Source organism: Citrobacter sp. Cs237, from assembly GCF_030332325.1.
Classification (GTDB): Bacteria; Pseudomonadota; Gammaproteobacteria; order Enterobacterales; family Enterobacteriaceae; genus Citrobacter_A; species Citrobacter_A sedlakii.
This window is the reverse complement of the sequence record NZ_JAOWIB010000108.1, coordinates 1-230,686: the sequence shown is the minus strand read 5'-3', so window position 1 is coordinate 230,686 and position 230,686 is coordinate 1. Positions and strand designations below refer to the sequence as shown.

At 55.8% G+C, this 230,686-nt stretch carries 207 protein-coding genes, 5 tRNA genes, 1 pseudogene and 1 riboswitch (1 of these 214 cut by a window edge); of the genes and pseudogenes, 113 read left to right on the top strand and 100 right to left on the bottom strand.

Translation table 11 applies throughout. The annotated features are described in order from the left end of the window. From sdhB to sucD, 5 genes are all read left to right on the top strand, one after another. Positions 1 to 232 carry the 3' portion of a succinate dehydrogenase iron-sulfur subunit SdhB gene (gene sdhB / locus OGY07_RS18160; RefSeq protein ID WP_042285348.1) on the top strand. It extends 485 nt beyond the left edge of the window, so the window shows 232 of its 717 coding nt (coding positions 486-717); the start codon falls outside the window, past its left edge; its stop codon occupies positions 230 to 232. Positions 233 to 493: 261 nt separating this feature from the next. Further along, positions 494 to 3,295, top strand: coding sequence for a 2-oxoglutarate dehydrogenase E1 component (gene sucA / locus OGY07_RS18155; RefSeq protein ID WP_042285345.1), 2,802 nt, complete (start codon positions 494 to 496; stop codon positions 3,293 to 3,295). 14 nt (positions 3,296 to 3,309) lie between these two features. Then, positions 3,310 to 4,530 (top strand): 2-oxoglutarate dehydrogenase complex dihydrolipoyllysine-residue succinyltransferase, encoded by a 1,221-nt coding sequence (gene odhB, locus OGY07_RS18150; protein ID WP_286602201.1) that lies wholly within the window; start codon positions 3,310 to 3,312, stop codon positions 4,528 to 4,530. Between the two features lie 117 nt (positions 4,531 to 4,647). Further along, positions 4,648 to 5,814 carry an ADP-forming succinate--CoA ligase subunit beta gene (gene sucC / locus OGY07_RS18145; RefSeq protein WP_042285338.1) on the top strand — a complete coding sequence of 389 codons (1,167 nt, stop codon included), beginning with the start codon at positions 4,648 to 4,650 and terminating at the stop codon, positions 5,812 to 5,814. After that, the gene (sucD, locus tag OGY07_RS18140) at positions 5,814 to 6,683 is read left to right on the top strand and encodes a succinate--CoA ligase subunit alpha (protein WP_042285336.1); all 870 of its coding nucleotides are present in this window, start codon (positions 5,814 to 5,816) and stop codon (positions 6,681 to 6,683) included. Before sucC ends, sucD begins: the two co-directional genes overlap by 1 nt. A 163-nt stretch (positions 6,684 to 6,846) precedes the next feature. On the opposite strand, the gene OGY07_RS18135 is transcribed toward sucD, so the two are convergent. Genes OGY07_RS18135 through otnK form a run of 8 tightly spaced genes read right to left on the bottom strand, consistent with a single transcriptional unit; the run spans position 6,847 to position 13,622 of the window. Further along, positions 6,847 to 7,503, bottom strand: coding sequence for an aspartate/glutamate racemase family protein (locus OGY07_RS18135; RefSeq protein ID WP_042285333.1), 657 nt, complete (start codon positions 7,501 to 7,503; stop codon positions 6,847 to 6,849). Continuing rightward, positions 7,500 to 7,919 carry a GlcG/HbpS family heme-binding protein gene (locus OGY07_RS18130; protein WP_042285329.1) on the bottom strand — a complete coding sequence of 140 codons (420 nt, stop codon included), beginning with the start codon at positions 7,917 to 7,919 and terminating at the stop codon, positions 7,500 to 7,502. Before OGY07_RS18130 ends, OGY07_RS18135 begins: the two co-directional genes overlap by 4 nt. Before the next feature lie 6 nt (positions 7,920 to 7,925). Next, a complete protein-coding gene (locus OGY07_RS18125) occupies positions 7,926 to 9,272 on the bottom strand; it encodes a bile acid:sodium symporter family protein (RefSeq protein ID WP_286602197.1) in 1,347 nt (448 codons plus the stop codon). Positions 9,273 to 9,296: 24 nt separating this feature from the next. After that, positions 9,297 to 10,106 (bottom strand): beta-keto acid cleavage family enzyme, encoded by an 810-nt coding sequence (locus OGY07_RS18120; protein WP_060568878.1) that lies wholly within the window; start codon positions 10,104 to 10,106, stop codon positions 9,297 to 9,299. A gap of 36 nt (positions 10,107 to 10,142) precedes the next feature. Further along, entirely contained in the window at positions 10,143 to 10,919 is a 777-nt protein-coding gene (locus OGY07_RS18115; protein WP_042285321.1) for a hydroxypyruvate isomerase family protein, read from the bottom strand. Continuing rightward, on the bottom strand, positions 10,900 to 11,706 hold the full coding sequence (locus OGY07_RS18110) for a DeoR/GlpR family DNA-binding transcription regulator (RefSeq protein WP_042285318.1): 807 nt from the start codon (positions 11,704 to 11,706) through the stop codon (positions 10,900 to 10,902). The genes OGY07_RS18115 and OGY07_RS18110 overlap by 20 nt, the downstream gene beginning before the upstream one ends. 9 nt (positions 11,707 to 11,715) lie before the next feature. Beyond that, positions 11,716 to 12,360 (bottom strand): 3-oxo-tetronate 4-phosphate decarboxylase, encoded by a 645-nt coding sequence (otnC, locus tag OGY07_RS18105; RefSeq protein ID WP_042285314.1) that lies wholly within the window; start codon positions 12,358 to 12,360, stop codon positions 11,716 to 11,718. Further along, complete coding sequence (gene otnK / locus OGY07_RS18100) at positions 12,357 to 13,622, bottom strand: 3-oxo-tetronate kinase (protein WP_286602191.1); 1,266 nt, start codon at positions 13,620 to 13,622, stop codon at positions 12,357 to 12,359. The genes otnC and otnK overlap by 4 nt, the downstream gene beginning before the upstream one ends. A 370-nt stretch (positions 13,623 to 13,992) precedes the next feature. Between otnK and OGY07_RS23495 the strand changes: the two are divergent. Beyond that, a pseudogene (locus tag OGY07_RS23495) lies at positions 13,993 to 14,827 on the top strand (PocR ligand-binding domain-containing protein). Here the strand turns inward: OGY07_RS23495 and cobA are convergent. Next, a complete protein-coding gene (gene cobA, locus OGY07_RS18090) occupies positions 14,806 to 15,585 on the bottom strand; it encodes a uroporphyrinogen-III C-methyltransferase (protein ID WP_286602188.1) in 780 nt (259 codons plus the stop codon). The pseudogene OGY07_RS23495 and the gene cobA sit on opposite strands and share 22 nt — an antisense overlap. 405 nt (positions 15,586 to 15,990) lie before the next feature. Between cobA and OGY07_RS18085 the strand changes: the two genes are divergently transcribed. Then, entirely contained in the window at positions 15,991 to 16,899 is a 909-nt protein-coding gene (locus OGY07_RS18085; protein ID WP_042285301.1) for a LysR family transcriptional regulator, read from the top strand. Positions 16,900 to 16,960: 61 nt separating this feature from the next. On the opposite strand, the gene cobO is transcribed toward OGY07_RS18085, so the two are convergent. The 11 genes from cobO to OGY07_RS18030 all read right to left on the bottom strand — a co-directional run bounded on the left by cobO (position 16,961) and on the right by OGY07_RS18030 (position 29,363). Then, positions 16,961 to 17,563: a cob(I)yrinic acid a,c-diamide adenosyltransferase gene (gene cobO / locus OGY07_RS18080; RefSeq protein ID WP_042285298.1), complete on the bottom strand. Its 603-nt coding sequence runs from the start codon at positions 17,561 to 17,563 to the stop codon at positions 16,961 to 16,963. A gap of 9 nt (positions 17,564 to 17,572) precedes the next feature. After that, the gene (locus OGY07_RS18075; RefSeq protein ID WP_286602184.1) at positions 17,573 to 19,225 is read right to left on the bottom strand and encodes a class I fumarate hydratase; all 1,653 of its coding nucleotides are present in this window, start codon (positions 19,223 to 19,225) and stop codon (positions 17,573 to 17,575) included. A 103-nt stretch (positions 19,226 to 19,328) separates the two neighbouring features. Further along, on the bottom strand, positions 19,329 to 20,330 hold the full coding sequence (gene glsA / locus OGY07_RS18070) for a glutaminase A (RefSeq protein WP_286602182.1): 1,002 nt from the start codon (positions 20,328 to 20,330) through the stop codon (positions 19,329 to 19,331). A 117-nt stretch (positions 20,331 to 20,447) separates the two neighbouring features. After that, positions 20,448 to 21,761: a dicarboxylate/amino acid:cation symporter gene (locus OGY07_RS18065; RefSeq protein ID WP_042285290.1), complete on the bottom strand. Its 1,314-nt coding sequence runs from the start codon at positions 21,759 to 21,761 to the stop codon at positions 20,448 to 20,450. A 163-nt stretch (positions 21,762 to 21,924) separates the two neighbouring features. Next, positions 21,925 to 22,245, bottom strand: coding sequence for a DUF4387 domain-containing protein (locus tag OGY07_RS18060; RefSeq protein ID WP_060568870.1), 321 nt, complete (start codon positions 22,243 to 22,245; stop codon positions 21,925 to 21,927). After that, a complete protein-coding gene (locus tag OGY07_RS18055) occupies positions 22,242 to 23,612 on the bottom strand; it encodes an acyclic terpene utilization AtuA family protein (protein ID WP_060568869.1) in 1,371 nt (456 codons plus the stop codon). Before OGY07_RS18055 ends, OGY07_RS18060 begins: the two co-directional genes overlap by 4 nt. A 3-nt stretch (positions 23,613 to 23,615) precedes the next feature. Continuing rightward, positions 23,616 to 24,857: a methylaspartate ammonia-lyase gene (locus OGY07_RS18050; RefSeq protein WP_042285281.1), complete on the bottom strand. Its 1,242-nt coding sequence runs from the start codon at positions 24,855 to 24,857 to the stop codon at positions 23,616 to 23,618. Continuing rightward, positions 24,857 to 26,302: a methylaspartate mutase subunit E gene (locus OGY07_RS18045; RefSeq protein WP_042285278.1), complete on the bottom strand. Its 1,446-nt coding sequence runs from the start codon at positions 26,300 to 26,302 to the stop codon at positions 24,857 to 24,859. The genes OGY07_RS18050 and OGY07_RS18045 overlap by 1 nt, the downstream gene beginning before the upstream one ends. An 18-nt stretch (positions 26,303 to 26,320) precedes the next feature. Beyond that, on the bottom strand, positions 26,321 to 27,709 hold the full coding sequence (gene glmL / locus OGY07_RS18040; RefSeq protein ID WP_060568868.1) for a methylaspartate mutase accessory protein GlmL: 1,389 nt from the start codon (positions 27,707 to 27,709) through the stop codon (positions 26,321 to 26,323). After that, complete coding sequence (gene glmS, locus OGY07_RS18035) at positions 27,709 to 28,158, bottom strand: methylaspartate mutase subunit S (protein ID WP_042285273.1); 450 nt, start codon at positions 28,156 to 28,158, stop codon at positions 27,709 to 27,711. The genes glmL and glmS overlap by 1 nt, the downstream gene beginning before the upstream one ends. Positions 28,159 to 28,643: 485 nt before the next feature. After that, on the bottom strand, positions 28,644 to 29,363 hold the full coding sequence (locus tag OGY07_RS18030) for a GntR family transcriptional regulator (RefSeq protein WP_060568867.1): 720 nt from the start codon (positions 29,361 to 29,363) through the stop codon (positions 28,644 to 28,646). Positions 29,364 to 29,535: 172 nt separating this feature from the next. Between OGY07_RS18030 and mngA the strand changes: the two genes are divergently transcribed. The 20 genes from mngA to pnuC all read left to right on the top strand — a co-directional run bounded on the left by mngA (position 29,536) and on the right by pnuC (position 46,780). Further along, complete coding sequence (gene mngA / locus OGY07_RS18025) at positions 29,536 to 31,458, top strand: PTS 2-O-a-mannosyl-D-glycerate transporter subunit IIABC (RefSeq protein WP_286602724.1); 1,923 nt, start codon at positions 29,536 to 29,538, stop codon at positions 31,456 to 31,458. A gap of 12 nt (positions 31,459 to 31,470) precedes the next feature. After that, complete coding sequence (gene mngB / locus OGY07_RS18020) at positions 31,471 to 34,104, top strand: mannosylglycerate hydrolase (RefSeq protein WP_286602175.1); 2,634 nt, start codon at positions 31,471 to 31,473, stop codon at positions 34,102 to 34,104. 683 nt (positions 34,105 to 34,787) lie between these two features. Then, positions 34,788 to 36,356, top strand: coding sequence for a cytochrome ubiquinol oxidase subunit I (cydA, locus tag OGY07_RS18015; protein ID WP_286602722.1), 1,569 nt, complete (start codon positions 34,788 to 34,790; stop codon positions 36,354 to 36,356). Between the two features lie 15 nt (positions 36,357 to 36,371). Continuing rightward, positions 36,372 to 37,511 (top strand): cytochrome d ubiquinol oxidase subunit II, encoded by a 1,140-nt coding sequence (gene cydB, locus OGY07_RS18010; RefSeq protein ID WP_042285264.1) that lies wholly within the window; start codon positions 36,372 to 36,374, stop codon positions 37,509 to 37,511. A gap of 15 nt (positions 37,512 to 37,526) precedes the next feature. Next, the gene (gene cydX / locus OGY07_RS18005) at positions 37,527 to 37,640 is read left to right on the top strand and encodes a cytochrome bd-I oxidase subunit CydX (RefSeq protein ID WP_042285261.1); all 114 of its coding nucleotides are present in this window, start codon (positions 37,527 to 37,529) and stop codon (positions 37,638 to 37,640) included. Beyond that, complete coding sequence (ybgE, locus tag OGY07_RS18000; protein WP_120714852.1) at positions 37,637 to 37,930, top strand: cyd operon protein YbgE; 294 nt, start codon at positions 37,637 to 37,639, stop codon at positions 37,928 to 37,930. The genes cydX and ybgE overlap by 4 nt, the downstream gene beginning before the upstream one ends. A gap of 274 nt (positions 37,931 to 38,204) precedes the next feature. After that, positions 38,205 to 38,609, top strand: a complete 405-nt coding sequence (gene ybgC / locus OGY07_RS17995; protein ID WP_042285256.1) for a tol-pal system-associated acyl-CoA thioesterase — start codon at positions 38,205 to 38,207, stop codon at positions 38,607 to 38,609. Beyond that, the gene (tolQ, locus tag OGY07_RS17990) at positions 38,606 to 39,298 is read left to right on the top strand and encodes a Tol-Pal system protein TolQ (protein WP_082636750.1); all 693 of its coding nucleotides are present in this window, start codon (positions 38,606 to 38,608) and stop codon (positions 39,296 to 39,298) included. The genes ybgC and tolQ overlap by 4 nt, the downstream gene beginning before the upstream one ends. A gap of 3 nt (positions 39,299 to 39,301) precedes the next feature. After that, positions 39,302 to 39,730: a colicin uptake protein TolR gene (gene tolR, locus OGY07_RS17985; protein ID WP_042285249.1), complete on the top strand. Its 429-nt coding sequence runs from the start codon at positions 39,302 to 39,304 to the stop codon at positions 39,728 to 39,730. A gap of 61 nt (positions 39,731 to 39,791) precedes the next feature. Next, on the top strand, positions 39,792 to 40,979 hold the full coding sequence (tolA, locus tag OGY07_RS17980) for a cell envelope integrity protein TolA (RefSeq protein WP_042285245.1): 1,188 nt from the start codon (positions 39,792 to 39,794) through the stop codon (positions 40,977 to 40,979). A gap of 131 nt (positions 40,980 to 41,110) precedes the next feature. Then, positions 41,111 to 42,403, top strand: coding sequence for a Tol-Pal system beta propeller repeat protein TolB (tolB, locus tag OGY07_RS17975; protein ID WP_042285242.1), 1,293 nt, complete (start codon positions 41,111 to 41,113; stop codon positions 42,401 to 42,403). Positions 42,404 to 42,437: 34 nt separating this feature from the next. Beyond that, positions 42,438 to 42,959 (top strand): peptidoglycan-associated lipoprotein Pal, encoded by a 522-nt coding sequence (gene pal, locus OGY07_RS17970; RefSeq protein ID WP_012905064.1) that lies wholly within the window; start codon positions 42,438 to 42,440, stop codon positions 42,957 to 42,959. A gap of 9 nt (positions 42,960 to 42,968) precedes the next feature. Next, positions 42,969 to 43,763: a cell division protein CpoB gene (gene cpoB, locus OGY07_RS17965; RefSeq protein WP_042285238.1), complete on the top strand. Its 795-nt coding sequence runs from the start codon at positions 42,969 to 42,971 to the stop codon at positions 43,761 to 43,763. Between the two features lie 164 nt (positions 43,764 to 43,927). Continuing rightward, positions 43,928 to 44,003: transfer RNA gene (locus tag OGY07_RS17960), tRNA-Lys, on the top strand. Between the two features lie 130 nt (positions 44,004 to 44,133). Further along, positions 44,134 to 44,209: transfer RNA gene (locus tag OGY07_RS17955), tRNA-Val, on the top strand. Between the two features lie 3 nt (positions 44,210 to 44,212). Beyond that, positions 44,213 to 44,288: transfer RNA gene (locus OGY07_RS17950), tRNA-Lys, on the top strand. 144 nt (positions 44,289 to 44,432) lie between these two features. Beyond that, positions 44,433 to 44,508 (top strand) — tRNA-Lys (locus OGY07_RS17945). Between the two features lie 130 nt (positions 44,509 to 44,638). Beyond that, a tRNA-Lys gene (locus OGY07_RS17940) sits at positions 44,639 to 44,714 on the top strand. Positions 44,715 to 44,991: 277 nt separating this feature from the next. Next, on the top strand, positions 44,992 to 46,035 hold the full coding sequence (gene nadA / locus OGY07_RS17935) for a quinolinate synthase NadA (RefSeq protein WP_042285236.1): 1,044 nt from the start codon (positions 44,992 to 44,994) through the stop codon (positions 46,033 to 46,035). 25 nt (positions 46,036 to 46,060) lie between these two features. Beyond that, positions 46,061 to 46,780, top strand: a complete 720-nt coding sequence (pnuC, locus tag OGY07_RS17930; RefSeq protein WP_286602166.1) for a nicotinamide riboside transporter PnuC — start codon at positions 46,061 to 46,063, stop codon at positions 46,778 to 46,780. Here pnuC and zitB read toward each other — a convergent pair. Further along, a complete protein-coding gene (zitB, locus tag OGY07_RS17925) occupies positions 46,777 to 47,718 on the bottom strand; it encodes a CDF family zinc transporter ZitB (RefSeq protein WP_042285230.1) in 942 nt (313 codons plus the stop codon). The genes pnuC and zitB overlap by 4 nt on opposite strands. 112 nt (positions 47,719 to 47,830) lie before the next feature. After that, the gene (locus OGY07_RS17920; protein WP_286602163.1) at positions 47,831 to 48,223 is read right to left on the bottom strand and encodes a YbgS-like family protein; all 393 of its coding nucleotides are present in this window, start codon (positions 48,221 to 48,223) and stop codon (positions 47,831 to 47,833) included. A 316-nt stretch (positions 48,224 to 48,539) separates the two neighbouring features. On the opposite strand from OGY07_RS17920, the gene aroG reads away from it, so the two are divergent. After that, positions 48,540 to 49,592: a 3-deoxy-7-phosphoheptulonate synthase AroG gene (aroG, locus tag OGY07_RS17915; protein WP_042285227.1), complete on the top strand. Its 1,053-nt coding sequence runs from the start codon at positions 48,540 to 48,542 to the stop codon at positions 49,590 to 49,592. 129 nt (positions 49,593 to 49,721) lie between these two features. Here the strand turns inward: aroG and gpmA are convergent, their stop codons facing one another. From gpmA to modE, 7 genes are all read right to left on the bottom strand, one after another. Continuing rightward, entirely contained in the window at positions 49,722 to 50,474 is a 753-nt protein-coding gene (gene gpmA, locus OGY07_RS17910) for a 2,3-diphosphoglycerate-dependent phosphoglycerate mutase (protein ID WP_042285226.1), read from the bottom strand. Between the two features lie 221 nt (positions 50,475 to 50,695). Further along, a complete protein-coding gene (gene galM, locus OGY07_RS17905) occupies positions 50,696 to 51,736 on the bottom strand; it encodes a galactose-1-epimerase (RefSeq protein ID WP_211934520.1) in 1,041 nt (346 codons plus the stop codon). Next, positions 51,730 to 52,878, bottom strand: a complete 1,149-nt coding sequence (gene galK, locus OGY07_RS17900; RefSeq protein ID WP_060569941.1) for a galactokinase — start codon at positions 52,876 to 52,878, stop codon at positions 51,730 to 51,732. The genes galM and galK overlap by 7 nt, the downstream gene beginning before the upstream one ends. Positions 52,879 to 52,880: 2 nt before the next feature. Continuing rightward, a complete protein-coding gene (gene galT / locus OGY07_RS17895; protein ID WP_042285218.1) occupies positions 52,881 to 53,927 on the bottom strand; it encodes a galactose-1-phosphate uridylyltransferase in 1,047 nt (348 codons plus the stop codon). A gap of 9 nt (positions 53,928 to 53,936) precedes the next feature. Continuing rightward, positions 53,937 to 54,953, bottom strand: coding sequence for a UDP-glucose 4-epimerase GalE (gene galE / locus OGY07_RS17890; protein ID WP_042285216.1), 1,017 nt, complete (start codon positions 54,951 to 54,953; stop codon positions 53,937 to 53,939). Between the two features lie 205 nt (positions 54,954 to 55,158). Next, positions 55,159 to 56,631 (bottom strand): molybdate ABC transporter ATP-binding protein ModF, encoded by a 1,473-nt coding sequence (modF, locus tag OGY07_RS17885; protein WP_286602154.1) that lies wholly within the window; start codon positions 56,629 to 56,631, stop codon positions 55,159 to 55,161. 122 nt (positions 56,632 to 56,753) lie between these two features. Continuing rightward, positions 56,754 to 57,542: a molybdenum-dependent transcriptional regulator gene (gene modE / locus OGY07_RS17880; protein WP_060569940.1), complete on the bottom strand. Its 789-nt coding sequence runs from the start codon at positions 57,540 to 57,542 to the stop codon at positions 56,754 to 56,756. 128 nt (positions 57,543 to 57,670) lie between these two features. Here modE and OGY07_RS17875 point away from each other — a divergent pair, with 128 nt between their 5' ends. The 4 genes from OGY07_RS17875 to modC all read left to right on the top strand — a co-directional run bounded on the left by OGY07_RS17875 (position 57,671) and on the right by modC (position 60,508). Next, positions 57,671 to 57,820: an AcrZ family multidrug efflux pump-associated protein gene (locus tag OGY07_RS17875; protein WP_000891513.1), complete on the top strand. Its 150-nt coding sequence runs from the start codon at positions 57,671 to 57,673 to the stop codon at positions 57,818 to 57,820. 164 nt (positions 57,821 to 57,984) lie between these two features. After that, positions 57,985 to 58,758, top strand: a complete 774-nt coding sequence (modA, locus tag OGY07_RS17870) for a molybdate ABC transporter substrate-binding protein (RefSeq protein ID WP_181821749.1) — start codon at positions 57,985 to 57,987, stop codon at positions 58,756 to 58,758. Next, a complete protein-coding gene (gene modB, locus OGY07_RS17865) occupies positions 58,758 to 59,447 on the top strand; it encodes a molybdate ABC transporter permease subunit (protein ID WP_042285202.1) in 690 nt (229 codons plus the stop codon). Before modA ends, modB begins: the two co-directional genes overlap by 1 nt. Before the next feature lie 2 nt (positions 59,448 to 59,449). Beyond that, positions 59,450 to 60,508 carry a molybdenum ABC transporter ATP-binding protein ModC gene (gene modC / locus OGY07_RS17860; RefSeq protein ID WP_199956416.1) on the top strand — a complete coding sequence of 353 codons (1,059 nt, stop codon included), beginning with the start codon at positions 59,450 to 59,452 and terminating at the stop codon, positions 60,506 to 60,508. On the opposite strand, the gene OGY07_RS17855 is transcribed toward modC, so the two are convergent. Then, on the bottom strand, positions 60,509 to 61,327 hold the full coding sequence (locus OGY07_RS17855; RefSeq protein WP_060569938.1) for a pyridoxal phosphatase: 819 nt from the start codon (positions 61,325 to 61,327) through the stop codon (positions 60,509 to 60,511). A 142-nt stretch (positions 61,328 to 61,469) separates the two neighbouring features. Here OGY07_RS17855 and pgl point away from each other — a divergent pair, with 142 nt between their 5' ends. Then, positions 61,470 to 62,465: a 6-phosphogluconolactonase gene (pgl, locus tag OGY07_RS17850; RefSeq protein ID WP_200033774.1), complete on the top strand. Its 996-nt coding sequence runs from the start codon at positions 61,470 to 61,472 to the stop codon at positions 62,463 to 62,465. 88 nt (positions 62,466 to 62,553) lie between these two features. Here pgl and OGY07_RS17845 read toward each other — a convergent pair whose 3' ends face one another. Beyond that, entirely contained in the window at positions 62,554 to 63,477 is a 924-nt protein-coding gene (locus OGY07_RS17845; RefSeq protein WP_042285191.1) for a LysR family transcriptional regulator, read from the bottom strand. 177 nt (positions 63,478 to 63,654) lie between these two features. On the opposite strand from OGY07_RS17845, the gene OGY07_RS17840 reads away from it, so the two are divergent. The 3 genes from OGY07_RS17840 to OGY07_RS17830 all read left to right on the top strand — a co-directional run bounded on the left by OGY07_RS17840 (position 63,655) and on the right by OGY07_RS17830 (position 68,515). Next, positions 63,655 to 64,707, top strand: a complete 1,053-nt coding sequence (locus OGY07_RS17840; protein ID WP_286602145.1) for a 4-oxalomesaconate tautomerase — start codon at positions 63,655 to 63,657, stop codon at positions 64,705 to 64,707. A gap of 83 nt (positions 64,708 to 64,790) precedes the next feature. After that, entirely contained in the window at positions 64,791 to 66,224 is a 1,434-nt protein-coding gene (locus OGY07_RS17835) for an anion permease (RefSeq protein WP_042285185.1), read from the top strand. A gap of 26 nt (positions 66,225 to 66,250) precedes the next feature. Beyond that, positions 66,251 to 68,515 (top strand): hydratase, encoded by a 2,265-nt coding sequence (locus OGY07_RS17830; RefSeq protein ID WP_286602142.1) that lies wholly within the window; start codon positions 66,251 to 66,253, stop codon positions 68,513 to 68,515. A gap of 87 nt (positions 68,516 to 68,602) precedes the next feature. Here the strand turns inward: OGY07_RS17830 and OGY07_RS17825 are convergent, their stop codons facing one another. Further along, the gene (locus OGY07_RS17825) at positions 68,603 to 69,886 is read right to left on the bottom strand and encodes a putative acyl-CoA thioester hydrolase (RefSeq protein WP_286602139.1); all 1,284 of its coding nucleotides are present in this window, start codon (positions 69,884 to 69,886) and stop codon (positions 68,603 to 68,605) included. Between the two features lie 222 nt (positions 69,887 to 70,108). On the opposite strand from OGY07_RS17825, the gene hutI reads away from it, so the two are divergent. The 5 genes from hutI to hutH all read left to right on the top strand — a co-directional run bounded on the left by hutI (position 70,109) and on the right by hutH (position 76,426). After that, complete coding sequence (gene hutI, locus OGY07_RS17820; RefSeq protein ID WP_286602137.1) at positions 70,109 to 71,332, top strand: imidazolonepropionase; 1,224 nt, start codon at positions 70,109 to 70,111, stop codon at positions 71,330 to 71,332. Then, entirely contained in the window at positions 71,329 to 72,270 is a 942-nt protein-coding gene (gene hutG / locus OGY07_RS17815; RefSeq protein WP_286602134.1) for a formimidoylglutamase, read from the top strand. The genes hutI and hutG overlap by 4 nt, the downstream gene beginning before the upstream one ends. A gap of 54 nt (positions 72,271 to 72,324) precedes the next feature. Then, complete coding sequence (locus OGY07_RS17810) at positions 72,325 to 73,050, top strand: histidine utilization repressor (RefSeq protein ID WP_181821739.1); 726 nt, start codon at positions 72,325 to 72,327, stop codon at positions 73,048 to 73,050. A gap of 168 nt (positions 73,051 to 73,218) precedes the next feature. After that, entirely contained in the window at positions 73,219 to 74,904 is a 1,686-nt protein-coding gene (hutU, locus tag OGY07_RS17805; RefSeq protein ID WP_286602130.1) for a urocanate hydratase, read from the top strand. 1 nt (position 74,905) lies between these two features. Then, positions 74,906 to 76,426, top strand: coding sequence for a histidine ammonia-lyase (gene hutH / locus OGY07_RS17800; RefSeq protein WP_286602128.1), 1,521 nt, complete (start codon positions 74,906 to 74,908; stop codon positions 76,424 to 76,426). Between the two features lie 45 nt (positions 76,427 to 76,471). Here the strand turns inward: hutH and OGY07_RS17795 are convergent, their stop codons facing one another. Continuing rightward, positions 76,472 to 76,948 (bottom strand): kinase inhibitor, encoded by a 477-nt coding sequence (locus tag OGY07_RS17795; RefSeq protein WP_060569929.1) that lies wholly within the window; start codon positions 76,946 to 76,948, stop codon positions 76,472 to 76,474. A 56-nt stretch (positions 76,949 to 77,004) separates the two neighbouring features. Further along, positions 77,005 to 78,294 carry an adenosylmethionine--8-amino-7-oxononanoate transaminase gene (bioA, locus tag OGY07_RS17790; protein ID WP_286602124.1) on the bottom strand — a complete coding sequence of 430 codons (1,290 nt, stop codon included), beginning with the start codon at positions 78,292 to 78,294 and terminating at the stop codon, positions 77,005 to 77,007. Between the two features lie 76 nt (positions 78,295 to 78,370). Between bioA and bioB the strand changes: the two genes are divergently transcribed. From bioB to uvrB, 5 genes are all read left to right on the top strand, one after another. Then, positions 78,371 to 79,411, top strand: coding sequence for a biotin synthase BioB (gene bioB / locus OGY07_RS17785; RefSeq protein WP_042285153.1), 1,041 nt, complete (start codon positions 78,371 to 78,373; stop codon positions 79,409 to 79,411). Further along, complete coding sequence (bioF, locus tag OGY07_RS17780) at positions 79,408 to 80,565, top strand: 8-amino-7-oxononanoate synthase (protein WP_286602118.1); 1,158 nt, start codon at positions 79,408 to 79,410, stop codon at positions 80,563 to 80,565. The genes bioB and bioF overlap by 4 nt, the downstream gene beginning before the upstream one ends. Next, positions 80,549 to 81,304 carry a malonyl-ACP O-methyltransferase BioC gene (gene bioC / locus OGY07_RS17775; RefSeq protein ID WP_181821734.1) on the top strand — a complete coding sequence of 252 codons (756 nt, stop codon included), beginning with the start codon at positions 80,549 to 80,551 and terminating at the stop codon, positions 81,302 to 81,304. The genes bioF and bioC overlap by 17 nt, the downstream gene beginning before the upstream one ends. Further along, positions 81,297 to 81,983 (top strand): dethiobiotin synthase, encoded by a 687-nt coding sequence (gene bioD, locus OGY07_RS17770; protein WP_286602115.1) that lies wholly within the window; start codon positions 81,297 to 81,299, stop codon positions 81,981 to 81,983. Before bioC ends, bioD begins: the two co-directional genes overlap by 8 nt. A 563-nt stretch (positions 81,984 to 82,546) precedes the next feature. Beyond that, complete coding sequence (gene uvrB, locus OGY07_RS17765; protein ID WP_286602113.1) at positions 82,547 to 84,568, top strand: excinuclease ABC subunit UvrB; 2,022 nt, start codon at positions 82,547 to 82,549, stop codon at positions 84,566 to 84,568. Between the two features lie 74 nt (positions 84,569 to 84,642). On the opposite strand, the gene yvcK is transcribed toward uvrB, so the two are convergent. Further along, positions 84,643 to 85,551: a uridine diphosphate-N-acetylglucosamine-binding protein YvcK gene (gene yvcK, locus OGY07_RS17760; RefSeq protein ID WP_181821728.1), complete on the bottom strand. Its 909-nt coding sequence runs from the start codon at positions 85,549 to 85,551 to the stop codon at positions 84,643 to 84,645. 267 nt (positions 85,552 to 85,818) lie between these two features. Next, positions 85,819 to 85,968: riboswitch (molybdenum cofactor riboswitch) on the top strand. Between yvcK and moaA the strand changes: the two genes are divergently transcribed. The 6 genes from moaA to OGY07_RS17730 all read left to right on the top strand — a co-directional run bounded on the left by moaA (position 85,956) and on the right by OGY07_RS17730 (position 89,412). Next, a complete protein-coding gene (gene moaA, locus OGY07_RS17755) occupies positions 85,956 to 86,945 on the top strand; it encodes a GTP 3',8-cyclase MoaA (protein WP_199956400.1) in 990 nt (329 codons plus the stop codon). Its footprint overlaps the riboswitch before it by 13 nt. A 19-nt stretch (positions 86,946 to 86,964) precedes the next feature. Beyond that, positions 86,965 to 87,477 carry a molybdenum cofactor biosynthesis protein B gene (gene moaB / locus OGY07_RS17750; protein ID WP_042285136.1) on the top strand — a complete coding sequence of 171 codons (513 nt, stop codon included), beginning with the start codon at positions 86,965 to 86,967 and terminating at the stop codon, positions 87,475 to 87,477. A gap of 2 nt (positions 87,478 to 87,479) precedes the next feature. After that, on the top strand, positions 87,480 to 87,965 hold the full coding sequence (moaC, locus tag OGY07_RS17745; RefSeq protein WP_042285132.1) for a cyclic pyranopterin monophosphate synthase MoaC: 486 nt from the start codon (positions 87,480 to 87,482) through the stop codon (positions 87,963 to 87,965). Then, a complete protein-coding gene (gene moaD / locus OGY07_RS17740; protein WP_042285128.1) occupies positions 87,958 to 88,203 on the top strand; it encodes a molybdopterin synthase sulfur carrier subunit in 246 nt (81 codons plus the stop codon). Before moaC ends, moaD begins: the two co-directional genes overlap by 8 nt. Position 88,204: 1 nt before the next feature. Beyond that, positions 88,205 to 88,657 (top strand): molybdopterin synthase catalytic subunit MoaE, encoded by a 453-nt coding sequence (gene moaE / locus OGY07_RS17735; RefSeq protein WP_286602108.1) that lies wholly within the window; start codon positions 88,205 to 88,207, stop codon positions 88,655 to 88,657. A gap of 50 nt (positions 88,658 to 88,707) precedes the next feature. Beyond that, positions 88,708 to 89,412: a Bax inhibitor-1/YccA family protein gene (locus tag OGY07_RS17730; protein ID WP_042285122.1), complete on the top strand. Its 705-nt coding sequence runs from the start codon at positions 88,708 to 88,710 to the stop codon at positions 89,410 to 89,412. Between the two features lie 51 nt (positions 89,413 to 89,463). On the opposite strand, the gene OGY07_RS17725 is transcribed toward OGY07_RS17730, so the two are convergent. From OGY07_RS17725 to OGY07_RS17715, 3 genes are read right to left on the bottom strand one after another with little or no spacing between them, the layout of a single operon-like run. Beyond that, complete coding sequence (locus tag OGY07_RS17725) at positions 89,464 to 90,426, bottom strand: lysylphosphatidylglycerol synthase domain-containing protein (RefSeq protein WP_181821724.1); 963 nt, start codon at positions 90,424 to 90,426, stop codon at positions 89,464 to 89,466. After that, on the bottom strand, positions 90,426 to 91,667 hold the full coding sequence (clsB, locus tag OGY07_RS17720; RefSeq protein WP_042285117.1) for a cardiolipin synthase ClsB: 1,242 nt from the start codon (positions 91,665 to 91,667) through the stop codon (positions 90,426 to 90,428). Before clsB ends, OGY07_RS17725 begins: the two co-directional genes overlap by 1 nt. Beyond that, the gene (locus OGY07_RS17715) at positions 91,664 to 92,425 is read right to left on the bottom strand and encodes an endonuclease/exonuclease/phosphatase family protein (protein WP_181821720.1); all 762 of its coding nucleotides are present in this window, start codon (positions 92,423 to 92,425) and stop codon (positions 91,664 to 91,666) included. Before OGY07_RS17715 ends, clsB begins: the two co-directional genes overlap by 4 nt. A gap of 131 nt (positions 92,426 to 92,556) precedes the next feature. On the opposite strand from OGY07_RS17715, the gene OGY07_RS17710 reads away from it, so the two are divergent. Next, the gene (locus tag OGY07_RS17710; RefSeq protein ID WP_042285112.1) at positions 92,557 to 92,967 is read left to right on the top strand and encodes a YbhQ family protein; all 411 of its coding nucleotides are present in this window, start codon (positions 92,557 to 92,559) and stop codon (positions 92,965 to 92,967) included. Here the strand turns inward: OGY07_RS17710 and OGY07_RS17705 are convergent. From OGY07_RS17705 to OGY07_RS17680, 6 genes are all read right to left on the bottom strand, one after another. Further along, positions 92,929 to 94,035 carry an ABC transporter permease gene (locus OGY07_RS17705; RefSeq protein WP_042285108.1) on the bottom strand — a complete coding sequence of 369 codons (1,107 nt, stop codon included), beginning with the start codon at positions 94,033 to 94,035 and terminating at the stop codon, positions 92,929 to 92,931. The two genes, OGY07_RS17710 and OGY07_RS17705, sit on opposite strands and share 39 nt — an antisense overlap. Before the next feature lie 90 nt (positions 94,036 to 94,125). Further along, positions 94,126 to 95,259 carry an ABC transporter permease gene (locus OGY07_RS17700; RefSeq protein WP_286602102.1) on the bottom strand — a complete coding sequence of 378 codons (1,134 nt, stop codon included), beginning with the start codon at positions 95,257 to 95,259 and terminating at the stop codon, positions 94,126 to 94,128. Further along, positions 95,252 to 96,988: an ATP-binding cassette domain-containing protein gene (locus OGY07_RS17695; protein WP_042285102.1), complete on the bottom strand. Its 1,737-nt coding sequence runs from the start codon at positions 96,986 to 96,988 to the stop codon at positions 95,252 to 95,254. Before OGY07_RS17695 ends, OGY07_RS17700 begins: the two co-directional genes overlap by 8 nt. After that, on the bottom strand, positions 96,981 to 97,976 hold the full coding sequence (gene hlyD, locus OGY07_RS17690; RefSeq protein ID WP_042285099.1) for a secretion protein HlyD: 996 nt from the start codon (positions 97,974 to 97,976) through the stop codon (positions 96,981 to 96,983). Before hlyD ends, OGY07_RS17695 begins: the two co-directional genes overlap by 8 nt. After that, positions 97,976 to 98,650, bottom strand: a complete 675-nt coding sequence (gene cecR / locus OGY07_RS17685; RefSeq protein ID WP_060569917.1) for a transcriptional regulator CecR — start codon at positions 98,648 to 98,650, stop codon at positions 97,976 to 97,978. The genes hlyD and cecR overlap by 1 nt, the downstream gene beginning before the upstream one ends. Before the next feature lie 71 nt (positions 98,651 to 98,721). Beyond that, positions 98,722 to 99,645, bottom strand: coding sequence for a LysR substrate-binding domain-containing protein (locus OGY07_RS17680; RefSeq protein WP_042285092.1), 924 nt, complete (start codon positions 99,643 to 99,645; stop codon positions 98,722 to 98,724). Positions 99,646 to 99,967: 322 nt separating this feature from the next. Here OGY07_RS17680 and OGY07_RS17675 point away from each other — a divergent pair, with 322 nt between their 5' ends. From OGY07_RS17675 to dinG, 6 genes are all read left to right on the top strand, one after another. Next, positions 99,968 to 101,296 carry an MFS transporter gene (locus OGY07_RS17675; RefSeq protein WP_286602097.1) on the top strand — a complete coding sequence of 443 codons (1,329 nt, stop codon included), beginning with the start codon at positions 99,968 to 99,970 and terminating at the stop codon, positions 101,294 to 101,296. A gap of 50 nt (positions 101,297 to 101,346) precedes the next feature. Next, complete coding sequence (locus OGY07_RS17670; protein ID WP_286602093.1) at positions 101,347 to 102,096, top strand: SDR family NAD(P)-dependent oxidoreductase; 750 nt, start codon at positions 101,347 to 101,349, stop codon at positions 102,094 to 102,096. A 14-nt stretch (positions 102,097 to 102,110) separates the two neighbouring features. Continuing rightward, positions 102,111 to 102,956: a transketolase gene (locus OGY07_RS17665; RefSeq protein ID WP_286602090.1), complete on the top strand. Its 846-nt coding sequence runs from the start codon at positions 102,111 to 102,113 to the stop codon at positions 102,954 to 102,956. After that, entirely contained in the window at positions 102,956 to 103,954 is a 999-nt protein-coding gene (locus OGY07_RS17660) for a transketolase family protein (protein WP_286602084.1), read from the top strand. The genes OGY07_RS17665 and OGY07_RS17660 overlap by 1 nt, the downstream gene beginning before the upstream one ends. Before the next feature lie 266 nt (positions 103,955 to 104,220). Then, on the top strand, positions 104,221 to 105,579 hold the full coding sequence (gene rhlE, locus OGY07_RS17655) for an ATP-dependent RNA helicase RhlE (RefSeq protein ID WP_042285081.1): 1,359 nt from the start codon (positions 104,221 to 104,223) through the stop codon (positions 105,577 to 105,579). Positions 105,580 to 105,743: 164 nt separating this feature from the next. Beyond that, positions 105,744 to 107,921, top strand: coding sequence for an ATP-dependent DNA helicase DinG (gene dinG / locus OGY07_RS17650; protein WP_286602074.1), 2,178 nt, complete (start codon positions 105,744 to 105,746; stop codon positions 107,919 to 107,921). Here dinG and OGY07_RS17645 read toward each other — a convergent pair. The 5 genes from OGY07_RS17645 to OGY07_RS17625 form a co-directional block, all read right to left on the bottom strand. Next, positions 107,908 to 108,411, bottom strand: a complete 504-nt coding sequence (locus tag OGY07_RS17645; protein WP_042285076.1) for a fimbrial protein — start codon at positions 108,409 to 108,411, stop codon at positions 107,908 to 107,910. The two genes, dinG and OGY07_RS17645, sit on opposite strands and share 14 nt — an antisense overlap. 5 nt (positions 108,412 to 108,416) lie before the next feature. Continuing rightward, the gene (locus tag OGY07_RS17640) at positions 108,417 to 109,406 is read right to left on the bottom strand and encodes a fimbrial protein (RefSeq protein ID WP_286602070.1); all 990 of its coding nucleotides are present in this window, start codon (positions 109,404 to 109,406) and stop codon (positions 108,417 to 108,419) included. A gap of 17 nt (positions 109,407 to 109,423) precedes the next feature. Next, on the bottom strand, positions 109,424 to 111,964 hold the full coding sequence (locus OGY07_RS17635) for a fimbria/pilus outer membrane usher protein (protein ID WP_286602068.1): 2,541 nt from the start codon (positions 111,962 to 111,964) through the stop codon (positions 109,424 to 109,426). 29 nt (positions 111,965 to 111,993) lie between these two features. Beyond that, positions 111,994 to 112,668, bottom strand: coding sequence for a fimbrial biogenesis chaperone (locus OGY07_RS17630; protein ID WP_286602066.1), 675 nt, complete (start codon positions 112,666 to 112,668; stop codon positions 111,994 to 111,996). A 66-nt stretch (positions 112,669 to 112,734) separates the two neighbouring features. Further along, positions 112,735 to 113,271, bottom strand: a complete 537-nt coding sequence (locus OGY07_RS17625; RefSeq protein ID WP_042285070.1) for a fimbrial protein — start codon at positions 113,269 to 113,271, stop codon at positions 112,735 to 112,737. 252 nt (positions 113,272 to 113,523) lie between these two features. On the opposite strand from OGY07_RS17625, the gene ybiB reads away from it, so the two are divergent. Further along, a complete protein-coding gene (gene ybiB, locus OGY07_RS17620; RefSeq protein WP_042285067.1) occupies positions 113,524 to 114,492 on the top strand; it encodes a DNA-binding protein YbiB in 969 nt (322 codons plus the stop codon). 116 nt (positions 114,493 to 114,608) lie between these two features. On the opposite strand, the gene ybiJ is transcribed toward ybiB, so the two are convergent. The 3 genes from ybiJ to mcbA all read right to left on the bottom strand — a co-directional run bounded on the left by ybiJ (position 114,609) and on the right by mcbA (position 115,794). Further along, entirely contained in the window at positions 114,609 to 114,869 is a 261-nt protein-coding gene (ybiJ, locus tag OGY07_RS17615) for a DUF1471 family protein YbiJ (RefSeq protein ID WP_042285065.1), read from the bottom strand. A 285-nt stretch (positions 114,870 to 115,154) separates the two neighbouring features. Beyond that, positions 115,155 to 115,421 carry a DksA/TraR family C4-type zinc finger protein gene (locus OGY07_RS17610; protein WP_042285063.1) on the bottom strand — a complete coding sequence of 89 codons (267 nt, stop codon included), beginning with the start codon at positions 115,419 to 115,421 and terminating at the stop codon, positions 115,155 to 115,157. A gap of 112 nt (positions 115,422 to 115,533) precedes the next feature. Continuing rightward, on the bottom strand, positions 115,534 to 115,794 hold the full coding sequence (gene mcbA / locus OGY07_RS17605) for a DUF1471 family periplasmic protein McbA (RefSeq protein ID WP_181821700.1): 261 nt from the start codon (positions 115,792 to 115,794) through the stop codon (positions 115,534 to 115,536). 284 nt (positions 115,795 to 116,078) lie between these two features. On the opposite strand from mcbA, the gene rlmF reads away from it, so the two are divergent. Beyond that, positions 116,079 to 117,005 carry a 23S rRNA (adenine(1618)-N(6))-methyltransferase RlmF gene (rlmF, locus tag OGY07_RS17600; protein WP_200033836.1) on the top strand — a complete coding sequence of 309 codons (927 nt, stop codon included), beginning with the start codon at positions 116,079 to 116,081 and terminating at the stop codon, positions 117,003 to 117,005. Here rlmF and ybiO read toward each other — a convergent pair. From ybiO to rhtA, 6 genes are all read right to left on the bottom strand, one after another. Next, entirely contained in the window at positions 117,002 to 119,242 is a 2,241-nt protein-coding gene (gene ybiO, locus OGY07_RS17595) for a mechanosensitive channel protein (RefSeq protein WP_286602059.1), read from the bottom strand. The two genes, rlmF and ybiO, sit on opposite strands and share 4 nt — an antisense overlap. Positions 119,243 to 119,359: 117 nt before the next feature. Further along, complete coding sequence (gene glnQ, locus OGY07_RS17590; RefSeq protein ID WP_042285053.1) at positions 119,360 to 120,082, bottom strand: glutamine ABC transporter ATP-binding protein GlnQ; 723 nt, start codon at positions 120,080 to 120,082, stop codon at positions 119,360 to 119,362. Then, a complete protein-coding gene (gene glnP / locus OGY07_RS17585; RefSeq protein ID WP_042285051.1) occupies positions 120,079 to 120,738 on the bottom strand; it encodes a glutamine ABC transporter permease GlnP in 660 nt (219 codons plus the stop codon). The genes glnQ and glnP overlap by 4 nt, the downstream gene beginning before the upstream one ends. 105 nt (positions 120,739 to 120,843) lie before the next feature. Next, positions 120,844 to 121,590, bottom strand: a complete 747-nt coding sequence (glnH, locus tag OGY07_RS17580) for a glutamine ABC transporter substrate-binding protein GlnH (RefSeq protein ID WP_042285049.1) — start codon at positions 121,588 to 121,590, stop codon at positions 120,844 to 120,846. A gap of 364 nt (positions 121,591 to 121,954) precedes the next feature. Continuing rightward, positions 121,955 to 122,458, bottom strand: a complete 504-nt coding sequence (gene dps, locus OGY07_RS17575) for a DNA starvation/stationary phase protection protein Dps (protein ID WP_042285046.1) — start codon at positions 122,456 to 122,458, stop codon at positions 121,955 to 121,957. 309 nt (positions 122,459 to 122,767) lie between these two features. Continuing rightward, complete coding sequence (rhtA, locus tag OGY07_RS17570; protein ID WP_060569905.1) at positions 122,768 to 123,655, bottom strand: threonine/homoserine exporter RhtA; 888 nt, start codon at positions 123,653 to 123,655, stop codon at positions 122,768 to 122,770. Between the two features lie 412 nt (positions 123,656 to 124,067). Here rhtA and ompX point away from each other — a divergent pair, with 412 nt between their 5' ends. Then, on the top strand, positions 124,068 to 124,583 hold the full coding sequence (ompX, locus tag OGY07_RS17565) for an outer membrane protein OmpX (RefSeq protein ID WP_042285041.1): 516 nt from the start codon (positions 124,068 to 124,070) through the stop codon (positions 124,581 to 124,583). 59 nt (positions 124,584 to 124,642) lie between these two features. On the opposite strand, the gene OGY07_RS17560 is transcribed toward ompX, so the two are convergent. Together OGY07_RS17560 and mntS are read right to left on the bottom strand one after the other, a co-directional pair. Next, on the bottom strand, positions 124,643 to 126,223 hold the full coding sequence (locus OGY07_RS17560) for a phosphoethanolamine transferase (protein ID WP_042286193.1): 1,581 nt from the start codon (positions 126,221 to 126,223) through the stop codon (positions 124,643 to 124,645). Positions 126,224 to 126,500: 277 nt separating this feature from the next. Beyond that, positions 126,501 to 126,629, bottom strand: a complete 129-nt coding sequence (gene mntS / locus OGY07_RS17555) for a manganase accumulation protein MntS (RefSeq protein ID WP_072014953.1) — start codon at positions 126,627 to 126,629, stop codon at positions 126,501 to 126,503. Between the two features lie 186 nt (positions 126,630 to 126,815). Here mntS and mntR point away from each other — a divergent pair, with 186 nt between their 5' ends. Together mntR and OGY07_RS17545 are read left to right on the top strand one after the other, a co-directional pair. Then, complete coding sequence (mntR, locus tag OGY07_RS17550; RefSeq protein ID WP_286602052.1) at positions 126,816 to 127,289, top strand: manganese-binding transcriptional regulator MntR; 474 nt, start codon at positions 126,816 to 126,818, stop codon at positions 127,287 to 127,289. Then, the gene (locus OGY07_RS17545; protein WP_060569902.1) at positions 127,286 to 128,395 is read left to right on the top strand and encodes an anion transporter; all 1,110 of its coding nucleotides are present in this window, start codon (positions 127,286 to 127,288) and stop codon (positions 128,393 to 128,395) included. Before mntR ends, OGY07_RS17545 begins: the two co-directional genes overlap by 4 nt. A gap of 88 nt (positions 128,396 to 128,483) precedes the next feature. Here the strand turns inward: OGY07_RS17545 and ldtB are convergent, their stop codons facing one another. Beyond that, positions 128,484 to 129,404: a L,D-transpeptidase gene (gene ldtB / locus OGY07_RS17540; protein WP_042285033.1), complete on the bottom strand. Its 921-nt coding sequence runs from the start codon at positions 129,402 to 129,404 to the stop codon at positions 128,484 to 128,486. 218 nt (positions 129,405 to 129,622) lie between these two features. On the opposite strand from ldtB, the gene OGY07_RS17535 reads away from it, so the two are divergent. Together OGY07_RS17535 and OGY07_RS17530 are read left to right on the top strand one after the other, a co-directional pair. After that, the gene (locus tag OGY07_RS17535) at positions 129,623 to 131,215 is read left to right on the top strand and encodes an ABC-F family ATPase (RefSeq protein WP_042285031.1); all 1,593 of its coding nucleotides are present in this window, start codon (positions 129,623 to 129,625) and stop codon (positions 131,213 to 131,215) included. Positions 131,216 to 131,336: 121 nt separating this feature from the next. Continuing rightward, on the top strand, positions 131,337 to 132,251 hold the full coding sequence (locus tag OGY07_RS17530; RefSeq protein WP_286602047.1) for a hypothetical protein: 915 nt from the start codon (positions 131,337 to 131,339) through the stop codon (positions 132,249 to 132,251). Between the two features lie 55 nt (positions 132,252 to 132,306). Here the strand turns inward: OGY07_RS17530 and OGY07_RS17525 are convergent, their stop codons facing one another. From OGY07_RS17525 to OGY07_RS17510, 4 genes are all read right to left on the bottom strand, one after another. Further along, positions 132,307 to 133,569, bottom strand: coding sequence for a DUF1479 domain-containing protein (locus tag OGY07_RS17525; protein WP_181821692.1), 1,263 nt, complete (start codon positions 133,567 to 133,569; stop codon positions 132,307 to 132,309). A gap of 143 nt (positions 133,570 to 133,712) precedes the next feature. Beyond that, a complete protein-coding gene (locus OGY07_RS17520; protein WP_286602044.1) occupies positions 133,713 to 134,528 on the bottom strand; it encodes a Cof-type HAD-IIB family hydrolase in 816 nt (271 codons plus the stop codon). Between the two features lie 172 nt (positions 134,529 to 134,700). Then, positions 134,701 to 137,133: a formate C-acetyltransferase/glycerol dehydratase family glycyl radical enzyme gene (locus OGY07_RS17515; RefSeq protein WP_286602042.1), complete on the bottom strand. Its 2,433-nt coding sequence runs from the start codon at positions 137,131 to 137,133 to the stop codon at positions 134,701 to 134,703. A gap of 4 nt (positions 137,134 to 137,137) precedes the next feature. Continuing rightward, on the bottom strand, positions 137,138 to 138,037 hold the full coding sequence (locus OGY07_RS17510; RefSeq protein WP_286602040.1) for a glycyl-radical enzyme activating protein: 900 nt from the start codon (positions 138,035 to 138,037) through the stop codon (positions 137,138 to 137,140). Positions 138,038 to 138,169: 132 nt separating this feature from the next. On the opposite strand from OGY07_RS17510, the gene fsa reads away from it, so the two are divergent. Beyond that, positions 138,170 to 138,832, top strand: a complete 663-nt coding sequence (gene fsa, locus OGY07_RS17505; protein ID WP_060569896.1) for a fructose-6-phosphate aldolase — start codon at positions 138,170 to 138,172, stop codon at positions 138,830 to 138,832. 146 nt (positions 138,833 to 138,978) lie between these two features. Here the strand turns inward: fsa and moeB are convergent, their stop codons facing one another. Both moeB and moeA read right to left on the bottom strand, forming a co-directional pair. Further along, positions 138,979 to 139,728, bottom strand: a complete 750-nt coding sequence (moeB, locus tag OGY07_RS17500; RefSeq protein WP_060569895.1) for a molybdopterin-synthase adenylyltransferase MoeB — start codon at positions 139,726 to 139,728, stop codon at positions 138,979 to 138,981. Then, positions 139,728 to 140,963 carry a molybdopterin molybdotransferase MoeA gene (gene moeA, locus OGY07_RS17495; RefSeq protein WP_199956358.1) on the bottom strand — a complete coding sequence of 412 codons (1,236 nt, stop codon included), beginning with the start codon at positions 140,961 to 140,963 and terminating at the stop codon, positions 139,728 to 139,730. Before moeA ends, moeB begins: the two co-directional genes overlap by 1 nt. Before the next feature lie 184 nt (positions 140,964 to 141,147). Here moeA and iaaA point away from each other — a divergent pair, with 184 nt between their 5' ends. Genes iaaA through gsiD form a run of 5 tightly spaced genes read left to right on the top strand, consistent with a single transcriptional unit; the run spans position 141,148 to position 147,390 of the window. Further along, a complete protein-coding gene (iaaA, locus tag OGY07_RS17490) occupies positions 141,148 to 142,113 on the top strand; it encodes a beta-aspartyl-peptidase (protein WP_286602035.1) in 966 nt (321 codons plus the stop codon). Continuing rightward, on the top strand, positions 142,100 to 143,971 hold the full coding sequence (gsiA, locus tag OGY07_RS17485; RefSeq protein WP_286602033.1) for a glutathione ABC transporter ATP-binding protein GsiA: 1,872 nt from the start codon (positions 142,100 to 142,102) through the stop codon (positions 143,969 to 143,971). The genes iaaA and gsiA overlap by 14 nt, the downstream gene beginning before the upstream one ends. 28 nt (positions 143,972 to 143,999) lie before the next feature. Further along, complete coding sequence (gene gsiB / locus OGY07_RS17480; protein WP_286602031.1) at positions 144,000 to 145,538, top strand: glutathione ABC transporter substrate-binding protein GsiB; 1,539 nt, start codon at positions 144,000 to 144,002, stop codon at positions 145,536 to 145,538. Between the two features lie 17 nt (positions 145,539 to 145,555). Beyond that, positions 145,556 to 146,476: a glutathione ABC transporter permease GsiC gene (gsiC, locus tag OGY07_RS17475; protein WP_060569892.1), complete on the top strand. Its 921-nt coding sequence runs from the start codon at positions 145,556 to 145,558 to the stop codon at positions 146,474 to 146,476. A 2-nt stretch (positions 146,477 to 146,478) separates the two neighbouring features. After that, positions 146,479 to 147,390 carry a glutathione ABC transporter permease GsiD gene (gene gsiD, locus OGY07_RS17470; protein ID WP_042285003.1) on the top strand — a complete coding sequence of 304 codons (912 nt, stop codon included), beginning with the start codon at positions 146,479 to 146,481 and terminating at the stop codon, positions 147,388 to 147,390. Between the two features lie 71 nt (positions 147,391 to 147,461). Here the strand turns inward: gsiD and rimO are convergent, their stop codons facing one another. Beyond that, positions 147,462 to 148,796 carry a 30S ribosomal protein S12 methylthiotransferase RimO gene (gene rimO, locus OGY07_RS17465; protein WP_042285002.1) on the bottom strand — a complete coding sequence of 445 codons (1,335 nt, stop codon included), beginning with the start codon at positions 148,794 to 148,796 and terminating at the stop codon, positions 147,462 to 147,464. A 264-nt stretch (positions 148,797 to 149,060) separates the two neighbouring features. On the opposite strand from rimO, the gene bssR reads away from it, so the two are divergent. Together bssR and OGY07_RS17455 are read left to right on the top strand one after the other, a co-directional pair. Further along, the gene (bssR, locus tag OGY07_RS17460; protein ID WP_042285000.1) at positions 149,061 to 149,444 is read left to right on the top strand and encodes a biofilm formation regulator BssR; all 384 of its coding nucleotides are present in this window, start codon (positions 149,061 to 149,063) and stop codon (positions 149,442 to 149,444) included. Positions 149,445 to 149,572: 128 nt separating this feature from the next. Continuing rightward, a complete protein-coding gene (locus tag OGY07_RS17455; RefSeq protein ID WP_042284998.1) occupies positions 149,573 to 150,688 on the top strand; it encodes a PQQ-dependent sugar dehydrogenase in 1,116 nt (371 codons plus the stop codon). Here the strand turns inward: OGY07_RS17455 and OGY07_RS17450 are convergent. Next, positions 150,685 to 151,971, bottom strand: coding sequence for an ABC transporter substrate-binding protein (locus OGY07_RS17450; RefSeq protein ID WP_199956327.1), 1,287 nt, complete (start codon positions 151,969 to 151,971; stop codon positions 150,685 to 150,687). The genes OGY07_RS17455 and OGY07_RS17450 overlap by 4 nt on opposite strands. A 22-nt stretch (positions 151,972 to 151,993) precedes the next feature. Beyond that, positions 151,994 to 153,085, bottom strand: coding sequence for a glycoside hydrolase 5 family protein (locus tag OGY07_RS17445; protein ID WP_286602026.1), 1,092 nt, complete (start codon positions 153,083 to 153,085; stop codon positions 151,994 to 151,996). A gap of 143 nt (positions 153,086 to 153,228) precedes the next feature. On the opposite strand from OGY07_RS17445, the gene OGY07_RS17440 reads away from it, so the two are divergent. After that, complete coding sequence (locus OGY07_RS17440) at positions 153,229 to 154,266, top strand: LacI family DNA-binding transcriptional regulator (protein ID WP_286602024.1); 1,038 nt, start codon at positions 153,229 to 153,231, stop codon at positions 154,264 to 154,266. An 18-nt stretch (positions 154,267 to 154,284) separates the two neighbouring features. On the opposite strand, the gene OGY07_RS17435 is transcribed toward OGY07_RS17440, so the two are convergent. Next, the gene (locus OGY07_RS17435) at positions 154,285 to 154,911 is read right to left on the bottom strand and encodes a glutathione S-transferase family protein (RefSeq protein ID WP_042284991.1); all 627 of its coding nucleotides are present in this window, start codon (positions 154,909 to 154,911) and stop codon (positions 154,285 to 154,287) included. 248 nt (positions 154,912 to 155,159) lie between these two features. Between OGY07_RS17435 and dacC the strand changes: the two genes are divergently transcribed. Further along, positions 155,160 to 156,362, top strand: a complete 1,203-nt coding sequence (gene dacC / locus OGY07_RS17430) for a serine-type D-Ala-D-Ala carboxypeptidase (RefSeq protein ID WP_286602021.1) — start codon at positions 155,160 to 155,162, stop codon at positions 156,360 to 156,362. Positions 156,363 to 156,401: 39 nt separating this feature from the next. Here the strand turns inward: dacC and deoR are convergent, their stop codons facing one another. After that, positions 156,402 to 157,160 (bottom strand): DNA-binding transcriptional repressor DeoR, encoded by a 759-nt coding sequence (gene deoR / locus OGY07_RS17425; RefSeq protein ID WP_042284989.1) that lies wholly within the window; start codon positions 157,158 to 157,160, stop codon positions 156,402 to 156,404. 71 nt (positions 157,161 to 157,231) lie between these two features. Further along, positions 157,232 to 157,840 carry an undecaprenyl-diphosphate phosphatase gene (gene ybjG / locus OGY07_RS17420; protein ID WP_286602019.1) on the bottom strand — a complete coding sequence of 203 codons (609 nt, stop codon included), beginning with the start codon at positions 157,838 to 157,840 and terminating at the stop codon, positions 157,232 to 157,234. A 298-nt stretch (positions 157,841 to 158,138) separates the two neighbouring features. Here ybjG and OGY07_RS17415 point away from each other — a divergent pair, with 298 nt between their 5' ends. Continuing rightward, positions 158,139 to 159,371 carry an MFS transporter gene (locus OGY07_RS17415; RefSeq protein ID WP_286602017.1) on the top strand — a complete coding sequence of 411 codons (1,233 nt, stop codon included), beginning with the start codon at positions 158,139 to 158,141 and terminating at the stop codon, positions 159,369 to 159,371. 93 nt (positions 159,372 to 159,464) lie between these two features. Here OGY07_RS17415 and OGY07_RS17410 read toward each other — a convergent pair whose 3' ends face one another. Together OGY07_RS17410 and OGY07_RS17405 are read right to left on the bottom strand one after the other, a co-directional pair. Beyond that, positions 159,465 to 160,277 carry a Cof-type HAD-IIB family hydrolase gene (locus OGY07_RS17410; protein WP_286602015.1) on the bottom strand — a complete coding sequence of 271 codons (813 nt, stop codon included), beginning with the start codon at positions 160,275 to 160,277 and terminating at the stop codon, positions 159,465 to 159,467. Beyond that, complete coding sequence (locus OGY07_RS17405) at positions 160,278 to 161,486, bottom strand: MFS transporter (RefSeq protein ID WP_286602013.1); 1,209 nt, start codon at positions 161,484 to 161,486, stop codon at positions 160,278 to 160,280. A gap of 85 nt (positions 161,487 to 161,571) precedes the next feature. On the opposite strand from OGY07_RS17405, the gene OGY07_RS17400 reads away from it, so the two are divergent. Continuing rightward, entirely contained in the window at positions 161,572 to 162,114 is a 543-nt protein-coding gene (locus OGY07_RS17400; RefSeq protein ID WP_286602011.1) for a TetR/AcrR family transcriptional regulator, read from the top strand. A 176-nt stretch (positions 162,115 to 162,290) separates the two neighbouring features. Here OGY07_RS17400 and OGY07_RS17395 read toward each other — a convergent pair whose 3' ends face one another. Continuing rightward, on the bottom strand, positions 162,291 to 163,082 hold the full coding sequence (locus tag OGY07_RS17395; RefSeq protein ID WP_286602008.1) for a DUF6216 family protein: 792 nt from the start codon (positions 163,080 to 163,082) through the stop codon (positions 162,291 to 162,293). Between the two features lie 125 nt (positions 163,083 to 163,207). Between OGY07_RS17395 and OGY07_RS17390 the strand changes: the two genes are divergently transcribed. Beyond that, positions 163,208 to 163,579, top strand: a complete 372-nt coding sequence (locus OGY07_RS17390; RefSeq protein WP_286602006.1) for a protein kinase family protein — start codon at positions 163,208 to 163,210, stop codon at positions 163,577 to 163,579. A 61-nt stretch (positions 163,580 to 163,640) separates the two neighbouring features. Here the strand turns inward: OGY07_RS17390 and OGY07_RS17385 are convergent, their stop codons facing one another. Further along, positions 163,641 to 165,326, bottom strand: a complete 1,686-nt coding sequence (locus OGY07_RS17385; protein WP_042284971.1) for an aspartate:alanine antiporter — start codon at positions 165,324 to 165,326, stop codon at positions 163,641 to 163,643. Between the two features lie 268 nt (positions 165,327 to 165,594). Between OGY07_RS17385 and OGY07_RS17380 the strand changes: the two genes are divergently transcribed. Further along, positions 165,595 to 165,972 carry an inner membrane protein YbjM gene (locus OGY07_RS17380; protein ID WP_042284968.1) on the top strand — a complete coding sequence of 126 codons (378 nt, stop codon included), beginning with the start codon at positions 165,595 to 165,597 and terminating at the stop codon, positions 165,970 to 165,972. A 47-nt stretch (positions 165,973 to 166,019) separates the two neighbouring features. On the opposite strand, the gene OGY07_RS17375 is transcribed toward OGY07_RS17380, so the two are convergent. Continuing rightward, positions 166,020 to 166,283 carry a GrxA family glutaredoxin gene (locus tag OGY07_RS17375; RefSeq protein ID WP_042284966.1) on the bottom strand — a complete coding sequence of 88 codons (264 nt, stop codon included), beginning with the start codon at positions 166,281 to 166,283 and terminating at the stop codon, positions 166,020 to 166,022. 189 nt (positions 166,284 to 166,472) lie between these two features. On the opposite strand from OGY07_RS17375, the gene nfsA reads away from it, so the two are divergent. From nfsA to rlmC, 9 genes are all read left to right on the top strand, one after another. Beyond that, positions 166,473 to 167,195: a nitroreductase NfsA gene (nfsA, locus tag OGY07_RS17370; RefSeq protein ID WP_286602002.1), complete on the top strand. Its 723-nt coding sequence runs from the start codon at positions 166,473 to 166,475 to the stop codon at positions 167,193 to 167,195. Positions 167,196 to 167,255: 60 nt separating this feature from the next. Then, the gene (rimK, locus tag OGY07_RS17365; RefSeq protein WP_042284962.1) at positions 167,256 to 168,158 is read left to right on the top strand and encodes a 30S ribosomal protein S6--L-glutamate ligase; all 903 of its coding nucleotides are present in this window, start codon (positions 167,256 to 167,258) and stop codon (positions 168,156 to 168,158) included. An 88-nt stretch (positions 168,159 to 168,246) separates the two neighbouring features. Continuing rightward, positions 168,247 to 168,723 (top strand): YbjN domain-containing protein, encoded by a 477-nt coding sequence (locus OGY07_RS17360; RefSeq protein WP_042284958.1) that lies wholly within the window; start codon positions 168,247 to 168,249, stop codon positions 168,721 to 168,723. A gap of 364 nt (positions 168,724 to 169,087) precedes the next feature. Next, the gene (potF, locus tag OGY07_RS17355; RefSeq protein ID WP_042284956.1) at positions 169,088 to 170,200 is read left to right on the top strand and encodes a spermidine/putrescine ABC transporter substrate-binding protein PotF; all 1,113 of its coding nucleotides are present in this window, start codon (positions 169,088 to 169,090) and stop codon (positions 170,198 to 170,200) included. 106 nt (positions 170,201 to 170,306) lie between these two features. Beyond that, positions 170,307 to 171,440, top strand: coding sequence for a putrescine ABC transporter ATP-binding subunit PotG (gene potG / locus OGY07_RS17350; RefSeq protein WP_042284953.1), 1,134 nt, complete (start codon positions 170,307 to 170,309; stop codon positions 171,438 to 171,440). Between the two features lie 9 nt (positions 171,441 to 171,449). After that, the gene (potH, locus tag OGY07_RS17345) at positions 171,450 to 172,403 is read left to right on the top strand and encodes a putrescine ABC transporter permease PotH (protein ID WP_181821651.1); all 954 of its coding nucleotides are present in this window, start codon (positions 171,450 to 171,452) and stop codon (positions 172,401 to 172,403) included. Next, positions 172,400 to 173,245, top strand: a complete 846-nt coding sequence (gene potI / locus OGY07_RS17340) for a putrescine ABC transporter permease PotI (protein ID WP_042284946.1) — start codon at positions 172,400 to 172,402, stop codon at positions 173,243 to 173,245. Before potH ends, potI begins: the two co-directional genes overlap by 4 nt. Before the next feature lie 17 nt (positions 173,246 to 173,262). Continuing rightward, positions 173,263 to 173,784, top strand: a complete 522-nt coding sequence (locus OGY07_RS17335) for a YbjO family protein (protein WP_120714883.1) — start codon at positions 173,263 to 173,265, stop codon at positions 173,782 to 173,784. 76 nt (positions 173,785 to 173,860) lie between these two features. Then, positions 173,861 to 174,991, top strand: a complete 1,131-nt coding sequence (gene rlmC / locus OGY07_RS17330) for a 23S rRNA (uracil(747)-C(5))-methyltransferase RlmC (protein WP_286601998.1) — start codon at positions 173,861 to 173,863, stop codon at positions 174,989 to 174,991. A gap of 30 nt (positions 174,992 to 175,021) precedes the next feature. Here rlmC and artJ read toward each other — a convergent pair whose 3' ends face one another. The 6 genes from artJ to OGY07_RS17300 form a co-directional block, all read right to left on the bottom strand. Continuing rightward, positions 175,022 to 175,753 carry an arginine ABC transporter substrate-binding protein ArtJ gene (gene artJ, locus OGY07_RS17325; RefSeq protein ID WP_042284939.1) on the bottom strand — a complete coding sequence of 244 codons (732 nt, stop codon included), beginning with the start codon at positions 175,751 to 175,753 and terminating at the stop codon, positions 175,022 to 175,024. 172 nt (positions 175,754 to 175,925) lie between these two features. Next, on the bottom strand, positions 175,926 to 176,594 hold the full coding sequence (gene artM, locus OGY07_RS17320; RefSeq protein WP_181821647.1) for an arginine ABC transporter permease ArtM: 669 nt from the start codon (positions 176,592 to 176,594) through the stop codon (positions 175,926 to 175,928). After that, entirely contained in the window at positions 176,594 to 177,310 is a 717-nt protein-coding gene (gene artQ, locus OGY07_RS17315) for an arginine ABC transporter permease ArtQ (RefSeq protein ID WP_199956287.1), read from the bottom strand. The genes artM and artQ overlap by 1 nt, the downstream gene beginning before the upstream one ends. 6 nt (positions 177,311 to 177,316) lie before the next feature. Further along, positions 177,317 to 178,048, bottom strand: a complete 732-nt coding sequence (artI, locus tag OGY07_RS17310; protein ID WP_060569877.1) for an arginine ABC transporter substrate-binding protein ArtI — start codon at positions 178,046 to 178,048, stop codon at positions 177,317 to 177,319. A 17-nt stretch (positions 178,049 to 178,065) separates the two neighbouring features. Then, complete coding sequence (gene artP / locus OGY07_RS17305) at positions 178,066 to 178,794, bottom strand: arginine ABC transporter ATP-binding protein ArtP (protein ID WP_042284928.1); 729 nt, start codon at positions 178,792 to 178,794, stop codon at positions 178,066 to 178,068. Positions 178,795 to 179,069: 275 nt separating this feature from the next. Further along, positions 179,070 to 179,585, bottom strand: coding sequence for a lipoprotein (locus tag OGY07_RS17300; RefSeq protein WP_042284925.1), 516 nt, complete (start codon positions 179,583 to 179,585; stop codon positions 179,070 to 179,072). Between the two features lie 155 nt (positions 179,586 to 179,740). Between OGY07_RS17300 and OGY07_RS17295 the strand changes: the two genes are divergently transcribed. The 3 genes from OGY07_RS17295 (at position 179,741) to OGY07_RS17285 (ending at position 181,796) form a co-directional block, all read left to right on the top strand. Beyond that, on the top strand, positions 179,741 to 180,064 hold the full coding sequence (locus OGY07_RS17295; RefSeq protein WP_042284921.1) for a heavy metal-binding domain-containing protein: 324 nt from the start codon (positions 179,741 to 179,743) through the stop codon (positions 180,062 to 180,064). Then, on the top strand, positions 180,061 to 180,891 hold the full coding sequence (locus OGY07_RS17290; RefSeq protein WP_286601990.1) for an N-acetylmuramoyl-L-alanine amidase: 831 nt from the start codon (positions 180,061 to 180,063) through the stop codon (positions 180,889 to 180,891). Before OGY07_RS17295 ends, OGY07_RS17290 begins: the two co-directional genes overlap by 4 nt. Before the next feature lie 281 nt (positions 180,892 to 181,172). After that, positions 181,173 to 181,796: a helix-turn-helix domain-containing protein gene (locus tag OGY07_RS17285; protein WP_042284916.1), complete on the top strand. Its 624-nt coding sequence runs from the start codon at positions 181,173 to 181,175 to the stop codon at positions 181,794 to 181,796. A gap of 86 nt (positions 181,797 to 181,882) precedes the next feature. Here OGY07_RS17285 and OGY07_RS17280 read toward each other — a convergent pair whose 3' ends face one another. Together OGY07_RS17280 and OGY07_RS17275 are read right to left on the bottom strand one after the other, a co-directional pair. Further along, positions 181,883 to 182,476 (bottom strand): type II secretion system protein GspB, cryptic system variant, encoded by a 594-nt coding sequence (locus OGY07_RS17280; protein ID WP_286601987.1) that lies wholly within the window; start codon positions 182,474 to 182,476, stop codon positions 181,883 to 181,885. After that, complete coding sequence (locus OGY07_RS17275; protein WP_060569874.1) at positions 182,476 to 184,053, bottom strand: ExeA family protein; 1,578 nt, start codon at positions 184,051 to 184,053, stop codon at positions 182,476 to 182,478. The genes OGY07_RS17280 and OGY07_RS17275 overlap by 1 nt, the downstream gene beginning before the upstream one ends. Before the next feature lie 302 nt (positions 184,054 to 184,355). Between OGY07_RS17275 and gspC the strand changes: the two genes are divergently transcribed. From gspC to OGY07_RS17200, 15 genes are all read left to right on the top strand, one after another. After that, positions 184,356 to 185,087 carry a type II secretion system protein GspC gene (gene gspC, locus OGY07_RS17270; protein ID WP_042286188.1) on the top strand — a complete coding sequence of 244 codons (732 nt, stop codon included), beginning with the start codon at positions 184,356 to 184,358 and terminating at the stop codon, positions 185,085 to 185,087. A gap of 13 nt (positions 185,088 to 185,100) precedes the next feature. Then, positions 185,101 to 187,029, top strand: a complete 1,929-nt coding sequence (gene gspD / locus OGY07_RS17265; RefSeq protein WP_042284908.1) for a type II secretion system secretin GspD — start codon at positions 185,101 to 185,103, stop codon at positions 187,027 to 187,029. Between the two features lie 12 nt (positions 187,030 to 187,041). Further along, positions 187,042 to 188,520: a type II secretion system ATPase GspE gene (gene gspE, locus OGY07_RS17260; protein ID WP_286601984.1), complete on the top strand. Its 1,479-nt coding sequence runs from the start codon at positions 187,042 to 187,044 to the stop codon at positions 188,518 to 188,520. Next, positions 188,520 to 189,728: a type II secretion system inner membrane protein GspF gene (gene gspF, locus OGY07_RS17255; RefSeq protein ID WP_286601977.1), complete on the top strand. Its 1,209-nt coding sequence runs from the start codon at positions 188,520 to 188,522 to the stop codon at positions 189,726 to 189,728. The genes gspE and gspF overlap by 1 nt, the downstream gene beginning before the upstream one ends. Positions 189,729 to 189,730: 2 nt before the next feature. After that, entirely contained in the window at positions 189,731 to 190,180 is a 450-nt protein-coding gene (gene gspG / locus OGY07_RS17250; protein ID WP_082636807.1) for a type II secretion system major pseudopilin GspG, read from the top strand. After that, on the top strand, positions 190,180 to 190,665 hold the full coding sequence (gene gspH / locus OGY07_RS17245) for a type II secretion system minor pseudopilin GspH (protein ID WP_042284895.1): 486 nt from the start codon (positions 190,180 to 190,182) through the stop codon (positions 190,663 to 190,665). Before gspG ends, gspH begins: the two co-directional genes overlap by 1 nt. Beyond that, the gene (gene gspI, locus OGY07_RS17240) at positions 190,658 to 191,038 is read left to right on the top strand and encodes a type II secretion system minor pseudopilin GspI (protein WP_286601974.1); all 381 of its coding nucleotides are present in this window, start codon (positions 190,658 to 190,660) and stop codon (positions 191,036 to 191,038) included. Before gspH ends, gspI begins: the two co-directional genes overlap by 8 nt. Continuing rightward, entirely contained in the window at positions 191,035 to 191,712 is a 678-nt protein-coding gene (locus tag OGY07_RS17235; protein ID WP_286601972.1) for a type II secretion system protein GspJ, read from the top strand. The genes gspI and OGY07_RS17235 overlap by 4 nt, the downstream gene beginning before the upstream one ends. Beyond that, positions 191,709 to 192,716: a type II secretion system minor pseudopilin GspK gene (gspK, locus tag OGY07_RS17230; RefSeq protein ID WP_286601970.1), complete on the top strand. Its 1,008-nt coding sequence runs from the start codon at positions 191,709 to 191,711 to the stop codon at positions 192,714 to 192,716. Before OGY07_RS17235 ends, gspK begins: the two co-directional genes overlap by 4 nt. Before the next feature lie 15 nt (positions 192,717 to 192,731). Beyond that, positions 192,732 to 193,868, top strand: a complete 1,137-nt coding sequence (gspL, locus tag OGY07_RS17225; protein WP_286601968.1) for a type II secretion system protein GspL — start codon at positions 192,732 to 192,734, stop codon at positions 193,866 to 193,868. Next, on the top strand, positions 193,865 to 194,350 hold the full coding sequence (locus OGY07_RS17220; RefSeq protein ID WP_042284884.1) for a type II secretion system protein M: 486 nt from the start codon (positions 193,865 to 193,867) through the stop codon (positions 194,348 to 194,350). Before gspL ends, OGY07_RS17220 begins: the two co-directional genes overlap by 4 nt. Further along, complete coding sequence (locus tag OGY07_RS17215; RefSeq protein WP_205611828.1) at positions 194,347 to 195,144, top strand: prepilin peptidase; 798 nt, start codon at positions 194,347 to 194,349, stop codon at positions 195,142 to 195,144. The genes OGY07_RS17220 and OGY07_RS17215 overlap by 4 nt, the downstream gene beginning before the upstream one ends. A gap of 256 nt (positions 195,145 to 195,400) precedes the next feature. Further along, positions 195,401 to 198,121, top strand: a complete 2,721-nt coding sequence (locus OGY07_RS17210; RefSeq protein WP_060569866.1) for a glycosyl hydrolase family 18 protein — start codon at positions 195,401 to 195,403, stop codon at positions 198,119 to 198,121. 124 nt (positions 198,122 to 198,245) lie between these two features. After that, a complete protein-coding gene (gene iagB, locus OGY07_RS17205) occupies positions 198,246 to 198,686 on the top strand; it encodes a type III secretion system invasion protein IagB (protein WP_042284876.1) in 441 nt (146 codons plus the stop codon). A gap of 133 nt (positions 198,687 to 198,819) precedes the next feature. After that, positions 198,820 to 200,661 carry a chitinase gene (locus tag OGY07_RS17200; RefSeq protein ID WP_042284873.1) on the top strand — a complete coding sequence of 614 codons (1,842 nt, stop codon included), beginning with the start codon at positions 198,820 to 198,822 and terminating at the stop codon, positions 200,659 to 200,661. Positions 200,662 to 200,744: 83 nt separating this feature from the next. Here the strand turns inward: OGY07_RS17200 and OGY07_RS17195 are convergent, their stop codons facing one another. The 8 genes from OGY07_RS17195 to aqpZ all read right to left on the bottom strand — a co-directional run bounded on the left by OGY07_RS17195 (position 200,745) and on the right by aqpZ (position 210,723). After that, positions 200,745 to 201,758 (bottom strand): 3-beta-hydroxysteroid dehydrogenase, encoded by a 1,014-nt coding sequence (locus tag OGY07_RS17195; protein ID WP_060569864.1) that lies wholly within the window; start codon positions 201,756 to 201,758, stop codon positions 200,745 to 200,747. Positions 201,759 to 201,849: 91 nt separating this feature from the next. After that, on the bottom strand, positions 201,850 to 203,286 hold the full coding sequence (locus tag OGY07_RS17190; protein WP_181821616.1) for an SDR family oxidoreductase: 1,437 nt from the start codon (positions 203,284 to 203,286) through the stop codon (positions 201,850 to 201,852). A gap of 10 nt (positions 203,287 to 203,296) precedes the next feature. After that, positions 203,297 to 204,298, bottom strand: coding sequence for a low-specificity L-threonine aldolase (gene ltaE, locus OGY07_RS17185; protein ID WP_286601958.1), 1,002 nt, complete (start codon positions 204,296 to 204,298; stop codon positions 203,297 to 203,299). Between the two features lie 38 nt (positions 204,299 to 204,336). Beyond that, positions 204,337 to 206,055: a ubiquinone-dependent pyruvate dehydrogenase gene (poxB, locus tag OGY07_RS17180; RefSeq protein ID WP_286601957.1), complete on the bottom strand. Its 1,719-nt coding sequence runs from the start codon at positions 206,053 to 206,055 to the stop codon at positions 204,337 to 204,339. Positions 206,056 to 206,186: 131 nt separating this feature from the next. Beyond that, positions 206,187 to 207,155, bottom strand: a complete 969-nt coding sequence (gene hcr / locus OGY07_RS17175; protein ID WP_286601954.1) for an NADH oxidoreductase — start codon at positions 207,153 to 207,155, stop codon at positions 206,187 to 206,189. A 10-nt stretch (positions 207,156 to 207,165) separates the two neighbouring features. Beyond that, a complete protein-coding gene (gene hcp / locus OGY07_RS17170; RefSeq protein ID WP_042286186.1) occupies positions 207,166 to 208,818 on the bottom strand; it encodes a hydroxylamine reductase in 1,653 nt (550 codons plus the stop codon). 142 nt (positions 208,819 to 208,960) lie between these two features. Continuing rightward, positions 208,961 to 209,860 carry a LysO family transporter gene (locus OGY07_RS17165; protein ID WP_181821610.1) on the bottom strand — a complete coding sequence of 300 codons (900 nt, stop codon included), beginning with the start codon at positions 209,858 to 209,860 and terminating at the stop codon, positions 208,961 to 208,963. A 167-nt stretch (positions 209,861 to 210,027) separates the two neighbouring features. After that, on the bottom strand, positions 210,028 to 210,723 hold the full coding sequence (gene aqpZ, locus OGY07_RS17160) for an aquaporin Z (protein ID WP_060569859.1): 696 nt from the start codon (positions 210,721 to 210,723) through the stop codon (positions 210,028 to 210,030). A 403-nt stretch (positions 210,724 to 211,126) separates the two neighbouring features. Between aqpZ and OGY07_RS17155 the strand changes: the two genes are divergently transcribed. Next, positions 211,127 to 212,785, top strand: coding sequence for an ATP-dependent endonuclease (locus OGY07_RS17155; protein ID WP_042284856.1), 1,659 nt, complete (start codon positions 211,127 to 211,129; stop codon positions 212,783 to 212,785). On the opposite strand, the gene OGY07_RS17150 is transcribed toward OGY07_RS17155, so the two are convergent. Beyond that, complete coding sequence (locus OGY07_RS17150; protein WP_199956250.1) at positions 212,782 to 213,732, bottom strand: VirK/YbjX family protein; 951 nt, start codon at positions 213,730 to 213,732, stop codon at positions 212,782 to 212,784. The genes OGY07_RS17155 and OGY07_RS17150 overlap by 4 nt on opposite strands. A gap of 145 nt (positions 213,733 to 213,877) precedes the next feature. On the opposite strand from OGY07_RS17150, the gene macA reads away from it, so the two are divergent. Together macA and macB are read left to right on the top strand one after the other, a co-directional pair. Next, positions 213,878 to 214,996 carry a macrolide transporter subunit MacA gene (macA, locus tag OGY07_RS17145; RefSeq protein ID WP_286601944.1) on the top strand — a complete coding sequence of 373 codons (1,119 nt, stop codon included), beginning with the start codon at positions 213,878 to 213,880 and terminating at the stop codon, positions 214,994 to 214,996. Next, positions 214,993 to 216,939, top strand: coding sequence for a macrolide ABC transporter ATP-binding protein/permease MacB (macB, locus tag OGY07_RS17140; RefSeq protein ID WP_286601942.1), 1,947 nt, complete (start codon positions 214,993 to 214,995; stop codon positions 216,937 to 216,939). The genes macA and macB overlap by 4 nt, the downstream gene beginning before the upstream one ends. A 106-nt stretch (positions 216,940 to 217,045) precedes the next feature. Here macB and cspD read toward each other — a convergent pair whose 3' ends face one another. Then, entirely contained in the window at positions 217,046 to 217,267 is a 222-nt protein-coding gene (gene cspD, locus OGY07_RS17135; protein ID WP_042284847.1) for a cold shock-like protein CspD, read from the bottom strand. A gap of 149 nt (positions 217,268 to 217,416) precedes the next feature. Between cspD and OGY07_RS17130 the strand changes: the two genes are divergently transcribed. From OGY07_RS17130 to clpA, 3 genes are all read left to right on the top strand, one after another. After that, a complete protein-coding gene (locus OGY07_RS17130) occupies positions 217,417 to 217,491 on the top strand; it encodes a hypothetical protein (protein ID WP_217968143.1) in 75 nt (24 codons plus the stop codon). Positions 217,492 to 217,589: 98 nt separating this feature from the next. Beyond that, the gene (gene clpS / locus OGY07_RS17125) at positions 217,590 to 217,910 is read left to right on the top strand and encodes an ATP-dependent Clp protease adapter ClpS (protein ID WP_042284844.1); all 321 of its coding nucleotides are present in this window, start codon (positions 217,590 to 217,592) and stop codon (positions 217,908 to 217,910) included. Positions 217,911 to 217,940: 30 nt separating this feature from the next. Continuing rightward, entirely contained in the window at positions 217,941 to 220,217 is a 2,277-nt protein-coding gene (gene clpA / locus OGY07_RS17120; protein WP_042284842.1) for an ATP-dependent Clp protease ATP-binding subunit ClpA, read from the top strand. Between the two features lie 71 nt (positions 220,218 to 220,288). Here the strand turns inward: clpA and OGY07_RS17115 are convergent, their stop codons facing one another. The 4 genes from OGY07_RS17115 to OGY07_RS17100 all read right to left on the bottom strand — a co-directional run. After that, positions 220,289 to 221,473 carry an HlyD family type I secretion periplasmic adaptor subunit gene (locus tag OGY07_RS17115; protein WP_286601937.1) on the bottom strand — a complete coding sequence of 395 codons (1,185 nt, stop codon included), beginning with the start codon at positions 221,471 to 221,473 and terminating at the stop codon, positions 220,289 to 220,291. Continuing rightward, the gene (locus OGY07_RS17110; RefSeq protein ID WP_286601935.1) at positions 221,473 to 223,647 is read right to left on the bottom strand and encodes a type I secretion system permease/ATPase; all 2,175 of its coding nucleotides are present in this window, start codon (positions 223,645 to 223,647) and stop codon (positions 221,473 to 221,475) included. The genes OGY07_RS17115 and OGY07_RS17110 overlap by 1 nt, the downstream gene beginning before the upstream one ends. A gap of 2 nt (positions 223,648 to 223,649) precedes the next feature. Next, positions 223,650 to 225,107, bottom strand: coding sequence for a TolC family protein (locus OGY07_RS17105; RefSeq protein ID WP_286601932.1), 1,458 nt, complete (start codon positions 225,105 to 225,107; stop codon positions 223,650 to 223,652). A gap of 107 nt (positions 225,108 to 225,214) precedes the next feature. Continuing rightward, positions 225,215 to 230,686, bottom strand: a 5,472-nt coding sequence (locus OGY07_RS17100) for a BapA/Bap/LapF family large adhesin (protein WP_286601930.1), incomplete at its 5' end; no start/stop codon positions are given.

The window sequence follows — 230,686 nt, the reverse complement described above, 5'->3', positions numbered from 1 at the left end:
CTGGTGGAACCCGGATAAGTTCATCGGCCCGGCCGGTCTGTTAGCGGCATACCGCTTCCTGATCGACAGCCGCGATACCGAAACCGACAGCCGCCTGGAAGGGATGAGCGATGCATTCAGCGTATTCCGCTGTCACAGCATCATGAACTGCGTCAGTGTGTGTCCTAAGGGGCTAAACCCGACGCGCGCCATCGGCCATATTAAGTCGATGCTGTTGCAGCGCAGTGCATAACGTGTAAACGCCGGGGAAGCGATTCCCCGGTGATGCAGGAAATCTTTAAAAACCGCTACATTGCAGTACCCGTCATCGAGGCGTACAGGACGAGACAAGGCAGCCAACGACGTCGCAGCCTGAACGCAGAAGATGAATGGCAGTTTTTAAAGGTTCCTTCGCGGGCCAGTAAGAGCTCGCAGGTGAACCCCGGCACGTACACTCGGTGTGCGTGGTAGTTTCTACGGCGAAAGTAAGCATAAAAATGCTTAAGGGATCACGATGCAGAACAGCGCTTTGAAAGCCTGGCTGGACTCTTCTTACCTCTCTGGCGCAAACCAGAGCTGGATAGAACAGCTCTATGAAGACTTCTTAACCGATCCTGACTCTGTGGACGCGAACTGGCGTTCCACGTTCCAGCAGTTGCCTGGTACAGGGGTCAAACCGGATCAATTCCATTCAAAAACGCGTGATTATTTCCGTCGTCTGGCGAAGGATGCCTCACGTTACTCTTCTTCGATTTCCGACCCTGACACCAATGTGAAGCAGGTTAAAGTCCTGCAGCTCATTAACGCTTATCGTTTCCGCGGTCACCAGCATGCGAATCTCGATCCGCTGGGACTGTGGAAGCAAGAAACCGTGGCGGATCTGGATCCTTCCTTCCACGATCTGACCGAGGCCGACTTCCAGGAAAGCTTTAACGTAGGTTCTTTTGCTGGCGGCAAAGAGACGATGAAGCTGGGCGAGTTGCTCTCCGCCCTCAAACAAACTTACTGCGGCCCGATCGGCGCCGAGTACATGCACATCACCAGCACCGAAGAAAAACGCTGGCTGCAACAGCGTATCGAATCCGGACGCGCGGCGTTTAGCGCCGATGAGAAAAAACGTTTCCTGAGCGAACTGACCGCGGCGGAAGGCCTGGAACGTTATCTGGGCGCGAAGTTCCCTGGCGCGAAACGCTTCTCGCTGGAAGGCGGCGACGCGTTAATCCCGATGCTGAAAGAGATGATCCGCCATGCGGGCAACAGCGGCACCCGTGAAGTGGTGCTGGGAATGGCCCACCGTGGTCGTCTGAACGTGCTGGTCAACGTGCTGGGTAAAAAACCGCAGGATCTGTTCGACGAATTTGCGGGCAAACATAAAGAACACCTCGGTACCGGTGACGTGAAGTACCACATGGGCTTCTCGTCCGATATTGAAACCGAAGGCGGCCTGGTCCACCTGGCGCTGGCGTTTAACCCGTCGCACCTGGAGATCGTCAGCCCGGTGGTTATCGGTTCCGTACGGGCGCGTCTGGACAGGCTCGACGAGCCGAGCAGCAACAAAGTGCTGCCGATCACCATTCACGGTGACGCCGCGGTGACCGGGCAGGGCGTGGTTCAGGAAACCCTGAACATGTCGAAAGCGCGGGGATACGAAGTGGGCGGGACCGTTCGCATCGTTATCAACAACCAGGTGGGCTTCACCACCTCTAATCCGCTGGATGCCCGATCCACGCCGTACTGCACCGACATCGGTAAAATGGTGCAGGCGCCGATCTTCCACGTCAATGCGGACGATCCGGAAGCAGTGGCGTTTGTCACCCGTCTGGCGCTGGACTTCCGTAACACCTTTAAACGTGATGTCTTCATCGACCTGGTATGCTACCGCCGTCACGGCCATAACGAAGCCGACGAGCCGAGCGCAACCCAGCCGCTGATGTACCAGAAAATCAAAAAACACCCGACCCCGCGTAAGATCTACGCCGACAAACTGGAAGCCGACAACGTCGCCACGCTGGAAGACGCGACCGAAATGGTCAACCTTTACCGTGACGCGCTGGACGCCGGCGAATGCGTGGTGAAAGAGTGGCGTCCGATGAACATGCACTCCTTTACCTGGTCGCCGTACCTCAACCACGAGTGGGACGAAGCATACCCGAACAAGGTGGAGATGAAGCGTCTGCAGGAGCTGGCGAAACGCATCAGTACGGTGCCGGAAGCGGTTGAGATGCAGTCCCGCGTGGCCAAAATTTACGCTGACCGCCAGGCGATGGCGGCGGGCGAGAAACTGTTCGACTGGGGCGGCGCGGAAAATCTGGCTTACGCCACGCTGGTTGATGAAGGTATCCCGGTACGCCTGTCCGGCGAAGACTCCGGTCGCGGCACCTTCTTCCACCGCCACGCGGTGATTCATAATCAGTCTAACGGTTCAACCTACACCCCGCTGCAGCATGTGCATAACGGCCAGGGCAGCTTCCGGGTATGGGACTCCGTTCTGTCTGAAGAAGCGGTACTGGCGTTTGAATACGGTTACGCCACGGCGGAACCGCGTACCCTGACGATCTGGGAAGCGCAGTTCGGTGACTTCGCCAACGGCGCGCAGGTGGTGATTGACCAGTTCATCTCCTCCGGCGAACAGAAGTGGGGCCGCATGTGTGGCCTGGTGATGCTGCTGCCGCACGGTTACGAAGGCCAGGGGCCGGAGCACTCCTCCGCGCGACTGGAGCGTTATCTGCAGCTTTGCGCCGAGCAGAACATGCAGGTTTGCGTGCCGTCCACCCCGGCTCAGGTGTACCACATGCTGCGTCGTCAGGCGCTGCGCGGTATGCGTCGTCCGTTGGTGGTCATGTCGCCGAAATCGCTGCTGCGTCATCCACTGGCGGTTTCCAGCCTGGATGAGCTGGCCAACGGCACCTTCCTGCCGGCCATTGGCGAAATTGATGATATCGATCCGAAAGGCGTGAAGCGCGTGGTGATGTGTTCTGGTAAGGTTTATTACGACCTGCTGGAACAGCGCCGTAAGAACGATCAGAAAGATGTTGCCATTGTGCGCATCGAACAGCTTTATCCGTTCCCGCATCAGGCGATGCAGGACGTGCTGAAACAGTACGCTCACGTACATGATTTTGTCTGGTGTCAGGAAGAGCCGCTCAACCAGGGCGCCTGGTACTGCAGCCAGCATCATTTCCGTGAAGTGATTCCATTTGGGTCCGCCCTGCGTTATGCAGGTCGCCCGGCCTCCGCCTCTCCGGCGGTAGGGTATATGTCCGTTCACCAGAAGCAGCAACAAGATCTGGTTAATGACGCGCTGAACGTCGATTAAATAAAGGATAAATAATGAGTAGCGTAGATATTCTTGTTCCCGACCTGCCTGAGTCCGTAGCGGACGCGACCGTCGCCACCTGGCACAAAAAACCAGGCGATGCCGTGGTTCGTGACGAAGTGCTGGTCGAAATCGAAACTGACAAAGTGGTACTGGAAGTACCGGCATCAGCGGACGGCATTCTGGATGCGGTTCTGGAAGACGAAGGCACTACCGTGACCTCTCGCCAGATCCTGGGTCGCCTGCGTGAAGGCAACAGCGCCGGTAAAGAAACCAGCGCGAAATCCGAAGAGAAAGCGTCCACCCCGGCGCAGCGCCAGCAGGCGTCTCTGGAAGAGCAAAACAACGATGCGCTCAGCCCGGCGATCCGTCGCCTGCTGGCCGAACACAACCTGAATGCCAGCGCCATTAAAGGCACCGGCGTCGGTGGCCGCATCACCCGTGAAGATGTAGAAAAACATCTGGCGAAAGCGCCGGCGAAAGAAGCGTCCAACGCACCCGCTGCGGCTGCGGCGGCACAGCCAGCGCTTGGCGCTCGCAGTGAAAAACGCGTCCCGATGACCCGACTGCGCAAGCGCGTGGCCGAGCGTCTGCTGGAAGCGAAAAACTCCACCGCGATGCTGACCACCTTCAACGAAGTCAACATGAAGCCAATCATGGATCTGCGTAAGCAGTACGGCGAAGCGTTCGAGAAACGTCACGGTATCCGTCTGGGTTTCATGTCCTTCTATGTGAAGGCGGTGGTTGAAGCGCTGAAGCGTTATCCGGAAGTGAATGCGTCTATCGACGGCGACGACGTGGTGTATCACAACTATTTCGACGTGAGCATGGCGGTGTCTACGCCGCGTGGCCTGGTGACGCCCGTCCTGCGTGACGTGGATACGTTGGGCATGGCTGACATCGAGAAGAAAATTAAAGAGCTGGCCGTCAAAGGCCGTGACGGCAAGCTGACGGTAGAAGACCTGACCGGCGGTAACTTTACCATCACCAACGGTGGTGTGTTCGGTTCCCTGATGTCCACCCCGATCATCAACCCGCCGCAGAGCGCGATCCTCGGGATGCACGCCATTAAAGATCGTCCGATGGCGGTGGAGGGCAAGGTTGAAATCCTGCCGATGATGTACCTGGCGCTGTCTTACGATCACCGCCTGATCGACGGCCGCGAATCCGTGGGCTTCCTGGTGGCGATTAAAGAGCTGCTGGAAGATCCAACGCGTCTGCTGCTGGACGTATAGTCATTTTTTAGCGTCACCTGCCCCGTAGGCCGGATTAAGCGTAGCGCCGTCCGGCAAAGATACCGCTCTGGTCTACGGGTTTAAAGATAACGATTACCTGAAGGATGGACAGAACACATGAACTTACATGAATATCAGGCAAAACAACTTTTTGCCCGCTATGGCTTACCGGCGCCGGTGGGTTATGCCTGTACTACTCCGCGCCAGGCTGAAGAAGCGGCATCGAAAATCGGTGCCGGTCCGTGGGTAGTAAAATGTCAGGTTCACGCTGGTGGCCGTGGTAAAGCGGGCGGTGTGAAGGTCGTTAACAGCAAAGAAGAGATTCGCGCGTTTGCTGAACACTGGCTGGGCAAACGCCTGGTGACCTACCAGACAGATGCGAACGGCCAGCCGGTTAACCAGATTCTGGTTGAAGCGGCGACCGATATCGACAAAGAACTGTATCTGGGCGCGGTTGTTGACCGCAGCTCCCGTCGCGTGGTCTTTATGGCCTCTACCGAAGGCGGCGTGGAAATTGAAAAAGTGGCGGAAGAAACCCCGCACCTGATCCATAAAGTGGCGCTCGATCCGCTGACCGGACCGATGCCGTATCAGGGACGCGAGCTGGCGTTCAAACTGGGTCTGGAAGGCAAACTGGTGCAGCAGTTCACCCGGATCTTCATGGGCCTGGCGACCATTTTCCTGGAGCGCGATCTGGCGTTGATCGAAATTAACCCGCTGGTTATCACCAAACAAGGCGATCTGATCTGCCTCGACGGCAAGCTGGGCGCTGACGGCAATGCGCTGTTCCGCCAGCCGGATCTGCGCGAAATGCGCGACCAGTCGCAGGAAGATCCGCGCGAAGCGCAGGCTGCGCAGTGGGAACTGAACTACGTGGCGCTGGACGGCAATATCGGCTGTATGGTGAACGGCGCGGGTCTGGCGATGGGCACCATGGACATCGTTAAGCTGCACGGCGGCGAACCGGCGAACTTCCTCGACGTGGGCGGCGGCGCGACCAAAGAGCGCGTGACCGAAGCGTTCAAAATTATTCTCTCTGACGACAACGTGAAAGCCGTGCTGGTTAACATCTTCGGCGGTATTGTCCGTTGCGACCTGATCGCAGACGGTATTATCGGCGCGGTGGAAGAAGTGGGCGTTAACGTGCCGGTGGTTGTGCGTCTGGAAGGCAACAACGCCGAACTCGGCGCGAAGAAACTGGCTGACAGCGGCCTGAATATTATTGCAGCGAAAAGTCTGACGGATGCAGCTCAGCAGGTTGTTGCCGCAGTGGAGGGGAAATAATGTCTGTTTTAATCGATAAAAACACCAAGGTTATCTGTCAGGGCTTCACCGGTAGCCAGGGGACGTTCCACTCCGAACAGGCGATCGCTTACGGTACGCAAATGGTAGGCGGCGTCACGCCAGGTAAAGGCGGCACCACCCATCTGGGCCTGCCGGTGTTTAACACCGTGCGTGAAGCGGTAGAAGCAACAGGCGCGACTGCCTCTGTGATCTACGTTCCGGCTCCGTTCTGTAAAGATTCCATTCTGGAAGCGATCGACGCGGGCATTAAGCTGATTATCACCATCACCGAAGGTATCCCGACGCTGGATATGCTGACCGTGAAGGTGAAGCTGGACGAAGCGGGCGTGCGCATGATCGGGCCGAACTGCCCGGGCGTGATCACCCCAGGCGAATGCAAGATCGGCATCATGCCGGGCCACATCCATAAGCCGGGTAAAGTGGGTATCGTTTCCCGTTCCGGTACGCTGACCTATGAAGCGGTTAAGCAGACCACCGATTACGGCTTCGGCCAGTCCACCTGCGTGGGCATCGGCGGCGACCCGATCCCGGGCTCTAACTTCATCGACATCCTGAAGCTGTTCCAGGAAGATCCGCAGACCGAAGCGATCGTGATGATCGGTGAGATCGGCGGCAGCGCGGAAGAAGAAGCGGCTGCTTACATCAAAGATCATGTCACCAAGCCGGTTGTGGGCTATATCGCCGGTGTGACCGCGCCGAAAGGTAAGCGTATGGGTCACGCAGGCGCCATTATCGCCGGGGGTAAAGGCACGGCGGATGAGAAATTCGCTGCGCTGGAAGCCGCAGGCGTGAAAACGGTTCGCAGCCTGGCCGATATCGGCGAAGCGCTGAAAGCTGTCATTAAGTAAAAGCAATAAAACAGCCTAACCCCTGCATTTACCCGTGATGCAGGGGAAAGGGCTGGTCCATTTTCGACATGGTTGGCCATCTGATGATGGCCTTTTTTTTGCCTGTCTGTTTGCCGGATGGCGCTGGCGTTTATCCGCCTACGGGGAGTGTTGACTTGCCAGGTTATGCGCTTTCCGCCAGTGTTTTCAGCCAACGGATCCCGCTTTCCGGAGAGGTCATCACCGGGACGGGCGGCGACGGAAGCTGTTGCAGAACGCGCGCCATCGACGCTTGCGCCAGCATAACCACATCAGCCTGTTTATACGCGCTGTGCAATCCTTCGCTGACGATGCGATCGTGGGTTTCCATATCGCCCGCCAGCAGGGCATGGAAGGCCTCTTCCATCAATATCGGCGTCACGGTGCATTGCTTACCACTGGCCTGTACTTTGCGCTGCACATACTCCAGCGTCGGTTTCATGGTCGTGGCGACGGTGGCCAGCACGGCAATATTCTCACCCAGGCTAATGGCTTGTTCCACCATCGCGCAGTCGATACGCGCAAGCTGCAGCGGCGTCATAAACTGACACTGTTCAACCGCCGTGCCAATGGACGAACAGGCGGTGATGAGAATCTCACAATCCGCTTTTTCGGCTATGTGGACGTAGTCGGCAATGCGTGCCGCAATGTTCGGTGTCACGCCTCCGGCCTTCATCACCTGCTTAATCATCGACTCTTCGACCAGGTGCATTACGTCCGCTTCTGGCATGATGTCGCCGATCAGTTGCTGCATCATGGCGAGCGTGGCGGAACTGGTGTGAAGCATAGCGATCTTTTTCATTCTGCGATCTCCTTGAGCAAACATTCGGCAACGGCCATGGCCGCATCGTGATCTTCCTGGGCGGACAGTCCACCAATCGCAACGGCCCCCACGCATTTACCGTTGTGAAGAATCGGTACGCCGCCGGGCAGGGCGGTAAATCGTGGGTCAGCAAAGTAGCTGATATCCAGTGACTCATCTTGCAGACGTTGCAAAAACGCCTGAGTTGTGCAACCTAAACGGCTGCTGGTGCGTGCTTTGCGCTGCGTCAGCTCAATGGTCAACAGTTTGGCGTTATCCATACGGGCAAAGCTCAGTAACTCGCCGTGAGCGTCGCATACCGCCACGCTGAGCGGACGTTGCGCATAACGGGTGTCGGTGAGATCGAGCGCGCTGTCTACCGCACGTCGTGCCTGTTGCAGGGTTAAAGTCATCATGGTGAGTTATCCTTTTGACAGAGGTTCTGATACCGGCTGAGCAGGCGAACACTCGCTCTGGGCCTGCGCCTGTCGGGCATCCTTTTTGCGCCAGTAGTTAGCCAGCAGCGAGCCGCTGACGTTGCCAAGCGGCGTCATGACCGCAGAGGCGAGACCAACGGTGGCCAGTTTTCCCATCGCGGCGGCAAGACCTGATGCCATCCCGCCGTTTTGCAGGCCGACTTCGAAGGCTACCGTCCGGGCGGACTGAACATCCATGCGGAAGATCCAGCGGCTCATCAAATAGCCAATCAGGAAGCCGCCGAGGTTGTGCATCAGCATGGCGAAGCAGAGCAAGAAACCGACCTGAACCAGGTTGTCGCGCCCGGCCGCCGCTGCCGTAGTGGTGAAGAAAATGATGCCCATCATCGAGATGGTCGGCATGATCTTCTTGACGCCGGCCACGCGTCCATACAGCCAGTTATAGAACAGCGCCCAGATGATCCCGCCTGCCACAAAGTTCAGCACCACTGCATACATTTGCGCGTCGGCGCTGGCGCTGCCAAACAGCGTGTTCCAGCCGCCGGCAAGCATATACAGCAGCCAGATGGCGCTGATCCCGGCCAGCGTTTGCACGGTACGACGCCCCTGCACGCCGGCATAGGTTTTCAGGTAGTCATGTAAAATCGCCGCGCCAATCGGGATCAACACGATTTTCACGACGTCCATCACCATCGCCGTAAGCTGGATGTCGATCATTGAACCCGCCAGCAGATTCACCCACAGCGGGGTCATGACCGTCGCCGCCAGCGTCGAGACGGCGGCGATCGAGACCGCCAGCGCCAGGTTGGCGTTGGCGATATACACCATGACGGTGGAGGAGAGCCCGCTGGGACAGGAACCAATCAGCAGAATCCCCACCGCCACTTCCGGCGGAAAGTCAAAGATCAGCGTGATGCTCAGGCCGAGCAGAGGCATGATGACGAAATGACAGAAGGTGCCGATAAACACCGCCCAGGGCATTTTAGCGACGTCGATAAAGTCCTGAATCGTGAGTTTGGTGCCCATACTGAACATGGTCGCCTGGATCACTAAAAAGACGATCCATTTATGGGTGATGTTGAATCCGCCCCAGACGATCAGATCGGTTGACCAGGTCATCGCCGCGACAAAGCCGGCAATGATCCACAGGGTAAACTGGTAGCTGCGAAGATTTGTCCAGTAGCCCGCGCCTGCCGCGAAGCCTGTCGTCAGCATCACCAGCCCCGGCTGCCAGAGGGCGGGAGACTGCATCAGCGCGCCAATTGCCGCCAGGGCGCCACCGACGATGCAGACGCCCAGTCCGGTTTTGTGAATAACGGTTGTGATAGTCATGGTGAAATGTCCTTTCTCTCGCTATTACTGCCGTGGTGGAATAGCTAACATTTGCCGCGCAATATCCGGCGTGGCGACCTTTTTATCCATACTGCGAATAAGCGTGGCGAGTTTTGCAACCTGCTGATAATTATGCTGAGCTTTCTCTTCGGCGCTTAAATAATAGCTGTCTTCAAAACCAATTCTTACTTCACTGGCGCCCATGCCGACCGCTGCCGCAATAATATCGAAATTCTTGCGGCCAAAATGGGTAATTCCCCATAAGGCGTCGCGAGGGATCATACTGCGCAAGGCAATTAACGCATCAACTGTCGCGGGTGAACTTCCACGGTGTCCGAGGACGATATTAAATAACATCGGTTTCTTGAACGGTATTTTTTCTTCCAGCGCCAGAATGTTATTAATCATGCCAATTTCGAAAACTTCAAATTCAGGAATAATGGAACGTTGGGTTATTTGTTGCGAACAATATTCGACGTCCGGTCCGGGATTAAAGTATACGGCATCGCCGAGGTTAACGGAGCCGACGTTCAGCGACGCCATTTCGACACCGGGACAGTCCAGTGGCGCGCAGCGCTCGGCAATCGACATGGCGGAGACGCCACCGGTTGAGGCCTGAATAATCAGGTCGGAATGGCGCATGACGTGGTCGATCGTCGCCTGAAAATCGGTGGTGTCCGGCGTCAGGCGACCCTGCTTATCGCGAACGTGTAAATGCACGATGGCTGCACCATGTTCGACGCTTGCCAGTATTTCCTGCGCCAGTTCTTCAGGTATAACTCTGGGGCAATCCGCGGCAACGGGTGCCAGCGAAATAATAACAGTATCCGACATGTGTTCCTCCGGTTTTCCGGTACAGAGATATTAAAATTATAAGTACGGTGTTATCCAACGTAACGATTCGGGCCCTGGTGTTGACGGTTTATATTCACAACCTATCCAGCCCTGATAGCCTGTTTGCTTAATAAATTCAAAAAGCCATGTTTCATTTAATTCTCCCGTTCCCGGTTCATGGCGACCGGGTACAGAAGCAATCTGAAAGTGTTTAATGAACGGTAAATAATGTTCAATAAGATGCGTAACATTACCGTGTATTTTTTGGCAGTGGTAAATATCAAACTGTAAGCCGATATTTTTTCTGTTCACTTCGCGAATAAGACGTTCAGCCAGTGGAAAGCTATCGACAAAATAACCAGGCATATCGTCCGGGTTCAACGGTTCAATCAACACGTCGATATCGGCCCCGACCATGACGTCGCAGGCGATACGCAGTCGGTCGGTTAATTGCTCATACTGGGCGTTGGCGGAAAGTCCAGCCACGCGCAATCCGGCCATGACGTGCACCTTGCGACAGCCCAGTGCCGTGGCGTAATCGCGGGCAATCAGCAGACTACGATGAAATTCCTCGTCACTGCCTGGCAGGGAGGCCAGTCCGCGTTCACCGGCTTGCCAGTTACCCGCCGGCGCATTCATCAACGCCACCGGCAGGCCGGTTTCCCGTTGCGCCGCCAGCAGCACCTCCAGCGGATGCTGCCACAGAAACAGCCCTTCAACGCCGTGAAAACCCGCCGCCTTTGCGGACTGAAAGCGCTCCGCAATGGGACGTTCGCAAAACAGCCAGTCGAGGTTAGCCGCTAACTTCAGCATGATGCGTTCCCTCCCGGCAATCCACCAGGTGTAGTTTCACGCCCTGGCTGGCAATAGTATCCTGCGCTACGTCGGGCAACCGGTTGTCCGAAATAATGTCGGTCAGTTGATCCAGCGAGCAGATGTGGAACATTCCGTATTTGCCAAATTTACTGCTGTCGCAGACCAGCACCCGACGGCGGGAGACGGTGAGCACCGCCTCTTTCACCGAGGCTTTGCCTTCACTGGGGGTCGACATTCCACGTTCGGTATCCCACGAGGACGAACTGAGAAACGCCACGTCGATGTTTATCGTGCGCAGAAAACTGGCGGCGCTTTTCCCAAGGCATGAGCGGTTGCGCTGATCCACCAGTCCGCCGGTGTGATACAGCGTGATGTGCGGCATATCCATCAGGTAGTGGCTGATGGAAAAATCGTTCGTCACCACCGTCAGGTTGAAGCAGTGGCTGGCGGCGACGGCTTTCGCCACTTCAAACAACGACGTTCCCGCATCGAGATACAGCGTTTGCCCTGGCTCTATCAGCATCGCGGCAAGTTGCCCCATCCGTCGCTTCACGTCATGATGCAGCTCAGCCTTTTCCCGCCACGGTAGCTCCGATTTCAGCAGATTGTTGAGTTTCACCCCGCCATTGATCGAGATGACTTTGCCTTCTTCCTCCAGCAACTGAATATCGCGGCGCACGGTCATGTGCGACACGCTCATCAGATCCGCCAGCTCATTAAACGAGGCAACGTTTTTTTCATGCACGTAGCGGTAGATAAAATCACGTCGTTGTTCGGGGATCATCCTCTCACCTCATGCTCGCCGGGATTGTTCGAGTTCAGCTACTGCTTCCGCCGTTAGCGGCACGTAGCCGAGTGGTTTTAAGGTCAGCCAGATGCGGGCGCTGTCTTCCAGCTCTTCGGCATTAAACACCGCCTCACGAAGTGAGCGACCACTGACTACCGGACCGTGATTTGCCAGGAGCGCGGCAGTATGGTCCGCCGCAATCTCGCTGAGTGCGCTGGCAATACCCTCATGACCGGGTTTGAAATAGGGCAACAGAGGCAACTGCCCGACGCGCATTACGTAGTACGGCGTTAACGGCGGCAGACAATTTTCCGGTGTGCTGCATGGCAGACAGGAAAGGGCGGTCAGCCATGGCGAATGCAGATGAACCACCGCGCCGCAGGCCGGACGATGACGGTACCAGGCCAGGTGCATGGGCACTTCTTTTGACGGTTTATCGCCACTGAGGTAAACGCCGTTGGCATCCAGTTTACTGAGCGTCGCGGCGTTCAGCTCGCCCAAACAGGAGTTGGTCGGCGTGACCAGATAGCCGCCGTCCGGCAGTCTTACGCTCAGGTTGCCCGAACCACCGCTGCTGAAGCCGCGCATAAACAGAGAACGACCGTAATGCACCAGCTGTTCGCGGAGTTGTTGTTCGTTAAGCTGACTCATAATGAAGACTCCTGCGCGGTGAAAAAGAAGTCTTCGTCACCGAAGTTGCCTGACTTCAGCGCCAGCGCGAGCGGCGGCTCGGCGGAGAACACCCATGGCACGCCGGGCGCGATGGCTTTGCCGACCGTCAGTCTCGTCACCTGTAACGCCTCCACTACGGTGCCGGACGTTTCACCACCGGCGACGATAAAACCGGTTACGCCCGCGGCCTGCAGTTTGGCCGTCAGTCTGGCAAAAGTTTGCTCAATCGCCCGGCTGGCGCGCTGCTCGCCGTACTCCTGTTGAATACGTTTCAGCGCTTCCGGCGGCTGGGTTGCGTAAATCAATGGAGCGAGCGCGTCATCGACATGAGTCATTGTCCACAGCGACAGCTCGTCACTGTAACGCTCTGCGTCTGTCAGGCAGCGCGCTACGTCGAGTAGAAGGGAAGCGGCCTGTGCTTTATAGCGATTCACCTGGCGGTTACTCATGGTGGAACAACTTCCGGAAAAAACCACCGTTTTGGCCGGCAGCGGGAAGGGATGTACCGCTTCCCGCCCACGCTGTGACGCAGCGCAAGCGGCCAGTGCGCCACCCAGGCCGGAACCGCCCGCCAGCAGCGGTGTATGACGTAAGGCCTGAGCGAGGGTCTGCAGATCGGCTTCGCTAAAGGTATCCGCGATTACGTGACGTACACCTTCAGACTGGCAGCGTTCCAGCGCGTGAGTGACCGCTTCCACACCTTTCTGAATCGTGCGGAGGTCAATGCGCCCGACAGCGCTGGCAGTTTGCGCTGTGAGCAGGCGAATCAGGTTCGCATCGGTCATCGGGTTGAGCGGATGTTTCTCCATGCCGGATTCATTCAGTAATACGCCATTCACAAACAGATAACCGTGAATCACCGTACGTCCGTTTTGCGGCAGGGCTGGGCAGTGAACGATGTACGGCGCGTGCATCGCTTCCATCAGCGCATCGCTGACCGGACCGATATTCCCGGCGGGGGTGGAATCAAAAGTGGAGCAATATTTAAAGTAAATCTGCCGCGCACCTGCTGTGTTGTGCAGCCATTGCCAGCAGCGTAATGATTGATCGATGGCCTGGTCAGCCGGTAGAGAACGGCTTTTCAGCGAGATGACAATCGCGTCGACCTCTTCATTCCAGGGCAGGGCGGCGTCTGGCATCCCGGGCAGCAGCGCGACCCTCCAGCCTTGCTCAGCCATAAAACTTGCTATATCCGTTGCGCCAGTAAAGTCGTCGGCGATAACACCTGTCGTGACGGGCATACATCCACTCCGTTCAGATTATCTTGTCATTGAACCTATTATTCAGGAGGGCGTTTCACATTCACATGATGATTCTCACAAATAAGCACATCATAAAATTGTATGTGATTTTTATAACTAATTGAAAATAATATATAAAGTGATGAGTGATATTGAAATGAAGCTCACAGGGAGATGTGAAGATTCGTTAATCTTTGGGAAAAGTTGTCACAGCAGTCGGTGGTCTGGTTTCGAGGGCGCGGGGACGCTCTTGCAATTTGATCATAATCACCTGAATAAATAAGATTATTTTTTGCGGTCAGGGTCATTTTTTCACCTGGACAAATTAAGCATAGTAGCGACGTTATCCAGACCACTGACGGAGCGTAACGTGCCTCAGCATATTCAGGACGATGTCTTACACACTTTTTACTCACTGGCAGAGGTGTTTTCTAAGGCGACCGGACTCGCCGCCGTGGTGGTAGACATAAATGGTCTGGAAATCTCTGCCTGTCATAATTTTAATTCGTTCTGTTCATTACTGCGCGCCAATCTGCAATACCAAAAACTTGTCAGAAACGTGATAAATATTGTGCTTTTGAAGGGGTAAAAGAAGAAAAAATCAGAATACTCTGCTGTCATGCCGGGTTGAGTTTTTTCTCTATGGCGTTAATTCGTCAGGGGCATCTGCTGGGATTTATTATTTGCGATCAGGCGTGCGCAAAGTATCCGGAATATAAAACTATTGTCATCGATGACGATCGGCAGTGGGCTTTCGATCCTAAAATTAAATCAGCCTGGAATCAGATCGCGATTGTAGAAAATAATCATCTGGTGGCAGCGGCAAACCTGCTCAGCTTTATTATTAACAATCTCAATCCGGTTCAGCGTAAAACGGTGGACACCGCTGATGCGCAGTAGAACGACCTGCGTCTGTCAGCAATGGAACTTTCTCGCCACGAAAAGAAACGGGTCGCCGCACATGTCTGTTTTAGCGCCAACTACTTTAGCCGTTTCTTTAAGAAACGGCAGGGAGCGAATTTTAAAACCTGGGTGAGCCAGAAAAAATGCAGTGGGCGAGTGAGTTGCTGTGCGATCCGTAGAACTCTATCGACAGCATCGCCCGGAAACTTCAGTATGCGCAGACGAGCTATTTGTGTCGGGTGTTCCGGGCGGCTCACCAGACGTCTCCGCAGTTATTCCGTCATGAACACCTTTCGCTGTAGGCGCGTTCCATCACCTCTGGAATAAAAGAGAGTCGGTCGCTCAGACGGACAACATCACCAACCACAATCAGTGCCGGTGGCACAATATTCGCTTCCTGCGCTTTCGTGAGTAATGTACCGAGCGTACAGGTTAAGCGCCGCTGATTGTCCCGGGTAACTGACATCACAATCGCCGCGGGCGTGTCCGGTGATTTGCCTCCCATTAGCAGTTCTTCACAAATAAATGGCAGGTTTGCGATCCCCATAACAATCACCAGCGTGCCGTTGAGCTTCGCCAACTGCCGCCAGTCCTGCTGCTGATTACCTTCGCGGGTATGTCCTGTCACAACATGAAAACCCGATGCCAGATCGCGGTGAGTGACTGGGATCCCGGCGCAGGCCAGCCCGCCAATGGCGGAACTGATCCCCGGCACCACTTCGAAGTCAATGCCTTCTTCGACCAGACATTCCACCTCTTCGGCACCGCGGCCAAACACGTAAGGATCGCCACCTTTCAGGCGCACAACGTTCCGATGTGCTCGCGCATGCTGGATAAGCAGGGCATTGATCTCCTCCTGAGGAACACTATGATAGCCCGGACTTTTGCCAACGTTGATGCAGGTACAGCTCGCTGAGCACCACTCAAGCATTTTAGGATTGACCAGCCGATCGTAAATGATGACATCAGCCTGTTGAATACACTGCAGGGCTTTAAGGGTCAGTAAGCTGATATCACCAGGGCCTGCACCAACCAGCCAGACTTTTCCGGAGTTTTTCATATGTCGTCCTTAATTATTGTCGGGAAAAACGGTAAAAAGAGTAAAAGCAGATAAAAAAACGTCATCGTTTGCTTATCGTTTAGTGAGCTGAATTCTCCTGAAATAATAAGTAAATAATATTGATTAAACCCGCAAAGTTTTTTCGCCAATAAACAAGTTATCTTGAAAAATTATTAAGAACTTATTGGCGCTATTTGTCGCATAATAACCTTATTTAAATTGTGTTTATGGCCAGTTTTGCGTATTATTGGTTATTATTTGTTCGACTCCTGTGTGAATAAACCATGGAGTGGATCAATGACATACAGGTAGGAAATAAAATATAACTCTTAGGCCAATCGGGAGTCGGTTGCATTTATTTTTTATAAATTAAACTATTTTTGTACGCGGCATATGGAAGACGTTATGAGAGGAAAGATACCAAAGACTGAATTACTGGTGACGTTTGAAGTGGTGGCACGTCATGAAAGTTATACGCGTGCGGCGGAGGAGTTAGCATTAACGCAAAGTGCAGTATTTCGCCAGGTGAATGCACTTGAGGATTTTCTGCATACTGCATTATTTAATCATGCCAAAAAGCGGATTTTTTTAAACGAGGCCGGGAAGCATTATTTGAGCATTGTTAAGGAAACGCTCAATAAACTTGAGCGTGATACTAATACCATTATGACCTGGCAGCCCACGGTCGAAGTCATTGAACTGGCGGTCAACCCGACCTTCAGCACCCATTGGCTGATCCCCAATCTGCGTGAATTCAACAAACTTAACCCCGATATTATCGTTAATATTCACTCGCTGGCGAACATGGGCGATTTCCTCAACCGTGAATATGATGCGGCCATTATGCGTGAAGACTTCTGTTCGCCGTGGTCAGAAGTGGAGTATCTGTTCGAAGAGGAGATCCTCCCGGTTTGTAGCGGCAGTCTGCTGTCACAGCCTAACCAGAAATTGGCGGTTGAAGAGTTGCTCAATGAGTTTCCCTTGCTGCATCAAAGTACGCGAATTAACGGCTGGCAGGAGTGGTTTGCCCTGTCAGATGTCAGTAGCCCACGGGTCAACAAAGGCCCGCGTTTTGATCTGCTGTCGATGCTGATCGCCGCGGTGCGATCGAATTTGGGGGTTGCGCTGCTCCCACGGTTTGCGATCCAGCACGATCTGGATAACGGTGACATGGTGATCCCTTGCGATGTGCCCATGCGCACGGGTAATCGTTTCATCATGACCTGGCGGGAAGAAAAAGCGGAATCCCGTCATTTACAGGTTTTCCGCGAGTGGCTGTTACAAAAATCGGTGGTATCTCACCTGGAACGCTGACGGCGGATGACGGGCAAACGGGAAGCCGGATAAGCGCATGCGCCATCCGGCAACGATGTGACTACCAGTCAATGCCCACCTGCGCCTGAATACCGCTGTCAAAAGCATGCTTCACCGGGCGCATTTCACTGACCGTATCCGCAAGATCCAGCAGCCGCGCGTGGCAGCCGCGACCGGTGACGATCACGCTCTGCTGCGCCGGACGCGCCGTTATGGCGGCGATCACCGCGTCGGTATCAAGATAGTGATACGCCAGCATATATGTGAGTTCATCCAGCACCACCAGATCGTACTGCGGGTCGGCCAGCATCCGCTGCGCTTCTGTCCAGACGACAAGCGCCGCCGCGATATCCGCCTCGCGGTTTTGCGTTTCCCAGGTAAACCCGGTACCCATAATGTGGAATTCGACGCCCAGCGGATGCAGGGTGTTGTATTCGCCATTGTCCCACTGGCCTTTGATAAACTGCGCGACGCCAACGGTTTTACCGTGGCCGACAGCGCGCGTGACGGTGCCGAACGCGGCGGTGGATTTCCCTTTACCGTTGCCGGTAAAAACAATCAGGATCCCTTTTTTCCCGGTGGCCGCGGCGACCCGGGCCTCGACCTGTTCTTTCAGCTTTTGCTGGCGCTGGCGATGCCGCGCATCGTTGGCTCGCGTTTCCATAGACGCTCCTTAGTGCCCCGCCGGGCAGGTTGCGCACCGGTGCTGCTGCTCAAACTGACTGAAGAAGTTATTTCCTTTGTCGTCAACCAGCACGAAAGCGGGCAGGTTTTCAACCTCCATCATCCAGACCGCTTCCATTCCCAGTTCCGGATATTCAAGACAGCGCAGGCTTTTCACGTATTGCTGCGCCAGCAGAGCTGCGGCACCGCCAATGCTGCCGAGATTAAAGCCGCCGTGTTTGTGGCAGGCGTCAGTAACCTGCTGGCTGCGGTTGCCTTTGGACAGCATGATCAGGCTACCGCCCGCCGCCTGGAAAGCGTCGACATAGCCGTCCATGCGCCCGCCGGTGGTTGGCCCGAGCGAGCCGCAGGCCATATTGTCCGGCGTTCTGGCCGGACCGGCGTAGTAGACAATGTGGTTACACAGGTACGCTGGCAGCGGTTCGCCGCTGTCGAGTCGTGCTTTGATTCTGGCGTGCGCAATATCGCGGGCAACCACGATCGGACCGCTTAAGGAGAGGCGGGTACCGACGGGCAGTCGGGACAGATCGTGCAGAATTTCTCGCAGGGGACGGTTCAGCTCCAGCTTCACGGTCTGTGCGCTGTTCTCCACGCGACAGGACTCAGGAATAAACTTGCCCGGATGATGTTCCAGTTTTTCCAGCCAGATACCGTGTTTGTTAATTTTTGCTTTGATATTACGGTCCGCCGAGCAGGAAAGGGCCATCGCGATCGGACAGGAGCCGCCATGGCGCGGCAGACGGATAACGCGAATATCATGAGCGAAATATTTACCGCCGAACTGCGCGCCAATACCAAATTCACGGCTGGCGTTGAGCAGGGTCGTTTCCAGCGCCGTATCGCGGAACGCCTGCCCCAGTTCGTTACCGTGAGTGGGCAGATTGTCGTAATACTTCGTCGAGGCCAGCTTCGCGACCTTCAGCGCCTGATCCGCTGACAGACCGCCGACCACAAAAGCGATGTGGTACGGCGGACAGGCGGCGGTACCGAGTGATTTCATTTTTTCTATCAGGAAGGCGGTCAGTTTTTCCGGTTGCAGAAGCGATTTGGTTTCCTGGAACAGTGCGGCTTTGTTGGCCGAACCGCCGCCTTTGTTGACGAAAAGGAAATGGTATTCGCTGCCCGGCGTGGCGTTGATATCGATCTGTGCGGGCAGGTTGGTCTCGGTATTCACTTCGCGATACATATCCAGCGGCGCGTTTTGGGAATAGCGCAGGTTATGCTCCTGAAAGGTGGTGTAAATGCCTTTGCTCAGCGCTTCGGCGTCATCGCCGCCGGTCCAGATCCGTTGCCCTTTGCTGGCGACTACCGTCGCGGTGCCGGTATCCTGACAGTTTGGCAGTACGCCTTTCGCCGAGACCTCGGCATTACGTAGCAGTTGTAGCGCGACGTATTTATCGTTACTGCTGGCCTGCGGGTCGTGCAGAATGCTGGCAATCTGTTTCAGATGGCTGGCGCGCAGGAAGAATGACGCTTCATAAAATGCCTGCTGCGCCAGCAGCGTTAACGCCTCCGGCGCCACTTTGATCACTTCCTCACCGTCAAGCTCGCTTACCGTAATATGCTGATTACTGAGTAGTTCATATTCTGTGCTTTCTTTGCTTTGTACAAAGAGTTCCTGCCAGACAAAGGGTTTAGACATAGGACTTCTCACCTTTCTGTTTTTTTGCCGGATGGCGGCGTTTGAACTGTAAAAAATGAACGAGTCGTAGGCGGATAAGCGCAAGCGCCATCCGCTACGGGGTTTAACGTGTCATAAAAAGATTGGCCTGCGTGGCGTCAGCAACATAGTGGATGGTTTGCTGTGCGCGAACGCTGTTACCCGCTTCATCCAGCGGCGGCGAATAGACGGCAATGGCGTATTGTCCCGGTACGACCGCAACCATGCCGCCGCCCACCCCGGATTTCGCCGGGATACCGACGGTATAAAGCCATTTGCCGCTGCCGTCATACAGTCCGGCAATCGCCATTTCCGCCAGCACCTGCGGTACATAGCGTGCATTCAGAAGCTGCTTGCCGTTGAAGGGGGATTTACCGTTATTGGCAAGCACCGCGCCCATTTTGGCGAGCTGTTCAACGGTGACATCCACCGAACACTGGCGGGTATAAATCTCAACGGCCTCGTCGGTATCGCCGTAGAGGCTGCCGTATGACGCCATCAACGCTGCCAGTGCCTGATTGTGCTGGTTGGTTTCCATTTCCGAGGTGAATACCGGTTCATTGACGGTGAGGGTTGCATCGGCCCAGGCATTGAGGTTGTTGAGAATTTTGTTCCAGCGGTCCGTTTTGTCTTTCGCGTCAATCAGGCTCACGGTGCTGATAGCGCCCGCGTTGACCAATGGATTCTCCGGCGCGCCTTTGGTCAGCTCAACAGCAAGGCCGGAGTTGAAGGGCAGGCCAGTCGCGTTGGCACCGAGTTTCTCCAGCACCACGTGCGGGCCATGCTGTTCCATGGCCAGTGCCAGCGTGAACACTTTGCTGAGCGATTCCATCGGAAACGCTTTTTTCACATCGCCCGTCTGGTAAATTTTACCGTCCACCGTGGCGAGGGTAATGGCGAAATTAGCGGGGCTGTAGGTTGCCAGCGCAGGAATGTAGTCGGCGACTTTTCCGTCTGCGTTACTTTTGAATTTCTGGTGCGCCTGTTCAATCAGCGCGGCATAGTCCGGCGCAGGCTGTGCCAGCACAGGGGCGTTGAAATACAGGCTGGCGATAATGATAGCTGAGCCAAAAAGTTTCACGTTCATGGTGCAATCTCGCTCGACAAATTACGCCGGAAGACGGCGTTGCGCCTTATCCGGCCTGGAAAAATGTGCGATTCGCAGGCCGGATAAGCAGTGGCGTCATCCGGCATTGTTGCGCGCTCAGGACATGGCCACTTCTGACGGCTCAGTCGCTGGACGTTCCTGCTCGGGGGCCTTAACCGGCGCGGGCGCGGTGCCGCGACAGCCTTCACCGAAGTGCTCGCCTTCCCAGCGGCCAACGATCGCCGCGCCCATTGCGTTACTCATCACGTTGGTGGCGGAGCGGCCCATATCGAGGAACGGATCGACGCCCATCAGCAGGATCAGCCCCGCTTCAGGGATGTGGAACTGGTTGAGGGTGGCGGCAATCACCACCATCGAGGCGCGTGGAACGCCCGCCATGCCTTTAGACGTGAGCATCAGGATCAATAGCATGGTGATTTGTTCGCCCATGCTCAGCTCAATGTTGCACGCCTGGGCGATAAACACAGTGGCAAACGAGCAGTAGGCCATGGAACCGACAAGGTTAAAGGAGTAACCAATCGGCAGGACGAAGCTGGCAATTTTGGACGAGACGCCGAATTTTTCCAGTTTGTTCAGCGTGCCGGGGAAGGCGGCCTCTGAGCTGGAGGTGGTAAAGGCCAGCAGCGCCGGTTCGAGGATGGATTTGGTCAGGCGGCCAATGCACGGACCGACAAGCATTGCCGACAAGCCAATCAGGATTGCCCACAGCATCCCCAGCGTCAGGTAGAACTCGCCCATAAAGATCCCGGCGCTCACCATGACGCCCAGTCCGCGTTCGGCAATCAGGCCGGAGATCGCGGCGAAAACCGTCAACGGAGCGAACAGCATGACATAGCCGGTCAGTTTAAGCATCACGTGAACCAGCGAGTCGAGCACTTTGACGATCGGTTCCGCTTTTTCGCCTATCGCCGCGAGGCTACAGCCGAGGAAAATGGAGAACACCACGATTTGCAGGATCTCGTTACGCGCCATCGCATCCACGATACTGGTGGGCACCGCATGGGAAATAAACACCTTCAGGGTAAACGGTTCTGACTGGACGGCGGCTACGGCGCCCGCGTCGTGGGCGACAAAGTTAATGCCTGCCCCCGGCTGGAACAGGTTGACGATCACCAGACCCAGCGCAATTGACAGCAGCGAAGCGCAAATAAACAGAAAAAAGGTTTTTGAAAAGATACGTCCGAGCGTCTTTGCGTCGCCCATTTTGGCGATACCCACCACCAGCGTTGAAATAACCAGTGGCGCGATAATCATTTTAACCATGCGCAGAAATATGGTGGTAAAAATAGAAATTTCCTGCGCATAGGTTTTTGCAGTATCGGCTGATGCCATATTATTAATAGCCACCCCGGCAATCATGCCGAGAATCAGGCCTAATATGATCATTTTGGTCAGACTTATTTTTTTCATTTTCACTCCATCGGATACGGATAAGGGTTGGCGGCAGCAGGAGAAGGGGCGTCCGCACCGCAGCAGCAGCCGGACGCCAACCTGTTGTGACCAACCATTTAAATAAACTGGAATACAGTGATACAGCGAAACCCTGTACGCCGGTGGATGTTATTGTTATTAATTACTCAAGGTCGAATGTAATATTTAACAGCGGGGCATGTTGCTGTGCGCCATAAACATCATTGTCGCCAACATTGCCGGAAATAATATCGCGAGGCATGACGATTTTTACTGCATTCGCCGGGTCAAACCAGACAATGCGATGAATAAAGTCAGGCGCCACGTTATACAGGCCGGCAATTAACTGTGGCGTTAATTGCTCTGAACGTTTAACCCGCTGATAGTCTTCACGTGTTTTAAATAAAATATCTAACACCAGTTCGTACGGCCCGGCATTTTTAGAGCGAATCACCTGAGCCAGGGTGCAAATAGGGTATTTCATGCCGTTACTCCTTCTGGCGTCACCTGCTCGAGGCGGAAGTCAAAACGCAGATCGTCGCTCGCTTCAATCAGATGATAGACCGAGAACTCATACACCGGCCCGCTCTGGATATCGGAAGGCGAGAACGGGAAGGCGAGGTTGCCCGCGGTGGCGATCCGGTTTTCATAGCCGTAGTGGAGCAGGGTAGAGCGCACCAGCGAACAGACGCTGTTGGCGATATCCTGGGTCGGCGCCACCACATCCAGCAGAATGCCCAGCTCATGCCCGGCGGTGTTGACCGGCTCATGGTTGCCCATCACGCCGTTTTTGCCGTACAGGTGAAACGTCATGCGAATGCTGTCGTCATTTAGCGAGAGGTTTTGCGCCACGCTGGCTTTCACGTCTTCCAGAATGGTATCAATTCCGGCAATCATGATCGGATCGCGCGTGCCGGCGATGGTCAGGCAGCGGAATCCTACCTGGCGCGCCCCTTCCAGCTTCAGCGCATACGGCGTGGTTTCGTGACGTGAACCGCTAACGTACACCTCGCCATCGTTGACCGCTTTAAAATGACAGCCTTTCAGATTCAGCACCCCGCCAGGCCCCGGCAGGCTGTAAGGATCGGACTTCTCATACAGGGTGTGCGCCGCGGCTGAGGTTTCGGTGAACTTCCGCTTCGGGTTGAACGTTTTCAGGGTGAAGCCGTTGTCGTCAATGATCCCCATCGCACAGTCGGAACCGGACCCCGGCGTGGCGGCAATCGCCGCGCATTCAAGGATTTTCCCGCAATGCAGCGCCAGGCCTTCATCGAATCCCTGCATAATGGGCAGGGCTGCGAAGCACGCCGGATCGTAAGCACGTCCCCCCAGCACGACCTGCGCACCGGCGGCGAGCGCACGCTGGAAGGGCTCTACGCCCATTTGCGCCACGATGTAGGTGCTCTCTTCAATCGCCTCATGGGTGAGTTCGGGAACGAAATCCAGCGCGGTGATCTTGCCGTTGTCCAGCGCCGCATGCACGATCGCTTTATCGACATCCGCAGGGATCAGCGCCAGCGAGAATGACAGGTTTTCTTCCTGCGCGATCTCGAGAATTATCTGGCGGCACCATTCCAGATGCGGCGCCGCGCCGGACCCCCCGGCGGTGCCAATCACCACCGGGATGTTGTTTTTCACGCCAGCGACGATCATATAGCGCAGATCGCGCTTCACGCCGGCCCTGTCGGTAAACGGTTTACCCGCCCCCAGGTAGTGGGGGCCAGGATCGGAAGAACCCGCGTCAACGGCGATCAGATCCGGTGACGCTTCCATAGCTTTGCGAAAACTGTCTTCCGGGAAGCCATAACCGAGAATGGCCGTCGGTGATAAGATCTTAAAAGTACGGGCCATCAGTTAATCCTTAGTCTGTAACAGCGCGATAGTGCGGTTCATTTCGTTAAACACAATGTTAAGACCTTCATCGAAGCCCATGCCCGGCTTGATCAGCATGCGCATTGGCCGCGCGGCGAGCGCCACGTGAACGCAGGTACGGGCGCTGATTTCGGTTTCGTTACAGGTGCCGCCCTGGTAGGCTTCCATGCCGTGTTTGTTGCAGTACAGCACCGCGTCAACGATGTTGTGAATGCCGCCGAGATCCGGGGTTTTGATCTGTACCATGTGGCAACTGCCGGCATCGGTGAAGTCCACAATGTCCTGGTAGGTGTTACACCATTCGTCCGCGACAATTTTTACCCCTGAGCCCAGACGGGTCAGCTCTTTGGTGATGGCGGTCAGCATGCGGATCTGATCCGGCTTGTTACCTGCATCCACCGGGCCTTCAATGTACAGCGGCAGCCCCTGCGCCTCTTTTTCAAGGCTGGCGATGTACGCAGCGCAGCGTACAGGATCCATATCGAAAATCAGGCCGATAGTGCCGTAAACGTCAATGTGCAGCGTCGGGTGATAGCGCGGGCTGGTGCGCAGGGTCAGGATGCGATCCGACAGCCAGCGCACGTACTCACGCAGTTTTTCACCGTGGAAGCCAAGTTTTTCTTCGACGTTGTTGATCAACGCGTGAGGCAGGACGTCAACGCCTTTCAGGATCATCTTGTCGACGGCGATATAGCGGTCATCGCCGCTTTGTCCGAATAAGGGAATGGCTTCCGGGACGCACGGCAGTTGCCATTCGTCACATACCACTTCCGTTTTCAGGCGACCGGAGGCCAGCGCCGTGGCGTCAAGCAGCGCCTGGGACAGGCCGTAACGTACGGCGGTATGCAGCAGCTTACCGTCGATACGCAGCTTGTCGAAGAAGCGGGCGTTGGGCAGAAACGCGTCCACATCACGGCCTTCCAGCAGCGGTTTAATATGATCGTTAAGGAACGGAATAAAATGCTCTGCGAGGAACAGCGGGTCGCGGCCACCCGCGCCGGAGTACTGCACGGCGGCGCAGTCGCCAACCGCCACCGCGCCATTTTCCAGAATCAACTGGACCGATACGCATTCGCCCGCCTGACGCACGGCGCTAAAGCCTGGCGTAACCGGCGCGCCGGTGTAAATAAACCCGTCATGACCCGCGCCGTTTTTGATCGCCTGCTGATCGTCGAAATAAAAAGAGGAGTAGCCAGCGGTGAAAAGGGCCTTTTTGATTTTCATTATGGTCTTCCTATTAATTGACTGTGGGATACCGCGTTGATGTCATCAACAACCATCTGGAATGAGGGTTTACGTCCTTCAAAGCGCGCGCGCTCGGCAACATAGTCATGGTGCAGCGCGAGAATGTCTTTCGGTAGCGGCACCGCGCCGGCTTCGAGTACACGGATCGCGCCGCTGTTATCGCGTACCGGCAGGATTTTGCCCGCGTTACAGGCGGCAGGCGCGAACGGCACATCCAGCACCCCGGCTTCGAAGGCCAGCACCGTTCCGCGCGCCACGTCGCCGTTGCCCAGTTCAAAGACTTTCTTCAACACCGCGCGCACTTCGCTCTTAATCAGCTCGACTTCCTGCTCGACCGCTTTACACGGCGGGAATTTCTGGTCGCTGACCATGTTGAGCATCTGGCGGGACGCCTTCAGCCCCTGCACGTTCGCCGCTGCGGTAGGAATTCCAAAGGCTTCGTGCGGGCTTTTGGTGATGACTTTGGTGGCGCCAGCCATACCCGCCACCGCCGCTCCCCAGGAGATAATGGCGAACGCTTTCGATTCATCTTCCGGGAAGCCGCCCATCCACTGATGGAACACGGTGCTCAACTCATAGTCATCGAAACCGTAGTTCTGGAAGTATTCGTGGGATAGCTCGCGCAACGACTGGATCGCCGCAACATCCTGGGTCAGACTGCCGACCTGTCCGTAACCCACGGTAATGGATTTCACTCCCTGTTCCAGCGCCAGTAAGCCTTCGATAATCGCTACGGCGTGGGACATAAACGGAGGGATCAATGTGCCGGTCAACGGGCCGAACGGCTCGCGGTTAATGCGTATGCCGTGTTCCTCGTACAGCCCCATCAGGCGGTCGCAGTACTGCCAGTCGCGGATCGATTTTTCCAGCGTGACGCGCTTGGCGTAAGGAATGTTGTAAGAGATGCCGCCACCTTCGTAGCTGGTGAAGCCGCTGGCCATTGCGATTTCCGCCAGCAGGCGGGCATCCGGCGTACCGTGGCGTACCTGAATCGGCTTTTCCAGCGCTTCGGTCATCCGGCGGCAGGCCGCTACGCCGTGGTTTACCACCGGTAAGCCATTAAGTTTTGAGGTGCCGGCTTCGATCGATTTTTGAATGCCGATCGCCGCTTCTTCATAGCGGTTCAGACGGGTGTAGGCATCAATGGTGCTGGGCAGAAGATCGCACTCCGTTTGCAACGTTTTCAGCAGCGCAATGTGTTCGTCCATTAACGCCACGCCCGCGCGCGGCTGGCTCAGGGTTTTTCCCTGCTGATCGGCTTTTAGCAGGGCATGAGAGAAGCGTTTTTTCTCCGGGATGGTCTGCTGGTACTTCACGCCATCTTCAAATTGTTCGACATCTTTACCGGTTGACCACGTCTGCAACACCTGGTGCCGTTCGGTCATAAACTCGTCATGGGTCAGTTTTTTATTTCGAAGTTCCATTCGTCGCTGCCTTTGGGATTAGAGGGTTAAACAGTGAATGCTGGTGCGTGCCGCGGCCTGGGGATCGATCCTGGCGACGTTCGCCAGCAGCGGGAGCAGACCTTTTGCATCGCGGTAATAGTCAAACTGGGTGGGAAGAAGAATGCGCCTGCCGTCGTCGTCCAGTTCGCGGTACTTAAGCCAGTGATGAATGTCGAACTGACTGGCGCGCGACAGCCAGCCGCCGGATCCCACCACTTTACGCACCGTGGTCAGATCGCGTCCCATCTGGAGATCGACGTTGCCCACGCAGGTGCAGACCTGTTTTTTCGTGCCGGCATGCCGTTCTGCGGCATAGCCGACGCACAGTCCGGCTAACAGGCTGTCGAAATAACGCTCCTCCTCCCCCTGCGGCAGGTAGTCCGGATGGGCCACCAGATGACGCAGATAGCCAAAGAAGGCCTCCTGGCGCTGCGGCTGCCGGGCAAAAACGACGTTGACCAGATCCCGGGTGCTCTCACCCACCACCACCGCGGAGACGCGCATGCCCAGATCGCCTTCCACCGTGCGTTTAACAAATGGCTCCGGGACGCCATGCAGGACGGTGTCAGGGGAGAGCGTGTTGGCGCTGGCGGAGTAGACGTCGGTGGTGGCGCCGCCCATGTCGATCAGCATGAACTCCTTCCACGCGCTGTCGACATCGCTGATCGCTTTCACCAGTTCATACACGGTCCACGGCGTCGGCATTGGCTCTTCACCTGTTTCGCCGACAATCACATCCAGCCCTTTTCCTTTGACGATGCGTGACAGGAACACGTCGCAAATCGCTTTGCGCGCGGCATACGGGTTTGGGTGATCGAGATCCGGCAGAATATTGTCCACCGTGATGAGATCTTTATGGCCCAGAATCGCCTGGATCTCGTCCTGAATGTCGCGGTTACCCGCGTAGATGATGGCGCAGTCCAGACGCGAGTTCGCCAGCGCGTGGGCATTAGCCAGACCGTAGCTCTCTTCACCGCCGTCAGTTCCACCGGTAAACAGCAGGATGTCAGGCGGCGAGGCTTCCAGCGCCTGAATGTCGTGGCGGTTGAGCTTGTAGGCGTAGTACTGCGCGATTTTCGCCCCCGCAGAGTGGGCGGTGACTTTCGCGGATTCCAGGGTGATTGAAGGCACCAGCCCCATCGCCGCGACGGCCAGCCCGCCTTTGGCGGAAGAGGAATATTTCAGCGTCACATCGCCGCTGTTGAGCAGCGGGCGCGCATCGTCCACGTTCAGAACCTGGTTAAGGCTGGCAAAGAAACCTTCTGCCAGATGGTGAGTCGTGGTCGGCGTCAGAACATGATTGACCAGTGTGAGTGCGTCGCCCTCCCTGGCAAAGAGAGCTGCTTTGGTCCACGTCGAGCCGATGTCGACAGAGACGATTTGCATCAGATGGCCTCTTCCAGACAGCGCTGCGCGACGCCGTGGCGCTGGTTAATATCGGCGGCCATTAACCGGCACACATCTTCCAGGTCATGGCTTGGCGCGAAGACACGGTTAAAGCCCATGTCTTTGAATTTCGCTTCCACATCGGCAAAGTCATGTTTACCGACAACCAGATTTCCGCCCACATAAAGCAGAATCTCGCCAATACCGCGTTCGATGCAGCGTTCGCGTAGCCCCAGACAGTCAATGTCACCGTGGCCATAAATAGAGGAAACGACAATGGCGTCGGCGCCGGTTTCGATGGCGGCGTCAATATATTCATCCTGGCTTACCATAACGCCCAGATTGATTACGCGAAAATCATGGGCAGTAAAAACACGGTCCAGAACTTTATTGCCTACTGCATGGCAGTCAGCACCAATGACGCCAATAACAAGAGTTGATTTCTTCATGGGTAATCCTCTCCAGGACTCAGGGTAAAAATAAAAATGATGATATATGGCGCCCTCTGGGGGGGCGGCCTTTAATAGTGAGGGAGTGTCCTGGGGCGGCGTTATCGATGCAATTGATCTATTTTCAAAAAATCATGCGTAAAACGGCGATACTGGATGCTGATAAAATTTAACCATAAATATCAGGTGGTTAAATTTTATTTCCGAGTGGGAATATATTTATATAACCATAATGGTGAAAAACGAAATGTCACCTTTGTGATCTGAATCTTATTTATAATCAGCAACAAAAATATTCATGAAAAATAATGAAAGCGAGAGAATTGTGAGTAAGGTAACGGAATTTAAAAAGTGCTTGAGATACGGCATTTATTGGTTGTTAATAAAAATAAACAAATGCTAATGATTTGTTTTTTATCGCCGTATAACGTGTTTTATCGCGCAGCGCATCACTTTTATTTATCGCCTGTGGCGCAAGGGAAATTTTAACGCTGCTTACGACGGGCGATCAGGGTAAATTTATAATCGTCGGTATTGAACGCATTTCGACTGTATTCAAATATCCGGCCATCTTTCAAATATCCGCGCGAGACTTTTTCCAGAATCGGCTTGCCGGGATCGATAGCCAACAGTCGGCTCATCTCCTCGGTGGGCATCACCGGGATCAGCTCCTGCTCGCTTCGGTCGATCACCATTTGCTTCACCTCTTCGATGAAATGGTACTTCGATTTTTCCATGACTTCCCAGGTCAGATCCGGGAACAGGGCCAGCGGCATCCAGGTTTCTTCCAGCGTTACCGGTTTTTGCTTGATAAAGCGCACCCGCTTGACGTGCCAGACGCGGCTGCCCTGGGCAAGCTGGAGCTGTTCCTGCAAAAAGTCATCTGCCGGGATCACTTCAAAGACCCGTACTTCACTGTGAGTGTCGACGTTACGGTCAGCGAGCTTCTCATAGAAGCTGGTTAACTGATAGATGTCGTAATTAACCCGCTCCGCTTTCACATAGGTGCCGCTACCCTGGATGCTTTCGACAATATGCTGTTCCGTAAGCTGCCTGAGCGCCTGGCGCACCGTGACGCGGCTGACGTTAAACGTTGCCTGCAGCGCGGATTCCGTCGGCAGGGCGTCGCCTGGCTTCAACTCACCTCGCTGAATTTGCTCAAGGATACGGTCTGCGATCTGGCGGTATAGCGGCTTTCGGCTCATGGTTTTCCGGGAAGGTTAATACGAATTCGCTCATTATGCCTGACATCCCGGCGCTGTAAATAATACAAATTTAATACAAATTATCGCGCAATAGTGAAAATGATCACATAAATGTATTATTTCGTCTGGCACAATTCTTCGCGCATAAAACCACCACAGGGTGAGGAACATGATGAACCTGACAACGTTAACCCACCGCGATGCGCTGTGCCTGAATGCCCGCTTCGCCAGTCGTGACGAGGCAATCACCGCATTAGCGCAACGGCTAACGGCGTTGGGTAAGATTGCCGATCCCCAGGCGTTTTTAACGGAGGTCTTTTCCCGCGAAAGTCTCGGTCCCACCGCGCTGGGCGAAGGGCTGGCAGTACCGCACGGTAAAACGTCCGCTGTGAAGGAGGCCGCGTTCGCGGTGGCGACCCTCAGCGAACCACTGGAGTGGGACGGTGTCGATGGACCCGAACCGGTGGAACTGATCTTTCTGCTCGCCATCCCGCAGAATGAAGCGGGCAGTACGCATATGCACTTGCTGACCGCGCTTACCACCCGTCTGGTGGACGACGAGACGCGGGCACGGGTGATGGCTGCCGAAAGCGCAGACGCGTTGCTGGCGGCGCTGGACGACGAGGTTCATGCTGCATTCACACCGCCGCTGGCGCAGGCGCCAACGCTGGTCTGCGTGACCGCCTGTCCGGCGGGGATTGCGCATACCTATATGGCCGCGGAGTATCTGGAAAAAGCGGGTCGTAAGTTGGGCGTGAATGTGTATGTCGAAAAGCAGGGCGCTAACGGCATTGAAGGCAGGCTGACGGCGGACCAACTGAATGCGGCTACGGCGTGTATTTTCGCCGCTGAGGTGGCCATAAAAGAGAGTGAACGCTTTGCCGGACTGCCGACGCTTACGGTACCGGTCGCGGAGCCGATTCGCCATGCGGAGCAACTGATCCAGCAGGCGCTGGCGCTACCGCAGCGTGAAACGTGCGCGCTTCAGCAGGATGCGCCGCCTGCGAAGGGGCTAAAAACCGAACTCAAACAGGCGCTGCTGAGCGGCATTTCATTCGCCGTGCCGCTGATCGTCGCGGGCGGCACCGTCCTTGCCGTCGCGGTACTGCTGGCGCAGATGCTGGGGCTGCAACACCTTTTCGATCAGGAAAACTCCTGGCTGTGGATGTACCGTAAACTGGGCGGCGGAATGCTTGGCATTCTCATGGTGCCGGTACTGGCGGCCTATACCGCCTATTCGCTGGCGGATAAACCCGCGCTGGCGCCGGGCTTCGCCGCCGGACTGGCCGCTAATATGATCGGTTCCGGCTTTCTTGGCGCGGTAGCGGGCGGGCTTATCGCCGGATACCTGATGCGCTGGGTGAAAAATCATCTCCGGCTGAGCAGTAAGTTCAACGGGTTTTTAACCTTCTATTTGTACCCGGTCATCGGCACGCTCGGCGCGGGCAGCCTGATGCTGTTCGTGGTTGGCGAGCCGGTGGCGTGGATCAACAACGCGCTGACGGCCTGGCTGAATGGCTTAAGCGGCGCCAATGCGCTGTTGCTTGGCGCTATCCTCGGCTTTATGTGCTCCTTCGACCTGGGCGGGCCGGTGAATAAAGCTGCCTACGCCTTCTGCCTGGGCGCAATGGCCAACGGCGTTTACGGGCCTTACGCCATTTTTGCCTCCGTCAAAATGGTTTCAGCCTTTACGGTAACGGCCTCCACGCTACTCTCGCCACGTTTGTTTAAAGAGTTTGAAATCGAAACCGGTAAATCTACCTGGCTACTGGGGCTGGCGGGGATCACCGAAGGGGCTATCCCGATGGCGATAGAAGATCCGCTGCGGGTCATTAGCGCTTTTGTCCTCGGGTCGGTGGTCACCGGGGCGATCGTTGGCGCCATGAATATTGGGCTGTCGACGCCCGGCGCAGGGATTTTCTCCCTCTTTTTACTCCATGATGGCGGATTAGGCGGCGTCATGGCGGCGGCAGGCTGGTTTGGCGCGGCGCTGGCGGGAACGTTGATTTCCACGCTGATTCTGCTGCTCTGGCGTCGTCAGGCGGTGAAGCAGGGCAAGTACGTCACCGACCGCGTGCCGGTAAACACTCACTAACAGGAAACGACGATGAAAGCAGTCTCTCGTGTTCACATCACCCCGCATATGCACTGGGATCGTGAGTGGTATTTCACCACCGAAGAATCACGCATTTTGCTGGTCAATAATATGGAGGAGATCCTTACCCGTCTGGAGCAGGATGCCGAATACAAATATTACGTGCTGGACGGGCAGACGGCGATACTGGAGGACTACTTCGCGGTGGTGCCGGAAAATAAAGAGCGGGTCAGACGACTGGTTCAGGCCGGGAAGCTGATTATCGGCCCGTGGTATACCCAGACGGATACCACTCTTGTTTCCGGTGAATCGATTGTGCGTAACCTGATGTATGGGATGCGTGACTGTCTGGCCTTTGGCGAGCCGATGAAAATTGGCTATCTGCCGGACTCGTTTGGCATGTCCGGCCAGCTTCCGCATATTTACAACGGCTTTGGCATCACCCGCACCCTGTTCTGGCGCGGTTGTTCAGAACGCCACGGCACCGATAAAACCGAGTTTCTGTGGCAGAGTCGCGATGGCAGCGAAGTGGTGGCGCAGGTGCTGCCGCTGGGCTACGCGATTGGTAAGTACTTACCGGAGGACGAAGCCGGATTACGTAAACGGCTCGACGGTTATTTCGAGGTGCTGGAAAAGGCATCGGTAACAAAAGAGATCCTGCTGCCTAACGGTCACGACCAGATGCCGCTTCAGCAAAATATCTTTGCGGTGATGGATAAGTTGCGGGAAATTTATCCCCAACGGACTTTTGTCATGAGTCGTTTCGAGGAGGTCTTTGAACGCACAGAGGCCCATCGCGAGCAATTAGCCACCCTGAAGGGCGAATTTATCGACGGCAAATACATGCGCGTACACCGCACCATAGGCTCGACGCGGATGGACATCAAAATCGCTCACGCGCGGATCGAAAATAAGATCGTCAATCTTCTCGAACCGCTGGCGACGCTGGCATGGACGCTGGGTTTTGATTACCACCACGGTCTGCTGGAAAAAATGTGGAAGGAGATATTAAAGAATCACGCCCACGACAGCATCGGCTGTTGCTGTAGTGACCCGGTGCACCGCGAAATTGCGGCGCGATTTATGCTGGCGGAAGACATGGCCGACAACCTGATCCGTTTTTATCTGCGTAAAGTGGTGGACAACATGCCCCACAGCGACGCCGACAAACTGGTGCTGTTTAACCTGATGCCGTGGCCGCGTGAAGAGGTCATTAATACCACCCTTCGCCTGCGCGCCAGCCAGTTCAGCCTGCGTGATGACCGAGGGAACGCTGTGCCTTATTTCATTCGTGAGGAGCGAGAGCTGGACCCGGGGCTGATCGACCGTCAAATCGTTCACTACGGCAACTACGACCCGTTTATGGAGTACGACATCCAGATTCATCAGATCGTCCCGTCGATGGGGTACCGCACCCTGTACATTGATGCCAATGTCCCTGGACATCAGCTTGCCGCGAAAACGACCCCGGAAACGTTGCTGGAGAACGCTTTCTGGCAAATTTCGCTCAATGAAGACGGCACGCTGCGCCTGTATGATAAAGACAGCGGCGTCTGTTATGACCGGGTGCTGGAGCTGGAAGAAGGTTCTGACGATGGCGATGAATATGATTATTCGCCAGCAAGAGAAGAGTGGCGGCTGACGTCGGCCGGTGTGCAACCCCACTGCGAGATCCGCCATGAGGCGTGGCAGAGCCAGGCGCTGATCCGTTATGACCTGGCGGTTCCGCGTGATCTCGCTGAACGCGCCCTGCGCCAGCGCAGCGGCAGGGTAGGGGTGGAGATTGCGGTGACGCTTTCCCATAACAGCAGACGAATTGATGTCGGAATAACACTGGACAACCAGGCCGACGATCATCGGGTGCGGGTATTAATTCCAACGCCTTTTACTACCGATCAGGTGTTGGCGGATACCCAGTTTGGCTCTGTGACGCGTCCGGTAGAGGACGACGCGATGACCAACTGGCGGGAAGAAGGGTGGAAAGAGGCGCCTGTGCCGGTATGGAATCTGCTCAATTATGCTGCGTTACAGGAAGGGCGTAACGGGTTGGCGGTCTTTACGGAAGGTTTGCGCGAATTTGAGGTGACGGGCGAGGAGAAAAAAACTTTCGCCATTACGCTCTTGCGCGGCGTGGGGCTACTGGGTAAAGAGGATTTACTGCTGCGCCCAGGGCGTCCTTCCGGCATCAAAATGCCGGTACCGGATTCACAACTGCGGGGAACCCTGCATTGTCGGCTAAGTCTGTTTAGCTTTAGCGGTACGCCGTTCTCTGCGGGTGTGGCGCAACAGGCGCGGGCGTGGCTGACGCCGGTACAGTGTTACAATAAAATTCCGTGGGACGCGATGAAGCTCAACAAGGCCCGTTTTACGGTACCTGAGCGTTACAGTTTACTGACCATGCCGCCCGTCGGCTGCCAGATAAGCGCGCTAAAGAAAGCGGAAGACGGCGAAGCGCTGATTTTGCGCCTGTTTAATCCGTCGGACAGCACGTCGAGTGATACCACCGTCACCTTTACCCGGACGGTGGCAAACTGCGCGGAAGTGATGATGAGCGAGCAGGTCGTTTCGGCTCACGAGCGGGACGATAACCTTCCCGGGACGTTTTTACCCGGGCAATCGCGGACCTTCCGCTACCAGTTTGTCTGAAATGTCAGCAATCGAAACAACGCCACGCTTAGCGTGGCGTTGTTATTTTCACAATAATAACGTTGTGGTGTTAATTCAAATTAACCTTAAAGTAAAATTAATGTGAATGATGAAAGGCGGGCTTTTCAGACGCGACGAAAATGATACCCGGACTTCGAAAAATAGCCCCTCAGCAAACCCTGGCAGAACGGCCTGCCACGTTAATTAAAACACCGTCTTTTTATATAAGAATTTTATTGGCGTAACTCTGCAATCAATCAAAGACACACATGTGCAACATGTTTTTTACTTCGGTCACCGCATCTAAACATGGTTAACATAAAAGGGCGTTTTTGATTTAAATCAATGTTTAATGATTGGAAAAAGATAAGGAAACGCGATAAATTGTCGCCGATCAAATTGATGGAAAAGTGAGAAATTCGCTATAAATTGATCACTGTCGAAAAACGCAAATCTTCCTCAATAAAAACCTGTTTATTGTAAGGATTTTGCGGCGTAATATAATTGCGGGATCAATTTGAGTTTTTTATTAACATGTTTGTAACCTTTCACCCATTCTGTTTCCTTTTACGGAAAAAGGATACCGGTGAAGGCGCGCAAACAAATTTGTATTGGGGCATGCGTGTGACCCTTTCTAACGGGGTTCACTCTCGGAGTCTTCATGCGATGAGCAAGGAGTCATGATGTTAGATATAGTCGAACTGTCGCGCTTACAGTTTGCCTTGACCGCGATGTACCACTTCCTCTTTGTGCCACTGACGCTCGGTATGGCGTTTTTGCTGGCCATTATGGAAACGGTCTACGTCCTTTCCGGCAAACAGATTTATAAAGATATGACTAAGTTCTGGGGCAAGTTGTTTGGTATCAACTTTGCTCTGGGTGTGGCAACAGGGCTGACCATGGAGTTCCAGTTCGGGACAAACTGGTCTTACTATTCCCACTACGTTGGGGATATCTTCGGTGCGCCGCTGGCGATCGAAGGTCTGATGGCCTTCTTCCTCGAATCCACCTTTGTAGGTCTGTTCTTCTTTGGCTGGGATCGTCTGGGCAAAGTCCAGCACATGGCTGTTACCTGGCTGGTGGCATTAGGCTCTAACCTTTCTGCGCTGTGGATCCTGGTCGCTAACGGCTGGATGCAGAACCCTATCGCGTCGGATTTCAACTTTGAAACCATGCGCATGGAAATGGTGAGCTTCTCTGAACTGGTGCTCAACCCGGTTGCACAGGTGAAATTCGTTCATACCGTGGCGTCGGGTTATGTCACGGGTGCGATGTTCATCCTCGGTATCAGCGCTTACTATCTGCTGAAAGGCCGCGACATTGCCTTCGCTAAACGCTCCTTTGCCATTGCCGCCAGCTTCGGGATGGCCGCTGTATTGTCTGTTATCGTTCTGGGTGATGAGTCCGGTTACGAAATGGGCGACGTGCAGAAAACCAAACTCGCCGCCATCGAAGCCGAGTGGGAGACCCAGTCTGCACCGGCTGCCTTTACCCTGTTCGGTATTCCGGATCAGGATTCGCAGGAAAACAAATTTGCGATCCAGATCCCTTACGCGCTGGGTATTATCGCTACCCGCTCCGTCGATACGCCGGTGATCGGTCTGAAAGACCTGATGGTCCAGCACGAAGAACGTATCCGCAACGGGATGAAAGCGTATGAACTGCTCGAGCAACTGCGCGCCGGTTCTACCGACCAGACCGTTCGCGATCAGTTCAACAGCATGAAGAAAGACCTGGGCTACGGTCTGCTGCTGAAACGCTATACTCCGAACGTCTCCGACGCGACGGAAGCGCAGATCCAGCAGGCGACGAAAGATTCTATTCCTCGCGTTGCGCCGCTGTATTTCGCGTTCCGTATCATGGTGGCATGCGGCTTCCTGCTGCTGGCGATCATCGCGCTGTCCTTCTGGAGCGTTATCCGTAACCGCATCGGCGAGAAAAAATGGCTGCTGCGCGCTGCGCTGTATGGTATTCCACTGCCGTGGATCGCCGTAGAAGCGGGCTGGTTTGTTGCGGAATATGGCCGTCAGCCATGGGCTATCGGCGAAGTGCTGCCCACCGCCGTGGCGAACTCGTCGCTGACGGTAGGCGATTTGCTGTTCTCCATGTTCTTGATTTGCGGCCTGTACACCCTGTTCCTGGTGGCAGAACTGTTCCTGATGTTCAAGTTTGCACGCCTTGGCCCAAGCAGCCTGAAAACCGGTCGCTATCACTTTGAGCAGTCCACCGTGGCTTCTCAGCCGGCACGCTAAGACAGGAGTCGTCAAATGATCGATTATGAAGTACTACGTTTTATCTGGTGGCTGCTGGTTGGCGTTCTGCTGATTGGTTTTGCGGTTACCGATGGCTTCGACATGGGGGTGGGCATGCTCACCCGTTTCCTCGGTCGTAACGACACCGAGCGTCGAATTATGATTAACTCCATCGCCCCGCACTGGGACGGTAACCAGGTGTGGCTGATCACCGCCGGCGGCGCGCTGTTCGCCGCCTGGCCGATGGTCTATGCCGCCGCGTTCTCCGGTTTCTATGTGGCGATGATCCTCGTGCTGGCATCGTTATTCTTCCGTCCGGTCGGTTTTGACTACCGTTCCAAGATTGAAGATCCGCGCTGGCGCAACATGTGGGACTGGGGCGTGTTCATCGGTAGCTTTGTGCCGCCGCTGGTGATTGGCGTGGCGTTTGGTAACCTGTTGCAGGGCGTACCGTTCCATGTCGACGAGTATCTGCGTCTCTACTACACCGGTAACTTCTTCCAGTTGCTGAACCCGTTCGGTCTGCTGGCAGGCGTGATCAGCGTTGGGATGATCATCACCCAGGGCGCGACCTACCTGCAAATGCGTACCGTGGGCGAACTGCATCTGCGTGCCCGCGCGACCTCACAGATCGCCGCGCTGGTCACGCTGGTCTGCTTCGCGCTGGCGGGTGTCTGGGTGATGTACGGTATCGACGGTTATGTGGTGACCTCTGCTATCGATCACCATGCCGCGTCTAACCCACTGACCAAAGAAGTGACTCGTGAAGCGGGCGCATGGCTGGTGAACTTTAACAACGCACCGATCCTGTGGTTGATTCCGGCGCTGGGCGTGGTACTGCCGCTGCTGACGATCCTGACCTCGCGGATGGAAAAAGGGGCATGGGCGTTCCTGTTCTCTTCTCTGACGCTGGCCTGCATCATCCTGACCGCGGGCATCGCGATGTTCCCGTTCGTGATGCCTTCCAGCACCATGATGAATGCGAGCCTGACGATGTGGGATGCGACGTCCAGCCAGATGACGCTGAACCTGATGACCTGGGTTGCTGTGGTATTTGTGCCGATCATCCTGATCTACACCAGTTGGTGTTACTGGAAAATGTTCGGTCGTATTACCAAAGAACACATTGAAAGCAACACCCACTCTCTGTACTAAGTAAGGAGCAATTGTATGTGGTATTTCGCCTGGATTCTGGGAACGCTTCTTGCCTGTGCATTTGGGATCATCACCGCGCTGGCCCTTGAGCACGTCGAGGCAAGCAAAAACGGTCAAGAAGAACACTGATGAAACTTATCGCGATGCTGTATGCGATAATGGACAAGCGCCCGTTACGGGCGCTTTCTTTCGTCATGGCGCTGGTGTTAGCAGGATGTATGTTTTGGGATCCCTCCCGCTTCGCGGCAAAGACCAGTACGCTGGAAATCTGGCACGGTTTACTGCTGATGTGGGCCGTCTGCGCAGGCATCATACATGGCGTTGGTTTTCGCCCTCGCGCCGTGCACTGGCAAGGGATCTTCTCCCCTCTGCTGGCCGACATAGTCCTTATCGTGGGGCTGTTTTTCTTCTTCTTTTGAATAAGAAACATCCTGAAAGAACGATGGGCTTGCATAAGCCCATATATTTTTACTCTCCCTTAACTTCCCCCCATTCCCAAGCCCTGATAGCGCGCGTATAGTAGCAACGTTTAAAAGTTCTCTCTTTTGTTGCATTACCGGGATGTAAAGTGAATACAACGCGATATACAACAGCATTCTTGATGCGTCGCGAGGGCAATGACGCGAGTCACCAGACACTTGCAAACGTAAGTGACGGAGATGAGCGGATGGCGCCGACAACGAGGCCGCAGGAATGAATAAGTATATATTTCGATGGCCGGTTCGTGTCTATTATGAAGACACTGACGCCGGTGGGGTGGTTTACCACGCCAGCTATGTCGCTTTTTATGAAAGAGCGCGTACAGAGATGCTGCGTCATCACCACTTTAGTCAGCAGGTTTTGCTGGCAGAGCGAGTGGCCTTCGTGGTGCGTAAAATGACGCTGGAATACTATGCGCCTGCGCGACTCGACGACATGCTCGAAGTTCAGTCTGAAATTACGTCAATGCGTGGTACCTCAATGGTGTTCACGCAACGCATTGTCAACGCAGAAAACACGGTGCTCAATGAAGCAGAAGTGCTGATTGTTTGCGTTGATCCACTCAAAATGAAGCCTCGTGCGCTTCCCAAGTCCATTGTCGCGGAGTTTAAGCAGTGACTGACATGAATATCCTTGATTTGTTCCTGAAGGCTAGCCTTCTGGTTAAACTTATCATGTTGATTTTGATTGGTTTTTCAATCGCATCCTGGGCCATCATCATCCAGCGGACCCGTATTCTCAACGCTGCTGCGCGTGAAGCCGAAGCGTTTGAAGACAAATTCTGGTCCGGGATCGAACTGTCTCGCCTGTATCAGGAAAGCCAGGGCCGCCGCGATAGTCTGGCGGGGTCGGAACAAATCTTCTATAGCGGGTTCAAAGAGTTTGCCCGCCTGCATCGGGCTAACAGCCATGCACCGGAAGCGATCGTTGAAGGCGCCTCCCGGGCGATGCGCATCTCAATGAACCGCGAGCTTGAGAATCTTGAGACGCACATTCCGTTCCTCGGCACCGTTGGTTCTATCAGCCCGTATATCGGTCTGTTTGGTACCGTGTGGGGGATTATGCATGCGTTTATCGCCCTGGGGGCGGTAAAACAGGCCACCCTGCAGATGGTCGCGCCGGGGATCGCGGAAGCGCTGATCGCGACGGCGATTGGTCTCTTTGCGGCGATCCCTGCGGTTATGGCCTACAACCGCCTGAACCAGCGTGTGAACAAGCTGGAATTGAATTACGACAACTTTATGGAAGAGTTTACCGCGATTCTGCACCGTCAGGCGTTTACCGTTAGCGAGAGCAACAAGGGGTAAACCATGGCGAGATCGCGTGGACGGGGTCGTCGCGACCTGAAGTCCGAAATCAACATCGTACCGTTGCTCGACGTGCTGCTGGTGCTGCTGCTGATCTTTATGGCGACAGCGCCGATCATTACCCAGAGCGTGGAAGTCGATCTGCCGGACGCCACGGAGTCGCAGGCGGTGAGCAGTAACGACAATCCGCCGGTGATTATTGAAGTGTCCGGGGTAGGGCAGTACAGCGTGGTAGTGGAAAAAGATCGTATGGATCAACTGCCGCCGGAACAGGTTGTTGCGGAAGCGAAAAGCCGCCTGGAATCCAATCCGAAAACGGTCTTCTTAATCGGTGGCGCGAAAGACGTGCCTTACGATGAAATAATTAAAGCGCTGAACTTGTTACACAGCGCGGGTGTGAAGTCGGTCGGCTTAATGACCCAGCCTATCTGATCATCCGCTTCTCTGGCGTGAAAAGAGCGTGTAACAGGCGAACAGTTTTTGGGAACCGAGAGTGTCAAAGGCAACCGAACAAAACGACAAGCTCAAGCGGGCGATAATTATTTCAGCGGTGCTGCATGTCATCTTATTTGCAGTGCTGATCTGGAGTTCGTTCGATGAGCATATAGAGGCTTCAGCCGGCGGCGGCGGTGGTTCTTCCATCGATGCCGTGATGGTTGATCCTGGCGCCGTGGTTCAGCAGTACGAACGTCAGCAGCAGCAACAGTCCAGCGCGCAGCGTGCTAAAGAGCAGCGTGAAAAACTGGCGCAACAGCAGGCGGAAGAGCTTCGCGAGAAGCAGGCTGCGGAACAGGAACGGCTTAAGCAGATTGAAAAAGAGCGCTTAGCGGCGCAGGAACAGCAAAAGCAGGCCGAGGCTGAGGCGAAGAAAGCGCAGGAGCAGCAGAAACAGGCTGAGGAAGCCGCGAAGAAAGCTGCCGCCGACGCAAAAGCGAAAGCGGACGCGCAGGCGAAAGAAGCGGCGGAGGCGGCGAAAAAGGCCGCTGCTGACGCGAAGAAGAAAGCCGAAGCCGAGGCGGCGAAAGCGGCCGCGGATGCGAAGAAAAAGGCGGAAGCGGAGGCTGCTAAGCAGGCTCAGGCCGACGCGGAGAAGAAAGCGGCCGCAGAAAAAGCCGCTGCAGCCAAAGCGGCAGCCGCTGAAAAAGCGGCGGCCGAGAAGAAAGCCGCCGCCGAAAAGGCCGCCGCAGAGAAAAAAGCCGCTGCGGAGAAAGCGGCTGCCGATAAGAAAGCGGCAGCGGCTAAAAAAGCGGCCGCAGAAAAAGCCGCTGCGGAAAAGGCCGCGGCAGCAGCAGGCGTGGACGATCTGCTGGGCGACTTAAGCTCCGGTAAGAATGCGCCGAAAACCGGCGGTGGGGCGAAAGGGAACAACGCTTCTCCGGCGGGGAGTGGTAATACTAAAAATAATGGCGCATCAGGCGCGGATATCAGTAACTATGCCGGGCAGATCAAATCTGCTATCGAGAGCAAGTTTTATGACGCATCGTCCTATACAGGCAAGACCTGTACGCTGCGGATAAAACTCGCGCCGGACGGCCTGCTGCTGGATATTCAGTCTGAAGGTGGCGATCCGGCGCTTTGTCAGGCAGCGCTTGCGGCGGCCCGACAGGCGAAGATTCCAAAACCGCCAAGCCAGGCAGTGTATGAAGTGTTTAAAAACGCGCCTCTGGACTTTAAACCGTAAGCTAAACTTTCCCCGTCACCGCGGGGAAAACAAACGTCGGCAGTCCCTGGGTTTCGGTAGTTTTGTGTATTTGAGTTTGTTAACATTCTGCTAAATTATCGTGGGCTTTCCGTCCAGATAAGGGAGATATGATGAAGCAGGCATTACGAGTAGCATTTGGTTTTCTGATGCTGTGGGCGGCGGTGCTGCACGCAGAAGTCCGTATCGAGATCACCCAGGGGGTGGACTCGGCGCGCCCGATTGGCGTTGTGCCATTCCAGTGGGCGGGGCCGGGGGCGGCGCCTGAAGATATCGGCGGCATCGTTGGCGCAGACTTGCGTAACAGCGGGAAATTTAACCCATTAGATCGCTCCCGTCTGCCGCAGCAGCCGGGTACCGCGCAGGAGGTTCAGCCTGCGGCATGGTCTGCGCTGGGTATCGACGCGGTGGTTGTCGGTCAGGTAACGCCGAATCCGGACGGTTCCTATAATGTCGCCTATCAACTGGTTGACACTGGCGGCGCGCCGGGTACTGTACTGGCCCAGAACTCTTACAAAGTGAATAAGCAGTGGTTGCGCTATGCGGGCCATACCGCCAGTGATGAAGTGTTCGAAAAGCTGACCGGCATTAAGGGCGCTTTCCGTACCCGTATCGCTTACGTTGTGCAGACAAACGGCGGTCAGTTCCCGTATGAGCTGCGCGTCTCTGACTACGATGGTTACAACCAGTTCGTGGTTCACCGTTCCCCGCAGCCGCTGATGTCTCCGGCGTGGTCTCCGGATGGCTCGAAACTGGCTTATGTCACCTTTGAAAGCGGTCGTTCTGCGCTGGTTATTCAGACATTATCTAACGGTGCGGTGCGTCAGGTTGCCTCTTTCCCGCGTCACAACGGTGCGCCTGCGTTCTCTCCGGACGGCAGCAAACTGGCGTTTGCCCTGTCAAAAACCGGTAGTCTGAACCTGTACGTGATGGATATCGGCTCCGGTCAGATCCGTCAGGTAACCGATGGTCGCAGCAACAACACGGAACCGACCTGGTTCCCGGACAGCCAGAACCTGGCCTTTACCTCTGACCAGGCCGGACGTCCACAGGTGTATAAAGTTAACGTCAACGGCGGTGCTCCGCAGCGTATTACCTGGGAAGGTTCACAAAACCAGGATGCTGATGTCAGCAGCGACGGGAAATTTATGGTAATGGTAAGCACGACTAACGGTCAGCAGCACATTGCCAAACAAGATCTGGTAGCGGGTGGCGTACAGGTTCTGTCGTCAACGTTCCTGGACGAAACGCCAAGTCTGGCACCTAACGGCACTATGGTTATCTACAGCTCTTCTCAGGGGATGGGATCCGTGCTGAATTTGGTTTCTACAGATGGGCGTTTCAAAGCGCGTCTTCCGGCAACTGATGGACAGGTTAAATTCCCTGCCTGGTCGCCGTATCTGTGATAATAAATAATTGATTAATAAAGGAATCATTGAAATGCAACTGAACAAAGTGCTGAAAGGGCTGATGATTGCTCTGCCTGTTATGGCTATTGCGGCATGTTCTTCCAACAAGAACGCCAGCAATGACGGCAGCGAAGGCATGCTGGGTGCCGGCACTGGTATGGATGCAAACGGCAGCGGCGGCAACATGTCCTCCGAAGAGCAGGCGCGTCTGCAAATGCAACAGCTCCAGCAGAACAACATCGTTTACTTCGATCTGGACAAGTACGATATCCGTTCTGACTTCGCTGCGATGCTGGATGCGCACGCAAACTTCCTGCGTAGCAACCCGTCTTACAAAGTCACCGTAGAAGGTCACGCGGACGAACGTGGTACGCCTGAGTACAACATCTCCCTGGGTGAACGTCGTGCGAACGCTGTTAAGATGTACCTGCAGGGTAAAGGCGTTTCTGCTGACCAGATCTCCATCGTTTCTTACGGTAAAGAAAAACCTGCAGTACTGGGTCATGACGAAGCGGCGTATGCCAAAAACCGTCGTGCCGTACTGGTTTACTAAGAGAATTGCATGAGCAGTAACTTCAGACATCATGTGTTGAGTCTGTCGTTACTGGTTGGCATAGCGGCCCCCTGGGCCGCTTTTGCTCAAGCGCCAATCAGTAGTGTCGGCTCAGGCTCGGTCGAAGACCGTGTCACTCAACTCGAGCGTATTTCGAATGCTCACAGCCAGCTTTTAACCCAACTCCAGCAACAACTCTCTGATAATCAGGCCGATATCGATTCCCTGCGTGGTCAAATTCAGGAAAGCCAATATCAACTGAATCAGGTCGTTGAACGCCAGAAGCAGATCCTGCTGCAGATTGACAGTCTGAACAGCGGTGGCGCAGCCGCGCAGTCCGCGGGCGGCGCTCAGGGGGGGACGGCGACGGGCGCAGCGACGGCAGCACCGGATGCAGGGGCGGCAGCCACTGGCGCGCCGGTCCAGAGCGGTGACGCCAATACCGACTATAATGCGGCAATTGCGCTGGTGCAGGATAAATCCCGCCAGGATGACGCGATTGCGGCATTCCAGAATTTCATCAAGAAATACCCGGATTCAACCTATCAGCCGAATGCCAACTACTGGCTCGGTCAGTTGAATTACAACAAGGGTAAAAAAGATGATGCCGCGTTTTATTTCGCCTCGGTGGTGAAGAACTACCCGAAGTCGCCTAAAGCCGCTGACGCGATGTATAAAGTCGGTGTGATCATGCAGGACAAAGGTGATACTGCGAAAGCGAAAGCGGTTTATCAGCAGGTTATCAGCAAATACCCAGGTACTGATGGGGCGAAACAGGCGCAAAAACGTCTCGGCGCGATGTAATGCACACCATACGACCAGAAATCGAATTATTTCTGGTCGTGTCGTGCGATTCATAAGCAGTTGAGTGATCTACATCGAAATTTTAGTTGCGCTGAAATCTGAAATCAGTAATATATGCCGCCGTTGCCACGGGATATCAAACAAACCGAAAGCAGCGCAAAAGTGGGTCGTTAGCTCAGTTGGTAGAGCAGTTGACTTTTAATCAATTGGTCGCAGGTTCGAATCCTGCACGACCCACCAATCGTTACGGTGGAAAGCGATAATTAAACGTGAAGGATAACGTTGCGTCAGCAACGGCGCCGTAGGGCGAGGCAAAGCCGAGTCATCCTGCACGACCCATCAGTAAGACAGTAGTATCCAGCGAAGTATCGGGTGATTAGCTCAGCTGGGAGAGCACCTCCCTTACAAGGAGGGGGTCGGCGGTTCGATCCCGTCATCACCCACCACTCGGGTCGTTAGCTCAGTTGGTAGAGCAGTTGACTTTTAATCAATTGGTCGCAGGTTCGAATCCTGCACGACCCACCAGTTTAACATCGAACTCAGATGTTAAACGTGTAGGATAACGTTGCGACAGCAACGGCGCCATAGGGCGAGGCGAAGCCAAAACATCCTGCACGATAACCCATGTTGAATGGGTACCGAGTCAAAATCTTCAGGCGACACCCTAAAGGGTCGTTAGCTCAGTTGGTAGAGCAGTTGACTTTTAATCAATTGGTCGCAGGTTCGAATCCTGCACGACCCACCATTTTAACGGTGGAAACGGGTAGAAAGCGTGAAGGATAACGTTGCGACAGCAACGGCCCAAAGGGCGAGGCGAAGCCGAGTCATCCTGCACGACCCACCAGTCTGAATGATTAAGCAGTAAATTCCGCAAGGGGTCGTTAGCTCAGTTGGTAGAGCAGTTGACTTTTAATCAATTGGTCGCAGGTTCGAATCCTGCACGACCCACCAATGTAAAAAGGCGCCCTAAAGGCGCCTTTTTGCTATGTGCAGAATGTAATGATTCGAACGCAGTGAGACAACGGAGCCGCTTGCAGCGACGGCCCGAAGGGCGAGGCGAAGCCGGATCGGATCGCCGTCACCCTTCGGCAAAACGGTGCGCAATAGGTGTGACTTTCGTTACGCAATCCGCTATCTTGTTTAGCATATAAAACAAATATGGCCGATTTCGGCGTCCTGTACGCTCTGTATCGGTTATTTCGTTAAGCGAGAAAAACGAGAAAGCAAGATGAGCGTAATGTTTGATCCAGAAGCAGCGATTTATCCGTTTCCGCCAAAACCTGTCCCGTTGAGCGTTGACGAAAAACAATTCTATCGCGACAAAATCAAGCGTCTGCTGAAAGCGCGTGATGCAGTGATGGTCGCGCACTATTACACCGATCCGGAAATCCAGCAACTGGCGGAAGAGACCGGCGGTTGCATATCAGACTCCCTTGAGATGGCGCGCTTTGGCGCAAAGCATCCTGCGTCCACCCTGCTGGTGGCAGGAGTACGCTTTATGGGCGAAACCGCCAAAATCCTCAGCCCGGAAAAAACCATTTTGATGCCGACGCTGCAGGCCGAATGTTCGCTCGATCTCGGCTGTCCTGTCGAGGAATTTAACGCATTTTGCGATGCCCATCCGGATCGCACCGTGGTGGTCTACGCTAACACCTCCGCTGCGGTCAAAGCGCGTGCCGATTGGGTCGTGACCTCCAGCATTGCGGTTGAACTCATTGAGCATCTGGATAGTTTGGGCGAAAAAATCATCTGGGCGCCGGATCGCCATCTTGGTCGCTATGTGCAAAAACAGACTGGCGCCGACGTATTATGCTGGCAGGGCGCGTGCATCGTCCATGATGAGTTTAAAACCCAGGCGTTGGCCCGCATGAAGGGGCTTTACCCTGAAGCGGCAATCCTCGTCCACCCGGAATCCCCACAATCGATTGTCGACATGGCCGACGCCGTCGGCTCCACCAGCCAACTTATCAACGCGGCGAAAACGCTACCGCACAAGCAACTTATCGTCGCTACCGATCGCGGTATTTTCTACAAAATGCAGCAGGCCGTTCCGGGCAAAGAGTTGCTGGAAGCGCCCACCGCTGGCGAAGGGGCAACCTGCCGCAGCTGCGCGCACTGTCCGTGGATGGCGATGAACGGCCTTAAGGCGATTGCTGAAGGGCTGGAGCAGGGCGGACAAGCCCATGAGATTCAGGTTGATACGGCGCTGCGAGAAGGGGCATTATTGCCGTTAAACCGCATGCTGGATTTTGCGGCTACACTACGTGCGTAAATAATAAAAACGCTCTGGGGGAAAGATGGACTTTTTTAGTACGCAGAACATCCTGGCACATATTCCGATCGGCGCCGGTGGTTACGATCTTTCATGGATTGAGGCGGTAGGCACCATCGCCGGACTGTTGTGCATTGGTCTTGCCAGCATGGAAAAGATCAGCAATTACGTTTTCGGGCTGATCAACGTGACGTTATTTGCCATCATTTTCTTTCAGATCCAACTCTATGCCAGCCTGCTGCTACAACTCTTTTTCTTTGCGGCGAATATCTACGGCTGGTATGCGTGGTCGCGGCAGAATACCCAGAATGAGGCGGAACTGAAAATCCGCTGGCTACCGTTACCGAAAGCGCTGGGCTGGCTGGCCGTTTGTGTGGTGGCGATTGGTCTGATGACGGTGTTTATCGATCCGGTGTTTGCTTTTTTGACCCGCGTCGCGGTGACCCTAATGCAGACGCTGGGGCTACAGGTGGTCATGCCCAATCTTCAGCCGGATGCCTTCCCGTTCTGGGATTCCTGCATGATGGTACTGTCGATTGTGGCGATGATACTGATGACGCGAAAATACGTCGAGAACTGGCTGTTATGGGTGGTGATCAACGTTATTAGCGTCGTGATCTTCGCGCTTCAGGGCGTATACGCCATGTCGCTGGAGTATCTGATCCTGACTTTTATTGCGCTCAACGGCAGTCGGATGTGGATTAACAGCGCACGCGAACGAGGCTCACGCGCGCTGTCTCATTAATGGTGATGATGTGTATGGCCGGACGCTGTCTCATTCAGATGGCAGTCCGGTCCTTCACAACGCTGGTACTCCATCTGAATGGTGGCGTGCGCAATCTGGTAGTGATGCACGAGAAAATGCTGAATGCGCGCCAGCAGGGCGTCATGATCGTGCGGTGGGATCACCTGCGCATGGAGCGTCATTACCGGTTTTTCACCCACCATCCAGACGTGGACGTGATGCACATTTCGCACCTCCGGGATTTCACGGCTGAGATGGCGTTTCAGCGCGGTGATATCCAGCGACACGGGCGCGCCCTCAAGCAACTCATTCACGCTGTCTTTCAACAGACGCCATGCGCTACGCAGGACTAACAGCGAGACCAGAATTGATAAAATGGGGTCAGCAGGCGTCCAACCCGTCCAGATAATTATCAGCGCGGCGACAATCGCCCCCACTGAACCCAGCAAATCCCCCATAACATGCAGAGCGGCGGCCCGCACGTTAAGGTTTTTCTCCTCACTGCCGCGATGCAGGATCCAGAACGCAAGGATATTCGCCAGCAAACCTGCCACGGCGATGGACATCATCATGCCGCCCGCTACCGGACGTGGCGTATAGAAGCGCTCAATCGCTTCCCAGACGATTAAAATAGTGATAACCACTAACGCAATCGCATTGACGAATGCGGCCAGCGTGGTGAGTCTCAGCCAGCCAAACGTATGACGTAACGTCGGCGGGCGGCGGGCAAACTGAACGGCCAGCAGGGCAAACAGCAATGCGGCGGCGTCAGTTAACATATGCCCGGCGTCCGCCAGCAGCGCCAGCGAGCCGGAAAGAATCCCGCCAACGACCTCCAGCAGCATAAAACCCGCGGTGACGCAAAACGCGAGCAGTAACCGACGTGCGTTATTATCTTCAGGCAGATGAGGGGTTGAATGAGAGTGAGCGTGCGCCATGAATGTCATCCCTTTATGAATTCTCTGTTAACTGTATGACATCATACCGTTTTTGGTCGAATTAAATTAAAAAGGAGAGCCTTAGCTCTCCTGTTATCAGCCAGTTTTACCGTTACTGAGTGGTGCCATCCGTTTTGGTATCCACGTTGTTACTGGTGCCGTCGCCAGTTTCCACTTTCTTATTCACATCCGGACAGCGACCATCTTTACACATGGTGTTTTTATGCACCTCGTCTTTGGTCATCCCATCCTGGGTTGCAGACATCCCGGTGGACTGCTGGGCGCCGCTGGTATTGGTGTTCGTGTTACCGGTATTGATGTTTGTGCCGTCGAGGTTATTCGGCGCGACGTTTTGTTTCGCATCCGGCGCGACCTGACCGGCTTCTGCGGCGGCGTTGGCCTGTCCGTTGTTCGTCTGGGCGCCGGTATCCGCAGCAAGCGCTGCGCCGCTGGCAAGGCTGAGTGTGGCAGTAAGAAACAGTGAAGCCAATTTTGTCATTTGCATAAGATGCTCCTGTTATGGTTCAGATGTCGGATAACGTCTTCCAACAGTGCATATGCCATGAAAGGACCAGGCAATGGTTTAAGATCCCATCCGGGCGTAATGGCCCAGTAGAGAATCTTGAAAAAATTAAAAAACTAAGCAGTTACAATTAAAAATTGTAGGTTAGATCTCGTTTTTCGCTACTTTCTGGTGTTTTTTTGCGGATTTCCAGGATTAATCCGTTCGAAGTGTAAAATCGCGTTTACACTTTCTGACTGACGATATAGATTGGAGGGATTGCATTCATTTATATAAGTATGGCAACACTGGACGAATCATGAATTATCAGAACGACGATTTACGCATCAAAGAGATCAACGAGTTATTACCCCCTGTCGCACTGCTGGAAAAGTTCCCCGCTACTGAAAATGCCGCAAATACTGTGGCCCATGCGCGTAAGGCGATTCACAAAATTTTAAAAGGCAACGACGACCGCCTGCTGGTCGTGATTGGTCCTTGCTCAATTCATGATCCGGTTGCCGCAAAAGAATACGCGGGCCGCCTGTTGGCGCTGCGTGAAGCGTTGAAAGACGAACTGGAAATCGTGATGCGCGTCTATTTCGAAAAGCCGCGCACCACCGTTGGCTGGAAAGGGCTGATCAACGATCCGCACATGGATAACAGCTTCCAGATCAATGATGGTCTGCGCATTGCGCGTAAGCTGCTGCTGGATATCAACGACAGCGGTCTGCCTGCGGCGGGTGAGTTTCTGGACATGATTACCCCACAATATCTGGCGGACCTGATGAGCTGGGGGGCGATTGGCGCGCGTACCACGGAATCTCAGGTACATCGCGAACTGGCTTCTGGCCTTTCCTGCCCGGTAGGCTTCAAAAACGGCACCGATGGCACCATCAAGGTCGCTATTGACGCCATCAATGCCGCAGGCGCGCCGCACTGCTTCCTGTCTGTCACCAAGTGGGGCCACTCGGCGATCGTCAATACCAGCGGCAACGGTGACTGCCATATCATCCTGCGCGGCGGAAAAGAGCCAAACTACAGCGCCACGCACGTCGCGGCAGTGAAGGAAGGGCTGGCGAAAGCCGGTCTGCCCGCGCAAATCATGATCGATTTCAGCCATGCGAATTCCTGCAAGCAGTTTAAAAAGCAGATGGACGTTGGCGCTGACGTGTGCCAGCAGATCGCGGGCGGCGAGAAAGCGATCATGGGGGTGATGATCGAAAGCCACCTGGTAGAGGGCAATCAGAACCCGGACAGCGGTGAACCGCTGGTGTACGGCAAGAGTATTACCGATGCCTGCATTAGCTGGGAAGACACTGACGCCATTCTGCGCCAGCTCGCGGAAGCAGTAAAAGCACGGCGCGGGTAATCTTTCTCCTGTAAAAAAGCCGACTCAGTGAGTCGGCTTTTTCGTCTGTCGAGGTGGCTTAAGCGCCTTATCCGGCCCGGAAAGATCAACGATCCACAGGCCCGACAAGCGTAGCGACAGCAGACAGGCTTACTTCGCTTTACCCTGGTTTGCGACGGCGGCGGCTTTTGCGGCGATCTCGTCAGCATTACCCAGATAGTAGTGTTTGATCGGCTTGAAGTTTTCGTCGAACTCGTAAACCAGCGGCACGCCGGTCGGGATATTCAGTTCGAGGATCTCATCTTCGCTCATGTTATCGAGGTATTTCACCAGCGCACGAAGGGAGTTACCGTGAGCGGCGATAATCACGCGCTCGCCGCTCTTCATTCGCGGCAGAATGGTTTCGTTCCAGTAAGGGATAACGCGATCGATGGTGAGCGCCAGGCTTTCGGTCAGCGGCAGCTCTTTTTCGGTCAGTTTTGCGTAACGCGGATCGTGACCCGGGTAGCGCTCGTCGTCTTTAGTCAGTTCCGGCGGGGTGACCGCGAAGCCGCGACGCCACTGTTTCACCTGCTCGTCGCCGTACTTCTCGGCGGTTTCCGCTTTGTTCAGACCCTGCAACGCGCCGTAGTGACGTTCGTTCAGTTTCCAGGATTTTTCAACCGGCAGCCAGGCCTGATCCAGTTCATCCAGCACGTTCCACAGGGTGTGGATGGCACGTTTCAGCACAGAGGTATAAGCAAAATCAAAGCTATAGCCTTCAGCTTTCAGCAGCTTACCCGCCGCTTTCGCTTCGCCCACGCCTTTCTCGGACAGATCGACATCGTACCAACCGGTAAAGCGGTTTTCGTTGTTCCACTGACTTTCGCCGTGGCGTACCAGCACCAGCTTCGTTACAGCCATATACTTACTCCTTAATACCGTTTAATGATAATAATTCTCATTATATTGCCGTTATTGATCAACAGCAACGCTTACGCATAACCATAGCGAAAATCAGACGGCAGTGTAAGGTTCTTGTGAACTCTGCGTTGCGATTTTGTCGTTGAGTGGCGGGGAATTAACCAGGCGAGGAGAAAGTAGGCCCGATGCGCTTTTGGCATCGGGCAATTTCAGCGAAACCGTCAGGACGGAATAAACCGATATTCCGTCACGCTGGCATATTCGTCGCCAGGACGCAGGAAGCAGTCCGGCTGTGGCCATTCCGGATGGTTCGGGCTGTCGGGCAGAAACTCGCTTTCCAGCGCCAGCCCCTGGTAATCCGCATACGGCACCGGACCGCGTGATGAGGTGCCAGCCAAATAGTTGCCAGAGTAAAACTGCAGCGCCGGAGCAGAGGTGTAAACCTCCATCTGCAATTTCTCATCCGCAGACCACAGACGGGCTGCGGGGGTACGGGCATCACCATTGGCCTGAAGCAGGAAGGCGTGATCGTAGCCTTTCACCTTGCGCTGATCGTCATCGGCAAGAAATTCGCTGGCAATGACTTTTGCGTGGCGAAAATCAAACGACGTACCGGCGACGGATTTTAGTCCGTCACGCGGGATCCCGCCTTCATCGACCGGCAGATACTGCTCCGCCAGGAGTTGCAGCTTATGCTGGCGCACGTCGGTCTGGTCGCCATCAAGGTTAAAGTAAACGTGGTTGGTCAGGTTGACCGGACAGGTCTTATCCACCGTGGCGCGATAGGTGATAGAGATGCGGTTATCGTCGGTCAGACGATACTGCGCCGTCGCGCCAAGATTGCCCGGATAGCCCTGGTCGCCATCATCTGAAGTTAACGCGAACAGCACCTGGCGTTCGTTTTGATTCACAATCTGCCAGCGGCGTTTATCAAACCCTTCCGGTCCGCCGTGCAGTTGGTTGACGCCCTGACTTGGCTGTAAGGTCACGGTTTCGCCGTTAAAAACATAGCGGCTGTCGGCGATACGGTTAGCGTAGCGACCGATTGACGCGCCAAGAAAGGCCGTCTGATCCTGATAGTGTTCCGGGCTGGCGCATCCCAGCAGCGCTTCACGCACGCTGCCGTCGGAAAGGGGAATGCGCGCGGAAAGTAAGGTAGCACCCCAGTCCATCAGCGTGACCACCATCCCTGCGCTATTGCGCAGGGTTAACAGGCGGTACGGCTGACCATCGGGTGCCAGTGCGGGTGTTTCATTCAGCACTGTCCTGCTCCTTGTGAGGGTTTGCAAACGTAAAATGTTTCTTTAATGCCGGTTTTCGCTTCGTACTGTTCTGCGACAGCCTGTTGAACGGCCGGTACCAGCGTCTCCGGGATCAGCGCCACGACGCAGCCGCCAAAGCCGCCGCCGGTCATTCGCACGCCGCCGTTCTCGCCGATAGTCTTTTTGACGATCTCCACCAGAGTATCGATCTGCGGTACGGTGATTTCGAAATCGTCACGCATGGAGGCATGAGATTGCGCCATCAGTTCACCCATACGCTTAAGGTCGCCTTTCTCCAGCGCGCTTGCCGCTTCAACAGTACGTGCGTTTTCAGTTAACACGTGACGCACGCGTTTGGCAACCAGCGGATCGAGTTCAGCGGCGACAGCGTTAAAGGCGTCGAGGCTGACGTCGCGCAGCGCAGGCTGCTGGAAGAATCGCGCGCCCGTTTCGCACTGCTCGCGACGGGTGTTGTACTCGCTGCCGACCAGCGTACGTTTGAAGTTACTGTTGATGATCACAATCGCCACGCCTTCAGGCATGGAAACCGCTTTAGTGCCGAGTGAGCGACAGTCGATCAGCAGCGCGTGATCTTTTTTACCCAGCGCGGAGATTAGCTGATCCATAATGCCGCAGTTGCAGCCGACAAACTGGTTTTCCGCTTCCTGGCCGTTCAGCGCGATCTGCGCGCCGTCCAGCGGCAGGTGGTAAAGCTGCTGGAACACGGTGCCGACCGCCACTTCCAGCGACGCGGATGAACTTAAACCTGCCCCCTGGGGCACATTACCGCTGATAACCAGATCTGCGCCGCCGAAGCTGGCGTCGCGTTTTTGCAGATGTTTTACTACGCCCCGCACATAGTTTGACCACTGCTGGCTGTCATGGGTGACAATCGGCGCGTCAAGCGAAAACACATCCATCTGGTTTTCGTAGTCAGCGGCAATCACCCGAACCTGACGGTCGTCGCGCGCGGCGCAGCTAATGACCGTCTGGTAGTCGATGGCGCAGGGTAGCACGAAGCCGTCGTTATAATCGGTATGCTCGCCGATAAGGTTAACGCGGCCTGGCGCCTGAATCGTGTGGGTGGCAGGGTAGCCGAATTTTTCAGCAAACAGAGAGAGTGTGTTCTCTTTCAGACTCATTTTTATACTCCGGATTCGCGAAAGTGGATGTCGCTGACCGCACGCAGGCGCTCTGCCGCTTGTTCGGCAGTGAGATCGCGCTGGGTTTCCGCCAGCATTTCGTAACCGACCATAAATTTGCGAACGGTCGCGGAACGCAGCAACGGCGGATAAAAGTGCGCATGCAACTGCCAGTGGTCGTTCTGTTCACCGTTAAACGGCGCGCCATGCCAGCCCATGGAGTAGGGGAAGGAGCAGGTAAACAGGTTGTCGTAACGACTGGTCAGTTTTTTGAGAGCCAGCGCCAAATCGGCGCGCTGGTCGTCGGTCAAGTCGGTAATGCGCAGGACATGGGTTTTGGGCAGCAGCAGGGTTTCGAACGGCCAGGCGGCCCAGTAAGGCACCACGGCCAACCAGTGTTCGGTTTCCACCACGGTACGGCTGCCGTCTGCCCGTTCACGCCGCACGTAGTCGAGGAGCATCGGCGAGCCCTGTTCGGCGAAATACGTTTTTTGCCGCTGATCTTCGCGTTCCGCTTCGTTAGGCAGAAAGCTGTTCGCCCAAATCTGTCCGTGCGGATGCGGATTAGAGCAGCCCATGGCCGCGCCTTTGTTCTCGAAAACCTGCACCCAGGGATACGTTTTGCCAAGCTCGGCGGTTTGCGTCTGCCAGGTTTTCACAATTTCCGTTAGCGCCGGCACGCTCAGTTCCGGCAGGGTTTTGCTGTGATCGGGCGAGAAACAAATGACGCGGCTGGTGCCGCGCGCGCTCTGGCAGCGCATCAGCGGATCGTGGTTTTCCGGCGCGTCGGGCGTATCGGTCATCAGCGCGGCGAAATCGTTGGTGAAAACGTAAGTGCCGGTGTAATCGGGGTTTTTATCGCCAGTGACGCGGGTGTTACCGGCGCACAGGAAGCAGTCCGGATCGTGAGAAGGCAGCGTCTCGTCTGCGGGCTTTTCCTGCGCGCCCTGCCAGGGGCGCTTGGCACGATGCGGTGAAACCAGAATCCACTGTCCGGTTAGCGGGTTAAAACGGCGATGTGGATGATCGACAGGGTTAAATGGGGTCATGATTCGTCCTTAATCCGGGTATCCCTGCGGATGGCGAGACTGCCAGTGCCAGGTGTCCTGCGCCATTTCGTCGAGGGTGCGCGTAACGCGCCAGTTCAGTTCGCGATCTGCTTTGCTGGCGTCTGCCCAGTAAGCAGGAAGATCGCCATCGCGGCGCGGCGCAAAATGGTAGTTAACGGGTTTGCCGCAGGCTTTACTGAACGCGTTGACCACGTCCAGGACGCTACTGCCGATGCCCGCGCCGAGGTTATAAATATGTACGCCCTGAATACCCGCCAGCTTTTCCATCGCCGCGACGTGACCGTCGGCCAAATCCATGACGTGAATGTAGTCGCGTACGCCGGTACCGTCTTCGGTCGGATAGTCGTTGCCAAAAATGGCGAGGGAGTCGCGACGACCGACGGCCACCTGCGCAATGTAAGGCATCAGGTTATTCGGGATGCCCTGCGGGTCTTCCCCCATATCGCCTGATGGGTGCGCGCCGACCGGGTTAAAGTAGCGCAGCAGGGCGATGCTCCATTCCGGCTGCGCTTTTTGCAGATCGGTCAGGATCTGTTCGACCATCAGTTTGCTTTTCCCGTAGGGACTTTGCGGGGTGCCGGTCGGGAAGCTTTCAACATAAGGAATTTTCGGCTGGTCGCCGTAGACGGTGGCGGAGGAGCTAAAGATAATGTTTTTGACGTTGGCGGCGCGCATGGCGCTAATCAGCCGCAGGGTGCCGTTAACGTTATTGTCATAATACTCCAGCGGTTTGGCGACGGATTCCCCCACCGCTTTCAGACCGGCGAAGTGGATGACGGTATCAATCGCGTGGTCGTGGAGGATCTCGGTCATCAGCGCTTCATTGCGGATGTCGCCTTCGACAAAGGTCGGGTGTTTTCCGCCAAGACGTTCGATCACGGGAAGGACGCTGCGCTTACTGTTACAGAGGTTGTCAAGGATGATGACGTCGTGACCGTTTTTCAATAACTGCACGCACGTATGACTGCCAATGTAACCGCTACCACCGGTAACCAAAACTCTCATAATTCGCTCCGTTAAGCTTATGGTATGGAATAACCATAGCATAACAAAGATGCGAAAAGTGTGACACGGAATAAAATAGTGGAATCGTTTACACTAACCGTTTTTCACCGTTTGTAGTCAGGTATACGATTGTAAATCAAAAACTTTGGCAGGGATTGCGGCCTTTGTCCGAAAAAAAGGGCGCTTTCGCGCCCACGGATGAAAACTAGCGCAATCGGGTCTGCTGATACACGTAGCGATCGCCCTCGGGAACAAACGCCAGCCGATGAGTGATACAGGCAGGGGCATCTTCCGCATGATGTGACACAAAGAGCAACTGGGTATCGCCTTCGCTAATCAGCACATCCACAAAACGGCGAATCAGCTGGCGGTTAAGCGGATCCAGACCCTGTAACGGTTCGTCGAGGATCAGTAACGTTGGGTGTTTTACCAGCGCGCGGGTAATCAGCGCCAGCCGCTGCTGACCCCAGGAAAGACTATGGAAAGGCGCGTCAGCAGTTTTTTTATCGATGCCGAGGATATCCAGCCACTGTTGCGCCAGCTTCTGTTGGCGGTCAGAAACGGCCTGATAGATGCCGATAGAGTCAAAGTAGCCAGAGAGGATGACATTACGCACCGTGGTGCTGACGCGATAATCAAGGTGCAGGCTGCTGCTGACATAGCCAATATGCTTCTTGATGTCCCAGATGGTTTCACCGCTGCCGCGACGGCGACCAAACAGCGTAAGGTCATTACTGTAACCCTGTGGGTGATCGCCGGTGATAAGACTCAGCAGCGTTGATTTTCCCGCGCCGTTGGGGCCGACAATCTGCCAGTGCTCACCGGGGTTAACCTGCCAGTTCAGATGATGCAGGATAGGACGATCGTTATACGAAACCACGCCGTCACGAAGGACAATACGCGCGTCATTTGCGGCCAGAAGATGCCGCGCCGCGGGTTCGTCGGGTTCCGGCAGGCTGACGCCTTCCAGACGTTCGCTATGGGCGAGCTGAGCGATGAGCGCCTGCTGTAACAGCGCGTCTTTCGCGCCGGTTTCGGTGAGTGCGCAGTCGGCCACTACCCCGGCACACTGGATAAAATCAGGCATTTCATCGAAGCGGTTCAGTACCAGCACCAGCGTGATGCCGGATTGATGCAGCGTCTCAAGTAGCCCCGACAACTGCTGGCGTGAGGCGACGTCCAGCCCGTCAAACGGTTCATCGAGGATCAATAAATCCGGCTCGGACATCAGCGCCTGGCAAAGCAGGGTTTTACGCGTTTCGCCAGTGGAAAGGTACTTGAAGCGGCGCGCAAGAAGATGAGAGATGCCGAATTGCAGCGCCAGTTCCTCGCAGCGGGACCGGTTTTTCACCTCGTCCTGAATGATCTCTGCGGTCGTGCGGCCGGTGTCGTCTTCACCGGGGCTGAGCATGTCGGTGTTATTGCGCTGCCATTCGTCGCTGACCAGCTTTTGTAGCTGTTCGAAGGAGAGGCGAGTGATACGGGTAAACTGACAATGGCGTTCGCCTCTGAGCAGCGGGAGTTCTCCCGCCAGCGCGCGTGCCAGCGCCGACTTCCCGCTTCCGTTCGCGCCAACAAACGCCCAACTTTCGCCCGCGGTTAACGAAGCGGAATCAAGCTGAAGCGTTTTTGTGTCGCTCAGGCGAAACGTGCCTTGCGAAATTTGCAACGATGACATTTTGTATCCCATTTTTTGCAGCGATGAATAACAGGGATACGTTGTCCGGACAGGAATGTCAATGCGTTTTGCGCGAGCGCTGACGGTAGCCGAAATGCAAAGAAGAATGCCTGAACGGGTTCTCAGCACAACGTGGCGATGATGACGTTATCGGCATCAAAAAAGGCCGTCACGCTGTCGCCCTGGGCAAGCGTTGCGGTGTTTTCTAGCGGCACCGTCGCGCACAACGATTGACCGTCCGCCAGCGTCATCAATACTTCGCACTGCTCTGCGCCGCGTTCAATATGACTAATCGTCCCTTTAAGCTGATTATCTGCCGTCTGCGCGACGGCGTCGTCCTGGGTGAGGCCCACCCACGGCGCTTTCAGTAACACCAGCACCTCTTTGCCTTCGTTAAGCCCCAGACGTTCGCCGCTTTGCGCGGTAATCGCGACTTTTAGCCGCGTTTCGCCATCCGCCAGCAAAACGTCTACATGCTGCTGCACCCGATCGTGGTCGCGGCCGGTAATGGTGCCAAACCACTGGTTGCGCGCGCTGGTTTGTAAGGAAAAGCGTGAAATGGCGGCCAGCAGACTGTCGAGGGGAAGCGCATCGTCGTCGCTCAGAACATCAAACGCCTTTTGCTGTATCTGCGCCAGTAAGTCGTAGAGTTGGATCAGGCGCTGTCCGTAGCGGGTTAATACCGCGCCGCCGCCGCCCTTGCCGCCGGTGGCGCGTTCGACCAGCGTCTGCTCGCTGAGCTGGTTCATCTCGTTAATGGCGTCCCAGGCGCTTTTATAGCTAATGCCCGCGTCTTTCGCACCCTGACTAATGGAGCCGGAAAGCGCAATATGCTTAAGCAGAGAAATGCGTCGAGGGTCGGCAAACAGTTTTTGCTGCAGTTTAAGGGTAAGAAGGATTTCGGCTTGCATAACACGATCCTGGCAAAAGGACTATTGTGACGGAAAACCCCGCCTGCGCATAGACGACCGCACAAAAGGGGAGTGCTTTTCTCGATGATGCGGTTAGAATACTTAAAGAACTGAATCAGGAGATGACCATGTTAGAGTTATTGAAAAGTCTGGTATTCGCCGTGATCATGGTGCCCGTGGTAATGGCCATTATCCTGGGGCTGATTTACGGTCTGGGTGAAGTGTTTAACATTTTCTCCGGCATCGGCCAGAAAGATCAGTCCAGACAAAACCGTTAATTTCCCGACGCCCGCTCTGCCGGGCGTTTTTCTTTGCTCAAGTTCCCGTATTTCCTGCCGATAGTTTTCCTGATTCCTCCCGAATGGGTAGTAATAACCGCTGGGAAATTGCCGGAATTATCGTTATATTGTCCGCTACATAACGATACGCACAGGAGCTTTCAATGGCACGTTCATGGCTACGTCTGGTTGCCGGGGCAACACTTTCTCTTACTCTTGCCGGGCAGGCGCTGGCAGGTGAGGGCAAAATCACCGTTTTTGCAGCGGCTTCGCTGACCAACGCGATGCAGGATATCGCGGCCGTTTATAAAAAAGAAAAAAACGTTGAGGTGGTTTCCTCTTTCGCATCCTCTTCTACCCTGGCGCGACAAATCGAAGCGGGCGCTCCGGCAGATGTGTTTATTTCCGCCGACCAGAAATGGATGGATTACGCGGTAGACAAAAAAGCGATAGATACCGCGTCACGCCAGACGCTGTTGGGGAACAGCCTGGTTGTCGTCGCGCCCAAAGCAAGCGAACAAAAAGATTTTACTGTCGACAACAAAACCAACTGGACCCGCCTGCTTGACGGCGGACGTCTGGCCGTAGGCGATCCGGAACATGTTCCGGCCGGCATTTACGCGAAAGAAGCGCTGCAAAAACTGGGCGCCTGGGATACGCTAGCGCCGAAACTGGCGCCTGCGGAAGACGTGCGCGGCGCGCTGGCGCTGGTGGAGCGTAACGAAGCGCCGCTGGGGATCGTTTACGGTTCCGATGCCGTCGCCAGTAAAGGCGTGAAAGTGGTGGCCACGTTCCCGGAAGCGTCACATCAGAAAGTGGAATACCCCATCGCCATAGTGGATGGACATAAAAACGCAACGGTCAGCGCCTTTTGTGATTACCTGAAAGGGCCGCAGGCGTCAGCTATTTTTAAACGTTACGGATTTACGACGAAGTAATGATACTGAGCGATCCCGAATGGCAGGCCGTACTTCTGAGCCTGAAAGTGTCATCCCTGGCCGTACTCTTCAGTCTGCCGTTTGGGATTTTCTTTGCCTGGCTGCTGGTGCGCTGTCGGTTCCCGGGCAAAGCATTGTTGGACAGCCTGTTGCATCTGCCGCTGGTCTTACCGCCGGTGGTAGTGGGATACCTGCTGTTGGTCTCGATGGGCCGTCGCGGAATTATCGGCCAGTGGTTGTATGACAGCTTCGGCATCACCTTTGCCTTTAGCTGGCGCGGCGCGGTGCTGGCGGCGGCAGTGATGTCGTTTCCCCTGATGGTGCGCGCTATCCGGCTGGCGCTGGAAGGGGTGGATACCCGACTGGAGCAGGCTGCCCGTACACTCGGCGCCGGGCGCTGGCGCGTCTTTTTCACTATTACTTTACCGCTTACGTTGCCGGGGATTATTGTGGGTACGGTGCTGGCGTTTGCTCGCTCGCTCGGCGAGTTTGGCGCGACCATTACCTTTGTTTCCAACATTCCCGGCGAAACGCGCACCCTTCCTTCGGCGATGTACACGCTGATCCAGACGCCCGGTGGGGAAAGCGCGGCGGCGCGGCTTTGCGTGATCTCCATCGTGCTGGCGTTGATTTCATTGCTGATCTCCGAATGGCTGGCGCGCATCAGCCGCACGCGGACGGGGCAATAATCATGCTGGAACTCAATTTCACCCAGACGTTGGGCACTCACCGCCTGACGATTAATGAAACGCTGCCCGCCAGCGGCATCACCGCCATTTTTGGCGTCTCCGGCGCGGGAAAAACCTCCTTAATCAACGCCATCAGCGGACTGACGACGCCGCAGACCGGCCGTATTATGCTTAATGGGCGGGTGCTGAACGACAGTGAGCGCCGCATCTGCCTGACGCCGGAAAAGCGCCGGGTGGGCTATGTGTTTCAGGATGCGCGGCTGTTTCCGCATTATAAAGTGCGCGGCAACCTGCGTTACGGCATGGCAAAAAGCATGGCCGGACAGTTCGACAAGCTGGTGGCGTTATTAGGTATCGAATCGTTGCTCGACCGTTTGCCGGGCGACCTCTCCGGCGGTGAAAAACAGCGGGTGGCGATAGGCCGGGCGCTACTGACCGCCCCGGAACTGCTGCTGCTTGACGAGCCGTTAGCCTCTCTGGACATTCCTCGAAAGCGTGAACTGCTGCCGTATCTACAACGACTGGCGCAGGAAATTAACATCCCGATGCTGTACGTCAGCCATTCACTGGATGAGATCCTTCATCTCGCGGATAACGTAATGGTGCTGGAAGACGGCCAGGTGAAAGCGTTTGGCGCGCTGGAGGAGGTCTGGGGAAGCAGCGTAATGCACCCGTGGCTGCCGAAAGAACAGCAGAGCAGTGTGCTCAAGGTCAGCGTGCTGGAACACCATCCACACTATGCGATGACCGCGCTGGCGCTGGGAGACCAGCATGTGTGGGTTAATAAGCTGGATGAACCGTTACACCGTACGTTGCGCATTCGCATTCAGGCGTCGGATGTATCGCTGGTACTGCAACCACCGCAGCAGACCAGTATCCGCAACGTTCTGCGGGCGAAGGTGATCAACTGTCTTGACGATTGCGGCCAGGTGGAAGTGCAGCTTGAAGTAGGCGGTAAAACGCTATGGGCGCGTATCAGCCCGTGGGCCAGAGATGAACTGGCTATCAAGCCTGGTCTCTGGCTGTACGCGCAAATCAAGAGCGTGTCGATTACCGCCTGATCACAGCAGGTGAGTGTAAATAAATTTGGCGATGCTGTCGGTCGTGTTATCGCCAATCACCACGTTGGCGCGGGCTTTCACCGCGTCATCGGCATTGCCCATCGCCACCCCGGTCCCGGCCGCCTCCAGCATGCTGATGTCATTGTAGTTGTCGCCAAAGGCAATCACGTTCGCCATCGAACCGCCCTGAGACTCGATCCATCGCGTCAGGCGATTCCCTTTACTGTTGCCTTTGCGGGCTATATCGACCTGATCGTGCCATGACCATTCGCATTCCAGTCCCAGCGCTTGCTCAACCTGTTTACCAAACTGCTGCAGTTTAGGAATATCTTCATCGGTCAGGGCAAATTTCCATACCGCGTTGACGTCATGGGCGGCCTGGGCCAGCGAAGGCACCTGCGTGAAGACCGGACGCTGCTCCGGCGGCAGCGTCTGCGCCCAGTTCGACGTGCGGATCACGTGTCCGGTCGGGCGTTCATACAGCATGGCGTTGTCGACATACATCAGGCCGTGGATCTGATGTTCATCCAGCATATCTATCAGTTGCAGTGCCTGGTTAACCGGCAGCGGGTCGGATTCAAGCACACTTTTTGCATGATAATCATACAAATAGGTGCCGTTACAGCAAATTGCAGGTGTATCCAGCTTCAGTGCCTGATAAAAAGGATGAATCGCAACGTGATGGCGCCCGGTGACGATGATAAGTTGATAGCCTGCGTCCTTTGCCCGGGAGAGCGCTTCGAGCGATGAAGGGAGCAAGGTCTTTTGCGGGGTCAGTAAGGTTCCATCCAAATCCAGGGCAATCACGCGTGCAGTCATAACGTTATCCAGATAAATGTTGAAAAATGCGTCTGCCGGAATGGTACACCGGGACGGGAAGCGGACAAATTAATTCAGCATTTACTGACAAAACCGTCTACGTTGGTAAATTGCAGCAGTTGCCAAAAGCCAAGGAGTATTCATGAAGCAAACAGTTTATACCGCCAGCCCAGAGAGTCAGCAGATCCATGTCTGGCGTCTGCAACACGACGGTGCATTGAGCCTGGTTCAGGTCGTCGACGTTCCGGGGCAGGTTCAGCCGATGGTGGTCAGCCCGGATAAACGTTTTCTGTACGTGGGCGTGCGACCTGAGTTCCGCGTACTGGCTTATCGGATTGCGCCGGATGATGGCGCGCTGACCTTCGCCGCTGAATCCGCGCTGCCGGGCAGCCCGACGCACATTTCCACCGATCATCAGGGGCGTTTCGTTTTTGTCGGCTCGTACAATGCCGGAAACGTCAGCGTCACGCGTCTGGAGGACGGGTTGCCGGTCGGGCTGGTAGACGTAGTGGAGGGGCTGGAGGGGTGCCACTCGGCTAATATTTCACCCGACAACCGCACCCTGTGGGTACCTGCGCTGAAGCAGGATCGCATCTGCCTGTTCACCCTGAGCGATGATGGCAAACTGGTGGCGCAGGAACCGGCGGAAGTGACCACCGTTGAAGGGGCGGGGCCGCGCCATATGGCGTTCCATCCAAACCAGCAGTACGCCTATTGTGTTAACGAACTGAACAGTTCCGTAGACGTCTGGGAGCTGAAAGATCCGCATGGCAAGATCGAATGCGTACAAACGCTGGATATGATGCCCGCTGATTTCGCCGATACGCGTTGGGCGGCGGACATTCATATTACGCCGGACGGACGTCATCTGTATGCCTGCGACCGGACCGCCAGCCTGATTACGGTGTTCAGCGTTTCCGAAGACGGCAGCGTGCTGAGCAAAGAGGGCTTCCAGCCGACCGAAACCCAGCCTCGCGGCTTCAACGTCGATCACAGCGGAAAATACCTGATTGCCGCCGGACAGAAATCGCACCATATCGCGGTGTATGAGATTTCCGGCGTGCAGGGATTATTAACGGAGAAAGGGCGTTATGCGGTTGGCCAGGGGCCGATGTGGGTCGTGGTTAACGCGTTTTAAGCCACGTAAACGGGCCGGGAAGGACTTTCCTGGCCGAATAAACGCGACAATGCGGAGTGTCGGGCGCTGCCGCCAACCGGCGGGGCGCTCACTCCGAAACCGGACGCCACAGCAGGTCGCTCTGGTCGGTCCATAATTTCAGCAGCAGGTTAAAAAAGCGCTCCGCAGGCGGCGAAAGAACCGCGTCTTTACGGCGAATGATGCCCAGCGTGCGGCGGATGACCGGTTCGACCAGCGGAATGCCGAGCAGCGTCGGGTGCGGCGTCTGCGGCATCGCCAGCCCCGGCAGCGCCGACACGCCAAGCCCCGCTTCGACCAGGCCGAGCGAGGTGGACAGATGGCGAACCTCATAAAACCACTCCAGCTTCCAGGGCTTATCCGCCAGCTGTTGCTCTATCAGCAGGCGGTTTCCGCTCGACGAGCGCACACCGATCAGCGTGTGATTCACCAGTTCCTGCCATTCAACCAGTTGTCTGCTGGCGAGGGGATGATCGCGCCGACATGCCAGGACGAACGGTTCGTTCACCAGCGGGGTAAAGTCTATCGATGAATTTGTGATGTTGTTCATGTTTATGCCGAAGTCAGCCTCATTGCAAAGAACGGACTCCATGCAATTATGCGTGCCCTGTTCCATAATGCGCACATTAATATTGGGGTATAACTCATTAAATTTCCCTATGGCCTGCGGTAAAAAATAGAACACCGCCGTTGGAATACAGGACAGGGTGATTCTGCCTCGCTGATGTGAATTCATTTCTCGAATATTAAACAGCATTTCATCAAGCTTTTTAATTATCTCCCGCGCTTCCGGTAACAGCATTTTGCCCGCTTTTGTTAACGTAACTTTACGCGTTGTCCGTTCAAAAAGAATTACCTGTAAATCTTCTTCCATCTTTTTTATTCTGCGTGTTAATGCAGGTTGCGTAATATTAAGTAATTTTGCAGCATTGTTAAAAGATTCTGACTCTGCCAGCGTGACAAACGCTTTCATACTTGATAGTTGGTGTTTCATTGCCACTCCACAAATAAAAAAGCTGGCGTCGCCAGCCCGGGAACAGGCCTCAGTTTACCTTTGGTCCACGCAGGATGATTAATAAATAAAAGTCACTAATAGGAAAATCAAAGTCATTAGCCAGGCCGTTTTTCACGTGTAATTCTGTTTTGCGTAATAATTATTGAGGACACTGACGTGAAAAAAATACCCTGCGTAATGATGCGTGGAGGAACCTCGCGCGGCGCATTTTTACGGGCTGAGGATCTGCCTGAGGATACGGCTCAACGCGACGCGGTATTAATATCGATTATGGGATCGGGCAATGAACTGGAGATAGACGGTATCGGTGGGGGAAATCCCCTGACCAGCAAGGTTGCCATCGTCAGCCGCTCCGCCGCCCCAGATGCCGATATCGATTATCTCTTTGCCCAGGTGCTGGTCCATGAGCAGCGCGTCGACACCACGCCAAACTGCGGCAACATGCTCTGCGCCGTCGGCGCGTTCGCTATAGAGCAAGGGCTGACTGCCGCCACTTCCCCTGTCACCCGGGTACGTATCCGCAACGTGAATACCCATACCCTTATTGAAGCGGACGTACAGACACCGAACGGCGCGGTGAATTATGAAGGAACGGTCAAAATCGACGGCGTACCGGGAACCGCGGCCCCCGTCGCGCTGACTTTCCTCAATGCCGCCGGGGCGAAAACCGGCAGGCTTTTCCCGACCGGTCAGCCGCTTAACTATTTTGACGCGGTGCCAACCACCTGTATCGATATGGCGATGCCGGTAGTGATGATTCCCGCCGACTATTTAGGTAAAACCGGCTATGAAACGGCGGCGGAACTGGACGGCGATGCGCAGCTTCTGGCGCGAATCGAGTCTATTCGTCTGCAGGCGGGGCTGGCGATGGGTCTGGGCGATGTCGCGAATAAGGTGATTCCGAAACCAGTATTAATTTCTCCACCACAAAAAGGCGGCACCCTGAATGTGCGTTATTTCATGCCGCACGCCTGCCATAAAGCGCTGGCGATAACCGGCGCGATTGCTATCGCCAGCAGTTGCGCGATTGCCGGTACCGTAACCCGTCAGATCATTCCGTTCCCCGGCAACGGCAAAATTACCCTCGAGCATCCGGGCGGCAGCCTCGATATTCAGTTAAGCAATCAAAGTGACGACCCAACAACGCTTCGCGCTTCCGTTATTCGCACCGCAAGGAAAATATTTTCCGGAGACGTTTATCTTCCGTAAGTGCCAAAAACACATTTCGTTGTGATTAAGGAATGTCGAACAGACAGCTGTCTATTTCTGCACAGATCCATCAGGACATAAAAATGAATGTGAAATCATTATGGAAGCTAATAACGATATTAGCGATCCCTTGCGTAATAGGTTTACTGCCTGCGCCTGCCGGTTTAAGCGAGCTGGCCTGGGTGCTGTTTGGCATTTATCTGGCGGCGATCGTCGGGCTGGTCATTAAACCTTTCCCGGAGCCGGTCGTGTTATTGATGGCCGTTGCGGCATCAATGGTGGTGGTCGGCAATTTAGGCGCCGGTCAGTTTAAGACCAGCAGCGTGCTGAGCGGTTATGCCTCCGGCACGACGTGGCTGGTGTTCTCCGCCTTTACCCTGAGCGCCGCTTTTGTCACTACCGGGCTGGGTAAACGCATCGCCTACATCCTGATCGGTAAAATCGGCAACACCACGCTGGGGTTGGGCTACGTCACCGTTTTTCTCGACCTGGTGCTCGCCCCGGCGACCCCGTCAAATACGGCGCGGGCAGGGGGGATTGTCCTGCCCATTATCAACAGCGTGGCGGTGGCGCTGGGATCGGAACCTGATAAAAGTCCGCGTCGCGTCGGGCATTACCTGATGATGACGGTGTATATGGTGACCAAGACCACCAGCTATATGTTTTTTACCGCGATGGCGGGAAATATTCTGGCGCTAAAAATGATCAACGACATCTGTCATCTGCAGATCAGCTGGGGCGGATGGGCGCTGGCAGCCTTGCTGCCAGGAATGGTGATGCTGCTGTTAGCGCCGCTGGTTATCTATTTCATGTACCCGCCGGAAATTAAGAAAGTAGATAATAAAACCATCGCCCGGGCGGGACTGGAGAATTTAGGGCCGATGAAAGTGCGCGAAAAAATGCTGCTGAGCATTTTCGTACTTGCCCTGCTGGGATGGATCTTCAGTAAAAGTCTCGGTATTGATGAATCCACAGTCGCTATCGTGGTAATGGGGGCGATGCTTCTGCTGGGCGTGGTGAGCTGGGACGACGTGGTCAAAAATAAAGGCGGCTGGAATACCTTAATCTGGTACGGCGGCATTATTGGTCTGAGTTCTTTATTATCGAAAGTGAAATTTTTCGACTGGCTGGCCGAGCTGTTCAAAAATAATATTTCCTTTGATAACCATAGCAATATCGCATTTTTTATCATTCTGTTTCTCAGCATTATCGTGCGTTATTTCTTTGCCTCCGGCAGCGCCTATATTGTGGCGATGATGCCGGTCTTCGCAATGCTGGCAAACGTCTCTGGCGCGCCATTAATGTTAACCGCGCTGGCGCTGCTTTTTTCCAACTCCTATGGCGGCATGGTAACCCATTACGGCGGCGCTGCTGGCCCGGTTATTTTCGGCGTGGGATATAACGACATTAAATCGTGGTGGCTGGTCGGCGCCATGCTGACATTCATCACTTTCCTGGTTCATATCACGCTGGGCGTCTGGTGGTGGAACCTGCTTATCGGCTGGAACATGCTGTAATCACTCATAGCGGTACGGAGTTTGTAATGATTAAGTTATATGAGAAAGGGATCTATCTCAGCGACAATAACGAGATAATTGCTGAAGAACACTATTCCGGCGCAGTCAGTAAAGACGATGCTAAAAAAGGCACTATCGCCTGGTCGATCCTGGCGGCGCATAATACCTCCGGCGACATGCGCAAACTGAAAATTAAATTTGATGCGCTCACCTCTCATGATATTACCTTTGTCGGCATTATTCAGACGGCAAAAGCCTCCGGTATGGAGCGGTTTCCACTGCCCTATGTCCTGACCAACTGCCATAACTCACTGTGCGCCGTCGGGGGGACGATAAACGGCGACGATCACCTGTTTGGCCTGTCGGCGGCGCAGCGTTATGGCGGTATTTTTGTGCCGCCGCACATCGCGGTCATCCATCAGTACATGCGCGAAATGATGGCCGGCGGCGGGAAGATGATCCTCGGTTCAGACAGCCATACCCGCTATGGCGCGCTGGGGACGATGGCCATTGGTGAAGGGGGCGGCGAACTGGTTAAGCAGCTGCTGAATGATACCTGGGACTGCGATTATCCGGGCGTGGTGGCGGTCTGGCTGACCGGTAAACCGGCGCCGGGCGTCGGCCCGCAGGACGTGGCGCTGGCGATTATTGGCGCGGTGTTCAAAAACGGCTACGTTAAAAATAAAGTGATGGAGTTTGTCGGGCCGGGCATCCGCAACCTCTCCACGGATTTCCGTAACAGCGTCGACGTCATGACCACGGAAACGACCTGTCTCAGCTCCGTCTGGCAGACCGATGAAGAAATTCAGCAATGGCTGGCCCTGCACGGACGCGAAGAGGCCTATCGCCCGCTGGCGCCGCAGCCGCTTGCCTATTACGACGGCTGCATCTCAGTGGATCTGAGCGCTATCAGGCCAATGATCGCCTTGCCTTTCCATCCGAGCAATGTCTATGAAATAGCAACGTTGCAGGAAAACTTAAGCGATATTCTGCACCAGGTTGAAGTTGACGCGCAGCGCATTGCGCAAGGGAAGGCCGGACTTTCGCTGCTCGATAAAGTCGATAACGGTCGTCTGAAGGTGCAGCAGGGGATCATTGCCGGCTGTTCCGGCGGCAACTATGAGAATGTGGTGGCTGCCGCCAACGCGCTGCGCGGACATTCATGCGGGGACAACGCCTTCTCGCTGTCCGTTTATCCCTCCTCACAGCCAGTATTTATGGCGCTGGCGAAGCAGGGGATGGTCAGCGATCTGATGGGCGCTGGCGCGATTATCCGCACCGCCTTCTGCGGTCCCTGTTTTGGTGCGGGCGATACGCCGGTGAATAACGGACTCAGCATTCGTCATACCACGCGTAACTTCCCCAACCGCGAGGGATCGAAGCCGGGCAACGGTCAGATGTCCGCCGTCGCGCTGATGGATGCGCGTTCCGTGGCCGCCACTGCGGCGAACGGCGGCGTGCTTACCGCCGCAACGGAGCTGGACTGCTGGGATAACGTACCGGCCTACCGCTTCGATCCTGCGCCCTACCAGAATCGCGTCTATCAGGGCTTTGTGAAAGGCGCCACCGCACAGCCACTGATCTACGGGCCGAATATCAAAGACTGGCCGGAAATGGGCGCGCTGACCGATAATATTCTGCTGAAGGTGTGCGCGAAAATCCTCGACGACGTCACCACCACCGATGAGCTTATTCCGTCCGGCGAAACCTCTTCTTATCGTTCAAATCCGGTGGGACTGGCGGAATTTACCCTGTCGCGCCGCGACCCGGAATATGTGGGCAGAAGCAAAACGGTCGCCGCGCTGGAGAAACAGCGGCGGGCGGGAGAGACGGACGAACTGACTTCGGTATTTGCGGGTATACGGCAAATCGCCGGTCAGGAGCGGGTGGTTGCGGCTGAAACCGGTATTGGCAGCGTAATTTATGCCGTGAAGCCCGGCGATGGCTCTGCGCGCGAGCAGGCGGCAAGCTGTCAGCGCGTGATTGGCGGGCTGGCGAATGTTGCGCAGGAATATGCCACCAAACGCTACCGCTCAAATGTGATTAACTGGGGAATGCTGCCGCTGCAAATGGCGGAAGCGCCGTCGTTTGAAGTGGACGACTATATTTATATCCCCGGCATACGCGCGGCGCTGGAGCGCTGCGGCGAAAAAATGACGGCATGGGTAATTCGTGATGGCGCGCCGGTGGGCGAAATCAGTCTGTATATGGAAAGTCTCACCGCCGAGGAGGGTGAAATCATTAAGGCGGGCAGCCTGATTAATTTCAACCGGGCGCGTCTGACGCCATGATGTGAAAACGGGTCGTCACGGTAAGGTGACGACCCGCAGGTCTGCTATGCGTAGCGTCATCAGGCCGGTATTATCCGGCCTGCGTTTTTACTGCTTCGGCTCTGCCACCACTTTACTGCCCACGCCGCGGTTATTGTATTCCCACATGCGGTTAAAGTTGGTGTCGTTCAGGTTACGCTGAATCTCGCCTTTATCATCCTGCGCCCCGGTGTTACCGGCGAACGGACGTTTAGAGATCACCGCGTCAGCCCACGGCGTCGCGCGATTAAAGCCTTCGTTGATCACGCTGTCGCGGATCACCACCTGACCATTGGTATTGCTGTCGACATCCAGCGAACGGCCTAACTGCGCCACGCCGTCACCGGCGGCGGTAAAGCGGCTGTTGGTCGCCAGGAAGCCGTAATAGATGTTAGATAAGGTTGCCGGTGCGAAGACATATGCTTCCTGCTGGGTACGAGAGTTGACCACGCGGAAATCGGTGTTATCAAACACCACCGCGCCACGCCCGGAAACGATATCCACGTCGCCTTCGATATAGCTATTGGTCACCAGCGTACGGGGTTGACGATCGTTGACCAGGCGGTTTTGCACGCCGCTGTTGGTGACAAAGAATGTGTTCTGGCGACCCAGAATATTCACATTGTTGATCTGCACTTTGTCGCCATCGCTGCGAAGCGCCACGGCAGGGTGATTACCCGCGTCCACGCTGTCGCCGAGATTGTTCTCAACGGTCAGGTTTTGCAACTGCAGGCCGTTGTTCTGCGACCACAATATCGCGGAACACATCATGCCAATGGTCGCGCCGCGTTTGCTCTGGCAGTTATCGAACATATACCAGGCTGGTTTACCGGGCATGTATTTGCCTCCCGGATTGACGACGCGGCGCCAGTCGGCAGTGCTCATCTCACCGTCAATCGCCGCGCCAATTTTGACGTCCAGCGGTTTCTCGCCGGTACCGTAAAGCGTCAGGCTGCCCGGCGCGGCAGGAATGTACACGGTGCCCTGGTAGTCGCCCGGCATAATCGCAATGTACTGACGTTTATTCGTACGGGTTGTGATCGCCGCATCGACCGCCGCCTGGATAGTGGTGTGCGTCACGCCCTGGGTTCCTGCCGGCCCCACCACAAAGTCAGGCTGCGCCGGCAGGGTAATTGCCGACGGCGTCCACGGCGCGGTGTTTGGCGTCAGCGACGAAAAATACGTTTTCGCGACAAAATTCTGCGCTTCACTGGCCGATAAAATCGGGCGCGAGGCGGTCCCCGGCGCGGTTTGATCGGAAGGGATTTGGTCTGGTGGCGTAGAGCTACAGGCGGTCAGCGTCACGCCAAAAGCCAGTGCCAGCGCCAGACGGGAAACTGATGATGTGTTCACGAGTTGCTCCGGGCTAATTAAGTGTCCATTGAAGCCTGCTTTTTTATACTAAGTTGAACGAAACGGGAAGGTGAAAAGGCAAAAAGTTGTTTTTTAACTCAGCATTAGCGGATTCTTCGCGTTTTGAAGTCACAATTAAGTAACATTTTTAATCCGGAAGATTGACTTCCCCGCGGCGATCTCAAATAAATGTCTATACAACCTAAGACAAGTGGAGAAAGCATGTCGCAACTGTTACCCGGGGATAAGGTCTGGCGAAATCTCCGTCTCGCTACGCTGGATCCGCACATCGACGCCCCGTATGGGATACTTGAACATCATGCACTGATTATTCGCGGCGAAAAAATCCTGTCTGTTATTCCTGAAGCCGAATTGCCGACCCGCCATGCCAATACCGCCAATCTTGAGGGCCGACTGGTTACCCCCGGTCTGATTGACTGCCACACGCATCTGATTTTTGGCGGCAACCGCGCCAGTGAATGGGAGCAGCGGTTGAACGGCGTCTCGTATCAGCAGATCAGCGCTCAGGGCGGCGGCATTAACGCCACGGTGTCAGCGACCCGGACGGCGACAGAAGATGTGCTTTACCGCGTCGCCAGAGACAGAATGCAGCGTTTAGCCCGTGAAGGGGTAACGCTACTGGAAATAAAATCCGGCTACGGACTGGATATCGCCAGCGAAGAAAAGATGCTGCGCGTGGCTGCCCGGCTGGCGGCCGACGGAATGATGGAGATCAGCCCTACGCTGCTGGCGACGCACGCCACCCCGCAGGAATTTCGCGACGATCCTGACGGCTATATCGACCTTGTCTGCGACGTCATTTTGCCGCAGCTATGGCAAAAAGGGCTGTTTGAAGCGGTCGATCTGTTCTGCGAAAGCGTTGGCTTTACGCTTGCGCAAAGCGAACGGGTGCTTCGCGCGGCGCAGGCGCTGGGTATACCGGTAAAAGGGCACGTGGAGCAGTTGTCTCCGCTCGGCGGCGCGCAGTTGGTCAGCCGCTATCGTGGACTGTCTGCCGATCATATTGAGTATCTGGACGAGGCGGGCGTGGCGGCGATGCACCGAAGCGGCACTGTCGGCGTGCTGCTGCCGGGGGCGTTTTATTTCCTGAAAGAGAAACAGACTCCTCCCGTTGGACTGCTTCGCCGCTACGGCGTGCCGATGGCGGTGGCGAGCGACTTTAATCCCGGCACCAGCCCGTTTATCAGCTTGCACCTGGCGATGAATATGGCCTGCGTGCAGTTTGGCCTGACGCCGGAAGAAGCCTGGGCGGGGGTCACGCGTCACGCCGCGCGCGCGCTGGGTCGCCAGTCGACGCACGGTCAACTTACGGCCGGCTATAGGGCGGATTTCGCGATCTGGGACGCGGAACATCCGGTAGAGATCGTGTACGAACCGGGGCGCAACCCGCTGTTTCAACGCGTCTTTCGGGGGGATATCGTATGACGCAATGGCAACCTGTTTCCACTGCGCTGTGGCAGGGACGTGATGATCGCGCGGAGGCGGCGAATGCGCTGCGTCTGTGTCAGACCATCGAAATAAGCCGGACGTTTTCGCCCGGGCATTATCGTGACCGGATTGCGCTGCTGGGCTTTGCCTGTGATGAAGGCGTTAAGCGTAACCACGGACGCCCCGGCGCCGCTGGCGCCCCGGACGCGCTGCGTAAAGCGCTGGCGAATCTCGCCTGCCACGCCGGACATGAGCGACTGGTGGATATGGGCAATATTCTGGCGCCAGGCGCGGATCTGGAAGGGGCGCAACAGGCGTTAAGGGATGCGGTACATCGCTGCCAGCAGGCAGGTGTGCGCACCTTTGTACTCGGTGGGGGGCATGAGACGGCGTTCGGGCATGGCGCGGGTGTTTATGATGCTTTTGCGGCTGAACGCATCGGAATTATCAATCTTGACGCTCACCTGGATCTGCGTTTCGCCGGACGCCCCAGTTCTGGTACGCCGTTTCGCCAACTGGCGCAACTGTGCGACCAGCAGCAGCGTGGGTTTCACTATGCCTGCTTTGGCGTCAGCCGGGCGGCAAATACCCAGGCGCTGTGGGATGAGGCGCAAACCCGCCGGGTGACGGTAGTTGAAGATCTCTATTGCGATGACGCGCAGGCGACGCTTGCGGCGTTTATCGGACGGGTCGATAAAATTTATCTCACCGTCGATCTCGACGTGCTTCCCGGCGCGGCGATGCCTGCGGTTTCAGCACCCGCCGCGCTGGGAGTACCGCTGTCGACCCTGCTGCGGCTGATTGAGCCGATTTGTCGCAGCGGCAAGCTTCAGGCGGTGGATATGGTTGAATTTAATCCGCGCTTTGATAATGATGGCAGCGCGGCGCGCGTTGCGGCGCGGCTTGGCTGGCAGATCGTTTACTGGTGGCAATAAGCCATTAGCGACGGCTTCCGTCAACCCTGGTTTGATGAAAAGGTAAATGTACGCATGAATGTCCTTCGACCCCGCGCGACACCCGCGCCGTATTATGAAACGGTAAAACGGGCGATCAGCGAGAAGATCGCCAGCGGCGTCTGGCAGCCGCACGATCGCATTCCGTCTGAAGCGGCGCTGGTGACGCAATACGGCTACAGCCGGATGACCATTAACCGCGCACTGCGCGAGCTGACCGACGAAGGGCTGTTGGTGCGGTTACAAGGGGTTGGAACCTTTGTCGCCGAGCCAAAAGGTCAGTCGGCGCTGTTCGAGATTCGTAGCATCGCGGATGAAATCACTGCCCGTTCGCATCAGCACCGTTGCGACGTGCGGGTGCTGGAAAGAAGCCCCGCGAATGCCCTACAGGCGGCTGCGCTGAAGATCAACGAAGGCAGCGATATTTTTCATTCCGTGATGGTGCACTTCGAAAATGAATTGCCGGTACAAATTGAAGATCGCATCGTCAATGCACAGGTGGTGCCCGACTATCTGGCGCAGGATTACAGCCAGACCACGCCGCACGCTTATCTGTCGTTGATCGCCCCGCTCACGGAAGGGGAGCACATTGTGGAAGCGGTTCGTGCCAGCGCCGAAGAGTCTGCGTTATTAACCATCAACGAAACCGAACCCTGCCTGTTGATCCGCCGCACCACCTGGTCCGCCACGCAAATCGTCTCCCACGCGCGGCTGCTTTTCCCCGGTTCCCGTTACCGCTTGCAGGGCCATTTCTCTTCCTGACCCTGCGTCCTGGAAAGCGTGATTGCTGACGCAATATGATAAAAATGTTTCTTTTCTGTTAAATTCAGCCTTGTTATGTCTTGTATAGACAAGTATATGTTTATGCCATAGCTGAATCATTCCCTACGTCGGTATCGTCAGGTCCGGCCCTTCAGGAGAGGCAGTGTTATGTCATATAGCAAATACCGTCAGCAGACGATCCGCGCGCCGCGGGGAACCACCTTAACGGCCAAAAGTTGGTTAAGCGAAGCGCCGCTGCGTATGTTAATGAACAACCTGGATCCGGATGTTGCCGAAAATCCCTATGCGCTGGTGGTCTACGGCGGCATTGGTCGGGCGGCCCGCAACTGGGACTGTTTTGACGCCATTGTTAAGGCGCTGACTGCGCTGGAGGACGATGAAACCCTGCTGGTGCAGTCCGGTAAGCCGGTCGGCGTATTTAAGACCCACCGCAACGCGCCGCGCGTGCTGATCGCCAATTCCAATCTGGTCCCTCACTGGGCCACCTGGGAACATTTTAACGAACTGGATGCGAAAGGGCTGGCGATGTACGGCCAGATGACCGCCGGGAGCTGGATCTACATAGGCAGTCAGGGAATTGTGCAGGGCACGTATGAAACGTTTGTCGAAGCGGGGCGCCAACATTATCACGGCGAGTTGCGCGGACGCTGGGTGCTGACGGCGGGACTCGGCGGCATGGGCGGCGCGCAGCCGTTAGCGGCGACGCTGGCGGGGGCCTGTTCCCTGAACATTGAATGCCAGCAGAGTCGTATCGATTTTCGCCTGCGCACCCGCTATGTTGATGAGCAGGCGACCTCGCTGGACGACGCGCTGGCGCGCATCGAAAACTACACCCGTGAAGGCCGCGCGGTGTCTGTCGCCCTGTGCGCTAACGCCGCGGACGTGCTGCCCGAGCTGGTAAAACGCGGCGTGCGTCCGGATCTGGTGACTGACCAGACCAGCGCCCACGATCCGCTGCACGGCTATCTGCCTTCCGGCTGGGACTGGCAGACATACCAGCAGAAGGCGGTTTCCGATCCGCAGGAAACCGTCGAAGCCGCAAAGCGCTCTATGGCGAAGCACGTGCAGGCCATGCTGGCATTTCACAGGATGGGGGTGCCCACGTTTGATTACGGCAACAATATTCGTCAGATGGCGAAAGAGATGGGCGTGGACAACGCCTTTGATTTTCCCGGTTTTGTACCCGCCTATATTCGTCCGCTGTTCTGCCGCGGCATCGGCCCGTTCCGTTGGGTGGCGCTCTCCGGCGATCCTGAGGATATTTATAAAACCGACGCCAAAGTGAAAGAGATCGTCGCGGACGATGCGCACCTGCATCGCTGGCTGGACATGGCCCGCGAGCGGATCCGCTTTCAGGGGCTTCCGGCGCGCATCTGTTGGGTCGGGCTGTCGTTACGTCAAAAGATCGGACTGGCGTTTAACGACATGGTGCGTCGCGGCGAACTTTCCGCGCCGATTGTCATTGGTCGCGACCACCTGGACTCCGGCTCCGTTGCCAGTCCGAACCGTGAAACGGAAGCGATGCGCGACGGCTCCGACGCGGTGTCCGACTGGCCGCTGCTTAACGCGTTACTCAATACCGCCAGTGGCGCGACCTGGGTGTCGCTGCATCACGGCGGCGGCGTCGGCATGGGCTTCTCGCAGCATGCCGGGATGGTGATTGTGTGCGACGGCAGCGATGACGCCGCGGAGCGAATCGCCCGCGTGCTGCACAACGATCCGGCGACCGGCGTGATGCGCCATGCCGACGCGGGTTATGAGATCGCCATTGAGTGCGCCGCTGAACACCAGCTTAATCTGCCGATGGTTGCGGCAACCCAGGAGAAACGCTGATATGAACACCTTGACCTTAACACCGGGGCAGCTCACTTTTTCGCAGCTTTGTGATGTCTGGCGGCAGCCGGTCAGGCTGACGCTTGATGCCAGCGCCATCGACGGCATTCACGCCAGCGTCGCCTGCGTGAACAAGATTGTGGCGGAGGGGCGCACGGCCTACGGCATTAATACCGGCTTTGGCCTGCTGGCCCAGACGCGGATCGCCGATCACGATCTGCAAAATCTTCAGCGCGCGCTGGTGCTGTCACATGCCGCAGGGGTTGGCGAAGCGCTGGATGATGCGATGGTGCGCCTGATCATGGTGCTGAAGATCAACAGCCTGGCGCGCGGGTTTTCCGGTATCCGTCTGTGCGTGATCGAGGCGCTGATCGCGCTGGTAAACGCCGAGGTCTATCCGCTGATCCCGGCGAAAGGCTCGGTGGGCGCATCGGGGGATTTAGCGCCGCTGGCGCACCTGTCGCTTACTCTGCTCGGCGAGGGAAAAGCGCGCGTTCAGGGGGAATGGCTACCGGCCAAAGAGGCGCTGAAAAAAGCCGGGCTGGCGCCGCTGACCCTGGCGGCGAAAGAGGGATTAGCGCTGCTCAATGGCACTCAGGCGTCAACGGCGTTCGCGCTGCGCGGCCTGTTTGAAGCCCAGGAACTGTTTGCCTCCGCCGTGGTTTGCGGCGCATTAACCACTGAAGCGGTGCTGGGATCGCGCCGTCCGTTTGACGCGCGGATCCATGCCGCACGGGGGCAGCCTGGACAAATTGACGCGGCGGCGCTGTACCGTCATGTGCTAACGGAAACCAGCGCGCTGTCGCAGTCGCACCATAACTGCGACAAAGTGCAGGATCCGTATTCACTGCGTTGTCAGCCGCAGGTGATGGGCGCGTGTCTGACCCAGATGCGCCAGGTGAGAGAGGTTTTGCTGATCGAAGCCAACGCGGTGTCCGATAACCCGCTGGTTTTTGCGCAGGAGGGTGATGTCATCTCCGGCGGTAATTTTCACGCCGAACCGGTGGCGATGGCGGCAGACAACCTGGCGCTGGCGATTGCCGAAATCGGCGCGCTCGCTGAGCGTCGAATTGCGTTGATGATGGATAAACACATGTCGCAACTGCCGCCGTTCCTGGTAAAAAATGGCGGCGTGAACTCCGGCTTTATGATTGCCCAGGTGACGGCGGCGGCGCTGGCCAGCGAGAACAAGGCGCTGGCGCATCCGCACAGCGTTGACAGTCTGCCAACCTCAGCGAATCAGGAAGATCATGTGTCGATGGCGCCGGCGGCAGGGCGCAGGCTGTGGGAGATGGCGGCCAATACCCGCGGCGTGTTGGCGGTCGAGTGGCTGGCGGCCTGTCAGGGGATCGATCTGCGCGACGGACTGACGTCCAGTCCGCTGCTTGAGCAGGCGCGCGCAACGTTACGCGAGCAGGTTGCCCACTATACCGACGACCGTTTCTTTGCCCCGGACATAGAATGCGCGACCGAACTGCTGGCGCAGGGAGCGCTGCTGCGTTTAGTGCCGGACTTTCTGTAAGGAGTACCGGATGGCGGCACGTTAGCGTCGCCATCCGTTATCAGGTTAACTGAACATGGCGGTGATCGACGCGCTGGCGAGCGCGTGGAAATGGACGTTAAAGCCGACCATCGCGCCGCTGGCCTCTTCATCGACCTCGATACGATCCACGTCCAGCGCATGAACTGTAAAGATATAGCGGTGCGTTTCGCCTTTCGGCGGCGCCGCGCCGCCGTAGCCCGCTTTACCGAAATCGGTGCGGGTCTGCACCACGCCGTCCGGTAGCGCCACCAGACCGGAGCCGAAACCCTGGGTCAGAACGCGGGTGTCGGCGGGTAAATTCGCTACGCCCCAGTGCCACCAGCCGGAGCCGGTGGGCGCATCGGGGTCGAAACAGGTCACGACAAAACTTTTCGTTCCTGCCGGAACGTCATCCCAGGCCAGATGCGGCGAAATATTATCGCCGTCGTAACCCATGCCGTTAAAAACGTGACGCAGCGGAAGCTTATCGCCGTCGCGGAAATCGTTACTGATGAGTTTCATGCTGATTCCTCCCTTAACCAAAAAGTTTAGCCAGAAACGTTTTAGTTTACCGCCAATTAAACGCGAAAAAATGTTTCTTCGCGCACAGCTTCGTTAACCGCCTGCGTCAGACAACGCAGTTGCTCCGGCTGGATAATGTACGGCGGCATCAGGTAGATGAGTTTGCCGAACGGACGCACCCAGACGCCCCGCTGGACAAAGAATTTTTGCAGCGCCGCCATATTGACCGGATGAGTGGTTTCCACCACGCCGATCGCGCCGAGCACGCGCACGTCCGCGACCCATGGCGAATCTGCCGCCGCGGCCAGTTCGGCACGCAGTTGCGCTTCAATGGCCGCCACCTGCTGCTGCCAGTCGCCGGATGCCAGCAACGTCAGGCTGGCGTTTGCCGCCGCGCAGGCCAGCGGGTTAGCCATAAATGTCGGGCCGTGCATAAAACACCCGGCGTCGCCGTTGCTGATAGTGTCGGCGATCTGGCGGGTGGCGAGGGTGGCGGAAAGGGTCATCGTGCCGCCGGTGAGCGCTTTACCCAGACAGAGAATATCCGGCGATACCCCGGCGTGCTCGCAGGCAAACAGTTTGCCGGTGCGGCCAAAACCGGTGGCGATCTCGTCGGCGATCAGCAGAATGCCTTCCCGGTCACACATCTTACGGATGCGCTGCAGCCACTGGGGATTGTACATGCGCATTCCGCCCGCGCCCTGGACGATGGGTTCGAGGATCACTGCGGCGATCTCATGCCGGTGTGCGGCCATCAGGCGGGCGAACGCCACCATATCGCGCTCATCCCATTCGCCGCCCATCCGGCTTTGCGGCGCCGGGGCAAACAGGTTTTCCGGCAGATAGCCCTTCCACAGGCTGTGCATGGAGTTGTCCGGATCGCAGACAGACATGGCGCCGAACGTGTCGCCGTGGTAGCCGTTGCGAAACGTCAGGAAACGCTGTCGCGATTCGCCTTTTGCCTGCCAGTATTGCAGCGCCATTTTCATCGCCACTTCAACGGCCACGGAACCGGAATCCGCAAGGAAAACGCACGTCAGCGGCTCGGGCGTCATCGCCACCAGTTTACGGCACAGGTCGATGGCCGGTGCATGGGTAATGCCGCCAAACATCACGTGCGACATGGCGTCAATTTGCGTTTTCATCGCCGCGTTGAGTATGGGATGGTTGTAGCCGTGGATCGCCGCCCACCACGACGACATGCCGTCAATGAGGTGTTCGCCGCTGGTGAGGATCAGTTCGCAACCTTCCGCGCGCGCGACCGGATACACCGGTAGCGGAGAGGTCATGGAGGTATAAGGGTGCCAGATATGGCGCCGATCGAAAGCGAGATCGTCCGTTGTCATAATCGACTTGTAAACCGAATTAAAAACATTTAGGTTTACGAGTCTACACGGTTCTCACAACAAAACGTAGAAAATTATGACCAAACATTCTCGCTGGACGCTGTCGCAAGTCACCGAATTATTTGAAAAACCGCTGCTGGATCTGCTCTTTGAAGCCCAGCAAATCCACCGTCAGCATTTTGATCCTCGCCAGGTGCAGGTCAGTACATTGCTGTCGATTAAAACCGGCGCCTGCCCGGAGGATTGCAAATATTGCCCACAAAGCTCGCGCTATAAAACCGGGCTGGAAGCAGAGCGCCTGATGGAGGTCGAACAGGTGCTGGATTCGGCGCGCAAGGCGAAAAACGCCGGGTCCACCCGTTTCTGTATGGGGGCGGCGTGGAAGAACCCTCACGAGCGCGACATGCCGTATCTTGAGCAAATGGTGCAGGGGGTGAAGGCGATGGGGCTGGAGGCCTGTATGACCCTCGGCACCCTGAGCGAAGCGCAGGCGCAGCGGCTGGCGGCGGCGGGGCTGGATTACTACAACCACAACCTCGACACTTCGCCGGAGTTCTACGGCAATATCATCACCACCCGTTCTTATCAGGAGCGTCTGGATACGCTGGATAAAGTGCGCGATGCCGGGATCAAGGTCTGCTCCGGCGGGATTGTCGGGCTGGGCGAAACGGTAAACGATCGCGCCGGTTTGCTGCTGCAACTGGCGAATCTGCCGACTCCGCCGGAAAGCGTGCCGATCAACATGCTGGTGAAGGTCAAGGGGACGCCGCTGGCCGATAACGACGATGTGGACGCATTTGACTTCATCCGCACGATCGCGGTGGCGCGCATTATGATGCCCACCTCGTACGTGCGTCTCTCTGCCGGTCGCGAGCAGATGAACGAACAAACCCAGGCTATGTGCTTCATGGCGGGCGCGAACTCTATCTTTTACGGCTGCAAGCTGTTGACCACGCCGAACCCGGAAGAAGATAAAGACTTACAGCTGTTCCGTAAGCTCGGACTGAACCCGCAGCAAACCGCCGTGCTGGCAGGGGATAACGAGCAGCAGCAACGGCTGGAGCAGGCGCTGATGACCCCGGATACCGACGCCTGGTACAACGCGGCAGCGGTATGAGCTGGCAGCAAAAAATCGACGATGCGCTAAACGCGCGTCGTTCAGCGGATGCCCTGCGTCGTCGTTACGCGGTTGAGCAGGGCGCGGGCCGCTGGCTGATGACCGGCGATCGCCGCTTTCTCAACTTTTCCAGCAACGACTATCTGGGCTTAAGCCACCATCCGCAGATTATTCACGCCTGGCAACAGGGGGCGGAACGCTTCGGCGTAGGCAGCGGCGGCTCCGGCCACGTCAGCGGTTATACCGTTGCGCATCAACACGTTGAAGAAGAGCTGGCGGACTGGTTGGGTTACCCGCGCGCGCTGCTGTTTATCTCAGGTTTTGCCGCTAATCAGGCGGTCATTGCCGCGTTGATGGCAAAGGACGATCGGATTGTCGCCGATCGCCTCAGCCATGCCTCGTTGCTGGAGGCGGCAAGCCTTAGTCCGGCGCCGCTTCGCCGTTTTACCCATAACGATACCCGGCATCTGACGCGACTGCTCGATGCCCCCTGTCCGGGGCAACAACTGGTGGTCACTGAAGGCGTATTCAGTATGGATGGCGACAGCGCGCCGCTGGCGGAGATCCAGCGTGCGGCAGCGCGGCGCAACGCCTGGCTGCTGGTGGACGATGCCCACGGCATTGGCGTCTGCGGCGAAGAAGGGCGCGGCAGCTGCTGGCGGCAGCAGGTGCGACCAGAACTGCTGGTCGTGACCTTTGGTAAAGGCTTTGGCGTCAGCGGCGCGGCGATATTGTGTTCAGCCCGCGTGGCGGATTATCTGCTGCAATTTGCCCGACACCTGATCTACAGCACCAGCATGCCGCCCGCTCAGGCGCAGGCGATCCGGGCCTCCCTTGCGGTGATCCGCAGCGAAGAAGGCGACGCGCGCCGGGCGAAACTGGCGGCGCTCATCGCACGCTTTCGTCGCGGCGTAGACCGCAGCCGTTACCGACTGGGGGAATCGCACAGCGCGATCCAGCCGCTGATCGTTGGCGATAACGCGCGGGCGCTGCATCTGGCGGAAACCCTGCGCAGCCGTGGCTGCTGGGCGACGGCAATCCGTCCGCCAACGGTGCCTGCGGGGACGGCGCGTTTGCGCCTGACCCTCACCCAGGCGCACGAGCGTGAAGACATTGACCGTCTGCTGGAGGTGCTAAATGACGCAGGTGAATAAACAGGCCATCGCGGCGGCGTTTGGCCGTGCGGCGACGTGTTATGAACAACACGCCACGCTGCAACGGTTGAGCGCGGACGCGCTGCTGGCGCAGTTGCCGCAGCAAAGCTATGGGCAGGTGCTGGACGCCGGCTGTGGTCCTGGCCGGTTGAGCCGTTACTGGCGTGAGCAGGGCAGTCAGGTCACCGCGCTGGATTTGTCCTCACCCATGCTTGACGAGGCGCGGCGGCGTAATACGGCGCACCACTATCTTGCCGGAGATATCGAGTCGCTGCCGTTGGCGAGCGCGACGTTCGATCTCGCCTGGAGTAATCTCGCCGTTCAGTGGTGCAACGACTTACACGGCGCGCTGAGCGAACTTTACCGGGTGGTGCGTCCCGGCGGCAGAGTGGCGTTCACAACGCTGGCGAAAGGGTCGCTGCCGGAGCTGCATCAGGCATGGCGGGCAGTCGATAACCAAACCCATGCTAATCGGTTCTTACCGCAGGCGGCGCTGCGCGATGCCCTGCGCGGCTGGCGTAGCGAAAGCCATCTGCACACGTTGACCCTGTGGTTTGACGATGCGCTGAGCGCGATGCGTTCGCTGAAGGGGATTGGGGCCACGCATCTGCACGAAGGACGTGAACCGCGCGTGCTCACCCGTGCGCAGCTGCAAAAAGTGCAGTTGGCCTGGCCTCAACAACAGGGAAAGTATCCGCTCACCTACCATCTTTTTGCAGGAGTTATTGAACGTGATTAAACGCTATTTTGTTACCGGTACTGATACCGAGGTCGGGAAAACCGTCGCCAGCAGCGCTTTGCTCCAGGCGGCAGGCAAAATGGGGCTGCGCACGGCCGGGTATAAGCCGGTTGCCTCCGGCAGCGAAATGACGCCGGAAGGGTTGCGCAACAGCGATGCGCTGGCGCTCCAGCGCAGCAGCAGCCTGCCGCTTGACTACGCGGCAGTGAATCCTTATACCTTCGCCGAGCCGACCTCGCCGCACATCATCAGCGCCGGAGAGGGCAGACCGATTCAAACCGATGTGATGTCAGCCGGGCTACGGGCGCTGGAAACCCGCGCGGAGTGGGTGCTGGTGGAAGGCGCGGGCGGCTGGTTCACGCCGCTGACAGAGGACGTTACGTTTGCCGACTGGGTGCAGGCGGAACAACTGCCGGTGATTTTAGTGGTCGGCGTGAAGCTGGGATGTATTAACCATGCGATGCTCACCGCGCAGGCCATTCAGCAGGCCGGGCTGACGTTAGCCGGCTGGGTGGCGAATGACGTCCAGCCGCCGGGTAAACGCCACCGCGAGTATATGGCGACGCTGGCGCGGGTTATTCCCGCGCCTTTACTCGGGGAAATCCCCTGGCTTGGCGCTGAAGCGCAAACCGTCGCAACAGGACAATATCTGGATCTCGCGCTTTTGACCGGAGAGTAAATGGCGATTTTGCGAGCAATGTCGCCTGCGACAGGCCGTTTCGTTAGCTGATAAAAATCAAAATTTAGCGATAATTTTTTTTTATTGTCCTGAAATCCGTCAACGAGGGGAAATTGCCAGGCGGCAGACCGTGTGGGCTGGAAGCAGTTATCCACTATTCCTGTGGATAACCTTGTGTATTAGAGTTAGAAAACGCAGGGTAAGCGAGAGAATACGCGGCTTCCAGCCAAATTGATGCGAAAGACGTCTTTGTTGAATATTATTTATTTTTCAGTAAGTTATATAAAGGCAATAGCTGTCGCAGAACTGTCATTGAATGCAATAAAACTTTCATGACACGACTTGACAATGTTAACGAAGTGATTGGTTTGGGGATAACCCCGCCGGTCAGAAGATTATCTTGTCAGCGGTGAAATTCTCGCCGCTGACGCTGTGTCTTTTCGGCGCGTAACACAAATATTCTCCGTTGTTACTGTTTTTTCATCCAGTATATTTTACTGGCAAAATTATGCGCTGCGAGTAAAATTACAAGCCTGCCCGCCCATTGCTTCAGGTAGCTGCCCATGAGTAAACCGTTCAAACTGAATTCCGCATTTAAACCGTCAGGCGACCAGCCAGAGGCGATACGACGCCTCGAAGAAGGGCTGGAGGATGGCCTGGCGCATCAGACGCTGCTTGGCGTAACGGGGTCAGGGAAAACGTTCACCATCGCCAATGTCATTGCCGACCTCCAGCGTCCGACCATGGTACTCGCGCCGAACAAAACGCTGGCGGCGCAGCTGTACGGCGAAATGAAAGAATTCTTTCCGGAAAACGCGGTGGAATATTTCGTCTCTTACTATGACTACTATCAGCCTGAAGCCTATGTGCCCAGTTCCGACACCTTCATTGAGAAAGACGCGTCGGTAAACGAACACATTGAGCAGATGCGTTTGTCGGCAACCAAAGCCTTGCTCGAGCGTCGCGACGTGGTGGTGGTGGCCTCGGTGTCGGCGATCTACGGTCTGGGCGACCCGGATCTGTACCTGAAAATGATGCTGCACCTGACGGTGGGGATGCTGATCGACCAGCGCGCGATCCTGCGTCGTCTGGCCGAGCTACAGTACACCCGTAACGATCAGGCGTTCCAGCGCGGCACCTTCCGCGTACGCGGCGAGGTGATCGACATCTTCCCGGCGGAATCCGACGACATCGCGCTACGTGTGGAGCTGTTTGACGAAGAGGTGGAGCGGCTGTCGTTGTTTGATCCGCTCACCGGACAGGTGGAATCGACCATTCCCCGCTACACCATCTACCCGAAAACCCACTATGTCACGCCGCGCGAGCGTATTTTGCAGGCGATGGAAGAGATCAAAGACGAACTGGTCGATCAGCGCAAGATCCTGCTGGCGAACAACAAGCTGCTGGAAGAGCAGCGTCTCAGCCAGCGCACCCAGTTCGATCTTGAGATGATGAACGAGCTTGGCTACTGTTCGGGGATCGAAAACTATTCACGCTATCTTTCTGGACGCGGACCGGGCGAGCCGCCGCCGACGCTGTTCGATTATCTGCCCGCAGACGGCCTGCTGGTGGTGGATGAATCGCACGTCACCATTCCGCAGATTGGCGGCATGTACCGTGGCGACAGAGCGCGTAAAGAGACGCTGGTGGAGTATGGGTTCCGCTTGCCTTCCGCGCTGGATAACCGTCCGCTGAAGTTCGAAGAGTTTGAAGCGCTGGCCCCGCAGACTATCTATGTTTCCGCGACGCCGGGCAACTATGAGCTGGAGAAATCGGGCGGCGACGTGGTGGATCAGGTGGTTCGTCCGACCGGCCTGCTGGATCCGGTCATTGAGGTGCGTCCGGTGGCGACGCAGGTGGACGACCTGCTTTCAGAGATCCGCGCGCGGGCGTCTATCAATGAGCGCGTGCTGGTGACAACCTTAACCAAGCGGATGGCGGAAGATCTCACCGAATACCTGGAGGAACACGGTGAACGGGTGCGCTATCTGCACTCGGACATCGATACCGTCGAGCGTATGGAGATCATTCGCGACCTGCGCCTCGGCGAGTTTGACGTGCTGGTAGGGATCAACCTGTTGCGAGAGGGGCTCGACATGCCGGAAGTGTCGCTGGTGGCGATCCTTGACGCGGACAAAGAAGGGTTCCTGCGTTCTGAACGTTCGCTGATTCAGACCATTGGCCGCGCGGCGCGTAACGTTAACGGCAAAGCGATCCTGTACGGCGATAAGATCACCCCGTCGATGGCGAAGGCCATTAGCGAAACCGAGCGCCGCCGTGAGAAACAGCAGCAGTACAACGAGCAGCACGGCATTACCCCGCAGGGGCTGAACAAAAAAGTGGTCGATATTCTGGCGCTGGGTCAGAACATCGCGAAGACCAAAGCGAAGGGCAGGGGCAAGTCACGCTCCACGGAGAAGGCGGATATCGTCGGGATGGATATGTCGCCGAAGGCGCTGCAGCAGAAGATCCATGAGCTGGAGGGGCAGATGATGCAGCACGCGCAGAATCTGGAGTTCGAGGAAGCCGCGCAGATCCGCGACCAGCTCCATCAACTGCGTGAGCTGTTTATCGCCGCGTCATAATCCGGTATTCAGGCAAAGCGTCGCAGACCGGAAAAGCGAAGCGCTACGCCGGTCGCGATCGAGACATGCCCGATTTAACCCAGCGCCTGCACCGCTTTTTCCAGCGCGCAGTGCAGTAGCTGGCGGTCATGGCGATAGGGGATATCGCTGGCTTCCAGCTCCTCCTGAATCACTACTCTGTCGTTGATGGCGCTGACGTCAACGTTAGGACCGACGACCACGGCGTCAATCACTCGTTTACCGACATACTGCTCCATAATCGCCAGTTTATCGACCAGGGTCAGGCTGGCTGCCGGCAGACTCAGTTCACGCCCCAGATTGCCGATATAGACCATCGGCGCCTGGGTGCGGCGCAGCGCCTGCGCCAGGTCATCCAGCAGCAGGATCGGCATCAGACTGGTGTAAAAACTGCCAGGGCCAATCAGGATCAAATCCGCTTCGTTAATTGCCTGCACCGCTTCCCGCGTGGTGGGCACGTTGGGTGACAGCATCAGGTCCTGCGGCGGGGTGAGCAACTGGTCAATATTCACTTCGCCATACACCTCATGCCCCTGATCGTCGATCGCCATCAGATCGACCGGCAGTTCCGACATCGGGATTAAATGCGCGTCGACTTTAAGCAGGTTACGAATTAAATTGATCGCCTCCAGAGGCCGCACGCTCAGGTGATCGAGCGCCTTTAACATCAAATTTCCCAGGTTATGACCCGAAAGTTCGCCATTACCGCCAAAACGATACTCAAACATAGCCGACGCGACGCTGGGTTCGGTTATCAACTGGTTAAGGCAGTTGCGCATATCCCCCCAGGCGATACCGCCTTCCGAGCGGCGGATACGTCCGGTCGAGCCGCCGTTATCGGTGGTGGTGACAATGCCGGTGAGGCGTGAGCCCAGTGATGAAAGTGATGAGAGAACGCGTCCTAATCCATGCCCTCCGCCGAGAGCGACGACACGATCCAGGTCAGCCAGCGTACGATTGCGCATAAAATATCCTGAAGTCAGATTTACCTCGCTACAGTAGCGCACATCGCGGGTTTTCAGCAATTCACTCCCCGCTGGAGAGAGAAATAAATTATGCGCAGCTACCCCTTTTGTACGAGATGTCGGTTACTGCCTAATGATGTATATCAATGCAAAAAGCCCATTTTCGCTTATTCTGTAGCGAAATAGCACGATCATGACGCTATATATAAGTTTATATAGCGTTAGGCGTAAATGGCAAAATGGTCGTTTACGCGCTAGTATCGGCTAATCATTAAAAAACACTCTAGCCTCTGCGCCTGGGTCAATGAAGACATTGATATGGCGCTTTGGCCGTGACAGCGTAAACGCGTTGCCACCAGGGTGCAGGAAGAAATGACTGCGCCTCCCGTACTGGAAAGGTGTCTATGGCCTCACAACTGACCGATGCTTTCGCGCGCACGTTTTATTACCTGCGTTTGTCGATTACCGATGTGTGTAACTTTCGTTGCACCTACTGTCTGCCGGATGGCTACAAGCCCGGCGGCGTCACCAATAACGGTTTTCTTTCTGTCGATGAAATTCGTCGGGTTACCCGCGCGTTTGCCAGTCTTGGCACCGAAAAAGTGCGCCTGACCGGCGGTGAACCTTCCCTGCGCCGCGATTTTACTGACATCATCGCTGCTGTGCGGGAGAACGACGCCATCCGCCAGATAGCCGTCACTACTAACGGCTATCGCCTGGCGCGTGATGCCGCAGCCTGGCGCGAGGCCGGGTTGACGGGCATCAATGTCAGCGTCGACAGCCTGGACGCCCGGCAGTTTCACGCCATTACCGGACAGGACAAATTCCGGCAGGTGATGGCGGGCATTGACGCCGCCTTTGAGGCGGGCTTTACAAAGGTCAAAGTCAATACCGTGCTGATGCGTGACGTGAATCATCATCAGCTCGATACCTTCCTGAACTGGATCCAGACGCGCCCTATCCAGCTACGCTTCATCGAACTGATGGAAACGGGCGAGGGCAGCGCGCTTTTCCGCAAACACCATATTTCCGGCCAGGTGCTGCGCGATGAACTGCTGCGTCGTGGTTGGATCCACCAGCTGCGCCAGCGCAGCGACGGCCCGGCGCAGGTTTTCTGCCACCCCGACTATGCGGGCGAAATCGGCCTTATCATGCCGTACGAGAAAGATTTCTGCGCCACCTGTAACCGACTGCGCGTCTCTTCGGTGGGTAAACTGCATCTCTGTTTGTTTGGCGACGGCGGCGTCAGCCTGCGCGATCTGCTGGTCGAAGACTCGCAGCAGCATGCGCTGGAAAAACGTATTTCTCTCGCGCTGCGTGAGAAAAAGCAGACCCATTTCCTGCATCAGAACAACACCGGTATTACGCAAAACTTATCGTACATTGGCGGTTGATCGCTAAAAGGAGTTTTCCATGAGTCAGGTAAGCGCTGAATTTATCCCGACCCGTATCGCTATTCTTACGGTGTCGAATCGTCGTGGTGAGGAGGAAGATACCTCCGGTCATTTTCTGCGTGACGCGGCACAGGAAGCGGGACATCAGGTGGTGGATAAAGCCATCGTCAAAGAGAACCGCTACGCCATCCGCGCCCAGGTGTCGGCGTGGATCGCCAGCGAAAACGTCCAGGTAGTGCTGATCACCGGCGGGACAGGGCTCACCGAAGGCGATCAGGCGCCGGAAGCCCTGCTGCCGCTGTTTGACCGCGAAGTTGAAGGCTTTGGCGAACTCTTCCGAATGCTGTCGTTTGAAGAGATTGGCACCGCGACGCTGCAGTCGCGCGCGGTGGCAGGTATGGCCAACCATACGCTGATTTTCGCCATGCCGGGTTCAACGAAAGCCTGCCGTACCGCCTGGGATAATATCATTGCTCCGCAGCTTGATGCGCGCACCCGTCCGTGTAACTTCCACCCTCATCTGAAGAAATAAGTATGTCGCAACTGACCCATATTAACGCCGCTGGCGAAGCGCACATGGTCGACGTTTCCGCTAAAGCGGAAACTGTTCGCGAAGCGCGCGCCGAAGCCTTTGTCACCATGCGCAGTGAAACACTGGCGATGATTATTGACGGCAGCCACCATAAGGGCGATGTCTTCGCCACCGCGCGCATCGCGGGCATCCAGGCGGCAAAACGTACCTGGGAGCTGATCCCGCTGTGCCATCCGTTGCTGTTGAGCAAAGTTGAAGTGCAACTGCTGGCTGAACCGGAGCACAACCGCGTGCGCATTGAGTCACTGTGCCGTCTGACTGGCAAAACCGGCGTTGAGATGGAGGCGTTAACCGCCGCGTCGGTTGCGGCGCTGACCATCTACGATATGTGTAAAGCGGTGCAGAAAGATATGGTGATTGGTCCGGTGCGACTGCTGGCGAAAAGTGGCGGCAAATCGGGTGATTTTAAGGCGGATTCTCATGATTAAGGTTCTCTTCTTCGCCCAGGTTCGCGAACTGGTCGGCACCGATGCGCTGAACGTGGCGGCTGATTTTCCCACCGTTGAGGCGCTGCGCCAGCATCTGGCGACAAACAGCGACCGCTGGGCGCTGGCCCTGGAAGACGGCAAACTGCTGGCGGCAGTCAACCAGACGCTGGTCAGCTTTGATCATCCGTTAAGCGCGGGTGACGAGGTGGCGTTTTTCCCGCCGGTAACGGGAGGCTGAGATGGCGGAAACGAAAATCGTGGTCGATCCGGCGCCGTTTCGTGTCGGCGACGAATACCCGTGGCTGGCGGAACGTGACGAAGACGGCGCGGTTGTGACCTTCACCGGCAAAGTCCGTAATCACAACCTCGGCGACAGCGTGAAGGCGCTGACGCTGGAGCACTATCCCGGCATGACCGAAAAAGCGCTGGGCGAGATTGTGGCAGAGGCGCGCACGCGCTGGCCGCTGGGGCGCGTTACCGTGATCCATCGTATCGGCGAACTGTGGCCGGGCGATGAGATCGTGTTTGTCGGCGTCACCAGCGCGCATCGCGGTAGCGCCTTTGAGGCGGGCGAATTTATTATGGACTACCTGAAAACCCGCGCGCCATTCTGGAAACGTGAAGCGACGCCGGAGGGCGAGCGCTGGGTGGAAGCCCGCGACAGCGACCAGCAGGCGGCAAAGCGCTGGTAGCAGAATGTGATACGCTTATACAGGTGTCACTTTTTTAACAGGAGATTTTCATGGACAGATTTCCACGATCCGATTCAATTGTGCAGGCGCGTTCCGGTCTGCAAACGTATATGGCGCAAGTGTACGGCTGGATGACCGTCGGACTGCTGCTGACCGCGTTTATTGCGTGGTATGCGGCGAATACCCCTGCGGTCATGATGTTCGTCTTTTCCAGCAAAATCACCTTTTTTGGCCTGATTATCGCCCAATTAGCGCTGGTTATTGCGCTTTCGGCGATGGTGCATAAGCTCAGCGCGGGCATGGCGACCACGCTGTTTATGCTCTATTCGGCGCTCACCGGGTTGACGCTGTCGAGCATTTTTATCGTCTATACCTATTCGTCCATCGCCAGCACCTTTGTGGTGACCGGCGGGATGTTCGGCGTGATGAGCCTGTGGGGTTACACCACCAAACGAGACCTGAGCGGCTGGGGCAATATGCTGTTTATGGCGCTGATAGGCATTATCCTGGCGTCGCTGGTGAACTTCTGGCTGAAGAGCGAAGCGCTGATGTGGGCAGTGACCTATATTGGTGTGGTGGTGTTTGTCGGCCTGACCGCCTATGACACCCAGAAGCTGAAAAATATTGGCGAGCAGATTGATGTGCGCGACAGTTCAAACCTGCGCAAGTACTCGATTCTCGGGGCGCTGACGCTGTATCTGGACTTTATCAACCTGTTCCTGATGTTGTTACGTATCTTCGGCAACCGCCGGTAATCTCACCGAACCTGATGGCGGTTCCGCCATCAGGTTCGGCACATCAGAAGACTACTTCGCCATCGCCTTTTCGTTTTTCGCCCGCAGCTTTTTCGCCCGGCTTTCCAGTACCAGATAACAAATCAATGCCAGCAGCAGCGGTATGAAATAATACAGTACGCGGTAAGCGAGCAGGGCGGCGATGATTGTCCCTTGCGAAGTATGCTCACCGGCGAGTAGCGCAATGAACACCGCTTCCAGCACGCCGATCCCCGCAGGAATATGGACTATCACCCCGGCGATACTGCTCACCAACAGCACGCCCAGCACAAAGAAGTAGTTCACATCCTGGCCCATCAGTAGCCAGATAATCAGTCCCATCACCATCCAGTTGGCGCTCGAAATGGCCATTTGCACCAGCGCAAATTTCCACGACGGCAGCACCAGTTTTTGCCCTTTGATGGTGACATGACGGCGCTTAGCAAAGGCGCAGAACCACATATACACGGCGATGACAAGCAGTAGCGCCACGCCGAGAATGCGCAGCGTGCCTTCGTCGATATACCAATGGGCGGGCAACTGCACCACACCGAAGGTAAAGATAATCCCGCCCAGCAGAATGTAGCCCAGCCAGTTGGTGGTAATACTCAATGAGAAAATACGGGTGATGGTGCTGCCTGGCAGACCGAGGCGCGAATAGAGTCGATAGCGCATCCCGATGCCGCCGACCCAGGTGCTTAGCGTCAGGTTAAAGGCGTAGCAGATAAACGACACCAGCATGACCTGGCGTTTCGCCAGCTTATGCCCGCAGTAAGCGCGCCCTAACAGATCGTAGCAGCCGTACAATAAATAGCTGACGATCACCAGCCCGACAGCGCTGAGCAGCGCCACGCGGTTGTAGTCGCGGATAACCGTCCAGACATCCTCCCAGTTGACCTTTTTGGCATAGATGACCAGCAGGACAATTACTGCAATAAAAAAAAGCCAGGTAAGGATCTTTTTCGCCAGCCGCCAGCGCGGATGAGATTTCGCCATTAGGGTTTCGCTCCTGTATCTTGTGCTTCAACGCGGTCCTGCGTCTCCATCTCGGGCTGGGCTGGCGGTTCAACCTGTGCCAGATGTGGAGTATGCGCAGGCAGCCAGCCCACCAGCGCCGGGAAATGCCGTAAAAAGTGGAACGCCAGCACGCTCTTGGTCAGGTTCCACCAGGTGCGTTTGGGCACCATCGACTCATCCACCTGTTTACAGTCTTTCTCGATGATCGCATTAAGGTTATCGCGCAGAGTCTGGTTAAACTGACGGTCGTGTATGATCAGGTTCGCTTCCAGATTCAGCGACAGGCTGAGCGGATCGAGATTACTGGAGCCGACCGTCGCCCAATGGTCGTCCATTAACGCCACCTTGCCATGCAGCGGTTTGCGGCGATATTCGTACACCTGAACGCCGCCCTTTACCAGATAGTTGTAAAGCAGGCGCGCGCCGACTTTCACAATCGGCATATCCGGTTCGCCCTGTACGATGAGCTTCACGCGTACGCCGCGACGCGCCGCATTGCGCATCGCATGGAGCAGCCGATACCCGGGGAAGAAATAGGCGTTGGCGATAATCACCTCCCGCCGCGCCTGGGTCAGCATTTTCAGGTAGTGGCGTTCGATGTCATCGCGATGTTCTTCGTTATCGCGCCAGACAAACAGCGCTTGCGCCTCGCCGGGCTGGTGGTTCTCTACCGCCTGGTGATGACGCTTCCACCAGCGGCGTACCGCGCTCTGCCCCGGAAGATTTTCCACCTCGAACTGTAAAATATCGGCCACAATCGGACCTTCGACGCGTACCGCGTAATCCTGCTTGGCCTCGGGACCATAGTCGGACATATGCTCATCGGAATAGTTAATGCCACCGACAAATGCCACCCTGGCGTCGATCACCACAATTTTGCGGTGCATGCGGCGAAAGACGTTGGTGCGCATCCCAAAGACCCGCGGGCGGGGATCGTAGTAGCGGAACACCACGCCTGCGGCGGTCAGTTCACCCACAAATTCATCGCTGAGATCCGGCGAGCCGTAGCCGTCGAGCAGCACTTCCGCCTTCACGCCACGTTTGGCCGCTTTGAGCAGCGCCGCATGCAGCTGTTTCCCAACGTTGTCCTCAAACCAGATGAAGGATTCCAGAATGATCCTTTGCTCTGCTTCGGCAATGGCTTTATACACGGCGGGGTAAAACTGATCGCCGTTTTCCAGCAACTGAATCTGGTTACCTTCACGCCAGCCACACTTCATAAATGGACCTCCGCGCTCAGGGGAGCATGATCGGAAAGATGACGCCAGTTGCGCAGCGGCAACGCCGTTGGCGCACTGGTATTGGCATTTTTTACGTAAATACGATCGAGTCGTAATAGCGGCAGGCTGACCGGAAAGGTGCGCGCTGGACGACCGTTGGCGCGGGTGAAGATCTCCTCCAGCCCGGCCGCTTTTTTCAGCGGATGGTTGGCTTTTTGCCGCCAGTCGTTGAAATCGCCAGCCACCACCACGGGTTCGCCGTCGGGCAGGGCGTTGACCCAGTCGGCCAGCATTTTGAGTTGCGCCTGACGATGCGCTTCCCGTAAGCCCAGATGGACGCACATCACATGGATTGGATGGTTAAGCTGCGGCGGCACTATGCGGCAGTACAGCACGCCGCGCTTTTCGCTGCCCGCGACCGACACATCGCGGTTTTCATAGTGTTCAATCGGATAGCGCGACAGCACCGCGTTGCCATGATGCCCTTCCGGGTATACCGCGTTGCGTCCATAGGCGTAGTCGCTCCACATGGTATCGGCGAGAAATTCGTAATGGGTAGTGTCCGGCCAGTTCTCAACGTGCAGCGGATGCACTTCATGGGCGCCCAGCACTTCCTGCAGGCACACAATGTCGGCGCCGACTGTGCGCACAGCGTCGCGCAGCTCTGGCAAAATAAAGCGCTTGTTAAAGGCGGTGAACCCTTTGTGCGTATTAATGGTGAGCACTTTGAATGAAAAATTACCGGTGTGTTGAGTCATGATTCTCCTGTCAACGTCACTATCCCGAGTAAATAGTGTAGTCGTCGTCACAAAAAGGTGCGTTGTTACGGAATTTTCCGTAAAGTTCGGTACTCTGAATCATTAGACGGAAATCCTTCAGGAGAAAAGCCATGAAGTGGCAACAACGTGTTCGTGTCGCAACGGGGTTAAGTTGCTGGCAGATAATGTTGCATTTACTGGTAGTGGCGATGCTGGTAATGGGCTGGATGAGCGGCACGCTGGTTCGCGTCGGCCTTGGATTATGTGTCGTGTACGGCATCACCGTACTGCTGATGCTGGCACTGCAACGCCATCATGAACAGCGTTGGCGGGAAGTGGCCGACGTGCTGGAAGAACTCACCACCACCTGGTATTTCGGCGCGGCGCTGATTGTGCTGTGGCTGTTGTCCCGTGTGCTGCAAAATAATGTCCTGCTCGCGTTAGCGGGCGTCGCTATCCTTGCCGGGCCCGCCGTGGTATCGCTGCTGGCGAAAGACAAAAAGCTACATGACCTTGCGTCTAAACATCGCATACGCCGCTGATCCCGTCGTGGCCGCGATCACCAGTAGCGGCCACAAACTCCCCCAGACAATCGATAAACTCGCGTCCTTCAGATAGATCTGCTTGGTGATATCGGTAAAGTGACGAATCGGGTTAATCCACGTCAGGTTCTGCAACCATACCGGCATATTTTCGACCGGCGAGACGTAACCCGACAGCAAAATCGCAGGCATCATAAAGACAAACACGCCGATAAACGCCTGCTGCTGCGTTGAGCAGAGCGAGGAGATCAGCAGCCCAAACCCGACCAGTGACAGTCCGTAAATCACCATCGTGAAGTAAAACAGCGCCAGCGATCCGGCAAAGGGGATTTGGTACGCCCAGATCCCGATGGCCAGCACGATAGTCGCCTGGAACGTGGCGACTATCAGCGCAGGCACCGCTTTACCGATAAAGATTTGCCAGGTGGTGAGCGGCGAGACCAGCAACTGGTCGAGCGTGCCCTGTTCGCGCTCGCGCGCCACCGAGAGCGAGGTCACGATCATGACGCCGATCGTCGTGATCATGGCAATCAGCGACGGCACCACAAACCATTTGTAGTCGAGGTTCGGGTTATACCAGTTGCGGACTACCAACTCGCTGTTGTTCGGCTTCGGTTTGCCTTCCATCAGTTCCTGCTGGTAAACCTTGACGATTTGCTGGAGATAATTGGCGGCGATCTGCGCGCTGTTGGAGTTACGCCCATCAAGAATCAACTGCATCGGTGCGGGCTGGAAGGTGTCCAGATTGCGGGAAAAATCCGCCGGAAAGCGGACCAGCAGCAGCGCTTTCTGTGTGTCGATGGTGGGCTGAATCTCCTGCGGGCTGTTCAGCAACAGCACGTGAGTGAAGGCTTTGGCGCGGGCGAAGCGCTGGGTCAACTCCACGGCGTGTTTACCGTTATCCTCGTTATACACGGCAATGGTGGCGTTCGTGACCTCCAGCGTCGCGGCAAAGGGAAACAGGATCACCTGTATCAGCACCGGCAGAATTAAAATCGCGCGGGTCTGCGGTTCGCGCAGTAAAGACTGCAACTCTTTGCGGATCAGCGTCCATAAGCGATGAAACATCTCATTTTCCTCGCGCCGGAGGCGGCGTAAATGCCGGTTCCGGCCTGTATGCCCGTAGGTCTGATAAGCACAGCGCCATCAGGCGAACAATCAATCCAGCCGACGTTTGGTTTTCATCCACGTCAGGCCAATGAACATCACCGCCGAAGCGATCAAAAACAGCACGTTTACCACCAGCACCACCGGGATATTTCCCGCCAGAAACAGGCTTTGCAGGGTACTGACGAAATAACGCGCCGGAATGATATACGTCACTGCGCGGATCACCGCCGGCATGCTGTCGATCTGGAAAATAAACCCGGACAGCATAATCGACGGCAAGAATGCGGCATTCAGCGCCACCTGGGCGGCGTTAAACTGGTTACGGGTGATGGTGGAAATGAGCAGTCCCATCCCCAGCGTGCTCAGTAAAAACAGACTGGTGATGAAGAACAGCAGCAGCAACGAGCCGCGGTAGGGTACGCCGAGAATAAACACCGACACCAGCATACAAAGCAGCATGGCCAGCATACCGAGAAAGTAGTAAGGGATGAGTTTGCACAGCAACAGCTCAACGCGCGTGACTTCCGTCGAGAGGAGCGCCTCCATGGTGCCACGCTCCCATTCACGCGCCACAACCAGTGAGGTGAGGATCGCGCCAATCACCGTCATGATAATGGTCACCGCGCCGGGAATGATAAAGTGTTGGCTGATGGCCGCCGGGTTAAACCAGTAGCGCGTCTGTACGTCAATTAATGGTTCAAATTCTTCCCCCCGGTCTTCGGCGCGCTGCATTTGCCAGATCTGCCAGATGCCTTCCACGTAGCCCTGCACAAAGTTGGCGGTGTTGGGTTCGCTGCCGTCGGTGATCACCTGAATGGGCGCGGTATCGTCGTCGCGCGCCATCTTTTCGGCGAAATCCACCGGAATAACCACCAGACCGCGGATCCGCCCGGCCTGCATTTTTTCGATCAGCGCCTGACGGTTATCGCTGATGGTGGCGTCAATGTACGGCGAGCCGGTCATCGCGTGAGTAAAGTCCAGCGCCTCTTCACTCTGCTGTTCCAGCAAAATGCCGACGCGCAGCTTGCTGGAATCGAGGTTAATTCCGTAGCCGAAAATGAACAGCAGCAGCAGGGGGATCACCACCGCAATCAGCCAACTGCTGGGATCGCGGACGATCTGCCGCGTCTCTTTCACACACAGAGCGCGAACGCGGCGCCAGGAGAGAAGCGGATTACGCATGTCCGTGCTCCTTATCCCATTCGTTGATCAGGGTGATGAAGGCCTGCTCCATGGTCGGGTCCGCCGTGTCGTCATCGGCGGCCTGCGCTTTCAGGTCATCCGGCGTACCGCTGGCGATCAGCTTGCCCCGATACACCAGTCCGATACGGTCGCAGTATTCCGCCTCGTCCATAAAGTGAGTGGTAACCATCACCGTCACCCCTTTTTCCACCATGCTGTTGATGTGCAACCAGAATTCGCGGCGGGTGATCGGGTCGACGCCGGAGGTCGGCTCGTCAAGAAAGAGGATGTCCGGCTCATGCATCAGCGAACAGGCCAGCGCCAGTCGCTGTTTGAAGCCCAGCGGCAGCGCGTCGGTTGCCTGGGCGGCAATGCTTTTCAGGCCAAACGCTTCGCTCATGCGGGCGATTTTTTCGTTCTGCGCTCGTCCGCGCAGGCCATACACGCCGGAGAAGAAGCGCAGATTTTGTTCGACCGTCAGGTTGCCGTAGAGCGAAAATTTTTGCGCCATATAGCCGAGATGCTGGCGCGCCTTGCCGGAGCTGACCTTCAGGTCCATATCCAGTACCAGCGCTTTACCCGAGGTCGGCACCAGCAGGCCGCACATCATTTTAAAGGTGGTGGACTTACCTGCGCCGTTTGGCCCCAGCAGGCCGAAGATCTCTCCACGCTGTACGGCGAAGTTAACGTGGTCGGTGGCGGCGAAATCGCCAAATTTTTTCGTCAACGCTTTTGCTTCAATCACGGTTTCGCCGGGCGTGCCTTCCACGGTGTGCAGAATCGCGCCCAGCGGCGACTCTGACGTGGCGGCGCCGCCCAGCAGATCGATAAACGCATCTTCAAAGCGCGGCGCGGTTTCGTTGATCGCAATGTCCGGCATGCCTTCGGCACGACGAATGTCTTCTGCCGACGTCTCTTTTTTGACGATCAGACGCACCGACTTGCCCTGGATCATGCCGTCGCTCACCTGCGGCAGCTTTAACGCCCGCTGAAGCAGTTTGCGGTTGTTCTCCTGCGGGCTATGCATCAGGAAACTGCGCCCGGCCATGGTTTTGGTCAGCTGCGTCGGATCGCCCTGGTACAGCAGCTCGCCTTCGTTCATCAGCAGTACGTCGCGGCATTGCTCGGCTTCGTCGAGATAGGAGGTGCTCCAGAGGATCAGCATCCCGTCACCCGCCAGCTCGTGCACCATTTGCCATAGCTCGCGGCGGGAAATGGGATCCACACCGACGCCGGGTTCGTCCAGCAACAGCACTTTCGGTTCGCCCACCAGCGTACAGGCCAGCCCCAGTTTCTGCTTCATACCGCCAGAGAGTTTTCCGGCCAGGCGTCCGGTAAACGGACCGAGAGAGGTGAATTCCAGCAGACGGGCAAAGGTTTTTTCCCGCACCTCACCGGTGACGCTACGCAGGTCGGCGTACAGATTCAGGTTCTCCATGACGGTGAGATCCTCATACAGCCCGAATTTTTGCGGCATATAGCCGAGCACCGCGTGCAGCGCGCTGTCGTTTTTGATCGGATCAAAGCCGATCACCGTCGCCGCGCCGTCATCGGGCTTCAACAGGCCCGCCAGCATACGCATCAGGGTCGTTTTACCCGCGCCGTCTGGCCCTACCAGTCCGGTGACGTAACCGGCGTGAATGGTGCAGTCGAGCGGTGCGACCGCGGGCTTATCCATGCCCGCGAAACGCTTTGTCAGTCCCGTGAGCGTAATGACGGCGTCATTCATGTCCTGCCTCATCGCTGAACCGCAACGTGACCGGCATTCCCTGACGCAGCGCGTCGTCGGCATCGGTCACGACAATGCGCAGGCGATACACCAGGTCGGTACGCAGATCCGGCGTTTCAACGGTCTTTGGCGTAAACTCTGCGGTCGGGGAGACAAAGCCGATTTTGCCGTGATACGGCTTATCCGGACGGCCATCGGTATACAGCAGGATGTCGCGTCCCGGCTGCGCCTGGCTTAGGTTTCGCTCATCGACATAGGCGCGAACCCACACCGGGCGGGTGAGCGACAGGGTCAAGACCGTGCTGCCTGCGTTGAGCATGCTGCCGGGCTCTACCGCGCGGGTCAGCAGCGTACCGTTCGACGGCGCCAGCAGAGTGGTGTCCTGAAGATCGAGCTCCGCCTGCGCCAGCTGGGCCTGGGCCTGTTCAAGACTGGCCTTCGCCTGGGCGATATCCTGCTCGCGGTTACCGGAGCGGTACTGGCTCAGCTTATCCTGTGCGGATTTCAGCGTCGCCAGCGCCTGATCGCGGGACGAACGGGCATTTTCAAGGTCGTTGGCGGAGATGGTGCGACTTTTCCAGAGTCCCTGCTGACGGTTATAGAAGTTTTGCGCATAGTCATACGCCGCCTGCGCCTGCCTTACCGAGGCGGCGGCCTGGGCGATCTCTTCGTCGCGATAGCCTGCCAGCATCAGGTCATACTGGGCCTGGGCGACGGACACACCGGCTTTCGCCTGCATTAGCGCGTTTTCATACGGCGCGTGATCCAGTTCGCCCAGCACCTGTCCGGCTTTAATCGTGTCGCCTTCGTCCACGGTCAGCGAGGCAAGCCGACCGCCGACGCGAAAGCTCATATTCACAGTGCGAATATCGACGTTGCCGTAGAGCGTCAGACCGTTATCCTGCCGACTCTGATACCACCAGGCGCCGCCCGCCAATACGGCGACCAGCACCGCGATAGCCAGCCCGATAACAACAGGTTTTTTCATCAGTCCAGACTCCTTTGCGATAGACCTTGCAGAATGAGATCGATATGACAGGTCACCGTCTGCTCGATCAGCGCCGTTTTTTCATCATCAAATTGTGACCAGCCGGCGCGTAACAGAATGGTTTCTTTGCCAAGGCGGAACGCCAGCACTTCGCCCAGCAGAGCATGGGTGTGCAAAATGGTGCGCGTGTCGTGGGCATCGCAGCCGGTGTAGGCGGCAATAAGACGCGTCAGATGGCTGTGCAGCGGGTCGATTACCTGCTTGTGGACCAGCTGATAAGCCGCCGTAGGGGAAAGCTGCTCGCGCGAGATAAACTTGCTCAGATTCACGGTGTCTTCCTGGGTCAGCAGCATAATCATGTTCTTACAGGCGCGAAGGATCAGTTCGCGCATCGCCGCGCGGTCCGGCTCCGGCTGGCTAAACAGTTGCTCCGCCTCTTCGGCGTGTGGGCGAAACTGTTCTCCAATGAAGTCGGCAATCCACTGGGCGCAGGCGAGGTATAAATCCTCTTTCGAACCAAAGTAGTAGGGGATAGCGGCAATGTTCTGTCCGGCCAGGGCGGCTATGTCGCGAGTCGTGGCATGCAGGCCATACTCGCCGAACTGCGCCAGCGCGGCGGCGATCAGTTGGCTTTTCGCCTGTTCGCCTTTGCTTGTCATCGTGGGGGTAGTCATCGCGCGACCTGATTCTTAATCAATCGATTGATTAAAAATAGTCTGCTGTTTGCATTCTGTCCAGTCCGCGCTTAAATCTGGAACCCGGCGGCGTTGAGTTCCTCGGATATCCAGGCGATAAACGCTTTTACTTTTGCTTTTTGTTCGCTGGTATGCGGCATAACCAGATGATGGGCATTCACCGACATGCTGACATCCTCTGCGAATACCGGCTGCAAATGCTGTTTACGCAGGCTTTCTCCCGCCAGCAGGTTACTTTCAAGGATAACACCCAATCCCATTCTTGCCGCTTCGATGCTCATATAGGAGCGGTCAAAGTTGAAAATAAAATTTTTGTTGAAGCCGCGCACTTTGTGCCAGGAGAACCAGTTGTTCCAGTTAATCAGGGTGCTGTCGGAATGGATGAGATCGCACGACAGCAGATCTTCAGGGGATTTCACCGGGTGATGTTCCAGCCAGGTCTGTGATGAGTAGGGCAACACGCTTTCATTACGGATGGTTTTCACCACCAGTGTCGGCCACTGTGAAAGGCCGTGACGAATATCGATGTCAATATTGTCGCGAGAAAACTGAATGCTTTCATAGGAGCAGGTCAGGCTGATTTTCAGTTCGGGCCACGCCTGGCGAAAGCGATCCAGCCTGGGCATCAGCCAGAGTAAGCCAAAGCTGGGGGCCGAATGAATGCGCAAATAGTCCTGATGGATGTCATGAATCACCTGGTTAGTCGCCTGGCCAATAATATTTAAGGCGCCGGAGACCTCTTTGAGGTAGCGCTCGCCGATGGTGGTCAGTTTTACGCCTTTACTGCTGCGGGAAAATAATTTTTTACCTAAATAATTTTCCAGGCTCGCAATCTGATGGCTCACGGCAGAAGCCGTAATGTTAAGGTTTTCAGCGGCAATATTCAGACTGCCAGTATCGGCGACTTCGATAAAAGCCTGAATGTTACGCAAAGATGGAACCGGCAGCGTTTTATTGGGGACGGGGGCGCTCATAATTCTATTCCCGATGAAAGCAATGAGAAGAAACAGATAAACAGTTGGCGTGCAATTAGGCAAATATTCAGCATGATTTTTCTTCGTTATCAGGGAGTTAAGGTGATGAATTGTGAGGTCGATCGCATTTTATGATTTGGAAAATTGGCTTTCCAGGATCGCTTTAATTTGAATGCAGTCACGAATCAAATTTTTCTCAATCTCAATTGAGGTTATCTAAATGCCGATTTTTGATCACGTTGTTATATTGCCCTTGAAGGTCTGAATAAAGGTGCTGCGGCGACGGGCACGAAAAAAGATAAAACAATAAAGAGGATACCCTATGTCACGTATAGATACGGTTGTCTGTACCGACACCAGGAAAACAAAGTATCGTTTTGTCGTTTTAACGATGATTTTCCTGGTGTATGCCATTAATTATGCCGATCGTACGAATATCGGCGCCGTACTGCCGTTTATCATCGATGAGTTTCATATCAACAACTTCGAGGCCGGTGCGATCGCCAGTATGTTCTTTTTGGGATATGCGGTAAGTCAGATTCCGGCCGGTTTTTTCATTGCGAAGCGTGGCACGCGCGGGTTGGTTTCATTATCTATCTTTGGTTTTTCCGCATTTACCTGGTTGATGGGCACCGTCAGCTCGGTCCTGGGCTTAAAACTGGTGCGCCTGGGTCTGGGGTTGAGCGAAGGGCCGTGTCCGGTTGGGCTGGCGTCGACCATCAATAGCTGGTTTCCGCCCAAAGAAAAAGCCACAGCGACGGGCGTGTATATTGCCGCGACGATGTTTGCCCCGATTATCGTTCCACCGCTGGCGGTCTGGATAGCGGTAACCTGGGGCTGGCGCTGGGTATTCTATTCTTTCGCCATTCCGGGCATTGTGGCAGCCATCGCCTGGTATCTGCTGGTGAAAACCAAACCTTCGGAAAGCCGTTTTGTTTCAGAGAGTGAACTGGCGGAAATTAACGCCAGCCAGGGCGAAAATAATCAAACGCGAGAAAATATTGTCATTGCTGATAAATTTACGTGGCTGGATAAATTCATCCGGGTGAGAAAAATGGCACCCATAGATACGGCAAAAGGATTATTTACGTCGAAGAATATTCTCGGCGATTGTCTGGCTTATTTTATGATGGTCAGCGTGCTGTATGGCCTGTTGACCTGGATTCCGCTTTATCTGGTGAAAGAAAAAGGCTTCGACTTTATGAGTATGGGGCTGGTTGCCAGTATGCCTTGCATTGGAGGATTTTTCGGCGCGATTGGCGGCGGGTATATCTCTGATAAACTACTCGGGCGTCGACGCAAACCGACAATGATTTTTACCGCCGTTTCAACCGTTATAATGATGCTTATCATGCTAAATATTCCGGCAAGCACCGCGGCAGTGTGCGTAGGATTATTTTTTGTCGGCCTGTGTCTGAATATTGGCTGGCCCGCGTTTACCGCTTATGGTATGGCGGTTTCTGATGCTAAAACGTATCCTATTGCCTCCTCTATTATTAATAGCGGCGGTAATCTCGGTGGGTTTGTTTCCCCAATGGTAGCCGGTTTTTTACTTGATAATACCGGCAGCTTTAATTCTGTCTTCACCTATTTTGGTATTTGCGCAGCGATTGGTTTAGTGGTGATTCTGTTTCTTGATGAACCACAATAATAAATCTTTCTCTTATCAATTAATATGACGTAATGTCATGGAGTAAATTTATGTTATTAACAAATAAAGTCGCCATTGTGACTGGCGCGGCTTCCGTTCGCGGTTTAGGTTTCGCGACAGCGAAGTTATTTGCGGAAAATGGCGCAAAGGTTGTAATTATTGATTTAAATAAAGAGGCCAGTGAAGCGGCGGCGAAATCGTTAGGCGATGAGCATCTTGGCCTTGCGGCGAACGTGGCGGACGAAGCGCAGGTCAATGCTGCAATGGAACAAATTGTGGCGAAATATGGCCGGGTTGATGTGCTGGTTAATAATGCCGGTATTACACAGCCTATTAAATTAATGGATATCAAACGCGAAAATTATGACGCAGTGTTAGATGTCAGCCTGCGCGGCACGCTGCTGATGTCGCAGGCGGTCATTCCGCTAATGCGCGCGCAGAAATCCGGCAGCATTGTCTGCATCTCCTCCGTTTCCGCCCAGCGCGGCGGCGGTATTTTCGGCGGCCCACACTATAGCGCGGCGAAGGCCGGGGTATTAGGACTGGCGCGGGCGATGGCGCGCGAACTGGGGCCGGACAATGTGCGCGTAAACTGCATCACCCCGGGGCTGATCCAGACGGACATCACCGCCGGGAAGCTGACCGATGAAATGACCGCCAACATTCTGGCAGGCATTCCGATGAACCGCCTTGGCGACGCCGTCGATATTGCGCGCGCCGCGCTGTTCCTCGGCAGCGATCTCTCCTCCTATTCCACCGGTATTACCCTGGACGTTAACGGCGGCATGTTAATCCATTAAGCGAGGGCACTCTGATGAAGATGACAGAAGTTCAGAAAGTCGCGGCGGCGGCCTGGCGCATTCGGCGCTACGCCCTGCGCATGGGCGAAGTTCAGGGGCAGGGGTATATCGGTCAGGCGCTGGGCTACGCCGATGTGCTGGCGACTGCGTTTAGCCATGCGATGACGTATCGTGCGGAGGAACCGGAATGGGAAGGGCGCGATCGCTTCCTGCTTTCCCATGGTCACTATGCCATTGCCTACTATGCGGCGCTGCTGGAGGCGGGGATCATTCCTGAGCCGGAGCTGGAAACCTACGGTTCAGATGACAGCCGTCTACCGATGTCCGGCATGGCGACGTATACACCGGGGATGGAGATGTCCGGCGGATCGCTGGGGCAGGGACTGTCTATTGCGGTAGGCATGGCGCTGGGGCTGAAGCAAAAGCAGAGCGATTCATGGGTGTATAACTCCATGTCGGATGGCGAACTGGATGAAGGTTCCACCTGGGAAGCCGCAATGTCTGCAGCGCACTACGGGCTGACCAACCTTATCAATATCGTGGATGTTAACAAGCAGCAGGCCGACGGAGACTCACGCAAAATTCTCGGCTTCGAACCGTTACATGAAAAATGGGCGGCTTTCGGCTGGTACGTACAGCGGGTGGACGGTAACGATGTCGCCGCGGTCGTCGAGGCGTTTGATAACGCGAAGAACCATCGCTGCGAACAGCCACGGGTCATTATCTGCGACACGCTGATGGGCAAAGGCGTTCCGTTCCTCGAAACGCGCGATAAAAACCATTTTATTCGCGTTGATGCTGACGAATGGCAGAAAGCCATTGCCGTGCTCGATGCCAACAAACCGGAAGGAGTGCTGTAATGAGCCAGACAACCCCTAAACCCCGTTTAAAAACCTCGGCGATGATCGCCTCCATCGCGGATGAAGGTCAGGCTACCGTTGCCGCGCCGTTTGGCGTCGCTCTGGCAAAGCTGGCGGCGGAGCGGCCAGAGATCGTCGGCATGACGGCTGACCTGTCGAAGTACACCGATCTGCATATTTTCGCTCAGGCCCATCCGGAACGCTTTTTCCAGATGGGGATGGCGGAGCAATTGCTGATGGGCGCCGCAGGCGGTATGGCGAAAGAGGGCTTTATCCCGTTCGCCACCACCTACGCGGTGTTCGCCACTCGCCGCGCCTATGACTTTATCCATCAGGTCATCGCGGAAGAGCATCTTAATGTGAAGGTCTGCGCGGCGCTGCCGGGACTGACCACTGGCTACGGTCCCAGCCATCAGGCGACGGAAGATCTGGCGATCATGCGCGGCATCCCGGGCATGACCATCATCGATCCGTGCGATGCGCTGGAAATTGAGCAGGCGGTCCCGGCGATGGCCGACCATAACGGCCCGGTTTATATGCGCTTGCTGCGCGGCAAAGTGCCGCTGGTGTTGGATAAATATGACTACAAGTTTGAGTTGGGGAAAGCGAAGCTGCTGGAGGATGGCAACGATGTGCTGATTATCTCCTCCGGTCTGATGACCATGCGCGCGCTGGAAACCGCGGAAAAACTGCGCGCCGATAATATCAGCGCCGCAGTGCTGCACGTCCCGACCATCAAGCCGCTGGATGAGAAAACCCTGGTTGAGCAGGCGTCAAAACCAGGCCGGCTGGTGATCACGGCGGAAAACCACACCTGCATTGGCGGGCTGGGTGAAGCGGTCGCCGCGCTGCTGATGCGTAAAGGCGTGCGTTGCGAACTCGATACCATTGGTCTGCCGGATGAATTTCTGCTGGCCGGGGCGTTGCCAACCCTGCATGACCGTTACGGTATTTCAACGGCGATGATGGTTGATAAAATTAAACATCGCCTGCGTTAAAGGCTTTCGCCGCCGCGTTCTGCGGCGGTGCTTTTCACTTTCTGGTTAAGGTTTCCGTGTCGATTAATTCACTCAGAAACCGGTTTGATAAAAACTTCCGCGCCGCCGCGTGACCGTATAAACCTGAGCGATGGGATATTTATGCGCTCTGTCACAAAAACTGCTACACTCCGCCTCTTCATGACATTGTGGTTTTTGTCATTTCCAAATTGTAAGTATCTCCCTGAAAACGACACCGGGAACGGTCGGGGCGGTCCGGAGTAGTTATGTCTTTTGATTCCCTGGGTTTGAACCCTGAAATTCTGCGCGCCATTGCCGAGCAGGGTTACCGTGAACCTACCCCTATTCAGCAGCAGGCGATCCCTGCGGTGCTGGAAGGCCGTGACCTGATGGCGAGCGCGCAGACCGGCACCGGTAAAACCGCTGGCTTCACGCTGCCGTTGTTGCAGCACCTTATTACCCAACAGCCCCATGCCAAGGGCCGTCGTCCGGTACGGGCGCTGATCCTGACGCCCACCCGCGAACTGGCGGCGCAGATTGGCGAGAACGTCCGTGATTACAGTAAGTATCTGAACATTCGTTCGCTGGTGGTCTTCGGCGGCGTGAGCATTAACCCGCAGATGATGAAGCTGCGCGGCGGTGTGGATGTGCTGGTGGCGACGCCGGGCCGTCTGCTGGATCTCGAACACCAGAATGCGGTGAAGCTGGATCAAATTGAAATCCTGGTGCTCGACGAAGCTGACCGCATGCTGGATATGGGCTTTATTCACGATATCCGTCGCGTGCTGGCGAAGCTGCCGGCGAAGCGCCAGAACCTGCTGTTCTCTGCGACCTTTTCTGACGACATCAAGGCGCTTGCCGAAAAGCTGCTGCATAACCCGCTGGAGATCGAAGTGGCGCGTCGCAACACCGCCTCTGAGCAGGTGACGCAGCACGTTCATTTCGTCGACAAAAAACGTAAACGCGAACTGCTTTCCCAGATGATCGGCCAGGGGAACTGGCAGCAGGTGCTGGTTTTCACCCGCACCAAGCACGGCGCTAACCATCTGGCGGAGCAACTGAATAAAGACGGCATTCGCAGCGCGGCGATCCACGGCAACAAGAGCCAGGGCGCACGTACCCGCGCGCTGGCTGATTTCAAATCCGGCGATATTCGCGTGCTGGTGGCGACCGACATCGCGGCGCGTGGACTGGATATTGAAGAACTGCCGCACGTGGTGAACTATGAACTGCCGAACGTGCCGGAAGATTATGTCCACCGTATCGGGCGTACCGGCCGTGCCGCCGCCACCGGCGAGGCGCTGTCGCTGGTGTGTGTCGATGAACATAAGCTGCTGCGCGATATTGAAAAATTGCTGAAGAAAGAGATCCCGCGTATCACCACGCCGGGTTATGAGCCGGACCCGTCAATCAAAGCGGAGCCCATCCAGAACGGGCGCCAGCAGCGTGGCGGCGGTGGCGGTCGTGGCCGTCAGGGACAAGGTCAGGGAGCGGGCCGTGGGCAACAGCCGCGTCGTCAGGACGGCGGCGCGCCGAAAGCCAAACCGCGCAGCGGCGAAGGCAAACCGGCGGGTGATAAGCCGCGTCCGCCGCGCCGCCCGCGTCGGATTACCCCGGCACAGTAATGTCGTAAGCCGGAGAAGCGCAATTCACCGCGCTGTCCGGCAGTCCGACCCCCGCGCTTTGAACTCGTGTTGCGAGCGGCTTTCCAGAACCGGTAAAAAAGGTACTGACTGAACCTGAAATGTGCCACAATAGTGGCTGTTTATACAGTGTTTCAGGTTTTCTCATGGCATTAACCGCCGCGCTAAAAGCGCAAATCGCCGCCTGGTATAAGGCGCTTCAGGAACAGATCCCCGACTTTATCCCCCGCGCGCCGCAGCGACAGATGATTGCTGACGTGGCAAAAACGCTGAGTGGCGAAGAAGGGCGGCATCTGGCGATTGAAGCGCCAACCGGGGTGGGGAAAACCCTCTCGTATCTCATTCCCGGTATCGCCATCGCCCGCGAAGAGCAAAAGACGCTGGTGGTCAGTACCGCCAACGTGGCGTTACAGGATCAGATCTACAGTAAAGATCTGCCGCTGCTGCGCAAAATCATTCCCGATCTCCGCTTTACCGCCGCGTTTGGGCGCGGACGCTATGTGTGCCCCCGCAACCTGGCGGCGCTCGCCAGTTCCGAACCCAGTCAGCAGGATTTACTGGCGTTTCTTGAGGACGAACTGACGCCAAACAATCAGGAAGAACAAAAGCGCTGCGCGAAGCTGAAAGCCTCCCTTGACGGCTACTGTTGGGACGGCCTGCGCGATCATACGGATATCGCCATTGATGACGATCTCTGGCGACGCCTGAGTACCGACAAAGCCAGTTGTCTGAACCGCAACTGCCATTATTACCGTGAATGTCCGTTCTTTGTCGCTCGCCGTGAAATTCAGGAAGCGGAAGTGGTAGTGGCTAACCATGCGCTGGTGATGGCGGCGATGGAAAGCGAGGCCGTGTTGCCGGACCCGAAAAACCTGCTGTTGGTGCTGGATGAAGGCCATCACCTGCCGGACGTTGCCCGTGACGCGCTGGAGATGAGCGCAGAAATCACCGCCCCCTGGTATCGACTTCAGTTGGATTTGTTCACCAAACTGGTGGCGACCTGCATGGAGCAGTTTCGTCCCAAGACCACGCCGCCGCTGGCAAACCCCGAGCGCCTGAACGCCCACTGTGAAGAGCTGTACGAACTTATCGCCTCGTTGAATAACATTCTCAATCTGTATATGCCCGCCGCTCAGGAGGCAGAACATCGCTTCGCGATGGGCGAGCTGCCGGACGAGGTGATGGAGATTTGTCAGCGGCTGGCGAAGCTGACCGAAACGCTGCGCGGGCTGGCTGAACTTTTCATAAACGATCTCAGCGAGAAAACCGGCAGTCACGATGTGGTTCGCCTGCACCGGGTGATTCTGCAGATGAACCGGGCCCTGGGGATGTTCGAAGCGCAAAGCAAGCTGTGGCGGTTGGCTTCGCTGGCGCAGTCTTCCGGCGCGCCGGTCACCAAATGGACGACGCGGGAGGTGCGCGACGGGCAGATCCACGTCTGGTTCCACTGCGTTGGCATCCGGGTAAGCGACCAGCTTGAACGGCTGCTCTGGCGCAGCGTGCCGCATATTATCGTCACCTCCGCCACGCTGCGCTCGTTGAACAGCTTTTCGCGGCTTCAGGAGATGAGCGGTCTGAAGGAAAAAGCGGGAGACCGCTTTGTCGCGCTCGACTCGCCGTTTAACCACGTTGAGCAAGGAAAAATTGTTATCCCGCAGATGCGCTATGAGCCGCTCATTGATAACGAAGAGCAGCACATTGCCGAAATGGCTGCCTATTTTCGTCAGCAGGTCGAAAGCAAAAAGCACCTCGGCATGCTGGTGCTGTTCGCCAGCGGCAGGGCGATGCAACGCTTTCTTGAGTACGTTACCGACCTGCGGTTACTGCTGTTAGTGCAGGGCGATCAGCCACGCTATCGGCTGGTGGAACTGCATCGCAAGCGGGTGGAAGGCGGCGAGCGCAGCGTGCTGGTCGGGCTGCAATCCTTTGCCGAAGGGCTGGACCTGAAAGGCGAATTACTCAGTCAGGTGCATATCCATAAGATCGCCTTTCCGCCCATTGACAGCCCGGTGGTCATTACCGAAGGCGAATGGCTAAAAAGCCTGAATCGTTATCCGTTTGAGGTGCAGAGCTTACCTGCGGCATCGTTTAACCTCATCCAGCAGGTCGGTCGTCTGATCCGTAGCCACGGCTGCTGGGGCGAAGTGGTGATTTATGACAAGCGGCTGTTGACCAAAAATTACGGTAAGCGGCTACTGGACGCGCTGCCTGTTTTCCCCATTGAACGCCCGGAGGTGCCGGAAGTAAAAAAACGCCCGGCAAAAGTGGCTGCCGGGCGAAGAAAAAGCATCCGTGCTAAGGGGCGCAGTCCTACTGGTAAGTGAAGGTCACCTGCACAACGCTGCTGAACGTGCCGGCGGTGACGGGCATGGCGGTAGCGTAATAACGCGCCGCCAGCGGAAAGGTGGCCGTGCGGTCGCTGGGGTTGATCACCGCGCTGAAGGCGGCCTGGGGGGCGATAAGCATATGGTCCTGGCGGTCCGCGAGTTCCAGCGCCAGTCCTTTGGCGCTACCGATATTGGCGAATTTTGTCGGGTGCGAGCTGTCAGGCTTTCCATAAAAAAAAGCTGTAGCAAGGGTGAGCGATTCCGGGCAATGCGTCACCGTCAGGGAAAAGTCTTTCCATTCACCGGTGTCGCCAATGTCTTTAAAGCTACCGGAAACCGCCTGGCCTAAATCCACCGTCAGATTGCGGCTGGCGCTGTCAACGATGCAGGTATTTGCGAAGATATTACCGTTCATCTGAATCTGAATATCATCCGCGTTAGCCTGCGCGATCACACCCAGGGCAAGAATCAATGCGCTCTTTTTCATCGTGGTCACTTATAGGCGAGGGTAATGGTCGCCACGGTATTGGCAGGGCCGGGAGTGACGACCTCGCGGGTCTGCTGGTAGCGCACCTGGAAAGGTATGGTCAACGTTTCGTTGGCGATCGCCTGGCTTGCAGTTTCAACATAGCTGTCAAAGGTGGCCGGATGGCCGTCAAAGAGCATCCGGACGCCAATCCCGGTGGCCATTCCTTTCTGCTGCGTCAGTTTCAGAACGCCTTCGAACGCCGATTCATAGCCGTTTGCGCTGGTTATCTTCACCTGCGGCTGAACAGTGCTGTCGCAGTGTACCGTCACGTCAAAGCTTTGTGCGGGGGTAGACAATGTTCCGACACTCACGAAATCGCTGACCGGAAAATCACCGAGATTAACGGTGAGATTTTTCGGCAACACCGAGCAGGTGACCTCTTTCAGAATGACATTACCGGCATACGAAAGGGTATTGGGATCGCCGATCCCTTCATGAGCATAAATACCGATGCCAAATGTTGTTTGCGCCTGTACCAGCGTACCGGATGCGACTTGATGACTCGTTTTAACCAGCTGAAGCGTCACGTCGAAATTAAATGACTGGTAGCCATCAGAAGAGACATAGGCAATCGGCGTGGCGCGTGAGTCGCACTGTTGCCCGCCAGCACCGCTGATGCGTTGGCCTTTGTCATTCATCAGCGCCACGCCGATACCGGGCACGCCGGAATCGTACACGCCGTTCATTCCGGGAATTTCAGCGCCGGAACCATAATAACAGGAGATAATTTCCAGTCCGCTGTCGTAACGCTCATCGCAGTTACCCGCGACATGTACAGTCTGTTCTGAGCCGGGAATGGTTTCGCCAATGGCGAGCGTAACCGGTACCGAAATCGAAGGCACGTTAATCAGTTTTGGCATGTCCGGCGTGTGGCAGGACGCTTTGGCGTGCGGCATAAACAACCCGGCGGCGGTAAGGATCGCCAGGTAAAAACAATGCTTAATCATATGCATATGTATTGCCTTAATGGTCAGTGACACTGCGCGGCAGCGTTAATGATGCGGGTTTCGTTTTTCTCATCCGTAAGCGCGTAGTCAGCGACGCAGTGCTCGCTGGTATCGTCCCCCCAGGAAACGGCGAGACGTCCATGTTGAGGCAGACCGGAAAGATAGGTTTGTCCGTCAGCGCCGACAATAAATTCGCTGTCCTTATCCCCTGTCGTAACCGTTGCGCCAAAGGGGAGCGGTTTGCCGTTTTGCGTAAGCGTCATTAACACTCTGTTGCCTGTGCGGGTGTTAAAACTGGCGCGAACCACGGCGCCGCGGGTCGGTGTGACAATTTGCGCCGCATGGGTCACGTCGGCATCATCCGGCAATGTTTCGGTATCCAGTGAAATGGTGTTATGACGGTAGGCCGTGACAAACGGAACGACGGTGTAGCCGCGAAAATCCGTTTCTACCCCAGTCTGGTTGGTAATATGCGTGCCATATGCACCCGGCGCTTTCACCAGAGCAATGGTTTCGCCAAGCGGTTGACTCAATGTGATCCCATTGGCATGAGCAACGATGCCTCCTTGCAGTCCCACATTCACCGTACGCTGGTATTTATGCTGACTGACGCCGCCGCTTACTTCACCATAAGTCGCTTTGTAATCCATATTCATACTGGTTGAACTGCCGCTACCGGTATTGCTCAGCCCTTCCTGCAGGCTCCAGTTAAGATTGTCCTCCTGCAGTGCGGTGCCGTTAAGGCCGATATTTTGCGTGGCGCCTGTCCGGGTGTTGTTCAGGTTGTACGTCGCCCATGTGTTGTGCATCCAGCGATCGAGAGGTATGGAAACGCTTAGTGCGAACTGGTTATCGTTCTGGTCGGCGCTTTTATCGTCGCTGTCGCGGGTGTTCTTGTTCATGCTGTAGCTCAGGCTATAGCTTACGCCGTGCCAGCTGTTGTTGTAGCTGACGCTCATTGACGTCATGTCCTGGCGTTGACTCCAGTACGTTTCTTTCACCAGACTGAGCGTAAGCGAACCCCAGCGCTCACCCAGCGTCTGGTCAAGGGTGGCTTCGGTGCGGGCGCGACGCTGCCGGGGAGCGGAGACGTCGTCAGCCTGGGTATAGGATTCCAGGGTGTCTTCGAGGGTATAGAACCCTTTGCTGTTGTAGCGATAGCCCGCCAGTGAGAAGTTGGTGCCGGAACCGACGAAATTTTTGCTGTAACGCACTCGCCAGGATCGGCCTTTATGGGCTTGCTGTTTTTTGAGCAGTGCTTTCGCACGGGTAACATCGACGGAAAACGCCCCTAAATCACCGAGGTTTTTCCCGGCGCCGATGGCCTGCGACTGATAGTGGCTGCTGTGCTGGACCCCGCCATAGGCGGTAACGCCGTAGGGTAAACCGTAAATAGCGCTGCCCTGGGCGAACGGCGTTTTCTCAACGTGACTGTCATAGGAACGATAGCGACCCGCGGTAACGCTGTAACGCAGGTGCTTTTCACGCTGCAGAACCGGTACGGAGGCATAAGGCACGACGAAGTGGCTTTCACTGCCGTCCGTCTCCTGGACAGTGACCTGAAGGTCGCCGCTGCTGCCGGTAGGGTAGAGATCGTTAATCTCAAACGCGCCAGGCGCAACGGTGTTTTGGTAAATGACGTAGCCATTCTGTCGAACGACGACCCGCGCATTGCTGTGGGCGGTGCCGCGAATAATCGGCGCATAGCCTTTTTCGCTGTCGGGCAGCATCTCGTTTTCAGCGTTTAGCTGCGCGCCGGTATACGGCACGCTGTCAAAGACGTCTGCTGGCGAGGAGCTTTGACCGACTGTCAAAGTGCTTTTCAGGGCGACAATATCACGCTGCGCGTAGGTATAGACGGAGGAGAATTTCTCCTGACGATCGTCGCCCGTGGCATTACGGTTCCAGGTGGAATAATTACGCACCCGCCACGCGCCGATATTCAGCCCTGGGCGGAGGTTGATGTATTGGCTGCTATTGTCCTGGCTGTTTTGTTGCCGCGCATGGCTGTGGCTGGCGTTAGCGCTGTAGTTAATCAGACCGGCCGTGATCCCTTCGTCAAAGTCTTTCGGATCGATATAGCCGCGCGGCACCTGTCCCAACGCTGACTGGGGAATGCTGAGTAACAACTGCTGATTGCGTACGCGAAAGGTGGCCGATGCGGCAGGGATAACGCTTAAGTCCGCGCATTTGCTCTCTGTCATAAGCTGAGGATAGGCGTCTGTCTTAATCCCCAGCGTCTTGAGATCATCCAGCGAAAAGCAAGGCTGGAGGGTGCGCTTTCCTTTCGCGTGAGTCTGTAAATTGAAGGTAACGTTACGGGTATCGACTTTGCTGTTATTAATAAAAATTGTCACCTGATAGTTGCCAGGCGCCTGGCCGGGACCTTTTTCATAAATCGACAAATCCGTCTTTCCCTGCTGCGGATTATCAATATCCAGTAACGCCGGATTAAAATAATCATCCGCTCTGGTTTGCTGCGCAAAAACTGCCGCCGCCAGTCCACATAGCAGGACCAGCGCGGCAAATAAGCGGCAGGAAAACGGCTTTTGATGACTATACATAATAAATATGGCGCCAGAGGACAACGTTATTAATGCAGGGTCTTAGTGAACGTCTGGCTAATGCTGCCGTAATCAGTGATGATGGAATAGGTTAACGCTGTTCCGTTAGCCTCCGCCGGGAGGGCAAAATGCGTTTCGGCCTCAGGGACCGCCCACGTCGCTTTATTCACTCTGTGGCCGTTCAGCGTCACCTTCTGAAAATTCATATAGAATGGGGTCGGGTTTTTTACCACCACATCGTTACCTTCGCGACGCCATTCCAGTTTATTGGCGACGTCTTCAGGCTTACCTTTAATGCCTGACGGGCGGTAAAGCAGCTTAATGCGTGTATTAATGGCGATTTGCAGGGTGTTAACCCCTTCAATTCGCTTTGACGATGGGATCGCTTTAATATTCAACCAGTACAGGGACTCGCGGTCTTTCGGTAGATCTCCACCGGTGCGAACGACACGCAGAACATTATCCTCATTGGCATCGAGGCGGAATAAAGGCGGGGTAATTAAAAAGGGGGCTTTAGTCCGATTATTACTGCCAGAATCTACCCAGGACTGTACCAGATAATCCATGCTATCTGGATTTGAAATACCAAGAGAAGATTCCTTTTTTTCTCCCTGATAAACCAGGCGAGTGCCGTTAATAATAACACCCGCATGTGCCGTTGCGGCTACCAGAAAAAGTGTGCTCAGTAAATAACCGTGGCGCATACCTGTTTCTCAACGTAAAGAGAGGAAGCCGCGCAGACGTAACGCGACTCCTCTGGATGGGGAATATCAGTTATAGATAACAGTGAAGGTTGAAACGGAATTAGCCGGACCTGCGGTTATAGCCGCCTGAGTCTGGATATAGCGTGCGGCAAACTCCAGATCGTTGACCGAGCTTCCTGACATTAACGGATATTCGCGGGAAGGCGTGTATAAACTCACCGGTTGCTCAGCCGAATCGAGCAACTGGATGGCCACGCCCGTTGCCGCATCGGCGCCCGGGGTGATTGCCAGCGAGCGATTGTCGTTTGCATCCGGCGTTCCACCGAAATTAATGGCGGCAGACGTGACAGTCTCCGGACAACCCGTCAGTTGAATATCAAACTTTGTTGCCGTGCTGGTGGAGCCAGCACCGGTAAATACCGTTTTTGACACCTTACCTAACTGCACATTTAACGGGTTGCTCAACCCGTTCACAACCTGACAGGCGGAATCCACGATTTCGCCGGTAAAGTTAATTTGTCCTTCGCCATTGGTTGCGGCAAATGCCGATGCAGTGCATCCAACCGTTGCCGCGAACACTAAGCCTAAAGCCACCTTGTTCATAATCATTCCTGGTATTCTCTGGGTAAAACGTTGCCTGGACGTTGTTACCGATAGTCCTCACTATTGATACGTTGGATATTTAAGCAGAATGAGGGGCAGGAAGATTGTGTTGAGATAATCACAAATATTTGAACTTGCGCTTGCATTTGTAGAACTTTTTCAAAAACAGATGATTGGGCAGCGCGATAAAAAGCTATCAGCCGTCTCTGGTTAAGGGCTATATTGTTAAAAAAATGTCACAGGGGAGACATCATGGATTATCGCAGCATCATTAAAGAGATTGGCCGGGGGAAAAATCACGCCCGCGATCTGGACCAGGACACGGCGCGCGGCCTGTATAGTCGGATGCTAAACGGCGAAGTGCCTGAGCTGGAAATGGGCGGTATTCTGATCGCGCTGCGCATCAAAGGGGAAGGTGAGGCGGAAATGCGCGGATTCTATGAGGCAATGCAGCATCATACGATTACGCTCACCCCGCCCGTTGCGAAACCGATGCCGATTGTTATTCCCAGTTATAACGGCGCGCGTAAACAGGCCAATCTGACGCCGCTGCTGGCGATACTGTTGCATAAACTGGGCTTCCCGGTGGTGGTTCACGGCGTCAGTGAAGATCCCACGCGTGTCCTGACGGAAACGATTTTCGAACTGATGGGCATTCCGCCGACGCGTCATGCCGGGCAGGCGCAGGCAAAACTGGATGGTCACCAGCCGGTATTTATTCCGGTCGGTGCGCTGTGCCCGCCGCTGGAAACGCAGCTGGCGATGCGCTGGCGCTTAGGCGTTCGCAACAGCGCGCATACTCTTGCCAAGCTGGCAACGCCGTTCGCTGAAGACGCCGCGTTGCGTCTTTCCAGCGTCTCCCATCCTGAATATGTCCCCCGGGTGGCGAAGTTCTTCAGCGACATCGGCGGTCGCGGTCTGTTGATGCACGGTACGGAAGGGGAAGTGTATGCGAATCCGCAGCGCTGTCCGCAAATCAGCCTGATAGACGGCAGCGGTATTCGGGTATTGCAGGAGCGCCAAAGCGAAATCCCGGACGCGCCGGTGCCGCTGCCTGCGGCAAAAGATCCGCAAACTACCGCGCGCTGGATCGAACGTTGTCTTGCCGGAAGTGAACCGGTTCCGGCGTCAATAAAGCGCCAGATGGCGTGCTGTCTGGTGGCGACCGCTGAAGTTGAAACGCTGGAAGAAGGCCTGGCTCGGGTGAATCAGTCGTTTTAAGCGACGGCGAAAACGGATAAAAAAAAGCCCGTTCAGTGGCGGACGGGCAAACAAGGGTAACAATGGTTCAATGAGGGTTGGAGCAGTGTGTCTGTCGGCAAACAGACGGGGTGAAATTATTTATAGATAACAGCGGTGCCGCTCATTTTGTTGTTGTTGGTGGCGGAGGTAATGCTGTATCCGCTGGCGCCCGCAGCGGTCGCTTTTTCAGCCAGTTTCGCTTCCAGGCCGTCCAGCGTGGTTGCGCCATCCGCAGACACTACACCGATTTTATTCATGCTTTGCGCCTGTGCAGCAGTAACGGGTTCGGCCGCGAAGGCGCCAAAAGAGAGTGTGGACAGGGCAACAGCAGCAATAGCGTATTTGATGTTTTTCATTATTAATCTCTCGCAGGTTATTCTTTAAGGAAGACGATGTTCCGTCGATGTGATGAGTATCACGGTTTTTGGCGAGAGAGAAAATCGAATAGAATTGACCGCCTTCATCAAATAAATTGAATGAAAAATAACTTATTGATTATTAATTAATTCATGGCATGAATTTACGCTTCTTCGCAGTCGGCTTTACAGTAGCGTGATTAACGGCACGTTTTGCCACGCAGACTGCGTTTTAACGTGAATGTAAGCGAAACGGCAAATTCTACAGATCCAGGTAAAGAAAAGTCAGCGTAACTGGCTGTCTTTGGAGCCTCTGCGATTATATCCTGCATATGTTGCATTATGTAAATCTTTCTCCCGTTGACAGGCGAGGCATAGCCGCACGCCGGGTATCGCCTGGCGTCGTGCTTCAGGGATGGGATCACCGCATTCTGCACATTCATACAGACTATCACCACGCGGAATTTCACCGCGTACGCGGGCAACGGCATCTTCAATCGTACTGTTGATCTGTTCGTTTACGGCGTCATCATTAGCCCAACCGGAGGCCATAGCGTGTTCTCCTTATGATAGATGGATAATTAAGTATAACGGGTCTGCGGATTCGCAGGGTATCAGCCCGAAAGACGAATGCGCCATCGGGCCGGAGAAGATAAAAGGAAGGTTATTTATAGATCGTGGCCGTGCCATACATCTGATTTTTACCGCCTGCGGAATTAACGACGAAGCCGGTTGCGCCTTGCTCCTTCGCTTTTTCCGCCAGTTTGTCTTCCAGTTCGCTCAGGTTGGTTGCGCCGGTGGCGGAAACGGTGCCCGATGCGCGCAACTGTCCGGCATCCGGACTGCTCAGAGGCTGTGCGGCTGACGCCGCGGACGTTATACCGGCAAACGCGGTGGCGAGGAGGAAGGCGAGGCATTTTTTCATGATGCGCTCCTTGGTGAAACAACGTGTTGTGCCTCCTAAGTGTAGGTCGCCACAGTCGCGGCAACAGCGGAAAAAATTGATGAAGATATGCTCAATTTTTGAACGATAATAATTGACGTATTTTTACAAATCAATGACATACATCATGCTGATTTTCTGAGGATTTGAGCGATGCCCGTCACAGGACGACGCTGATCAGGTCCTTTGAACGGGTTTTCGCTTTGCACAGGTTTACCACATTGCGTTATGCGGGTATCTTACGCCGCTGTTAAAAGGAGAAAGCTATGGCCCCCCAGAAACCGGGATTACACCCGCGTAACCGTCACCACAGTCGCTACGATCTGACCGCGCTCTGTAAAGTCACGCCTGAGCTGACGCAGTTTCTGACCCGAACACCCGCGGGCGAACAAAGCGTCGATTTCGCCAATCCGCAGGCGGTCAAAGCGTTGAATAAAGCGCTGTTGGCCCATTACTACGGGGTGGCGAACTGGGATATCCCTGACGGTTTTTTATGCCCACCGGTACCGGGACGGGCAGATTATATCCATCACCTGGCCGATCTGCTGGCTGAAACCACGGGCAGCGTTCCCTCATCGGCCACGCTGCTTGATATCGGCGTGGGGGCAAACTGTATTTATCCGCTGATTGGCGTTCATGAATACGGCTGGCGCTTTACCGGTAGCGAGACCAACGATCGCGCCTTTGCCAGTGCACAGGCGATTATCAACGGCAACCCCGGACTGACGCGCGCAATACGTTTGCGTCGGCAGAAAACCGCTTCGGCTGTCTTTAACGGCATTATCCATAAAAACGAGCAATACGATGCGACGCTGTGCAATCCGCCATTCCATGACTCTGCCGCCGCCGCGCGTGCGGGTAGCGAGCGTAAACGGCGTAACCTGGGACAGGATAAAGACGACGCGCTGAACTTCGGCGGCCAGCAGCAGGAGCTGTGGTGTGAGGGGGGCGAAGTGGCGTTTATTAAAACCATGATTGCCGAAAGCCGGGCTTTTGGACGCCAGGTGATGTGGTTTACCACACTGGTGTCACGGGGGGAAAATCTGCCGCCGCTGTATCGGGCGCTGACGGATGTCGGCGCCGTCAGGGTGGTGAAAAAAGAGATGGCCCAGGGCAATAAGCAGAGTCGCTTTATCGCCTGGACCTTTATGGACGATGACCAGCGCCGCCGCTTTAACGCGCGTCAACGCTAAAGCGTCGGGGCGTTTGGCGGTAGCGGCGCGGAAGCGGTTTCTGCCGCCGGCGACATCGTCGGCGCAGGCAGGACCTGATACGTCTGCACGGGCGGGCGCACTCCGGCCAGGTCGAAATGTTTTTTCACCTGGCTGTCCAGCGCGAAGCGGACCGTCCACTGTTTTAGCGGCAGGGTCGTGAACGACACGCGCAGGGTAAAGGCGGTGTTGGTCAGCCCTACGATACCGGCAAAGGTCGGCTCACCGATGATCAGGCCCCGCACCTCCTCATTTTCCATCACCGCGTTAACCGCATCTTTCAACGCCTGATTGGCTTTGTCGGCATCTTCCTGACGGTCCACGTCGTAGTTCGCCACCACCGAACCAATGCCGCGCACAAAGTTGGCGAAGGTCGTGATCGAGGACCAGGGAATAATATGATATGCCCCGGTGTCCTGCCGCACGCCAACCGAACGAATTGACATCCGCTCAACCGTTCCGGTCAGCGGCCCGATGGTGACCAGATCGCCGGTATTCATGCCATTTTCGAACTGGATAAACACGCCGGTAATAATATCTTTGACCAGCGTTTGCGACCCGAACGAAATCGCCAGTCCCAGCGCGCCGGCGCCTGCCAGCAGCGGAGCGATATTCACCCCGATCTCCGAAAGCACAATCATAATGGTGATGGTGCTGATGATCACCGCCAGCGCATTGCGAAACAGCGTCAGCAGCGTGCGGGTGCGCGCACTGGGTAACGGACGACCATGAATATCGGAGGCCAGACGGTTTTCGATTAGGCTGGCGAGAACGGTCCAGCCCACCGCCGAGAAGAACAGGATCAGCGCGATACGGATCAGGATATCCACCGTCTTTTCACCCGCGCCGTTGTGCAGCCAGTTCCAGAAGTCGAACAGTCCCCAGGCATTCAGCAACAGCATGATGGCGACGCACACCGTCAGGAAACGCGCCACTTTAAGCGCGGTCGACAGCCAGCCGTTCAGGCGCTTTTGCAGTTCAGGATAATTTCGCTGCGTGTGTGGAGAGAGGGTAATGGTTTTGGCGATCCAGCGAGAGAACATCCCCGACACGAAAGCGGCAATGGCGATGATGGCCAGACTGCGCACCGTTGCGCCCATCATAAATTTCAGGCTGTTCCCCGGATCGAACAGCGAAAAGAAAAACAGGACGATGAAATAGGCGCTTGCCAGCCAGTGCCACACCAGCGCAAAAGCGCGAATAAACAGGCTAAAAAAGGCCAGCGAACGATCGGCCAGGTTCAGCAGATGCCCGGTGATATCCTTTTTATTATGAAAGATCAGATACAGCGCCCACAGCGTTATGCACAGCATGATCGCCACGTTCGCCATCGCGCCGACCTGCACGTTGACCTGATTAGAAATAATGGGAACGGCGACGATCAGCCCATAGCCAATCAAACTGCTCAACGAGCTTAACCGGCGGTTCCAGTACCGGGCATTGCTGTCCTGAATTGAAAACGGACGCAGCTCCGCCACTTTCGGGCAGAAGATCAGACGCAGTATCGCTTTAAAAAACTCAATCAGGGCAAAGGCATTGAGAAACAGACTCTGCTGAAACGCAATGGTGCGGCTTCCGGCGTTTAGCCTGTCGCTCAGTAACTGCCCGACGAATAGCGTCAGCGCCAGCAGTAGCAGATCGATAATAAAAGCCCCGACGATCATCGCCGGAAGCTGAAGCCAGTTGCGGCGCTCACGATTTTTCTTCCGCGCCCAGTTACCCATTTTGCGATACAGCGGAAGCGCGCACCGACGAATCAGCCAGTAAAAGCTGAACACGGCGACCGCCAGCATCAGGAAGTGGGTGAGGGCGTTGGTGAACGTCTGGCTGTTAAAGGGTTTATGCGGTGCGTCGGTGATATTACGATAAAGCTGGGCGAAGCGCCCGGCGAAGGCCGCACCGTAGCGATGACTGATGTCGGTGATATTCTCCAGCACCGTTTTTTCTTCCACAACACCAGGAGGAACGATTTTGGGGGAGGACTCAGGCGCGGATGTTGTGGCGGCGCTGCGCAACTGGCCAATGAGTTCCTTGCGCGACGCCTCATTTTCCAGCACATCGGCCAGAGCGGCATAAGCCGCTTTTTTTTGTTCAATGTCCGGCTCGGGCGCGGGCGCAGTTTTAGCATCTGCCGCCGGGCTGGCGGTCACGCCGGGAATCGTCACCGCATGGGCGGGCGCCCCCGCCAGACAAATGAGGACAAACAGGATCCACCGCATGACTCCTCCAATGAGAAAATTGTGCAAAACAATAAGTATAGTTGCTGGAGGGATGAGGTTTGGATTTGGGAGGAGTCGTAGAAAACCTCCCCTTCGGCGCGAAAGGGAGGCGAATCGTCAGGAAACGTGCTGCAAAAATTCCTGTAGACGCTGACTTGGCGGGTTTTCAATCAGCGCCTGCGGATTGCCGTCTTCGGCAATCCGGCCTTTGTCAATGAAGATAAGACGCGAGGCCACTTTTTCGGCAAAGCCGATTTCATGGGTTACGATGACCATGGTCATGCCTTCTTCCGCCAGATCCTGCATGACTTTCAGAACCTCGTGGCGCAGCTCGGGGTCAAGCGCAGAGGTCGGCTCATCAAACAGCATCATTTTCGGCTTAACCGCCAGGGCGCGGGCAATCGCCACACGCTGCTGCTGCCCGCCTGAAAGTTCAGACGGATAGTGGTGCGCGCGTTCGGCAAGGCCGACCTTCGCCAACAGCGCTTTCGCCTGTTTTTCCGCCTCTTCTTTACGGGTGCCGCGCACGCGCAGCGGGCCGAACATGACGTTTTCCAGGGCGGTCAGATGAGGAAACAGGTAAAACTGCTGGAATACCATTCCCGCTTCCTGGCGAATCAGACGCTCGTCTACCTTCGGATCGTTGACCTTCAGGCCGTCAACGATCAGATCGCCGGAGGTGATCTCCTCCAGTTTATTAATGCAGCGCAACAGCGTGGATTTTCCGGAGCCTGACGGCCCGATAATCACCACCACTTCGCCCTGTTTGATATTCAGATCGATATTATGCAGCACCTGGGTTGGGCCAAAATGCTTGGAGACGTTTTTAAATTCAATCACAGGATTTTCATCCTTCTTTCCAGACTACGAAGCACGATGTTCAAGACCTGCGTGATGATGAGGTAAATCACGCCGACAGCGGTCCAGATTTCCAGCGCGCGGAAGTTGCCGGCGATGATCTCCTGGCCGCTGCGGGTCAGCTCAGCCGCCCCAATCACGATGAACAGCGAGGTGTCTTTAATGCTGATAATTAACTGGTTGCCAAGCGATGGCAGCATGCGGCGCAGCGCCAGCGGCATAATCACGTGACGAATGGTTTCGCGACGTGAAAGCCCGAGCGCCAGCCCAGCTTCGCTGAACCCTTTGTGGATCGACAAGACCGAACCGCGGGTAATTTCCGCGATGTACGCGCCGGAGTTAATCATGATGGTGATTACCGCCGCGCTAAAGGTGTCGATGCGCAGGTCCGGGAAGGCCATCGGCAGGGCGAAGTAGATGTACATCACCTGCACGACGATAGGCGTGCCGCGAATGATTTCGATAAACACAAGGGCGACGTGATTGGCGATCCAGCCGCCGTAAGTACGGGCTAACCCCGCCAGCAGGCCAATGACGATCCCCCCGGCGAGGCCGAGGATCGAGATCCACAGGGTCATTTTGGCGCCCTGAAGCAGGATCGGAATGGCGGGCCAGATGGCGCTCCAGTCAAACTGCATATGTTATTCCTGTTACCGTGGTGAAAATAGCCGATCGCACGATGGCTAAAAGTGTAGGCCCGGCAAACGCTGCCGGGCGTTACAGAGCCTGGTTCTCAGGCTGTTTTATTTCGGTTCAGTACCGAACCATTTTTTGTAAATTTCGTTGTAAGTGCCGTTCTCACGCAGGGTTTTCAGCGCGCCGTTCACTTTTTCACGCAGATCGTCACTGCCTTTCGGGAACGCGATACCGTACTGCTGCGCTTCCAGAGACTCACCGACCGCCTTAAACTGGCCGTTGCCGGCGGTTTTGATGAAATAGAGGATGTTTGGCGTGTCGTGCAGAACCGCGTCCGCGCGATTGGTGCCCAGCTCCATATAGGCGTTATCGATATTCGGGAACTGGCGCAGATCTTTGGTTTTGATGTTCGCTTTCGCGTAGTCAACGGAGCCGGTGCCGCTCTTCACCGCCAGCACTTTACCGTCCAGATCTTTCACGCTTTTCACATCGTTGTTATTCGCTTTCACCATCACTAACAGGCCGCTTTTGTAGTAGCCGTCAGAGAAATCGATCGCTTTTTTACGCTCGTCGGTAATGGTGATACCCGCCAGCGCCAGGTCGACGTTGCGGGTTTGCAGTGCCGGGATAATGCCGCTGAAATCCATCGGCTTCAGTTGATAGTCCAGCTTCAGCTCTTTCGCGACGGCAGCCCACAGATCCACATCAAAGCCAACGTATTTGTCACCCTGTTTGAATTCAAACGGAACGAACGCGGTGTCAGTCGCCACAATCAGTTTTTTTTCCGCCGCGTGAGAAGAGACGGCAAAAGCCAGGGTAAGTGCTGCCAGTGAAACGTTTAATAAAGACTTCATAGCATTTCCTTTTTTATCCACGGGGCGATCCCCTGCAAGAACAGTAAGCGTAATGAAAGATTCGTGCCAGTTTTGCAACCCCTTGTTTTAACAAGAGGCCGCAACGCAAGTTTGCACACGCAGCGTGGCAAGTGTCGCTTTTTGCACCAAAACGGGGCACTAAATGAGTGCATGACCGGGGTGGCGCTAGCAGTCTGCTTATTTAGCGTAAATATTGCTGTTAAAACAATCTTTCGTTAACGATTGTGTGAGGTGATTATTACAATAAATTTACTTTATTGCGGCAGGGAGGCCGGGCGATGCACTATAAAAGTGCAAAACCCCCGCCGAAGCGAGGGTTGTAGAGGTCTTACTTATGACGCGATTATTCGATGTTAGATTCGATAAACCACAGGAATTTGTCGAGATCGCGTGACGCGGCGGTGAAGATATCAGCGGTGTCTTCATCCTTCGCTTCGCCAATCGCTTTACGCACGTCGTTTGCCACGACAGCATAACGATCTGCCAGCTCCTTCAGGTGATCCTGAACGGTATGGATGTCCAGCGGATAGCTTTTCAGCGGGGTTTTGCTGTTGATAACCTGAGTCGTCCCTAAGGCAACGCCACCCAGTTGTACGGCACGTTCGGCCATAGTATCCAGATGATCGGTTAACGCAGTACGGAAGCCATCCAGCATTTCGTGTACGGCAATAAAATTAGCACCGCGCATGTTCCAGTGCGCCTGTTTCGTAATCAGAGACAGGTCGATAAACTGGATAACCTGACGATTCAGCAACTCAACCGTTGCTTTCTTATCGCTGTCGGAGACATCGTTGCGGGTATAAAGCAGATTGGACGCTTTTGTTTTTACCAATTTAGCGGTACTCATAATTTCATATCCTCTTGATGTTATGTCCCGGTAATTAACGAAACTAAGTATAGCACCGGTTATCGATCCTGCTTTTCTGGCTCTCCCTATCGCTTTAATAGCGCATTGCCATGTTCATCAGGAATTGCATTGCTATTCATAATGTTGCAAATGAAAAATTATTCCATAATGCCATAGCGATATTAACCTGAGTCCAGGAAAATCCTTGCAAATAAACATCGGTAAAACACATAGCGCCAGGGCGGAAAATAGCGTGGGTAAGCGGAAGGATATTCTGCATGATTATGCAAACCATGCAGAAATGTAAAATTACTTTACGTCAACTTTTTTAATTTCAGTATCGCGTCGAATCGTTAACGTTGAACCCATAGAGGCGGCAATGATAGCCCCCAGCGCCAGCAACTGGATGACGGTCAGCGTTTCGCCGAGGAACACGATGCCGGCTACCGCCGCCAGCGCGGGCTCCATGCTCATCAACGTGCCAAACGTTCGTGTCGGCAGTCGGGTTAAGGCAATCATCTCCAGGGAGTAGGGGAGCGCAGTAGACAGCACCGCGACGGCCAGTCCCAGTGGGATTATCGACCAGTGCCAGAGCGCCTCGCCAGCCTGTGCTGCGCCGAGAGGAACAAACACAATGGCGGCAATCAGCGAGCCGACTGCGACCGTTGCCGGCCCGTGTTCCGCCCCGGCGCGCTGGCCGCTAAGAATATAGATAGCCCAGCAGGCGCCCGCGCCCAGCGCCAACGCTGCGCCTGCCAGGTCGACATGCGACACATCCTGACCCAGCGGCAGCAAAAACCACAGCCCGAGTACCGCCAGCACCACCCAGATGAAATCCACCGGACGTCGAGACGCGAACAGCGCCACGGCCAGCGGCCCCGTAAATTCCAGCGCAACCGCGATGCCGAGCGGCACCGTCTGAATCGACAGGTAAAAGAGATAATTCATCCCACCCAACGACAGCCCATAGAAAAGCAGCGGCAGCCGCTGTTCTTTCGCAAAGCGCAGACGCCAGGGTTTAAAAAAGGCAACCAGAATAAGTGTGCCCAGCGCCAGGCGCAGCGCGGTAACGCCCGGCGCGCCAACCAGAGGGAACAACGATTTTGCCAATGATGCGCCGCTCTGAATGGAGCACATCGCAATCAGCAGTACGACTATCGGCAACCAAACTGGGATTTTACGTGAAGACCCTGGCATCCTTTCTCCTGACACTGGACGGTAAAACACGCCATCGTGGAGCCTGGCAAAGAACCAGCCGCACGATGGGGCGCGTGATGTATAGAAAAGTAAAACAGGCAGTGTAATGGAATAAACCTTTAACGGTTGAGTCTTTGTTGAAAAATTTTTCGTGAAACGTCGTAGAATGAAAGGGTATTGATGAATTAATAAACTTTATGATTAGGAATAATCTGGATGAATGTCCGTTGTTATGCGCGTAATAATGTGCTGGATTTCCAGAAAAGTGATGTTATTTGAATAGGATAGCGGGTTGTGGAAATGTTTTGTTACATGAATTGACCCGTTAGACATCGCGAATCGCAAAGAGTTTCTCATCAATTTTTGATATATTTAAAACTTAGGACTTATTTGAAGCACATTTGAGGTGGTTATGAAAAAAATTGCATGTCTTTCAGCACTGGCCGCTGTTCTGGCTTTCACTGCAGGTACCGCTTCTGCAGCAACTTCTACTGTTACCGGCGGTTACGCACAGAGCGATGCTCAGGGCGTAGCGAACAAAATGAACGGTTTCAACCTGAAGTATCGTTATGAGCAGGACAACAACCCGCTGGGCGTAATCGGTTCCTTCACTTACTCTGAAAAAGATCGTACTAACAGTGCGGGCGATTACAACAAATCCCAGTACTACAGCATCACCGCGGGTCCGGCTTACCGTCTGAACGACTGGGCAAGCATCTACGGTGTTGTGGGTGTTGGCTACGGTAAATTCCAGCAGACTAACTACCCTGGCTACAAAGATGACACCAGCGACTACGGCTTCACCTACGGTGCTGGCCTGCAGTTCAACCCGATCGAAAACGTAGCTCTGGACTTCTCCTACGAGCAGAGCCGTATTCGTAGCGTTGACGTTGGCACCTGGATCGCCGGCGTTGGTTACCGCTTCTAATCACTTCGGTGATATAAAAAATCCGCCTTTCGGGGCGGATTTTTTTTTGCCTGTGCCGGTTACTTCGTCGAGAAAATGTCCGTCCCCAGATGGTTATAATCCACTTTCTGTAACTTGAAGTTGGTAATGTACACTGGCCCGGCCTTTTGCTCGGAGATAAAACGGTAGCGGGGTTTGATCTCCTTCGCGCGAATACCCGTCCACTGGGAGAAGAAAGCGAGAAAGTCGTTAGCCGAGCGCCGCGCTTTAATTACCTTATGCGCTTTGTCATCGCTGGAAAGCACCATAAACGGCACCTGGAAGTTTTGCTGGAACGCGTCATCGTGCGCCAGATACTGCACCTCTTTTCCGCGTTCCTTAAAGGCCAGTCCGTGATCGGAGAAATACACCAGCGAGAAACTGTCGCCGCTGTTGCGCAGTTGATCGTAGAGTTGACGAAGCAGGTCGTCGGTCTGCGTCATGGTATAAAGGTAGCAGGAGGTCTCTTTCGACTGTACAAACGTTGCGTATTTGCCAAGTGTTCGGTCGCAGGCCTGCGGATGTGAGCCCATTAAATGCAGCACAATAAGCTGCGGCTGGGTGCGCTCGGTCGCCAGTACCTGAGCGGTCATTTTCAGCAGGGCGGTGTCCTGAGTGTTTTTATCCGCTTCGAAGTCGCCGCTTTTCAGGAACTGAACTTCGTCTGCCCGCCTGGCGATGCTGGCGATGGCGGTATCGTACTCCCCGATTTGCCCCTGATTTGAGAACCACCAGGTCTGAAAGCCCGCGCGGTTCGCCAGCGTGACGAAGTTATCCTGGAACTGCGGTTTGTCCTCCACCACCCGATTAAGCGTAAGGCCCAGTGATTTTTGCGTGGAGCCGCTGGCGGCGACATAGTCGGTAAACAAATACCCGTTAACGCTGCTGGCAAACGGTGTGTTATCCCAATGTCCACCAAACGCGCCAAGCGCATCGCGACGGGCGCTTTCGCCTATCACCACCACGTAGGTGTGATATTTCGGCTTCACGGCGGTGACGGTCCATGTATCTTTCATGCTGGCAAGTTTCGCCATGCGCGCCTGTTCGTCAATCACCTCGTTATTGTTTACGATGACGTCTTTTGCAAAGCGGAACACCGGATAACCAGTATCTTTGAGCTTAAATACCCCGCCCCAGGCCAGGTTTTGCAGTGGCGCGACAAAAAATGCAACTACGCTGAACAGTAGGCAGAGGCTGTCAAACGTGTTCCAGCGCGCCTGCACTTCCTCTTTTTTGCGACGAACGGCAATAACGCCGAGCGCAAAAATAAACACGCCAACCAGATAGCTGTACCACGGGAAGATGGTCAGTATTTCCGTTGACTCTTCCATATTGGTGGAATGCAGCGCCAGCAGTGTATTAAAGTTCGGCGCGCCGTAAGCCTGGCCAAAAGGGAAATACATCGCCGCCACCAGCGAGCAGAGGCCAATCAGTCCTTTTTGTACACGCGGCGCGGTACGCCACAGCAGAAGCAAAATGCAGGTAAAGGCCGTGGTATAGAGCAGACTAAACGGGTAGCCCAGCGCCAGGTTGATCAGCAGAGACTGTAATAAATAAAAGGCCGTCCACGGGCTCATTGCCCGGGTGCGCGTCAAAAGCGTCTCTTTGAGGGTTAAATTCATATGCCACAATCTAAAAAACGCCATGTGCTCACCCTGGCGCCAAGGGTCATCGCCTGCTGAGCGTGCGTTAAGAGGGGAAGAGGTCCGCATCTGCGAGCCGCAATATAGGCAGGGCTGCAAGAAGATAGAGCCTGTGAAACAGAAGGTCAACTGGCAGTATGAAATTGTTTTGCGAAGACGTTAGCAAATCCGACAAAAAGAAGGGGTATTCTGGCTGGCAGGTGAGTATAGCCGTCGAAAATGACAGCAAGATGAAGCGGCGTACCGCGACGCCGCATTATTTTTTTGACGGGGTGTCCTGTTCCGGTTTGCTGCTAATCATATCGCACAGCATCGAGAGCAGCATTAACCGAACCTTAAAGGGGGAATGGCTGAACACGCTTAAGCACCTCTTGAACTCATTCATTGTGACCTCCTGACTGACCGATCCCCTCGATCCGTGACGGGTGTTTGCATTACATACAGATATAGCACAGGCTATATTATATAGCTATTGCTAAAACGTTAATTTTTTGTGCCGGGGCAACTCTGGTTTACAATGAGCGTTCTCCAGAACGATGCGGTCAATGCGTCACAGGAATGAGGAAGCAGAATGAGTCGTCGCGCAGGTACGCCAACAACGAAAAAAGTGACGCAGTTAGTGAACGTTGAGGAACACGTCGAAGGGTTTCGCCAGGTCAGAGAGGCTCACCGTCGCGAACTGATTGACGACTATGTGGAGCTAATCTCCGATCTGATCATTGAGGTCGGCGAAGCGCGTCAGGTCGATATGGCGGCGCGTCTTGGGGTTTCCCAGCCTACGGTGGCGAAAATGCTGAAACGCCTGGCGTCGGTAGGACTGATCGAAATGATCCCCTGGCGCGGCGTCTTTTTAACGCCGGAAGGGGAAAGGCTGGCGCAGGAAAGCCGCGAACGGCATCAAATCGTTGAAAACTTCCTGCTGGTGCTGGGGGTGAGTCCGGAGATTGCCCGGCGTGACGCGGAGGGGATGGAGCACCACGTCAGCCAGGAGACGCTGGACGCTTTTCGCGCGTTTACGCAGCAGCATGGAACAGCCTCTGAATGAACCTGCCTTTTTTTCGGGCGCTGAAACGCGACCGTTTTTTCCATCTCTTGCTCGTTGTGGGCGTGGGATTAAGTTTTTACGTGCCCTTCAGGCCGCAAAGCTGGGTCGCAGCGATTGACTGGCATACGATCGTTACCCTGAGCGGCCTGATGCTGCTTACAAAAGGCGTAGAGCTGAGCGGCTATTTCGATGTAGCAGGGCGGAAAATGACCCGACGGCTGGCGACAGAGCGCCGTCTGGCGATATTTATGGTGCTGGCCGCCGCGCTGCTTTCCACGTTTCTCACTAACGATGTCGCCTTGTTTATCGTTGTTCCGCTGACCATCACCCTTAAAAAGCTGTGCGCCATTCCGGTAAACCGACTGATTATCTTTGAAGCGCTGGCAGTCAACGCCGGTTCGCTGCTTACGCCTGTCGGCAACCCGCAAAACATCCTGATGTGGGGACGCAGCGGGCTTTCATTCGCCGCGTTTATCCTGCAGATGGCCCCGCTTGCCGCGGCGATGATGCTGACGTTGTTGGTACTATGCTGGTTCTGCTTTCCGAACAGACCGCTGGAATTTCACAGCGGAACGCGGTCGCCAGAATGGCAGCCGCGGCTGGTGTGGAGTTGTCTGGCGCTGTATCTCGTTTTTCTGACGGCGTTAGAGCTGAAACAGGCGCCTGTCGGGCTGGCGATAGTGGCGGTGGGTTTTTTGCTGCTGGCGCGTCGCGTGGTGCTGAGCGTGGACTGGACGCTGCTGTTGGTGTTTATGGCGATGTTCATTGACGTTCATTTGCTGACGCAGCTACCCCTGTTACAGGGGGCGTTAAATCATGTCAGCACGCTCTCTGAACCGGGACTGTGGCTGACGGCGATCGGCCTGTCGCAGGTTATCAGTAATGTGCCTGGCACCATCCTGCTGCTGAATTATGTGCCGCCGACGATGTTGCTGGCGTGGGCGGTGAACGTGGGCGGGTTTGGCCTGTTGCCTGGCTCGCTGGCGAATTTGATTGCCTTACGGATGGCGAATGACCGACGCATCTGGTGGCGCTTTCATCTTTATTCGCTGCCGATGCTGGTGTGGGCGGGACTGGTAGGATACGGGCTGCTGTTGGTGTTGTGATGGCCCGATGGCGCGGTGCTTATCGGGCCGACGATCTGACTCAGCAGGATGGGTAGGGCGTAAGCCGCTACCCAACGCTGGTCACTGATTAGTTCAGACGAACCGGCATACCGGAGCGGTTTTCAATGGCCTGGGAGAGAACCGCCTGGTCAACGTCAGCCTGTTCGGTGATGCTCTTCACGCCCTTCGTCAGGGTGATCGGTACGATCTCTTCGCCTTCGAACTGCGCTTCGGTGGTAGACAGCGGATTATGTACCTCGATATAGCGGCTACCGTCTGGCTCGGTGGTGGCTTTGACCGGTTCATCGATAAACTGTACGCGGGTACCGACAGGCACGTTTTCGAACAGGAATTTAATGTCCTCGTTACGCAGACGTACGCAACCGTGGCTCACGCGCAGGCCGATACCGAAGTTAGCGTTGGTGCCGTGGATCGCATACAGGCGGCCAATGTATAGCGCGTAAAGTCCCATCGGGTTATCCGGGCCAGCCGGTACGACAGCCGGCAGCGGTTCGCCCGCCGCGCGGTACTCGGCGTGCATTTTCGCGGTTGGCGTCCAGGTCGGGCCCGCTTTCTTACGTTCAACCTTCGTGGTCCAGTTGATCGGCGTATCTTTGCCTAACTGACCGATACCGATAGGCAGTACGATCACGGTATTAGTGCCTTTCGGATAGTAATACAGGCGCATTTCCGCGCTGTTAATGACGATGCCTTCATGCACGGTGTCCGGCAGGATCAACTGTTGCGGAATATTCAGCACCGTACCGCCTTTTGGCAGGAAGGTGTCCACGCCCGGGTTTGCTTCGAGCATGTTTGAAAGGCCCATCTGGTATTCAGCAGCAAAATATTCCAGCGGCTGGGTATTACCTTCAGGGATGGTGATAACCTGGTTTTGACCAATCAGACGGCTACCATCGGTTGGCAGCGGATAAGTCACGGCAGAAGCGGTACTGCAAAAGCCGACTACAGCGAGTGCCGCCGCGAAAAACGTTGTTAATTTCATATTCATGTTATGCGAGATTCAATGCCTGGCAGGCTGTTGGGTTGAGAATTCTGTAGTGTTGGGAGCGCATTATATGTGCATTCCCGCTAACAGGGAATTCGGATGTGTACGAAATCACATTTTTTTCCCCCGGTTTAACGCGTCGCCGTTTACCGCAGGGCGGGATCTTATTGAAGACTTGTGGCATAATGCGCGGTTTGTCACATCTTCTTTAGGATACGTCCGTGTTAGTTTCCAGTAACGTCACCATGCAGTTCGGCAGTAAGCCGCTGTTCGAAAACATTTCCGTCAAGTTTGGCGGCGGCAACCGTTACGGCCTGATTGGCGCCAACGGTAGCGGTAAATCCACCTTTATGAAGATCCTCGGCGGCGATCTTGAGCCGACGCTCGGCAACGTGTCTCTCGATCCCAACGAGCGGATCGGTAAACTGCGCCAGGATCAGTTTGCCTTTGAAGAATTCACGGTGCTTGATACCGTGATCATGGGTCACGGCGAGCTGTGGGAAGTGAAGCAGGAGCGCGATCGCATTTACGCGCTGCCTGAAATGAGCGAAGAAGACGGCTACAAGGTGGCCGATCTGGAAGTGAAGTATGGCGAGATGGACGGCTATTCCGCGGAAGCGCGCGCCGGTGAACTGCTGCTCGGCGTGGGTATCCCCGTAGAACAGCACTACGGCCCGATGAGCGAAGTCGCGCCAGGCTGGAAGCTGCGCGTGCTGCTGGCGCAGGCGCTGTTCTCCGATCCGGATATTCTGCTGCTCGACGAACCGACCAACAACCTGGATATCGATACCATTCGCTGGCTGGAACAGGTGCTCAACGACCGCGACAGCACCATGATCATCATTTCGCATGACCGTCACTTCCTGAATATGGTCTGCACTCACATGGCGGATCTGGACTACGGCGAACTGCGCGTATATCCCGGCAACTACGATGAGTATATGACCGCCGCGACCCAGGCGCGTGAACGCCTGCTCGCCGATAATGCCAAGAAAAAAGCGCAAATTGCCGAGCTGCAGTCTTTTGTCAGCCGCTTTAGCGCTAACGCGTCAAAATCACGTCAGGCCACGTCCCGCGCCCGTCAGATTGATAAAATCAAACTCGACGAAGTCAAAGCGTCAAGCCGTCAGAACCCGTTCATCCGCTTCGAGCAGGACAAGAAACTGTTCCGTAACGCGCTGGAAGTGGAAGCGCTCAGCAAAGGGTTTGACAACGGTCCGCTGTTTAAAGGCGTTAACCTGCTGCTGGAAGTGGGCGAGAAGTTGGCGGTGCTCGGCACCAACGGCGTCGGTAAATCCACCCTACTGAAAACGCTGGTCGGCGATCTGGAAGCGGACAACGGCACCGTGAAATGGTCTGAAAATGCCCGCATAGGGTATTACGCGCAGGATCACGAATATGAATTCGAAAACGATCTGACGGTGTTCGAATGGATGAGCCAGTGGAAACAGGAAGGCGACGATGAGCAGGCGGTGCGCAGCATTCTGGGGCGTCTGCTGTTCAGCCAGGACGATATCAAAAAGCCGGCAAAAGTGCTCTCCGGTGGCGAGAAGGGGCGGATGCTGTTTGGTAAGTTGATGATGCAGAAGCCTAATATTCTGATCATGGACGAACCGACGAACCACCTGGATATGGAGTCTATCGAGTCGCTCAATATGGCGCTGGAGATGTATCAGGGCACCCTGATCTTCGTTTCCCACGACCGCGAATTCGTTAGCTCGCTGGCGACCCGCGTGCTGGAAATTACGCCGGAACGCGTCATCGACTTTAGCGGAAGTTATGAAGACTACCTTCGCAGCAAAGGTATCGAATAGTTTTCCCGTCATCTTTCACACGACAGGCGCAGCTAATGCGCCTGTCGCGCGAAATACAGAGAAATAAATCATTAATCCCTACTGTGGTGTTAATCTGAAAGCGTGTCACAAGTGATGAAATGTGGCCGACATTCCGGCTAAGATGCTTCCCGTTTATTTTAACAAGGACAGGGAAGAAAGAATGAATCAGCCAGTAACGGTCTCTTTAGCTACGCTTAAAACACAGTTATTAAACCTGAATGCCAACAACGACAAGCCGTTTATTCTTCAGGAAGAGGGCAATGAAATCGTTGCCACATGGAATATTGTGGATGCCAAATGGCAGGAAATTTTAGGCAAAGCAGGTCTGAAGAAACAGTACGAGCTACGGCTGTTTTTCGATGAACGCAAAAAACAGGTTCGCTATCGCGAGACATCCACCGACGTGGAATGGAATGCTAATGCTGGCGGTTTTACGTTTGGCAAGTCAGCGCATCTCGGTAAGCGACTGGAATTCTCTACGGGTAGTGCCTGGGGCGTCAAAGAAGATGGCAGCGTGGGCAAAATTTATGGTTATACATTTGTCTCAACAGAAATAATGGATCCCGTCTTCGACATCGTCCGTAATGCCGGTTGGCAGGTACAGGGCATTCTGGCAGACAAGAAAAAAAGAAAATATGTTGTCGCAGGCGTCATTGGCGCAATATTGCTCGCCGTCGTGGGTATCGCTTCAATCCTCTTCGTTTCGTTGGGCGGAGTAAAAGAGGCTGCCCGTGTGGAAATCGATCTGCTGCGCAATGAGCAATATGGTGAAGCCTGGCGGGCGAGCGCCCATGCTATTCAGCGGAAAATGACGGAAGAGGAATTTATTCAGGCGACGAAAGCCATTAACTTCTCTGAAATTGACGATTATTCATTTAATAGCATTAGCGTTGCCGACAATGTCGGAACCTTGTCGGGCAAAGTCACGTTCAGGAATGGCGCGCCGGGGGTGATTACCGTCACTATGTACAAAGAAAACGAACAGTGGAAACTGGCCGGGGTTTCCGTCAATTAAAAGCGTTCCGGTTTTCTTTCTGCGGGAAGAAAACCGGAATGATTGAGGGTAAGTATTAAACCATTCCCAACGCCCGTTTGCCGTGAATATTCAAATCATTCAGCGTAAAGCGGCCTTCCCAGTTCATTTCATAATCTTCACGTGGGAAATCTCCCGGGGATGCGCCTTTCTCCAGGGCGGCTCTTACCGTGTGCGCGTACGCCAGATTCTTTTCGCACATGGGCGCGGCGGGAATATACATCACGTTTCCCCAGCCCTGCTGGTTTTCGACCGGGGCGACAGCGTGGATTACGTCGCAATGCCACCAGACGGAGTCCCCGGCTTCGAGTTGCGGAATACTGGTCAGCGCCTCCATCAACAGCGGATGCCACTGTTCTGACACGGGCAGTACCCTGCCGGGCGCCACGCCGCACAGTTCATCGTCTGGTACATCGTCCAGCAGCGGACGCAGCAGGAGATATGCCATCGCTTCAGGAATGGGGACCACATGCAGTAAACCTTGACCAGGAAGCATATCGGACAACGCTGTCCAGCCCTGGAAGGTGCGGAAGACCGAGCATTTTGTGGTGTTATCGACGGTATATTCTTCCACGTCGGTACGGTATGCCGCATCCCACGGATCGTATTTCGCCAGATTACCGTTAAACACGTTGGCGAAGACGCGCTGATAAGCCGGGAGCAGCCAGCGTTCCAGTGCGCCGGAATCGGTATGCGCGCCAAGCCCTTTCGACGTGGTTCCCGGTGGACGACGACGAATGCGGTCCGGATAAATCACGCTGACGTCCGGGTCAAACCACTGCTTACCGTCACGGGCAAATGTCCACAGCCGGTTAAGGAAAGACTGAACGTTTGCCATCTCTTCACTTTGTCGGGCCTGCATCTGCGCCTGAGACCAGTAGATCGGAAAGATCTCCGGGCGGGAGGCGGACAGCGTCCCGAAGAAGTTGTCCCCCGGACCTTTATACACGTCATCAAAGTGATTGCGGTCGAGGTAGTTGAGCATGGACTGATCCCAGTCAAGCGCCTGCTGACGAGGGAAATGGCCTTTAATTACCGCGCAACCGCGCCGTTTGATGAGTTCGCGCTGCTCTGCCGTGATCTTGCCCGCGTTGAGGTCCGTATATGTCAACTCAGGCCAGACTGCTGCTCCCCGCGCTTTAAGGTCGTTGATCTCGGCTACCCGGGTAGCGAGGGCATCACTCAATTGATTAAAGAGTCGTTGTACGTCACCCAGCTGCGCGCGCAGTTCTTTTTTCATCTGGCGGATCGCCGCTTTGTGATCGACAGGTAACGTCTCGCTTGTAAATGTAAAGGCCATAACTACCTCGCATAGCTTTCATTCGAAACTAATTTAAATTACAAGTGACACTATAAGTTATAAATAAGTTAATGCAAGTTTAAAAAAATTGAATGCTTAGGGTGACGCTGGAGAACCGGAGCGCAGGGCTCCGGCATGTGGGATCAGGCGTTGAAAGGGGAGGTATTGTCCAGAACGGCCTGAATGACGTTTAGCGCGCCCTGATGGTTATTGTCATCGGTGCGGTAGCGGGAGAGGGCTTTGATGCTGTCGGCGGCATTGGCCATGGCAAAGGAATAGCCCGCCATTTTGAGCATTTCGGCATCGTTACCGCTGTCGCCTATCGCCACCACGTTTTTTGGCGACAGCGCCCAGCGTTTCAGCAGGCGGGAGATACCGTTGGCTTTATGCAAACCAGGAATAATTAAATCAATAAAGCCAAAACCGCTGGTCACTGGCTTCATTATGCCGTCAAGCGAGGTATGTAACGCATCCATCACCAGAGGGATCTGCTCGTCCGCCAGGTTCAGCGAAAACTTGAACAGCACGTCGTCAATGTCGTGATAGTCCTTAACTGGCTTCAGGCGATGGTAATGTTTTGACATTAAAGCGACAAACTCTTCGGGGGCGTTTTCACTTACATAAGCGCTTTGCAGACCGCAGGCCACAAAGTTGAGTTGCTTATCTTTCAGCAGTTCGCCGATCACAATGCGTGATTCGTGACGGGTCAGTTCGCCATGAAAAAGCTGCTTGCCATGCTCAAACACCAGCGCGCCGTTTTCGGCCACGAAACTGATTTCATCCTTGAGTTCAGGAAAGAAAGAGATGAGCTGGTAATACTGATTGCCGCTGGCGACGACAAACTCAATATTACGTTTTTTGAGTTCCTGATACTGGGCCATAAAGCGGATACGATCGTACTTTTTGGCGTCATCAAGAAACGTACCGTCCATATCGGTGACGATAACGTTGACTGTCATATAAGTGCTCCTGGCTCAAAACTGCGACCAGAAACATTTTAATAACAATGTGACCGAAACCACAAATTTATTTCGAATGAAAGCAACAGGCCGGAGAAGCGCAAGCCGCTCCGGCGACAGAGGGATAAGGCCGGACGGCAACGCTTACGCGTATTCTCCGGCCAGAAGCGCATTACAACATATGCTCGGTACGGGCGATGATATCGTCCTGCGCATCCGGTGAGAGGGCGGTAAAGAAGGCGGAATAGCCAGCCACTCGCACCACCAGATCGCGATACTGATCCGGATGTTTCTTCGCCTCCAGCAGCGTTTCACGGGAGACAATGTTGTACTGAATATGCCAGCCCTTGTGATCCTCAAAGAAGGTACGCAGCAGGATCATCAGCTTCTGCTTGTCGGATTCATTCTCCAGCGTGGCTGGATTCAGCTTCTGGTTCAGCAATACGCCGCCAAGAATCGAACCGGTCGGCAGCTTACCGACGGAGCCAATCACCGCGGTTGGCCCAAGGTGGTCGGTACCGGAGGCCGGGCTTGCCCCTTCCGCCAGCGGCGTATGGGCTTTTCGGCCATCCGGAGTTGCCATCGTCGCCGCGCCAAACGGCACATTTGCGGAAATAGATGACGTCCCTGCGTAATAGTTACCGCCAACCGGGCCGCGTCCATAGCGTGGGTTATGGTATTGCTTCAGTTCGTCGATATAGGTCTGATAGGCGCGTGCCAGCAGGGTATCGACGGAATCATCATCGTTACCGTATTTCGGCGCGCCGTTGATTAAACGCTGGCGCAGTTGCTCGTGGGTCAGGCCATCGAAATCCGCCGCCAGCGCCGCCGCCAACTGTTGTTGACCAATTACGCCTTGTTCAAACACCAGTTTTTTCACCGCCGCCAGGCTGTTGCCGAGGTTGGCAATGCCCACCTGTAAACCGGACACCCAGTCATACTTCGCGCCGCCCTGCTTGATGCTTTTCGCGCGTTCGATACAGTCATCCACCAGCGCTGAACAGAGGATATCGTGCACATTCTCCTCCAGCATGGTGTCGACAACGTACTCAATTTCGATCGATTTACGCGTGTAGTAACGAATCTGGGTATCCCAGGCCGCCATCACATCGTCGAAATCCGTGAAGTTACCGGCAGAGAGCGCTTTTTCCTGCGGCAGGAACACCTTGCCGCTGGTGGCGTCGCGGCCGCCTTCCAGCGCCGCCAGCATGACGCGGGCAAAATTGATGAAGCTCATTCCGGTGCAGCGATAGCCCCATTTGCCGCCAACGGCGGTTTCGATGCAGCCAATCGCCGCGTAATCGTAGGCGTCCTGCGGTTCAATACCGAGCTTAATGAATTCAGGAATGACAATTTCATCATTGTTAAAGGCGGGCATCCCGAATCCGCAGCGGATCACCTGCACGCAGGCATCGAGGAAGTCGTTGCTCATTCCGGCGTGATAACGCACGCTCAGATTCGGCTGGGTAGAGCGCAGACGACCGCAGGATTCCAGAATGGCATAAGAGAGCGGGTTCACCGCATCCATCGGCTGGCCGTTAACCAGATTCCGACCGCCAATGGTCACGTTCTGGTACAGCGGGCTGCCCGCCGAGGCTTTAGAGTGCGAGCCGGAGCGGATCTTGTTCACCTCCAGCAGCTTGAGCCAGCAACTGTGCAGCAGCTCGATGGCATGCTCGCGATCCAGGCTCTGGTCCAGCTCCACGTCGCGGCGGTAATACGGATAAAGGTACTGATCCATACGGCCAAACGAGACGGAGTGACCGTTAGACTCAATTTGCAGAATCAGTTGAATGAAGTAGCACAGCTGGAGCGCCTGCCAGAACGTTTGCGGCGGCTGATGGGCGATGACGTCGCAGTTCTCCGCCATCGTCAGTAGCTCCGTGCGGCGGCTCTCGCGGGTTTCTTCACTGGCCATTTTACGCGCCAGCTCAGCGAAACGCGCGATATGATCGCTGACGGCAACCAGCACGATATCAATGGCTTTCAGGAACTGTTCGCCGTGCAGATCGTCAAGGACGGTGAGGTTAATGCGTGAACGACGTTCCGCCACTTTGTCACGCAGACCGTCGAGCCCTTTTTCCAGAAGCAGCGGGAAATTCACCGCCAGATGCGCGTCGCCGGAGGTCATATTGCCTTCGGCTTTGATGATGCCGGTTTCCAGCAGCGCTTTTTGTTCATCGGTAAACATCCCGTAGCAGCGATCCTGTACGGTCTGGCCTCGCCACCACGGGCAGACTTCATGCAGCACGCGCTTATTCTCTTCGCTGACTGCGAAGCCCGCGCCCGGTCTGTCCGCCAGGTCGTCAATTTCTTTTTCAATCCACGAGACGGTATATTCCGGGAAGATCGGCGCGGCGCGCACTTCGCTCGCCTGGTTGCCGATGATCAGCTCGTCGTGCTTGATCCAGATGGTGCGTTCCGCCAGGTGGTGCGCCAGCGCCAGCGCGCGGCGTACCGGAATCGGTTTGTCGAGATGCTGTTTGTACATTTCGGTATAGTGCTGTGCGCGTTCGGTACATACCGGCGGTTTAACGATATGCACCAGCGCGGTTTTGTGCGCTTTAATGCGTTCGCTGAGCGTGTCCAGTTTCAGTTGCGTCATAGGGCTATCCTCGTAAAGTCGCGGTTATACCTTTCGCGCAGGCGTACTGCTGCGCATAGGCAAGCAGTTCTGGCGCATCCAGCGGTTTTTCCGGCGCGTTGTAGGGTTGATTGAGTAAGTGATATTTGTTGATGCCCAGCGTGTGATAGGGCAGAAAATGAATTTCGCGAACGCGCAGCGTGTCGGCGGCAAAATCGGTGATGGCTTCGATCGCTTCTTTGTCGGCGTTAAATCCCTGAATCAATGGGACGCGGATAATCATCTGTTTACCCGCCGCCGCGACCCGCTTCAGGTTGCCCAGCACCCGCGCGGCGCTGCCATCGGTCCACTGTTTGAACGGCGCCTCGGCGACGTGCTTCAAATCGGCGAGGAATAAATCAACGTATTCCAGCGAAGGCGCAATGTACTTCCACGGGACATGCAGGCAGGTTTCAACTGCGGTATGGATCCCTGCTTCATGGCTGGCTTTCAACAGCGAAGCGGCAAGAGCCGGTTGCATAAAGGGTTCGCCGCCGGAAAGGGTGATGCCGCCGCCGCTGCGATCGTAAAAGGGTTTGTCGCGCAGCACGGTAGCCATAATGTCGTCCACGTTCTGTTCTTCGCCACAAACCGTCAGAGCCTGAGTCGGACAGCAATCGTTCAGCGCGGCGATCTGTTTTTCGGTAAGATTTTCACGGTGGATTACAAGGCCATTCAGCGCGCGTTCGATCACGGCTGGCGCAGCCTGGGCGCACAGCTGGCAGCCCTCCAGACACAGGCGCGGATCAAACAGCAGATCCGGCGTGCGCGACCGGCTTTCCGGATTCTGGCACCAGCGACAGCCCAGCGAGCAGCCCTTCAGGAACACGACGGTGCGGATGCCGGGACCATCGTGGGTTGAATAACGCTGAATATTAAAAATCATAACCGGCCTCATTTGTTTCGTATAAAGATTAAAATACTTTCGAATGAAAGTTATATTGACGTGTATCAACTAACATGGCGGTTTTACCGTGGTATCTTGGTTTTAAGCTAACGATCAGTTTGAGGAATAGGTATGGAACTTTATCTGGATACTTCCGACGTTGAGGCCGTTAAGGCACTGGCGCGGATTTTCCCTCTCGCGGGCGTGACCACCAACCCGAGTATTGTCGCCGCAGGCAAAAAACCGCTGGAGGTGTTGCTGCCTGAATTACGTGATGCGATGGGCGGTCAAGGGCGTCTGTTTGCCCAGGTGATGGCGACGACGGCGGAAGGGATGGTCAGCGATGCGCGCAAGCTGCGTGGGATCATTGCGGATATCGTGGTCAAAGTTCCGGTAACGGCGGAAGGACTGGCGGCGATTAAATTGCTGAAAGCGGAAGGCATTCCGACCCTCGGCACGGCAGTGTACGGCGCGGCGCAAGGGCTTCTCTCCGCCCTGGCGGGGGCAGAGTATGTCGCGCCATACGTTAACCGCATGGATGCGCAGGGAGGGGATGGGATCCAGACCGTGACCGATCTCCAGAACCTGCTGAAAATGCACGCTCCTCAGGCGAAAGTGTTGGCGGCGAGCTTTAAAACCCCGCGTCAGGCGCTGGATTGCCTGCTGGCAGGCTGTGAGTCGATCACCCTGCCGTTGGACGTTGCGCAGCAGTTGATCAGCTATCCGGCAGTGGATGCCGCCGTCGCCAAATTTGAGCACGACTGGCAGAGCGCGTTTGGTCGTACCTCAATCTGATCCCAGGCCGGGTAGGGCGTAAGCCTTATCCGGCCTCATAGCAGTCCGGTCCAGACAAACATGCGCATGGCGCGCCAGCGTTACAGCGCGACGTTTTCCTAACGCTCGAGTCCCTGTGCGCCAGTGGGTCGTCACCGGGACGTATGTTATTTCCCGCACACTTCGCAGGTTGGATTGCGCATCAGTTTCATTTCGCGAAACTGGCAGGTCATCGCGTCGTAGATGACAATTTTGCCGCGTGCGGGCTGTCCATAACGCGCCAGCAGTTTTATTGCCTCCATTGCCTGTAGCGAGCCAATCACGCCAATCAGCGGCGCCATGACGCCCGCTTCGACGCAGGTGAGGGCGTTTTCGCCAAACAGGCGGCTCAGACAGCGATAGCAGGGTTCGCCTTCCTGATAGGTAAAGACGCTGATCTGACCCTCCATGCGGATTGCCGCGCCGGATACCAGGGGAACCCTGGCGGCAAAGCAGCCCGCGTTGAGCTGGTTGCGAACGGCGACATTATCGGTACAGTCCAGCACCAGATCGTGTTTAGCGATAAGCGCGCTAAGCGCTGTGTCATCCAGCAGAGCGTTGATCGGCGTAATCGTAATGTGTGGATTAATCCGTTGCAGCGCCTCCCGCGCAGACTCAACTTTAGCCTGCCCGATCGTCGCGTCGCTGTGCAGGGTCTGACGCTGTAGGTTGGACAACGACACGGTATCGAAATCCAGTAGCGTCAGTTGTCCGACGCCTGCGCTTGCCAGATATTGCGAGGCGGCGCAACCGAGTCCGCCGAGCCCGACAATCAGTACTCTGGCCGCCTTCAGCGCTTCCTGACCGTCAAAATCGAAGCCGCGCAGGATGATTTGCCGGTTGTAGCGCAGCATCTCCTGGTCGCTGAGTTCCGCCATTACAGGCCCCCAAACAGTGCGTTAAACGGCTCGACGTCCACCCATTCGCCGGCCTCCACATTCCCGCGCTCGCGCTCCAGCACAATGAAGCAATTTCCCTGACTGAAGGAGCTAAAAATATGCGAGCCCTGGTGTCCCGTCGTACTCACTTCCAGCTCGCCGTTCGCGTTGCGCTGTAACACGCCGCGCTGGAAGTCGAGACGTCCCGGCGTTTTTTTCAGACGCGAGGCGGTGCGGACCCGCTGACGGGGCGGTAAGCCGCTGGCGTTGTTACCGCTCAGTTTCGCCAGCAACGGTTGCACCAGTTGGTAAAACGTCAGCGCTGCGGAGACAGGGTTGCCCGGCAGGCCACAGAACCAGCTGTTGCTAAGCTGACCGAACGCGAACGGTTTGCCTGGCTTGATCGCCAGCTTCCAGAAAGCGATCTCGCCGAGTTCTTCCAGAATGGTTTTGGTGTAATCCGCTTCGCCAACCGATACGCCGCCGGAACTGATAACCACGTCGGCCTGGCTGTCGGCTTCAATAAACGCCGCGCGCAGGGCGTTCGGGTCGTCGCGAATAATCCCGAGATTGATCACCTCACAACCCAGTTGTTCCAGCATCAGGTGCACCGCCAGGCGGTTGGTGTCATAAATTTGCCCCTCGCCGAGCGGCTGACCCGGCAGCTGCAGTTCATCCCCCGTGGAAAACAGCGCAACGCGCACTTTACGCACCACCTGTACCCCGGCAATGCCGAGCGACGCCAATACCGGCAGCTCTGCGGTGGTCAGGCGCGTACCGACAGGAAATACCACCGCGTTTTGGCTGATATCTTCTCCGCGACGGCGAATATTTTGCCCGGCGCGAACGTCAGCGGTAAACCGAATACCGCTGTCCGTTTGTTCGGTGTGCTCCTGCATTACCACCGCCTCACAGCCTGCGGGAACCGGCGCGCCGGTCATAATGCGAATGCAGCTTCCGGCGGGCCAGTCACCGTCAAACGGCTGACCGGCAAAGGCTTTACCGGCGACGGGCAGGGGGTGCCCGGCAGCGAGGTCGGCGAGGCGTACCGCGTAACCGTCCATTGCGGAATTATCAAAGCCCGGCACGTCCAGCGGCGAGACCACATCGGTGGCCAGAATGCGACCAAAGCACTGCACCAGCGGCAGTGTCTCAACGGCGGTAAGCGGGGTCACACGCGACAGCATATTGGTAAGCGCCGTTTCCAGCGGCATCAGTCCGGCGGTAAATTCCATGAAAACACTCCTGCGGGGCAAACTCGAATCCGTCTATTATGTCAGAAAATGGCGGGGGACTGTATGCTCCCTCGGACGTAGCCTGCATCCTGAACCTTTACATGCCAAACGCATCTTTCTATATTCAAAAATCGAATCAATAACTCTACGAAATTCTGATATTTGTAGAAGACGGATGATAATCATGGGCAAAGCAGTCATTGCAATTCACGGCGGCGCTGGCGCTATCTCGCGCGCACAGATGAGCCACGAGCAGGAGTTACGCTATATCCAGGCATTGTCTGACATCGTAGCGGTCGGACAAACGATGCTGGAAGCAGGAGAAAGCGCACTGGATGTGGTGACGGAGGCCGTGCGGTTGCTTGAAGAGTGTCCGCTGTTTAACGCGGGCATCGGCGCGGTATACACCCGCGACGCCACCCATGAACTGGATGCCTGCGTCATGGACGGTAACACCCTGAAAGCCGGGGCGGTGGCGGGCGTCAGTCATCTGCGTAATCCCATTCTCGCCGCCAGGCTGGTGATGGAACACAGTCCCCATGTCATGATGATTGGTCCTGGCGCGGAAGCATTTGCTGTCGGACTGGGGATGGCGCGTGTCTCCCCGGAAATTTTCTCGACGCCGGCACGTCTGGAACAGCTTCTGGCCGCGCGCGCCAGCGGTGAAACGCGGCTCGACCATAACGCCGCGCCGTTGGATGAAAGTAAAAAAATGGGCACCGTTGGCGCGGTGGCGCTCGATTTACAAGGTAACCTGGCGGCGGCAACCTCGACGGGCGGCATGACCAATAAACTGCCAGGACGCGTGGGCGACAGCCCGCTGGTCGGCGCGGGCTGCTATGCCAATAATGCCAGTGTGGCGGTGTCCTGTACCGGCACCGGGGAAGTGTTTATTCGCACGCTGGCCGCCTATGACATTGCCGCGTTGATGGAGTACGGCGGCCTGAGTTTATCCGAAGCCTGCGAGCGCGTGGTGATGGAGAAATTACCGGCGTTGGGCGGCAGCGGAGGGCTGATCGCCGTTGATCATGAAGGGAATGTCGCGTTGCCCTTTAACAGTGAAGGCATGTATCGCGCCTGGGGCTACGCGGGCGATACACCAACCACCGGAATCTACCGGGAACAAGGGGATACCGTTGCCACACAGTGATGAGCTTGCCGCCAGCGATGTACTGGCGGTCAGCAAACTGACCGTTGCCTTTCGGCACGAGCAGCAGCGCGTCGAGGCGGTGCGGGATCTGTCGTTTCGCCTCAAGCGCGGCGAGACGCTGGCGATTGTCGGCGAATCCGGATCGGGAAAATCGGTAACCGCGCTGTCGCTGATGCGGCTGCTTGAGCAGTCCGGCGGAGAAGCGCACAGTGAGCAGATGCTGCTGCGCCGACGAAACCGCGACGTGATTGAGCTGGGCGAGCAAAGCGCCTCGCAGCTGCAGCGCATTCGCGGCGCCGATATCGCGATGATTTTTCAGGAGCCGATGACCTCCCTCAACCCGGTGTTTACCGTAGGCGAGCAGATCGCCGAGTCGATCCGTCTGCATCAGGGGCTAGGGCGGGAAGAGGCGATGGCGGAAGCTAAACGCATGCTCGATCAGGTTCGCATTCCTGAAGCAAACGCGATTCTGTCGCGCTATCCCCATCAACTTTCCGGCGGGATGCGCCAGCGGGTTATGATCGCGATGGCGCTCTCCTGTCGTCCGGCGGTGTTGATCGCCGACGAACCGACAACCGCGCTGGATGTCACTATACAGGCGCAGATCCTGCGCCTGATCAAGGTGTTGCAGCAGGAGATGTCGATGGGGGTGATTTTCATCACGCACGATATGGGCGTGGTGGCCGATGTCGCCGACCGCGTACTGGTGATGTATCAGGGCCAGGCGGTAGAAACCGGCGATGTTCAGCATATTTTCCGTGCGCCGCAGCATCCCTATACCCGGACGCTCCTGGCGGCAGTACCGACACTGGGCGCGATGCAAGGGTTGCCTTATCCGCGCCGCTTCCCGCTCATTTCCCATGACGAACCGGATACCTGCGAGCCGCCGACGGATCAGAATACGGTGGTGGACGGCGAGCCAATATTGCAGGTGCGCAATCTGGTTACCCGTTTTCCCCTGCGTAGCGGCATCCTGAACCGCGTGACGCGGGAAGTACATGCGGTTGAAGACGTCAGCTTCGATCTCTGGCCGGGCGAAACCCTGTCGCTGGTGGGGGAGTCCGGCTGCGGTAAATCCACTACCGGACGGGCGTTGCTTCGGCTGGTGGAAAGCCAGTCCGGCGAGATTATTTTTCAGGGGCAGCGTATAGATAACCTGCCTGCCCGCAAGCTGCAGTCTTTGCGGCGTGATATTCAGTTCATCTTTCAGGATCCTTATGCCTCGCTCGATCCCCGCCAGACCGTAGGGTATTCCATTGGGGAACCGCTAAGAGTACATGGGGTGCTTGAGGGGGACGCGGCGGCAAAAAGAGTGGCGTGGCTGCTGGAACGGGTTGGGTTGCGCGCCGAGCACGCCTGGCGCTATCCGCATGAGTTCTCTGGCGGACAGCGCCAGCGTATCTGCATTGCCCGCGCGCTGGCGCTGAACCCGAAGGTGATCATCGCCGATGAGGCGGTTTCGGCGCTGGACGTCTCGATTCGTGGTCAGATTATTAATCTGCTGCTCGACTTACAGCGGGAAATGGGCATTGCTTATCTGTTTATTTCGCATGATATGGCGGTGGTGGAGCGCATCAGCCACCGCGTCGCGGTCATGAACAGGGGGCGTATTGTGGAGATAGGGCCGCGCGCAGCGCTGTTTGAACATCCGCATCATCCCTACACGCGCAAGCTGATGGCGGCGGTTCCGGTGGCTGACCCCGGGCGGCAACGACCGCAACGCGTGTTGTTATCGGACGAACTTCCCAGCAATATTTATCGACGCGGGGAGAGGGTGACGCCTGTTTCATTGCAGTTAGTCGGGCCAGGGCACTATGTCGCACGTCCGCAACAAGAAAATGCGCTTTCGCGCTTATAACAATCAGGCAGGGTACAGGAGAAAAATTATGACAACATTCGTTCCCCGGCAGTGGCTATTGGCTCTCGGCGCGGCCTCCGTACTGGCCGCCACGCCCGCGTTCGCGGCGAAAGACGTCGTGGTGGCGGTAGGTTCCAATTTCACCACGCTCGATCCTTACGATGCGAATGACACCTTATCGCAGGCGGTCGCTAAATCTTTTTACCAGGGGCTGTTTGGACTGGATAAAGAGATGAAGCTGAAAAACGTGCTGGCGGAAAGCTACACCGTTTCCGACGACGGCCTGGTGTATACCCTAAAACTGCGTCAGGGCGTGAAGTTCCAGGACGGGAGCGACTTTAACGCCGACGCGGTGAAAGCGAACCTCGATCGCGCCAGCAACCCGGATAACCGACTTAAACGTTATAACCTGTATAAAAATATCGCTAAAACGGAAGTGGTTGATCCCGCGACCGTAAAAATTACCCTGAAGCAGCCTTTCTCGGCGTTTATCAACATTCTGGCGCATCCGGCAACCGCGATGATTTCGCCGAAAGCGCTGGAAAAATATGGCAAAGAGATCGGCTTTCATCCGGTCGGGACCGGGCCTTACACGCTTGAAACGTGGAACCAAACCGATTATGTGAAGGTGAAAAAATTCCCCGGTTACTGGCAAAAAGGGTTACCGAAGCTCGATACCATTACCTGGCGTCCGGTAACTGACAACAATACCCGCGCGGCGATGCTGCAAACCGGCGAAGCGCAGTTTGCGTTTCCTGTTCCTTACGAGCAGGCCGCTCTGCTAGAGAAAAACAAAAATCTGCAACTGGTGGCCAGCCCGTCGATCATGCAGCGTTATATCAGCATGAACGTGACGCAAAAACCGTTTGATGATCCGAAAGTGCGTGAGGCGTTGAACTACGCCATTAACCGCCAGGCGTTGGTGAAGGTGGCGTTTGCTGGCTATGCGACCCCGGCGACCGGAGTGGTACCGCCGTCCATTGCCGGGGCGCAAACCTACACGCCGTGGCCTTACGATCCGGCAAAAGCGCGTGAACTGCTGAAAGAGGCCGGATACCCGAACGGCTTTAGCACCACGCTGTGGGCCTCGCACAATCACAGTACCGCCCAGAAAGTGCTGCAGTTTACTCAGCAGCAACTGGCGCAGGTGGGCGTTAAGGTTCAGGTGACGGCAATGGACGCCGGACAGCGCGCAGCGGAAGTGGAAGGTAAGGGGCAGAAAGAGAGCGGGGTGAGGATGTTTTACACCGGCTGGTCGGCTTCTACCGGCGAAGCGGACTGGGCGTTGTCGCCGCTGTTTGCCTCGCAAAACTGGCCGCCGACGCTGTTTAACACCGCCTTTTACAGCAATCAACAGGTAGACCGCGATCTGGCGCAGGCGTTGAAAACCACCGACCCGCAGGAGAAGGCGCGGCTGTATAAAGAGGCGCAGGATATCCTCTGGCAGGCGTCGCCGTGGATCCCGCTGGTGGTAGAAAAACTGGTCTCGGCGCACAACAAAAAGCTGACTGGCTTCTGGATTATGCCGGATACGGGCTTCAGCTTTGACGACGCCGACTTGCAATAAGCCACCCCGGGAATCTGATGCTTAACTATATTCTCAAGCGTTTGTTGGGGTTGATTCCGACGCTGTTTATTGTGGCGGTGCTGGTTTTTTTATTCGTCCATCTGCTCCCCGGCGATCCGGCGCGGTTGATCGCCGGGCCGGAAGCCGACGCGCAGGTCATCGAACTGGTGCGTCAGCAACTGGGGCTTGACCAGCCGCTGCATGTCCAGTTCTGGCATTACATGACCAACGTGTTGCGCGGCGATTTTGGCCTTTCGATGGTCTCCAGGCGACCCGTTTCCGAGGAGATTGCCAGCCGTTTTATGCCTACGCTGTGGCTGACGCTCACCAGTATGGCGTGGGCGGTTCTGTTCGGCATGGCCGCGGGTATTGTCGCCGCTGTCTGGCGCAACCGCTGGCCCGATCGCCTCAGCATGACGCTCGCCGTTACCGGGATCTCCTTTCCGGCCTTTGCGCTGGGGATGCTGCTGATGCAGGTGTTTTCCGTCGGGCTGGGCTGGCTGCCGACCGTGGGGGCTGATAGCTGGCAGCACTATATTTTACCGTCAATCACCCTGGGCGCAGCGGTGGCGTCGGTGATGGCGCGCTTTACCCGCGCGTCCTTTGTCGATGTGTTAAGCGAAGATTACATGCGCACCGCGCGGGCGAAAGGGGTGAGTGAAACCTGGGTGGTGCTCAAGCACGGACTGCGCAACGCCATGATCCCGGTCGTCACCATGATGGGGCTGCAGTTTGGCTTTTTGCTCGGCGGTTCCATCGTGGTGGAGAAGGTCTTTAACTGGCCGGGGCTGGGGCGTCTGCTGGTGGATTCGGTGGAAATGCGGGATTACCCGGTGATACAGGCCGAAGTGCTGTTATTCTCGCTGGAGTTTATTCTTATCAACTTAGTGGTGGATGTGCTCTACGCAGCCATTAACCCGGCTATCAGGTACAAGTAAGGATGCGATTACGTCACTGGCGCCGTCAGGCGATATTGAACGCGATGCCTCTGGTGAAACCGGAGCGGGTGCGCACGCCGTGGTACGAATTCTGGCGACGCTTTCGTCGCCAGCATGCGGCGCTGATTGCCGGTCTGTTTGTGCTGGCGCTGATTGTGGTTGCGGTGTTTGCCCGCTGGCTGACGCCGTTTGATGCGGAAAATTATTTCGATTACGACCGGCTCAACGAAGGTCCGTCGGCGCTGCACTGGTTCGGCGTGGACTCGCTGGGCAGGGACATCTTCAGCCGGGTGCTGGTCGGCGCGCAAATCTCCCTCGCGGCGGGGGTATTCGCTGTGCTGATCGGCGCGGCGATCGGTACGGTGCTGGGGCTACTGGCGGGCTACTATGAAGGCTGGTGGGATCGGTTGATTATGCGCATCTGCGATGTGTTGTTCGCCTTTCCCGGCATTCTGCTGGCGATAGCCGTGGTGGCGGTGCTCGGCAGCGGCATTGCTAACGTGATTATCGCCGTGGCGATATTCTCGATCCCGGCCTTCGCGCGCCTGGTACGTGGCAATACGCTGGTGTTGAAGCAGCAAACATTTATCGAGTCGGCCCGAAGCATTGGCGCCAGCGATGCGACGATCCTCTTCAACCATATTCTGCCCGGAACCGTTTCGTCGATTGTGGTGTTTTTCACCATGCGCATAGGGACGTCGATCATTTCGGCGGCAAGTCTGTCGTTTCTTGGTTTAGGGGCGCAGCCGCCGACGCCGGAGTGGGGCGCGATGCTTAATGAAGCGCGAGCGGATATGGTGATCGCGCCGCACGTGGCGCTGTTCCCGGCGGTGGCGATATTTTTGACGGTACTGGCGTTTAACCTGTTAGGCGATGGACTGCGGGACGCGCTGGATCCGAAAATTAAAGGGTAAGCGAGGGGAAGGGACCGGTGTTGACCGGATGCGACATAGATGGCGCATCCGGCAATCGTCAGGGACAAACGTTAAACCCGGGAACCCCACAAATCATATTCGTCGGCGTTTTCCACCTTAACGCGAATCACATCGCCGGGCTTCACGTGGGTCTCACCGTTCAGGTAAACCGCGCCGTCAATTTCCGGTGCGTCCGCCATGCTGCGGCCGATCGCGCCTTCCTCGTCCACCTCATCAATGATGACCAGTATCTCGCGGCCCACTTTCTCCTGCAGGCGTTCGGCGGAAATCTGTTGCTGTAGCTGCATAAAGCGGTTCCAGCGCGCTTCTTTTACCTCTTCCGGCACCTGATCCGGCAGCGCGTTCGCGCCTGCGCCCTCGACCGGGCTGTATTTGAAACAGCCGACGCGGTCGAGGCGCGCTTCTTTCAGGAAGTCGAGCAGCATCTGGAAATCGTCTTCCGTCTCACCCGGGAAACCGACGATAAACGTCGAACGCAGCGTCAGTTCCGGACAGATTTCACGCCACTGTTTGATGCGCGCCAGCTGGCGGTCAACGGAACCCGGACGCTTCATGAGCTTTAGAATGCGCGGGCTGGCGTGCTGCAACGGAATATCCAGATACGGCAGGATTTTGCCTTCCGCCATCAGTGGGATCACGTCATCGACATGCGGATACGGATAGACGTAATGCAGACGCGTCCAGATGCCGAGCCTGGACAACTGCTCGCACAGACTCACCATGCTGGTTTTCACCGGCTCACCGTTGTGGAAACCGGTGCGGTGTTTCACGTCCACGCCGTAGGCGGAAGTGTCCTGGGAAATCACCAGGATCTCTTTTACCCCGGCGTCGACGAGGCGTTTGGCTTCGCTCAGTACTTCGCCAATGGGACGGCTGACAAGATCGCCACGCATGGACGGAATAATGCAGAAGGTGCAGCGATGGTTACAGCCTTCGGAAATTTTCAGATAGGCGTAGTGACGCGGGGTCAGCTTCACGCCCTGTTCCGGCACCAGGCTCAGGAACGGATTATGCTTCGGTTTGGGCACGTAATGATGGACATGTTCCAGAACCTGCTCATAGCTGTGCGGTCCGGTAATTTCCAGCACTTTCGGATGGACTTCGCGGATCTGATCTTCTTTCGCGCCCAGACAGCCTGTCACGATCACTTTGCCGTTTTCATTCAGCGCTTCGCCGATGGCTTCCAGCGACTCCTGCACGGCGCTGTCGATAAAGCCACAGGTATTAACGATGACCATATCTGCATCGTCATAGCTCGGGACAACGTCGTAACCTTCAGTGCGCAGTTCCGTCAGGATACGTTCTGAATCGACAAGGTTCTTCGGGCAGCCAAGAGAGACAAAACCAATCTTTGGCTGCAGGGAGGGATTTCGGGTTTGTGACATGCTGATTTACTCACGTTGCATCAATGGCGCGGGATTTTAACGGCATAGTGGCGGAAATTATACAGGAATGTGCGCGTCCCGACAGATTAGTTATTAGCGGCGGCGAAAACGCCCTGGCTCAGCGCTGCTGAGGGAGGTCAGATGTACTATTAACATTGTAAATAATGTTAATTCCCGGTGAATTATTGATCTCCGGCAGCTTTTTGAGCAAAAAACGACCATACTATAAAATTGCACTATGGTTGCAAAAAGGAGGAACGAAGTATGTTCGTTGACAGACTGAGAACCGATCTGCTGAATAAGCTGATCAACGCCAGGATAGACCTCGCTGCGTATCTGCAGCTACGGAAGGCGAAAGGATACATGTCAGTCAGCGAGAATGATCATCTACGTGATAACTTTTTCGAACTGAACCGTGAGCTGCACGATGAATCGTTGCGCTTCACTTTGCATCTCGACCAGGAAGAATGGGATGCTTTGCACCGTGCCGAAGGGGCGCTGGCCGCTGCTGCCGTGTGCCTGATGAGCGGACATCAGGACTGTCCGACTGTCATTGCCGTCAACGCAGATAAACTCGATAACTGCCTGACGACGTTAACGCTGAGCATTCAGAGTCTGCAGGCCAACTCAACGGCTGAATATGCCTGAAGCCAGTTCTGGAAACCTGTCTGTAATAAGGGGGAGGATGCTCCCCCTTCATATTAAGTTTTTGTAAAAATCGCCGCGTTATGTTCCTTGCTGACTACGCTTTAACCCAGAGTCATCAAGGAGGCGTTATGCGTCTATCGCTTATCCCGTTTATCCCCGCACTGTTATTTTCAGCGTTAGCGCAGGCCGACCCCCCCGCGGTCAACGTTGAGGTATTGCAAACCAAACTGGACCACCCGTGGGCGCTGGCGTTCCTGCCGGAGGATACCGGTATGCTGATAACCCTGAAGGGGGGGCAGCTACGTCACTGGCAGGCGGGAAAAGGGCTTTCCGACCCGCTGGCGGGCGTCCCTAAGGTCTGGGCGAACGGTCAGGGCGGTCTGCTGGACGTGGTGCTGGCGCCGGACTTTGCCGAAACGCGGCGTGTCTGGCTCAGCTATGCGGAAGCCGACGCGGAGGGTAAAGCAGGCACGGCGGTCGGCTTCGGGCGGCTCAGCGACGATCTTTCGCGACTGGAGAACTTCCAGACCGTATTCCGCCAGATGCCCAAACTGTCCACCGGTAATCATTTCGGCGGCCGTCTGGTGTTTGACGGTAAGGGATATCTGTATATTGGTCTTGGCGAAAACAATCAGCGACCCACGGCGCAGGATCTCGACAAACTTCAGGGCAAAGTGGTGCGTCTTACTGAGCAGGGTGAAGTACCGTCTGATAACCCGTTTGTCAACCAGGCGGGGGCGCGTCCAGAAATCTGGTCTTACGGGATCCGCAACCCACAGGGGATGGCGATGAATCCGTGGAGTCAGGTACTGTGGCTGAATGAGCACGGCCCGCGTGGCGGTGATGAGATCAATATCCCAGAGAAAGGCAAAAATTACGGCTGGCCGCTGGCTACATGGGGGATCAACTACAGTGGCTTTAAGATCCCGGAAGCAAAAGGGGAAACGGTGGAAGGCACCGAGCAGCCGATTTTTTACTGGAAGCATTCCCCGGCAGTCAGCGGCATGGCGTTTTACAACAGCAACACGTTCCCGCAGTGGAAGCAAAAGGTGTTTATCGGCGCGCTGAAGGATGAAGATGTGATCGTCATGAACGTCGACGGGGATAAGGTCAGCGAAGAGGGACGCATTCTGGGTGAACGGGGTCAGCGCATCCGCGACGTGCGCGTCGGACCCGACGGTTATCTGTATGTTCTGACCGACGAGTCCGACGGCGAGCTGTGGAAAGTTAGCCCGCGTAGTTAGCGCATAATCCGCCTGAGTACGCGGTTAGCCTGCTGTTCAAATTCGCTGGCCGCTTCATCGATCGTTGCTTTTCCATGGTCGATGTTTTCCCGTGCGGCGGTAAAGAGAGCGATAATTTGCGGATCTTCCAGCCACGGCATAACCGGCGAGTGGTTCGGTAGCGCCGCGGACTGCTGGAGTCCGGTGACCACCGGATCGTCGTCTTTTAATACGCCTGCGTCGCGCAGAATTTTCTCGCCCGCCGCACTCAGCGGAACGCCACGTTCCAGCCCGGTCGCCAGCACACCCTCGGGCTGACTCATCAGAAAATCGATCAGCATTGCCGCTTCCTGAGGGTGTTTGCTGTGTTTACTAATAGAGAACATGAGCGCGGTTTTATTAAATTGCCCGGCATCTTTTGCGCCTTCACGCATCGGATATGGCCCCATTACCAGATCGGACGGATTAGGGAGATTCTGCGATTCCGCTGGATACAGCACATTCCAGTTATAAATACCGGCCCATTCACCGTTGATCCACGGCTTCATTTCGTAATAGACCCCTTTACCGTAGGCCGCCAGCTCTTTGGCATCCGGGATGACGTGCTGGTCGGTCAGTTGCTTATAGAAGGTAAAGGCTTCCACCAGCTCCGCATGACTCCAGGCGATTTTGCGCCGTTGCTCATCAACCATGGGCTTTTGGTATTTTTGATACAGCCAGGAACGCAACAGCAGCAACCCGTCCTGTTCTGAAAGGATCAACGGATAATAGTTATCGCCGAGCTTCTGTTTGAAAACCGGTCCGGCCTTCAGCAGTTCATCCCAGGTTTCAGGAAACGCCACGCCCGCTTTTTTCCATGTCGCCGCGTTGTAATAAAACAGCATGACGTTTGCCGAGACGGGAATCGCGTTAATTTTGCCCTTGACGGTGGTGGTCGCCAGCGAGGCGGGAGAATACTGGTCCAGCCCAACCGGCCCGCTGAGCTGGCGGAGGTCGTAAAAACCCTCGCCGTTTTTCGACAGCAGGGTCAGCCAGTTCCAGTTGGTTTGCATAACGTCGGCTTCCGTGCCGCTGTTCATTTGCGTGGTGAAACGCGAATAGTAACCGTCCCAACCGGTATATTCCGCTTTCACCTTAATACCGGGATACCTGGCCTCGAATGCGTCCAGCGCTTTCAACGTGGCCTGATTACGCACTTTCCCGCCCCACCAGGCAAAGCGAATCTCTACCGGTTTAGCGGACCAGGCGCTGGCGGCGGCGCTCAGACCGCAGCAAACCAGCAGAAATAACAGTGATTTTCTCATCGTAAACATTCTCCATGTTGATTTATGTCCGGCTATTGCGCTGCTGCCGACGAGAATCAGTAAGTTGTTTCACCAGGCGCATTTCCTCTTCGCGCCATGGCGTGCCGTCCGGTTTCAGCACATCGTGAAACCAGAGCGACTGCGGGTCAGGATGGCATTTATTGACCCCAGGCCAGGGGATCCAGGTTTGCGTTTTGCCCTGCACCAGCCCCCAGTGATAGCAGCCGGTATCGAAGGCGCTGAACAGCGGCAGTTGCTCGCTGAAGACACACTGGGTGTGGCGGGAAAGCCATTCGGTGCAAAGCACCGGCCGGCCGTAGCGGGAAAGGGTATGCAGAAGCGATGCCTGGGTTGCCGCGGGCGCGTAGGCGTGATAGCTGATGATATCCGACAGCGCTATTGCGGCAACGTCAATGGGATGTTCAAGGGTGCCCCAGACATCATGCTCAACGTGCCAGGCGGCAGCGGTCAGCGGCTGTGAGGGGCTGGCGCTCCGCGCCCAGCTAAAAACCTTGCGCAGCAGTCGCAGGGCGTGTTCTTCCAGTTCCACATCCACTTCCACATAGTCGGTGGGGGAGACGAACACGCCACGGTTGCCCGGTTCGTTGTACAGGTCCCAGATGGCGATGCGCCCGTCGTTGGCGAAACGGGTAATGATATCGCAAACGTAGGCTTCCACCTGTGGCCATGGTTCAGCAGACATCACTATCTCCCGGCCCGGGCTGGCGGCGGCCTGGCTGTTATGTACGCCGGGAGTGGGCGCTTTTTGCGGTCCATACCACGGCTCGTCGCCGGAAAAACCACAGTCGTCCAACAGCGTCAACATCACCTGCATATTGTGGCGCGCGGCAACGTTGAGAAAAGCGTCAATACGCGCCATCAACCCGTCCCGGTCATGCTGCCAGACCACATACGGCAGATTAGTACGCAGTGCGTTGTAACCGTATCGTGCCGCCCACGCCAGCTCCTGTTCAATTACCGGTAAATCAAAGGTCTCAGCCTGCCACATTTCGTTCCAGTTAACGGCGGTCCGTGGAAGATAGTTGAATCCGCAGGCCCAGCCGTGCTGCGCAAACCATGCCTGCGCCTGGCGAATAGTCCATTGTTGTTGCATCGTTTTTCTCCTTGCTAATATTATTAGCTAATTTTTATTAACTTTATTTCAGATGCAATCACGGCGCGAGGAATCTGCAAAGGCGTTCACAAATTAACGCCGGGGAGAGTGTGGTATAGTCTGGCGAGGCAGAAGGAGTTGATATGCAAAAGAAGAATAAAATAACCATGAGTGATATTGCCCGCGAAGCGGGGGTATCACAGGCTACCGTGTCGCTGGTTCTGAATAACAGCCGCAGCATTCGCTTAAGCGAGGCCACGCGCGAGCGCGTGTTTCAGGCCGCGCGGCTGTTGGGTTATCAAAAACTGACGGTAGCGCATCGCCAGGAAGGGCAGGAGGAAATCGCCCTGCTGGTCAGCGGGATGCCGGGCTACGACCCCTTTGTCGACGCGTTAAGCGAGGCCAGCAGCACCGCCTGGCAGCATGACATGCTGCTTACCGTCTATGATTACGGTGATGACGTTGAACTGGCGCGGCATATTTTGCAACAGCTTGCCCAGCGCCACTGCGCGGGCATTATTTTTGCCAGTCCGGTTACCCGGGTCTTTGACTTTTCCCCGTTCAGACATGCCGTTCAGATGCCTGTGGTCCTGCTGAATCAGTACGATCCGACGCGTCCTCTGTTGCCTACCTTCTTGCCGGATGATAAGGCTAACGCCTGTCAGGTGATACAGCATTTGCTCGATCAGGGCGTGACGCGTATCGCGCATATCATGGGCGACGAATGGATGGACGCCAGTCGGTTACGTCTGGAAGGTTACCAGCAGACCCTCGGGGCCGCGGGCATTGCACTGGAAGAACAGCTTGTTCGCCAGACAGACTGGTCGCTGAACGCAACCTATCACGCTACCCAGGCGTTGATGCAGTTGCCTCAGCCGCCTGAGGCCATTTTTTGCGCCAGCGACTGGATGACGCTGGGCTGCTATCAGGCGCTGGCGGCGATGGGCGTGAAGATCCCCGACGATATACTGGTGTGCGGTTATGACGATCAGCGCATTTCACATCAGCTCACCCCGCAGCTTACCAGCGTTCAGCTGGCCTATAACGAGCTGGGGAAAATGGCGGTGGAATATTTATGTCAGGGCGATGATAACGCGACGCACTGCAGGCTGGTGGGTAAACTTCAGGTACGCGGCAGTAGCCTGCGTACCGGAAAAGGGCCGGGGCGAAAAGAATCTTAACCGGCCTGATTGCGCGCATTAACTCACCGGGATCATCACCGTTTTACGAAACGCCGGGCGTTCGGCAAGCTGCTGATACCAGCGTTCGAGGTGCGGGCGCGGGGTCCAGGTCAGGCCGACGTTAAACAGGTTATAGACGAACGGCGCGATGGCGATGTCGCCCAGGCCGAACGCATTTCCCGAAAACCAGGTGTGATTCGCCAGTTCTGCATCAAGAATCGCAAACAGCTCATCACAGCGTTTGGCGCCGGCATCAATTACGGCCTGGTCGCGCTGCTCCGGTGGGGTGCGCACCAGGCCCATCAGCACCACGCGATGCGCCGGGCTGAGCGTCTGGTTCGCCCAGTCCATCCATTTTTCACCCTCAGCGCGGCGCGCAGGCGCATCGACCCACAGGCGTTTCTGTCCATACTGCGCCGCCAGATAACGCACGATTGCGTTGGATTCCCAAAGCACAAGATCCGTTTCATCGTCACGCAACAGAGGCACCAGCCCGTTCGGATTCATCGCCAGATAATCGGGATCCTGATTCACACCAAACTGGCCTCCCGCCAGGATATGGCTAAACGGTAATTCCAGTTCTTCGAGCGTCCATAACACTTTCTTGACGTTGGTTGAGTTATTGCGACCCCACAGCGTAATCATAATTACCCCTCACAAAATGGACAGCCTCCGGGCTGCGTTCGTCTTCCATGGTGAGATAAACCTAACATTTACGCAACAGTCTGCAAAAAAAACGCCCCGGTTGCAGCGTGACGGGGCGTTATTGCATAAACTTTAAAAACTTTACCAACTTACGGTTCCCTTACGCTTCTTAGTGCGTTATTACTCACCGCACTTATTATACGGTGGTATGACGTATATTTTTTTGAATGGATACTCGGGTGGCATTTATGACGTATTTATCTTCTTCCCTCCGTAATATCGCAGCGGGTTCAGCCCTGTTATTCCTTTTCGCGCCAACCGCAATGGCGGCGGAACAGACCATTGCCGCGCCTGCCGTGGATGCGCGCGCGTGGATTTTAATGGATTACGCCAGTGGTAAAGTGCTGGCGGAAGGTAACGCTGACGAGAAGCTGGACCCGGCGAGCCTGACGAAAATCATGACCAGCTACGTTGTCGGGCAGGCGCTGAAAGCGGGTAAAATTAAGTTGACCGATATGGTGACCATTGGTAAAGACGCATGGGCGACCGGTAACCCGGCGCTGCGCGGCTCGTCGGTCATGTTTCTTAAGCCTGGCGATCAGGTGGCGGTATCTGACCTGAATAAAGGGGTGATCATCCAGTCCGGCAACGACGCCTGTATTGCCCTGGCGGACTATGTCGCCGGCAGCCAGGAATCGTTTATCGGTCTGATGAATGCTTATGCGAAAAAGTTGGGGCTGACCAACACCACGTTCCAGACAGTTCACGGGCTGGATGCGCCGGGCCAGTTCAGTACCGCGCGCGACATGGCGCTGCTTGGCAAAGCGTTGATCCACGATGTGCCGGAAGAGTACGCCATCCATAAAGAAAAAGAGTTTACCTTTAATAACATCCGCCAGCCTAACCGTAACCGTCTGCTGTGGAGTACCAGTCTCAACGTTGATGGTATGAAAACAGGTACCACGGCGGGCGCGGGGTATAACCTGGTGGCATCGGCAACCCAGGGCGATATGCGCCTGATCTCGGTGGTGTTGGGGACCAAAACCGATCGCATCCGCTTTAACGAATCGGAAAAACTGTTGACCTGGGGCTTCCGCTTCTTTGAGACCGTGACGCCGATCAAACCAGACGCCACTTTCGTCACCCAGCGCGTCTGGTTTGGCGACAAGAGTGAAGTCAACCTGGGCGCTGGTGAAGCCGGGTCGGTGACCATTCCGCGCGGACAGCTGAAAAACCTGAAGGCCAGTTTTACCCTGAATGAACCGCAGCTCACCGCGCCCCTGAAAAAAGGTCAGGTTGTCGGCACCATCGACTTCCAGCTTAACGGGAAATCCATTGAACAACGTCCGTTGATGGTCATGGAAAACGTCGAAGAGGGCGGCTTCTTTAGCCGGATGTGGGATTTCGTGATGATGAAGTTCCACCAGTGGTTTGGCAGTTGGTTCTCTTAAAACGCCAGAAGGCCGGAGAAACGCCGTCTCCGGCCTGATTTAGTACATCACCTTAATCCGCTGCGCTTTGGCGAAGTGGATAAATTCATCGTCGGGACAGCGGTCGCTGACTATTGCGTCAAAGCGTTTCAGATCGCCCATTCGCGCCGGGCGCACTTTGCCGAATTTACTGTGATCCACCACCAGGACATGACGCTGCGCCATCGACATCGCCCAGTGCTTCACCGGTAATTCTTCCAGGTTAAAACAGGTCGCGCCTTTGCTGATATGTACCCCTGCGGCGGAATAAAAGGCAATGTCCGGACAGATATTGTTCAACGTTTCCTGCGCGTCAAGCGGCTTGAAAATGGCGTTGCTGGCATGAAATTCACCGCCGCAAAGGATGGCGCGGCACAGCGGTTTTTCCTGCAGCGCGAGAAAGGTATTCAGTGAATAACAGACCGCGGTGAACGGTGTGTCGTTATCGATCGCTTCGATGATCCACGGCGTGGTGGTGCCGCAGTCAAAAAACAGCGTTTGATGAGGCTGAACCAGCTCTGCCGCCAGGTGCGCCGCACGCCGCTTTTCTTCGACCAGGCGAGACTTTTGATCGCTTAACAGGTAATGGCTGGCGCTGCGGGGCTCCAGCACAATATAGCCGCCCAGCAGCACGACCGGCGCGCTACGGCTATTCAGGTCGCGACGAATTGTCATTTCAGAAACGCCCAGCAGGGTCGCGGCTTCCTTGAGATGAAGTTTATCGCTGCGTTTCAGTGCCTGCAGCAGTTGACCAATACGCTCATCGCGACGAGTTTCCATAATTCCCCTGGACGAATAAATAAGCACGCTGCTGATAGCAGAGTGCTTAATATTACTCTTTTTCCCCCGGTTTAGTCACGCACCCAGCCTTTGCGAATGGGCAGGGCAAAGCAGAACCGATAGGCATTTTGCAGCCCGCGATACAGAGCCGCGCCGTATTTTTGCCAGATCATCTGCGCGTTCAGACAGCCAATCATCCCCGCCAGCAGTCCGCCGAGCATATCAAGCGGCCAGTGAACGCCGAGATAAATGCGGGACCATGCGATGGTGAGCGCCAGCACCATCAGGATGACGCCGGACCACAGGCGATGCCAGAAAAGAAACGCCAGCGCAAAGGTAAAAATGACCGTTCCGTGATCGCTTGGATAAGAGTCGTCCGCCGCATGGGGAAGATAGTGGTAGCCCACGCCTTCCGCAAACGGGCGCTCGTGGGGGAACAGGTGCCCCATCAGCCAGGAGACCAACAGGCTTACCGCCAGCGCCAGCGTCATTTTGACAATCAGTTGGCGCTGGGCGCAAACCTGGCCGCGCGGCCCCCAAAGCCAGAGCGCTACGGCGGCGAGGGGCACGATACCGATCAGATCTTTTGCGATAAAGATAGCGAGGGAAATCATCCAGGACGCCGAGTCCGGCGTAGCGTTAATTAACGAGAACAACCAATAGTTTATATTTTCCAGCATAACTTCCAGACTCAGTGCGTTGACGTAATAACCTGTGCAGGAACGAGAATAAAATTGGCGATCCCACGGGTAAAGCGGCATTGTCCTATTCACCTGTTAAATGAGGTGTTTTTAAGACATTAACGCCTGTTAATCGCTCATGATAAAGCCGCTAACGTAGACTGACCTTAAACCAAGGGGGCGGTAGAGATGAGACGGTAAAAATGTGCGCAATTTACTTTCGCTGCGCATAATTCACTATCTCCGGTGGCGCAGTTTCATTACACTTTGCGCGATTTTTAACTGGCGATGAGATTGCATGCAAAACCGTTTACAACAAGGTGCCCGGCTTGGACGTCAGGCGCTGCTTTTCCCCCTCTGTCTGGTGCTCTACGAATTCTCAACCTATATCGGTAACGATATGATCCAACCCGGCATGCTGGCGGTGGTGGCGCAGTATCATGCGGGGATTGACTGGGTACCGACATCCATGACCGCCTACCTGGCGGGCGGCATGTTTCTGCAGTGGTTGTTAGGGCCGCTGTCGGACCGTATTGGCCGTCGGCCGGTCATGTTAGCTGGCGTGGTATGGTTTATTGTCACCTGTCTCGCCACGCTGCTGGCGCAAACGATCGAACAGTTCACCCTGCTGCGTTTTTTGCAGGGCATCAGTTTATGTTTCATTGGTGCGGTAGGTTATGCGGCGATACAGGAGTCGTTTGAGGAAGCGGTGTGTATCAAGATCACCGCGTTAATGGCCAACGTCGCGCTGATCGCGCCGCTATTAGGTCCGCTGGTGGGCGCGGCCTGGGTGCACGTTCTGCCGTGGGAAGGGATGTTTGTGCTGTTTGCCGTACTGGCGGCGATGGCGTTTTTTGGACTGCAACGGGCGATGCCTGAAACGGCGACGCGCATCGGCGAGCCGCTTTCGTTAAAGGCGCTCGGACGTGATTACCAGCAGGTCATGAAGAACGGGCGCTTTGTCGCTGGCGCGCTGGCGCTCGGATTTGTCAGTTTGCCGCTGCTGGCCTGGATTGCGCAGTCGCCGATTATCATTATCAGCGGTGAACAGCTCAGCAGTTATCAATATGGCCTGCTGCAGGTGCCGATTTTCGGCGCTCTGATTGCCGGAAATCTGGTGCTGGCGCGTCTGACTTCCCGCCGCACGGTGCGTTCGCTGATTATCATGGGCGGCTGGCCGATTGTGCTGGGGCTGATTCTTGCCGCGGCGGCAACGGTGGTTTCATCCCATGCTTATTTGTGGATGACCGCCGGGCTGAGCGTCTATGCGTTTGGTATTGGTCTGGCGAATGCCGGGCTGGTACGTTTGACCCTGTTTGCCAGCGACATGAGCAAGGGCACTGTTTCCGCGGCGATGGGGATGTTGCAAATGCTCATTTTTACCGTCGGCATAGAGGTCAGCAAATATGCTTATCTGAGCGGTGGAAACGGATTGTTCAGCCTGTTTAACCTCACTAACGGTATTCTGTGGCTGCTGCTGATGGCAATCTTCCTGAAAGATAAACGGGTCGGGAACACCCGGGAAGGATAACGCCATGATGCCTGATGGCGTTGCGCTGGCCTGGAGAGCAAAAATTGACAGGCTGTAAGACGCAAAGCGTTGCCATCAGGCTTTCATCAGATCTTAATGAAACGGCGCTTCGTTGTTTAACACCTTATCAATAATATCCAGCACACCTTCCTCGTTATTCGAACCCGCGCGGTATTTCGCCGCGGCGGCCACCCCTTTCCCCGCATGTTCCATCGCAAAGCTAAAGCCTGCCTGGCGCAGCATTTCAATATCATTACCGCCATCGCCGAAGGCCACCACTTCGCTGTCGTCAATGCCCCAGCGCTGCTGTAGCAACCGCAAACCGTTGGCTTTGTGTACGCCCGGGATGATCAAATCGATACTGCCGTAGCCGGTGTGGACCGGCACCATAATATCGCCGATAGCCTCATGCAGCGCGCGCTGGACCTGCGGGATTTTGTCATCTGAAATATTCAGGCCGAATTTGAAAAACACATCGTTAATATTGTCGAAGCTGTCAACGAATTCGAGTCGGTGATAGTACATACCAGCCATCGTTTTCATCGCATCGCTATAGGTTCTCAGGGTATAGGCGCTGCTTTTTCCGCAGGCGATAATGTCGACATCGCGCCGGGTCAGCAGATGATCAACGATGGCGCTAAACGCCGCTTTCGGCAGTTCGCCATTAAAAACATCTTCACCTTCACTGACCACCCAGCCGCCATTTTCCGCGACGAAGGCAATCTCATTGGCTATCTCTGGAAAGAAAGAGATAAGCTGGTAATACTGGTTGCCGCTGGCGACCACGAAACGAATCCCTCGTGCTTTCATCTGCGCGTACTGTCTCAGAAAGCGTTCGCGGTTATAGGTTTTCCGATCGCTCAGAAAGGTGCCGTCCATATCCACAGCAATTAACTTAATAGCCATTTATCCCTTCTCCGTCGCAGTTTGCGTTGTTGATTCCGGTTTGGCGACCGCTCTCGCCACGATTGCCGCCAGTAGCACCAGCGCCAGCACCACCAGCATGGCGCTGCGCAGTCCGTAGTGCTCACCGAGATAGCCTAACAACGGCGGTCCAACCAGGAACGCCAGATAACCCGTCGTTGCCACAACGCTGACGCGGGTTGGCGCGTCCGGACCCGTATCGCTGGCGGCAGAGATGGTCAACGGGAAGCCCAGCGATGCGCCGAGTCCCCACAATATGACCGAAACGCCCGCCACCCAGGCGCTGTCGACAAAAATGATCAGCCCGATGCCGAGCGCGCCCATCAGCGCGCTGGCACGAACAACCGCCACGCGACTGTAGCGATCGATAAACCAGCCGCCGGCAAAGCGTCCGACGGTCATGCCGAGGGTAAAGCCAGCGTAAATCAACGAGCCGGACGTCGGACTGAAGCCGTGGCCGTCAACCATCAGCAGCGGTAGCCAGTCATTCGCGGAACCTTCGGCAAAGGCCATTGCCAGCACCACGACGCCGATAAGCAGCAGTTGCATATCACGCCAGAAGGGAACACCTTTTGCCTGAGGCGTTGAACCGTCGCTGGCGTTTTTGCCCGTGCCGTCCGGAATTGCCCGAATAGCAATAAAAATCGGGGCGATGGCCACCAGAGAGGCCAGTAATATGTGCGTGGTGGCCACCACGCCAAAAGCGGTTAAAAACATCCCCACGCCTGCGCCAGCCAGCGTTCCAAGGCTGTAAAACCCGTGCATCATTGGCAACACGGTCTTATTCATCTCACGTTCAACCGCCGCGCCTTCGATGTTAATCGCCACTTCCGCCGATCCAAAACTGGCGCCGAACACGCCTAATCCCAGCGCAAACAGCAGCGGCGAGGCGAACCCTAACGCGAGACACAGCACTAACATTCCCAACACCGCGCAGGACATAGTGGTGCGGATCACGTTGCGGGTGCCAAATCGTTTCACCAGCCAGGCCGAACAAAGGATGCCGCTCATTGAACCAATGGACAAACCAAACAGGACGGCGCCCATTTCCGCCGTTGAGACGGAGAGCGTGTCGCGAATCGCTGGCGTACGCGTCGCCCAGGAAGCCATCAGCAGGCCGGGCAAAAAGAAGAACATAAACAGCGCCCAGGTTCGGCGTTGCAGGGCTTTACGTGAGGAAAGGGCAGTCATTAAGTTCACATCGTTAATGAAGGACAGGAGACAACATTAGCAATAAAGTGTACATTTGTACATAAACCCGTTCTGAGGAAAAAATGTGCGACGTGCTAATGACCCACAGCGGCGAGAGAAAATTATTACGGCCACGCTTGAGGCGGTAAAAGAGCACGGCATTCACGCCGTCACGCATCGCAAAATCGCGGCGATTGCCGGTGTTCCGCTGGGATCGTTAACCTACTATTTTTCGGGTATCGATGAGCTGCTCACTGAGGCATTGAGTCAGTTTACCGATACCATGTCTGAGCAGTATCAGGCCTTCTTTGCCGACGTGAGCGACGCGCAGGGCGCCTGTCTGGCTATTACCGGTATGATCCACTGTTCGCAGGTCACCACGCCGGAAAACATGGCGTTGATGTACCAGCTTTACGCCTTCGCCAGCCGTAAACCGGCATTAAAAACGGTGATGCAAAACTGGATGCAGCGCAGCCAGCGTACGCTGGAACAGTGGTTTCCCCCCGGCACTGCCCGCGCGCTGGACGCGTTTATTGAAGGGATGACGCTGCACTTCGTGACCGACCGCACGCCCCTGTCGCGGGAGGAGATCCTGCTAATGGTGAAGCGCATAGCGGGAATAGTGTAAGCATGTCGGAAGGGATCGCTGGCTGGAGTTTTAAGTTATAAAAACACTTTATTACCACTCCACGGAAAATGGGGCTCCATAGTTATCGTGACCATTCGGATCTGCATAAATGCTTTAGTCGCAAGAGGCAAAAAAGCATTATGCAGAGTAAAGAGTGTCGGGTATTAGCAAAACGTCTAACGATCTAACTCTTGATATATAGCATAGATACCCTCTGTCTTAAATTCACCATGGGCACAATGGATTGCTTTTTTTTGCTCATTCAAAATGTACTTTCTGACTTTCCTGGAATAGTGTATTGTTAGCATAAACCCCAATGGCAACCATAATAAAACAAACATTGTCAGAGGAACAAAAGAGTACATGAAAAACTTATCTTTATTAAATTTTTTTATGGATTTTTCGATATAATTTATTCCTTCTTGCGTGGTTAACAGGCTGCATAAATTTTCTTTGTTTTCGATCGTAAGTGCATTGTATTGCCTGGTGCTGGTTGGTGATTTTTGTAAGCAGTCATCAGCAGAAATAGTCCAGTTTGCAGGAGCGAATATTGTCGCTGATGTCGCCATTTTTTTTGATATGTAAAATGCTTCGCCAGTTTTTTTCCAGTAAAGTAATGCCGTATCGGGTGGGGTCTTATAAGTTTGAATAAGTGCAGGCATGAAAAAGTAAACTGCAAGTATGAAAATAAATGAAAACGCGATTGTGATTATTTTCTCTGGCCAACCAGGGGCAGGTAAATTTTTTAAGGGGATGGTTATAAAGAATACGTTTAGTATAAATGCGGGGACACCAGATTTTTTTAATATCTCGTTATGTGATTTTCTGTATTGAAAAAGTGCACCTATTAATTTGCATATAAGAATGACTGCGCCGATGATAGAAATCCATGCAGCGGCTGTTGCCGCAGGTGAGCTTAAAAATTCGGCATTGAATATGTTAAGAGGGGCAGAACTAACAGAACTCATAAAATCTCCAGAGGGTTGTTTTTATCCTTCAATCAATTTGTACCATCCAGAGCATAATTTTCAAGAGCTTATGAATTGATTAGCTGTTGTAATTATTTCATATGGATATGCAGCGGAGCGGGGTTATGCACCTTTTCACAAATTTTATCTGTCCTGGTTCTGTCATCGGTGTGGGCCAGAAAAACGGGCGGCGCATGGCAAAAACCAATAGGGTTTATAGGTTGGATGCTGCGAGCGGCGGGTATGTAGATGGGGTCAGACGCGGGAAGGGCGGTCAGGAAAACGATCGGGTGTTCATGCATTCTATCGCCAGCCTGTTTTCTTCACCGGTCTTGCTGCCGTCACCCATAGAAAGAAAGTTAACAACGTTCATTGATTTGAAGACAACAACATCCCAGGCAACAAAAAACCCATCAACCTTGAACCGAAACGGCGGGGTTGATGGGCTCCACAAATTGGGGACATCAAAGAAAAGCAGTGGCACTAGTTATGACTGACGCCTTTAAGAAAAGTTCTGCGCATTTGCAAAAAATTTTCACTTAAGGCGTAACTTCAGTTTTATCCTAAGCCAGGCCAGATAATGATGATAAGCGTCCCCGCCAGTGTGAGCAGTACGTTCGCGATAGCATAGGTGCCCGCGTAGCCCAGCGCCGGAATGTTACTGCGTGCGGTATCGCTGATGATTTCCATTGCTGGCGCGCAGGTACGTGCGCCCATCATCGCGCCAAACAGTAGCGCGCGGTTCATGCGCAGGACATAGGCGCCAAACAGGAAGCAAATGATGACCGGGACCAGGCTGACGATAAGCCCGGCTACCAGCATCTGACCGCCAATCGCTCCCAGACCGTTGCCGATACCGCTACCCGCGCTCAGGCCCACGCCAGCCATGAAGACCATCAGACCGAACTCTTTCACCATATTCAGCGCGCCCTGTGGGATATAGCCGAATGTGGGATGGTTGGCGCGAAGAAAGCCAAGCATGATCCCGGCGAACAGCAGACCGGCCGCGTTACCGATGCCAAAGCTAAAATTACTGAACTGGAAGGTGATCATGCCGATCATCAGACCAATAATAAAAAAGGCGCAGAAGGCGAGCAGATCGGTTACCTGGCTATGAATGGAGATAAAGCCAATGCGATCGGCAATCGTTTTTACGCGACGGGCATCGCCGCTAACCTGCAAAACATCGCCTTTGTTAAGCACCACGTTGTCGTCAATCGGCATTTCAATTTGCGAACGGATCACGCGGTTAAGGAAGCAGCCATGGTCGGTGAGCTTCAACTGAGCGAGGCGACGACCGACGGCATTGTGGTTTTTCACGACAATTTCTTCGGTGACAATACGCATGTCGAGCAGATCGCGGTCAAAAACTTCTTTCCCATTACGAAAGCTCGGATCGAGCCGGGCGTGCGCATCCGGATAGCCCACCAGCGCGATTTCATCGCCCATTTGCAGGACCGCGTCACCGTCCGGGTTAGCGAGTATGCCGTTACGGCGAATACGCTCGATATAACAACCGGTCTGGCGATAAATGCCCAGCTCGCGCAAGTTTTTCCCGTCCGTCCACGCCACCAGTTCGGGGCCGACGCGGTAAGCGCGAATAACCGGCAGGTAGACTTTGCGGTTGGTATCGGTATCCAGTCCCCGCTCACGGGCGATCTGCTGGGCGCTGGTTTGCAGATCCTGATGCTGGAGTTTAGGCAGGTAGCGCGCGCCGACGATCAGACTGACCAGACCGATAAGGTAGGTCAATGCATAACCCAGACTGAGGTTATCGAGCGCGCGGGACAGCTCTGCGCTCTCCATGCCGAAATGCCGCAGCGTATCGCCCGCGCCGACCAGCACGGGGGTGGAGGTCATTGAGCCAGCCAGCATACCCGCCGTCAGGCCGATATCCCAGCCAAACAGCTTACCCAGCCCTAAGGCGATCAGCAGCGCGCTGCCGACCATCACCAGGGCCAGCATCAGGTAGTTTTTCCCGTCGCGAAAAAAAATGGAAAAAAAGTTAGGCCCCGCCTCAACGCCGACGCAGAAAATAAACAGCATGAAACCCAGGTTCAGGGCATCGGTGTTAATGCTGAAATGCTGCTGCCCTAATAATAGAGAGACCACTAAAACGCCAATGGAATTACCCAGTTGGACGGAACCCAGGCGCAATTTACCGAGACACAGGCCAAGCGCCAGTACGACAAATAATAACAGGATGTAATTCCCATTTAACAAATCGGCGACGTTTATATTCACGGAGGCTAACTTCTTGTTTACCAGTAAGCTGTTGAAAGAAATGATAATTTACGCTACTGTTTTTGCTATCTAATAAGGGCGGCAGTGTCATATTCGTCGCCCAAATATAAGCAGCACAACAATATATTTGGCTAGTTTAATCTCATTACGTATCAACGGCTATAAGAATCGTATGGGCGTAATTTGGCATGGATTGCTGATCGGCTTTATCTGACTGGACGCCACTGGCGAAAAGTGTGTTCGATAGAGACAGTGTCAGGAGAAACGATTGAAACATAAACAAGGTTGGGCAGGCGCGGTCTGCTGTTTTGTGCTCTTTGTGGTCGTCTGCGTGTTTCTGACGATGAACATGAAGGGGGCATTTCGGGCAGCCGGGCATCCTGAAATTGGGCTGTTGTTTTTTACGCTACCAGGTGCTGTTGCCAGTTTTTGCTCTCATCGTCGGGAGGTAATCAAACCTCTGCTCGGTGCGATGCTTGCAGCGCCTTGTTGTCTGGTGCTTATGCGCCTCTTTTTTACCCCCACCCGTTCGCTTTGGCAGGAGTTGGCGTGGTTATTCAGCGCCGTGTTCTGGTGCGCGCTGGGCGCCTTATGTTTCTTATTCATCAGCAGCCTGTTCAGGCCGCGTCAGCGTAAAAAACAGTAACGCCCTCGGATGAGGGCGTTTGACATGGATCCGCGCGGGCAAACCTGTCAGGCGAACAGGTTCAGATTCTCTTTTGCCCAGGCTTCGAAATCAGTGCAGCCGCCGATGTGTTTCTGATCGACGAAAATCTGCGGTACGGTTTCCACCGGTTTACCGACCGTTTTTTCCAGATCCGCTTTGGTGATGCCTTCGGCGTGAATGTCGATGTAGCGATAGTTAAAATCTTCGCGCTCATTGCTCAGTTTTTCTGCCAACTCTTTCGCACGTACGCAGTATGGGCAACCCGGGCGACCAAAAATTACGGTAAACATATGTTTCTCCTTCAACTCTGAGCCTGACGGCGAATGGCGGTTATGATGCCGTGATTCGTTCAGCTTGAACAGTAGGTTGCGCCTTTTACTCTAATATCTTTAAGCTATATCTGTTAAGCAGATGAAAGCTGAACGCTTTACACTGTGCCGTCTACACTGATTCTTTCCGCTCAGACAGAGAAAAACGTCATGACTCCAACTATTGATCTGCTTCGTCACCATCGTTCAATTCGTCATTACACCGACCAGGCGATAACCCCCGAACAGCGAGAGGCGATCCTGGCGAGCGCACAGGCCACGTCAAGTTCCAGCTTTTTGCAGTGCACATCGATTATTCGCATCACCGATGTTGCTCTACGTGAGGCGCTGGTGCCGTTAACCGGTGGACAACAGCACGTAGCCCAGGCCGCGGAATTCTGGGTTTTTTGCGCCGATTTCAACCGTCACCTGCAAATTTGCCCCGACGCCCAATTGGGCCTGGCGGAGCAACTGCTGCTCGGCGTCGTCGATACGGCCATGATGGCGCAAAACGCGCTGACCGCAGCAGAATCACTGGGGCTGGGCGGCGTGTATATCGGCGGTCTGCGCAATAATATTGAGGCGGTGACTGAACTGCTGAACTTGCCAAAACACGTTCTGCCGCTGTTTGGCCTGTGTCTCGGCTGGCCTGCCGACAATCCGGATCTCAAACCCCGTCTGCCTGCCGCCATCGTGGTGCATGAAAATGCCTACCAGCCGCTGGATCACGCGGCGCTCGCCGACTATGACGAACAGCTGGCGCAATATTATCTCACCCGTGGCAGTAATAACCGCCGCGATACCTGGAGCGATCATATTCGTCGCACCCTGATCAAAGAAAACCGTCCGTTCATTCTGGAATATTTGCATAAACAGGGGTGGGCTACGCGCTAAAAATGTTGCCGCTGTGTATGATACGCGGGACGTTGAACGGGTTATTCAGAGAGGTGCAGGGTGAAGATTGCCATATTGTCCCGGGACGGAACGCTCTATTCGTGTAAACGCCTGCGTGAAGCGGCAATGAAGCGCGGTCATCTGGTTGATATTCTCGACCCGCTTTCCTGTTATATGAACATCAACCCGGCGGCGTCGTCTGTTCATTACAAAGGGCGTCGGCTTCCCCATTATGACGCCGTTATCCCGCGTATAGGTTCTGCGATCACCTTTTACGGCACCGCGGCGCTGCGGCAGTTTGAGATGCTCGGGAGCTATCCGCTCAATGAGTCCGTGGCGATTACCCGCGCGCGCGACAAACTGCGCTCGTTGCAGCTGCTGGCGCGCCAGGGCATCGACCTGCCGGTTACCGGAATTGCGCACTCGCCGGATGACACCAGCGATCTCATCGATATGGTCGGCGGCGCGCCGCTGGTGGTGAAGCTGGTGGAAGGAACCCAGGGGATCGGCGTCGTGCTGGCGGAAACTCGCCAGGCGGCGGAAAGCGTGGTGGACGCCTTTCGCGGACTCAACGCCCACATTCTGGTGCAGGAATATATTAAAGAGGCAAAAGGGCGCGATATTCGCTGTCTGGTAGTGGGGGACGAAGTGGTCGCCGCCATTGAACGCCGGGCGAAGGAGGGCGATTTTCGCTCGAATCTGCATCGTGGAGGAGTGGCTTGCATCGCCAACATTACGCCCCGGGAGCGTGAGATTGCGGTAAAAGCGGCGCAAACGCTGGGGCTTGATGTCGCAGGGGTGGATATTTTACGTGCTGAACGTGGTCCGCTGGTGATGGAGGTCAATGCGTCGCCAGGTCTGGAAGGCATTGAAAAAACGACCGGTGTCGATATCGCCGGACGAATGATCCAGTGGATCGAGCGCCACGCGACGCCGGGTTTTTGTCTGAAAACGGGTGGCTGATCTGAATATCGCTGATGATCGTAGCGTGACGCGCGCTTTTTGCGTAAGCTGTGCCGGTATTTTTTTTCGTAAGAGGTAGCACATTATTATGACATCACTGGTCGTTCCCGATCTGGATACGTTGCGACAATGGCTCGACGACCTGGGCATGAGCTTTTTTGAATGTGATACCTGTCAGGCGCTGCACTTACCGCATATGCAAAACTTCGACGGCATTTACGACGCCAAATTAGACCTGGTTGATAACACGTTGCTGTTTTCCGCTATGGCGGAAGTCAGACCGTCTGCGCTGTTGCCGCTGGCGGCGGATTTGTCGGCGATCAACGCCAGCTCTCTCACGGTTAAAGCGTTTCTCGATATGCAGGACGATAATCTGCCAAAGCTGGTGGTTTGCCAGTCTTTATCCGTTATGCGCGGCATCACCTACGAGCAGTTTGAATGGTTCGTGCGTCAGAGCGAGGAGCAGATTTCGATGGTCATTCTTGAAGCGGGGGCGCACCAGATGCTCTACACCGCCGAAGAGGACGCGCAAAAAAGCAACGGCGAAATCCATTTTCTGCATTGATATCCCTTCAGGGAATAACGTGCAGAGCGCAGTCGCTGCCAGTGCGGCTGCGTATTACCCGCTTTTATGCTGCTTTTAACCTTTCTTTAAAGAATTATTCACCTCCTTTCCCGCCAATTCGCTTTATCACATAGACATAAATTGCATAAAAAATTGATAAAAGGCGTTTTTTAATCTGGGCTATGGCCTGAAAACCTGGCTAAAGTTATTCTTGCGATGCGCTGTAACAGCGAGCAATAACGGCCAGGAGAGCGTCCGTTCTTTCCTGAGTGTGCCGGATGACAAAGTATGCACGATTCTTGCATAGCTTTGAGTGCAAATTTTTAGGTTCGTATGTTAACGAACTTGCATAAGGAAAGAGATTATGACCGCCTTAAATAAAAAATGGCTATCGGGTCTGGTTGCGGGCGCTCTGATGGCCGTCTCTGCCGGCACGCTCGCAGCGGAACAAAAAACGCTCCATATTTATAACTGGTCTGATTATATCGCGCCGGATACGGTAGCGAATTTTGAAAAAGAGACCGGGATCAAAGTGGTCTACGACGTGTTTGACTCCAACGAAGTGCTGGAAGGCAAACTGATGGCAGGCAGCACCGGCTTTGACCTGGTGGTGCCGTCCGCCAGTTTCCTTGAGCGCCAGCTGACGGCGGGCGTTTTTCAACCGCTGGATAAGAGCAAGCTGCCGGACTGGAAAAACCTCGACCCTGAGCTGCTTAAGCTGGTTGCCAAACACGATCCGGAAAACAAATACGCTATGCCATATATGTGGGCGACGACCGGCATTGGCTATAACGTCGAGAAAGTGAAAGCGGCGCTCGGCGCCGATGCCCCAGTGGACAGCTGGGATCTGGTGCTTAAGCCGGAAAACCTCGAAAAGTTAAAAAGCTGCGGCGTCTCTTTCCTCGATGCGCCGGAAGAGGTGTTTGCGACCGTGCTGAACTATTTGGGTAAAGATCCGAACAGCACCGACGCGAAGGACTACACGGGGCCGGCAACCGATCTGCTGCTCAAACTGCGCCCGAATATCCGCTATTTCCACTCTTCGCAATACATCAACGATCTGGCGAACGGCGATACCTGCGTGGCTATTGGCTGGGCAGGCGATGTCTGGCAGGCGGCGAATCGTGCGAAAGAGGCGAAGAACGGCGTCAATATCTCCTTCTCGATCCCGAAAGAGGGGGCAATGGCCTTCTTTGATGTCTTCGCCATGCCCGCCGACGCCAAAAACAAAGAGGAAGCCTATCAGTTCCTGAACTACCTGCTGCGCCCGGACGTCATTGCCCATATCTCCGATCACGTGTTTTATGCCAACGCCAACAAAGAGGCGACGAAGCTGGTGAGCGCGGAAGTGCGTGACAACCCGGGAATTTATCCGCCCGCCGATGTGCGCGCGAAAATGTTCACGCTGAAGGTACAGGAACCGAAAATCGATCGCGTGCGTACCCGCGCATGGACCAAAGTGAAAAGCGGTAAGTAACCTTTCGTCAGTCTGAGACAGGCCGGGTGGCGCATTGCGTGCCCGGCATCAGGCGCACCGAAAGGGGGCGCCTGCACGATTTTTGATTTACGCCGGAGAGCACCTCGTGAATGATGCGATACCTCGCCCGCAGGCGAAACCCCGTAAGGCGCTGACGCCGCTGCTGGAAATCCGTAACCTGACAAAATCCTTTGACGGCCAGCATGCGGTCGACGATGTCAGCCTGACTATCTACAAAGGTGAAATTTTCGCGCTGCTGGGGGCGTCGGGCTGCGGGAAATCCACGCTGCTGCGTATGCTGGCAGGTTTTGAACAACCTACCGCCGGACACATTGTGCTGGACGGCGTCGATCTTGCCCACGTCCCGCCCTATCTGCGCCCTGTCAATATGATGTTTCAGTCCTATGCGCTGTTTCCCCATATGACCGTCGAGCAGAATATCGCTTTTGGCCTGAAGCAGGACAAACTGCCGAAAGCGGAAATCGCCAGCCGTGTTGAAGAGATGCTGGGGCTGGTTCATATGCAGGAGTTCGCCAGACGTAAGCCACATCAGCTTTCCGGTGGCCAGCGTCAACGCGTGGCGCTGGCGCGAAGCCTGGCAAAACGGCCTAAATTATTGCTGCTCGACGAGCCGATGGGGGCGCTGGACAAAAAATTGCGCGACCGGATGCAGCTCGAAGTGGTGGATATACTCGAGCGCGTCGGCGCGACCTGCGTCATGGTCACCCACGATCAGGAAGAAGCGATGACCATGGCCGGGCGCATTGCCATTATGAATCGCGGCAAGTTTGTCCAGATCGGTGAGCCAGAGGAGATCTATGAGCATCCGACCACCCGTTACAGCGCGGAATTCATCGGTTCGGTTAACGTGTTTGAAGGCGTGCTGAAAGCGCGGCAGGACGATGGCCTGGTGCTGGATTCGCCGGGGCTGGTGCATCCGCTGAAGGTGGATCCCGATGCTTCGGTGGTGGACAACGTGCCGGTGCATGTGGCGTTGCGCCCGGAAAAAATCATGCTGTGCGAAGAACCGCCCGCCGATGGCGTTAACTTCGCCGTGGGAGAAGTGGTGCATATCGCTTATCTCGGCGATCTCTCCATTTACCACGTTCGCTTAAAAAGCGGGCAGATGATCAGCGCCCAGCTTCAGAACGCCCATCGCTACCGAAAAGGGTTGCCGACGTGGGGCGATGAGGTTCGTTTGTGCTGGGATGCCGATAGCTGCGTGGTGTTGACGGTTTAAGGAGCGAAAATGAGTACACTTGAACCTGCGGCACGCGGAGAAAAGCCTGGCGGTTTGCGGCTGTGGCTGGCGCGCGTGCAGATGAATCACGGGCGTAAACTGGTCATTGCGCTGCCTTACGTCTGGCTGATCCTGCTGTTCCTGCTGCCGTTTCTGATCGTCTTTAAAATCAGCCTTGCGGAAATGGCGAGGGCGATCCCGCCGTACACCGAGCTGATGGCGTGGGCTGACGGGCAGCTGGCGATCACTCTTAACCTCGGTAACTTCCTGCAGTTGACCGACGATCCGCTTTATTTTGACGCCTATTTGCAGTCGCTGCAGGTCGCGGGCATCTCCACCCTGTGCTGCTTGCTGCTGGGATACCCGCTGGCGTGGGCGGTGGCCCACAGCAAGCCGTCGACGCGAAATATCCTGCTGCTGTTAGTGATCCTGCCGTCGTGGACCTCGTTTCTTATTCGCGTCTATGCGTGGATGGGGATCCTGAAAAATAACGGTGTGTTAAACAACTTTCTGCTGTGGCTTGGCGTTATCGACCAGCCGTTGACCATCCTGCATACCAACCTGGCCGTCTATATCGGCATCGTGTATGCCTATCTGCCGTTTATGGTGCTGCCGATCTACACCGCTCTGACGCGCATTGACTATTCGCTGGTGGAAGCCTCGCTCGATCTCGGCGCCCGCCCGCTGAAAACCTTTTTTAGCGTGATCGTGCCGCTGACCAAAGGCGGCATTATTGCCGGTTCCATGCTGGTGTTTATTCCGGCTGTCGGCGAGTTTGTCATTCCTGAGCTGCTCGGCGGGCCGGACAGCATCATGATTGGTCGCGTGCTGTGGCAGGAATTCTTTAACAACCGTGACTGGCCGGTGGCCTCTGCGGTGGCGATCGTGATGTTGTTGCTGCTGATCGTTCCGATCATGTGGTTCCACAAGCACCAGCAAAAAAGCGGAGGCGTCCACGGATGAACAATTTGCCGGTAATACGTTCGCCCTGGCGCATCGTGATTCTGGTGCTGGGCTTTACGTTTTTGTATGCGCCGATGCTGATGCTGGTGATCTACTCGTTTAACAGCTCTAAACTGGTGACGGTATGGGCGGGGTGGTCGACGCGCTGGTACGGCGAGCTGTTTCGCGATGACGCCATGATGAGCGCCGTGGGCTTAAGCCTGACGATAGCCGCCTGCGCGGCGACAATGGCGGTGATTCTGGGCACCATTGCCGCTGTCGTTCTGGTGCGTTTTGGTCGTTTTCGCGGCGCCAACGGTTTCGCCTTTATGATTACTGCGCCGCTGGTAATGCCGGACGTCATTACCGGGCTTTCGTTGCTGTTGCTGTTTGTCGCGCTCGCCCACGCCATCGGCTGGCCGTCCGACCGCGGTATGTTGACCATCTGGCTGGCGCACGTCACCTTCTGTACCGCCTACGTGGCGGTGGTGATCTCCTCGCGCCTGCGGGAACTGGATCGATCTATTGAAGAGGCGGCGATGGATCTCGGCGCGACGCCGCTGAAGGTGTTCTTCGTGATCACCTTACCGATGATCATGCCTGCCATCGTCTCCGGCTGGCTGTTGGCGTTTACGCTGTCGCTTGACGATCTGGTGATCGCCAGCTTTGTTTCCGGTCCCGGCGCGACGACCTTGCCGATGCTGGTGTTCTCCAGCGTGCGCATGGGAGTGAACCCGGAAATCAACGCTCTGGCTACGTTGATCCTCGGGGTGGTCGGAATTGTCGGATTTATCGCCTGGTATCTGATGGCGCGCACGGAAAAACAGCGAATCCGCGATATCCAGCGTGCAAGACGCGGCTGAAGCAATTAAAATTTCCAGTGAAGTGCCGCGCATGTCGCGGCACTGTTTTTCAGGGAAGTCACACATTGGGATTCTTCAAAAAAACGTCCTCATCACACGCTCGTTTAAATGTGCCCGCGCTGGTGCAGGTGGCGGCGCTCGCCATTATAATGATCCGTTGCCTCGACGTGCTGATGATATTCAATACGCTCGGCATTCGGGGGCTTGGCGAATTTATCCATCGCAGCGTGCAAACATGGAGTCTGACGCTGGTTTTTTTGAGCAGCCTGGTGCTGGTGTTTATTGAGATCTGGTGCGCATTTTCGCTGGTAAAAGGGCGCAACTGGGCGCGCTGGATTTATTTACTGACCCAGGTGACCGCCGCGGGCTATTTATGGGCAGCCTCATTAGGCTACGGGTATCCGGAGTTATTCAGCATCGCCGGTGAGTCAAAACGGGAAATTCTGCATACCCTGGTGATGCAAAAGCTGCCGGACATGTTGGTGCTTTGCCTGCTGTTTGTTCCGGCCACCAGCCGCCGGTTCTTCCAGCTCCAGTAAAACGGCGTCCTGGCGCGACCTACAAATGCCCGAATAATGTGTATAATCGTCGCCCCGAACATCTGAAGGTTTCCGTATGTATTGCGCACTTTATGACGCCGGCCGCTGCCGCTCCTGCCCGTGGATCACGCAGCCGGTTGACGTTCAACTCTCCGCCAAAACAGCCGATCTCAACAATCTGCTTGCCGGTTTCCCGGTGGGGGAGTGGCGCACGCCAGTCAGCGGGCCGGAACAAGGCTTTCGCAATAAAGCCAAGATGGTGGTCAGCGGCAGCGTGGAAAAACCGCTGCTCGGGATGCTGCACCGCGACGGCACGCCGGAAGATCTCTGCGACTGTCCTCTTTATCCGCCGTCGTTTGCTGCCGTTTTCGCCGCCCTCAAGCCGTTTATTGCCCGGGCGGGCTTAACGCCCTACAACGTGGCGCGTAAGCGTGGCGAGCTGAAATATATATTGCTTACCGAAAGCCAGTACGATGGCGGCATGATGCTGCGCTTTGTGCTGCGTTCAGAAACCAAGCTGGCGCAACTGCGCGCCGCGTTGCCCTCGCTGCAGGCGCAACTGCCGCAGCTTAAGGTCATCAGCGTCAACCTGCAGCCTGTGCACATGGCGATTATGGAAGGGGAGACGGAGATCTTCCTGACTGAACCGTCGTCGCTGGCGGAGCGTTTAAACGACGTTCCGCTGTGGATCCGTCCACAAAGTTTTTTCCAGACCAACCCGACGGTGGCAAGCCAGCTCTATGCTACCGCCCGTGACTGGGTGCGCCAGCTCCCGGTAAACCATATGTGGGATCTGTTCTGCGGCGTCGGCGGCTTTGGGCTGCACTGCGCCACGCCTGAGATGCGGCTAACCGGGATTGAAATCTCCTCAGAGGCGATTGCCTGCGCGAAGCAGTCGGCGAAAGAGCTCGGTTTAACGAATCTGCATTTTCAGGCGCTGGACTCCACGCAGTTCGCTACCGCTCAGGAGAGCGCCCCGCAACTGGTGCTGGTGAATCCGCCGCGTCGCGGGATTGGCAAAGCGCTATGCGATTATCTCAGCGAGATGGCCCCGCCGTTTATCATCTACTCGAGTTGTAACGCCCGTACGATGGCAAAAGACATTGCGGATTTACCGGGTTATCGTCCCGAACGCGTGCAGCTTTTCGATATGTTCCCTCACACCGCCCATTATGAAGTGCTAACGCTGCTGGTGCGGAATGCATAAATAACGGCCCGCATTGCGGGCCGTAAATCATTATTGCGGGAACCACTGGTCGTTGATTTTCTGCCAGGTGCCGTCCGCCTTAATGGCGGTCAGCGCGGCGTTCAGTTTCTCTAACAGGGCTTTATTATCCGGGCGAACGGCGATGCCCAGACCGGTGCCGAAATACTGGGGATCGGTCACTTTTTCTGTTCCTGGCCCTAACTGCGGGTTGCTCTTCAGCCATTCGTTGACCACAGCGGTGTCGCCGAATACGCCATCGATACGGCCATTTTTCAGGTCGATAATCGCGTTCTGGTAGCTGTCATAGGCGACAGTTTTGACTTCCGGGTGCTTGTCCTGAAGGTATTTCTGATGCGTGGTGCCGTTTTCCATGCCAATACGTTTGCCTTTCAGGTCGGCAAAGGTTTTATACGCATCTTTCCTGGCAATCACCAGCGCGGAGTTGGCGTAGTAAGGTTGGGTAAAGGCGACCTGTTTGCTCCGCTCCGGCGTAATATCCATACCGGAAATGACGGCATCATATTTTCTGAATTTCAGCGCCGGGATCAGGCTGTCAAAGGCATGATTGGTAAAGGTACATTCTGCCTGCATCTGCTTACATAATGCTTTTGCCAGATCGAGATCGAAGCCGACGATTTGGTTATTGGCGTCCATGGATTCAAACGGGGGATAGGTGGCGGAAACCCCGAAGCTGATTTTTTCTGCGGCAGACGCGCCGACAGCGAAAGAGGCAAGCAATGCGGCCAGAACTAACTTTTTCATGGTTGAACTCCCGTTATGATGAAGCGCCGTTTCTGCGGCATGGAATTACAATGCCAGTATTTGAATTTATATGCAATATAAATGATTAAATATTTTATACGGGAACAAAAAAAACGGACAGGTTAGCAACTTGTCCGTTTTCTGTATTCAGATTTATGCACTTTCTGAACGGTTAATTCCGGCGTTCAAACGCCAGCGCTTTACGTTCGATCAAGCGCATCATCAGCGTCAAAAGACCATTCACGATGAGGTAAATGACGCCTGCCGCGCCAAATACCATCACGTCGTAGGTGCGCCCGTACATGAGCTGGCTGTAACCCATCACCTCCATCAGCGTAATGGTGTAAGCCAGCGAGGTGCTCTTAAACACCAGCACCACTTCGTTAGAATACGAGGAGAGGGCGCGTTTAAAGGCATAAGGCAGCAGAATCGCCAGCGTGTCTTTTTTGCTCATCCCCAGCGCGCCGCAGGACTGCCACTGGCCTTCCGGGATTGCGCGAATCGCACCGTAAAACAGCTGTGTGGTGTAAGCGGCGCTATTCAGCGATAGTGCAATCAACGCGCACAGCCACGGCTCGGACAGCAGATGCCAGAGAACCGGATACTCCTGCAAAGACGGAAACTGCCCCGGTCCGTAGTAGATCAGGAAGATCTGCACCAGCAGCGGCGTGCCGGTAAACAGCGTGATATAGCCGCGCACCAGCCAGACCACCCCCGGCGTTTTCAGCGTCAGAACGATGGTGAAAATCAGCGACAGGAGCAGCGCAACGACAATGGATGCCACCGTCAGCGTCAGGCTGGTATGCAGCCCTTTTAACAGTTCAGGTAAATACTCAAACATCAGCCCGGTCTCCGCTCAAAACGTGTCGCGCGCAGGTCAATGCGTTTGAGAATGTACTGACTTATCAGGGTGATCACCAGATAGATCGCCGCGGCAATAATATACCAGTTAAACGGCTCCTGGGTGCGTGTCGCAATGCTCTTGGTTTGCAGCATCAGATCATTGACGCTGATCAGACTGACCAGCGCGGTGTCCTTCAGCAGCACCAACCACTGGTTACCCAGACCAGGCAGGGCATGACGCCACATTTGCGGCATCACCAGGCGGAAGAAGATCGCCGCTTTCGACAGCCCCAGCGCCTGGCCGGACTCCCACTGCCCAATCGGTACCGCTTTCAGCGCGCCGCGCAGGGTTTGCGAAGCATACGCCGCATACAGCAGCGAAAGGGCAATTACGCCACACAGGAACGGGCTGACGTCGAAGTTTTCGATCTCCATTTGTACCGGGATCTGCACGACGCCCAGATTAACGGTAAAGCCGTCAGAGAGCGTCAGCAGCAGTTGAGAGGAGCCGAAATAAATAAACAGCACCACCAGAATTTCCGGCAGGCCGCGTAAAATCGTCACCAGCGCTGAGCCGGTCCACGCGACCGGACGCCATTTAACTGACTCCCAGACGGCGAAAAACATCGCCAACGCAAGGCCGAGGATCAGCGCGCAAACGGCAAGGCCGACGGTCATCCCGGCGGCGCTTGCTAACGGAAAAAATTCGTTCATCAAGGCTTACTTCTGGAACCATTTGTTATAGATGGTTTCGTAAGTGCCATCTTTTTTCACTTTTTCCAGCGCAGCGTTAAATTTCTGCTGCAGCTCGGTGTTGCCCTGACGGACAGCGATGCCGAGGCCGGTGCCGAAGTAGTCTTTATCCGTCACTTTGTCGCCAACCGCCGCCAGCTTCGGATTATCCTTCAGCCATTCGGTAACCACCGCGGTGTCGCCGAATACGCCGTCAATACGTCCGTTTTGCAGATCCAGCTTCGCGTTCTGATAGCTGTCGTAAGGAACGGTCGTAATTTCCGGGTGCTTATCCATAATGAACTTCTGGTGAGTGGTGCCGTTCTGCACGCCCACTTTTTTGCCTTTCAACTGATCCACGCTGGAGAATTTACCCTGCTGGCCAATAAATAGAGCGGAGTTGTCATAATACGGCGTGGTGAACAGCACCTGTTTTTCGCGCTCCGGCGTGATGTCCATCCCGGCCATAACCGCATCGAAGCGGCGGAACTTCAGACTGGGGATCAGGCTGTCAAACGCCTGGTTGGTGAACGTACAGGTGGCGTCAATCTCTTTACACAGCGCATTGGCCAGGTCGACGTCGAAACCGACGATTTTGTTATTCGCATCCATCGACTCGAACGGAGGGTAGGATGCTTCGGTCGCAAAACGAATGGTCTGTGCTGCTGTTGCAGAAAGGCTAAAGCCAGCGATAAGCGCGGCAATCAGAACTTTTTTCATTGTCGTTGTCCCGAATCTTAGTGAGAGAGATAGTTTTTAAACGCATCGGTCTGCGGGTTGGCGAAGCACCCCGCATCACCCAGCTCGACGATGTGACCGTTTTCCATATACACCACGCGGCTGGCGGTTTTCCGCGCCACTTCCACTTCGTGCGTCACGATCACCTGAGTAATATTCGTTTCCGCCAGTTCACGAATGATACTGACGATTTGCGCGGTGATTTCCGGATCCAGCGCGGCTGTGGGTTCGTCAAACAGCAACACCTGCGGTTCCATCATCAGCGCGCGGGCGATGGCGACGCGCTGCTGCTGGCCGCCAGAAAGGTGCAAGGGATAACGATCGCTGTAGGGCTTCAGACGCAGGCGTTCCAGCAGCTTCTCCGCACGGGCTAAGGCCTGATCTTTCGTCAGCCCGAGCACGCGGCAGGGCGCTTCGATAAGGTTTTGCTGTACGGTCAGATGCGGCCACAGATTGTACTGCTGAAAGACCATGCCGACATTCTGGCGCAGATCGCGAATGGCTTTGTCTGACGGCGTCTTACGGAAGTCGAAATGGTTGCCCGCAATGTCCAGCGTACCGGACCGCGGCATCTCCAGAAGGTTGAGTACGCGCAGCAGCGAGCTTTTACCCGCCCCGCTTGGGCCAAGCAACACCAGCGTTTCGCCCTGCGGGCAATCCAGCGTGATATCGAACAGCGCCTGATGCGCGCCGTAGAAGCAGTTAATGCCGTTTAATTGAATACTCATTGATACTCGTATACTGGCCGTCTGATAGCTATTGAAGCCGCAGATAGTACCTTTGGCAGAATAGTTATGCAATATTTATGCTTTAAAAGTTAAATATAGCGCGCATTTCCCCTTAAACATAGCACAAAATAGCGGCGGCAAGATGGCGCAAGCATGATTGTCGGCATTCTGTGAAGAATGCCAGACAATTTACGCGAGAAAGGAAAAAAATGATGTGGGACTGCGTGTAGGCCGGATAAAACAATGCGCAGCCATCCGGCCTGTAACGTCAAAAATTAACGGTTCTCAACCGACTGGCGCAGGGTTCCGGCTGGCGCATGGACGCTGCCGCCGAGGTAGCGCACATCGTCAATCACCCAGCACTGACCTTCATGAATCATCAATACTTCATCCTGCCAGCGCTGCTCGCCCTGTTTCAGCTCCACGCGCAGCGGAATATTGCGCGCGTCCCGGTTCGGAATGGTCGACGCGCTGGCGACGTTTGCGCTGTCCGGCGGCGTTGCGCGGCTGGAGAAGGGATCGCTGCTCAAAAGCTGACGATGCTGGCCGTCGCGGCTGGCGTCAGACAGCAGTTTCGCCAGGTTATCGCTCAGGTATGGGCGCAGGGCGGTAAGGTCATTGCTGCGGTGCTGAATGCGATAGTCATAGAATTGTTGAGCCACATCGTCCGGGCCTCCCTCCACGCAGGCGCCTGCACGCGGTCCGTTATCTTTGTAGGCCGGCGTGACGGTGGTGCAGGCACTGAGAAGCAGCGCGCAGGGGATAAGCAGGGAGAGTTTCGAATAGCGCATAGTGATTTCCTTATAAGCTTCTGCTAATAGTCTTCTACATTATTCAGTTATAACCTTTCAATAATAGTGTATCGGTCTGATAATGCTTTTGCGATCGTGCGCTTATGCCCCGATCCCTTATGATTTTGCCAATGGCTGAGTAAAGGAGCGTAATTATGCAGTTTTCAACCACCCCCACTCTGGAAGGACAAAGCATCGTGGAATACTGCGGTGTGGTCACGGGCGAAGCCATTTTAGGCGCAAACATCTTCCGTGATTTTTTTGCCGGTATCCGCGATATCGTTGGCGGACGTTCCGGCGCCTATGAAAAAGAGCTGCGAAAAGCGCGGGAAATCGCCTTTGAAGAGCTGGGGGATCAGGCAAAAGCGCTGGGCGCCGATGCGGTGGTCGGTATTGATATCGACTATGAAACCGTGGGCAAAGACGGCAGTATGCTGATGGTCAGCGTGAGCGGCACGGCGGTAAAAACGCGTCGATGAGAGCGTTACTGTCGCTGGCGGCCGCCGCGCTGCTGCTGACCGGCTGCGCGAGCGAAAAAGGGATTGTCGACAAAGACGGATACCAGCTCGACACGCGCCATCAGGCGCAGGCGGCTTATCCACGCATCAAGGTGCTGGTGATCCACTACACAGCGGATGACTTTGGCACCTCGCTGGCGACGCTGACGGACAAAAATGTCAGCTCGCATTACCTGATCCCGTCGGCGCCACCGCGGTACCGGGGGAAGCCGCGTATCTGGCAACTGGTGCCGGAACAGGAGCTGGCCTGGCATGCAGGCGTCAGTTTCTGGCGCGGCGCGACGCGCATCAACGACACCTCAATCGGTATCGAGCTGGAAAACCGCGGCTGGCGGATGTCTGCGGGCGAGAAATACTTTGCGCCATTTGAACCGGCGCAGATACAGGCGCTGATACCGCTGGCGAAAGAGATCGTCGCCCGTTATGACATTAAACCGCAGAACGTGGTGGCGCACGCGGATATCGCGCCGCAGCGTAAGGACGATCCCGGCCCGCTGTTTCCCTGGCAGCAGCTTGCGGAGCAAGGGATAGGCGCCTGGCCGGACCCGCAGCGAGTGGAATTTTATCTTGCCGGACGTGCGCCGCATACGCCTGTCGATCCCGCAAGCGTGCTGGACCTACTGGCGCGCTATGGTTACGAAGTCACGCCTGATATGTCCGGGCGCGAGCAGCGGCGGGTGATCATGGCCTTTCAGATGCATTTCCGCCCGTCGCTATGGAATGGCGTCGCGGATGCCCAAACCCAGGCGATTGCCGAGGCGCTGTTAGAGAAATACGGGCAGGGATAGGCGCAGACTGCGCGACAGAGCCGCCCCTCCTGGTTTTTCTGATGGGATTAATCCTAAGTTAAAAGTCAATTAATCTATGATTAATTGACTTTATATTGGTCTCATTTATGATTGATTTCGTCTTCAGGATGCTTTTCAAAATATTATAAATCTATTATTTCTTCTCTTTTTTATTTCTTTTACTTGCCTTTTTGGAACCAGGAACGATTCAGTTGTTTATAAGCCGCATTTCTGCGGTGGTTAAGCACACGTATTATCAATATTCTGCGTAAGGTATAACAATGTTAAGTATATACGGTAAAAAAACACGTCCCCATACCGAAATGGGGTGCATTATTTCCGCCACTGAAGGGTATGAAGAAAGAAAACTGAAAAAATGGCAGAAAATTACTACCGACGATCCGGATTATATTCATATTATTATTAGCGGGCAGGTTGAATTTCGCCGGGTCTCGGACGAACTGTGTATGTTTACGTTGCAGGGACAGTGCATTTTTGGCCTTTCCGCGATGTTCTATCAGTCTCCCCACATGTATGGTCTGGCGCGCTCTAACACGGTTGTTCGCTCCATCAGGAAAGAGGCGTTCTTCCAGCTTTTGACCGAAAATAATTTATGGCCAGAATTGACGAAAGTCTTATCCTGGTACATTTGTCTGTTAAGCAAACGCGATGATATGCTGGTCGCCCGCAATGCGTATTCCGTCATCCGTGAGTTCCTGATTGAAATCAATGCGCTGATCACCCACCATGATTATGATATTAACGTTTATGATTATATTCAGGAATACACCAACTTTGCCCGTAGCACGATCATCAAAATACTCTCCGATCTGAAAAAAGGTAATTATATTGTTATAGAAAAGGGACGCTTAATTACAATGAAAGCGTTGCCTGAAAAATACTAATATCCTCCCTGGAGTCTCCCTTCATGAAACGGAAGTGGAGGCTTTTTTAGTCCTTCTGCACAGTAAATCATTCATCATATCAATCATCAGGCGTCGTCAGGCAGCGGTTGGCCCCGGGCATTTTGGGGTGTCTGCGGCATCCTGCGCGTTTTCTGCATGGCGTCATAGTCGTTCAGCGTCTCATCCTCGGGGGGAGGCGGTACCTTTCCCTGCTGGTAGTCCGCTTTTTGTTCCTGTAGCGCTTGCAGGAAGCGTTCCTGCAAGGACGACGTCTGGTTTTCTGTGCCCGGCAGCGCCACAGCGGATAATTCGCCGTCAGGCGCCCGCCGCCAGTCGTCATCGGCTTGCCACAACGTATCGTCCTGAACAGGAGGACGTGCCTGAGCCGCCGGAAGCGGTTCAGGTTTTGGCGGTGGGAACGGCTTCGAAACGTACACATAATGCATATCAGACGGGTGTACGTCGGGGTTAACCACCTTCACTGGCTTTGGCGGCGGCGCAGGGTGTCGGCACTGCCAGTAAATATGCGCATACAGTCCGGCAACGACAAAAGCAAACAGCGTCATGAGCCAGAACAGGGTCTGAAAGACTTTTTTCCGGATAGTGGGCAGGCGGTAGGAAAAATAGACCGCCTCGCCGGTCGCAAAGCTGCGTTGAGCAGCAAGACAAATGGTGGACATTATTGCGGCTTCCCTTGCGTTTTCGCTGGCGGATTTACCGTTGCGGTTTGCGTCACGACGCCTGGCGTACTGTTGGCGGCACGCATCAGCTGCATCAGCGTCTCTTCGCCGACGATGCCGTCAACGTGCAGTCCCGTTTTCCCCTGAAATTCGCGGGTACGTCTGGCGAGATCGGCAGTCCAGCCCTGCGCGTGGGTGACGGGCTCGTGCAGCAACTGACTCAGTTCCTGATCCAGCCAGTTCAAATCCGTTTTGCCGCTGGCGGCGGTGATTTCATCTTTCCCCTGCGGCGTTAAGCGGTGCAGCAGGGTGTAATTGCCGGTGGCATGCTGATTAAACCAGCGTTTGCTCACCTGCCAGGTACGGTTGTTGACCAGCAGATCGAGAGTGTCTTTTTCTACCCGCGCCACGACGGCATAGTTCAGGTGATCGCCGGTTTTGAGCTCGCCGATCCACGGATATCCCGCTTTCTCCAGCGCCGCCAGCGACGCATTTCCCTGCCGGCACATCAGGTTTACCCGTCCGGCGTTCTGGCATAACGCATCGTTTGCCGAGGCGTCATATCCCCACATGGTGTACAGCTGATGCATGGCATCCGGCAGATTCACCACGTCGCGTTCAATCGTCGGTTCCCGGGGGCCGTCTGTCTTCGGTTGCGTTTTATGCCAGGCGACAGGCACCGGCAGGGGGACGGGAAGATGCGCCGTCAGCGCGGAAGAGAAATACCCGGCGCAGCAGGCGAACGCCACCGAGGTCAGCAGACCCATGGCGGCGAACCGGCGACCGCGCGGCCTGGCGGGAATGATTTCGCCTGCGGCTAAACGTAAATGACGCGGTGAAACGGTGGCCGCGCGTTCGGTCCAGGCCGCGAGCATCGCCAGGTGCGCCAGCTTGTTCAACTGGCTCACCTGGCCTCTGGTCAGCGCGTGCATCCGTCGCACACGGGCGGGCGTCAACGGCGACGTCTCCGCCTGATGCGCTTCGGTCTGCGCCTCGACGTAGGCATGGAATTCGCCGCAGGTTAGCGGGCGCAGCGTATGGCAGGTATGAACCCGTGAGCGCAGCCCGGAGTGGTTGAGCAGGCGTGACTCTTGTTCGGGGCTGCCGGTCAGCAGGATGGTCAGCGGGAAGCCGGACTCTTCGGCACGCACCAGCAGCATCGCCAGCACGTCCCAGCAGTTGTCCTTGATCGCTTCCGCCGTGGAGATCATCAGCAGCTTGCCTTTCTGGCGTCGCGAAGGCGATTCTTCCTGCCAGAGACGCAGCACAGCATCCACGGCGTGTAATTTATTCTTGCTCGTTTGCGTGGCCGGATTGAGCTTGTACAGCAGGGTATTGCCGCTCAGCTTCGGAAAGGCGTTGAGGGTTTGTGCGCACGGGTGCTGTTCGCGCAAATTTTCAATGAACGCACTGAGCAATTCCGGCTCGGCGGAAAACAGGCCCATCATGCCCGGAGTCTTTATTTTCGCCAGCAACAGACCAAAAATATCCTGGAGATACGGAATTAAAAACATCCCCGGACGTCGGGTCACGCTGCCATACGGCTGGCTGGTAAATTTAAAATGGTTCAGATACATGATGACTCACGGCGCACTTGGCTTTCAAAAACGTTGGCGAAAAAATAAAGGAAGGGCGATGGCTGAGCAAACTCTGTACAGGAGAAAATGAACCTCATTTTTTTCGGGTTAGCATCAACCTAAAAAAGCGTCAACGATTTTTTCCTGTAAAGTTGCTGATATTGCAGATGGTCGCTGTTCAATCTTCTCAGTAGTATTCATTTCACATATTGGCGCAGCCCGATGCTGCGAAATTCAGTGTTATTTAAGGCAGTTGAAGAATGAGGATGCAACTTTATTCCAGACTGATTGCACCCTGCGTGATGTTTCTCTTGCTAATATTTAGCGGGCATCAGGGGTATGTCGTCTATAAAGATTATAGAAAAGTTACGAATAAGTTAGATGCCGCCAAAAATAAAGTGCGGAATACGCGTGACACAGAAAAGGAATTTGCCCTGTTTCAGCCTGCCGTCTGGCAAGCGAATTCTCCCGTGGCAGTAAAAACCCCGTTGTCCGCAGAAATTGAGGGCATCGTCAGTAGCGATGAAAAATGGCTCTCTTTTGCCGTTATCAAAACACCGGCAGGACAAAAAAGTTATCGCGAAGGTGAAACGCTGGTGGGCTTTAATGATGCGTACCTTGAGGAAATTAACAATGATAATGTGGTGGTTAATTACGAAGGTACTACGCAAGTACTGGCGCTAAAAAAGCCGGACTACTTTAAAGGCGGCGTAGAGAGCGGACCGGTGGCAAAACCTACCGCGGACGCAGGCGCGGAAAGCCTGCATCTTAACGATCGGTTGGTGTTGAAACCGCATATTGAAAAAGGTCAGCTGGAAGGCTACGAAATTAATCCCCGCGACGCCTCGCCCTTTTTTCACGACATGGGGCTAAAAAAGGGCGATGTGGTTGTAAGAGTTAATTCTGTTGACATGACTCAGGCCGCACAGGCCAAAAGTATTATCGCCAACTGGTCAACGATGAAACAGGCGGCAATAGTGGTGAAACGGAATACGCACCTGGAAAATATTCAGGTTAATGTTTTAAATAATTAACAAGTGAACGATCATGAAGAAATTTCCCTGGGCGTGTGTGACGCTGACAACCCTGGCTTTATACTCCGGGTCGCTATTTGCTGCGAATTTTAGCGCCAGTTTTAAAAACACCGATATCCGTGAGTTTATCGATACGGTAGGTCGTAATCTGAATAAAACGATTCTTGTCGATCCTTCCGTACAGGGAAATGTATCGGTCCGTACGTATAACGTATTAACGGAAGAAGAATACTATCAGTTCTTTCTTAGCGTCCTGGACCTGTATGGCCTTTCCGTTATTCCGATGGATAACGGCATGATAAAAGTGGTGCGGTCTGCGGTGGCAAGAACCGCAGGCGCGCCGATTGCCGACAGCCAAAATCCGGGCAAAGGCGATGAAATAATTACCCGCGTTGTGCGCATGGAAAACGTGCCGGTACGCGAACTGGCGCCGCTGCTTCGCCAGCTTAATGACGCCACCGGGATCGGCAACGTGGTGCATTTCGAACCCTCTAACGTGCTGCTGCTGACCGGCAAAGCTTCGGTAGTGAACCGGCTGGTGGATCTGGTGCAGCGCGTGGATCGTTCCGGCGTGCAGCGCCGCGAAATCGTTCCGCTGCACTATGCTTCCGCCAAAGAACTTTCGGACATGTTGAATAACCTCAACAACGAAGAACAAAAAGGGCAGAACGCGCCGCAGCTGGCTACCAAAGTGGTCTCTGATGATGAAACCAACAGCCTGGTGATCAGCGGCAGCGAAGAGGCGCGCACGCGTACGCGCGCGCTGATCGCCCAGTTGGATCGCGAGCAAAGTAACGAAGGCAATACCCGTGTCTTTTATCTCAAATATGCTAACGCCGCGAAGGTGGTGCCTGTGCTCACCGGCATTGGCGAGCAGTTGAAGGACAAGCCGGGGGCCACGAAAAGTAAAACGGCCACCGCCAATAACGAACTGAACATTACCGCCGACGAGTCCACCAACTCGCTGGTGATTACCGCCCAGCCTAACGTAATGAACTCGCTGGAAAAAGTGATCGACAAGCTGGACATCCGCCGTCCGCAGGTGCTGGTGGAAGCGATCATCGCCGAAGTGCAGGATGGCGCGGGAACCGATCTCGGCGTGCAGTGGACAGGGAAACACGGCGGGGTACAGTTTGGCGCAACCGGCCTGCCAATCAGTCAAATTAAAGACGGCAGTATGAAAGGGGTGAGCTTCACCGGGATGGCGACCGGCTTCTTCAACGGCGACTTTGGCGCGCTGATGACCGCGCTGTCCACCAACGGCAAAAACGACATTCTGTCCACGCCGAGCGTGGTGACGCTGGATAACAAAGAAGCGTCATTTAACGTTGGGCAGGACGTGCCGGTGCTGTCGGGATCGCAGACCACCACGGGCGACAATGTGTTTAACACCGTTGAGCGTAAAACCGTCGGTACCAAACTCAAGATCCTGCCGCAGATTAACGACGGCGACATGATTCACATGAAGATTGAGCAAGAAGTCTCCAGTGTGGATGCCAGCTCTACCGAGGATTCTTCGTTAGGCCCAACGTTTAATACCCGCACTATCAATAACGAAGTGATGGTGCACAGCGGACAAACAGTGGTACTGGGCGGCCTTATTGAGAACGTCACCAAGCAGAACGTTTCGAAGGTGCCGCTGCTGGGCGACATTCCGCTGGTTGGACAACTGTTCCGCTATACCTCCCAGGATACCTCTAAGCGTAACCTGATGGTGTTTATCCATACCACCGTGTTGCGCGACGACGACAACTACAGCGCGGCGTCGAAAGAGAAATACGACCAGGTTCGCGCCCGTCAGCTGCAGCGTATGGAAGAGAAAAAACTGGGTATTCTGGAGCCGGGCGACAACGCTGTTTTACCCGCGTTTCCGACTCCCGACGCCGCGCCAGTGAAAACCCGCGCCACGCCGTCCACCTCCCGCAACCCGTTTAAAGAATAAGGCGGAGGCGGCATGGACGAACTCAGCAAACAGTTATGCAGCAGCAGCTTCGCCAAAGATAACGGCGTGCTGATCCATAACAACACAGTGTATATCCGTGAAAACGCGCCTGCGTTTGCGTTGCTGGAAATGCGGCGGGCGCTGGGCCATGCCTTCACCCCAACGGTGGTGACGGCAGAGGCGTTCGACGAAATGCTGGCGAAAATCTGGCAACAGAACAGCGGCGTGTCGCAGCAGTTGGTTGATGATATGGACGCGGATATCGATCTGATGGCGCTCACCGAGGAGATCCCGGACAACGAAGATCTGCTTGATAATGATGAAAATTCACCGGTGATCCGTCTGATCAACGCCATTCTTGGCGAAGCGGTGAAAGACGGCGCGTCGGATATCCATATCGAAACCTTCGAACGCACATTGAGCATCCGGTTTCGCGTCGATGGCGTCCTGCGCCCGGTGTTACAGCCCGCGCGCAAGCTGGCGCCGCTGCTGGTGTCACGTATCAAAGTCATGTCAAAGCTCGATATCGCCGAGAAACGTCTGCCGCAGGATGGCCGTATCTCTTTGCGGATCGGACGTAAAGCGGTGGATGTGCGTGTTTCCACCATTCCATCGCAGTACGGCGAGCGCGTGGTGATGCGTTTGCTGGACAAAAGCAATCTTAAGCCGGATATCAACAAACTCGGGCTGATCGAGGAGGAACTGGTCAGGCTGAAAGGGCTGATCGCGCGTCCGCACGGCATTATCCTGGTCACCGGGCCGACGGGGTCCGGTAAAAGCACCACGTTGTACGCCATTTTGTCGGCGCTCAACGGTCATGAACGCAACATTCTGACCGTCGAAGACCCGATCGAATACGAGCTGGAAGGGGTGGGGCAGACCCAGGTCAACCCGCGCGTGGACATGACCTTTGCCCGCGGCCTGCGCGCAATCCTGCGTCAGGATCCGGATGTGGTGATGATCGGGGAAATTCGTGACGGCGAAACCGCGCAGATCGCGGTGCAGGCGTCGCTGACCGGTCATCTGGTCATGTCTACGCTGCATACCAACAGCGCGGCGGGGGCGATTACCCGTTTGCGCGATATGGGGCTGGAGTCGTTTTTAATTGGTTCATCGCTTCTTGGCGTCATTGCCCAGCGTCTGGTTCGCCGGTTGTGCCCCCACTGCCGGCAAAGCAGTCCGCTGGAAGACAATGAAAAAGCGCTGTTCACGTTTATGGAAAAACCACCGAAGGCGATTTATCGCTCAGTGGGCTGTGAGCAGTGCCGCCAGAGCGGTTACCAGGGACGCGCCGGGATCCATGAATTTCTGGTGGTCGACAGCGCCATGCGTCGCGCTATCCACGAAGACCAGGATGAAATGTCCATCGAGACGCAGATGTTTAAAGAGGCCTGGAGTCTGCGCGAGAACGGTCTGCTGAAGGTGATTTCCGGCGTCACATCGCTGGAAGAGGTGATGCGCGTCACCGCCGAGCGCGGAGGAGACGAATAATGGCATGGTATGCCTGGACCGCCACCGACGCCGCCGGGAAAACCCGGCGCGGCACGCTGCAGGCCGACGGACCGAAACAGGTTCGCCAGACCCTGCGTGAGCAAAAGCTGATGCCGGTGACCATCTCCGTTACCCGCGAACAGGCCGCCGGGAAAAGCGCCCGAAAAGGGGTGAAACTCGCCACGCCGGTGCTGTCGATGTTTACCCGCCAACTGTCGACGCTGGTGAACGCCGCGCTACCGCTGGAAAGCGCGTTGAAGGCGATTGCCAGACAGACGGAAGACAAAAAGCTGGCGGCGATGGTCACTGACATCCGCGAAAAGGTGGTGGAAGGGCACACCTTGTTCGACGCGTTTAGCCAGTATTCCCGCACCTTTGACAAGCTTTACTGTACCCTGGTGATGGCGGGCGAAAAAACCGGCCATCTGGGTGATGTGCTGGAAAAGCTGGCGGAGTACAACGAACAACGACAAAAAATGAAAAGCAAGTTGTCGCAGGCGATGGTGTATCCGATCACCCTGACGGTGGTGGCGATTGCGGTCATCTCCATACTGCTGGTGGCGGTAGTGCCGCAGGTGATCGAACAGTTTGTCCACATGAAACAGCAATTGCCGATCACCACCCGCACGCTGATCGCGGTGAGCGACTTTTTGCAGGCTTACGGCATGGTGATCGGCGGCGGCTTGGTGGGCGGGGGTGTCGGTTTTAAGGCCTGGCTTAAAAAAGAGAGCAACCGCTTTGTTTATCACCGCTGGCTGGTGAACGGCTCGCCGCTGAAAAAACTGGTCTGCGCCATTAACAGCGCCCGCTACATCCGCACGCTGAGCATCCTTCAGGCCAGCAGCGTCCCGCTGCTGGAAGGGATGTATATCGCGATGGACGGGATTGAAAACCTGTATGCCCGGCAGGCGCTGGAGCAGGCGGCGGACACGGTACGCCAGGGCGCGTCGTTATATAACGCGCTGGAACAGGCGAAATTATTTCCGCCAACCATGTTGTACATGATCGCCTCCGGCGAAGAGAGCGGCGAACTCGGCGGATTAATGGATCGGGCAGCGGAAAACCAGGAATCTGCATTACAACATCGAATTACATTAACGCTGTCGGTATTTGAACCGGCACTGGTGGTGACAATGGCGACAGTGGTTTTATTTATCGTGCTGTCAATATTACAGCCGCTTCTTCAGCTCAATAATATGGTGGGTTAATTATGTCTGTAAAAAGAAAAAACCTGACGCGTCAGGCCGGGTTTACTTTGCTCGAATTAATGGTGGTGATCGTCATCCTTGGGGTTCTGGCAAGCATGGTGGTGCCAAACCTGATGGGAAATAAAGAGAAAGCCGATACTCAGAAGGCGACCAGCGACATTGTGGCGCTGGAGGGATCGCTGGATATGTACAAGCTGGATAACCACCGTTATCCCACCAGCGAACAGGGCCTGCAGGCACTGGTGACGAAGCCGGAAATCGCGCCAATTCCGAACGGCTATCGTACTGACGGTTATATTCGTCGCCTGCCGCAGGATCCGTGGGGCAATGATTATATTCTCGTCAGTCCGGGCGAGCACGGCGCGGTAGATATCTTTTCGCCGGGGCCGGATGCCGAAGCGAACACTGCCGATGATATTACGAACTGGTCGTTAGATAACAAAGATAAGTGATGAAAAAACAGCGTGGGTTTACATTGCTGGAAATTATTCTGGCGCTGGTGATATTTGCCAGCTGCGCCATGATGGTCGTGTCGACGATTCCATCGCGCAGTGGTGCGGATATATTTGGCCAGCAAATGAAATCTCTCGTTGAATACGGTTCCGACCGCGCGGTAATGGACGGCACTATTATCGGGCTGGTCATAACGCCATCGGAATATCAACTTGTCGCCCCGGCCGAAAAAAATGGCGAACGGCGCTGGGAACCGCTCACCGCCGGGCGTATTTACACTCACGGCCAGTTTCCGGAAACGATGCATATCTCCCTTTCGCCACAGCGTCTGGCGGCGACGGTAACGTCCGAACCGCAGGTAATATTTTTACCCGACGGGGAGATGTCCCGCTTTCGTCTGACCCTGCAAAGTGACGACAAACAGCACCATTTTAGCGTGGTGTCGCAGGGCGCCTCGCCGGTGTCGGTAGAGAATAATGACTAAACGTAGGATGAAAGAGCTGGGGATGACGCTGCTGGAAGTCATGGTGGCGTTAGTTATTTTCTCCACCGCGGCGCTGGCGCTTATGAATTCCGTTTCGCTGAACGTGCGCTTTACCCACGGCCTGGCGGACACGCTGCAGGCCAGTTGGGTGGCGGAAAATCAACTGGCCGAAGCGCAGCTGGAAAAGCGCCCGTTTCCTGATGCCGCTGAAAAAGGCGACGAAACGATGGGCGGACGCACCTGGACCTGGCAGATCCAGCGGGTGAAAAAAGACAACAAAGTGTTTGCCAACGACATTGCGGTTTATGCCGAAGGCGACGAAAGCCAGCCGGTGATCGTCCTGAGCATCATTCCGCCGGAGGACACGCCATGAGTAAGCGACTCCCGCGTCAGCAGGGCTTTACCCTGCTGGAGATCATGATTGCCCTGACCATTTTCGCGGTGATCAGCATCCTGGCATGGCAAATACTCGACGGCGCGATGCGCACCACGACGGCAACGGACACCGCGGCGACGAAGCTCAATCAGCTACAGCGCGCCTATAACCTGCTGGAGCGCGATTTCTTCCAGCTTCAGGCGCGCGCGCCGCGCAATGAACCGGAGGTGTTTCGCCAGGATGGGAACGCCGTTGAACTCAGTACCCTGAGCGCCTTGAGCGGCGATGTCCGGCTGGAGCGCGTGCGCTGGCGGCTGGAGGAGCACCGCCTGTGGCGCGACGTCTGGCCGGCGATCGACAGCCCTTCCAGCGCCAAACCGGAAGAGGTGCCCATTTTAAGCGACGTGAAAGAGATGCGCTGGCGCTTCTGGCGTCAGGATTGGCAAGACGCCTGGACGGACGCCGCTCACCAGCCAGACGGCGTGGAGCTGACGCTGACGATGACAAACGGCGAAACCTGGCGCTGGGTGTTTCTCACCCCCGGGGAGATGCCGGAAATTCAGTTAGCGAAAAAGCCGGAAGCGCCAGCGGACGTCGCGTCGCCGCCAACCTCGCCCGCAGCGGAGGCCGCGACGCCTGCCGCCGCCGTACCGACCGGAGAGGCAAAATGAAAACAGACAAACAGCGCGGCGTCGCGCTGCTGGTGGTGCTGATCCTGTTGGTCATGATGTCCGCGCTGGCGGCAAAAATCAGCCAGCAGTTCTGTCGCAATTTGCAGAAAACCCGATATCAGGTGAGCCAGCAGCAGTTGCGCTGGGCGATGCAACGCCAGGATGAGGTGATTAAAGATCGTCTGCAAACCCTCACCAGCGGTGAAAGCAAAGGGCTTTCACCAGAGGGCGAATGGCGCGAGCCGCTGGAAACCCAGGGGGAATACTACACGGTGGTCAGCCAGATTGAGGACGCCCGGCGCTGCTTCAATGTCAACAGCCTGCTGGCGGAAGAAAAAGCGGCGACGGCCACAGATGCTGCCGCGTTGCCGACGAAACCGGTCAAAGAGCAAATTATTGAACAACTGCTGGCCGACAGTGGTGTCAGCACTGTGGCCGCAGAAGAGGTGTATCAACAACTGGTGGATTACCTCGACGGTGACAGTATCACGGCGAAAGAGGGGCAGGAGAATGATGCGTGGGCCGGCGCGCTGCCGGAGCGGCTTCCTGCGAACCAGATGATGCGTACTATCGGTGAGATCACACAGCTGCCGGCGTTTCCGCCAGCGGCCTGGCCCAAAGCCAGCACCCTGCTGTGCGCCCTGCCGGACGCCGATGGCACGGTCGATGTGAACACCCTTAAGCCTGAGCAGGCAACGCTATTGTCGGCGCTGTTCCTCGGAAAACTGAGTGAAGATGACGCGTCGCGCTTGCTTGCTTCCCGTCCGCAAGAGGGGTGGGAGTCGGTCGAGGCTTTCAGCAAGGAATTAGAAACAAACTACCCGCAGAGCAAAGAAGTTCTGACCCAGGTTCAGGAATTTATCGCGGTGAACAGCAACGATTTCCGGGTTAACAGCACCGGGAATACCGATGATTTAACGCTGCGCGTTGTCAGCCAACTGCACGTTGATAAGGAAGCCGGGAAGGTTACGACCTGGCAACGCCGCTACCGAATAATGGAATAAGAAGAGTCATAGTCAATGAAACAGGTACTTTTTATTCGTCCCGACGCGAATGAGGACGGGAAAATTGCGTGGTGTATTTCCGGCCAGCAGCAGGTGGATGTTCTGGATAATCGCGCCGCCTTAAGCACGCTGGCAGACAGTCCGCTGGCAACGCGCGTTTGCCTGCTGTTGCCCGCCAGCGAACTGGTCTTTCGCCAGTTTACACTGCCAAAAAAAGGGCTTTCCATCCAGTCGGCGCCGTTCTCGTGGCTGGCGGAAGAAACGCTGATTGGCGATGTGGACACGTTGCACTGGACGGTACTGCGCAAAAAAGGCCGTGAGGTGGACGCGGTGGCGATTGACGCAGAACGTCTGCGCTTCTGGCTTTCGCTTTGTGAAAAAGCGGGGCTGAAGGTGATTCAGGTTCTGCCGGATGCCATTTTACTGCCCGTCAGCGAAGGCGGCGCGACCCTGGTTTCCTGCGGCGACAGCTGGTGGCTGCGCGCCGCGCCGTTTAGCGCCTGTGAGGCAGATGCCGCCCTGATGCCGTTTTTGACCCGCGATCTCGATGGCGACATTTGCTGCTACGGCGACGTCCCGTCCGGCGTCGTCATTACTGAACAGCGGGCGTGGCAGCATCCTCTGACGCTGATTCAGCCGCAGTGGAAAACCTGCCGCGCCAATATGTTGCACGGTCCCTTTTTAGCCTCCGGCACGCACGGCTTCCGGCATGGGAAAGCGATGCTGGCCGCCGCCGTGGCGCTTTCCGTGGGGCTGATGATTGGCCCGCGGATCGCCATGGCCTGGATGCTGGTGCAACAGGAAAACCAGGCGCAGGAAGAGATCGTTCAGGTGGCGCAACACTATTTCCCCAGTCTGCGCCAGCAGACCAACATTAAGTATCATTTTGGTCAGAATCTCAAAAAACAGCCGAAAGGCGTCTTTTTACAACTTGACGCCCTAGCGCAAATTAAAAAAAACGTGCCCGCCGTGGAATTAAGCCAACTGGAATATAACGAGGCGCAAAATCAGCTTACCCTGAGCCTGTCGTCACCGGACCCGCAGGCGATCCAGTCATTTGTGAACCAGGCCAGCGGCAGTTTTGATTTTACCCTGCAACCCGTCTCCACCCAGGCGCCCTTTACGGCGATAGTCACCGGGAAATATAAATGAAAGAACGTATTGCCCAACTGAAAGCGCGTTACCAGAATTACAGTCCGCGCGAGCGTAACCTGTTTACGCTGTGCGCCGCGGCGCTGTGCTGTGCCGCGGTCTATTACGGCGGCATCATCCCGCTGGACACTATGATTAAAAACAGCGAATCGACATTATTACGGCAAAAAGAGACTCTGCGCTGGATGCGCGAAGAGATCGATAAAAATCATTTGCAGGCGAAGGTATTAAAAACCAGTAATCCGCGCCAGGTGATCGAAGAGAGCGCGAAAGAGATCCATTTGCCGCTGACGGATATTCGCCAGCATGAGCAGTCTCTCGAACTTGTTGTTGAGAAGGTGAACGTTGTTGAACTGAAAAACTGGCTGCGTGAACTGAATCTTTCCTCAGGCGTGCGTCTGGAAAAAATGGCGTTAATGCCGGTCGACCGCGCCAGCAGCGTCAAGGCGACGCTGGTACTGAGCTGGAAAAAAGCCGCATGAATGCCCTGACCGCCTTCAGAGAGGGCTATCCGCTGGGGTTTTGCGTTATGAGCGGCGTGTTCGGCAGCATCATCGGCAGCTTTTTGGGCGTGGTGGTCGAGCGCCTTCCGCCGATGCTGCTGGAGGAAGAAGACGCGGGGAATTTGCTGTTTCCCGCCTCGCACTGTCCGGCATGCGGACACGTGTTGGCCTGGTGGGAAAATATTCCTCTGTTGAGCTGGTGCTGTCTGCGGGGACGCTGCAGCCACTGCCGGGTCGCTATCCCGCTTCGTCTGTTAATGGTCGAATGCCTCAGCGCGCTCTTCTTTGCGCTGACCGCCGCTTTCGCGCCTTCGTTGCCTGCGCTGATCGCGCTGTGGATCTTGTGGATCGGCCTGTTGCCGCTCACCTTCATCGACGCCCGTTATCTGCTGCTACCGGACTGTTTAACCCAGCCTCTGTTGTGGGCCGGGTTGTTGTTCCACGCCTGTGTTCATACGCTACCGTTAACCGACGCCCTCTATGGCGCGATAGCCGGTTATCTGTCGTTGTGGCTGGTGTATTGGGGATGTCGCCTGTTGACCGGGCGCGAGGGACTAGGGCAGGGGGATGGTAAACTGTTTGCCGCGCTGGGGGCCTGGTGCGGCTGGCAACCGTTGCCGTACATTTTGCTGCTTGCCGCGCTCACTGGCATCGTTATCTATGTGTTGTTATATAAATCCACGGGCAACGACCGACAAATTCCTTTTGGCCCCGCCCTTTCATTGGCGGGAGTAATTATTTTTATTATTCAATCCTGGCAATTCACATTCTAAGTGCCGCTGCAAGTATTTTTTCATCTATTTTCGCCGAGGGAATGAAAGGACGAAGGGTGTTTCCCAGATTATTATGCAAGGGTAAAAAAAAGGATGGTTTGCAAATAAATAGGGAGGATGTCCATAATTAATAATCTTTAATGAGCCGTCCTGGTTCATACCGTTATTCATTTATTAGTACTTCTCATTGTCGTTCATGCTTTAAGGAAGGCATGGTTATTTTCATATTCACAAATAAAGTTATCGGGAATTAATAATGAAATTTATGAAGCCAAAATATCTGGCGTTGTTTGTCGCTGCGGCAACAAGCTCTGTATTTGCAGCGGCGCCAGGGACGCCGTCTATTTCCAGCGGTAATGATAAATTTGCCCTCGTGGAAGTGGATCAGGCTGCTCAGGATTATAACAACCTCGTTAAAGTGCATAACGACGGCGTTGACGTGAAAGTGGAGTGGAACGTGTGGAGCGGCGATGCGCCGACTTCCGCAAAAGTACTGCTGGACGGTAAAACCGTCTGGACCGGTGCTGGCAGCGCGTCTGGCTCTGCGACCTTTAAAGTAAAAAAAGGCGGGCGCTATCAGGAACAGGTGGAATTGTGTAACGACAGCGGTTGCACCAAGAGCGCCAGTAAGCTGATTATCGTGGCGGATACCGACGGTAGCCATCTGCTGCCGCTGAATACCCCGCTGCTGGAAAATAACAAAACCTTCGCGCAGCACACCGACAAAGTGGTTGGCGCCTACTTCCCGGAGTGGGGCGTCTATGACCGCAACTTCTCCGCCGATAAAATCCCGGTGGCGAACATCAACCACCTGCTGTATGGCTTTATTCCAATGTGCGGCGGCGACGGTATTAACGACAGCGCCAAATCGTCTGGTGCGCTGGAATCCCTGAAACGCGCGTGCCAGGGACGTCAGGATTACACCGTGGCGATCCACGATCCATGGGCGGCGCTGCAGAAACCGCAGCAGGGCGTAAGCAACTGGGATGACCCGTACAAAGGTAACTACGGTCAGCTGATGGCGATGAAAAAAGCGCATCCTGACCTGAAAATTCTGCCGTCCGTCGGCGGGTGGACGCTGTCCGATCCGTTTTTCCAGATGGACAATAAAGTCCTGCGCGATCGCTTCGTCGCCTCTGTAAAAGAGTTCCTGAAAACCTGGAAAGTGTTCGACGGTGTGGATATTGACTGGGAATTCCCGGGCGGCGGCGGTGAGAACGCCAAACTCGGCAATCCGCAGACCGATAAGGCCACGTACACCGCGCTGATGCACGATCTGCGTCAGATGCTGAACGAACTGTCGGCTGAAACGGGCCGTACCTACGAGCTGACCACCGCAATCGGCGCGGGCAAAGATAAGATTGAAGACGTTGACTACAACACGGCGCAGCAGTACCTCGATCATATCTTCCTGATGAGCTATGACTTCTACGGCGCGTGGAGCAACACCGATCTCGGCCATCAGACCGCACTTTATGGCGCGTCATGGAAACCGGACACCAACTACACCACCGATAACGCAGTGAAAGCGATGCTGGAGCAGGGCGTACAGCCTGGCAAGATCGTCGTTGGCGCGGCGATGTACGGACGCGGCTGGACCGGCGTTCACGGCTACACTGGCGACAACCCGTTCACCGGCACGGCTACCGGTCCGGTGAAAGGCACCTGGGAAAGCGGCATCGTTGACTACCGTCAGATCGTCAACCAGATGCTGGGCAAACCGGGTTGGGAATACAAATACGATACCGCTGCAGAAGCGCCGTATGTATTCAACAAGTCTACCGGCGAGCTGGTGACCTACGACAACGCCCGCTCCGTTGAAGCGAAAGGCAAATATGTCCTGAACAACAACCTCGGCGGTCTGTTCGCGTGGTCTATCGAGTCCGATAACGGCGATATCCTGAACGCCATGAACGAAGGTTTGATGGGCGGCAGCTCCACGCCGGTTGAGCCGGTAAACACCAACCACGCGCCGGTCGCTTCTGCGGTTGACCAGAGCGTAACTGGCCCGGCGACCGTGATGCTCGACGGTTCGGCTTCCCGCGATCAGGACGGCGACGCGCTGACCTACAAGTGGACGCAGATTTCCGGCGCCACCGTAGCGATTGCCAACAGCACCAGCGCTAAAGCCAGCATCAACCTGCCAGCGGTTACCCTCGATCAAACTCTGGCATTCCGTCTGACGGTCACTGATGCGAAAGGCCTGAGCAATGCGGTGGATGTCCAGGTAGTGAATAAAGCGCCGAAAGCCAACCAGGCTCCGGTAATCAATGCCATGGAAGCCGTGAGCGTGACCGCGGGCGAGTCTCTGTCTCTGCATGCGCAGGCAACCGACCCGGATGGCGATGCGCTGACCTACAGCTGGAGCGTACCGGCAGATATGAACGCAACCGGTACGGATACGGCGAACGTGCGTATCACTGCGCCAGACGTGGCAAACGCCTCCACCTTCACCCTGAGCGTGATCGTGTCCGACGGTAAGACCAGCGTACAGTCTAACGTGCAGGTGACTGTGAATCCGAAAGCGGTACCGACTCCGGCAGAGGAAGACACCCATCCGTCTGATGAAGGCAACACCCCTTCAGACGAAGGTACTACCCCGTCTGATGAAGGCAACACGCCGTCTGATGAAGGTAGCGCAACAGATTCCTGCGACAACCCGGTTGACGCTAACGCCAGCAAATACGCGGCATGGGAATCCAGCAAAATCTACAACGGCGGCGATACCGTGAGCTTCGACCATCTGGTATGGAAAGCGAAGTACTGGACGCAGGGTAACCAGCCGGGCTTCGGTGCGGAAGCCTGGGAACTGGTCAGCCAGGTGAAATTCAACTGGCGTTCCGATGTGGTCTACAACGGCGGCGATACCACAACATATGAAGGGTCTGTGTACCGTGCGAAGTGGTGGACCATGGGCGACAACCCGGCAAACAGCGATGTATGGGTGAAGGAAGGCGCAGCAACCGACTGCAAATAATTTCACCGCAGGTCGCGGGGAGTACGCTCCCCGCACCTCTGGACCACACCCCGCTTCGGGTGTGGTTCCTCTCACCTGACAGGATGTAAAAAGGAGCCAATTAACCCGTTTATCAGGAGAAAAAATGAAACGCATCATATTTTTGCTGCTGATTGTCAGTCAGAGCGTATTCGCTAACTGTTGGGATAACGCCGCGCATTATTACCATGTGGATCCTTATCTCTTATATGCAATAGCAAAAGTTGAATCCGGGATGAATCCCTATGCCGTAGGGGTAAATCACGATGGCACCCGGGATGTCGGTTTGATGCAAATTAACAGCTCGCATTTTACAGAACTGCAACGACACGGGATTGATGAATACCGGCTGATTGCCGAGCCGTGTACCTCAATTATGGTGGGGGCTTCGATTCTTTCCGACATGATTAAAGTCTATGGCAATAACTGGGAAGCCGTTGGCGCTTATAACGCAGGGCTGAAAAAAGAAAACTACCCTCAACGCATGATCTACGCGCGCAAGGTATGGAATAAATATCAACAGTTAAAAAAACCTTACCGCGGATGACTTTTATTTTTTGAAGAATACCCACGCGTGTTCTTCTAAAAGTGAATGTCGCACTGGAGGGCTTATTTATTGACGGATTAATAAATAAACCAGGGGATTAATTATCTTATTGTACTATTCAAGGAAAACTGAAATGAACAAACGGACATTATTAAGTGTACTTATTGCCGGCGCGTGTGTGGCGCCGTTTATGGCGCAGGCCAGCAATCTGCAGGCGACCAGCGGTGAGCCTTATACCATGAAGGCCAGCGACCTGGCGAAAAAAGAGCAGGAGCTGACCAACTTTCCGCTGATGCAGTCGGTAAAAGAGACTATTCGCACCCTCGATAACGCCTCAGTTGAACTGATCGAGCCGGGTCGCGCCGCCAATCCGGAAAACGTCAAGCGCGTGGAAGGCATCGTGAAAGCGTCGGACTGGGAATACCTGTTCCCGCTGCGCGCGCAGGCGTACACCTACAGCAACTTCCTGAAAGCGGTCGGTAAATTCCCGGCGCTGTGCCAGACCTATAACGACGGTCGCGACAGCGACGCGATCTGCCGTAAAGAACTGGCGACTATGTTCGCGCACTTCGCCCAGGAAACTGGCGGCCATGAAAGCTGGCGTCCGGAGGCCGAATGGCGCCAGGCGCTGGTTCATGTCCGCGAGATGGGCTGGAGCGAAGGCCAGAAGGGCGGCTATAACGGTGAATGTAACCCGGACGTATGGCAGGGGCAGACCTGGCCGTGCGGTAAAGACAAAGACGGCGACTTCCTGAGCTACTTTGGTCGCGGCGCGAAGCAGTTGTCCTATAACTACAACTACGGTCCATTCTCGGAAGCGATGTATGGCGACGTGCGTGTACTGCTCGACAAACCGGAGCTGGTGGCGGACACCTGGCTGAACCTGGCGAGCGCGATCTTCTTCTTCGCCTACCCGCAGCCGCCGAAGCCGAGCATGTTGCAGGTGATCGACGGCACCTGGCAGCCGAACGAACACGATAAAGCCAACGGTCTGGTGCCGGGCTTCGGTGTGACCACCCAGATCATCAACGGCGGCGTGGAATGCGGCGGCCCGACGGAGATCGCCCAGTCACAGAACCGTATCAAGTACTACAAAGAGTTCGCCAATTACCTGAAAGTACCTGTTCCGGCTGATGAAGTGCTGGGTTGTGCCAACATGAAACAGTTCGACGAATACGGCGCGGGCGCGCTGAAGATTTACTGGGAACAGGACTGGGGGTGGAGCGCGGACACGCCAGACGGTAAAACCTATGCTTGCCAGTTGGTGGGCTACCAGACGCCGTTCAGCGCCTTTAAAGACGGCGACTACACCAAATGCGTGCAGAAGTTCTATAACGTGAACATTGTAAATGACGACGGTACGCCGGTCACACCTGCCGATACCACACCGGCGGACACCACGCCATCTGAGGATACGCCTGCGGATACCACTCCGCCAGATGACACGACCCCGGCGGATACCACGCCGGCAGACGATACCGCGCCAGTGGTGGTCAACCACGCGCCGGTGGCGATTATTTCAGGGCCGGTTGGCGCGGTTGAAGCGGGGGCGCAGGTTTCGCTGAGCGCGGAAAGCTCTACCGATGAAGACGGTAATAAACTGACCTATACCTGGCGCTCGCAGGACGGTCAGACCCTTTCCGGCGAAGACAAAGCGGTGGTGACCTTTACCGCGCCGGAAGCCGCTACGGCGAAGCAGTACGAAGTGAGCCTGACCGTCAGCGATGGCGAACTGAGCAGCACCGCATCCTATCTGCTGAACGTGAAAGCAAAGGCCTCGACGCCGTCTGAAGATGAAGGCGCTTACCCAGGCTGGAGCGCTAACAGCACGTACAACGCAGGGGACATCGTTAACAACCACGGTAAACTGTTCCAGTGCAAACCGTTCCCGTACAGCGGCTGGTGCAACAACGCGCCAACCTACTATGAACCCGGCGTGGGTCTGGCATGGTCCGACGCATGGACCGCGCTGTAAGGTAAACGCAAAGCGGCAACCAGAGGTTGCCGCTTTTTTGCGATTTTGCCGCCCGGATAAGTCACCTTCCGGCGGTGAGCGGTTTAGCGATGTAATTTCCCGTGATCGCGCAGCCAGGCTGCGGTTCTGATAATTCCGTCATCAAGCGTCACCACCGGTTTATATCCCAACTCGTCCCCGGCGCGGCTGATATCCAGCGTAAAATCAAAATTCAGCTTTGACACGCCATAGTGGGTAAGTGCGGGCTCTTTTGCGGATTTGTTGCCGAAACGCTCCATGCTGCGGGCGATCATGTCCAGCATTGGGTAGGGAACAGAGCGGATCCGACAGTGGATATTCAGTTCATCAATCAGCTTTTGCACAATGCTGCGCAGGGTTCTCGGCTCGCCGTTGGTGATGTTATACACCCGGCCAGAGGGCAGGCTGTCGCACTGCGCCTGGCTGGCCAGCCACATCGCGTGAATCGCATTTTCATAGTAGGTCATATCCACCAGCGCGCTGCCGCCGTGGGGCAACAGCACGCTGCCGTACTGGTGCATCATGTGCGCCAGCCGCGGGATAAACACTTTGTCATGGGGGCCAAACAGACTTTGCGGACGCAGCACCGTAAATCGCGTTTGCGGGTTAGCCTGCGCCAGCAGATTAATCACGTCTTCACCGGCGGCTTTACTGCGGGCAAACTCGTTGGCGAAACGGTGAGGGCGAAAATCCTCTTTAATACCGCGATGATGGTGGTAATCGAAATAGAGCGAAGGGGAGGAGATATGAATGAAATTACGCACGCCCCACGCCACCGACCATTCGCCAAGACGACGGGTTGCGCGGACGTTGGCCAGATCAAAGGCTTCCTGGGTTCCCCACGGCGAGGTGAAGCTTGAGCAGTGCCACAGCGTGTCGATGCCCGCGAGCATGACCTTCGCCTGTGACGAAACCAACTCGGTCAGATCCGCATGGACAAATTCCGCGCCCATCTTCTCGAGCAGTTTTCCCATCGCCTCATTGCGACCAGTGGCTCTGACGCTGATGCCTTTGTTGCGCAAAAACTCAACCGCGTTTCGTCCCAAGCCGCTGGTTGCGCCGGTAACCAGTACCTTCATATCAATCCACTGTGTTTTAAAAACGTCGTGCGCATTCTTCCGTGAATTACGTCGGTATGCAATGGGAAACGTGAAACAATACAGTCTCTTTTTACTTATTTTCTGTGATTTGTTCTGCAAGTCGGGCAATTTTCTTTGCCATTCCCCGGAAGATAAACAGGTGCGCCGGAATCATCAACAGCCAGTAAAAAAGGCCCGGCATCCCGTGCGGATGCCACCAGGCGCGCACGTCAATTTGTCGGTGATCCCCTTTATCCTCAAGAGTAAAACTGAGGCGGCCCAGCCCCGGCGCCTTCATACCGAACAGCAGGGTCAGCTGTTTTTCCGGCTCGACAATAATCACCTTCCAGCTGTCCACCGCATCGCCGGGCTGTAAAAGCGCATGTTCGGGGCGACCTTTCGCCAGCCGATGGCCGACCAGCAGATCCATCGCCGCGCGGGTTTTCCACAACGCATTGCCGAAGAAATATCCCTCTTTGCCACCGAGACGGTTCACGACCTGCCACAGCGCCTGCAGACTGGCAGAGGTGCTGACGGTAAAGCCAGCCTGTTTGGCGAAGAAACCGTACTCAGGCCGCCAGCGGGCAAATGCCTGCGCGTCGTAACCCCAGTCGCTGGAGTTAACCAGCTTCTCTTCTTCTTTCAGCGTCCTGCGCACCGCGTCGTCGAAGGCAATCAGCTTTTGCGGGATCAACGCGCGTAGCGCCCTGTCGTCAGCCAGCAGGTCGTGCTTCAGTCCCTGTATCAGCGCTTTCGCGGTCGTGGGGGGAACAGAGGTGATCACGTTAAGAAACCAGACGGAAATCCAACGGGTCGGAAAGGGGATGGGAAGGAGCGGACGGCGTTTGCCGCTGACCGTCATAAAATGTTCAAACTGCGCCTGATAGCTCAGCACTTGCGGCCCGGCGGCTTCCAGCACCCGATGTTCGCGGGTGGGATGGTTGAGCAGTTCCACCAGGTAATGCAGCAGGTTCTCCAGCGCGATGGGTGTGGTGCGCGAGCGCACCCAGCGCGGCGGCGTGAGGATCGGCAGGTTGTAGACCATATCGCGCATCACTTCAAACGCGGCGGACCCTGCGCCGACGATGATCCCGGCGCGCAGTTCGGTGACCGGCACGCCGGACTCGCGCAACGTGTCTGCCGTCAGTTGTCGCGCGCGCAGGTGGTCCGACTGCTCATGTTCGGGCGCCTGTAGCGAGCTGAGAAAAATCAGCTGATTAACCGGCGTTTCGCGCAGGGCGTCACGCACGTTCAGCGCCACCTGCCGTTCATGGGCGATAAAGTCGCCGCCTTCGCCCATGCCGTGAACCAGATAGTACAGGGTATCGATGTTTTTCAGCAGGGCGGGCAGCGCGCGCGGCCAGTTCAGATCGATGTTATGGCAGCTGACGTTCGACAGCTGCATTTTTTCCAGCCGTTCGGTGCGACGTGCCGCCGCCAGCACCTGATGCCCGTGCGCGCTGAGCGCCTGCACCAGATGCTGACCGATGTATCCGCTGGCGCCAAGCACCAGTATGCGTTGCGGCACGGTTGTCTCCTTAGCGGTTCAGAAAGGCGCGCCAGTGGGCGACAACGTCGGCAAGCTGCTCGCGCGAGACGTCCAGATGCGTGACCAGACGTACCACGGGCGAGGCATTGATCAGCACACCGTGGTCTTTCATATACGCGCCCAGCACCGCCGCGCGTTCTTCGCCTACGCGAACGAACAGCATATTGGTGTCATGACGCGTCACTTCCGCGCCAGCGTCACGCAGCTGTTCCGCCAGCCACGCGGCGTTGTCGTGATCGTCCTGCAGGCGAGCGACATTGTTTTTCAGCGCATACAGCCCGGCGGCGGCCAGAATCCCCGCCTGACGCATACCGCCGCCGGTCATTTTGCGCCAGCGCGTGGCGCGCTTGATGTAATCATGGCTGCCGACCAGCAGCGACCCGACCGGCGTACCCAGCCCTTTCGACAGGCAGATAGTGAACGAGTCGCAATATTGGGTGATCTCTTTCAGCGCGCAGCCGTAAGCGACCACGGCGTTAAAGATGCGCGCGCCGTCGACATGCAGCGCCAGACCGCGCTCACGGGTAAACTCCCACGCGGCTTTCAGGTATTCGCGCGGCAACACTTTGCCGTTATGGGTGTTTTCAAGACTGAGTAGCTTCGTGCGGGCGAAATGAATATCGTCCGGCTTAATTTTCGCCGCCACCTTATCCAGCGGTAATGAACCGTCTGCCGCTGCGTCAATGGGCTGCGGCTGGATGCTACCGAGCACTGCCGCGCCGCCCGCTTCAAAGAGATAGTTATGCGCGCCCTGACCGACGATATACTCTTCACCGCGTTCACAGTGGCTGAGCAAGGCGACCAGATTGGCCTGGGTGCCGGTGGGTAAAAACAGCGCGGCCTCTTTGCCGCTGAGTTCCGCGGCGTAGCGCTGAAGTTCGTTAACGGTAGGGTCATCTCCGTACACGTCATCGCCAACCGGGGCGGCCATCATGGCTTCCAGCATGGCGCGGCCCGGTCGGGTGACGGTATCACTGCGTAGATCGATCACGGCATTTCCTCTGTAAAGTCAGGGTAATGCCTTCTGTTTTACCTGAGCCAGTTGGTTTTTGCCAGTTCGATCACTTCGTCGCCGCGCCCGCTGATGATCGCCCGCAGCATATACAGGCTGAACCCTTTGGCCTGCTCCAGTTTGATCTGCGGCGGGATCGCCAGCTCTTCTTTGGCGACCACTACGTCCACCAGTACCGGACCGTCGATAGCGAAAGCACGCTGTAGGGCTTCATCCACCTCTGAGGCTTTTTCAACGCGAATACCGGTGATGCCGCAGGCTTCGGCGATGCGGGCGAAATGGGTGTCATGCAGCTCAGTGCCGTCGGTCAGGTAACCGCCGGCCTTCATCTCCATCGCCACGAAGCCCAGCACGCTGTTGTTAAAGACCACGATTTTGACCGGCAGCTTCATCTGTACCACCGAGAGGAAATCGCCCATCAGCATGCTGAACCCGCCGTCGCCACACATCGCCACGACCTGGCGCTCCGGCGCGGTAGCCTGCGCGCCCAGCGCCTGCGGCATGGCGTTCGCCATCGAGCCGTGGTTAAACGAGCCGAGCAGTCGGCGCTTGCCGTTCATTTTCAGGTAACGCGCCGCCCATACCGTCGGCGTACCGACGTCGCAGGTAAAGATGGCGTCATCGGCGGCAAAACGGCTGATCTGTTGCGTCAGGTACTGCGGGTGGATGGCTTTGTCGCTCGGTTTCGCCAGATCGTCGAGTCCTTTGCGGGCGTCGCGGTAATCGTTCAATGCTTTATCAAGGAATTTACGATCGGTTTTTTCTTCCACCAGCGGCAGTAGCGCCGTCAGGGTCGCTTTGATGTCGCCGACCAGCGCCATATCAACCTTACTGTGCGCGCCGATGCTCCCCGGATTGATGTCGATCTGGATAATTTTGGCGTCGGTGGGGTAGAAGGCGCGGTAGGGGAACTGCGTGCCGAGCAGCACCAGGGTGTCGGCGTTCATCATGGTATGGAAACCGGACGAGAAGCCGATAAGCCCGGTCATGCCCACGTCATATGGATTGTCGTATTCGACGTGCTCTTTGCCGCGCAGGGCGTGCACGACAGGCGCTTTGATTTTGGCAGCAAACTCAACCAGCTCGTGATGGGCGCCCGCGCAGCCGCTGCCGCACATCAGCGCGATATTGCTGGAGTAACGCAGCAGTTGCGCCAGTTTGCGCAGCTCTTCTTCCGCGGGGGTGACGACCGGCATCGGCGCATGATACCAGTGGCTGCTGGCGCCTTCCGGCGCGGGTTTCAGCGCTACGTCGCCCGGGAGTACCACGACCGACACGCCGCGATTCAGTACCGCTTTGCGCATGGCGATCGCCAGGACCTGGGGGGTCTGCTCAGGGCTGGAAACCAGCTCGCAATAGTGGCTGCATTCACGGAACAACTCTTGCGGGTGGGTCTCCTGGAAGTAACCGCTGCCGATCTCGCTGGAGGGAATATGGGCGGCAATCGCCAGTACCGGAACATGGTTACGGTGGCAGTCAAACAGGCCATTGATTAAATGCAGGTTGCCGGGGCCGCAGGAGCCTGCGCACACCGCCAGATTGCCGGTAAGCTGGGCCTCCGCGCCAGCGGCAAACGCCGCGACCTCTTCGTGACGGGTCGACATCCACTCAATCGTTCCCATGCGATTGAGACTGTCGCTCAGGCCGTTCAGGGAATCGCCCGTTACGCCCCAGATGCGTTGCACTCCGGCCTGTTCCAGCGTTTTTGCAATAAAAGCGGCAACCGTTTGTTTCATGGTTCTCCATCTCCTTCAATGTGATAACGGTTACAAGTTTAGTTGAAGATGGCAAAAAGGCCGGATGGCGTCAGCGCATCCGGCCTGAAGGGGGAGACCGGATAAGCGCAACGCTTTCCGGCAAGGTATCACTACGCGAGGACCAGATCGCCCTGTGGATGGCAGGAGCAGGCCAGCACGTAGCCTTCGGCGATTTCCGCGTCGGACAGCGTCATGGTGCTGCTGACCGTATACTCACCGGAAACCACTTTGGTTTTACAACAGCCGCAGACGCCAGCACGACAGGCGACGGTAACCGGCACTTTGTTGCTTTCCAGCGCGTCCAGCAGTGTGGTGCCGACGGGCGCGTAAAACGTTTTTGCCGGTTGCAGTTTGGTAAATTTCAGACCGCTGGTAGCGGCTTCTGCCACCGGCGTAAAGAACTTCTCTTTGAAAAAGCGCGTCACGCCAAGCGCTTTCACTTCCTGTTCGACCCAATCCATATACGGTGCCGGGCCGCAGGTCATTACGGTACGCGAGGTAAGATCGGGTACCTGCTGCAACAGTGCAGGGGTCAGGCGACCAGCGACAAAACCATGAGTGGCGTTATTTTCTGCCACCAGCGTGACCGGGTACTGCTGCCACTCTTCGGCGAAAATCACGTCCTGCGGCGAGCGTACGTTAAAAATTACCTGCACGTCGGCCTGTGGGCGATACTTCGCCAACCAGCGGCGCATTGACATGATCGGCGTGACGCCGCAACCGGCGGCGAGCATCAGGAATTTATCGTCTGCTTTATCGTCGCAGGTAAATTCGCCCATCGCGTCGGACAGCCAAATGTAGTCGCCGCGCTTCACGTCGCGGGTTAACCACTGCGAACCTGCCCCGTCGTCAATCCGGCGAACGGTCAGCGTAATATACTCGCTGACGCCCGGCGTGGAAGACAGCGTGTAGGCACGCAGCGTGTCCGCAGAGTTACGCACGCTCACCAGTGCATACTGCCCGGCGCGATACGGATAATAGTCATGGCACAGCAGGGCTATTGTCCAGACATCCGGCGTTTCCTGATGGATGTGATGGACCTGCATCCGCCATGGGCACTGATTGGTTGGCATCGTCATCTTTTACTCCTTACGCGCTCAGCAACTGCTTCATATCGTCTTCAACGGTGGTGACGGAACGCAGACCGAATTTTTCGTTGAGCACCGCCAGCAGATCCGGGGTGAAGAAGCCCGGCGCGGTCGGTCCGGTGACGATATTTTTCACGCCAAGCGACAGTAGGGTCAGCAGAATAACGATCGCTTTCTGTTCGAACCAGGAGAGCACCAGGGAGAGCGGCAGATCGTTGACGCCGCAGCCCAGTTTTTCCGCCAGCGTGACCGCCAGAATGATAGCGGAGTAAGCGTCGTTACACTGCCCGGCATCCACCAGACGCGGCAGCCCTTCGATATCGCCAAACTCGAGCTTGTTGAAGCGGTATTTGCCGCAGGCGAGGGTGAGGATCAGGCAGTCATCCGGCACGCTGGTGGCGAAGTCGGTGAAATAGTTACGTTCGCCGCGCGCTCCGTCGCAACCGCCGACAAGGAAGATGTGACGCAGTTTTTCCCGGCTGACCAGGTCGATCAGCGTATCTGCCGCCCCAAGCAGGGTCTGACGGCCAAAGCCGACGGTGATCAGGTGCGGAATCTCGCTGTACGGGAAGCCTGCCATCTGCTGCGCTTGTGCAATCACCGGGCCGAAATCGTCGCCTTCGAGATGACTGACGCCCGGCCAGCCGACGATGCTGCGGGTCCAGATACGGTCGTCATAAGCGCCCACGGTCGGATCGATGATGCAGTTTGAGGTCATCACGATAGGCCCAGGGAAGCGGGCGAACTCGACCTGCTGGTTCTGCCAGCCGCTGCCGTAGTTACCGACCAGATGTTTGAATTTACGCAGTTCCGGGTAACCGTGAGCGGGCAGCATTTCGCCGTGGGTGTAGACGTTAACGCCGGTACCTTCGGTCTGCTCCAGCAGATTATAGAGATCTTTCAGATCGTGACCTGAAATCAGAATACATTTGCCTTCAGTGGCTTTCACGTTGACCTGAGTTGGCGTGGGGTGACCGTATTTCGTCGTCTCACCGGCGTCGAGAATGCTCATGACCTTAAAGTTCATCTGGCCGATTTCCATCGAGCATTCCAGCAGCGCGTTCATGTCGGCAGGCCAGGTGCCCAGCCACGCCATGATTTTATGGTACTGCGCGTAGATGTCGTTGTCGTATTGACCGAGCACATGGGCATGCTCCATATACGCCGCCGCGCCTTTCAGGCCGTACAGGCAGAGCAGACGCAGGCCGAGAATGTTGTCGCCAATCGCCGCTTTGTCTTTGTTCGGGGTAAATTCTGCCGCCTGGCGCTGCAGGTCACCGAGATCGTCGCTGACCAGTTGCAGCTCCGCCATCGGATTGTCGCAATGGGCGCTGGCGTCTACGCTCAGGCACTGGGCTTTTAGCGCTTCACGCATGGCGATGGCGTCACGGGCATAGCCCACGATACGCGGGGAATCGAAGTTAACGTTAGTCAGCGTAGAGAAAAACGCGCGCGGCGCGAAACTGTCAACGTCATGATTAATGATGCCGTATTCACGGGCTTTTACCGCCCATGCAGACAGACCCTGTAGGGCAGCGATCAGCAGATCCTGCAAATCGGAGGTTTCAGCCGTTTTACCGCACATACCCTGCGCGTAAGAGCAGCCGTTTCCTGCCGGAGTACGGATAGTTTGTTCACATTGCACACAAAACATGGTCACACCCTTAAAGTTATATTTAATATACATGTTTAAGGTTATGCCTGAGCACGAAAGGAGAAAAGGGATTTCTGATACAACTTACAGGGAGATTGATTTAGCGCAATTTTGGCGGCAGAGACCTACCGCCATCGGGGTATTACGCAGAGAAAAACGCCATCAGGATCGGCACCAGCAGGCTAAGGATAAAGCCATGTACAATGGCGGCTGGCACCATCTCCAGTCCGCCCGTGCGCTGTAAAACCGGCAGGGTGAAGTCCATCGATGTCGCCCCGCACAGCCCCAGCGCGGTGGAGCGGCTGCGGCGCACCAGGCCCGGAATCAGCATAATGGCGATCAATTCGCGCGCCAGATCGTTAAAGAACGCGGCGCTGCCAATCACCGGACCATAGGATTCTGTCAGCAAAATACCGGACAGGGAGTACCAGCCAAACCCGGACGCCATCGCCAGTGCGGTTTTGATCGGCAGATCGAGAATAAAAGCATTGATTAAGCCGCCGATCAGGGAACTGGCGACCACCACGACGGCGACAATCATGCCCCGGCGATTAAGTATAATTTGCCTTAACGTCATGCCGCTATTGCGCAGTTGGATCCCCACCAGCAGTAACAGAAGAATCAGGGTATATTCGCTGGCTTCGGTCGCATGCTGCAAAAGAGAGAAACCGCTGAGTCCCAGCAGAAAACCCGCCACCACCACGCCGCATAATTTTAGCGACTCCAGCGCCATGGCAATACGCGACGGCAGTTTCTCCTGCTGATGATTGTGTCGCCAGGGTAATGAACGTTCCAGCCACAGCAAGGCCACAATATTACAGAGTAAAATAACGCTAATACTGACTGCGGAATAATGAAAAATAGCGAGCAGATTACTCGCCAGATTATCCAGAAAGGCCAGGCTAATACCCATAAAAAAGAGAATCAGATAAACCATCCAGCTTAACAGGCGATTAATGAGTTTTAATGCCGCGTTGTGCCGCAGCGGAATGAGATAACCTGCAATCAGCGGAAGCAGAATAATGAGAAGTCCAGAAAACATGAACAGCCGGTCCTTGTAAGAATCGTTTAGCGTCAACGACACTACCCAATAAAGTCTGTCCCGTAAAGCGGCAAAAAGAAAGCCGGGCGACGCTGGCGCTCACCCGGTTCACAATCGAACGTATTTGCAGGCCAGGAGAAGCATCGCGCTTACCCGGCCTGTTATCATTAATCGCGTTTTTCCAGCAGTGTGCGATAAATAAGCCCACCGAGGATCCCGCCGATAATCGGCATCACCCAGAACAGCCACAGCTGTTCCAGCGCCCAACCCCCCTGGAAGATCGCGACCGCGGTACTGCGCGCCGGGTTTACAGAGGTATTGGTCACCGGAATGCTGATCAGGTGAATCAGGGTTAACGCCAGGCCAATCGCGATGGGCGCGAAACCGGCAGGGGCGTATTTATCCGTTGCGCCATGAATGACCAACAGGAAACCGGCTGTCAGGACAATCTCAATGACAATGGCGGACAGCATGGAATAGCCGCCCGGTGAATGTTCGCCATAGCCGTTAGAAGCAAACCCGCTGGCTGCCGCGTCAAAGCCCGTTTTACCGCTGGCAATAAGGTACAATACGGCCGCCGCAATAATCCCGCCGATCACCTGGGCAATAATATAGCCAATGACCTCTTTCGCCGGAAAACGGCCGCCAGCCCATAAGCCTAATGTTACCGCTGGATTAAAATGACCGCCGGAAATATGCCCCACAGCGAATGCCATCGTTAATACGGTGAGACCAAATGCCAGCGCGACACCCGCAAAACCGATGCCTAATTCCGGAAAGGCTGCTGCCAGTACAGCGCTCCCACAGCCACCAAAAACAAGCCAGAATGTACCAAAACATTCAGCCGCTAATTTTCTGAACATATCCACCTCAATAAGAAATAACCACAAACGTGGTGTCAGTAATATTCGTCTACAGGACGACGAAACAATAAATAGCGCGCTATTTTAAAAACGAACGTCGTCCATTCTCTAGCTAAATAAATCCAGATCGTTTGATGTAGGGCAATGAGGCGTCATTCCTTGCTCAGATTAATCTTATTTGAAGTGTAGCGTATGTTCGGATGAAAGTGAGCGAACAAAATCTGAATTTATACGGCGAAAAATCCGGCTATTTAAATTTGGCAGTGAGCATAATTCATCTTCTTAATTGTTCATAAATCAGTCTATTAGCATGCTTAATTTTACCCGGGTCACGTCCGCGACGCGCATTTGCCGTTATACTGCGAGAAGCTAAAGGGAAAAGTGACATTTGTCTGGAGGAAGCATGATTCTCGAACGCGTTGAGATTGTTGGGTTTCGCGGTATCAATCGGCTGTCGTTAATGCTGGAGCAAAACAATGTGCTGATTGGCGAAAACGCCTGGGGTAAATCCAGTCTCCTTGACGCGCTGACGCTGCTGCTTTCGCCTGAGTCAGAGCTGTATCACTTTGACCGCGACGATTTCTGGTTCCCGCCTGGCGATGTCAATGGCCGTGAGCGACATTTGCACATTGTCCTGACCTTTCGCGAATCACAACCGGGACGCCACCGGGTGCGGCGTTATCGACCGCTTGAAGCCTGCTGGTCGCCGTGTCGCGACGGCTATCAGCGCATCTTTTATCGCCTGGAAGGCGAAAGCGCCGATGACGGCAGCGTGATGACGCTGCGCAGTTTCCTTGACGGCGACGGTCATCCTCTGTCGGTGGACAATATTAATGACCAGGCGCGGCATCTGGTGCGTTTAATGCCAGTGCTGCGCCTGCGCGACGCGCGGTTTATGCGCCGCATCCGTAACGGTACGGTGCCTGACGTCAAAGATGTCGAGATCACCGCTCGTCAGCTCGATTTTCTGGCTCGCGAACTGGCGACGCGTCCGCAAAACCTGACCGATGGCCAGATCCGCCAGGGGCTGTCAGCAATGGTGCAACTGCTGGAGCATTACTTTACCGAGCAGGGAACGTCCCAGTCGCGGCACCGGTTAATGCGCCGTCGTTCGAGCAACGAACAGCGCAGCTGGCGCTATCTCGACATTATTAACCGGATGATCGACAGACCCGGCGGGCGGACCCACCGGGTGATTCTGCTGGGACTGTTCTCGACGCTGCTGCAGGCGAAGGGCACCGTCAGACTGCATAAAGACGCCAGGCCGCTGCTGCTGGTGGAAGATCCGGAAACCCGCCTGCATCCCATCATGCTCTCAGTGGCCTGGCAACTGCTCAACCTGCTGCCGCTGCAGCGAATCACCACCACCAACTCCGGTGAACTGCTGTCGCTGACGCCCGTCGAGCACGTCTGCCGCCTGGTGCGTGAATCTTCCCGCGTGGCGGCCTGGCGTTTAGGGCCAGGTGGTCTTAGCCCCGAAGACGGGCGTCGTATTGCGTTCCACATTCGTTTTAACCGCGCCTCCTCGCTGTTTGCCCGCTGCTGGTTGCTGGTGGAAGGGGAAACCGAAACCTGGGTGATCAACGAACTGGCCCGTCAGTGCGGCCACCATTTTGACGCTGAAGGGATCAAAGTGATCGAGTTTGCTCAGTCCGGGTTGAAGCCGCTGGTGAAGTTTGCCCGGCGGATGGGGATCGAGTGGCACGTGCTGGTGGACGGCGATGAGGCCGGGAAGAAATATGCGGCGACGGTCCGCGGTCTGCTGAATAACGACAAAGAGGAAGAGCGCGAGCACTTAACGGCGCTGCCAGCCCTTGATATGGAACATTTTATGTATCGCCAGGGCTTCTCGGACGTTTTTCACCGGGTGGCGCAGATCCCGGAAAACGTGCCAATGAATATCCGTAAAATCATTTCGAAGGCGATCCATCGCTCATCGAAACCGGATCTAGCCATCGAAGTGGCGATAGAGGCCGGACGGCGCGGCGTTGACGCGGTGCCGGTGCTACTGCGCAAAATGTTTTCGCGCGTCTTGTGGCTGGCGCGCGGCCGGGCGGATTAATGGCTAAAGCGGCGGGGCACCTGTTCGACAACGCTGTCGAGCAGGGCGTAGCGGCGACGGTATTCGGCTCGTTTTTTACTGGCGATATCCGCCTCGCTTTTGCGTGCAATGGTTAAGGGCAGGGCGTAATAGCCGGCGTCGGTCATTTCACCGCCCAGCGATGACCAGAACGCGTCATAGTCGGCATGCATCTGGGTTTTTTTATCCATGTAGCGCCAGCTGCGATAGACATGCACAGCGTTGCTGACTGCCAGAATCTGCTCGACCTGCGCAACCCGGGCAAACTGGCACAGCGCTTCCATCACGATCCTTTTCGGAAAGAGGCCATAACAGGCTTTGGTCGCCTGTTGTATAACTTCATGCGGAACATCGTTTGCCGCCCCCTGCAAGCCACCGATAAACAGGGTACGTTTTCCGTTTAAATAGCAGAAGGTAAACGTGATTTCTGCCAGAATACGTTTCTGCGCGTCACGAATCACGACCGTACTTTCTCCCTCTTTATCCAGGGAGACGAGGCTGACTAAATCCAGCTGGAAGGGCGCATCGTCTTTCGCGGTTATTTGTGCCAGACCGAGGCCGTAATGGCTTAAATAACCGACCTGCTGCTCGCGGGTGAGCAAGTTACGCATCATCTCATAGTGCGTGCAAAGCGCGTTCAGCGCAGTGTGCCGTTTAATATTCACCGCCATATACGGTCGGTGCAGACGGATCGGCAGGCGCGGCTGGCGTGTTAACAGCGTGTCCAGCTCCGGCCATTGCGTCAGATTGTCTAACAACTGACTGGTTGCCCGCGGCATTAATAGCGAGCGAATAAGAAATTTCCGCCGAAAACTGGCTTTCCGCCAGAATTTACCCGGCAGTAATTGTCCGCGCGTCAGGCGCATAAATAATTGTAAAGGGGACGCGACGTCGGAAGGGTAGAAGGTATTATCAGTAATCTGTGACATGATCGAAATCCGCAACATGATGTATGCGAAAATTGAAACATGCTGAATCTTAACCAATCATCAATGCCCGCCGCGCGCGCCTTTGCGTTTGCGGGTTGTTTAGATAAGGTTGATATTCGCAGGCAAAACTACCATCAGGATTAATATGGGTATTAAGGGAAAAAAAATTAAAAAGCGCTATCTGCTGCTGATATTCATTCTTATCCTGGGGGCGATTGCCCTCTGGCGGATGCTTAATGCGCCAGTGCCAACGTATCAGACGCTGATCGTCCGTCCGGGCGATCTTCAGCAGAGTGTGCTCGCCACCGGTAAACTGGATGCGCTGCGTAAAGTTGACGTCGGCGCCCAGGTGAGCGGGCAGTTGAAAACGTTGTCGGTGGCGATTGGCGATAAGGTGAAAAAAGATCAACTGCTGGGGGTTATCGACCCGGAGCAAGCGGAAAACCAGATCAAAGAAGTGGAAGCGACGCTGATGGAGCTTCGCGCCCAGCGCCAGCAAGCTGAAGCCGAGCTGAAGCTGGCGCGGGTCACGCTCTCCCGACAACAGCAGTTGGCAAAAACCCAGGCCGTCTCGCAGCAGGATCTCGACACCGCCGCGACGGAAATGGCCGTTAAGCAGGCGCAGATCGGCACCATCGATGCCCAAATCAAGCGTAATCAGGCCTCCCTGGATACCGCTAAAACCAATCTCGACTATACGCGTATCGTCGCGCCAATGGCCGGCGAAGTGACCCAAATCACCACCCTGCAGGGGCAGACGGTTATCGCGGCGCAGCAGGCGCCAAATATCCTGACGCTGGCGGATATGAGCACCATGCTGGTGAAGGCGCAGGTGTCTGAGGCGGACGTGATTCACCTCAGGCCGGGACAGAAGGCATGGTTTACCGTACTGGGCGATCCGCAAACCCGTTATGAAGGGGTGCTGAAAGACGTTCTGCCGACACCGGAAAAAGTTAACGACGCGATTTTCTATTACGCCCGGTTTGAAGTACCGAACCCAAAAGGCATTCTGCGGCTGGATATGACCGCCCAGGTGCATATCCAGCTCACCGACGTGAAAAATGTGCTGACTATACCGCTCTCCGCGCTGGGCGACCCGGTGGGCGATAACCGTTACAAAATCACCTTGCTGCGTAACGGCGAAAGCCGCGAGCGGGAAGTGTCAATTGGCGCGCGTAATGACACCGATGTCGAGATTATCAAAGGGCTGGAAGCGGGTGAGGAAGTGGTTATCAGCGAAGGCAAGCCAGGAGCGGCGCAATGACGGCGCTGCTTGAGCTGAGCAATATCCGTCGCAGTTATCCCTCCGGTGAGGAGCAGGTGGAGGTGCTCAAAGGCATCACTCTGCAAATCAACGCCGGGGAGATGGTCGCGATTGTCGGCGCGTCCGGCTCCGGTAAATCGACGTTGATGAACATTCTTGGCTGCCTCGATAAGCCCACCAGCGGCACCTACCGGGTGGCGGGGCGCGACGTGTCGACCTTAGACAGCGATGCGTTGGCGCAGCTGCGCCGCGAGCATTTTGGCTTTATCTTCCAGCGTTACCACCTGTTGTCGCACCTGACGGCGGCGCAAAATGTCGAAGTGCCCGCCGTCTATGCCGGTACCGAGCGTAAGCAACGTCTGGCCCGCGCTCAGGAACTGCTCCAGCGGCTCGGGCTGGGCGATCGCCTGGACTATCAGCCTTCGCAGCTGTCCGGCGGACAACAGCAGCGTGTCAGTATCGCGCGTGCGCTGATGAATGGCGGGCAGGTGATCCTGGCTGACGAACCGACCGGTGCGCTCGACAGTCGCTCCGGCGAAGAGGTGATGGCGATCCTGCACCAGTTGCGCGATCGCGGGCACACGGTGATTATCGTCACCCACGATCCGCAGGTTGCCGCACAGGCTGAGCGGGTGATTGAAATTCATGACGGCGAAATTGTGCGTAATCCCCCGTCGCAGTCCCCCCGGCAGGGAAAAGGCATCCAGGAGCCGACGGTGAAAACGGCATCCGGGTGGAGCCAGTTTGTCAGCGGATTTCGCGAAGCGCTCACCATGTCCTGGCGGGCGTTAGCGGCGAATAAAATGCGCACCTTGCTGACCATGCTCGGGATTATTATCGGCATCGCGTCAGTGGTGTCGATTGTGGTGGTCGGTGACGCGGCGAAACAGCTGGTGCTGGCCGATATCCGCGCCATTGGCACCAACACCATTGATATCTATCCCGGCAAAGATTTTGGCGACGACGACCCGCAATACCAGCAGTCGCTGAAGTATGACGATCTCAGCGCCATCCAGAAGCAGCCGTGGGTGACCTCGGCGACGCCTGCCGTGTCGCAGAATTTACGTCTGCGCTATGGCAATACCGATGTGGCGGCCAGCGCTAACGGCGTCAGCGGCGACTACTTTAACGTATACGGGATGACCTTCAGCGAGGGGAACACCTTCAACCGTGAACAGCTTAACGGTCGGGCGCAGGTGGTGGTGGTGGACAGCAATACCCGGCGTCAGTTGTTTCCGCATAAAGCGAGCGTGGTGGGCGAAGTGATTCTGGTAGGCAATATGCCCGCGACGGTTATTGGCGTGGCGGAAGAAAAACAGTCAATGTTCGGCAGCAGTAAAATTCTTCGCGTCTGGCTGCCCTACAGCACCATGTCCGGGCGCATTATGGGACAGTCGTGGCTGAACTCGATCACCGTGCGGGTGAAGGACGGGTTTGACAGCGCGCAGGCCGAGCAGCAACTCACCCGACTGCTGACCTTGCGACATGGGAAAAAAGATTTCTTCACCTGGAACATGGACGGCGTCTTGAAAACCGCTGAAAAGACCACACGTACTCTTCAGTTGTTCCTGACGCTGGTAGCGGTCATTTCGCTGGTGGTTGGCGGGATTGGCGTGATGAACATTATGCTGGTGTCGGTGACCGAACGGACGCGGGAGATAGGCATTCGCATGGCGGTTGGCGCGCGCGCCAGCGACGTGCTGCAACAGTTTTTGATTGAGGCGGTTCTGGTCTGCCTGGTCGGCGGGGCGCTCGGGATTACCCTGTCGATGCTGATTGCCTTTACGCTGCAACTGTTCCTGCCGGGCTGGGAGATTGGTTTCTCGCCGGTGGCGCTGTTGACGGCGTTTATGTGCTCGACCGTGACCGGCATCCTGTTCGGCTGGTTGCCCGCGCGAAACGCGGCGCGGCTGGATCCGGTAGATGCGCTGGCGCGGGAATAAACGGCATCGTAGGGCGGTTAACCCCGCGTTGCCTGACGCAAAATAAAAATGCCAGCCGATCGGGCTGGCATTTTATCTGCGGGATGTACACAATGAGACAGTAGAGCTATGCAACAGCTTCTGCCTCGATGGGCACGATGACGCTGGCGTGATTGCCTTTTGGCCCCTGGTGTACATCAAACTGGACAGACTGTCCGGCTTTTAGCGTTCTGTAACCATCCATCTGAATGGTGGAATAATGAGCGAAAATATCTTCGCCGCCGCCTTCAGGGCAGATGAATCCAAACCCTTTGGCATTGTTGAACCACTTAACAGTACCCGTTTCCATGCTTCGACATCCTTCGTGAATCTTTATAAGTAAGATGGAATGAACCGGTGGTGGAGTGGGGGCTGTATAAAACCTCGCCAACTCTCAAAACTACAATTTAGAGAAATCAGGCCAGGCGTCAAGCGTTTGACAGGGTAGTTTGGGTAAAAATGAATCAAAAATTTGAAGCAGTTAACGCTATTTGCCGTAATGTGACAGATGTCGCGGATGCCAGTGATAGATGATAGTTATCTGTTACTTGAGGTAGATTGATAGTGCAAATCCGCTCCCGTCAGCGGCAGTCCAGACTGCCGGTAACCGTAACCGAAGATGACGACTGACAATGGGTAAGACGAACGACTGGCTGGATTTCGACCAGCTGGCGGCAGATAAAGTGCGCGACGCGCTAAAACCGCCATCTATGTATAAAGTGATATTAGTCAATGATGATTATACTCCGATGGAGTTTGTTATTGACGTGTTACAGAAATTCTTTTCTTATGATGTAGAACGTGCAACGCAACTGATGCTTGCGGTTCACTATCAGGGCAAAGCCATCTGCGGCGTGTTTACCGCAGAGGTCGCGGAGACCAAAGTGGCGATGGTGAACAAATATGCAAGGGAGAACGAGCATCCGTTGCTGTGTACGCTGGAAAAAGCCTGAATGCAGGCATAAAAATTGGGGGAGGTGCCTATGCTCAATCAAGAACTGGAACTCAGTTTAAACATGGCTTTCGCCAGAGCGCGCGAGCACCGTCATGAGTTTATGACCGTCGAGCACTTGTTACTGGCGCTGCTCAGTAACCCCTCGGCCCGCGAAGCGCTGGAAGCGTGTTCCGTGGACCTTGTGGCGCTCCGTCAGGAACTCGAAGCCTTCATTGAACAAACCACACCCGTTCTGCCTGCCAGTGAAGAAGAACGCGATACGCAGCCGACGTTGAGTTTTCAGCGCGTGTTGCAGCGCGCGGTTTTCCACGTACAGTCTTCCGGACGCAGCGAAGTGACTGGCGCCAATGTACTGGTTGCCATCTTTAGTGAACAGGAGTCTCAGGCGGCCTATCTGCTGCGCAAGCACGAGGTGAGCCGTCTCGATGTGGTCAACTTTATTTCTCACGGTACGCGTAAAGATGAACCGGGTCAGACTTCTGACCCTGGTAATCAGCCGAATAGCGATGAACAAGCTGGCGGGGAGGAACGTATGGAGAACTTCACCACTAACCTTAACCAGCTTGCACGCGTTGGCGGTATCGATCCGCTGATTGGCCGTGAAAAAGAGCTTGAGCGCGCCATTCAGGTGCTGTGCCGCCGTCGTAAAAACAACCCGCTGCTGGTGGGGGAGTCTGGCGTCGGTAAAACAGCCATTGCCGAAGGACTCGCCTGGCGTATCGTCCAGGGCGACGTGCCGGAAGTGATGGCTGATTGCACTCTCTACTCGCTGGATATCGGTTCGTTGCTGGCGGGCACCAAATACCGCGGCGACTTTGAAAAACGCTTTAAAGCGCTTCTCAAGCAGTTAGAACAGGACACCAACAGCATCCTGTTTATCGATGAGATCCACACCATTATCGGCGCCGGCGCGGCATCGGGTGGCCAGGTGGATGCGGCAAACCTGATCAAACCGCTGCTGTCCAGCGGCAAGATCCGCGTGATTGGCTCGACCACCTATCAGGAGTTCAGCAATATTTTCGAGAAAGACCGCGCCCTGGCGCGTCGCTTCCAGAAAATCGATATTACTGAGCCGTCTGTGGACGAAACGGTACAGATCATCAATGGCCTGAAGCCGAAGTACGAAGCACACCACGACGTTCGCTACACCGCGAAAGCGGTACGCGCAGCGGTGGAGCTGGCGGTGAAATACATCAACGACCGTCATCTGCCGGATAAGGCGATTGACGTTATTGATGAAGCCGGCGCGCGTGCGCGACTGATGCCCGTCAGCAAGCGTAAGAAAACCGTCAACGTGGCGGATATCGAATCGGTGGTGGCGCGCATTGCGCGTATTCCGGAGAAAAGCGTTTCGCAGAGCGATCGCGATACGCTGAAAAATCTTGGCGATCGCCTGAAAATGCTGGTCTTTGGTCAGGACAAAGCCATTGAGGCGCTGACCGAAGCCATCAAGATGAGCCGCGCGGGTCTGGGACACGAGCATAAGCCAGTCGGTTCCTTCCTGTTCGCCGGTCCGACCGGGGTGGGGAAAACCGAGGTGACGGTGCAGCTCTCTAAAGCGCTGGGGATTGAACTGCTGCGCTTTGATATGTCCGAGTATATGGAGCGCCACACCGTTAGCCGTCTGATTGGCGCGCCTCCGGGATACGTTGGCTTTGATCAGGGCGGTCTGCTGACGGATGCGGTGATCAAGCATCCTCATGCGGTGCTGCTGCTCGATGAGATCGAGAAAGCGCACCCGGACGTCTTTAACCTGTTGTTACAGGTGATGGACAACGGCACGTTAACGGACAACAACGGGCGTAAAGCGGATTTTCGCAACGTGGTGCTGGTGATGACCACCAACGCTGGCGTGCGGGAAACCGAGCGTAAATCGATTGGCCTGATTCATCAGGACAACAGCACCGACGCGATGAGTGAAATCAAGAAGGTGTTTACGCCGGAGTTCCGTAACCGTCTCGATAATATTATCTGGTTCGAGCACCTCTCTACCGAGGTGATCCATCAGGTGGTCGATAAGTTCATTGTCGAGTTGCAGGTTCAACTGGATCAGAAAGGCGTTTCTTTGGAAGTGAGCCAGGACGCGCGTAACTGGTTGGCTGAGAAGGGCTACGACCGGGCGATGGGCGCACGTCCAATGGCGCGCGTGATTCAGGACAACCTGAAAAAACCGCTGGCTAACGAGCTGCTGTTTGGCTCGCTGGTGGATGGCGGCCAGGTGACCGTCGAACTGGATAAAGAGAAAAATGAGCTAACCTACGGCTTCCAGAGTGCGCAGAAGCACAAGCCGGAAGCAGCGCATTAATCTCTTTTGCATAATGAATAAACCGGGCGTGAAAAAGCCCGGTTTTTTTCGTCTGCCTGATGGCTTGCGGATTACCGTTCGCGCAACGCCTCGCGGGCGCGGTTCAACGGTTTAATCAAGTACTCCATGATGGTCTTGCTACCGGTATGGATATCAGCGGTAGCGATCATGCCCGGATAGAGCGGAAAATGTTTGCCCAACTGGTTGGTCAGATAATCCTTCTCGGTTCTGACGTAAACCCGGTAATAGTACCTGTCGCGGTGCACCTCATCCTGAATCGTATCTGGCGAGATAAAGACCACTTTGCCCTCTAGTCCGCCGTAAATGTGGTAGTCATAGGCGGTAAGCTTCACCTTCGCTCTCTGGCCCGGCGTAATAAAGGCCACGTCGCGCGGCGAGATCTCCACCTCCACCAGCAACCGATCGTCGATCGGCACGATCTCCATCACGTTGCCGCGCGGCTGTACCACGCCGCCGATGGTGTTGACCTCAATGTTTTTGACGATCCCCTTCACTGGCGCGTACAGCGTGGTGCGCTTAAGCGAGTCGGCGCGACCGCGGATCACCGACTTCTGTTCTTCCACCTCGGCGGCGGCCTTCGCCAGCTCCTCGCGCGCCTTGACGATATACTGATTACGCGTGTCGTCAATCTTCGACTGCAGATCGTTGGCCTGGCGCCGCAGACGCAGTACTTCCACATCGCTCGCCGCCCCTTTAGCGACCAGCGACGCCGTCAGGCGCAGCTCTTTATTGACCAGCGCCAGCCCGTCCTGCAGGCCGCTCAGCGACGCCTTCAGGTTATTCTGCCGCGAATGGTACAGCGACGTTTCATCCTCCAGCAGTTGAGGAAATCCCTTCAGCTCCGGTGGAAACGTCAGCGGCGTGCCATCCACCTCGGCGTGCAGCCGGGCGAGCATCGCCAGCGCCGCGCGCAGTTTCCCTTGCGCCTCATCCACTCCCGCGCCTGCGATGGTCGGATCGAGCCGCGCCAGCACCTGGCCTGCCTGCACGATATCGCCTTCCTGTACCTTCATCTCGGTGAGGAGCCCGCCTTCCAGCGACTGAATCAGCTGCTCGCGGGCGCTGGGGATAATTTTACCGGTGCCGGTGGTAACCTCATCGAGACGAAACATGCAGGCCCACAGCCAGAACAGCCCCAGCAGCAGTACGCATAGCCAGATAACGCTCTGCCCCATGCCGAAAAAGTGTCGTCGCAGCCAGCGCAGCCCGCTGCCTGCTTTTTCAAATCCGTTCATCACGCCACCTCCTGGGATTTCACCGTTGCCGGATGCGGCGATGGGCGCAGAATTTTCTCTTTGCTGCCGTCGCGCATGATTTTGCCGTTTTCGATAAACAGCACGCGCTCCGTCAGTTGCAGCACCGCCGGGCGATGAGTGGCGACAATCAGCGTGCGTTGTCCCAGCCATTGCTTCAATCCGTCAACGATGTGTTTCTCCATGCCATCGTCAAGCCAGGCGGTCGGCTCGTCCAGAATCAGAATCTGCGGATCGCGCAGCAGGGTACGGGCCAGCAACAGCTGCTGGCGCTGGCCGCCGGACAAGCCGCGTCCCCCTTCCATCAGCAGGTAGTCGAGCCCTTCCGGCAGGCTGCGCACGCAGTGGATAGCGCCGCTCAGCTCCAGCGCGGCGAGGATCTGCTCATCGCTGGCGGTGGGGGCGCCGAGCAGCAGGTTCTGCTTGACGGTGCCGTAGAACAGCGCCGACTGTTGGCTGAGGTACGCCACGTCGCGGCGTATGCACTGCGGATCGACGGAAGCCATTTTTACCCCGTCGAGCAGCAGCGTGCCTTCGCGTGGGTGCAGCAGGCCGCAGAGCAGTTGCAGCAGCGTCGATTTGCCGGAACCGTTGCGTCCGAGAACCGCCACCTTTTCACCGGGGCGGATGGTCAGCGAGGCGATATCCAGCACGCTGGCCGACGACTCTTCGTCGTAGCGATAGCGCATATCGTTGATGACAAACTCGCCATGAATTTTACTCAGGGCGATCTGACTGCCGTTTTCCGGCGCGTCCACTTCGCTTTTCAGCAGACTTTCGACGCCTTCGCGGGCGACCTTCGCCTGCTGCCAGCGGGTCATCACCATCGCCAGTTGGGTGAGGGGAGCCATAATGCGCGACGCCAGCATGGAGCAGCCGATCAGCACCCCGGTGGAGATCTCCCCCTCCATCGCGAAAAAGGCGCCAATCAGGATCACCGTGACATAGGCGAGGGTCTGGACTTCGGCAGTCCAGTTGATCAACAGGCCGCTGACGAAGCGCTGGCGGCGGGCGGTATCGCCAATGGTTGCGGTCAGGTGATTCCACTGGTTCTGAAAGTAAGGTTCGGCGCGCAGGGATTTAATGTCGTCCAGCGCCTGCGCCGACTCGACCAGAATCGCGTTACGCAGCGCCGACTCGCGCATGGTTTCCCGTGACAGCTTCGCCAGCGCCGGCTGTAGCAGTTGTCCCGGCAGCACGATCAAGGGGATCGCCACCAGCGGCACCAGCGCCAGCCAGCCGCCCATCAGCCACAGCAGGGCGAGGAACAGCAGGGAAAAGGGCAGATCGGCTATCGCCCCGATGGTGGTGGAGGTAATAAGCTCGCGGATCTGTTCCAGTTCGCGGATCTGGGCAATAAAGGAGCCGGTGGATTTAGGCCGCGCTTCGCTGCGCAGCCGCAGGGCGTGGCCGAAAACGCGATCCGAGATGCGCACGTCGGCGCGCTTGCCGAGGGTATCGGAGATCCACGTCCGCGCCATGCGCATGACGTAGACGAAGGTCATCGCTATCGCCACGCCGCTGAACAGCACCCACAGCGTCGGCGTCGACTGGGCCGGGATCACCCGATCGTACACCTGCATTGAGAACAGCATCGCCGACAGGGTCAGTACGTTCGCCACCAGCGAAGCCGCCATCACGTTGATGTAGCCGGGCCACTCCTGAAGGATGGTGCGTCGCAGCCAGTTCTCTTCGTAAGGCTTAATGTAATCGTCGACGCGAGCATCCGGCACCGCCTTTTCCGGCTTGACCCGCACCACCCGTTTTGCCGCTTCGCAGACCTGCTGGCGGGTAAGGCGGGTCGCCAGCGGCGTTTCGCCGCTGAAGCGCACTTCGACCTCGCCATCGGTGGAGATCGCCTCAATCACGCCCAGTCCCCGCTCGCCGAAATCGACGATCATCGGCAGCCGCCACGGGTCGAGTAGCCCATCATCAAAGCGGTCGAAGATGGCGCATAACCCAAGATGGCGAGCCATCATTTCCACCAGCGCCTCTTCCTTCATCTGCGTGTGCCGCCATTCGGCCTCATTGCGCACCCGCTCGGCGGAGCCGTCGATACGGTAGAAACGGGCGATAAGGATGAGTAGCGCCAGCCAGTCGTTATAGTGGCGCGGCGGCGCGCCGCCAGCGTCCGTGTCTGCCTGTTTGTCCGTCATATTTATTTCCTTTCTGACTGAGCGGCTTCAATGGTAAAACCACCGAGGCTGCTGTTTTCCAGGCCGAAATAGCGCCTGGCTAATCCTGACGACGCCAGGTAGCCGATCGCCGCGCTCCACAGATCGTGGCGGGCGTTGATCAGATCCTGCTGCGAGCGGCTGATTTCCTGCTCCGCATTAAGCAGATCCAGCACGTTGCGCGTGCCGAGCGACAGGTACTGCATTCTGTAAAGCTCACGGGTGCGAATAATGGTTTCCAGTCGCCCGCTGAGGATCTCGATATTGCGCTGGAGTCCGTCAATGCGGGTCAGGTAGTCGCGCTGCTCGTCGGCGATGCTGAGACGGACCTTCTCAATGTTGGTTTTCGCGGCGGCCAGCGCGCTGGCGCTGGCGTTCTGCTGCGCCTGCAGCGCGCCGCCCTGGTACAGTTTGCCGCTGACCGATACGTAGACGTTGTTATAGTGGTCGTGGCTCTGGTAGTGAGAGATATCGCCCAGATAGCGGTTGGAGTTCATCTCCAGCGAGACGGTGGGGTAGTTCTGCGCTTTGGCGTTACGCAGTCCCGCCTGCGCCACCGCCAGTCCGGCCTGCGCCTTAAGCAGCGTTGGGTTGAGCGAGGCGTCAACATCGGTCGGCAGCGCGCGGGTAAAGACCTCTGCTGGCGAGGGAATGGCTTGCGCCGGCTGGCGATAGCCGAGCAGAAACGCCAGTTGCTCCTCCTGTTGTTGCAGCTTAATGGCCGCGTTGTGCGCTCCGGCCTGCGCCTCTTTCACTCGCGCGTCGGCCTGGATCGGGTCGATACTTGAGCTGGCGCCCGCTTCGGCGCGCAGTTGGGTCAATTGCCAGACGTCATTTACCGCGAGCACGTGCTGTTCGGCAATTTCCAGCAACTGGCGGTCGCGGTGCGCTTCGTTCAGCGTCAGCGCAGTCTTACGCACGATGTCATCGATTTGCTCCAGCACGCCGCTCTTTTGCTCAATGTATTTCGCCGTGGCCTCATCAACGGTACTGCCGGTTTTTCCGAAGTCATAGAGCATTTGCGACAGGCCGACGGTGGCGATATGGCCGGAGGCCTCGTCTTGCTGGCGGCCGGAGGTGACGCCAGCGCTGAGCGTCGGCAAGTAACCGGCGGCGGCCACGTCAATATTAAATCCCGCCGCGTCAAGGGTGGCGATTTCGCTGCGAATTGACGGGTGGTACATCACCGCATCGTGGATCATGCTCCACCATGCGTTGTCATTCATGCCGTTATGCTGGTTGCCGATCCGGCGGGTTGCCGGAGTACTGACCAGACCGTCGTTATCCGGCGCGGCGACGGCTTTGCCGCCATCAGGCTGATAGTTATTAAACGCGCCCCAGAATCCGCTGGCGCCTTCGTTGGTACTGTTGATGCCCTGACTATATGCGCTGACGGAAAGCGTCAGCAAAGCGGCGATAAGCGTTATTTTATTTTTATTCATCACATCCACATTTAATGAGTGCACCGTGGCGCTTAAGACCACGGCGCTCGGTCAATACTCACGCTGAAAGAGGCTGGCCCGCAGGCCAGCCTTCTCAGGATTAACGCTTAGCTAATGCCAACATCGTCGTTTACGTACAGTTGCACCAGCAAACCGTCGGTGGCGGTCGCGGTGTAGAGGTTGTAGCTGATGCCATTGACCAGTTGTACCCCCGACGACTGCCAGCTTCCGTTCAGCGTTACCGTGTCGCCGTTTCCACCGTCCACATAGAGGGTGTTTTGGCTGTCGGTCACGTTGAGCACGCTCTGGACGCTGAGGTTCAGCGAATCGTTCTCGCTGTTGTTCAGCAGGTCGATCTTCTCGATATTTTTCACCTTCGCGGAGATGGTGCTGAGATCGAGAGGCTGACTGCTGTGCCAGCTCAGCGTGTCGCTGCCGTTATCGCCGTTGAGCATCACGAAGTCGGTGTCATAGACGTCGAACACATCGTCAGCCCGGGAGCCGTTGAAGACCAACTCGCCGCCTTCGCTACCGTCGACGTTGATGCCGGTGGTGAACGTCAGGGTCGACGTCGTCCCGTTGGAAAGCGTGTAGCTGTAGCTTTCTGATACGCCAGCGTGCTGTGCGGACGCGTTAGGGGTCCAGGCGTAATTACCGTCGCCGTCGATGGTGAAGGTGCCCCCGTTACCGATGATGGTGGCGCCGTCGTTGCCGACGACGGTCTCTGCGCCGTTAAAGCTGACGGAGGTAACCGTGACATCGCTGCTTTCCGGCGTGACGTCGCCGGTGACGGCGTTAGCCACCTCGACGAAGGTCACGCCCCTCTCGACGTACAGGTTCACCACCGTGCCGTCCGGCTGGATGTGGGTCCACTGCACGTAGTCGATGTTGTTCAGCGTCGTTTCGCCGTTGCGTTCCCAGACGCCCTGCAGAGCGATGGTGTCTTCGCTGCCGCCGCGCACATACAGCGTGTTGACGTCATCGGTTACTCTGATGATGTCTTCCGCCGTCAGAGAGAGCGTGGCCGCGCTGTCGTTGTGCTGCAGATTAATCACCTCAATGTCATGCACCCGACTGGCAACTTCGTTGAGATTAAGGTTGCCGCTGCCGTTCCACACCAGCGCGTCGTGACCATCACCCCCGTTTACCACCCGGAAGTCGGTGTCGTAGACCGTAAAGCTGTCGTCGCCGACGGTGCCTTCAAGGATCAGCTCGCCGCCCTGTTTGCCATCTACCGCCACGCCCATCGTCAGCGTCAGGGTGTGGGAGCTGTTGTCAGACAGTACGTAGGTGAAGGTGTCCTGACTGCCGCTCAGCTTAATGGTCGAATCGGCTTTCAGGGCGTAGGTGTAGGTGCCGTCGTTATGCAACGTCAGTGTGCCGTAGGTACCTTCCACGGAGGCGCCGGCCGCGGTGACGATCACGTAGCTGGCCGCACCGGTGACGATGCCTGCCGCCATCGATTTCACCAGCAGAGAGTTGTCCGTGGCGTTGTCCAACACGCTACCGCCGATGCTGGAACTGCTGGTTACCGTGTAGGCAGTGGTGCTGACAATGTTCGCCGAGACGTTGTAGCTCAGAGCGTTATAGCCTATCCACAATATGTTGTTAACGCCGCTCTGGGTGGCATCCAGCACGACCCGGTATTCGCCCGCATTCAGTCCGTGCAGGCTGACTGACAGGTCATTGCCGTCGGCGATCGCCTGCGTGCCGTTCTGCACTGTCTCCCACTGATAGGTGACGGTGTTGTAATGCTGCAGGGACCAACTGACATTAACGCTGTTGGCGGCGGCGTTGACGCCGCTGCCGCTGACATGGATGGTGACATCCTGCAGATCGCTCGTCGCGCCAACCGTAAAGGTATCGCTGGTGAACGAGCTGGTTGCCGCTGTGGCCAGCGTCCCGGTGTTAGCCATTTCGTCATGTTGCAGCGTCACCTGGGCGGTGATGTCGGCATCGTTGGATTGCGATGCGCTTTCGCTTCCGGTCGTTGTCAGTCGTCCCGATACAATTGCGGCATCGACATACAGATTGACCGTTGTACCGTCCGGCGCGGTGCTGGTGTAATGAGCGTAAGCGACGGTATCGACTATCTCAACGCCCACCGCAAGCCATGTTCCGGAGAGCGTGATGGCGTCTGCGCTTTCGCCTTTCAGCCAGAGCGTGTTCTGCGCGTCGGTGATTGCCGCGACTGACGCCGCATCAATAATCACCTTATCCGCCGCGCCGTCCTGGCCAAAATCCAGCACCTCGATGTTCGACACCTTACCGGCGATATCCGCCAGCGTCAGGGTATCGCTGCCTTTCCATACCAGCGTATCCTGACCGTCGCCGCCGTCGATCTGCTTAAAGGCGGTATTGTTGGCATTAAAGACGTCGTTAAGCTCGCTGCCAACGGAAATGGCGTCGGTCATGACGTCAATCCCCCCCGTCACGGTCTGCGGCGAATACATGAACGAGACATCTTTCGGAATATTCAGCCAGACCTGCGTGCCATCCTCGGTGGTGCTGACGTAGCGGTTGTAGAACACGCTGTCAATCACCTCTGTCGAGACAAAGGTCCAGTGACCGACCGTCGTCACGGTATCGTTGCGCTGGCCGCTAATATACAGGCTGTTACTCTCATTGGTGACTGCCGCAACCGACTCTGCGTCAACCACCACGTTGCGGGAAACGCCGTCCAGGCCGAGATCGATAGCTTCAATATGGCTGACCTTTTGCGCAACGTCGCTCAGCACCAGATCCGTGCTGCCTTTCCACGCCAGGGTGTCATATCCGTCTTTACCGTCAAGTGACGTAAAGGCGGTGTCATACACCTCAAACACATCGTCAGCAATGTTGCCATCGAACACCAGCGGGCCGCCGCTGACGCCCTCAATAGACACACCGAGGTTAATGGTGACGGTTGCTGTCACCACTACCCCGTTAGCGCCTTTCAGGGCATAGGTAAAGACATCCTGCGCGCCTTCAGACACCTGGATCGCCGTCGGCTGATAGACATATTCGCCGTTGTTATAGATAGTCAGCGTACCGTACTGACCCTCCACCTTCACGCCGCTCTCGGTGACCAGCGTGTAGTCCGTGAGGCTGGTATTGGCGCTGGTGTCGCCCGCCTGGACGTACATCAGCGTATAGATCGAGCTCAGATGGTCGATGGTACCGTCGGTTCCTTCATCGCTTAATACGTTTCCGGTAGCTTCGGTGTAGCTCTGTATTACATAGTCGGTGGAGCTGACCACGGTGGCGTTCATGGCTACGTTGAGGCTCACCGTTGCGCCAAGCACTCCCCCTGCCTGCTCAGTAGAGATTGAGTAGCGGTAGGTACCTTCGCCCAGGGTCAGCGTCGACAGATCGATCGCGAAGATTTGTTTACCGTCCATCGTGATGGCCGGGATCACTACGCTGTCAGAGTGGTACGTGCTCCAGCTGCCATCCGGATTCTGTTGTTGCAGAACATAGTGGATGGTCATGGCGTTACCGCTGACGGTGATCCACTCCGGGGTAGTCGACAGGGTCAGCGAACCGGTCACAAAGTCGCCTTCCCCCACGGTAAAGGCGTCAGTCGTTGTCGGCGTCCCAACGCTGACTGTACCGGTAGTGTTGGTCGTTTCTGATTCAAAGGCCAGGTTGATGTTCGCATCCGCCTGGTTGCTGGATGCGGTATCCAGCACTGCGTTATCAGACGGTTCGAGGTTATCCCACACCACGTCCAGATCGGCATTGTCGCTATTGATATGGATGTAGAGGTTAGCCGAGTCGGTGTTGCCGGTGGCGGCATCGGTCAGCGTATAGGTAAAGCTGTCCGATTTACCGATGGCGGATATCGCATAGTTCGGCTCATAAACGTAGTCACCGTTCGCCGAGAGGGTTAGTTTACCGTACAGTCCATCAATCACCGTAGCGCCGGAGGCGTTAACTGCATAGCTGACGACGCTGCCGTCGGCGCCGGTAACCGAAACCGAAGTTACCAGGGTCTGCGCCGGATGCGGAACGCCGTCCTGGCCGGAGAGGGCGTCAACGTCATTCATCACATTGCCAGCGGCGGTTTTGTAAGAGGTAATAGTCGGTTCAGCCGCCAGCTGGTAAATCGTCTCCTGGGTGGCGATACTCATATTGGTGCCGAGGTTCAGGCCGCCAATGCTAAGTTCCAGACGGTAGTCGCCCGCCGTCAGGCCCGGCAGCGTAATGTCCGAAGTCTGCACGCCGAGTCCGAACATGCCGAACAGGTTGCTGGCGCCGTTGGAGGTGAGCGCCTCCCACTGACCGGTGCTGGAGTTGTACTTGCTCAGGGTCAGCGTGGTTGAGCTGAACAGGTTCAGTACTGCGGAGCTGGTTGCCGTTACGCTGAGATCGACAACGGTGCCGTCATTGACGTGGAAGGTGTGGGTACCGCTGTTAACCACGTTACCGTCCGCGCCTTGCTCCGTTGGCCAGGTGAAGCCGATCGCTGCTTCGGTATTGATGTTATCCGCTGCGGCAAAGGTTACCGAGGCCACCTCCAGTGTCAGGGATTCCGATGGGGCGCTGGTGTTGCCAGCGGCATCAGAAACGGTGAAGTGAATGTCGTGTCCGCCATCGCTTAACCCTTCCTCAGTGGTGAAGCGCCAGTCGCCGTTCGCGTCGACGGTCGTTTGACCAATCACCCGATTGCCGTCGTAAACGGTAACCGTGGTGGCGGCTTCCAGTTTGCTGCCGCTGAAGGTCAGTACGCTGTCGGTCTGAGTCGCGCTGGCGGTGACATTTTCGCCTGCTTCGTTGGTAATGACCACGCTGGAGAGATCGACGCCGCCTGGCGCAACGGTATCAACCGTTACTGCTACCGGTGTCGATTCTCCTCTGCTGTTGCTGGCGGAATCAGCCACTTCATAAGTCAGGCTGTGTTCACCTTCTGCCAGCGGTTTTGCCGGGGTGACGGTCCAGTTGCCCTGATCGTCCACTGTCGCTCTGGCGATCTCGCTGCCTTTATCACGTACGATCACCGTACTGCCCGGCTCTGCGCCGCTGCCGCTAAGCGTCGGCGTGGCGTCGTTAATTGGGCTACCGATATCAAGCGTCTCGCCCGCATCGTTAGTGACCACGACGTTGGCCGGGTCGATCGCCTCTGGCGCATCGCTGTCGACCGTCAGCATAACCGCTTCGGACTCGCCGCTACCGTTGCCAGCCGCATCCACCGCTTCCCAGGTCAGGCTATGTTCGCCATCGACCAGCGGTTGTTCCGCGGTGACAGACCAGTTGCCGTTTTCATCCACCACGGCGGAAGCGATAACGTTGCCATTATCACGTACGACCACCGTACTGCCTGGCTCAGCGTCACTGCCGCTGAATGTCGGCGTAGCGTCTTTGACCGGACTGCCGGTAGTGAGGGTTTCGCCACTGTCATTGGTCATCACGACCTCAGACGGATCGATCCCTGCTGGCGCAGTGGTATCAATGTTAAGAGTGACGTCGCTGCTGGTCTGCGAACCGTCCGGACGGGTGATTTCGGTGGTGATGGTGTGCCCGCCGTCGGCCAGCGGCTGCTCCGGGGTGACGGACCAGTTACCCTGGTCATCGACCACAGCTTCGCCGATGACGGTGTC

Coding starts and splice junctions, on each gene's coding strand:
- sucA (WP_042285345.1), top strand. CDS start 494: ATGCAGAACAGCGCTTTGAAAGCCTGGCTGGACTCTTCTTACCTCTCT.
- odhB (WP_286602201.1), top strand. CDS start 3,310: ATGAGTAGCGTAGATATTCTTGTTCCCGACCTGCCTGAGTCCGTAGCG.
- sucC (WP_042285338.1), top strand. CDS start 4,648: ATGAACTTACATGAATATCAGGCAAAACAACTTTTTGCCCGCTATGGC.
- sucD (WP_042285336.1), top strand. CDS start 5,814: ATGTCTGTTTTAATCGATAAAAACACCAAGGTTATCTGTCAGGGCTTC.
- OGY07_RS18135 (WP_042285333.1), bottom strand. CDS start 7,503: ATGAAAAAGATCGCTATGCTTCACACCAGTTCCGCCACGCTCGCCATG.
- OGY07_RS18130 (WP_042285329.1), bottom strand. CDS start 7,919: ATGATGACTTTAACCCTGCAACAGGCACGACGTGCGGTAGACAGCGCG.
- OGY07_RS18125 (WP_286602197.1), bottom strand. CDS start 9,272: ATGACTATCACAACCGTTATTCACAAAACCGGACTGGGCGTCTGCATC.
- OGY07_RS18120 (WP_060568878.1), bottom strand. CDS start 10,106: ATGTCGGATACTGTTATTATTTCGCTGGCACCCGTTGCCGCGGATTGC.
- OGY07_RS18115 (WP_042285321.1), bottom strand. CDS start 10,919: ATGCTGAAGTTAGCGGCTAACCTCGACTGGCTGTTTTGCGAACGTCCC.
- OGY07_RS18110 (WP_042285318.1), bottom strand. CDS start 11,706: ATGATCCCCGAACAACGACGTGATTTTATCTACCGCTACGTGCATGAA.
- otnC (WP_042285314.1), bottom strand. CDS start 12,360: ATGAGTCAGCTTAACGAACAACAACTCCGCGAACAGCTGGTGCATTAC.
- otnK (WP_286602191.1), bottom strand. CDS start 13,622: ATGCCCGTCACGACAGGTGTTATCGCCGACGACTTTACTGGCGCAACG.
- cobA (WP_286602188.1), bottom strand. CDS start 15,585: ATGAAAAACTCCGGAAAAGTCTGGCTGGTTGGTGCAGGCCCTGGTGAT.
- OGY07_RS18085 (WP_042285301.1), top strand. CDS start 15,991: ATGAGAGGAAAGATACCAAAGACTGAATTACTGGTGACGTTTGAAGTG.
- cobO (WP_042285298.1), bottom strand. CDS start 17,563: ATGGAAACGCGAGCCAACGATGCGCGGCATCGCCAGCGCCAGCAAAAG.
- OGY07_RS18075 (WP_286602184.1), bottom strand. CDS start 19,225: ATGTCTAAACCCTTTGTCTGGCAGGAACTCTTTGTACAAAGCAAAGAA.
- glsA (WP_286602182.1), bottom strand. CDS start 20,330: ATGAACGTGAAACTTTTTGGCTCAGCTATCATTATCGCCAGCCTGTAT.
- OGY07_RS18065 (WP_042285290.1), bottom strand. CDS start 21,761: ATGAAAAAAATAAGTCTGACCAAAATGATCATATTAGGCCTGATTCTC.
- OGY07_RS18060 (WP_060568870.1), bottom strand. CDS start 22,245: ATGAAATACCCTATTTGCACCCTGGCTCAGGTGATTCGCTCTAAAAAT.
- OGY07_RS18055 (WP_060568869.1), bottom strand. CDS start 23,612: ATGGCCCGTACTTTTAAGATCTTATCACCGACGGCCATTCTCGGTTAT.
- OGY07_RS18050 (WP_042285281.1), bottom strand. CDS start 24,857: ATGAAAATCAAAAAGGCCCTTTTCACCGCTGGCTACTCCTCTTTTTAT.
- OGY07_RS18045 (WP_042285278.1), bottom strand. CDS start 26,302: ATGGAACTTCGAAATAAAAAACTGACCCATGACGAGTTTATGACCGAA.
- glmL (WP_060568868.1), bottom strand. CDS start 27,709: ATGCAAATCGTCTCTGTCGACATCGGCTCGACGTGGACCAAAGCAGCT.
- glmS (WP_042285273.1), bottom strand. CDS start 28,158: ATGAAGAAATCAACTCTTGTTATTGGCGTCATTGGTGCTGACTGCCAT.
- OGY07_RS18030 (WP_060568867.1), bottom strand. CDS start 29,363: ATGAGCCGAAAGCCGCTATACCGCCAGATCGCAGACCGTATCCTTGAG.
- mngA (WP_286602724.1), top strand. CDS start 29,536: ATGAACCTGACAACGTTAACCCACCGCGATGCGCTGTGCCTGAATGCC.
- mngB (WP_286602175.1), top strand. CDS start 31,471: ATGAAAGCAGTCTCTCGTGTTCACATCACCCCGCATATGCACTGGGAT.
- cydA (WP_286602722.1), top strand. CDS start 34,788: ATGTTAGATATAGTCGAACTGTCGCGCTTACAGTTTGCCTTGACCGCG.
- cydB (WP_042285264.1), top strand. CDS start 36,372: ATGATCGATTATGAAGTACTACGTTTTATCTGGTGGCTGCTGGTTGGC.
- cydX (WP_042285261.1), top strand. CDS start 37,527: ATGTGGTATTTCGCCTGGATTCTGGGAACGCTTCTTGCCTGTGCATTT.
- ybgC (WP_042285256.1), top strand. CDS start 38,205: ATGAATAAGTATATATTTCGATGGCCGGTTCGTGTCTATTATGAAGAC.
- tolR (WP_042285249.1), top strand. CDS start 39,302: ATGGCGAGATCGCGTGGACGGGGTCGTCGCGACCTGAAGTCCGAAATC.
- tolB (WP_042285242.1), top strand. CDS start 41,111: ATGAAGCAGGCATTACGAGTAGCATTTGGTTTTCTGATGCTGTGGGCG.
- pal (WP_012905064.1), top strand. CDS start 42,438: ATGCAACTGAACAAAGTGCTGAAAGGGCTGATGATTGCTCTGCCTGTT.
- cpoB (WP_042285238.1), top strand. CDS start 42,969: ATGAGCAGTAACTTCAGACATCATGTGTTGAGTCTGTCGTTACTGGTT.
- nadA (WP_042285236.1), top strand. CDS start 44,992: ATGAGCGTAATGTTTGATCCAGAAGCAGCGATTTATCCGTTTCCGCCA.
- pnuC (WP_286602166.1), top strand. CDS start 46,061: ATGGACTTTTTTAGTACGCAGAACATCCTGGCACATATTCCGATCGGC.
- zitB (WP_042285230.1), bottom strand. CDS start 47,718: ATGGCGCACGCTCACTCTCATTCAACCCCTCATCTGCCTGAAGATAAT.
- OGY07_RS17920 (WP_286602163.1), bottom strand. CDS start 48,223: ATGCAAATGACAAAATTGGCTTCACTGTTTCTTACTGCCACACTCAGC.
- aroG (WP_042285227.1), top strand. CDS start 48,540: ATGAATTATCAGAACGACGATTTACGCATCAAAGAGATCAACGAGTTA.
- gpmA (WP_042285226.1), bottom strand. CDS start 50,474: ATGGCTGTAACGAAGCTGGTGCTGGTACGCCACGGCGAAAGTCAGTGG.
- galK (WP_060569941.1), bottom strand. CDS start 52,878: ATGAGTCTGAAAGAGAACACACTCTCTCTGTTTGCTGAAAAATTCGGC.
- galT (WP_042285218.1), bottom strand. CDS start 53,927: ATGACCCCATTTAACCCTGTCGATCATCCACATCGCCGTTTTAACCCG.
- galE (WP_042285216.1), bottom strand. CDS start 54,953: ATGAGAGTTTTGGTTACCGGTGGTAGCGGTTACATTGGCAGTCATACG.
- modF (WP_286602154.1), bottom strand. CDS start 56,631: ATGTCATCGTTGCAAATTTCGCAAGGCACGTTTCGCCTGAGCGACACA.
- modE (WP_060569940.1), bottom strand. CDS start 57,542: ATGCAAGCCGAAATCCTTCTTACCCTTAAACTGCAGCAAAAACTGTTT.
- OGY07_RS17875 (WP_000891513.1), top strand. CDS start 57,671: ATGTTAGAGTTATTGAAAAGTCTGGTATTCGCCGTGATCATGGTGCCC.
- modA (WP_181821749.1), top strand. CDS start 57,985: ATGGCACGTTCATGGCTACGTCTGGTTGCCGGGGCAACACTTTCTCTT.
- modB (WP_042285202.1), top strand. CDS start 58,758: ATGATACTGAGCGATCCCGAATGGCAGGCCGTACTTCTGAGCCTGAAA.
- modC (WP_199956416.1), top strand. CDS start 59,450: ATGCTGGAACTCAATTTCACCCAGACGTTGGGCACTCACCGCCTGACG.
- OGY07_RS17855 (WP_060569938.1), bottom strand. CDS start 61,327: ATGACTGCACGCGTGATTGCCCTGGATTTGGATGGAACCTTACTGACC.
- pgl (WP_200033774.1), top strand. CDS start 61,470: ATGAAGCAAACAGTTTATACCGCCAGCCCAGAGAGTCAGCAGATCCAT.
- OGY07_RS17845 (WP_042285191.1), bottom strand. CDS start 63,477: ATGAAACACCAACTATCAAGTATGAAAGCGTTTGTCACGCTGGCAGAG.
- OGY07_RS17835 (WP_042285185.1), top strand. CDS start 64,791: ATGAATGTGAAATCATTATGGAAGCTAATAACGATATTAGCGATCCCT.
- OGY07_RS17830 (WP_286602142.1), top strand. CDS start 66,251: ATGATTAAGTTATATGAGAAAGGGATCTATCTCAGCGACAATAACGAG.
- hutI (WP_286602137.1), top strand. CDS start 70,109: ATGTCGCAACTGTTACCCGGGGATAAGGTCTGGCGAAATCTCCGTCTC.
- hutG (WP_286602134.1), top strand. CDS start 71,329: ATGACGCAATGGCAACCTGTTTCCACTGCGCTGTGGCAGGGACGTGAT.
- OGY07_RS17810 (WP_181821739.1), top strand. CDS start 72,325: ATGAATGTCCTTCGACCCCGCGCGACACCCGCGCCGTATTATGAAACG.
- hutU (WP_286602130.1), top strand. CDS start 73,219: ATGTCATATAGCAAATACCGTCAGCAGACGATCCGCGCGCCGCGGGGA.
- hutH (WP_286602128.1), top strand. CDS start 74,906: ATGAACACCTTGACCTTAACACCGGGGCAGCTCACTTTTTCGCAGCTT.
- OGY07_RS17795 (WP_060569929.1), bottom strand. CDS start 76,948: ATGAAACTCATCAGTAACGATTTCCGCGACGGCGATAAGCTTCCGCTG.
- bioA (WP_286602124.1), bottom strand. CDS start 78,294: ATGACAACGGACGATCTCGCTTTCGATCGGCGCCATATCTGGCACCCT.
- bioB (WP_042285153.1), top strand. CDS start 78,371: ATGACCAAACATTCTCGCTGGACGCTGTCGCAAGTCACCGAATTATTT.
- bioF (WP_286602118.1), top strand. CDS start 79,408: ATGAGCTGGCAGCAAAAAATCGACGATGCGCTAAACGCGCGTCGTTCA.
- bioC (WP_181821734.1), top strand. CDS start 80,549: ATGACGCAGGTGAATAAACAGGCCATCGCGGCGGCGTTTGGCCGTGCG.
- uvrB (WP_286602113.1), top strand. CDS start 82,547: ATGAGTAAACCGTTCAAACTGAATTCCGCATTTAAACCGTCAGGCGAC.
- yvcK (WP_181821728.1), bottom strand. CDS start 85,551: ATGCGCAATCGTACGCTGGCTGACCTGGATCGTGTCGTCGCTCTCGGC.
- moaA (WP_199956400.1), top strand. CDS start 85,956: ATGGCCTCACAACTGACCGATGCTTTCGCGCGCACGTTTTATTACCTG.
- moaB (WP_042285136.1), top strand. CDS start 86,965: ATGAGTCAGGTAAGCGCTGAATTTATCCCGACCCGTATCGCTATTCTT.
- moaC (WP_042285132.1), top strand. CDS start 87,480: ATGTCGCAACTGACCCATATTAACGCCGCTGGCGAAGCGCACATGGTC.
- moaD (WP_042285128.1), top strand. CDS start 87,958: ATGATTAAGGTTCTCTTCTTCGCCCAGGTTCGCGAACTGGTCGGCACC.
- moaE (WP_286602108.1), top strand. CDS start 88,205: ATGGCGGAAACGAAAATCGTGGTCGATCCGGCGCCGTTTCGTGTCGGC.
- OGY07_RS17730 (WP_042285122.1), top strand. CDS start 88,708: ATGGACAGATTTCCACGATCCGATTCAATTGTGCAGGCGCGTTCCGGT.
- OGY07_RS17725 (WP_181821724.1), bottom strand. CDS start 90,426: ATGGCGAAATCTCATCCGCGCTGGCGGCTGGCGAAAAAGATCCTTACC.
- clsB (WP_042285117.1), bottom strand. CDS start 91,667: ATGAAGTGTGGCTGGCGTGAAGGTAACCAGATTCAGTTGCTGGAAAAC.
- OGY07_RS17715 (WP_181821720.1), bottom strand. CDS start 92,425: ATGACTCAACACACCGGTAATTTTTCATTCAAAGTGCTCACCATTAAT.
- OGY07_RS17710 (WP_042285112.1), top strand. CDS start 92,557: ATGAAGTGGCAACAACGTGTTCGTGTCGCAACGGGGTTAAGTTGCTGG.
- OGY07_RS17705 (WP_042285108.1), bottom strand. CDS start 94,035: ATGTTTCATCGCTTATGGACGCTGATCCGCAAAGAGTTGCAGTCTTTA.
- OGY07_RS17700 (WP_286602102.1), bottom strand. CDS start 95,259: ATGCGTAATCCGCTTCTCTCCTGGCGCCGCGTTCGCGCTCTGTGTGTG.
- OGY07_RS17695 (WP_042285102.1), bottom strand. CDS start 96,988: ATGAATGACGCCGTCATTACGCTCACGGGACTGACAAAGCGTTTCGCG.
- hlyD (WP_042285099.1), bottom strand. CDS start 97,976: ATGAAAAAACCTGTTGTTATCGGGCTGGCTATCGCGGTGCTGGTCGCC.
- cecR (WP_060569917.1), bottom strand. CDS start 98,650: ATGACTACCCCCACGATGACAAGCAAAGGCGAACAGGCGAAAAGCCAA.
- OGY07_RS17680 (WP_042285092.1), bottom strand. CDS start 99,645: ATGAGCGCCCCCGTCCCCAATAAAACGCTGCCGGTTCCATCTTTGCGT.
- OGY07_RS17675 (WP_286602097.1), top strand. CDS start 99,968: ATGTCACGTATAGATACGGTTGTCTGTACCGACACCAGGAAAACAAAG.
- OGY07_RS17670 (WP_286602093.1), top strand. CDS start 101,347: ATGTTATTAACAAATAAAGTCGCCATTGTGACTGGCGCGGCTTCCGTT.
- OGY07_RS17665 (WP_286602090.1), top strand. CDS start 102,111: ATGAAGATGACAGAAGTTCAGAAAGTCGCGGCGGCGGCCTGGCGCATT.
- OGY07_RS17660 (WP_286602084.1), top strand. CDS start 102,956: ATGAGCCAGACAACCCCTAAACCCCGTTTAAAAACCTCGGCGATGATC.
- rhlE (WP_042285081.1), top strand. CDS start 104,221: ATGTCTTTTGATTCCCTGGGTTTGAACCCTGAAATTCTGCGCGCCATT.
- dinG (WP_286602074.1), top strand. CDS start 105,744: ATGGCATTAACCGCCGCGCTAAAAGCGCAAATCGCCGCCTGGTATAAG.
- OGY07_RS17645 (WP_042285076.1), bottom strand. CDS start 108,411: ATGAAAAAGAGCGCATTGATTCTTGCCCTGGGTGTGATCGCGCAGGCT.
- OGY07_RS17640 (WP_286602070.1), bottom strand. CDS start 109,406: ATGCATATGATTAAGCATTGTTTTTACCTGGCGATCCTTACCGCCGCC.
- OGY07_RS17635 (WP_286602068.1), bottom strand. CDS start 111,964: ATGTATAGTCATCAAAAGCCGTTTTCCTGCCGCTTATTTGCCGCGCTG.
- OGY07_RS17630 (WP_286602066.1), bottom strand. CDS start 112,668: ATGCGCCACGGTTATTTACTGAGCACACTTTTTCTGGTAGCCGCAACG.
- OGY07_RS17625 (WP_042285070.1), bottom strand. CDS start 113,271: ATGAACAAGGTGGCTTTAGGCTTAGTGTTCGCGGCAACGGTTGGATGC.
- ybiB (WP_042285067.1), top strand. CDS start 113,524: ATGGATTATCGCAGCATCATTAAAGAGATTGGCCGGGGGAAAAATCAC.
- ybiJ (WP_042285065.1), bottom strand. CDS start 114,869: ATGAAAAACATCAAATACGCTATTGCTGCTGTTGCCCTGTCCACACTC.
- OGY07_RS17610 (WP_042285063.1), bottom strand. CDS start 115,421: ATGGCCTCCGGTTGGGCTAATGATGACGCCGTAAACGAACAGATCAAC.
- mcbA (WP_181821700.1), bottom strand. CDS start 115,794: ATGAAAAAATGCCTCGCCTTCCTCCTCGCCACCGCGTTTGCCGGTATA.
- rlmF (WP_200033836.1), top strand. CDS start 116,079: ATGGCCCCCCAGAAACCGGGATTACACCCGCGTAACCGTCACCACAGT.
- ybiO (WP_286602059.1), bottom strand. CDS start 119,242: ATGCGGTGGATCCTGTTTGTCCTCATTTGTCTGGCGGGGGCGCCCGCC.
- glnP (WP_042285051.1), bottom strand. CDS start 120,738: ATGCAGTTTGACTGGAGCGCCATCTGGCCCGCCATTCCGATCCTGCTT.
- glnH (WP_042285049.1), bottom strand. CDS start 121,590: ATGAAGTCTTTATTAAACGTTTCACTGGCAGCACTTACCCTGGCTTTT.
- dps (WP_042285046.1), bottom strand. CDS start 122,458: ATGAGTACCGCTAAATTGGTAAAAACAAAAGCGTCCAATCTGCTTTAT.
- rhtA (WP_060569905.1), bottom strand. CDS start 123,655: ATGCCAGGGTCTTCACGTAAAATCCCAGTTTGGTTGCCGATAGTCGTA.
- ompX (WP_042285041.1), top strand. CDS start 124,068: ATGAAAAAAATTGCATGTCTTTCAGCACTGGCCGCTGTTCTGGCTTTC.
- OGY07_RS17560 (WP_042286193.1), bottom strand. CDS start 126,223: ATGAATTTAACCCTCAAAGAGACGCTTTTGACGCGCACCCGGGCAATG.
- mntS (WP_072014953.1), bottom strand. CDS start 126,629: ATGAATGAGTTCAAGAGGTGCTTAAGCGTGTTCAGCCATTCCCCCTTT.
- mntR (WP_286602052.1), top strand. CDS start 126,816: ATGAGTCGTCGCGCAGGTACGCCAACAACGAAAAAAGTGACGCAGTTA.
- OGY07_RS17545 (WP_060569902.1), top strand. CDS start 127,286: ATGAACCTGCCTTTTTTTCGGGCGCTGAAACGCGACCGTTTTTTCCAT.
- ldtB (WP_042285033.1), bottom strand. CDS start 129,404: ATGAATATGAAATTAACAACGTTTTTCGCGGCGGCACTCGCTGTAGTC.
- OGY07_RS17525 (WP_181821692.1), bottom strand. CDS start 133,569: ATGGCCTTTACATTTACAAGCGAGACGTTACCTGTCGATCACAAAGCG.
- OGY07_RS17520 (WP_286602044.1), bottom strand. CDS start 134,528: ATGACAGTCAACGTTATCGTCACCGATATGGACGGTACGTTTCTTGAT.
- OGY07_RS17515 (WP_286602042.1), bottom strand. CDS start 137,133: ATGACGCAACTGAAACTGGACACGCTCAGCGAACGCATTAAAGCGCAC.
- OGY07_RS17510 (WP_286602040.1), bottom strand. CDS start 138,037: ATGATTTTTAATATTCAGCGTTATTCAACCCACGATGGTCCCGGCATC.
- fsa (WP_060569896.1), top strand. CDS start 138,170: ATGGAACTTTATCTGGATACTTCCGACGTTGAGGCCGTTAAGGCACTG.
- moeB (WP_060569895.1), bottom strand. CDS start 139,728: ATGGCGGAACTCAGCGACCAGGAGATGCTGCGCTACAACCGGCAAATC.
- moeA (WP_199956358.1), bottom strand. CDS start 140,963: ATGGAATTTACCGCCGGACTGATGCCGCTGGAAACGGCGCTTACCAAT.
- iaaA (WP_286602035.1), top strand. CDS start 141,148: ATGGGCAAAGCAGTCATTGCAATTCACGGCGGCGCTGGCGCTATCTCG.
- gsiB (WP_286602031.1), top strand. CDS start 144,000: ATGACAACATTCGTTCCCCGGCAGTGGCTATTGGCTCTCGGCGCGGCC.
- gsiC (WP_060569892.1), top strand. CDS start 145,556: ATGCTTAACTATATTCTCAAGCGTTTGTTGGGGTTGATTCCGACGCTG.
- gsiD (WP_042285003.1), top strand. CDS start 146,479: ATGCGATTACGTCACTGGCGCCGTCAGGCGATATTGAACGCGATGCCT.
- rimO (WP_042285002.1), bottom strand. CDS start 148,796: ATGTCACAAACCCGAAATCCCTCCCTGCAGCCAAAGATTGGTTTTGTC.
- bssR (WP_042285000.1), top strand. CDS start 149,061: ATGTTCGTTGACAGACTGAGAACCGATCTGCTGAATAAGCTGATCAAC.
- OGY07_RS17455 (WP_042284998.1), top strand. CDS start 149,573: ATGCGTCTATCGCTTATCCCGTTTATCCCCGCACTGTTATTTTCAGCG.
- OGY07_RS17450 (WP_199956327.1), bottom strand. CDS start 151,971: ATGAGAAAATCACTGTTATTTCTGCTGGTTTGCTGCGGTCTGAGCGCC.
- OGY07_RS17445 (WP_286602026.1), bottom strand. CDS start 153,085: ATGCAACAACAATGGACTATTCGCCAGGCGCAGGCATGGTTTGCGCAG.
- OGY07_RS17440 (WP_286602024.1), top strand. CDS start 153,229: ATGCAAAAGAAGAATAAAATAACCATGAGTGATATTGCCCGCGAAGCG.
- OGY07_RS17435 (WP_042284991.1), bottom strand. CDS start 154,911: ATGATTACGCTGTGGGGTCGCAATAACTCAACCAACGTCAAGAAAGTG.
- dacC (WP_286602021.1), top strand. CDS start 155,160: ATGACGTATTTATCTTCTTCCCTCCGTAATATCGCAGCGGGTTCAGCC.
- deoR (WP_042284989.1), bottom strand. CDS start 157,160: ATGGAAACTCGTCGCGATGAGCGTATTGGTCAACTGCTGCAGGCACTG.
- ybjG (WP_286602019.1), bottom strand. CDS start 157,840: ATGCTGGAAAATATAAACTATTGGTTGTTCTCGTTAATTAACGCTACG.
- OGY07_RS17415 (WP_286602017.1), top strand. CDS start 158,139: ATGCAAAACCGTTTACAACAAGGTGCCCGGCTTGGACGTCAGGCGCTG.
- OGY07_RS17410 (WP_286602015.1), bottom strand. CDS start 160,277: ATGGCTATTAAGTTAATTGCTGTGGATATGGACGGCACCTTTCTGAGC.
- OGY07_RS17405 (WP_286602013.1), bottom strand. CDS start 161,486: ATGACTGCCCTTTCCTCACGTAAAGCCCTGCAACGCCGAACCTGGGCG.
- OGY07_RS17395 (WP_286602008.1), bottom strand. CDS start 163,082: ATGAGTTCTGTTAGTTCTGCCCCTCTTAACATATTCAATGCCGAATTT.
- OGY07_RS17390 (WP_286602006.1), top strand. CDS start 163,208: ATGCACCTTTTCACAAATTTTATCTGTCCTGGTTCTGTCATCGGTGTG.
- OGY07_RS17375 (WP_042284966.1), bottom strand. CDS start 166,283: ATGTTTACCGTAATTTTTGGTCGCCCGGGTTGCCCATACTGCGTACGT.
- nfsA (WP_286602002.1), top strand. CDS start 166,473: ATGACTCCAACTATTGATCTGCTTCGTCACCATCGTTCAATTCGTCAT.
- OGY07_RS17360 (WP_042284958.1), top strand. CDS start 168,247: ATGACATCACTGGTCGTTCCCGATCTGGATACGTTGCGACAATGGCTC.
- potF (WP_042284956.1), top strand. CDS start 169,088: ATGACCGCCTTAAATAAAAAATGGCTATCGGGTCTGGTTGCGGGCGCT.
- potH (WP_181821651.1), top strand. CDS start 171,450: ATGAGTACACTTGAACCTGCGGCACGCGGAGAAAAGCCTGGCGGTTTG.
- potI (WP_042284946.1), top strand. CDS start 172,400: ATGAACAATTTGCCGGTAATACGTTCGCCCTGGCGCATCGTGATTCTG.
- rlmC (WP_286601998.1), top strand. CDS start 173,861: ATGTATTGCGCACTTTATGACGCCGGCCGCTGCCGCTCCTGCCCGTGG.
- artJ (WP_042284939.1), bottom strand. CDS start 175,753: ATGAAAAAGTTAGTTCTGGCCGCATTGCTTGCCTCTTTCGCTGTCGGC.
- artM (WP_181821647.1), bottom strand. CDS start 176,594: ATGTTTGAGTATTTACCTGAACTGTTAAAAGGGCTGCATACCAGCCTG.
- artQ (WP_199956287.1), bottom strand. CDS start 177,310: ATGAACGAATTTTTTCCGTTAGCAAGCGCCGCCGGGATGACCGTCGGC.
- artI (WP_060569877.1), bottom strand. CDS start 178,048: ATGAAAAAAGTTCTGATTGCCGCGCTTATCGCTGGCTTTAGCCTTTCT.
- artP (WP_042284928.1), bottom strand. CDS start 178,794: ATGAGTATTCAATTAAACGGCATTAACTGCTTCTACGGCGCGCATCAG.
- OGY07_RS17300 (WP_042284925.1), bottom strand. CDS start 179,585: ATGCGCTATTCGAAACTCTCCCTGCTTATCCCCTGCGCGCTGCTTCTC.
- OGY07_RS17295 (WP_042284921.1), top strand. CDS start 179,741: ATGCAGTTTTCAACCACCCCCACTCTGGAAGGACAAAGCATCGTGGAA.
- OGY07_RS17290 (WP_286601990.1), top strand. CDS start 180,061: ATGAGAGCGTTACTGTCGCTGGCGGCCGCCGCGCTGCTGCTGACCGGC.
- OGY07_RS17285 (WP_042284916.1), top strand. CDS start 181,173: ATGTTAAGTATATACGGTAAAAAAACACGTCCCCATACCGAAATGGGG.
- OGY07_RS17280 (WP_286601987.1), bottom strand. CDS start 182,476: ATGTCCACCATTTGTCTTGCTGCTCAACGCAGCTTTGCGACCGGCGAG.
- OGY07_RS17275 (WP_060569874.1), bottom strand. CDS start 184,053: ATGTATCTGAACCATTTTAAATTTACCAGCCAGCCGTATGGCAGCGTG.
- gspC (WP_042286188.1), top strand. CDS start 184,356: ATGTTTCTCTTGCTAATATTTAGCGGGCATCAGGGGTATGTCGTCTAT.
- gspD (WP_042284908.1), top strand. CDS start 185,101: ATGAAGAAATTTCCCTGGGCGTGTGTGACGCTGACAACCCTGGCTTTA.
- gspE (WP_286601984.1), top strand. CDS start 187,042: ATGGACGAACTCAGCAAACAGTTATGCAGCAGCAGCTTCGCCAAAGAT.
- gspF (WP_286601977.1), top strand. CDS start 188,520: ATGGCATGGTATGCCTGGACCGCCACCGACGCCGCCGGGAAAACCCGG.
- gspG (WP_082636807.1), top strand. CDS start 189,731: ATGTCTGTAAAAAGAAAAAACCTGACGCGTCAGGCCGGGTTTACTTTG.
- gspH (WP_042284895.1), top strand. CDS start 190,180: ATGAAAAAACAGCGTGGGTTTACATTGCTGGAAATTATTCTGGCGCTG.
- gspI (WP_286601974.1), top strand. CDS start 190,658: ATGACTAAACGTAGGATGAAAGAGCTGGGGATGACGCTGCTGGAAGTC.
- OGY07_RS17235 (WP_286601972.1), top strand. CDS start 191,035: ATGAGTAAGCGACTCCCGCGTCAGCAGGGCTTTACCCTGCTGGAGATC.
- gspK (WP_286601970.1), top strand. CDS start 191,709: ATGAAAACAGACAAACAGCGCGGCGTCGCGCTGCTGGTGGTGCTGATC.
- gspL (WP_286601968.1), top strand. CDS start 192,732: ATGAAACAGGTACTTTTTATTCGTCCCGACGCGAATGAGGACGGGAAA.
- OGY07_RS17220 (WP_042284884.1), top strand. CDS start 193,865: ATGAAAGAACGTATTGCCCAACTGAAAGCGCGTTACCAGAATTACAGT.
- OGY07_RS17215 (WP_205611828.1), top strand. CDS start 194,347: ATGAATGCCCTGACCGCCTTCAGAGAGGGCTATCCGCTGGGGTTTTGC.
- OGY07_RS17210 (WP_060569866.1), top strand. CDS start 195,401: ATGAAATTTATGAAGCCAAAATATCTGGCGTTGTTTGTCGCTGCGGCA.
- iagB (WP_042284876.1), top strand. CDS start 198,246: ATGAAACGCATCATATTTTTGCTGCTGATTGTCAGTCAGAGCGTATTC.
- OGY07_RS17200 (WP_042284873.1), top strand. CDS start 198,820: ATGAACAAACGGACATTATTAAGTGTACTTATTGCCGGCGCGTGTGTG.
- OGY07_RS17195 (WP_060569864.1), bottom strand. CDS start 201,758: ATGAAGGTACTGGTTACCGGCGCAACCAGCGGCTTGGGACGAAACGCG.
- poxB (WP_286601957.1), bottom strand. CDS start 206,055: ATGAAACAAACGGTTGCCGCTTTTATTGCAAAAACGCTGGAACAGGCC.
- hcr (WP_286601954.1), bottom strand. CDS start 207,155: ATGACGATGCCAACCAATCAGTGCCCATGGCGGATGCAGGTCCATCAC.
- hcp (WP_042286186.1), bottom strand. CDS start 208,818: ATGTTTTGTGTGCAATGTGAACAAACTATCCGTACTCCGGCAGGAAAC.
- OGY07_RS17165 (WP_181821610.1), bottom strand. CDS start 209,860: ATGTTTTCTGGACTTCTCATTATTCTGCTTCCGCTGATTGCAGGTTAT.
- aqpZ (WP_060569859.1), bottom strand. CDS start 210,723: ATGTTCAGAAAATTAGCGGCTGAATGTTTTGGTACATTCTGGCTTGTT.
- OGY07_RS17155 (WP_042284856.1), top strand. CDS start 211,127: ATGATTCTCGAACGCGTTGAGATTGTTGGGTTTCGCGGTATCAATCGG.
- OGY07_RS17150 (WP_199956250.1), bottom strand. CDS start 213,732: ATGTCACAGATTACTGATAATACCTTCTACCCTTCCGACGTCGCGTCC.
- macA (WP_286601944.1), top strand. CDS start 213,878: ATGGGTATTAAGGGAAAAAAAATTAAAAAGCGCTATCTGCTGCTGATA.
- macB (WP_286601942.1), top strand. CDS start 214,993: ATGACGGCGCTGCTTGAGCTGAGCAATATCCGTCGCAGTTATCCCTCC.
- cspD (WP_042284847.1), bottom strand. CDS start 217,267: ATGGAAACGGGTACTGTTAAGTGGTTCAACAATGCCAAAGGGTTTGGA.
- clpS (WP_042284844.1), top strand. CDS start 217,590: ATGGGTAAGACGAACGACTGGCTGGATTTCGACCAGCTGGCGGCAGAT.
- clpA (WP_042284842.1), top strand. CDS start 217,941: ATGCTCAATCAAGAACTGGAACTCAGTTTAAACATGGCTTTCGCCAGA.
- OGY07_RS17115 (WP_286601937.1), bottom strand. CDS start 221,473: ATGAACGGATTTGAAAAAGCAGGCAGCGGGCTGCGCTGGCTGCGACGA.
- OGY07_RS17110 (WP_286601935.1), bottom strand. CDS start 223,647: ATGACGGACAAACAGGCAGACACGGACGCTGGCGGCGCGCCGCCGCGC.
- OGY07_RS17105 (WP_286601932.1), bottom strand. CDS start 225,107: ATGAATAAAAATAAAATAACGCTTATCGCCGCTTTGCTGACGCTTTCC.